This window comes from Aeromonas sp. Marseille-Q7275 (assembly GCF_965119515.1).
In genome coordinates, this window is record NZ_CBCPLW010000004.1 from 1 (window position 1) to 229,016 (window position 229,016).

At 63.4% G+C, this 229,016-nt stretch carries 197 protein-coding genes, 5 tRNA genes, 1 other RNA gene and 3 pseudogenes (1 of these 206 running past the window's edge); 98 read left to right on the plus strand and 108 right to left on the minus strand.

The genetic code is table 11. The annotated features are described in order from the left end of the window. Positions 1-186 precede the first annotated feature (186 nt). On the plus strand, positions 187-945 hold the full coding sequence (miaE, locus tag ACWPWQ_RS05295; RefSeq protein ID WP_005325367.1) for a tRNA isopentenyl-2-thiomethyl-A-37 hydroxylase MiaE: 759 nt from the start codon (positions 187-189) through the stop codon (positions 943-945). A gap of 145 nt (positions 946-1,090) precedes the next feature. Here miaE and ACWPWQ_RS05300 read toward each other — a convergent pair whose 3' ends face one another. The 6 genes from ACWPWQ_RS05300 to pspF form a co-directional block, all read right to left on the minus strand. Next, on the minus strand, positions 1,091-1,876 hold the full coding sequence (locus ACWPWQ_RS05300; protein ID WP_005325357.1) for a peptide ABC transporter ATP-binding protein: 786 nt from the start codon (positions 1,874-1,876) through the stop codon (positions 1,091-1,093). Between the two features lie 136 nt (positions 1,877-2,012). Next, positions 2,013-3,011, minus strand: coding sequence for a peptide ABC transporter ATP-binding protein (locus ACWPWQ_RS05305; RefSeq protein ID WP_005325353.1), 999 nt, complete (start codon positions 3,009-3,011; stop codon positions 2,013-2,015). 120 nt (positions 3,012-3,131) lie between these two features. Next, the gene (locus ACWPWQ_RS05310) at positions 3,132-4,025 is read right to left on the minus strand and encodes an ABC transporter permease subunit (protein WP_139435476.1); all 894 of its coding nucleotides are present in this window, start codon (positions 4,023-4,025) and stop codon (positions 3,132-3,134) included. Positions 4,026-4,246: 221 nt separating this feature from the next. Then, complete coding sequence (locus ACWPWQ_RS05315) at positions 4,247-5,206, minus strand: ABC transporter permease (protein WP_429159325.1); 960 nt, start codon at positions 5,204-5,206, stop codon at positions 4,247-4,249. A 76-nt stretch (positions 5,207-5,282) separates the two neighbouring features. Next, positions 5,283-6,878 (minus strand): ABC transporter substrate-binding protein, encoded by a 1,596-nt coding sequence (locus tag ACWPWQ_RS05320; protein WP_454009296.1) that lies wholly within the window; start codon positions 6,876-6,878, stop codon positions 5,283-5,285. A 170-nt stretch (positions 6,879-7,048) separates the two neighbouring features. Continuing rightward, positions 7,049-8,092 carry a phage shock protein operon transcriptional activator gene (gene pspF, locus ACWPWQ_RS05325; RefSeq protein ID WP_139435480.1) on the minus strand — a complete coding sequence of 348 codons (1,044 nt, stop codon included), beginning with the start codon at positions 8,090-8,092 and terminating at the stop codon, positions 7,049-7,051. 195 nt (positions 8,093-8,287) lie between these two features. Between pspF and pspA the strand changes: the two genes are divergently transcribed. The 12 genes and pseudogenes from pspA to hutW all read left to right on the plus strand — a co-directional run bounded on the left by pspA (position 8,288) and on the right by hutW (position 19,617). Then, the gene (gene pspA, locus ACWPWQ_RS05330) at positions 8,288-8,965 is read left to right on the plus strand and encodes a phage shock protein PspA (protein WP_106886961.1); all 678 of its coding nucleotides are present in this window, start codon (positions 8,288-8,290) and stop codon (positions 8,963-8,965) included. Positions 8,966-8,968: 3 nt separating this feature from the next. Further along, positions 8,969-9,205: an envelope stress response membrane protein PspB gene (pspB, locus tag ACWPWQ_RS05335; RefSeq protein WP_042650412.1), complete on the plus strand. Its 237-nt coding sequence runs from the start codon at positions 8,969-8,971 to the stop codon at positions 9,203-9,205. 94 nt (positions 9,206-9,299) lie between these two features. Continuing rightward, positions 9,300-9,701, plus strand: coding sequence for an envelope stress response membrane protein PspC (gene pspC, locus ACWPWQ_RS05340; RefSeq protein ID WP_454009182.1), 402 nt, complete (start codon positions 9,300-9,302; stop codon positions 9,699-9,701). 75 nt (positions 9,702-9,776) lie between these two features. Then, positions 9,777-11,183: a YcjX family GTP-binding protein gene (locus tag ACWPWQ_RS05345; RefSeq protein ID WP_265435609.1), complete on the plus strand. Its 1,407-nt coding sequence runs from the start codon at positions 9,777-9,779 to the stop codon at positions 11,181-11,183. Between the two features lie 30 nt (positions 11,184-11,213). After that, complete coding sequence (locus ACWPWQ_RS05350; protein WP_454009183.1) at positions 11,214-12,245, plus strand: YcjF family protein; 1,032 nt, start codon at positions 11,214-11,216, stop codon at positions 12,243-12,245. 220 nt (positions 12,246-12,465) lie between these two features. Beyond that, complete coding sequence (phhA, locus tag ACWPWQ_RS05355; protein ID WP_319913741.1) at positions 12,466-13,260, plus strand: phenylalanine 4-monooxygenase; 795 nt, start codon at positions 12,466-12,468, stop codon at positions 13,258-13,260. Between the two features lie 40 nt (positions 13,261-13,300). Next, positions 13,301-13,780 (plus strand): annotated as a pseudogene (locus ACWPWQ_RS05360) (4a-hydroxytetrahydrobiopterin dehydratase). 140 nt (positions 13,781-13,920) lie between these two features. Beyond that, positions 13,921-15,468 (plus strand): transcriptional regulator TyrR, encoded by a 1,548-nt coding sequence (gene tyrR, locus ACWPWQ_RS05365; protein ID WP_005325319.1) that lies wholly within the window; start codon positions 13,921-13,923, stop codon positions 15,466-15,468. A gap of 195 nt (positions 15,469-15,663) precedes the next feature. Beyond that, entirely contained in the window at positions 15,664-16,212 is a 549-nt protein-coding gene (locus ACWPWQ_RS05370; RefSeq protein WP_454009184.1) for a YfiR family protein, read from the plus strand. Continuing rightward, positions 16,209-17,456 (plus strand): diguanylate cyclase domain-containing protein, encoded by a 1,248-nt coding sequence (locus tag ACWPWQ_RS05375; RefSeq protein ID WP_454009185.1) that lies wholly within the window; start codon positions 16,209-16,211, stop codon positions 17,454-17,456. The genes ACWPWQ_RS05370 and ACWPWQ_RS05375 overlap by 4 nt, the downstream gene beginning before the upstream one ends. 34 nt (positions 17,457-17,490) lie before the next feature. After that, positions 17,491-17,979, plus strand: a complete 489-nt coding sequence (locus ACWPWQ_RS05380; RefSeq protein ID WP_139437861.1) for an OmpA family protein — start codon at positions 17,491-17,493, stop codon at positions 17,977-17,979. 264 nt (positions 17,980-18,243) lie between these two features. Further along, the gene (gene hutW, locus ACWPWQ_RS05385; protein ID WP_454009297.1) at positions 18,244-19,617 is read left to right on the plus strand and encodes a heme anaerobic degradation radical SAM methyltransferase ChuW/HutW; all 1,374 of its coding nucleotides are present in this window, start codon (positions 18,244-18,246) and stop codon (positions 19,615-19,617) included. Positions 19,618-19,674: 57 nt separating this feature from the next. Here hutW and xseA read toward each other — a convergent pair whose 3' ends face one another. The 5 genes from xseA to ACWPWQ_RS05410 form a co-directional block, all read right to left on the minus strand. Next, positions 19,675-21,039: an exodeoxyribonuclease VII large subunit gene (gene xseA / locus ACWPWQ_RS05390; RefSeq protein ID WP_454009186.1), complete on the minus strand. Its 1,365-nt coding sequence runs from the start codon at positions 21,037-21,039 to the stop codon at positions 19,675-19,677. Positions 21,040-21,202: 163 nt separating this feature from the next. Beyond that, positions 21,203-22,111, minus strand: a complete 909-nt coding sequence (locus ACWPWQ_RS05395; protein ID WP_454009187.1) for a DMT family transporter — start codon at positions 22,109-22,111, stop codon at positions 21,203-21,205. A 214-nt stretch (positions 22,112-22,325) separates the two neighbouring features. Further along, positions 22,326-22,748: an ExbD/TolR family protein gene (locus ACWPWQ_RS05400; protein WP_454009188.1), complete on the minus strand. Its 423-nt coding sequence runs from the start codon at positions 22,746-22,748 to the stop codon at positions 22,326-22,328. Beyond that, complete coding sequence (locus tag ACWPWQ_RS05405; RefSeq protein WP_454009189.1) at positions 22,748-23,503, minus strand: MotA/TolQ/ExbB proton channel family protein; 756 nt, start codon at positions 23,501-23,503, stop codon at positions 22,748-22,750. The genes ACWPWQ_RS05400 and ACWPWQ_RS05405 overlap by 1 nt, the downstream gene beginning before the upstream one ends. Further along, positions 23,500-24,273 carry an energy transducer TonB gene (locus tag ACWPWQ_RS05410; protein ID WP_454009190.1) on the minus strand — a complete coding sequence of 258 codons (774 nt, stop codon included), beginning with the start codon at positions 24,271-24,273 and terminating at the stop codon, positions 23,500-23,502. Before ACWPWQ_RS05410 ends, ACWPWQ_RS05405 begins: the two co-directional genes overlap by 4 nt. Before the next feature lie 432 nt (positions 24,274-24,705). On the opposite strand from ACWPWQ_RS05410, the gene ACWPWQ_RS05415 reads away from it, so the two are divergent. The 6 genes from ACWPWQ_RS05415 (at position 24,706) to ACWPWQ_RS05440 (ending at position 34,541) form a co-directional block, all read left to right on the plus strand. Then, positions 24,706-27,912, plus strand: coding sequence for an alpha-amylase family glycosyl hydrolase (locus tag ACWPWQ_RS05415; RefSeq protein ID WP_454009191.1), 3,207 nt, complete (start codon positions 24,706-24,708; stop codon positions 27,910-27,912). Between the two features lie 630 nt (positions 27,913-28,542). Then, positions 28,543-29,178: a YitT family protein gene (locus tag ACWPWQ_RS05420; RefSeq protein WP_454009192.1), complete on the plus strand. Its 636-nt coding sequence runs from the start codon at positions 28,543-28,545 to the stop codon at positions 29,176-29,178. Between the two features lie 275 nt (positions 29,179-29,453). Next, positions 29,454-30,917: an IMP dehydrogenase gene (guaB, locus tag ACWPWQ_RS05425; RefSeq protein WP_041992212.1), complete on the plus strand. Its 1,464-nt coding sequence runs from the start codon at positions 29,454-29,456 to the stop codon at positions 30,915-30,917. Positions 30,918-31,001: 84 nt separating this feature from the next. Then, positions 31,002-32,591 (plus strand): glutamine-hydrolyzing GMP synthase, encoded by a 1,590-nt coding sequence (gene guaA, locus ACWPWQ_RS05430; RefSeq protein ID WP_454009193.1) that lies wholly within the window; start codon positions 31,002-31,004, stop codon positions 32,589-32,591. Positions 32,592-32,984: 393 nt separating this feature from the next. Next, the gene (locus ACWPWQ_RS05435) at positions 32,985-33,257 is read left to right on the plus strand and encodes a hypothetical protein (protein WP_010633780.1); all 273 of its coding nucleotides are present in this window, start codon (positions 32,985-32,987) and stop codon (positions 33,255-33,257) included. A 222-nt stretch (positions 33,258-33,479) separates the two neighbouring features. Next, the gene (locus ACWPWQ_RS05440; protein WP_427207930.1) at positions 33,480-34,541 is read left to right on the plus strand and encodes a hypothetical protein; all 1,062 of its coding nucleotides are present in this window, start codon (positions 33,480-33,482) and stop codon (positions 34,539-34,541) included. 326 nt (positions 34,542-34,867) lie between these two features. On the opposite strand, the gene ACWPWQ_RS05445 is transcribed toward ACWPWQ_RS05440, so the two are convergent. Then, the gene (locus ACWPWQ_RS05445) at positions 34,868-35,695 is read right to left on the minus strand and encodes a bifunctional transcriptional activator/DNA repair enzyme AdaA (RefSeq protein ID WP_454009194.1); all 828 of its coding nucleotides are present in this window, start codon (positions 35,693-35,695) and stop codon (positions 34,868-34,870) included. A gap of 51 nt (positions 35,696-35,746) precedes the next feature. Next, positions 35,747-36,511 carry an SDR family oxidoreductase gene (locus ACWPWQ_RS05450; protein ID WP_202045391.1) on the minus strand — a complete coding sequence of 255 codons (765 nt, stop codon included), beginning with the start codon at positions 36,509-36,511 and terminating at the stop codon, positions 35,747-35,749. Between the two features lie 332 nt (positions 36,512-36,843). Between ACWPWQ_RS05450 and ACWPWQ_RS05455 the strand changes: the two genes are divergently transcribed. Both ACWPWQ_RS05455 and ACWPWQ_RS05460 read left to right on the plus strand, forming a co-directional pair. Continuing rightward, positions 36,844-38,205, plus strand: a complete 1,362-nt coding sequence (locus tag ACWPWQ_RS05455) for a leucine-rich repeat-containing protein kinase family protein (protein ID WP_454009195.1) — start codon at positions 36,844-36,846, stop codon at positions 38,203-38,205. 117 nt (positions 38,206-38,322) lie between these two features. Beyond that, positions 38,323-38,970, plus strand: a complete 648-nt coding sequence (locus tag ACWPWQ_RS05460; RefSeq protein WP_163155135.1) for a thiopurine S-methyltransferase — start codon at positions 38,323-38,325, stop codon at positions 38,968-38,970. A gap of 304 nt (positions 38,971-39,274) precedes the next feature. Here ACWPWQ_RS05460 and ACWPWQ_RS05465 read toward each other — a convergent pair whose 3' ends face one another. Further along, complete coding sequence (locus ACWPWQ_RS05465; protein ID WP_454009196.1) at positions 39,275-42,049, minus strand: insulinase family protein; 2,775 nt, start codon at positions 42,047-42,049, stop codon at positions 39,275-39,277. A 162-nt stretch (positions 42,050-42,211) separates the two neighbouring features. Here ACWPWQ_RS05465 and sixA point away from each other — a divergent pair, with 162 nt between their 5' ends. From sixA to ACWPWQ_RS05480, 3 genes are all read left to right on the plus strand, one after another. Next, a complete protein-coding gene (gene sixA, locus ACWPWQ_RS05470; RefSeq protein ID WP_202045399.1) occupies positions 42,212-42,679 on the plus strand; it encodes a phosphohistidine phosphatase SixA in 468 nt (155 codons plus the stop codon). 133 nt (positions 42,680-42,812) lie between these two features. Beyond that, complete coding sequence (locus tag ACWPWQ_RS05475) at positions 42,813-43,019, plus strand: DUF1107 domain-containing protein (RefSeq protein WP_005324080.1); 207 nt, start codon at positions 42,813-42,815, stop codon at positions 43,017-43,019. A 198-nt stretch (positions 43,020-43,217) separates the two neighbouring features. Beyond that, on the plus strand, positions 43,218-44,138 hold the full coding sequence (locus ACWPWQ_RS05480; protein ID WP_139437830.1) for a DMT family transporter: 921 nt from the start codon (positions 43,218-43,220) through the stop codon (positions 44,136-44,138). 49 nt (positions 44,139-44,187) lie between these two features. On the opposite strand, the gene ACWPWQ_RS05485 is transcribed toward ACWPWQ_RS05480, so the two are convergent. Further along, positions 44,188-45,804, minus strand: coding sequence for a peptide ABC transporter substrate-binding protein (locus ACWPWQ_RS05485; protein WP_454009197.1), 1,617 nt, complete (start codon positions 45,802-45,804; stop codon positions 44,188-44,190). Positions 45,805-45,943: 139 nt separating this feature from the next. Between ACWPWQ_RS05485 and ACWPWQ_RS05490 the strand changes: the two genes are divergently transcribed. Next, positions 45,944-46,171: a hypothetical protein gene (locus ACWPWQ_RS05490; protein ID WP_139439402.1), complete on the plus strand. Its 228-nt coding sequence runs from the start codon at positions 45,944-45,946 to the stop codon at positions 46,169-46,171. After that, positions 46,159-47,193 (plus strand): class 1 fructose-bisphosphatase, encoded by a 1,035-nt coding sequence (gene fbp, locus ACWPWQ_RS05495; RefSeq protein WP_139439401.1) that lies wholly within the window; start codon positions 46,159-46,161, stop codon positions 47,191-47,193. Before ACWPWQ_RS05490 ends, fbp begins: the two co-directional genes overlap by 13 nt. A 107-nt stretch (positions 47,194-47,300) precedes the next feature. Here fbp and mfd read toward each other — a convergent pair whose 3' ends face one another. Together mfd and ACWPWQ_RS05505 are read right to left on the minus strand one after the other, a co-directional pair. Then, positions 47,301-50,756: a transcription-repair coupling factor gene (gene mfd / locus ACWPWQ_RS05500; protein ID WP_404838528.1), complete on the minus strand. Its 3,456-nt coding sequence runs from the start codon at positions 50,754-50,756 to the stop codon at positions 47,301-47,303. A gap of 40 nt (positions 50,757-50,796) precedes the next feature. Then, the gene (locus ACWPWQ_RS05505) at positions 50,797-51,372 is read right to left on the minus strand and encodes a PilZ domain-containing protein (RefSeq protein WP_342058500.1); all 576 of its coding nucleotides are present in this window, start codon (positions 51,370-51,372) and stop codon (positions 50,797-50,799) included. 306 nt (positions 51,373-51,678) lie between these two features. On the opposite strand from ACWPWQ_RS05505, the gene ACWPWQ_RS05510 reads away from it, so the two are divergent. From ACWPWQ_RS05510 to lolE, 3 genes are all read left to right on the plus strand, one after another. After that, on the plus strand, positions 51,679-52,914 hold the full coding sequence (locus tag ACWPWQ_RS05510) for a lipoprotein-releasing ABC transporter permease subunit (RefSeq protein WP_319916952.1): 1,236 nt from the start codon (positions 51,679-51,681) through the stop codon (positions 52,912-52,914). Positions 52,915-53,011: 97 nt separating this feature from the next. Next, positions 53,012-53,710: a lipoprotein-releasing ABC transporter ATP-binding protein LolD gene (lolD, locus tag ACWPWQ_RS05515; RefSeq protein ID WP_042650389.1), complete on the plus strand. Its 699-nt coding sequence runs from the start codon at positions 53,012-53,014 to the stop codon at positions 53,708-53,710. After that, positions 53,710-54,951: a lipoprotein-releasing ABC transporter permease subunit LolE gene (lolE, locus tag ACWPWQ_RS05520; RefSeq protein WP_454009198.1), complete on the plus strand. Its 1,242-nt coding sequence runs from the start codon at positions 53,710-53,712 to the stop codon at positions 54,949-54,951. Before lolD ends, lolE begins: the two co-directional genes overlap by 1 nt. Before the next feature lie 101 nt (positions 54,952-55,052). Here the strand turns inward: lolE and yfbR are convergent, their stop codons facing one another. Next, the gene (yfbR, locus tag ACWPWQ_RS05525) at positions 55,053-55,643 is read right to left on the minus strand and encodes a 5'-deoxynucleotidase (protein ID WP_454009199.1); all 591 of its coding nucleotides are present in this window, start codon (positions 55,641-55,643) and stop codon (positions 55,053-55,055) included. A gap of 90 nt (positions 55,644-55,733) precedes the next feature. Continuing rightward, entirely contained in the window at positions 55,734-56,168 is a 435-nt protein-coding gene (locus ACWPWQ_RS05530; protein ID WP_106886933.1) for a YccF domain-containing protein, read from the minus strand. Between the two features lie 430 nt (positions 56,169-56,598). Here ACWPWQ_RS05530 and tig point away from each other — a divergent pair, with 430 nt between their 5' ends. The 6 genes from tig to ppiD all read left to right on the plus strand — a co-directional run bounded on the left by tig (position 56,599) and on the right by ppiD (position 65,035). Next, positions 56,599-57,909, plus strand: coding sequence for a trigger factor (gene tig, locus ACWPWQ_RS05535; RefSeq protein WP_025326817.1), 1,311 nt, complete (start codon positions 56,599-56,601; stop codon positions 57,907-57,909). Positions 57,910-57,995: 86 nt separating this feature from the next. Next, the gene (clpP, locus tag ACWPWQ_RS05540; protein WP_005324106.1) at positions 57,996-58,619 is read left to right on the plus strand and encodes an ATP-dependent Clp endopeptidase proteolytic subunit ClpP; all 624 of its coding nucleotides are present in this window, start codon (positions 57,996-57,998) and stop codon (positions 58,617-58,619) included. Positions 58,620-58,689: 70 nt separating this feature from the next. Beyond that, positions 58,690-59,964, plus strand: coding sequence for an ATP-dependent protease ATP-binding subunit ClpX (gene clpX, locus ACWPWQ_RS05545; protein WP_404838354.1), 1,275 nt, complete (start codon positions 58,690-58,692; stop codon positions 59,962-59,964). A gap of 140 nt (positions 59,965-60,104) precedes the next feature. Continuing rightward, positions 60,105-62,459 (plus strand): endopeptidase La, encoded by a 2,355-nt coding sequence (lon, locus tag ACWPWQ_RS05550; RefSeq protein WP_202045408.1) that lies wholly within the window; start codon positions 60,105-60,107, stop codon positions 62,457-62,459. A gap of 240 nt (positions 62,460-62,699) precedes the next feature. Beyond that, positions 62,700-62,972 carry a nucleoid-associated protein HU-beta gene (gene hupB, locus ACWPWQ_RS05555; RefSeq protein ID WP_005315375.1) on the plus strand — a complete coding sequence of 91 codons (273 nt, stop codon included), beginning with the start codon at positions 62,700-62,702 and terminating at the stop codon, positions 62,970-62,972. 149 nt (positions 62,973-63,121) lie between these two features. Continuing rightward, positions 63,122-65,035, plus strand: coding sequence for a peptidylprolyl isomerase (gene ppiD / locus ACWPWQ_RS05560; protein ID WP_454009200.1), 1,914 nt, complete (start codon positions 63,122-63,124; stop codon positions 65,033-65,035). Between the two features lie 280 nt (positions 65,036-65,315). Here ppiD and ACWPWQ_RS05565 read toward each other — a convergent pair whose 3' ends face one another. The 5 genes from ACWPWQ_RS05565 to ACWPWQ_RS05585 all read right to left on the minus strand — a co-directional run bounded on the left by ACWPWQ_RS05565 (position 65,316) and on the right by ACWPWQ_RS05585 (position 71,607). Beyond that, a complete protein-coding gene (locus ACWPWQ_RS05565; protein WP_139439391.1) occupies positions 65,316-66,908 on the minus strand; it encodes an ABC-F family ATPase in 1,593 nt (530 codons plus the stop codon). A gap of 211 nt (positions 66,909-67,119) precedes the next feature. After that, positions 67,120-68,775: a cation acetate symporter gene (locus ACWPWQ_RS05570; RefSeq protein ID WP_139439390.1), complete on the minus strand. Its 1,656-nt coding sequence runs from the start codon at positions 68,773-68,775 to the stop codon at positions 67,120-67,122. Further along, complete coding sequence (locus tag ACWPWQ_RS05575) at positions 68,772-69,083, minus strand: DUF485 domain-containing protein (RefSeq protein ID WP_139439389.1); 312 nt, start codon at positions 69,081-69,083, stop codon at positions 68,772-68,774. The genes ACWPWQ_RS05570 and ACWPWQ_RS05575 overlap by 4 nt, the downstream gene beginning before the upstream one ends. Before the next feature lie 107 nt (positions 69,084-69,190). Then, positions 69,191-69,817, minus strand: a complete 627-nt coding sequence (locus ACWPWQ_RS05580) for a 3'-5' exonuclease (RefSeq protein ID WP_454009201.1) — start codon at positions 69,815-69,817, stop codon at positions 69,191-69,193. Between the two features lie 2 nt (positions 69,818-69,819). After that, the gene (locus ACWPWQ_RS05585; RefSeq protein WP_454009202.1) at positions 69,820-71,607 is read right to left on the minus strand and encodes a putative nucleotidyltransferase substrate binding domain-containing protein; all 1,788 of its coding nucleotides are present in this window, start codon (positions 71,605-71,607) and stop codon (positions 69,820-69,822) included. A 160-nt stretch (positions 71,608-71,767) separates the two neighbouring features. Here ACWPWQ_RS05585 and ACWPWQ_RS05590 point away from each other — a divergent pair, with 160 nt between their 5' ends. Further along, positions 71,768-72,574: a crotonase/enoyl-CoA hydratase family protein gene (locus ACWPWQ_RS05590; protein ID WP_454009203.1), complete on the plus strand. Its 807-nt coding sequence runs from the start codon at positions 71,768-71,770 to the stop codon at positions 72,572-72,574. A 72-nt stretch (positions 72,575-72,646) separates the two neighbouring features. On the opposite strand, the gene ACWPWQ_RS05595 is transcribed toward ACWPWQ_RS05590, so the two are convergent. Continuing rightward, on the minus strand, positions 72,647-74,146 hold the full coding sequence (locus ACWPWQ_RS05595) for an alanine/glycine:cation symporter family protein (protein WP_139439385.1): 1,500 nt from the start codon (positions 74,144-74,146) through the stop codon (positions 72,647-72,649). Between the two features lie 310 nt (positions 74,147-74,456). Between ACWPWQ_RS05595 and ACWPWQ_RS05600 the strand changes: the two genes are divergently transcribed. Continuing rightward, positions 74,457-74,888, plus strand: coding sequence for a GNAT family N-acetyltransferase (locus tag ACWPWQ_RS05600; protein WP_454009204.1), 432 nt, complete (start codon positions 74,457-74,459; stop codon positions 74,886-74,888). A 19-nt stretch (positions 74,889-74,907) separates the two neighbouring features. Continuing rightward, on the plus strand, positions 74,908-75,717 hold the full coding sequence (locus ACWPWQ_RS05605; protein WP_454009205.1) for a M90 family metallopeptidase: 810 nt from the start codon (positions 74,908-74,910) through the stop codon (positions 75,715-75,717). Between the two features lie 83 nt (positions 75,718-75,800). On the opposite strand, the gene ACWPWQ_RS05610 is transcribed toward ACWPWQ_RS05605, so the two are convergent. From ACWPWQ_RS05610 to ACWPWQ_RS05645, 8 genes are all read right to left on the minus strand, one after another. Continuing rightward, positions 75,801-76,397 (minus strand): acetate uptake transporter, encoded by a 597-nt coding sequence (locus ACWPWQ_RS05610; RefSeq protein ID WP_005315399.1) that lies wholly within the window; start codon positions 76,395-76,397, stop codon positions 75,801-75,803. Between the two features lie 771 nt (positions 76,398-77,168). Next, a complete protein-coding gene (locus tag ACWPWQ_RS05615; protein WP_454009206.1) occupies positions 77,169-80,072 on the minus strand; it encodes a DUF748 domain-containing protein in 2,904 nt (967 codons plus the stop codon). Between the two features lie 303 nt (positions 80,073-80,375). Beyond that, on the minus strand, positions 80,376-80,789 hold the full coding sequence (locus ACWPWQ_RS05620) for a MerR family transcriptional regulator (RefSeq protein ID WP_139439381.1): 414 nt from the start codon (positions 80,787-80,789) through the stop codon (positions 80,376-80,378). A gap of 72 nt (positions 80,790-80,861) precedes the next feature. Then, positions 80,862-81,833, minus strand: a complete 972-nt coding sequence (locus ACWPWQ_RS05625; protein WP_454009207.1) for a hydroxymethylglutaryl-CoA lyase — start codon at positions 81,831-81,833, stop codon at positions 80,862-80,864. Beyond that, positions 81,830-83,791, minus strand: coding sequence for an acetyl/propionyl/methylcrotonyl-CoA carboxylase subunit alpha (locus ACWPWQ_RS05630; RefSeq protein ID WP_454009208.1), 1,962 nt, complete (start codon positions 83,789-83,791; stop codon positions 81,830-81,832). The genes ACWPWQ_RS05625 and ACWPWQ_RS05630 overlap by 4 nt, the downstream gene beginning before the upstream one ends. Positions 83,792-83,900: 109 nt before the next feature. Beyond that, positions 83,901-84,755 carry an enoyl-CoA hydratase-related protein gene (locus ACWPWQ_RS05635; RefSeq protein ID WP_454009209.1) on the minus strand — a complete coding sequence of 285 codons (855 nt, stop codon included), beginning with the start codon at positions 84,753-84,755 and terminating at the stop codon, positions 83,901-83,903. A gap of 10 nt (positions 84,756-84,765) precedes the next feature. Then, positions 84,766-86,385 (minus strand): carboxyl transferase domain-containing protein, encoded by a 1,620-nt coding sequence (locus tag ACWPWQ_RS05640; RefSeq protein WP_454009210.1) that lies wholly within the window; start codon positions 86,383-86,385, stop codon positions 84,766-84,768. Between the two features lie 52 nt (positions 86,386-86,437). Further along, on the minus strand, positions 86,438-87,586 hold the full coding sequence (locus ACWPWQ_RS05645) for an isovaleryl-CoA dehydrogenase (RefSeq protein ID WP_454009211.1): 1,149 nt from the start codon (positions 87,584-87,586) through the stop codon (positions 86,438-86,440). 275 nt (positions 87,587-87,861) lie between these two features. On the opposite strand from ACWPWQ_RS05645, the gene ACWPWQ_RS05650 reads away from it, so the two are divergent. The 12 genes from ACWPWQ_RS05650 to ACWPWQ_RS05705 all read left to right on the plus strand — a co-directional run bounded on the left by ACWPWQ_RS05650 (position 87,862) and on the right by ACWPWQ_RS05705 (position 99,633). Further along, positions 87,862-89,373 (plus strand): CoA-acylating methylmalonate-semialdehyde dehydrogenase, encoded by a 1,512-nt coding sequence (locus tag ACWPWQ_RS05650; RefSeq protein ID WP_454009212.1) that lies wholly within the window; start codon positions 87,862-87,864, stop codon positions 89,371-89,373. Between the two features lie 170 nt (positions 89,374-89,543). Continuing rightward, positions 89,544-90,701 (plus strand): acyl-CoA dehydrogenase family protein, encoded by a 1,158-nt coding sequence (locus ACWPWQ_RS05655; protein ID WP_454009213.1) that lies wholly within the window; start codon positions 89,544-89,546, stop codon positions 90,699-90,701. Positions 90,702-90,842: 141 nt separating this feature from the next. Then, complete coding sequence (locus ACWPWQ_RS05660) at positions 90,843-91,640, plus strand: enoyl-CoA hydratase (RefSeq protein WP_139439405.1); 798 nt, start codon at positions 90,843-90,845, stop codon at positions 91,638-91,640. Then, the gene (locus tag ACWPWQ_RS05665) at positions 91,633-92,730 is read left to right on the plus strand and encodes an enoyl-CoA hydratase/isomerase family protein (protein WP_454009214.1); all 1,098 of its coding nucleotides are present in this window, start codon (positions 91,633-91,635) and stop codon (positions 92,728-92,730) included. Before ACWPWQ_RS05660 ends, ACWPWQ_RS05665 begins: the two co-directional genes overlap by 8 nt. Positions 92,731-92,789: 59 nt before the next feature. After that, a complete protein-coding gene (mmsB, locus tag ACWPWQ_RS05670) occupies positions 92,790-93,698 on the plus strand; it encodes a 3-hydroxyisobutyrate dehydrogenase (protein WP_454009215.1) in 909 nt (302 codons plus the stop codon). A 71-nt stretch (positions 93,699-93,769) separates the two neighbouring features. Beyond that, positions 93,770-94,531 carry an SDR family oxidoreductase gene (locus ACWPWQ_RS05675; RefSeq protein WP_139439408.1) on the plus strand — a complete coding sequence of 254 codons (762 nt, stop codon included), beginning with the start codon at positions 93,770-93,772 and terminating at the stop codon, positions 94,529-94,531. A 386-nt stretch (positions 94,532-94,917) separates the two neighbouring features. After that, the gene (gene arcD / locus ACWPWQ_RS05680) at positions 94,918-96,354 is read left to right on the plus strand and encodes an arginine-ornithine antiporter (RefSeq protein WP_042650365.1); all 1,437 of its coding nucleotides are present in this window, start codon (positions 94,918-94,920) and stop codon (positions 96,352-96,354) included. 92 nt (positions 96,355-96,446) lie between these two features. After that, positions 96,447-97,235 carry a sulfite exporter TauE/SafE family protein gene (locus ACWPWQ_RS05685; protein WP_454009216.1) on the plus strand — a complete coding sequence of 263 codons (789 nt, stop codon included), beginning with the start codon at positions 96,447-96,449 and terminating at the stop codon, positions 97,233-97,235. A gap of 102 nt (positions 97,236-97,337) precedes the next feature. Beyond that, positions 97,338-97,434, plus strand: an RNA gene (ffs, locus tag ACWPWQ_RS05690) — signal recognition particle sRNA small type. A 97-nt stretch (positions 97,435-97,531) separates the two neighbouring features. Beyond that, a complete protein-coding gene (locus tag ACWPWQ_RS05695) occupies positions 97,532-98,455 on the plus strand; it encodes an integrase (RefSeq protein ID WP_454009217.1) in 924 nt (307 codons plus the stop codon). Then, the gene (locus ACWPWQ_RS05700) at positions 98,421-98,699 is read left to right on the plus strand and encodes a tyrosine-type recombinase/integrase (protein WP_454009298.1); all 279 of its coding nucleotides are present in this window, start codon (positions 98,421-98,423) and stop codon (positions 98,697-98,699) included. Before ACWPWQ_RS05695 ends, ACWPWQ_RS05700 begins: the two co-directional genes overlap by 35 nt. An 88-nt stretch (positions 98,700-98,787) precedes the next feature. Next, complete coding sequence (locus ACWPWQ_RS05705) at positions 98,788-99,633, plus strand: OST-HTH/LOTUS domain-containing protein (protein ID WP_454009218.1); 846 nt, start codon at positions 98,788-98,790, stop codon at positions 99,631-99,633. Positions 99,634-99,814: 181 nt separating this feature from the next. Here the strand turns inward: ACWPWQ_RS05705 and ACWPWQ_RS05710 are convergent, their stop codons facing one another. Next, positions 99,815-100,783 carry a LysR family transcriptional regulator gene (locus ACWPWQ_RS05710; RefSeq protein WP_454009219.1) on the minus strand — a complete coding sequence of 323 codons (969 nt, stop codon included), beginning with the start codon at positions 100,781-100,783 and terminating at the stop codon, positions 99,815-99,817. Between the two features lie 137 nt (positions 100,784-100,920). Here ACWPWQ_RS05710 and ACWPWQ_RS05715 point away from each other — a divergent pair, with 137 nt between their 5' ends. The 6 genes from ACWPWQ_RS05715 (at position 100,921) to ACWPWQ_RS05740 (ending at position 106,113) form a co-directional block, all read left to right on the plus strand. After that, complete coding sequence (locus ACWPWQ_RS05715) at positions 100,921-102,069, plus strand: iron-containing alcohol dehydrogenase (protein WP_454009220.1); 1,149 nt, start codon at positions 100,921-100,923, stop codon at positions 102,067-102,069. A 128-nt stretch (positions 102,070-102,197) separates the two neighbouring features. Next, entirely contained in the window at positions 102,198-103,181 is a 984-nt protein-coding gene (locus ACWPWQ_RS05720) for an aldo/keto reductase (protein ID WP_454009221.1), read from the plus strand. A gap of 103 nt (positions 103,182-103,284) precedes the next feature. Further along, complete coding sequence (locus ACWPWQ_RS05725; protein ID WP_454009222.1) at positions 103,285-104,145, plus strand: MBL fold metallo-hydrolase; 861 nt, start codon at positions 103,285-103,287, stop codon at positions 104,143-104,145. Positions 104,146-104,148: 3 nt separating this feature from the next. After that, positions 104,149-104,313, plus strand: a complete 165-nt coding sequence (locus ACWPWQ_RS05730; protein WP_454009223.1) for a hypothetical protein — start codon at positions 104,149-104,151, stop codon at positions 104,311-104,313. Between the two features lie 28 nt (positions 104,314-104,341). Then, on the plus strand, positions 104,342-104,830 hold the full coding sequence (locus ACWPWQ_RS05735) for a (R)-mandelonitrile lyase (protein WP_427230672.1): 489 nt from the start codon (positions 104,342-104,344) through the stop codon (positions 104,828-104,830). Between the two features lie 2 nt (positions 104,831-104,832). After that, positions 104,833-106,113 carry a Bcr/CflA family multidrug efflux MFS transporter gene (locus ACWPWQ_RS05740; protein ID WP_454009224.1) on the plus strand — a complete coding sequence of 427 codons (1,281 nt, stop codon included), beginning with the start codon at positions 104,833-104,835 and terminating at the stop codon, positions 106,111-106,113. Positions 106,114-106,214: 101 nt separating this feature from the next. Here the strand turns inward: ACWPWQ_RS05740 and ACWPWQ_RS05745 are convergent, their stop codons facing one another. Beyond that, positions 106,215-107,267 carry an alpha/beta hydrolase gene (locus ACWPWQ_RS05745; protein WP_454009225.1) on the minus strand — a complete coding sequence of 351 codons (1,053 nt, stop codon included), beginning with the start codon at positions 107,265-107,267 and terminating at the stop codon, positions 106,215-106,217. Between the two features lie 250 nt (positions 107,268-107,517). Here ACWPWQ_RS05745 and ACWPWQ_RS05750 point away from each other — a divergent pair, with 250 nt between their 5' ends. The 8 genes from ACWPWQ_RS05750 (at position 107,518) to ACWPWQ_RS05785 (ending at position 115,031) form a co-directional block, all read left to right on the plus strand. After that, positions 107,518-108,699 (plus strand): aldo/keto reductase, encoded by a 1,182-nt coding sequence (locus ACWPWQ_RS05750; RefSeq protein ID WP_454009226.1) that lies wholly within the window; start codon positions 107,518-107,520, stop codon positions 108,697-108,699. A 98-nt stretch (positions 108,700-108,797) separates the two neighbouring features. Then, a complete protein-coding gene (locus ACWPWQ_RS05755; protein ID WP_247626249.1) occupies positions 108,798-109,487 on the plus strand; it encodes a heavy metal response regulator transcription factor in 690 nt (229 codons plus the stop codon). 14 nt (positions 109,488-109,501) lie between these two features. Continuing rightward, positions 109,502-110,950: a heavy metal sensor histidine kinase gene (locus ACWPWQ_RS05760; protein ID WP_454009227.1), complete on the plus strand. Its 1,449-nt coding sequence runs from the start codon at positions 109,502-109,504 to the stop codon at positions 110,948-110,950. 97 nt (positions 110,951-111,047) lie between these two features. Beyond that, positions 111,048-111,527, plus strand: a complete 480-nt coding sequence (locus tag ACWPWQ_RS05765) for a (R)-mandelonitrile lyase (RefSeq protein WP_454009228.1) — start codon at positions 111,048-111,050, stop codon at positions 111,525-111,527. After that, positions 111,505-112,266: a carboxymuconolactone decarboxylase family protein gene (locus ACWPWQ_RS05770; protein WP_454009229.1), complete on the plus strand. Its 762-nt coding sequence runs from the start codon at positions 111,505-111,507 to the stop codon at positions 112,264-112,266. The genes ACWPWQ_RS05765 and ACWPWQ_RS05770 overlap by 23 nt, the downstream gene beginning before the upstream one ends. Positions 112,267-112,296: 30 nt before the next feature. Then, complete coding sequence (locus ACWPWQ_RS05775; protein ID WP_454009230.1) at positions 112,297-112,884, plus strand: flavodoxin; 588 nt, start codon at positions 112,297-112,299, stop codon at positions 112,882-112,884. A 105-nt stretch (positions 112,885-112,989) separates the two neighbouring features. Further along, positions 112,990-114,051, plus strand: a complete 1,062-nt coding sequence (locus tag ACWPWQ_RS05780) for an alpha/beta hydrolase (RefSeq protein WP_454009231.1) — start codon at positions 112,990-112,992, stop codon at positions 114,049-114,051. Between the two features lie 128 nt (positions 114,052-114,179). Then, positions 114,180-115,031 carry an aldo/keto reductase gene (locus ACWPWQ_RS05785; protein WP_454009232.1) on the plus strand — a complete coding sequence of 284 codons (852 nt, stop codon included), beginning with the start codon at positions 114,180-114,182 and terminating at the stop codon, positions 115,029-115,031. A 113-nt stretch (positions 115,032-115,144) separates the two neighbouring features. Here the strand turns inward: ACWPWQ_RS05785 and ACWPWQ_RS05790 are convergent, their stop codons facing one another. After that, entirely contained in the window at positions 115,145-116,038 is an 894-nt protein-coding gene (locus ACWPWQ_RS05790) for a LysR family transcriptional regulator (RefSeq protein ID WP_454009233.1), read from the minus strand. Between the two features lie 187 nt (positions 116,039-116,225). On the opposite strand from ACWPWQ_RS05790, the pseudogene ACWPWQ_RS05795 reads away from it, so the two are divergent. Next, positions 116,226-116,483: pseudogene (locus ACWPWQ_RS05795) on the plus strand (efflux RND transporter permease subunit); the annotation flags it as partial. A 358-nt stretch (positions 116,484-116,841) separates the two neighbouring features. Here ACWPWQ_RS05795 and ACWPWQ_RS05800 read toward each other — a convergent pair. The 4 genes from ACWPWQ_RS05800 to ACWPWQ_RS05815 form a co-directional block, all read right to left on the minus strand. Beyond that, complete coding sequence (locus ACWPWQ_RS05800) at positions 116,842-117,513, minus strand: alpha/beta hydrolase (protein ID WP_454009234.1); 672 nt, start codon at positions 117,511-117,513, stop codon at positions 116,842-116,844. A 181-nt stretch (positions 117,514-117,694) separates the two neighbouring features. Beyond that, positions 117,695-117,877, minus strand: a complete 183-nt coding sequence (locus ACWPWQ_RS05805; RefSeq protein WP_043555737.1) for a tautomerase family protein — start codon at positions 117,875-117,877, stop codon at positions 117,695-117,697. 77 nt (positions 117,878-117,954) lie between these two features. Next, complete coding sequence (locus ACWPWQ_RS05810) at positions 117,955-118,956, minus strand: alpha/beta fold hydrolase (protein ID WP_454009235.1); 1,002 nt, start codon at positions 118,954-118,956, stop codon at positions 117,955-117,957. 59 nt (positions 118,957-119,015) lie between these two features. Beyond that, entirely contained in the window at positions 119,016-119,642 is a 627-nt protein-coding gene (locus ACWPWQ_RS05815) for an NADPH-dependent F420 reductase (protein WP_454009236.1), read from the minus strand. 130 nt (positions 119,643-119,772) lie between these two features. On the opposite strand from ACWPWQ_RS05815, the gene ACWPWQ_RS05820 reads away from it, so the two are divergent. Beyond that, a complete protein-coding gene (locus ACWPWQ_RS05820; RefSeq protein ID WP_454009237.1) occupies positions 119,773-120,645 on the plus strand; it encodes a LysR family transcriptional regulator in 873 nt (290 codons plus the stop codon). A gap of 223 nt (positions 120,646-120,868) precedes the next feature. Here the strand turns inward: ACWPWQ_RS05820 and yjfF are convergent, their stop codons facing one another. From yjfF to ACWPWQ_RS05845, 5 genes are all read right to left on the minus strand, one after another. Further along, a complete protein-coding gene (gene yjfF, locus ACWPWQ_RS05825) occupies positions 120,869-121,882 on the minus strand; it encodes a galactofuranose ABC transporter, permease protein YjfF (RefSeq protein WP_454009238.1) in 1,014 nt (337 codons plus the stop codon). Then, positions 121,875-122,897, minus strand: a complete 1,023-nt coding sequence (ytfT, locus tag ACWPWQ_RS05830; protein ID WP_454009239.1) for a galactofuranose ABC transporter, ATP-binding protein YtfT — start codon at positions 122,895-122,897, stop codon at positions 121,875-121,877. Before ytfT ends, yjfF begins: the two co-directional genes overlap by 8 nt. Before the next feature lies 1 nt (position 122,898). After that, positions 122,899-124,365: a sugar ABC transporter ATP-binding protein gene (locus tag ACWPWQ_RS05835; RefSeq protein ID WP_454009240.1), complete on the minus strand. Its 1,467-nt coding sequence runs from the start codon at positions 124,363-124,365 to the stop codon at positions 122,899-122,901. Between the two features lie 89 nt (positions 124,366-124,454). Beyond that, complete coding sequence (gene ytfQ / locus ACWPWQ_RS05840; RefSeq protein ID WP_454009241.1) at positions 124,455-125,414, minus strand: galactofuranose ABC transporter, galactofuranose-binding protein YtfQ; 960 nt, start codon at positions 125,412-125,414, stop codon at positions 124,455-124,457. A gap of 315 nt (positions 125,415-125,729) precedes the next feature. After that, positions 125,730-126,644 (minus strand): LysR family transcriptional regulator, encoded by a 915-nt coding sequence (locus ACWPWQ_RS05845; protein ID WP_454009242.1) that lies wholly within the window; start codon positions 126,642-126,644, stop codon positions 125,730-125,732. A gap of 130 nt (positions 126,645-126,774) precedes the next feature. Between ACWPWQ_RS05845 and ACWPWQ_RS05850 the strand changes: the two genes are divergently transcribed. Continuing rightward, the gene (locus ACWPWQ_RS05850; RefSeq protein ID WP_454009243.1) at positions 126,775-127,626 is read left to right on the plus strand and encodes a type 1 glutamine amidotransferase domain-containing protein; all 852 of its coding nucleotides are present in this window, start codon (positions 126,775-126,777) and stop codon (positions 127,624-127,626) included. Between the two features lie 208 nt (positions 127,627-127,834). After that, positions 127,835-131,269: an ImpA family metalloprotease gene (locus tag ACWPWQ_RS05855; RefSeq protein WP_454009244.1), complete on the plus strand. Its 3,435-nt coding sequence runs from the start codon at positions 127,835-127,837 to the stop codon at positions 131,267-131,269. A 102-nt stretch (positions 131,270-131,371) separates the two neighbouring features. Here ACWPWQ_RS05855 and ACWPWQ_RS05860 read toward each other — a convergent pair whose 3' ends face one another. Then, the gene (locus ACWPWQ_RS05860) at positions 131,372-132,250 is read right to left on the minus strand and encodes a LysR family transcriptional regulator (protein ID WP_454009245.1); all 879 of its coding nucleotides are present in this window, start codon (positions 132,248-132,250) and stop codon (positions 131,372-131,374) included. A 161-nt stretch (positions 132,251-132,411) separates the two neighbouring features. Here ACWPWQ_RS05860 and fdhD point away from each other — a divergent pair, with 161 nt between their 5' ends. The 3 genes from fdhD to ACWPWQ_RS05875 all read left to right on the plus strand — a co-directional run bounded on the left by fdhD (position 132,412) and on the right by ACWPWQ_RS05875 (position 136,865). Then, entirely contained in the window at positions 132,412-133,197 is a 786-nt protein-coding gene (gene fdhD, locus ACWPWQ_RS05865) for a formate dehydrogenase accessory sulfurtransferase FdhD (RefSeq protein ID WP_454009246.1), read from the plus strand. Beyond that, positions 133,181-135,478, plus strand: a complete 2,298-nt coding sequence (locus ACWPWQ_RS05870; RefSeq protein WP_454009247.1) for an FdhF/YdeP family oxidoreductase — start codon at positions 133,181-133,183, stop codon at positions 135,476-135,478. The genes fdhD and ACWPWQ_RS05870 overlap by 17 nt, the downstream gene beginning before the upstream one ends. A 259-nt stretch (positions 135,479-135,737) precedes the next feature. After that, entirely contained in the window at positions 135,738-136,865 is a 1,128-nt protein-coding gene (locus tag ACWPWQ_RS05875) for a hypothetical protein (RefSeq protein WP_454009248.1), read from the plus strand. Between the two features lie 12 nt (positions 136,866-136,877). On the opposite strand, the gene ACWPWQ_RS05880 is transcribed toward ACWPWQ_RS05875, so the two are convergent. Continuing rightward, positions 136,878-138,452: a sensor domain-containing diguanylate cyclase gene (locus ACWPWQ_RS05880; RefSeq protein WP_454009249.1), complete on the minus strand. Its 1,575-nt coding sequence runs from the start codon at positions 138,450-138,452 to the stop codon at positions 136,878-136,880. Between the two features lie 135 nt (positions 138,453-138,587). Beyond that, a complete protein-coding gene (locus tag ACWPWQ_RS05885) occupies positions 138,588-139,490 on the minus strand; it encodes a LysR family transcriptional regulator (protein ID WP_319913659.1) in 903 nt (300 codons plus the stop codon). Between the two features lie 158 nt (positions 139,491-139,648). Between ACWPWQ_RS05885 and ACWPWQ_RS05890 the strand changes: the two genes are divergently transcribed. After that, positions 139,649-141,082: a glycoside hydrolase family 1 protein gene (locus ACWPWQ_RS05890; RefSeq protein ID WP_454009250.1), complete on the plus strand. Its 1,434-nt coding sequence runs from the start codon at positions 139,649-139,651 to the stop codon at positions 141,080-141,082. A 100-nt stretch (positions 141,083-141,182) separates the two neighbouring features. On the opposite strand, the gene ACWPWQ_RS05895 is transcribed toward ACWPWQ_RS05890, so the two are convergent. Beyond that, a complete protein-coding gene (locus tag ACWPWQ_RS05895; RefSeq protein WP_454009251.1) occupies positions 141,183-141,941 on the minus strand; it encodes an SDR family NAD(P)-dependent oxidoreductase in 759 nt (252 codons plus the stop codon). Between the two features lie 124 nt (positions 141,942-142,065). Here ACWPWQ_RS05895 and ACWPWQ_RS05900 point away from each other — a divergent pair, with 124 nt between their 5' ends. Continuing rightward, on the plus strand, positions 142,066-142,989 hold the full coding sequence (locus tag ACWPWQ_RS05900; RefSeq protein WP_319917519.1) for a LysR family transcriptional regulator: 924 nt from the start codon (positions 142,066-142,068) through the stop codon (positions 142,987-142,989). Here ACWPWQ_RS05900 and ACWPWQ_RS05905 read toward each other — a convergent pair. Continuing rightward, a complete protein-coding gene (locus ACWPWQ_RS05905) occupies positions 142,969-143,979 on the minus strand; it encodes a helix-turn-helix domain-containing protein (protein ID WP_454009252.1) in 1,011 nt (336 codons plus the stop codon). The genes ACWPWQ_RS05900 and ACWPWQ_RS05905 overlap by 21 nt on opposite strands. A gap of 231 nt (positions 143,980-144,210) precedes the next feature. On the opposite strand from ACWPWQ_RS05905, the gene ACWPWQ_RS05910 reads away from it, so the two are divergent. From ACWPWQ_RS05910 to ACWPWQ_RS05925, 4 genes are all read left to right on the plus strand, one after another. Continuing rightward, positions 144,211-146,247: a glycoside hydrolase family 3 protein gene (locus ACWPWQ_RS05910; protein ID WP_454009253.1), complete on the plus strand. Its 2,037-nt coding sequence runs from the start codon at positions 144,211-144,213 to the stop codon at positions 146,245-146,247. 374 nt (positions 146,248-146,621) lie between these two features. Continuing rightward, positions 146,622-147,671, plus strand: coding sequence for a sensor domain-containing diguanylate cyclase (locus ACWPWQ_RS05915; RefSeq protein WP_454009254.1), 1,050 nt, complete (start codon positions 146,622-146,624; stop codon positions 147,669-147,671). A gap of 177 nt (positions 147,672-147,848) precedes the next feature. Further along, positions 147,849-148,694 (plus strand): deoxyribonuclease IV, encoded by an 846-nt coding sequence (gene nfo / locus ACWPWQ_RS05920; RefSeq protein WP_202045490.1) that lies wholly within the window; start codon positions 147,849-147,851, stop codon positions 148,692-148,694. An 82-nt stretch (positions 148,695-148,776) separates the two neighbouring features. Further along, positions 148,777-149,763 carry a Gfo/Idh/MocA family protein gene (locus ACWPWQ_RS05925; protein ID WP_454009255.1) on the plus strand — a complete coding sequence of 329 codons (987 nt, stop codon included), beginning with the start codon at positions 148,777-148,779 and terminating at the stop codon, positions 149,761-149,763. A 97-nt stretch (positions 149,764-149,860) separates the two neighbouring features. Here the strand turns inward: ACWPWQ_RS05925 and ACWPWQ_RS05930 are convergent, their stop codons facing one another. Beyond that, positions 149,861-150,751 carry a LysR substrate-binding domain-containing protein gene (locus tag ACWPWQ_RS05930; RefSeq protein ID WP_454009256.1) on the minus strand — a complete coding sequence of 297 codons (891 nt, stop codon included), beginning with the start codon at positions 150,749-150,751 and terminating at the stop codon, positions 149,861-149,863. Positions 150,752-150,854: 103 nt separating this feature from the next. Here ACWPWQ_RS05930 and ACWPWQ_RS05935 point away from each other — a divergent pair, with 103 nt between their 5' ends. The 4 genes from ACWPWQ_RS05935 to ACWPWQ_RS05950 all read left to right on the plus strand — a co-directional run bounded on the left by ACWPWQ_RS05935 (position 150,855) and on the right by ACWPWQ_RS05950 (position 155,242). Then, positions 150,855-151,844 (plus strand): TDT family transporter, encoded by a 990-nt coding sequence (locus ACWPWQ_RS05935; protein ID WP_202045494.1) that lies wholly within the window; start codon positions 150,855-150,857, stop codon positions 151,842-151,844. A gap of 225 nt (positions 151,845-152,069) precedes the next feature. Next, the gene (gene lpxM / locus ACWPWQ_RS05940; RefSeq protein ID WP_454009257.1) at positions 152,070-153,059 is read left to right on the plus strand and encodes a lauroyl-Kdo(2)-lipid IV(A) myristoyltransferase; all 990 of its coding nucleotides are present in this window, start codon (positions 152,070-152,072) and stop codon (positions 153,057-153,059) included. A gap of 152 nt (positions 153,060-153,211) precedes the next feature. Continuing rightward, a complete protein-coding gene (locus ACWPWQ_RS05945; protein WP_454009299.1) occupies positions 153,212-154,207 on the plus strand; it encodes an LpxL/LpxP family acyltransferase in 996 nt (331 codons plus the stop codon). Positions 154,208-154,381: 174 nt separating this feature from the next. Further along, positions 154,382-155,242 (plus strand): PA4780 family RIO1-like protein kinase, encoded by an 861-nt coding sequence (locus ACWPWQ_RS05950; protein ID WP_454009258.1) that lies wholly within the window; start codon positions 154,382-154,384, stop codon positions 155,240-155,242. Positions 155,243-155,844: 602 nt separating this feature from the next. Here the strand turns inward: ACWPWQ_RS05950 and ACWPWQ_RS05955 are convergent. From ACWPWQ_RS05955 to ACWPWQ_RS05965, 3 genes are all read right to left on the minus strand, one after another. Next, the gene (locus ACWPWQ_RS05955) at positions 155,845-156,723 is read right to left on the minus strand and encodes a pirin family protein (protein ID WP_454009259.1); all 879 of its coding nucleotides are present in this window, start codon (positions 156,721-156,723) and stop codon (positions 155,845-155,847) included. A 43-nt stretch (positions 156,724-156,766) separates the two neighbouring features. Further along, the gene (locus ACWPWQ_RS05960; protein ID WP_454009260.1) at positions 156,767-157,417 is read right to left on the minus strand and encodes a hypothetical protein; all 651 of its coding nucleotides are present in this window, start codon (positions 157,415-157,417) and stop codon (positions 156,767-156,769) included. Between the two features lie 272 nt (positions 157,418-157,689). Then, positions 157,690-158,184, minus strand: a complete 495-nt coding sequence (locus tag ACWPWQ_RS05965) for a prolyl-tRNA synthetase associated domain-containing protein (RefSeq protein WP_454009261.1) — start codon at positions 158,182-158,184, stop codon at positions 157,690-157,692. A 194-nt stretch (positions 158,185-158,378) separates the two neighbouring features. Between ACWPWQ_RS05965 and ACWPWQ_RS05970 the strand changes: the two genes are divergently transcribed. Then, complete coding sequence (locus ACWPWQ_RS05970) at positions 158,379-160,802, plus strand: DNA polymerase II (RefSeq protein WP_454009300.1); 2,424 nt, start codon at positions 158,379-158,381, stop codon at positions 160,800-160,802. A 102-nt stretch (positions 160,803-160,904) separates the two neighbouring features. On the opposite strand, the gene ACWPWQ_RS05975 is transcribed toward ACWPWQ_RS05970, so the two are convergent. The 7 genes from ACWPWQ_RS05975 to ACWPWQ_RS06005 form a co-directional block, all read right to left on the minus strand. Next, positions 160,905-160,981: transfer RNA gene (locus ACWPWQ_RS05975), tRNA-Val, on the minus strand. Between the two features lie 36 nt (positions 160,982-161,017). Next, positions 161,018-161,094: transfer RNA gene (locus ACWPWQ_RS05980), tRNA-Val, on the minus strand. Between the two features lie 121 nt (positions 161,095-161,215). Beyond that, positions 161,216-161,292 (minus strand) — tRNA-Val (locus tag ACWPWQ_RS05985). A gap of 15 nt (positions 161,293-161,307) precedes the next feature. Beyond that, positions 161,308-161,384, minus strand: a tRNA-Val gene (locus ACWPWQ_RS05990). An 11-nt stretch (positions 161,385-161,395) separates the two neighbouring features. Beyond that, positions 161,396-161,472, minus strand: a tRNA-Val gene (locus ACWPWQ_RS05995). Between the two features lie 170 nt (positions 161,473-161,642). Further along, positions 161,643-163,022: an MATE family efflux transporter gene (locus tag ACWPWQ_RS06000; RefSeq protein WP_454009262.1), complete on the minus strand. Its 1,380-nt coding sequence runs from the start codon at positions 163,020-163,022 to the stop codon at positions 161,643-161,645. Between the two features lie 151 nt (positions 163,023-163,173). Then, the gene (locus tag ACWPWQ_RS06005; protein ID WP_005324956.1) at positions 163,174-163,380 is read right to left on the minus strand and encodes a YaeP family protein; all 207 of its coding nucleotides are present in this window, start codon (positions 163,378-163,380) and stop codon (positions 163,174-163,176) included. A gap of 136 nt (positions 163,381-163,516) precedes the next feature. Between ACWPWQ_RS06005 and ACWPWQ_RS06010 the strand changes: the two genes are divergently transcribed. Beyond that, positions 163,517-164,134, plus strand: a complete 618-nt coding sequence (locus ACWPWQ_RS06010; protein WP_454009263.1) for a riboflavin synthase subunit alpha — start codon at positions 163,517-163,519, stop codon at positions 164,132-164,134. Between the two features lie 494 nt (positions 164,135-164,628). Here the strand turns inward: ACWPWQ_RS06010 and ACWPWQ_RS06015 are convergent, their stop codons facing one another. The 4 genes from ACWPWQ_RS06015 to ACWPWQ_RS06030 all read right to left on the minus strand — a co-directional run bounded on the left by ACWPWQ_RS06015 (position 164,629) and on the right by ACWPWQ_RS06030 (position 167,916). Then, the gene (locus ACWPWQ_RS06015) at positions 164,629-164,832 is read right to left on the minus strand and encodes a CPXCG motif-containing cysteine-rich protein (RefSeq protein WP_342058437.1); all 204 of its coding nucleotides are present in this window, start codon (positions 164,830-164,832) and stop codon (positions 164,629-164,631) included. A 153-nt stretch (positions 164,833-164,985) separates the two neighbouring features. Further along, positions 164,986-165,645: a hexitol phosphatase HxpB gene (gene hxpB / locus ACWPWQ_RS06020; RefSeq protein ID WP_454009264.1), complete on the minus strand. Its 660-nt coding sequence runs from the start codon at positions 165,643-165,645 to the stop codon at positions 164,986-164,988. A 128-nt stretch (positions 165,646-165,773) separates the two neighbouring features. Beyond that, positions 165,774-166,952: a formate-dependent phosphoribosylglycinamide formyltransferase gene (gene purT / locus ACWPWQ_RS06025; RefSeq protein WP_454009265.1), complete on the minus strand. Its 1,179-nt coding sequence runs from the start codon at positions 166,950-166,952 to the stop codon at positions 165,774-165,776. Between the two features lie 73 nt (positions 166,953-167,025). Beyond that, the gene (locus tag ACWPWQ_RS06030) at positions 167,026-167,916 is read right to left on the minus strand and encodes a DMT family transporter (RefSeq protein WP_139438374.1); all 891 of its coding nucleotides are present in this window, start codon (positions 167,914-167,916) and stop codon (positions 167,026-167,028) included. Between the two features lie 226 nt (positions 167,917-168,142). Between ACWPWQ_RS06030 and ACWPWQ_RS06035 the strand changes: the two genes are divergently transcribed. Next, positions 168,143-168,730 (plus strand): FMN-dependent NADH-azoreductase, encoded by a 588-nt coding sequence (locus ACWPWQ_RS06035; RefSeq protein ID WP_202045513.1) that lies wholly within the window; start codon positions 168,143-168,145, stop codon positions 168,728-168,730. Between the two features lie 90 nt (positions 168,731-168,820). On the opposite strand, the gene ACWPWQ_RS06040 is transcribed toward ACWPWQ_RS06035, so the two are convergent. The 4 genes from ACWPWQ_RS06040 to ACWPWQ_RS06055 all read right to left on the minus strand — a co-directional run bounded on the left by ACWPWQ_RS06040 (position 168,821) and on the right by ACWPWQ_RS06055 (position 171,197). After that, entirely contained in the window at positions 168,821-168,997 is a 177-nt protein-coding gene (locus tag ACWPWQ_RS06040; RefSeq protein ID WP_005331648.1) for a hypothetical protein, read from the minus strand. Between the two features lie 161 nt (positions 168,998-169,158). After that, on the minus strand, positions 169,159-169,347 hold the full coding sequence (locus tag ACWPWQ_RS06045; RefSeq protein ID WP_139438371.1) for a DUF4250 domain-containing protein: 189 nt from the start codon (positions 169,345-169,347) through the stop codon (positions 169,159-169,161). Continuing rightward, a complete protein-coding gene (locus ACWPWQ_RS06050; RefSeq protein WP_005331665.1) occupies positions 169,344-169,814 on the minus strand; it encodes a MarR family winged helix-turn-helix transcriptional regulator in 471 nt (156 codons plus the stop codon). Before ACWPWQ_RS06050 ends, ACWPWQ_RS06045 begins: the two co-directional genes overlap by 4 nt. Positions 169,815-169,964: 150 nt before the next feature. Further along, the gene (locus ACWPWQ_RS06055) at positions 169,965-171,197 is read right to left on the minus strand and encodes a UPF0149 family protein (protein WP_454009266.1); all 1,233 of its coding nucleotides are present in this window, start codon (positions 171,195-171,197) and stop codon (positions 169,965-169,967) included. A 270-nt stretch (positions 171,198-171,467) separates the two neighbouring features. Between ACWPWQ_RS06055 and ACWPWQ_RS06060 the strand changes: the two genes are divergently transcribed. Both ACWPWQ_RS06060 and ACWPWQ_RS06065 read left to right on the plus strand, forming a co-directional pair. Then, positions 171,468-172,343, plus strand: a complete 876-nt coding sequence (locus ACWPWQ_RS06060; protein ID WP_218409845.1) for a CvfB family protein — start codon at positions 171,468-171,470, stop codon at positions 172,341-172,343. Position 172,344: 1 nt separating this feature from the next. Continuing rightward, on the plus strand, positions 172,345-172,656 hold the full coding sequence (locus ACWPWQ_RS06065) for a DUF1289 domain-containing protein (protein ID WP_139438362.1): 312 nt from the start codon (positions 172,345-172,347) through the stop codon (positions 172,654-172,656). A 45-nt stretch (positions 172,657-172,701) separates the two neighbouring features. Here the strand turns inward: ACWPWQ_RS06065 and ACWPWQ_RS06070 are convergent, their stop codons facing one another. The 6 genes from ACWPWQ_RS06070 to minC all read right to left on the minus strand — a co-directional run bounded on the left by ACWPWQ_RS06070 (position 172,702) and on the right by minC (position 176,401). Next, entirely contained in the window at positions 172,702-173,025 is a 324-nt protein-coding gene (locus ACWPWQ_RS06070) for an HI1450 family dsDNA-mimic protein (RefSeq protein WP_005331685.1), read from the minus strand. 287 nt (positions 173,026-173,312) lie between these two features. Continuing rightward, positions 173,313-174,020, minus strand: a complete 708-nt coding sequence (gene mtgA, locus ACWPWQ_RS06075) for a monofunctional biosynthetic peptidoglycan transglycosylase (RefSeq protein ID WP_454009301.1) — start codon at positions 174,018-174,020, stop codon at positions 173,313-173,315. Between the two features lie 53 nt (positions 174,021-174,073). After that, positions 174,074-174,400 carry an HI1450 family dsDNA-mimic protein gene (locus tag ACWPWQ_RS06080; RefSeq protein WP_202045519.1) on the minus strand — a complete coding sequence of 109 codons (327 nt, stop codon included), beginning with the start codon at positions 174,398-174,400 and terminating at the stop codon, positions 174,074-174,076. A 178-nt stretch (positions 174,401-174,578) separates the two neighbouring features. Then, the gene (minE, locus tag ACWPWQ_RS06085; protein WP_010674646.1) at positions 174,579-174,848 is read right to left on the minus strand and encodes a cell division topological specificity factor MinE; all 270 of its coding nucleotides are present in this window, start codon (positions 174,846-174,848) and stop codon (positions 174,579-174,581) included. A gap of 2 nt (positions 174,849-174,850) precedes the next feature. Next, on the minus strand, positions 174,851-175,663 hold the full coding sequence (minD, locus tag ACWPWQ_RS06090; RefSeq protein ID WP_005331693.1) for a septum site-determining protein MinD: 813 nt from the start codon (positions 175,661-175,663) through the stop codon (positions 174,851-174,853). Between the two features lie 18 nt (positions 175,664-175,681). Next, the gene (gene minC, locus ACWPWQ_RS06095; protein ID WP_454009267.1) at positions 175,682-176,401 is read right to left on the minus strand and encodes a septum site-determining protein MinC; all 720 of its coding nucleotides are present in this window, start codon (positions 176,399-176,401) and stop codon (positions 175,682-175,684) included. 106 nt (positions 176,402-176,507) lie between these two features. Between minC and ACWPWQ_RS06100 the strand changes: the two genes are divergently transcribed. Together ACWPWQ_RS06100 and ACWPWQ_RS06105 are read left to right on the plus strand one after the other, a co-directional pair. Beyond that, complete coding sequence (locus tag ACWPWQ_RS06100; RefSeq protein WP_139438357.1) at positions 176,508-176,786, plus strand: YcgL domain-containing protein; 279 nt, start codon at positions 176,508-176,510, stop codon at positions 176,784-176,786. After that, positions 176,786-177,745: a lytic murein transglycosylase gene (locus ACWPWQ_RS06105; protein ID WP_454009268.1), complete on the plus strand. Its 960-nt coding sequence runs from the start codon at positions 176,786-176,788 to the stop codon at positions 177,743-177,745. The genes ACWPWQ_RS06100 and ACWPWQ_RS06105 overlap by 1 nt, the downstream gene beginning before the upstream one ends. A gap of 242 nt (positions 177,746-177,987) precedes the next feature. On the opposite strand, the gene ACWPWQ_RS06110 is transcribed toward ACWPWQ_RS06105, so the two are convergent. The 3 genes from ACWPWQ_RS06110 to ppnP all read right to left on the minus strand — a co-directional run bounded on the left by ACWPWQ_RS06110 (position 177,988) and on the right by ppnP (position 181,478). After that, complete coding sequence (locus ACWPWQ_RS06110) at positions 177,988-179,358, minus strand: L-serine ammonia-lyase (RefSeq protein ID WP_025326890.1); 1,371 nt, start codon at positions 179,356-179,358, stop codon at positions 177,988-177,990. 286 nt (positions 179,359-179,644) lie between these two features. Further along, entirely contained in the window at positions 179,645-181,027 is a 1,383-nt protein-coding gene (locus ACWPWQ_RS06115) for an L-serine ammonia-lyase (RefSeq protein WP_429159591.1), read from the minus strand. Positions 181,028-181,193: 166 nt separating this feature from the next. After that, entirely contained in the window at positions 181,194-181,478 is a 285-nt protein-coding gene (gene ppnP, locus ACWPWQ_RS06120; RefSeq protein WP_162519273.1) for a pyrimidine/purine nucleoside phosphorylase, read from the minus strand. A gap of 269 nt (positions 181,479-181,747) precedes the next feature. On the opposite strand from ppnP, the gene ACWPWQ_RS06125 reads away from it, so the two are divergent. Continuing rightward, the gene (locus tag ACWPWQ_RS06125; RefSeq protein ID WP_454009269.1) at positions 181,748-182,992 is read left to right on the plus strand and encodes a dicarboxylate/amino acid:cation symporter; all 1,245 of its coding nucleotides are present in this window, start codon (positions 181,748-181,750) and stop codon (positions 182,990-182,992) included. 84 nt (positions 182,993-183,076) lie between these two features. On the opposite strand, the gene ACWPWQ_RS06130 is transcribed toward ACWPWQ_RS06125, so the two are convergent. Further along, on the minus strand, positions 183,077-183,475 hold the full coding sequence (locus tag ACWPWQ_RS06130; protein WP_005325128.1) for a MerR family transcriptional regulator: 399 nt from the start codon (positions 183,473-183,475) through the stop codon (positions 183,077-183,079). A 132-nt stretch (positions 183,476-183,607) separates the two neighbouring features. Between ACWPWQ_RS06130 and ACWPWQ_RS06135 the strand changes: the two genes are divergently transcribed. Beyond that, positions 183,608-184,771 carry a thiolase family protein gene (locus tag ACWPWQ_RS06135; RefSeq protein WP_454009270.1) on the plus strand — a complete coding sequence of 388 codons (1,164 nt, stop codon included), beginning with the start codon at positions 183,608-183,610 and terminating at the stop codon, positions 184,769-184,771. A gap of 99 nt (positions 184,772-184,870) precedes the next feature. Here the strand turns inward: ACWPWQ_RS06135 and ACWPWQ_RS06140 are convergent, their stop codons facing one another. From ACWPWQ_RS06140 to ACWPWQ_RS06190, 11 genes are all read right to left on the minus strand, one after another. Next, positions 184,871-186,094, minus strand: a complete 1,224-nt coding sequence (locus ACWPWQ_RS06140; RefSeq protein WP_139438338.1) for an EAL and HDOD domain-containing protein — start codon at positions 186,092-186,094, stop codon at positions 184,871-184,873. 114 nt (positions 186,095-186,208) lie between these two features. Beyond that, entirely contained in the window at positions 186,209-187,465 is a 1,257-nt protein-coding gene (locus ACWPWQ_RS06145) for an OmpP1/FadL family transporter (protein WP_454009271.1), read from the minus strand. Between the two features lie 247 nt (positions 187,466-187,712). Continuing rightward, positions 187,713-188,999 carry an outer membrane protein transport protein gene (locus ACWPWQ_RS06150; protein ID WP_202045534.1) on the minus strand — a complete coding sequence of 429 codons (1,287 nt, stop codon included), beginning with the start codon at positions 188,997-188,999 and terminating at the stop codon, positions 187,713-187,715. Positions 189,000-189,408: 409 nt separating this feature from the next. Continuing rightward, a complete protein-coding gene (locus ACWPWQ_RS06155; RefSeq protein ID WP_404838431.1) occupies positions 189,409-190,149 on the minus strand; it encodes a DUF3379 domain-containing protein in 741 nt (246 codons plus the stop codon). Beyond that, on the minus strand, positions 190,142-190,732 hold the full coding sequence (locus ACWPWQ_RS06160) for a sigma-70 family RNA polymerase sigma factor (protein WP_139438325.1): 591 nt from the start codon (positions 190,730-190,732) through the stop codon (positions 190,142-190,144). Before ACWPWQ_RS06160 ends, ACWPWQ_RS06155 begins: the two co-directional genes overlap by 8 nt. A gap of 39 nt (positions 190,733-190,771) precedes the next feature. After that, positions 190,772-192,274, minus strand: a complete 1,503-nt coding sequence (locus ACWPWQ_RS06165) for a hypothetical protein (RefSeq protein ID WP_454009302.1) — start codon at positions 192,272-192,274, stop codon at positions 190,772-190,774. Positions 192,275-192,336: 62 nt separating this feature from the next. Beyond that, the gene (locus tag ACWPWQ_RS06170; protein WP_454009272.1) at positions 192,337-193,803 is read right to left on the minus strand and encodes a VWA domain-containing protein; all 1,467 of its coding nucleotides are present in this window, start codon (positions 193,801-193,803) and stop codon (positions 192,337-192,339) included. Positions 193,804-193,824: 21 nt separating this feature from the next. Next, positions 193,825-194,802 carry a VWA domain-containing protein gene (locus ACWPWQ_RS06175; protein ID WP_454009273.1) on the minus strand — a complete coding sequence of 326 codons (978 nt, stop codon included), beginning with the start codon at positions 194,800-194,802 and terminating at the stop codon, positions 193,825-193,827. Continuing rightward, positions 194,799-195,362 (minus strand): DUF4381 domain-containing protein, encoded by a 564-nt coding sequence (locus ACWPWQ_RS06180; RefSeq protein WP_454009274.1) that lies wholly within the window; start codon positions 195,360-195,362, stop codon positions 194,799-194,801. The genes ACWPWQ_RS06175 and ACWPWQ_RS06180 overlap by 4 nt, the downstream gene beginning before the upstream one ends. Beyond that, positions 195,347-196,237, minus strand: a complete 891-nt coding sequence (locus tag ACWPWQ_RS06185) for a DUF58 domain-containing protein (RefSeq protein ID WP_454009275.1) — start codon at positions 196,235-196,237, stop codon at positions 195,347-195,349. Before ACWPWQ_RS06185 ends, ACWPWQ_RS06180 begins: the two co-directional genes overlap by 16 nt. A 264-nt stretch (positions 196,238-196,501) precedes the next feature. Beyond that, positions 196,502-197,452 carry an AAA family ATPase gene (locus tag ACWPWQ_RS06190; RefSeq protein WP_454009276.1) on the minus strand — a complete coding sequence of 317 codons (951 nt, stop codon included), beginning with the start codon at positions 197,450-197,452 and terminating at the stop codon, positions 196,502-196,504. Positions 197,453-197,646: 194 nt separating this feature from the next. On the opposite strand from ACWPWQ_RS06190, the gene fadI reads away from it, so the two are divergent. From fadI to ACWPWQ_RS06220, 6 genes are all read left to right on the plus strand, one after another. Continuing rightward, positions 197,647-198,957: an acetyl-CoA C-acyltransferase FadI gene (gene fadI / locus ACWPWQ_RS06195; RefSeq protein ID WP_025326905.1), complete on the plus strand. Its 1,311-nt coding sequence runs from the start codon at positions 197,647-197,649 to the stop codon at positions 198,955-198,957. Next, on the plus strand, positions 198,957-201,104 hold the full coding sequence (fadJ, locus tag ACWPWQ_RS06200; RefSeq protein ID WP_454009277.1) for a fatty acid oxidation complex subunit alpha FadJ: 2,148 nt from the start codon (positions 198,957-198,959) through the stop codon (positions 201,102-201,104). Before fadI ends, fadJ begins: the two co-directional genes overlap by 1 nt. A gap of 273 nt (positions 201,105-201,377) precedes the next feature. Further along, positions 201,378-201,518, plus strand: coding sequence for a TIGR02808 family protein (locus tag ACWPWQ_RS06205; RefSeq protein WP_081934454.1), 141 nt, complete (start codon positions 201,378-201,380; stop codon positions 201,516-201,518). A 188-nt stretch (positions 201,519-201,706) separates the two neighbouring features. Then, a complete protein-coding gene (locus ACWPWQ_RS06210; protein WP_454009278.1) occupies positions 201,707-202,264 on the plus strand; it encodes a YaeQ family protein in 558 nt (185 codons plus the stop codon). Between the two features lie 12 nt (positions 202,265-202,276). Next, positions 202,277-203,161, plus strand: a complete 885-nt coding sequence (locus ACWPWQ_RS06215) for an AEC family transporter (RefSeq protein WP_454009279.1) — start codon at positions 202,277-202,279, stop codon at positions 203,159-203,161. Positions 203,162-203,273: 112 nt separating this feature from the next. After that, entirely contained in the window at positions 203,274-204,131 is an 858-nt protein-coding gene (locus ACWPWQ_RS06220; RefSeq protein ID WP_454009280.1) for a DUF5677 domain-containing protein, read from the plus strand. A gap of 183 nt (positions 204,132-204,314) precedes the next feature. On the opposite strand, the gene ACWPWQ_RS06225 is transcribed toward ACWPWQ_RS06220, so the two are convergent. The 4 genes from ACWPWQ_RS06225 to ACWPWQ_RS06240 form a co-directional block, all read right to left on the minus strand. Then, entirely contained in the window at positions 204,315-205,544 is a 1,230-nt protein-coding gene (locus tag ACWPWQ_RS06225; protein ID WP_454009281.1) for an MFS transporter, read from the minus strand. A 46-nt stretch (positions 205,545-205,590) separates the two neighbouring features. After that, positions 205,591-206,361, minus strand: a complete 771-nt coding sequence (locus tag ACWPWQ_RS06230) for an ABC transporter ATP-binding protein (RefSeq protein WP_454009282.1) — start codon at positions 206,359-206,361, stop codon at positions 205,591-205,593. Beyond that, on the minus strand, positions 206,354-207,406 hold the full coding sequence (locus tag ACWPWQ_RS06235; protein ID WP_319913455.1) for a FecCD family ABC transporter permease: 1,053 nt from the start codon (positions 207,404-207,406) through the stop codon (positions 206,354-206,356). Before ACWPWQ_RS06235 ends, ACWPWQ_RS06230 begins: the two co-directional genes overlap by 8 nt. Positions 207,407-207,503: 97 nt before the next feature. Then, complete coding sequence (locus ACWPWQ_RS06240; RefSeq protein WP_454009283.1) at positions 207,504-208,625, minus strand: ABC transporter substrate-binding protein; 1,122 nt, start codon at positions 208,623-208,625, stop codon at positions 207,504-207,506. A gap of 545 nt (positions 208,626-209,170) precedes the next feature. On the opposite strand from ACWPWQ_RS06240, the gene ACWPWQ_RS06245 reads away from it, so the two are divergent. Next, the gene (locus ACWPWQ_RS06245; protein WP_454009284.1) at positions 209,171-212,389 is read left to right on the plus strand and encodes an ExeM/NucH family extracellular endonuclease; all 3,219 of its coding nucleotides are present in this window, start codon (positions 209,171-209,173) and stop codon (positions 212,387-212,389) included. Between the two features lie 110 nt (positions 212,390-212,499). Here the strand turns inward: ACWPWQ_RS06245 and ACWPWQ_RS06250 are convergent, their stop codons facing one another. After that, the gene (locus tag ACWPWQ_RS06250) at positions 212,500-213,039 is read right to left on the minus strand and encodes a glycine zipper 2TM domain-containing protein (protein WP_139434607.1); all 540 of its coding nucleotides are present in this window, start codon (positions 213,037-213,039) and stop codon (positions 212,500-212,502) included. Between the two features lie 346 nt (positions 213,040-213,385). Here ACWPWQ_RS06250 and ACWPWQ_RS06255 point away from each other — a divergent pair, with 346 nt between their 5' ends. Beyond that, complete coding sequence (locus ACWPWQ_RS06255; protein WP_454009285.1) at positions 213,386-215,008, plus strand: acyl-CoA synthetase; 1,623 nt, start codon at positions 213,386-213,388, stop codon at positions 215,006-215,008. Between the two features lie 147 nt (positions 215,009-215,155). Here the strand turns inward: ACWPWQ_RS06255 and ACWPWQ_RS06260 are convergent, their stop codons facing one another. From ACWPWQ_RS06260 to hisD, 13 genes and pseudogenes are all read right to left on the minus strand, one after another. Next, the gene (locus tag ACWPWQ_RS06260; protein ID WP_454009286.1) at positions 215,156-215,455 is read right to left on the minus strand and encodes a hypothetical protein; all 300 of its coding nucleotides are present in this window, start codon (positions 215,453-215,455) and stop codon (positions 215,156-215,158) included. Between the two features lie 106 nt (positions 215,456-215,561). Beyond that, complete coding sequence (locus ACWPWQ_RS06265; protein WP_342058413.1) at positions 215,562-215,852, minus strand: hypothetical protein; 291 nt, start codon at positions 215,850-215,852, stop codon at positions 215,562-215,564. Positions 215,853-216,062: 210 nt separating this feature from the next. Further along, positions 216,063-216,149, minus strand: a pseudogene (locus tag ACWPWQ_RS06270) (bifunctional phosphoribosyl-AMP cyclohydrolase/phosphoribosyl-ATP diphosphatase HisIE); the annotation flags it as partial. A gap of 133 nt (positions 216,150-216,282) precedes the next feature. Continuing rightward, positions 216,283-216,918 carry a bifunctional phosphoribosyl-AMP cyclohydrolase/phosphoribosyl-ATP diphosphatase HisIE gene (hisIE, locus tag ACWPWQ_RS06275; protein WP_268434608.1) on the minus strand — a complete coding sequence of 212 codons (636 nt, stop codon included), beginning with the start codon at positions 216,916-216,918 and terminating at the stop codon, positions 216,283-216,285. Further along, the gene (hisF, locus tag ACWPWQ_RS06280; protein ID WP_139434599.1) at positions 216,911-217,684 is read right to left on the minus strand and encodes an imidazole glycerol phosphate synthase subunit HisF; all 774 of its coding nucleotides are present in this window, start codon (positions 217,682-217,684) and stop codon (positions 216,911-216,913) included. The genes hisIE and hisF overlap by 8 nt, the downstream gene beginning before the upstream one ends. 176 nt (positions 217,685-217,860) lie before the next feature. Beyond that, entirely contained in the window at positions 217,861-221,829 is a 3,969-nt protein-coding gene (locus ACWPWQ_RS06285; RefSeq protein WP_454009287.1) for a PAS domain S-box protein, read from the minus strand. Then, positions 221,826-223,982 carry a PAS domain-containing protein gene (locus tag ACWPWQ_RS06290; protein WP_454009288.1) on the minus strand — a complete coding sequence of 719 codons (2,157 nt, stop codon included), beginning with the start codon at positions 223,980-223,982 and terminating at the stop codon, positions 221,826-221,828. The genes ACWPWQ_RS06285 and ACWPWQ_RS06290 overlap by 4 nt, the downstream gene beginning before the upstream one ends. Next, on the minus strand, positions 223,975-225,084 hold the full coding sequence (locus ACWPWQ_RS06295; protein ID WP_454009289.1) for a response regulator: 1,110 nt from the start codon (positions 225,082-225,084) through the stop codon (positions 223,975-223,977). Before ACWPWQ_RS06295 ends, ACWPWQ_RS06290 begins: the two co-directional genes overlap by 8 nt. 154 nt (positions 225,085-225,238) lie before the next feature. After that, complete coding sequence (hisA, locus tag ACWPWQ_RS06300; RefSeq protein WP_404838448.1) at positions 225,239-225,973, minus strand: 1-(5-phosphoribosyl)-5-[(5-phosphoribosylamino)methylideneamino]imidazole-4-carboxamide isomerase; 735 nt, start codon at positions 225,971-225,973, stop codon at positions 225,239-225,241. 5 nt (positions 225,974-225,978) lie between these two features. Beyond that, on the minus strand, positions 225,979-226,608 hold the full coding sequence (hisH, locus tag ACWPWQ_RS06305; protein ID WP_404838449.1) for an imidazole glycerol phosphate synthase subunit HisH: 630 nt from the start codon (positions 226,606-226,608) through the stop codon (positions 225,979-225,981). Then, positions 226,608-227,759, minus strand: coding sequence for a bifunctional histidinol-phosphatase/imidazoleglycerol-phosphate dehydratase HisB (gene hisB, locus ACWPWQ_RS06310; protein ID WP_454009290.1), 1,152 nt, complete (start codon positions 227,757-227,759; stop codon positions 226,608-226,610). Before hisB ends, hisH begins: the two co-directional genes overlap by 1 nt. 12 nt (positions 227,760-227,771) lie before the next feature. Beyond that, a complete protein-coding gene (gene hisC, locus ACWPWQ_RS06315) occupies positions 227,772-228,872 on the minus strand; it encodes a histidinol-phosphate transaminase (protein ID WP_454009291.1) in 1,101 nt (366 codons plus the stop codon). Beyond that, positions 228,869-229,016, minus strand: partial view of a histidinol dehydrogenase gene (gene hisD / locus ACWPWQ_RS06320; RefSeq protein ID WP_454009292.1) — the 3' end only. Its footprint extends 1,163 nt past the window's final position; 148 of the gene's 1,311 nt are visible here — the last part of the coding sequence; its start codon lies beyond the right edge, outside the window; its stop codon occupies positions 228,869-228,871. The genes hisC and hisD overlap by 4 nt, the downstream gene beginning before the upstream one ends.

A 229,016-nucleotide genomic window follows, 5' to 3' on the forward strand; every position in this document is an offset into this window, starting at 1 on the left:
CCCCTTTTTAGGTGGCAAGCTGGCCCGGCGCTATCCCCTCAAGCCCCTGCTGGTGGGAGGCTCCCTGTGTGTTGGGCAGGGGGGGCGGGATCTGTTACTATGGCCCCCCTCCGGGGGCCTCGCCCGCCGTATCGAGCCGCATCAATATATGCCGATCAAGACCAACCAGAGAGTACAAGAGTTCAGATGGATGACCTGTTAGCCCCCGTTCGCCAGTTCCTGCATTGCGAGACCCCGGATGAGTGGGTGGAGATGGCGCGGGACCCCGCCCAGTTGCCGACCCTGCTCATCGATCACGCCAACTGCGAGAACAAGGCCGCCCTGACGGCCCACAGCCTGGTGCGTCGCTACTGCCTGCCCAAGGAGAAGCGCCACCTGCTGCCCAAGCTCGAATTTTACCGTGAGCTGGACGCCATCCCCGAGAAGGCCGAGATCCTCGGCAAACGCACCATGGGCGAGTCAGACAGAAGCGTGTTCGCCGAGCTCGAGCGCAACCCCCTGCTGTTCCCCATGGTGCGGCTCATTCAAGAGGAGCTGCACCACTTCGAGCAGGTGCTGGAGATCATGCAGGCCCGCGGCATCCCCTACGGCCCCGTCACCGCCTCCCGCTATGCCCGCAGCCTGCTGGCCCACGTGCGCACCTACGAGCCGGCGGCCGTGGTGGACAAGATGATCATCGGCGCCTACATAGAGGCGCGCTCCTGCGAGCGCTTTGCCAAGATTGCCCCTCACCTGGACGAGGAGCTGGGCCGCTTCTATGTCTCCCTGCTGCGATCGGAGGCGCGCCACTACCAGGACTATCTGGCACTGGCCGAGCAATATGCCGGGGAGGATATCAGCGAGCGGGTCGCCTATTTTGGCCGGATTGAAGCCGAGCTTATCTGCTCGCCGGACCCGCAGTTCAGGTTCCATAGCGGCCTGCCTGTCAGATCTGACAGTTGTTGAGCCCAAAGGGGCTGCCTACTATCTCGGTGTTCCTACTACGAGCGACGCAATCACTTTTTTGAGCGCAATCCCCCGGCGACTGATGTGACATCAGGCCGGGTTTTTTTATGCCCGGCCCATGGGCCGGAGGGGGAATGGCTGGGGATCAGCGGCGGTATTCGTTGTTGTAGTTCTGGATGAGGCGACGGGTCACGTCGTGCTGGGGATCGGCGAAGACCCGCAAGGTCTTGCCGCGCTCCACCACCCGGCCCTCGTGCATCACCAGCACCTCGTCGCTGATGTGGCTGACGATGCCCAGATCGTTGGCCACCAGCACATAGCTCAGCCCCATGGTCTCCTGCATCTCCAGCAGCAGGTTGATGATCTGGGAGCGCACCGAGATGTCCAGGGTGGAGAGCGCCTCATCCGCGACCACGATTTTCGGGTTGAGGATCAGCGCCCGCGCCAGCCCCACCCGTTGCTGCTGACCGGCGGAGAGCATCTGGGGGTAGAAGAGGGCGTGATCCGCCAGCATGCCCACCATGCGCAGGGTCTGGATCACCTTCTCCCGGCGCTCCTCCTCGCTCAGGGCCGTGTTGAGGCGCAGCGGCGTCTCCAGGATCTGGCCGACCCGAATCTTTCGGTTGAGCGAGGTGTTGGGGTCCTGGAAGATCATCCGCAGCAGCTTGCAGCGGGTCTGATAGTCACCGTGAACCAGGGGCTGCCCCTCGATGGCGATCTCGCCGCCACTCGGCTCTATCATGCCGGCCAGGATCCGCGCCAGCGTGCTCTTGCCCGAGCCCGCCTCCCCGACGATGGCCAGGGTCTGGCCCACTCCGAGATCAAACGACAGGGGCTTGATGGCCTCCACCGCCTGGCGCCGGAACAGGCCGGTGCGGTTCTGATAGGTCTTGCACAGGCCCCTGACCTGCAACAGGGCGGGTTCGATCACAGGCTTGGCTCCTTCATGACGACATTCACGATCAGGCTCATTTCTTTGGCTCTTCCATGTTCAGCGGGAAGTGGCAGCTGGGGCATGGATGTCCCTTGGCCTTGCTGATTGGGCATGGGCTGGTGATGACTCGGGCTCATTTCTTCGGCTCTTCCATGTTCAAGGGGAAGTGGCAGCTAAACTGGTGTCCCTTGACCTTGCTCATCAGCGGGGTCTGCACGCACTGCTTCTGGGCGTAGGGGCAGCGGGGGCCGAGGCGGCAGCCGATGGGCAGGTGCTGCAGGGGGGGGATCACCCCGGGTAGGGTCTCGAGCCGGGACTTGTGGCGCACCAGCTTGTCGAAGTCGGGAATGGACTTGAGCAGGGCGTCCGTATAGGGGTGACGGGGAGATTCGAGGATCTGATCCCGGGTGCCCACTTCCACCATCTGGCCGCAGTACATGATGTTGATGGTGTCGGTCAGGTTGGCGATGGCGGCGATGTCGTTGCTGATGATGAGTATGGTGGTGTTGCCCAGCTTGTTCATCTTGTCAAGCAGCCGCAGGATCTGGGAGTGGGTGGTGGACTCCATGGCGCTGGTGGGCTCGTCCGCCACCAGCAGCCGCGGCTGGTTGGCGATGGCCATGGCGATCATCACCTTCTGGCACATGCCATCCGACAGCTCGTGGGGATAGGCCCGCATCACCTTGCGGTGATCCTTGACCCCGACCCGGTGCAAGAGGGCGATGGCCCGCTTCTTGCGCCACTGGAAGCGCTGCCAGAACTTGCCGGCGAAGGCGCTGGTGGGGATGGCCTCTTCCAGCTGGGTGCCTATCTCCTCCGAGGGGTCGAGGCAGCTGATGGGGTCCTGGAAGATCATGGCGATCTCCCGGCCCATGATGCGGCGTCGCTCCTTGGGGGCCATGGTCAGCAGGTCCATGTCGTTGAAGCGCATCCGGTCGGCGCGCACCGTCCAGTTGTCCTTCTGGATGCCGACGATCACCTTGGCCACCAGGCTCTTGCCCGAGCCCGATTCTCCTACCAGGCCGCGGATCTCCCCCTCGTTCAGGGTCAGGCTGACCCTGTCCACCGCCTTGACCTTGCCCTGGGGGGTGTCGATCTCTATGGTCAGGTTGCGTATATCAAGCAAGGGCATGATGATTTCCCCCTTTTAACGGCGCGAGGGTGACTGTATCGGCTCGTGACGGCAGGGCCTGAACGCTGCACCGGCGTGAACTCGGAACCATGAGGCTGCCTATCTTCAATGATACCCCCATCAGTCGTTCCCTTCTTTAAGCGCTTCGCGAATGCCTTCACCCACCAGGTTGGTTACCAGCACGCTGAACAGGATGGCCATGCCCGGCAGGGTCACGGTCCAGGGGGCCAGATAGATGAGATCGCTCGAATCCGCCAGCATGGCGCCCCACTCCGGCTGGGGTGACTGGGCCCCGAGGCCGAGGAAGCCCACCGCCGAGATATCCAGGATGGCGGCAGAGAGGGTGCGGGTGGTCTGGGTCACCAGGGTTTCCACTATGTTCGGCAGTATGGCCAGACGCATGATCCGCAAGGGGGGCGAGCCGTCGAGGCGGCTCGCGATGATGTACTCCTTCTGCATCTCGGCGTGGACGGCGTTGTAGGTTGCCCGGATGAATGGCGGTATCAACGCCAGCGTGATGGCGATCAGGGTGTTGAACAGCCCGGGCCCCAGGATGGCGACCACTATGATGGCCAGCAGCAGGGAGGGGATGGAGAGCAGGGTATCGAGCAGGTGATGGAGCACGCTCGACTTCACCCCCTTGCTCATGCCGCCGAGGATGCCGATGGCGGAGCCGACGAGGAGCGCTATCACCACCACCAGCAAGGCGTTGCCGAAGGTGAGGCGGGCCCCCACCACGAGGCGGGAGAGGATGTCGCGGCCCAGATCGTCGGTGCCGAGGAAGTAGTCGATGTTCCCCGTGCTGGCCCAGGAGGGAGCCAGCAGCAGGCGGCCGCTGTGCTGATCATCGATGCCGTAGGGCACCACCAGGGGGCCCACCAGGGTGATGAGCAGCAGCAGGCCGAAGCACCAGAGCCCCCCCATGGCCAGCGGATTGCGGCGATAGGAGGCCCAGGTCTGCTCCAGGGGGGAGAGGATCCTGAGCTCCGGATAGATGTTCGATTTATCGTGCATGATGCAGGCTCCAGCCCTGGCCATGAGCGGGGTCAGTCTTGTGTTGCATAGGGTGTCTTGCGCCTTGGCGTGCAAGGGGGGCGCATATGCGGCAGTGTCTTGTCAAAGAGCCCCAATCAGTCTTGTCTTGCATAGCGTTCTTTGCGCCGTGCCGGATACAGCATGAAGGGGGTGAGCAGCGCGAGGCCGACATGCTGGCGTCTGCGCCGCTGTGGGCATACTCAGTCTTGTTTTGCATAGAGTTCTTTGCGTCGTGCCGGATACATGATGGTGGTCAGCAACTCGGTGCTGACGCTGATGAAGATGACGAAGCTGGCCACCACCAGGAAGGCGCCGCGGATGGCGGCATAGTCCTGCAGCGCTATGCTGCTCACCAGCCAGCGGCCGATCCCGGGCCAGTCGAACACCACCTCGGTGATCATGGCGGAGGTGAGCACGCTGCCGAGCTGCAGGCCGAGCAGCGGCAGCACGGGGGGCAGGGCATTCTTGAGGCCGTGGCGCCAGACAATCTGGCGGCGGGAGAGACCGCGGCTGGCGGCGGCCTTGATGTAGTTCTGCTTCATCACGTCGATGAGGGAGCTGCGCACGTGGCGGATCACCTCGGTGGTGGGCACCACGGCCAGCACCAGGGAGGGCAGCACCAGGTGGCGCAGGGCGTCACGCAGTGCCGCCTCGCGCCAGGGCTCCTGGCTCATCAGCACGTCGACGATGGCGATCCCCGTGATGGAGGGAACGTCGTAGAGCAGGCTGATCTGGCCGGAGGAGGGGAGCCAGCCGAGATCCAGCGAGAAGAACATCACCATCAGCAGCGCCAGCCAGAAGACGGGCACGGCGTAGCCGATGAGACCGGCGGCCATGATGGAGAGATCCAGGCTGCGCCCCTGATAGAGGGCCGCCAGGGTCCCGAGCGGGATCCCCACCAGCAGCGAGATGGCAAAGGCCGCGAGACAGAGGGTCAGGGTCGCCGGGAAGTAGTGACGGATCTCGTCCAGCACCGGCAGGCCGGAGACGCTGGAGAGGCCGAAATCCCCGGCGGCGATGCGCTGCAGGAAGTCCGGGTAGCCGTGCCAGAAGTCCAGCACCTGACCGATGAGGCGAAACTCCAGCAGGTAGGCCCCCATGGTCAGCACCAGCAGGGTGATCACCAGCAGGGTGATGCGGCGCAGAATATAAAAAAACATGCTTATGCCTCCGCGCCGGGCTGCGTCGATGGGAAGGGAGGCCAGATGCCAGCTGTGGAATGGATGTCAGCCATGTTCACTCCCGATGGGCCTGGTTGAAGGTGGTGCCGCCAAAGGGCATGAGGGTCAGTCCCTGGATGTCGCTGCGGCTCACCTGGGTGCGCAGGGCATGGGCCAGCGGGATGAGCGGCAACTGTTCGCTCAGCAGGGACTGGGCATAGTAATAGTTGCGCAGACGGAACGCGAGTTGCGGTGTGGTCACCGCATCGTCCAGCAGCTGATCGAAGGCGGGGCTGCACCAGCGGCTGTAGTTGTTGCCCCGCTCGACGGCGGCGCAGCTCAGCAGCTGGCGGAAGAAGTTGTCCGGGTCCGCGTTGTCGGCGATCCAGCCGGAGAGCAGGCTGTCATATTGCCCCTTGGCGAGCCGGGTCTCGATGACCGGCCAGGCCTGCTGCACTATCTTGAGCTTCACCCCTATCTTGGCGAGATCGCTGCGCATCAGCTGGGCCGTCTTGAGGCCGTCCGGGTTGTAGGGGCGGGCACCGGGCTGCACCAGCACCTGCATCTCGAACCCGTTCGGGTAGCCGGCATCCCTGAGCAATTGACGGGCGAGCTTCAGATCGGGCTTGCGCTGGGTCAGGGAGGGGTTGTAGCCCCAGGAGAGCGGCGGCAGCAGGCTGGCGGCGGGCTGACCGGTCTCGAAATAGACCGCCTGCAGCAGGTTCTGCACGTTGATGGCACTGGCCAGCGCCTGGCGTACCTGCACCTTGTTGAAGGGGGCCTTGCGGGTATTGAGGGCGAGGAAGGCGACGTTCATCCCCGACTGCACCGACAGAGTGAGGTGGGAGTTCTTGCCTATCACCGACAGCTGGCTGGCGGAGGGAGTGCTCATCACGTCGCACTCGCCGGTCAGCAGCTTGGCGAGCCGCTTGGACGACTTGGGGGTGATGTCGTAGATGAGCTGCTCAATCTTCGCCTCGCCGCCCCAGTAGCCGGGGTGGCGCAGGTAGCGCACGAACTCGTTGTGACGATACTCCTTGAAGCTGAAGGGCCCTGTGCCTATGGGCCGGCTGTCCAGCAGCTCCGGGGTGCCTGCTTTGTCCATCTGCTCGCCATATTCGGCCGAGAGCACGATGGCGTAGTCGCTGGCCAGGGTCGCGAGGAAGGAGGCATCCGGCCGGTTCAGCTCGAACACCACCTCATGGGGGCCCTTCTTGTAGACCCGCTTGATGAGGCTGCCGAGCCCCAGGCTGTGGAAATAGGGGTACTCGCCACCCGAGATGCGGTGGAAGGGGTGCTGCTCGTCCAGCAGGCGATGATAGGTGAAGAGCACGTCGTCGGCGTTGAAGTGGCGCGTCGGGTTGAACCAGGGGGTGCGATGGAAGGTCACGCCCTTGCGCAGCGTCAATGTATAGGAGAGGCCATCCTCGCTGCTGCGCCAGTGGGTGGCGAGGCCCCCCTCGATGCTGAGGGTATTGGCATTGACCTCGAGCAGGCGATCGTAGAGCGGGCGGGCGCTGGCATCCAGGGTCGCCTCTGAATTGGCAAGCTGCGGGTTGAAGGACCTGGGCGCCCCGTCGGCACAATAGATGAGTCCGGTCCTGGAGGCATCGTCTTGTTTCTGACAGCCGGTGACCAGTACCAGGAGACCGAGCAGCAGTGGTGTGAGCATTCTCATGTTGGAACCATGTTTTCAGACAGAGTTGCCCGCCAGAGGGCGGGCGCGTTGCGGGATCCTGCCGGGCAGGGCATCCCATCGGGGGGCGCGAACCTCCCCCTCGTCAATTCCCTCGAGCAGCGGGTATTTACCTGGCATGTCTCGACGGAGGTGATGGCAGAGGGTCAGTCGTTGTCCGCATTGCCATTGTTGTCATCCCCCTCGAGCAGCTGGTATTTGCGCAGCATGCCCCTGAACTGGTGATAGCTCAGGGTCAGCAATTGGGCGGCTTTGCGCTGATTATACTGGGATTGCTGCATCGCTTGCTTGAGTAAATTAATCTCGTATTCCGCCACTGCCCCCTTGAGATCCAGCGGCAGGCTCATGGCCTGGGGGCCGCTTGCCGAGGCCGCCTCGGTGGCCACCGGGGACGGGCTGCCGGTACGGGGGCGCCAGGGGGAGTCGAAGGGGTTGATCACCAGCTCAGAGAGCGGCAACTGCGGATTGCCCTGACGGTAGAGGCTGCGCTCCACCACGTTCTTGAGCTCCCGCACGTTGCCGGGCCAGGGGTAGTCTTGCAGCAATTGGGTCGCCTTGCGGGAGAAGCCGGCAAACAGCGGATACCCCAGCTCCCGGGTCATGCCGTGGGCGAAGTGCTCCGCCAGCATCAGTATGTCCTCGCGCCGCTCCCGCAGCGGGGGCAGGGTGATGACGTCGAAGGCCAGCCGGTCCAGCAGATCGTGACGAAACTGTCCCCGGGCCGCCAGCTGCGGCAGATCCTCGTTGGTGGCGCACACCAGGCGCACATCCACCTTGAGCGCCTTGGCACCGCCCACCCGCTCGAACTCCCCGTACTCTATGACCCGCAGCAGTTTTTCCTGCACCCGGGCGCTGGTGGTGGCCAGCTCGTCGAGGAACAGGGTGCCGCCATCGGCCCGCTCGAAGCGACCCTGGTGACGCTTGGCGGCGCCGGTGAAGGAGCCCGCCTCGTGGCCGAACAGCTCGGTTTCCAGCAGGCTCTCGCTCAAGGTGGCGCAGTTGATGGTGACAAAGCTTTGATCCCAGCGATCCGAGAGATAATGTAGGCGGTGGGCGATGAGCTCCTTGCCGGTCCCCCGCTCGCCGATGATCAGCACAGGTTTGCGCAGGGGGGCGAGTCGCGAGGCCTGCTCGATGATTTCTAGAAACGCGTTGGACTCACCCAACAGACTTTCCGTGGCCGTGGTCATCCTGATCCCTGTTCGTTGAAAAATCTGGTTAATCTTACCAAAAGTTGGTTATTTTAATCATCTCTTGTTCCGGGCGTCTTGAAACTCATGGAGAGTGCCCATATAAATCAACAAGTTAATTATTGTTCCAGATTGGCACACAAGTTGCCATTGTCAATGGAGAAACAACCCAATGCCCATCACAGGAGTAGAACCATGAGTATTTTTTCCCGCCTGGCCGACATCATCAATTCCAATCTGACGTCCCTGCTCGACAAGGCCGAGGATCCCCAGAAGATGGTGCGCCTGATCATCCAGGAGATGGAGGATGAACTGGTGAAGGAGCGCTCCAACCTGGCCCGCTTCCTCGCCAACCAGAAAGAGATCGGCCGTCAGGTCAGCCGCCATCAGGAGCGGGTGAACGAATGGCAGGCCAAGGCCGAGCTGGCCCTGACCAAGGGGCGCGAGGATCTGGCCCGGGCCGCCCTCATCGAGAAGAACAAGCAGAGCGAGCTGGCCGAGGCGCTCTATCGCGAGCAGCAGGCGGTGGACAGCGGCATCGACAAGCTGGGCGACGAGATCCGCCAGCTGGAAGCCAAGCTCGAAGACGCCCGTGCCCGCCAGAAGGCGATGGCCATTCGCAGCGAAGCGGCCAGCAGCCGCCTGAACGTGCAAAGCCAGGTGGCCCGTGGCGACAGCCAGGCCGTGGTGAGCAAGTTCGAGCGCATGGAGCGTCGCATCGACGAGATGGAAGCCCGTGCCGATCTGGGACAGTCCGACAAGGCCCTGGCCCAGCAGTTTGCCGAGCTGGAAGCGGACGATCAGATCAGCCGCGAGCTCGAGGCCATGCGCCAGAAGCTTGGCCAGAGCGACACTGCCTCGAAAGGAGAGTGATGAATGGAAGACATTCTTGGGATATTGGCGACGCCACTCATCGTCTTCATGGTCATAGTGGCCCCCATCTGGCTGGTGCTGCACTATCGCGCCAAGGGTCGGATTGGTGCGGGGCTCGCCGACAATGAGCGGGAGCAGTTGCAAGGCCTGCTGGTCCGTGCCGAGAAGATGCAGGAGAGAGTCGGGGCCCTGGAATCCATTCTGGATGCCGAGGTCCCGGGCTGGAGGAACAGGGTATGAATGCCATCCATTGCTGCCATTACATGCAGCCTGCGTCGGTCGGTACACCGGGTTTCATTCCGGATGCCGAGGCCCCCGATTGGAGGAACAAGGTATGAGCGCCTCGAATAACTCTCGCAATCTCTACCGGGATCCCCAGAAGGGCAAGATAGCCGGCGTCTGCGCCGGCCTTGCCGACTACTTCGGGGTGGAAACCTGGATAGTGCGGCTGCTGGCCATCAGCGGCCTCATCTTCGCCGGTTTCATCACCTTCACCGCCTACGTAGCCGCCTGGTTTCTGCTCGACAAGAAACCTGTCACCCTGTTTGGGGAGCAGGAGGCGGACTTTGCCGAGGTTCGGATGAAGGCGCGCAGCTGGCAGGCCGGCGTCACTCCCCATCAGGCGCTCGGTCGCATCGCCCAGGAGCTCGACGCGCTCGAGCCAAGGGTGCAGCGCCTCGAGAAGCTGGTGACCTCCAAGGAGTTCACCCTGCAGCGCGAGTTCAGCAAGCTGTAAGTACCGCAAGGGCGCGAGGCTGTGGCCCGGCCCTTATCCCCATGGTTCGGCTGTGACAGGAGAAATAGACCCGCCTTGATACGCAACAAACTCGAACAGTCATGGTCTGTGCTGCAGCACAAGGCCTTTGAGGTGGTGAACCGGGCTCGGGATCGCCACATTCGGCTGGCGGTCACCGGCCTGTCGCGCAGCGGCAAGACCGCCTTCATCACGGCGCTGGTGAACCAGCTGGAGCACGCCGCCATCGACGGCCGTCTGCCCCTGTGGGATGCCCATCGTCAGGGGCGGATCCTCGGTGCCCGCCGGGTTCCCCAGCAAAATGCCCACATCCCCACCTTCCCCTACGAGCGGGGCCTCGATGCCCTGTTTGGTGACCCCCCCGCCTGGCCCGAGCCGACCCGTGGGGTAGCCGAGGTGCGCCTGGAAATCCGTTACCGCACCCGCCACCCCTTGCGCCGGCACCTGGGGGAGATCTCCACCCTCTATGTGGATCTGGTGGACTACCCCGGCGAGTGGCTGCTGGACTTGCCGCTGCTGGATCTGAGCTACGAGCAGTGGAGCGAGCAGGTGGCAACCCAGTTGCGTCGCCCCGAGCTGCAGGCCCTGGCCGCCGACTGGCTGACCCCCGGCTGGCAGGCCGAGCAAGCCTTCGAGGAGCGGCCGGCCTGCGAGCTGGCGGCCCGGTACACCGACTATCTGCACGCCTGCAAGCAGGAGCTCGGGCTGCACCTCATCCAGCCGGGCCGATTCGTGCTGCCGGGGGAGTATGCCGGGGCGCCGCTGCTGCAATTCGTGCCCTGGGTGTGGGACAAGCCAGCCCGGGAGCCCGCCGATGGCACCCTCTACGCCACCTTCAAACAGCGCTTCGAGCAGTACAAGCAGCACCTGGTGCAGGGCTTCTACCAGCAGCACTTCGCGGGCTTCGATCGCCAGATAGTGCTGGTGGATTGCCTGGCGCCCCTCAACGCCGGGGCCGCCAGCTTTGGCGACATGCAGCAGGCCATCGCCCGCATCATGGAGAGCTTCGCCTATGGCAAGAGCAACTGGTGGCGCCGGCTGTTCTCCCCGCGCATCGACAAGCTGCTGTTCGTGGCGAGCAAGGCCGATCACGTCACCCCGGAGCAGCACGGGCCCCTGGTCTCCCTGCTCCAGCATCTGGTGAGCAGCGGCCGGGGTCAGGCCCGCTTCGAGGGGATAGAGACCGAATGCCTGGCGCTGGCCGCCATCAAGGCCACCGAGGTGGGCAAGGGGGTCGCTAATGGTCGCGAGTTTCCGGCCATCCGCGGCACCAGCCTGGCCGGGGAGCCGCTCTTGCTCTTCCCGGGGGAGGTGCCACCCCATATTCCACCCGCTCAGTGGTGGAGTACTCAGGGCTTCGATTTTCAGGCATTTCGCCCCATGCCCATGAGCGCCCATCAGGCGCTGCCCCATATCCGGCTGGACGCGGCACTGGAGTTCCTGCTCGGGGATCACCTCGAATAACCGGCGCTGCACCAAGGAGCAGACAACAAGATGAACGATCAGACAACACAGAAGGTGCCGCTGCAAGGCAAGGTGATCCTGGAGCCGACCCTGTCGGTGGCGAGCGAGACGCCGCCCCCGGCCCCGGCCCAGCGGCTGGAAGAGGAGAGCTTCGAGCCTCTGGAGGCGCTGGACGAGTTCACCGAGGTCGAATCCGCACTCACTGTCAGGCCTCGCCGTCGCTATCGCCTGCTGGCCTGGGGGCTGGGGGCGGTCGGCCTGCTCTCCCTGGGCCAGTTTGGCGCCTTCCTCTACGACCAGTTTCTCACTACCCCGCTCTGGGGCCTCGCCTGGCTGCTGGCGTCGGGTCTGGTGGCGGTCGGCACGGCCGGCGTGGTCGGGCGCGAGTGGCTGCGGCTGCGCACCCTCAAGCGGCGCCAGGATGTGCGTTCAAGGGCCGAAGATCTGCTCGCCCATCAGGGGGTGGGGCAGGGGCAGGCATTCTGCGAGGTCCTGGCCGAGAAGAGCGGCGACAAGGGGCGGGAGGGGTATAGCACCTGGCTGGCCCAGCTCGACGAGAGCCACAGCGATCGGGAGGTGCTGACCCTCTACAGCCAGCTGGTGCTGGGGGAGCGGGATAAACTCGCCCAGGCCCGGGTCGCCAAGTGGTCGGGGGAGGCCGCCGTGCTGGTGGCCCTGAGCCCGCTCGCCACCGTGGACATGATGCTGATGCTGTGGCGCAACCTGCGGATGATCGAGGACATCGCCGATGTCTACGCCATCGAGCTCGGCTACTGGAGCCGCATTCGCCTCATCCGCCAGGTGTTTCGCAACATGCTCTACGCCGGTGCCACCGAGCTGGTGACCGAGGTGGGGATGGACTTGCTGGGAGCCGAGCTCACCGCCAAGCTCTCCGCCCGCGCCGCGCAAGGGGTGGGGGCTGGCCTGCTCACCGCCCGCCTGGGGCTGCGCACCATAGAGGCGTGCCGCCCGCTGCCCTGGTGTGCGGACGAGAAACCCAGGCTCGGGGAGCTGCGCAAACGGCTTGTCGGCCAGCTGGCGGGCTATCTTCGCAAGTCATAGCGCCATTCAAGGGCGGGGATCACCCTGCCTGATCCCTCCCCGTGCGGGTCGTTTGCACCACCACAGCGCCCCGTGAAAGCAGAACGGGATGTCACAAATTATTTACATCTGTGGCAGGCAGCCGACCTCGGGGTCGGCTGCTTTTTTGCTGTTCAAGCCGTTACAGTGATCCTGAAGAGCAACGACAAGGGGCCCCTAGGGGCAGGAGATGGCAGGGATCATGGCAAGCCGCTACACAGCACACCAACCGGACCTTCAGGGCGTCATCCACTACTCGGAGGAAGAGCAGGGGACCTGGCAGATCCTGATCGCGCGCCAGCTCGCGGCGCTCGAGGGCAAGGCCTGCGACGCATACAGGGCGGGGCTGGAGAGGCTGGCACTGCCCCGGGATCGCATCCCGCAACTGGGGGAGATAAACGCCGCCCTGACCCCCACCACCGGCTGGTCGGTGGCCGCCGTGCCCGCCCTCATCTCCTTTGATCGCTTCTTTGCCCTGCTCGCTGATCGCCAGTTTCCGGTGGCCACCTTCATCCGCCGTCGGGACGAGCTCGACTACCTGCAGGAGCCCGACATCTTCCACGAGATCTTCGGCCACTGTGCCATGCTGACCAACCCCGCCTTTGCCCATTTCACCCACCTCTATGGCCAGCTCGGGCTGAACGCCAGCAAGGAGGATCGGGTCTATCTGGCGCGGCTCTACTGGTTCACCGTGGAGTTTGGTCTCCTGCAGGAGGGGGAGGGGCTGCGCATCTACGGTGGCGGCATCCTCTCCTCCATCGGCGAGACCGCCTATGCCCTTTCCGGGCAGCCGGTGCTGCAACCCTTCGATCTGCTGGAGGTGCTGCGCACCCCTTATCGCATCGACATCATGCAGCCCGTCTATTTCGTGCTGCCAAGCCTGGATTGCCTCTACCGTCTGGGGCCGCAGGAGATCATGGCGGCGGTGGCCGAAGCCCGTCGCCTCGGCCTGCGTCCGCCCCGCTTTGCCCCGGCCCCTGGCCGGCAGGCGAGCTGAACCCGTTTTCAACCCATTGTATCGATGAAAGGAGTCCCGAATGTCTGAACTGGCAAACCAGCGGTGCGAAGCGTGCCGCGCCGATGCCCCCAGGGTGACCGAGCAGGAGCTGAGCGAGCTGATGCACGCCATCCCCGACTGGCAGCCACTGGTGGTGAACGGCGAGCTGCAACTGAGGCGTGAATTTGCCTTTCGCAACTTCAAGGAGGCGCTGGCCTTCACCAACCGGCTGGGGGAGCTGGCGGAGGCCGAGTTTCACCACCCGGCGATCCTGACCGAGTGGGGCAAGGTGACAGTGAGCTGGTGGACCCACAAGATAGGCGGGTTGCACCGCAACGACTTCATCATGGCGGCACGCACCGACGAGCTGCTGAAGTGAAGGCATCACCTGCGCCACCTCTCCATCGGATCTCACCGAGTGGACAATTTGGTGACAGTGAGCTGGTGGACCCACAAGATAGGAGGGTTACATCGCAACGACTTCATCATGGCGGCGCGCACCGACGAGCTGCTGAAGTAACTGCGGCTTGACGCGAAGAAACAGGGCCTGCCCGGTGAAAACGGGGCAGGCCCGCATTTTTATGGGGGAGCGCTCGCACTGGCGGGATCGAGTCTGTATCATCCGGCTATTCAGAATGTTAGCTAGGAAGTGTGTGCCGAATGCGTCTTGAAGTCAGCTGTGAAGACCGTCTGGGCCTGACCCGGGAACTGCTCGACCGACTGGTGGAGCACAACATCGATCTGCGCGGCATCGAAATCGATACCTCAGGCATCATCTATCTCAATTTCCCCGAGCTGGAGTTTCGCGATTTCCAGCATCTGATGCCGGAGATCCGCCGCATTCCCGGCGTCTATGACGTCAAGACCATCCCCTACATGCCCTCCGAGCGAGAGCATCACGAGATAGAGGCCCTGCTCAAAGCGCTGCCGGATCTGGTCTTCTCCCTCGACAGCAAGGGACGGGTGACCCAGGCCAACCAGGCCGCCCTCACCACGCTGGCGCTGCCGCCGGAAGAGGTGCGCGGGGTGGCGCTCGCATCCCTGGTCAAGGGCTTCTCCTTCGCCCGCTGGCTGGAGGCGAGCGAGATCAAGCCCCAGACCTGCAAACTCAGCCTCGGCGGTGAGGAGTACCTCGGGGATCTGATGCCGCTGTTCGTGGCAGAAGAGAAGGGCAAGCAGGCCCTGGCTGGCGCCGTGGTGGTGCTCAAGTCCGCCCGTCGGGTCGGCATGCACTTCAGCGCGCTCCACGCGGTGGAGGTGGGGGGCTTCGAGCACCTGCAGGCCGAGAGCCAGAAGATGAAGGAGGTGCTGGCCCAGGCCGCGAAACTCGCGATGCAGGATGCCCCCTTGCTCATCGTGGGGGAGACAGGCACCGGCAAGGAGCTGCTGGCCCGCGCCTGTCACGGCGCCAGCCTGAGATCCAGCCACCCCTTCATGGCGCTGAACTGCGCCGCCATGCCGGACAACGTGGCCGAGAGCGAGCTGTTTGGCTATGCCCCCGGCGCCTTTGGCAACAACACCGAGGGCAAGCGCGGGGTGCTGGAGCTGGCGAGTGGCGGCACCCTGATGCTGGACGAGATAGGGGACATGTCCCCCCATCTGCAGACCAAGTTCCTGCGGGTGCTGCAGGACGGGGTCTTCCGCCGGGTCGGGGACGAGCAGGAGGTGAGGGTCAACGTGCGCTTCATCTGCACCACCCAGAAGCAGTTGCTGGATCTGGTGCACGAAGGCAAGTTCCGGGAAGATCTCTACTACCGCCTCAATGTGCTGAGTCTGGCGCTGCCCCCCCTGCGCGAGCGCAAGGCGGACATCATGGCCCTGGCCCAGCAGTTCGTCTCCCGCTTCGCGAGCGAGTTGCAGCGCCCGCGCCCGCGCTTTACCCGCAACATGGCCGAGTACCTGACCGCCTACCGCTGGCCCGGCAACGTGCGCCAGCTGCGCAACTGCCTCTACCGGGCCATGACCCTGCTGGAAGGGGACGAACTCGGCCCCGAGCACGTTGACTTGCCGGTGGCGGCGGATGCCATGCCCCTCATCGACGAGTGGTTCGAAGGGGGGCTGGACGAGGCGGTGAAGCGTTTCGAGAGCCGGCTGCTGGAGCGGCTCTACCCGGCCTTCCCCTCTACTCGCCAACTGGCCAAGCGGCTCGGGGTCTCCCATACCGCCATCGCCAACAAGCTGCGTGAATATGGGATTGGCAAAAAGTAACCCTGCAGGCGTGCCCCCGGGGCCGCCGTCCTGGTCTGTGGGGCTGCCCTCGCTGCGTCGGCCGGTGACGCAGCCGATGTCGGGGCGGATAGGCAGCCGCTGGGCGGCTGATAAGCTCGGTGCGACTCCTCTCTGGCACTCCCTCCATGGGCGTCGGACCTCCCGGGTACCGACGTGGGCATAAGCGCGGGCATCATGCAGTTATTCTCCTCTCTTCGGATCCTGGCGTGGCTGACGCCTTTGTGCTGCCTCTGGGTGCTGGCCTGCGAGGCGGCGCCGGCGACCTCGGCGGAAGTGCGCAGCGAGCTGGTGCGCCAGACAGTGCTCGATATCCTGAGCTACACCCGCTGGCCCAGCGAGCCTGCCAGGTTGCGGCTCTGCGTGGCCGCGCCCACGGAATATGCGGCGTCGCTGCTCACCATCAGCCAGCAGGCCAATGGCCGCCCGGTCGATGTGCATCGCTACGAGGTCGACGACGAGGCGCTGATCCAGCGCTGCGATGTCATCTATCTGGGGGTGCTGGCCCCCGAACAGCGGCTCTCCCTGTTCGAGCGTCTGCGGGGATACGCCATCCTCAGCATCAGCGAGCAGAGCAGCGAGTGCATCGCCGATGCTGTGTTCTGCCTGCAGGCCCGCAAGGAGAGGGTTCGTTTTCGGGTCAACCTGGATGCGCTGGCTCGCAGTGGCGTGCGGGTTCACCCAGCCGTGCTGAAGCTCGCCAGGGCGGATGAGGAGGTGCGATGAGCGCCGGGAGCCACGCCGTCGTCCCGCGGCTCACCCTGCGCCAGAGCCTGGGGCGCACCCACATGATGATCTCCCTGACCGCCGTCTGCATGGCGGGCCTCTTCCTGACCATCACGGCGCTGCTGGCGCTGCGCCTCTATGCGGATCACAACCTCAAGCTGGTGGCGCGGGCCATCAGCTACACCGCGGAAGCGGCCGTGGTGTTCGATGACAAGGATGCGGCCAAGGATGCTCTCGAGGCCATCACCTCCCGGGAGGACGTGGCCAGCGCCAGCATTCTGCTGCCCGGCGGTCAGGTGCTGGCGAGCTGGCGCAGGGACATCACGACCCCCTGGAGCAGTCTGGAGCAACATCTGGCCCGCCAGATCCTGCCGGGACCTGTGGAGCTGCCCATGGTGAGGGAAAACAAGGAGATAGGCCGGGTTCATCTGGTCGGCCATGGGCAATACCTGCTGCGCTTCCTGTTGCAGACCCTGATGGCGACCCTGGTGTGCCTGCTGCTCAGTATCCTGGGGGCGCTCTATGTGGCGCGCCGGATGCAGCGTTCCATCACGGCCCCCCTCAAGGCCCTGACCGAGGTCGCCTACAACGTCAGCCGCCAGCGCGCCCTCAAGCAGCGGGTGCCGGCGGCCAATATCGCCGAGCTGCACGAGCTGGGCGAGGACTTCAATTCACTGCTCGACGAGCTGGAGGCCTGGCAGGCTCACCAGAAGCGCGAGAACGCCACCCTGCTGCACCAGGCAACCCATGATCCCCTCACCGGATTGCCCAACCGGGCGCTGTTCGAGGCGCGGCTGGGGCAGGCCATCCAGGCCGGGCGCACCCGGCAGGAGCGGTTCGCCCTGCTCTATCTGGACTGTGATCGCTTCAAGCAGATCAATGACAACCTGGGCCATGCCATAGGTGACGAGGTGCTCATCGCGCTGGCGCGGCGGGTGCAGCATCAGCTCAGGCCCATGGACCTGGTGTGTCGCCTCGGGGGGGACGAGTTTGTGGTCCTGCTCTCTCCGGTGCATCAGGGGAGTGAGGTGCAGGAGGTCGTGATGCGGATCCAGCAGGCGATGAGCACCCCGGTGGTCTTGAGCGATGGTCGTCATTTGGGGGTCGGCATCAGCGTTGGCTCCGCCCTCTACCCCGAGCAGGGGGAGACGGCGGATGCCCTGGTGCAGGCCGCCGACGGCGCCATGTATGAATCCAAACGACAACGCAGGGAGGGATCCGGAGACCATAAGACAACCACTTGAAATTGATATGAAAAATAATGAAAGGACAAGAATGATGACGTTTTTCAACCTGATGAGAGCAGGCCTGTTCGCACTCTTGCTCGGTGGGCTGGCGGCTTGTCAGAGCGCCCCCCAGGGTCTCACCGAGGCGCAGATCGCCGCACTCAAGGAGCAGGGGTTTCACCTGACCGACGAGGGCTGGACCCTGGATATCTCCAACAAGGTGCTCTTTGCCAACAACGTGGGGGCCCTCAATCCCGGCACCCGCCAGGTGGTGGAAGCCTTGGGCAGGGCCCTGATTGAGGTGGGTCTGAACCGGGCCCGGGTAGACGGTCACACCGACTCCAACGGCGAGGCGGCCTACAACCAGCAGCTCTCGTTGAAACGGGCCCAGTCCGTGGCCGAGGTGCTGGCGTCTGTGGGCATGCCCGCAGCCAACCTGGACATCCGTGGACGCGGTGAAGAGGCGCCCATCGCCGATAACGGCACCGCCGCCGGGCGGGCGGAGAACCGCCGGGTCGCCATCATCATAGACAACGGCTGATCTGCCCAGCCAGCGTCAGCGCCCTGATCCCGCCGCCGGGATCCCTCCTCTGGCCTGACCGCGTGTGTGCCACCACTCTCCCGCCGGAGAGTGGCTCTCTTCCTGCCACGCCTCCTGCATGATCCCGCTTTGCATGCTCTCTCGCGTCCAAGCAGAGGGATAAGATGACACCCTCTCAATGTCCCTGACTTGATCCAGCACAACACCAAGCTCAACTGATATTAGTTATCATTTGCATTATTTCCAGACGGTAACCTGCCAGTGATGACACCACAATTCACCCCGACCATGACGGGGCTCGCCACCCCGGATCCCCTGAAATTCGCCTTTGGCGCCAAGACCTCGGCCCATGCCAGCCGGGGCGGCGCAGCCCCCCTGACGCTGGACGACGCCGGCTGGCAAGCCTGGTGGCAACGGCCGAGCGAGGCCCAGGAGCGGGCGCTCTATATTCATGTTCCCTTCTGCCGCAAGCGCTGCAGCTTCTGCAACTTCTTCGAAAACGGCGCCAACCCGGCGCGCATGAGCCACTATATGGCGGCCCTGTGCGACCAGCTGAGCCGGGCGGCTAAGACGCCGTTCGCACAGAGCGAGCCCTTCTCGGCCGTCTACGTGGGGGGCGGCACCCCGACCGACATGGCGGCGGCGGATCTGGAGCGACTGGCCAGGGCCATTCGCGCCTTCCCCCTCACCCCGGATGCGGAGCTGACCCTGGAGGGGCGGCTCAACGGCTTCGATGACGAGAAGTGGCAGACGGCCCTGGCGGGGGGCTTCAACCGCTTCTCGTTCGGGGTGCAGAGCTTCAACACAGCTGTGCGCCAGCAGGCGGCCCGTTTCGACGACAGGGAGACACTGCTCGCCCGGCTGGGGGAGCTGACCCGGGATGACGCCGCCGTTATTGTGGCGGATCTCATCTTCGGCCTGCCGGGGCAGGATGAGGCCCTGTGGCGCCAGGACATCGCGGATGTGATGGCCAGCGGCGTGCACGGGGTGGATCTCTACCAGCTCATCCCCATGCAGGGCACCAATCTGGAGCGGGCGCAGGAGAAGGGCCGGCTCGGCTGGTCCGCCGATGGCCAGCAGCGGGCGGCCATGTATGCCTATGGCGCCCACACCCTGGAGCAGGGGGGCTGGCAGCGGCTCTCCTGCAGTCACTGGCGACGAGGCGAGGCCGAGCAGAGCCGCTACAACCAGATGGCCAAACGCGGCGCCGAGATCCTCCCCTTCGGTGCGGGGGCGGGGGGCAACATCCATGGCCACGGCCTCATGTATGGCCGGGATCTGGCAGCCTGGCACGAGGCGCTGGCGGCCGGTCAGCGTGCCCCCGGCATGGTGATGAGATCCAATCCCAGCGCGTCCATGGACGGCCTGCTGCGCGGTGGTCTCGATACCGGCTGGCTTGCCCTCGGGCGCTTGCCGTCTCCCTTGCGGGCCCATCTGTTGCCGCTCTTTGAACGCTGGCAACAGCATGGCCTGGCCGAGCTGACCGGGGAGACACTGGCGCTGACCCTGGCGGGGCGCTTCTGGAACGTCAATCTGCAGGCGGGTCTGTTCGAGTATCTGCAGTCAAATCCCCTGGGAGGGGAGGCGGCAACCCCCGCCGCTCATCCGGGCGGGGCCCGGCATCACTCGCGGGGGTAGCGGGTAGGGGCAAGAGAAGGAGGAAACCAAAGGGGGCCGCTTGATGGCCCCCTTTCGTTATTGGTTGTTCACGTCCTCCACCCGCACCCGCAGCGCGCCCTCTGCGAGCGTGGTGACCAGTTGCTGGCCCGGGCTCACCTGGGCGGCGCGGCTGATGACCTCGCCACTGGGGGTGCGGGTGATGGAGTAACCCCGTCCCAGGGTGGCCAGCGGGCTTATCCCGTCGAGGCGCGCACTCAGCATGGCGAGGCGGTGGGCGGCGAGATCCTGGCGCTTGTTCATCAGGGTATGGAGCCGCTCTTGTGCCAGCTGGTGGCGACGCTTGCCGGCGGCCAGCAGCGTTGAAGGGCTCCTCGCCTGCAGCCGCAGTTCGAGGTTCGCGAGGCGCCGCTCCCCCTGATGCAGGCGCAGATTGAGCAGTTGCTGCAGGCGGCCGGAGAGCTCGTCCAGACGCTGGGACTGCTGCTCCAGCCGGCGCTTGGGATCCTGATGGTCGAGCCGTTTTTGCAGCAGCACGAAGTCGTGGCGGGCGGCGGTCTGGCGCCGGGAGATGGCCTGCACCAGGCGCTGCTTGAGGTGCACCAGACGCTGGGCGCGGGCGCTCCTGTCCGGTGCCACCAGCTCGGCGGCGGCGGAGGGGGTGGGGGCGCGCAGATCGGCGGCGAAGTCGCTGATGGTGACGTCCACCTCGTGGCCCACGGCGCTCACCACCGGGATGGCGGAGTGGGCAATGGCGCGGGCCACCGCCTCCTCGTTGAAGCACCAGAGATCTTCGAGCGATCCGCCGCCGCGCCCGACGATGAGCACATCCACCTCGGCGCGGCGGTTGGCCAGGGCAATGGCGGAGACGATCTGGCCGATGGCGGCGCTGCCCTGCACCTGGGTCGGGTAGATGAAGACCGGGAGATCCGGGGCGCGGCGCCCCAGCACCGTCAACATGTCGTGCAGGGCGGCGCCGGTGGCCGAGGTGACCAGCCCCACGGCGCGCGGCTCGCGGGGGAGCGGACGCTTGCGTCCCTCGTCGAACAGCCCCTCGGCGCCGAGGCGGCGCTTGAGCTCCTCGAAGCGCAGGGCCAGCATGCCGTCCCCGGCGGGCTGCATGGATTCGATGATGAGCTGGTAGTCGCCGCGGGGCTCATAGAGGGAGACCCGCGCCTGCACCAGCACCTGCATGCCGTCTTGCGGCCGGAACGGCACCCGGCGGTTGTTGCCCTTGAACATGGCGCAGCGCACCTGGGCCGAGAGGTCCTTCAAGGAGAAGTACCAGTGGCCGGAGCTTGGCATCGCCAGGTTGGAGAGCTCGCCGGTCAGCCACACCAGCCCCAGATCCTGCTCCAGTATCATGCGCACGGCGCTGTTGAGGCGGGTGACGGTGAAGATCTGCTGTTGCCTGCTCTGGCTGGATTCGTCGAGGTGGTTCAAGGCTGGCCCTGCTGCTGTGTCCGCCGGGGCGGGGAGAAAACGATGGGGCACATCTTACCCCAGTTCAGCCCATCCGCCGAGTCCGTGTCTGTGGCAGCAGCGGCTGGCGCCAGTTTGCCTATGCCATCTGCCGAGCCATGAGGCCCGGCAGATGACGCTCAGCCTAGGCTTGCGCCTTGGCCGGTTTGGCGGTCTTGCTCGGGCTCACCACCAGCCAGACCGCGAGACAGACGATGGCGCCGCCCGCCACGAAGCCGCCGGTGAGGGTCTCGCCGAGCACCAGATAGCCCCACAGTATGCCGAATGGGGGGATGAGGAAGGTGACAGTGAGCGATCGCAGGGGGCCGATATCGGCGATCAGCCTGAAGTAGATCAGATAGGCGAGGGCGGTGCAGATGAAGCCGACCGCCAGCACGCTGGCCCAGACCCCAGGCTGGGCCCAGTCGACGGCGGGGCCTGTCGCCAGGGTGTAGCCGAAGAAGGGGAGCAGGAAGAGGCAGGCACCGAGCTGGCTGCCAAAGGCCACCAGCTTGGCGTCCAGGCCCCCCCGCTCGCTGATCCAGCGCCGGGTGAGGAAGCCGGCGCAGCCATAGCAGGCGGTGGCGATGAGGCAGGCCAGCACCCCGATGGCCAGCTGACCGCTCAGGTCGACCTCCCCCGTGGTGGTGATGAGGGCTATGCCCATCAGCCCCAGCATGACCCCGGCCCACTTGCGCAAGGTCAGCGTCTCGTGGAAGAAGGAGAAGCCGATGAGGGCCCCCATCAGGGGCGTGGTGGCGTTGAGGATGGCGGAATAACCGGCGGGCAGCCAGAGCGCGGCGATGGCGTACATCAGGAAGGGCACGCCCGAGTTGATGATGCCGAGCACCATGGCAGACTTGAGCTTGCCCTGAAACTGCATGGGGGTGCGCAGCAGCAACAGCATGGCGGCGAGCCCGACCAGGGCGAAGAAGACCCGCAGGAAGGTGGTGTTGACCGAGCCGAAGGCGGGCGCAGCGATGCGCATGAACAGAAAGCTGGCGCCCCAGATGGCCGCCAGCACCAGCAGCCGCACGTAATCCGATGTTCTCATCTTCTCTCCTTGAAATGAGGGGCTTGCGCCCGGGACCCTGAATGCAGAGTCCGCATCATGCGGGGGGTGCCCCTCTCTTGGCAACCGAGGAATGGGGGCAATGAACCAGGCATCATCCGATGCCCGGTGGCACCGGCCGTCCAGTCCCCATCTTGGGGATCCGTCTGCGTGGCTGGCTCATCGAGATCATCTGGCGCTGGCCCCCTGGCCAGCCTCACTCGTTTTCCGGCTGACTGACAAAGGCAATCTTGTGCAGCCCGTGCCGGGAGGCCTCGGCCATGACCTTGGCGATGAGGCCGTACTCGACCCCCTTGTCGATGCGCAGCTGTATTTCGGGGATCTCGGGCTTGGTTTCGCTGGCCTCGCTCATCCGAGTGAGCAGGGTCTGCTCATTGACGGCCTGGTCGTTCCAGTAGATCTTGCCGGCGCCGTCGATGGAGAGCACCACATCTTTTTGCCTGGGTTGATGGACCTGGCTGCTGGCCTCGGGCAGCTCGAGCTTGACCGCGTTGGTGAGCAGGGGGGCCGTGATCATGAAGACGATGAGCAGCACCAGCATGACATCTATCATGGGGATCATGTTGATCTCGGAGAGGGGCTGATCGTCCGAGTCACCGGGGAGTTTGCCAAAGGCCATTACATCTTCCCCTGTCTGGTGCTGTCGACGGCGGCCAGCGGCGTCACCCTGGCGCTGGTCTGTTCGACGCCGGTCACCAACAGGGCGAAGAGGTCATAGGCAAACTCGTCGAGGGCGGCCAGCTTGAGGCGATTGCGCCGCACGAAGAGGTTGTAGACGAGCACTGCCGGCAGGGCGACGGCGAGACCGACGCCGGTCATGATGAGGGCCTCCCCGACCGGGCCTGCCACCTTGTCCAGGCTGCTCTGGCCCGCCGCCCCTATGGCCAGCAAGGCGTGATAGATGCCCCAGACGGTGCCAAAGAGCCCGATGAAGGGGGCCGCCGAGCCGACGGAGGCGAGGAAAGTCAGCCCCTGCTCGAGGCGAAGACGCTCGGCGCTGATGGCCTGGCGCAGGGCGCGCAGCAAGAATTCGTCGGGAGAGCTCAGAGTGAGGGAAGCGGCCCGTCCCTGGGATCGCTCAATCTGGGCAACCGCCGTCAGCGCCGCCCTCGTTATCCTGCCGCAGGCTTCCCGGGGGGGCGTCTGGGCGAGCTGGTTCGCCATCCCCTGCACGCTCTCATGCTGCCAGAACTCACCTAGGAAGCGGGCGTTAAGGCGCTGCTCGCTATGGTCAAGCCAGAGCTTGAGCAGCCCGTAGTAACAGGTGCCGAGCGACATCAGGACCAGCAAGATCAGCGGGACCAGGCCCACCCCAGTGTTTTGGCTGAGCAGATGAGCTATGCCCATGCCGCTTGTTTCGATTTCCGGATTCATGGCTTATGCCCTAACTTGAAAATAATGGTGACCCCGGCCCAGGCTGCGACGGCGTTGTCATTCTGCCTGGCCGGAATGAAACGCCAGCGGCTGACCGTCTTGCGGGCAACCATGTCCAGGCGCCGATGACCGCTGCTGCGCTCTACCTCCACCGACTCCGCCGTGCCCTCTTTGCTGACACGGACCTTCAATACCACCCGTCCCTCTTCTCCCCGTCTGCGTGACTCCGGGGGGTAGGGGGGCTCGGGGTTGTTCAATCTGGCGTCCCGGGCGATGGGGGCGCTGCTGCCCCCGCCTGTCCCGCTCTGGCTCGTCTTGGCCGGGGCACTGTTGCTGCCGCGACTCAAGGGATTGGCCGCGGTCAGCGGTGCGGCTGGGGCCGCCGGTGCCGTCACCGGCTGGGCCTTGGCGACAGGTTTGACCACGGGCGCTGGCGGTGCCTTGGGCACCGGTCTGGGCGCGGGTCTCCTGACCACCGGCTTGAGCTGTTTATGGGAAACGGGCACGGGCGGCTTGACGACCTTCGGCTGCGCCGGGGTGGGCGCGGGCGCTGCCGATCTGCCCGGCGCGTCATGCTGGTTCGACTCCCCGGCCCAGCGGGCAGAGAGGGTAATGGGTTCGGGCGGCGTGACGGGGGCGGGGCGACTGCCTTGCATCAGCCACAGGAGGGCGAGGTGCAAGACAAGGGCGACGCTCAGGCAGGCAAGGTGAACAGCGCCCAATGCCTGCGGGTCGCGGTCGTGGGTCGGCCTCATTGCGCAGGCATCCATCAGCCTGCCTCCTTGCTGGTCGTCATATTCGTACTCAAATGCCCATGGAATTGGCCCCGGATCGGGCCTTGGCGCCCAGCATGCGCCATCGGATAGCCCGCAAACAAGAAACATTATCAATCGCGTTTTAATCGCTCCGTCATCACCCTGGCCCTTCGGGCCTCTGACAAGGGTGTGATAAAGAGGTGGGATGCTAGTGGCAGGCGCCGAGCGTCATCCTGGCCCGCGACCTAAGCAGAAATGAAAGCGCTATCAATCACATACAGCCAATGGCGAGGTCGACGCCGGTCACATTTTGCGCGTGTTGGCCATGAGTCGGTCACTCGGGACCCTAGACTGGTCGGGCTCATCCGAAGGCGGGCCTGTAGCGGATGGGGGAATGCCTGGGCACACAGGCGTCACACACAAAACAATGAAAATAAAGGACTATCAATGGCTAGATGGATACTCGCGGCCGGATTGTTGGGAACCCTGATCACGGCGCCGAGCACGGCGGCGGAGTGGTTCTTCCGGGGCACCGCGAATGGATGGGCGGCGACCGCCATGGTGTCGACCGATGGGGTCAACTTTGACACCTGTCAGCGCTTCCAGAGCGGAGACGCCAGCGGCGGCCCGCGCTTTAAAATCGACCGCTACGGCAACTGGCAGCAGAGCTACCCGAGCGCCGACTACGCGGTCACTGCCAATACCTCCTATCAGATCCGCATCCATGCCGGCACCCAGGCCATCACCACCACGGCGGTGGCGAGTTGCGAGGGGGCGGGGTTTGCCAGCACGCTGCCGCAGCTCAAGGTGCGCGGCACCTTCAATGGCTGGGCCAGTTTGCCCATGACGCTGGTGGCGGATCACCTGTGGCAGGCCGACGCCTACATGGATGGCAAGGCGAGCCAGCGGCTCAAGTTCGATCAGGCGGGGGACTGGGCCGTCAACTTCGGTGACAGCAACGGCGATGGGGTGCTGGAGCGCAGCGGCGGCGACATCCTCTGGAGCGGCACCGGCAATGTGCGCTTCCAGGTCAACGACCAGACCCAGGCCTACAGCATCACGGCGTTCGGGGACGACAACCAGCCCCCCATCGCTGTCATCACCCCGGGGGGCATCCTGAATGTCGCTGTGGGGGATACCGTGACCTTGAGCGGCAGCGACTCCACGGATCCCGACGGCCAGATAGCGAGCTATCTCTGGAGCAGCGGCGAGACCACGGAGAGTATCAGCGTCAACACAGCCCAGGTGGGCACCTTCACCTATGGCCTGACGGTCACCGACGATCAGGGGGCCAAGAGCAGCAGCAGCGTGAGCCTGGTGGTTGCCGCCCCCCAGACCGGCGGCAGCTGGTATTTCCGCGGCACCCCCAACAACTGGGGCCTGACCCCCATGACCAGCGAGGACGGAGTGACCTTCTGTACCGAGCAGGCCTTTGGCAGCAGCAACCCCCGCTTCAAGATTGACCGCAAGGGTGACTGGACCGAGGCCTACCCGGCCCAGGACTACAAGGTGAACGCCAACACCCGTTACCGCATCTGCTTCGATAGCCAGGACAAGACGCTGGAGGTGGCACCGCTCGCTGGCGCCGACAATCAGGCGCCCACCGTGACCGCCACCCCGGCCCCGGGCAATTATGCAGAGGCGCAGTCCATCACCCTGGGAGTGAGCGACGATAACGACAGCGCCCCCAAAGTCCATTTCACCACGGACGGCAGCACCCCCACCACGGCGTCCCCCCTCTACGCCGGCCAGGCCATCCTCGCCAGCGACAAGGGGAGCGGCACCGATCTGGTGATCCGCACCCTCGCCATCGACGCCAGCGGCAATCAAGGGGGGCAGAGCTTCAGCTATCAGATTGGCGAGACCCCGGTGGCGGGCGGCGATTTTCGCGCCGAGAGCATCTACTTCCTGCTGACCGCCCGCTTCTACGATGGGGACGGGAGCAACAACTACTACAATCGGGACCGCTACAAGGCGGGGGATCCTCACTGGCGTGGCGACTTCAAGGGGCTCATCGAGAAGCTCGACTACATCAAGGATCTCGGCTTCACCGCCATCTGGGTGACGCCGCCGGTGGAGAACCGCTCCGGCCTCGACTACCACGGCTATCACGCCTACGACTTCTACCGGGTCGATCCCCGTCTGGAGTCGCCGGGAGCCGGTTATCGCGAGTTCATCCAGGCCGCCCACGCCAAGGGGCTCAAGGTGATACAGGACGTGGTGATCAACCACTCCAGCCAGTACGGCCTGCGCGGCAAGACCTGGATCGATCGCCTGCCGGTCAAGTACTACGTACCGGCGGGGTCGAGCCAGGGACTCATCAACAATGGCCCCTATCAGGGTAATCTCGGGGACTACGCCAGCGCCAACCGCTGTGACGACGACAACCCGGCGGCTCCCGACTGGTACAAGGCCCGCTGCCAGTCCGATCCGGCGGGCACCCAGCCCCTGGTGGACCCCAAGACCGGCGCCACGGTGCCGAGCGCAGGCTACAACCCGAACCGCTTCTTTGGCATCGACGCCCAGACCCTGGATCCCAGCTGGTATCACCTGGACGGCTTCATGTCCGGGGGTGACTGGGAGAGCCCGCTCGCCCTGCAGCGCAAGCACATGGCGGGGGATTGCATCGATCTCGCCACCGGCAACCAGAACGTCAAGGAGTACCTCAACGGCGCCATCCACCAGTACCTCGACATGGGAGTCGATGCCATCCGCATCGATACCTTGAAGCACATAGAGCGGGACGAGCTGCTGACCTATGTCCACGATTGGCAGGCCCACAAGCCGGGGCTGTTCGTGTTTGGCGAGAACCTGGTCAAGGGCACCGGCTGGGGCTCTGAGCTGGCCAACGACACCGCCTCCGCGGTGATCCGCCCCTGGTGGTATACCCGCACCACGGCCAACCCGGCGGATCCCCGCGCAGGGGGCGATTCCGGCCTCTCTGTGCTGGACTTCTCCCTCTTCTCCACCTTCCGTGACAACGTCACCAAGGGGAGCTTTGGCGGGGTGGGGGGGATCTTTGCCATGGACTGGGTCTATGGGGATGCCACCAAGCTCATCACCTTCTTCCAGAACCACGACGTGGGGCCGGACAACGACTTCAAGTACCGCTACGGCGGGGAAGAGGGCAATGCGGCCATGACCTACAACCTGCTCTGGACCGCGCGGGGCATCCCGACCCTCTACTACGGGGAGGAGGTGATGTTCCAGGCCGGCAAGCCTCAGGACATCGACGGGGCCACCATGACGGTGGATCAGACCGGTCGCGCCTACTACGGGGAGGTGCTGGACAACCCGGCCACCCCGAGCCACCCGCTCTATCAGCACATCAAGCGCCTGAACCAGATCCGCAAGGCGGTGCCCGCCCTGCAGAAGGCGCCCATGAGCCAGGTGAACGAGTGGGGGAGCGGCATCAGCTTTGTGCGGGATCTCGGCGCCGAGGGCAGCTACGCCGCCGTGGGCCTCGCGGCCAACGCGGCCCAGCAGATAAGCCTGAGCGGCCTGAAGAACGGCACCTACAGGGACGCGGTGACCGGCGCGAGCCAGAGCGTCAGCAACGGCAGCCTGAGCTTCCTGGTGCCCGCCTACTCGGCGCGGATCTGGGTGCTGAACGGCCCGGGCAAGGTGGGGGCTGACGGCAAATACCTCAAATAAGGAAAACCTGTCACTGTGTGCAGCGAGTCGGCCTTGGGGCCGACTTTTTTATGGCGCCGAGGCATGAAGCGGGGGAGGAGAGCAGGTCCATTCCGCCCGGATCGCGCCGGGGGAGGCAAGCACAGGGCCTAGAAATGCACGTCTTTGGTGCGCCCGCCCCAATGTGGTGCATCTTCTTGTTGTTTGCCCTTGAGCTCAATTCCGCAGAAACACGCCATATCGCCCCCATGGCGCCCTCCTGATGGGCATCTTCCATGCTGTAAAGTGGGGTTTTATCGGCATGATCTACCGAATAAACGGATTAATCAGGGATGACCGCGACATGTTTTCGGGGTGACTGGGTAAAGATGCTGATCCGGCACGAGAGTCGATCCCCTGATTGGTATGATCCATCTGTCTTTTGATGACTACTCGGAATTTAAATTCGATTTTTGATGATATCTCGGACTCTTGTTTTGATTGGCGCTCTTTTTGCTGTGACTTCTCATGCCCATGATGGCGATGTCAGGGGCAGGGGGCCGCAAGGTCGGGGGTGGGTGCCGGCAGGCTGAATGCTCCGCCGCCATCCGTGCCGAAGTGGCCTGGTTTTCGGGCAAGGGACGCCACAATCAATTCGTGTTAAGGAGTCATATGGAAGGTGAAATGACCATGCAGCCACTCTCTGTGGACAAGGGGCTGGCCCACACCCTCAAGGACGATGTCTACGGCATGGTGCTCGGCGTCATGTTTATCGCAGTCGGCCTCAATCTGCTCAAGTGCGCCGGCATGATCACCGGCGGCATCGCGGGCATAGCCCTGCTGCTCGCCCATGTCAGCAGCCTGCCCATAGGGGTGCTCTTCTTCCTGGCCAACCTGCCCTTCCTGGTGTTTGGCTATGTCACCATGGGGCGGGCCTTCATGGTCAAGACGCTGATCGTCAACGTCGCCCTCTCGGCCGCCACCCAGGCGGTGCCGCTGCTGTTGACGGTGAGCTATGTCCACCCCCTGTTCTCGGCCCTGGTGGGGGGCACCTTCCTCGGCATGGGGGTCTTGTCCCTGGCCCGCCACAACGCGTCGGTGGGGGGCATAGGCGTGGTGACGCTCTGGCTGCAAAGACGCACCGGCATCAATGCGGGAAAGAGCCAGATGGTGCTTGACGTGCTGGTGTTCGCCCTCTCCCTGCTCACCCTGCCGCTCTCTTTGCTGCTCTGGTCTACCTTGAGCGCGCTCGCCATGAACGCCATGCTGATGAACTGGCACAAACCCGGTCGCTATCAGGGGAGCTGAGTGGCGGCCCCCTGCGGCGCGCGGGGGAGGGGAAGTGTTGAAAAGTGACCCGACGGGCGCTTCGCGAGCATTTGGCTGCCAACGGCAAAAAAGATCATCTTGTCGCGAAAAAAGGCATGGTTACGCCTGAATTTATTGGTTTTTTGCCCCGTTGGCGGCGTTAAACCGGGCTACACCATAAAAAATTCAAAAAACTTCTTTACCACTGACCAATGCATGAGTAAAATTTGTCGGCAATATTTTACACCCCCACTCCTCAACGGTGAGATATTGCCATGCTCAGGATTGCCAAAGAAGCGCTGACCTTCGACGATGTACTGTTGGTTCCAGCCCACTCCACTGTTCTTCCGAATACCGCCGACCTGCGTACCAAGCTCACGTCTGCTATCTCCCTGAATATCCCGATGATTTCCGCTGCCATGGACACAGTGACCGAAGCCCGTCTGGCTATCGCACTGGCCCAGGAAGGCGGCATCGGCTTCATTCACAAGAACATGTCCATCGAGCAGCAGGCTGCCGAAGTGCGCAAGGTCAAGAAGTACGAGAGCGGCGTGGTCTCCGACCCCGTCACCGTACGCCCTGACATGACCATCGCCCAGATCAAGGAGCTGAGCCACAAGAACGGTTTCGCCGGTTACCCCGTGGTGACTGACGGCAACCAGCTGGTGGGCATCATCACCGGCCGTGATGTGCGCTTCGTGATCGATCTCTCCCAGACCGTTGAACAGATCATGACCCAGAAGGATCGTCTGGTCACAGTGCGTGAAGGGGCCCCTCGCGAAGAGGTGGTTGCCCTGATGCAGAAGCACCGCATCGAGAAGGTGCTGGTGGTGAACGCCGACTTCAAGTTGAAGGGCATGATCACCGTCAAAGACTTCCAGAAAGCCGAACGCAAGCCGAACGCCTGTAAAGACGAGCGCGGCCGTCTGCGGGTCGGTGCCGCCGTCGGTGCCGGTGCCGGCAACGAAGAGCGCGTCGCCGCCCTGGTGGAAGCCGGTGTGGACGTGCTGCTGATTGACTCCTCCCATGGCCACTCCCAGGGCGTGCTGGATCGCATCAAGGCGACCCGTGAAGCCTACCCGGATCTGCAGATCATCGGCGGCAACGTCGCCACCGCCGCCGGCGCCAAGGCGCTGGTCGCTGCCGGCGTCAACGCGGTCAAGGTCGGTATCGGCCCGGGCTCCATCTGTACTACCCGTATCGTGACCGGTGTGGGCGTGCCCCAGATCACCGCCATCTCCGACGCCGTCGATGCCTTGGAAGGCACCGGCGTGCCTGTGATTGCCGATGGTGGCATCCGCTTCTCCGGTGATGTGGCCAAGGCCATCGCCGCAGGTGCGAGCTGCGTCATGGTGGGCTCCATGTTCGCCGGTACCGAAGAGGCGCCGGGCGAGATCGAGCTCTACCAGGGTCGCTCCTTCAAGTCCTACCGCGGCATGGGATCCCTCGGCGCCATGTCCAAGGGCTCCAGCGATCGCTACTTCCAGACCGACAACGCCGCCGACAAGCTGGTGCCGGAAGGGATCGAAGGGCGCGTGCCGTACAAGGGCCGCCTCAAGGAGATCATCCACCAGCAGATGGGCGGCCTGCGCTCCTCCATGGGCCTGACCGGCAGCGCCACTATCGACGACATGCGCACCAAGGCCGAGTTCGTGCGCATCTCGGGCGCCGGGATGAAAGAGTCCCACGTTCACGACGTGACCATTACCAAAGAAGCCCCCAACTACCGGATGGGCTGATAAAACGGGGCCCTGCGCCCCGTTTTTCCACCATTTTTTTATCCCGTGCTTTTTGTGACAACATCAGCCTGATGCAGGAATAAAATGACTAAAGACATTCACGCCCACCGTATCCTTATTCTGGATTTTGGTTCCCAGTACACCCAGCTCATCGCCCGTCGCGTCCGTGAAATCGGCGTCTACTGCGAGCTGTGGGCCTGGGACGTAACCGAAGAGCAGATCCGCGAATTCAATCCGAGCGGCATCATCCTCTCCGGCGGCCCGGAATCCGTGACCGAGGCGGGCAGCCCGCGCGCCCCCGAGTACGTGTTCAACGCCGGCGTGCCGGTGTTCGGCATCTGCTACGGCATGCAGACCATGTCCGAGCAGCTCGGCGGCAAGGTGCAGTCCTCCTCCTTACGTGAATTCGGTTATGCCCAGGTGGAAGTGCTGGGCCACTCCGGCAAGACCAGTGCCCTCTTGCGCAACATCGAAGACGCCATTGCCGACAACGGCAATGCCCTGCTGGATGTCTGGATGAGCCACGGCGACAAGGTCACCGAGATCCCGGCAGGCTTCACCACCATAGCCCAGACCGTGACCTGCCCCCATGCGGCCATGGCCGACGAGGCCCGTCGCTTCTACGGCGTGCAGTTCCACCCGGAAGTGACCCACACCCGTCAGGGCGCCCGCATGCTGGAGCACTTCGTCAAGGAGATCTGCGGCTGCGAATGCCTCTGGACCCCGGCCACCATCATCGACGACGCCGTCGCCCGCATCCGCGAGCAGGTGGGTGACGACGAGGTGATCCTGGCCCTCTCCGGCGGCGTGGACTCCTCCGTGGTCGCCATGCTGGTGCAACGCGCCATCGGCGATCGCCTCACCTGCGTCTTCGTGGACAACGGCCTGCTGCGCCTGAACGAAGGCCAGCAGGTGATGGACATGTTCGGCGATCACTTCGGTCTGAACATCATCAAGGTTGAAGCGGAAGAGCGCTTCCTGAGTGCCATGGCCGGTGTCGACGAGCCGGAAGCCAAGCGCAAGATCATAGGCCGCGTCTTCGTGGAAGTGTTCGACGACGAAGCCAAGAAGCTGAAAAACGCCAAGTGGCTGGCGCAAGGCACCATCTACCCGGACGTCATCGAATCCGCTGCCAGCGCTACCGGCAAGGCCCACGTCATCAAGTCTCACCACAACGTCGGCGGCCTGCCGGAAGAGATGAAGATGGGTCTGGTGGAGCCGCTGCGCGAGCTGTTCAAGGACGAAGTGCGCCGTGTCGGCCTCGAACTCGGCCTGCCCTACGACATGCTCTACCGTCACCCCTTCCCGGGTCCGGGTCTGGGCGTGCGCGTCCTTGGCGAAGTGAAGAAAGAGTATTGCGACTTGCTGCGCAAGGCTGACGCCATCTTCATCGAAGAGCTGCGCAAGGCCGACCTCTACAACCAGGTCAGCCAGGCGTTCGCCGTCTTCCTGCCGGTGCGCTCCGTCGGCGTGATGGGTGATGGTCGCAAGTACGACTGGGTCATTGCGCTTCGCGCCGTCGAGACCATCGACTTCATGACCGCTCACTGGGCTCACCTGCCGTACGACTTCCTCGGCCACGTCTCGAATCGCATCATCAACGAGATCAATGGCATCTCCCGCGTGGTGTACGACGTCTCCGGCAAGCCGCCCGCAACCATTGAGTGGGAATAAAAGGCGTGGGAATAAGCGGCTAACGCCTCTCCCTGCGATCACGCAAAACTGTCAAAAAGGCGCCCTTGAGGCGCCTTTTCTTTTTCCAATCGTTTGCGCCACATATCTTCGTTTTTCGAGCAGCTTATTCACCGCTTTGCCCCTGTCATATGTGACAGGGGCATTTTCACTATCCCGCACTAGGCTCTCTCATGCCAATTGAGACCATTATCATCAGGCGCTCATGGCAAGGGGGAGGGCTGACTCACGAGCTGACAGCTGCGCAAACTGCCCATCGTCATCACGTCAAACGGCAGTGATGACCCCCCGGTGGAGTCCGGACACCACTTGAATCAACGGGGCGGAACCCGAACAGCCAAACGAGTAGGGACAAGAGATCACGGAGGGTTTGTTATGTCAGAACAAGCAGTGTTGTTGGGTGGATGGACTGCCTACCACAAGCTGAGCGCCAAGGATCAGGCGGTATTCAACCAGGCGTTGGAAGGATTTGTCGGGGTGCAGTACACCCCCTTTGAAGTCTCCACCCAGGTCGTCGCCGGCACCAACTACCGTTTCAAGTGCAAAACAACTGTGCCGCTGCCCAACCCCATCCATGGGGAAGCCGTGGTGCAGATCTTCCAGTCCCTGGATGGATCGGCCCATATCACCTCCATTACCCCGATCTGATAGGGTTGCGGAGCAAGGCGGGGAGGGCGTAGAGCGTCCAACCGGTTGGTTCCAACAATCAGCAATAAGAAAGACGCCTTAGGGCGTCTTTTTTTGTTTCGATCGTTTGCGTTACACATTCCTTATAAATAGGGTCTTGCTTCAGAGTTCAGGGTTATTTTGTTGGAGCGAAATTGGTACCATTCATCTAGGCAACGTTTTCATCATCATGGAGGATGGAGTGTGAAGCTAAAAAGAGAGGCTAAGACGTTAAAGGTTAAGGCAATTGCATCGTTGAAACGTGGGCTTGAAGCATTTAATAATCATGATGATGATGGAAGGCCGGAGACTGTTCTGCTCATGCTTCAACATGCCAGCGAGATGCTGACTAAAGCTCTGCTAGTTCAGAAAGGGCAAAGCGTTTTTGATAAGGATAAGGGAGTATCGATTGGGCTTGAGAAAGCATTAAATATTTCTCAAGCTAAAGGATGGATTAGTGCGGCACAAGCCGGGTCTATTCGCGTAATTGATGCGATGAGAGATCAAGCACAACATTGGATGATCGTGGTGCCCGAAGATGCTCTCTATATAAATGCAAGGGCCTTGATTACTACGCTAGATGAAATCCTTAATGGACATTTTGAAGATACGCTTGCCGACAATCTTCCTGTTCGGGTTTTGCCACTATCAACGAAGGTTCTTCCGGATTTTCTTATGATGGTAAATCGGGAATATTCACAGATCCGTGAATTACTCGCTCCTGGTCGGAGAGCTCGGGATGAAGCCAGAGGCAGAATCACGGCTCTGCTGGCAATGGAAGCGCATGTTAGTGAGGAAGTTGCTGTTTCTAAAAGAGATTTAGACCGAATTGAAGAGGCGATTAAAGTAGACACACCAATAGAGCTGGTGTTCCCACGGTTGATGACTTTGGCAACAAGTGTTGAAGGGGAGGGGCCAACAATTCGTGTTCGCATCACTCGGGCCGAAGATGCCCCCGCTGTTCGCTTTGTGTCGGGAGATGATCCTGAAGGCGCTGCAGCCATACGTGAAGTGGATCTCCAGAAGAAATATCACTGGAGCCCCAAGGTATTAGCGGAAAAGTTGGGGTTGAGCGTCAGTAAGGCGAAAGCTGTTCGTGATCTTCTACGGATAGATGAAGATCCCTCCAACGTTATGGTATTTGAATTTGGCTCTCAAAAACATCCCAGATATTCCGATAATGCTCTACGAACTCTTCGGGAAGTAATAACACCAGATCTGGTCGAAAAGGCATGGATTGAGCGAAAGAAGGGTTATGGTAAATAACTTTGTAGACAGCACTATGAAGTGCCGTAGGGTGCAATGAAATTGCACCGCTAATTTGGTGGTCTAGTCCTTTTGCAAAGTCGCCCTGCAAACGGTGCAATGCGCTGCGCTTATTGCACCCTACGTGTTTCGTCAATCCGATGTGGTGGCGTTGCTGATCGCCATGCCCCGTAACCAAGGCAACAAAGGGGCGATCTTCGCCCCGACTCTTCTAATGTCCCCGTTTTAATATCGCCGCACGCTTTTCTGGCGCTGCCTGATTGTCTGCTGACTCACAACCAACACTCCTGTTTCTCCCCCATCAGGCCGGGCTGAAAAAACCACGTTCACTCATACCTCGCCGCCTCCCAGGCGTGTATCGCCTGTTTGCGGGTCTCGCCCCAGTGATAGCCGCCGAGCTTGCCGTTTTGCTGAATGACTCTGTGGCAGGGGATCATCAAGGCGACGGGGTTGGCGCCCACCGCCAGCCCCACGGCGCGGGCGGCCTTGGGGTTGCCGATGGCGCTCGCCACCTGGGCGTAGCTCACCACTTTGGCTGGCGGGATCTCGAGCAGCGCCCGCCAGACGCTGACCTGGAAATTGGTGCCGCTCACGTGCAAGGAGATGGGGCGATCCGGCGTCTTGCTGCCATCGAACATGGTGTGGATGACGCTTTGGGTGCGTGACGGTGCATCTCGCAGTTCCGCCGCAGGCCAGCGCTGGGCGAGGGCGGCCAGGGGCGTTTGTGGAGCCTGGTCATCGAGAAACGAGAAGTTGCACACTCCCCGCGGGGTCAGGGCGACGAACGCCTGGCCGAAGGGGGTGTCGTGCACCCCGTGATCGATAACCAGCCCGGCCCCTCGTTGCTTGTACTCGCCCGGCGTCACCGCTTCGAGCTGCACGAAGTGATCGTAGAGCCGCGAGACGCTGCTCAGGCCCAGGGTGTCGGCCACCTCCAGCAGCGGGCGTGACTCCTGCAACAGCGCCTTGGCCCGCTCCAGGGTCAGCACCTGCAGATAGCGTTTGGGCGTCACCCCGGCCCAGCGGCTGAAGAGGCGCTGGAAGTGAAAGGGGCTTAAGTGAACGTGCGCCGCTATCTCGTCCAGGGTGGGCTGGCGCGCCACCTGGCTTGCAATAAAGGCAATGGCATCACTGATGCGGGCGTAATCGGACATAAGGCGCTCTCACGATAAGGTTGCAGCCGCAGGATCTTGGGTGCGACAAGGTCATGTGCGACAAATAGATACCCCACCATCGGCCAGCAGGGCAATGCCGGTGGTAAAGCTCGATGCATCGGACGCCAGATAGAGGGCCGAGCGGGCGATCTCCTCCGGTTGGGCCAGGCGCTTGAGGGCATGCATATGCTGCACAAAGGCGAGACTCTCCGGTGTATCGGTAAAGGCACGCCCCATGGGGGTGTCGGTGCCCCCCGGCAGCAGGGCGTTGACCCGCACCCCCTGTGCCCCATATTCGGCGGCCAGCACCTGGGTCAGACCGATCAGGCCCGCCTTGCTCGCCGCATAGGCCGCCATGCCGGGTAGCCCCAGGGTATGGCCGACGAAGGTGGAGGTAAAGATAAGGGAGCCGCCCCCGCGCGCCAGCATGGCGGGGATCTGGTACTTGGCCCCCACGAAGGCGCTGGTGAGGTTGGTATTCAGGGTTTCATGCCACTGGGCCAGTGCCATCTCCTGCACGCTGCCCGGCGCTCCCGTGGTGCCGGCGTTGTTGAAGGCGACATCGAGCCCGCCGAAATGCCCCACGGCCAGCTCCACCAGGGCGCTGGCGTAAGATTCGCTTTTCACATCCCCCGCGAGGCTCACCGCCTGGCCCCCGAATTTCCTGATCTCCTCCACCAGGGCATCCAGCTCAGGCTGGCGGCGGGCCCCCAGCACGATGCTGGCCCCCTCCCTTGCAAACAAAATGGCGCTGGCGCGGCCGATGCCGGAGCTGGCTCCCGTGATGATGGCGACCTTGTTGGACAGTTGTGACATGGCTGATCCCTCGCTAGATGTGTATGGCGCCAGGTGACGGCACCCGTGCAGGATTGGCAGACAAGTGGACGGGTTCGAGCCGCTTTGGTTCAAACCCGGTTTTGGTTCGAAAGCACTTTTGGCTCTAACCCACTATGGCCGCTGGCCCCCGTCACGACGACCCGGATCTTGCTCTCTTTCATTACGTGGCTGGCGCCTGTGTGCGTCCTGGTGGCAACAAAACAGGGGATCTCTGGCCGTCGTTCTTTATAATGCCCCTCCTTTGTGGCCGCCGGGCGAGTCCCCGGCGGCGCCGTTGGCCGCGAGCAGGCCACCCCGATAGAGACGATCCCATGCATACCCTGGAACAGCTGCGCGCAGGCGAACTCTGCGGCGCCCGCCACCTCAAACTTGCCGAAAACCTGACGGTGTTCCCCTCCGAGATCCTGAGCCTCAAGGAGACGCTGGAGGTGCTGGATCTCACCGGCAACGATCTGGATCGGCTCCCTGACGAGCTGGCCGAATTCACCAGGCTGCGCATCATCTTCTGCTCCGAGAACCGCTTCACCGAGCTGCCCGAGGTGCTGGGGCGCTGTCCTGCACTCACCATGGTGGGCTTCAAGGCCAACCGGATCGCCACGGTTCCCGCCGCGTCACTGCCTGCGGGGCTGCGCTGGTTGATCCTGACCGATAACGCCATCGAACGGCTGCCGGACGAGCTGGGGCAGTGCGCCGCCCTGCAAAAGCTGATGCTCTCTGGCAACCGCCTGCGCGAGCTGCCGGCGAGCCTGGCCAACTGCCAGCGTCTGGAGCTGTTGCGCATCGCCGCCAACCGGCTGGAGGCGCTTCCCGAGTGGCTGCTCGGTTTGCCGCGCCTCGCCTGGCTGGCCTATGCAGGCAACCCCTTTAGCGACGAGCAGGAGCGCCGACTCGGCGAGACGGCAACCGCGGCCGAGATCCCCTGGCAGGCGTTGACGCTGGGGGAGCAACTGGGGCAGGGGGCGTCCGGCGTTATCCACCGCGCAGCACTGCGCTCCGATGAGGGGACGCAGGGGGTGGCGGTCAAGCTCTTCAAGGGGGCCATGACCAGCGATGGCCTGCCTCGCTGCGAGATGGCGGTGTCGCTCGCCGCAGGCATGCACCCCAATCTCATCGGGGTGGCGGGCCGAGTCAGCGGCCACCCCTCTGGTATGCCGGCCCTGGTGATGGCGCTGATAGACCCCAGGTATGTCAACCTGGCGGGGCCGCCGAGCCTGGACTCCTGCACCCGGGATGTCTATCCGGCGGATCTGACCTTCACCCCGAATGCGCTGCTTGCCATGGCGCAAGGGGTGGCGAGCGCCGCGCTGCATCTGCACGGGCGCGGCATCCTGCACGGAGATCTCTACGCTCACAACCTGCTGCACTCTCTGCTGCACTCTGTTCAGGAACAGGGCCGGGTGCTGCTCGGGGATTTCGGCGCCGCCTCCTGTTATGACAGCGCCGACCGCGAGCGGGCTGCCCGGCTCGAGCGCCTGGAGGTCAGGGCCTTTGGCTGTCTGCTGGAGGAGCTGCTGGCACGCTGCCATCCCAATGACGAGGCGCTTGGGGCGCTCCATTCACTGGCCGAAGCGTGTCTCCTGGAGGCTGTGTTGCAGCGCCCCTCGTTTGCAGAGATTCTTGCCCGGATAGACGCCGTGGCGACCACCATGGCTGCTGAGCCCGCCTGCGCCTGAGCGCGGTCGGCTGGATGTCATCGTACCGTCACTCCCGGTGCAGTGGACAACAAGGCTTGCGCCGCCCCGATGAAGTTGTGATATTGATGCATCATTGCAGATGACGAGAGGATGAGGATGGAAGCGGCGTTTTGGCATCAGAAGTGGAAAGAGAACCGGATTGGCTTTCATCAGGCTGATTTCAACCGCTGGCTGCAATCCTGGTGGTCGGCCCAGCAGCAGGGTGAGCCCGTGCTGGTGCCCCTGTGCGGCAAGTCCCGCGACCTGCTCTGGCTGAGCGCTCAGGGGCATCCGGTGGATGGCTTCGAGCTCTCCGGGCTCGCCATTACCCAGTTTTTTGACGAGAACAATCTGAGTGCAGAGACAAGCGAGGTGGGCCCCTATCGGTGTCACCGGCACGACGACCTGCGCATCTATCAGGGGGATTTTTTCGCCGCCCCCGAGCTTGGCCGCCGCTACCGGCTCGCCTATGACAGGGCCGCACTCATCGCCCTGCCGACGGCCATGCGCCGCCAGTATGCGACCCTGATGAGCCGCCTTATCGAGGCGGGGGGTCAGGTGCTGCTGGTGACCCTGGAGTATCAGCCGGAGCAGCAGGTGCAGCCGCCGTTCTCGGTGGGGGAGATGGAGGTGCGCACCCTGTTCGAGCGCGACTTTAGCGTGGAGGTGCTGGGGCGCGCCGCTGAGCTGGATCACCCCAGGGTGCTCTCGGGGCAGCTCTCCTATTTCGATGAGGTGGCCTATCGCCTGATCCGTCGGGGCTGAGGCGACGGCGTGATCCCGCCAATGAAGAGGAGAAATGAGCTTCTTTACCTCCTTTGACATAGATCAACGTGACAAATCGGGGGAATGCCTAAGATGAGGCTGTTTCTCAATCACTGCAGGTGTCGACCGATACGCTCTGGTTTGAACCATTCGGCCGTTCATCGACTCAGTGTCTGATTTTCACGCTCATGTTCACTTTTGGCGGCTCTGGTCGCAATTGATTATGGTTTTTCCAGCCGACCCCAAGGGGTCGGCTTTTTATTGCCCACAATCTGCCGTGGGACGGGAGGGAGTCGAGGCCTGATCAGGCCTCGAAGGTGGCGGCATTGAGCCGGAACGCCCTGGGATCGTCGATGAATTGGCCGGTGATCCGCTCGTCGTGCTCGTGGCCCAGGCCATAGCTGCAGAGGATCAACCGATCCGAGGTGCGCGAGCGCAACTGGGTGATAAAGCGCACCAGATCGGCGCGGCTGAGCCTGCCCACCTCCTCGCGCACCCGCTCCCGCTGATCGAAGCCGAGATCCTTGTTGCCTATGCTGACCCAGAGCCGCTGGCCGCGGCTGCGCAGGTTGGCATCCCGCTCGCTGAGCTGGGCCTGCAGCCCCGCCTTGCTGTCCTGCCACTGCTGTTCGGTGAACTCCAGCATGGCCAGCGGGAAGAGATCGATGAACTCCTCCACCGCATCCAGCAGGATCTGCGGCCCCGCCACCGGCGACTGTATATAGAAGATGAGGCCGGGGTGGCGATTGAGGGGCAGGTTGCCGGCCCCCACCACGTAACCGAGCTGCTGGCGGGTGCGCAGCTCGTGGAAGAAGGTGGAGGACATGATGTGGTTGGCCAGGGTGAAGCAGGCGAGATCCCGCGCCCGGGTGGTGCGGGACTGGTAATAGACCAGCAGCGCCGAGTCTTCGTGATCGCATCCCTGCTCGCGAATGAGGGTGCCCCTGTCCTGAATGGAGATGAGGGGACGGCGGGTCTCGGCACTGGGCTGGCTGCTGACGCCGAGGTGACGCTCCAGCAGGGCGGCCAGTTCAAGCGCCTCGGCGGCGGTCCAGTCGCCGTGCACCAGGGTCTCTATGTGCACCTCGGCAAAGAGCCGGCTGACGAAGTCGGGCATTTCGTCGAGTGCTATGGTGCGCAGGTGGCGCAGCAACTGCTCGAACGGCGGGTTGTTCGGTTGCAGCAAACTGGTGAGCTGGTTGAACAGCTGGGAGATAGGCCTGGTCTTGGACTGGTTCTCCCAGTTGCGGATGAGCTGCTCCTTGATTTCACTGAAGCGCGCCGGATCCGGGTAGCCCAGGGTGCGGTTGCCGAGGATCATGTCGAGCAGCAGCGGCAGCTTGTCGGCAAAGCCGCTCAGGTTGATGGTGAAGCCCCCCTGATGGGCATAGATCTGGTAGCCGAGCCCGGCGAGCTCGGCCGGGTAGGTGAGGGCATTGAGGTGATCCGTGAGCAGCTCCACCGCGAGCCTGGCCATGGCGATGTGGCGCGGGCTTCTGACCGCATGCTCGCTGTCGATGGAGATATAGAGGCTCCCCTTGGGCACCCCAAACAGGTGCTCGTGCAGGTGCCAGAGGCGAAAACCGGGGCGGTCGACCAGACAGGCCGGCATGTCGGCGCTGAGGGACGGCGTCCTGGCATCGAGGCGGCTGCTGATAAAGGGGTTGGGGGAGGGCAGGTGCAAGGCGGGATCCGGCTCGCTCTGCTGCCAGCGGATCTTCTCCGCCTCGGTGATGCTCTGGACGCTGTAGGGGGTCTGATACCAGCGGGCCAGGCGATCCGTGCTCACCTCCGGCGCCTGTATGGTGACGCGCAGGTTGTGGGGGGTCAGCTTGGCGAGGAAGCGCCGGATCAGGGGCTCATCGTACTCGCGCATCATGTAGTCGCCGTGGAGCAGATCGTCCGGGGCATAGCTGAACAGGTTGAGCACGAGGCCGGAGACGGTGTCGAGCGCCCGGCCCCGCTCCTGGAAGCGGAAGGCGGATTCCAGCACGTTGCGCTTCTCGTCATAACGCCAGGCCTGCAGGCCATGGCGTTCGATGAGTTTCAGGTAGCCGAACAGGTCGGCGATGATGTCGTCCACATGGGCAAGCCCGAGGGGAGTCAGGCCGAAGCTGATGCCAAAGTCCTTGAAGTTGGCGCCGCTGATGCCGCCTCCGGCGGCGAGCTGGTTGACCCAGCCTCTCGCCTTGAGCAGAGAGAGCAGGCTGCCTTCCCCTTCGTAGCCGATGAGGTGGCTCAGGAAGGTGAGGGGCTTCTTGTCGTAGAGCGCGTCCACGCTCGGCAGCGGGAAGGTCAGCGCCAGTTTGCGGGTCTCCTTGACCGGGGCTATCTGGATGCGGATGCCGAGATCATCGAGCCGGTAGAGGGGGGCCGAGAGGGCGGGGGGGCCCAGGCGGCGATCCGGAATGGTGCTGAAGAAGTGCTCACACCAGGCCAGCTGGGTTTCAATGGATGCCGGAGAGAGCATCACCAGCGCCATGCGATCCGCACTGTAGTGGGTTTCGTAGAACGCAATGAGGTCGGAGCGCAGATCCCGGCCGGGCAGATCCGCCAGGGTATCCAGGTTGCCGACCGAGAACTTGGAGAAGGGGTGAGCCGGGTTGACCGTCTCCTTGTGCACCTGATAGCTGCGGCGCACATCGTCCTGCAACTTGAGGCGGTATTCGGAGTCGACCGCGTTGCGCTCCTTGTCGACCCACTCGGGGGCGAAGGTGGGGCAGATGAAGAACTGGGAGAAGCGATCCAGCCCCGCTTCGAAGAAGCCGTTGTCGATGTCGAAGAAGAAGTTGGTGAACTCGGTGCCGGTCCAGGCGTTGTTGCTGCCCCCATGGCGACTCATGAACTGCTGGTACTCGCCGGGTTTGGGATAAGTACGAGTACCGAGGAACAGCATATGCTCAAGGAAATGGGCCATGCCCTGGCGATCGACCGGGTCATCGAAATGGCCTGTGTTGACAGCCAGGGAGGCGGCCGATTTATCGGTCTCGGGATCGCAGATCAACAAGACCCTGAGCCGGTTTGCCAGCTCCAGATAGTGATACCGCCGATGGTCGTTGGGACTGGCATATGGGCTCATTGGGGCGTGACTCGCGGTGAATTTATTTGAATTTAAACATGATTATCGACCCCGCTATCTCACGAGGCAAACCCTTTTCTGAGAGGTAGCGCAATTGTTTCCCCCGAGATGGCGGGGTAAGATCCCCCCGCTATTTAAACAGGCCCCCTGGGCGAGGTTGTAATGAAAATCTACATCATGCGTCATGGCCAGGCTGGCATGAACGCAAAGACTGATGAACAGCGTCCACTGACCGAGCAAGGCATCGAAGAGTCCATCCACATGGCGAGCTGGTTGGCCCCTCAGCTGGCCGGCTCCCTGAGCCTGGTGATCCACAGCAACTACCTGCGTGCCAGACAGACCTGGCAGGCCATCTCTGCCGAGCTGCCCGAGGCCCAGAAGGTCGAGGAGAGCGGCGAGATCACCCCCTACGGGGATCCGGCCTTCGTGGCGAGTTATCTCACCGCGCTGGCGGCGACCCACGACAACATCCTGATGGTCAGCCACCTGCCCCTGGTCGGGTATCTGGTGCAGAGCCTCTGTCCGGCGGCGGGTGCGCCCATGTTTGCCACCTCGGGTCTGGCCTGCATCGAGTGGCGAGATGGCAAGGGGGTCTTGCTCTGGCTGGAAGGACCGCATACAATACGGTAAAAGTTAATAAAAAGTTACAGATTGGTTTTTTGGGGAAGAGAGAGTCGATTTTTCCGGTTTTTTATACAAAATTTACGGAATTATCTCGCATAAGCTGCTGTCATACGGATACAACTGCAAGAGGTTGCAAACGATGAGAGTGTTCAAGAAGTACCTGCCACTGATGGTGGCAAAGCATGTCAAAACCTTCTTCAAGGGGCGGATCTACATCCACGGCAGGGGGCGCTTCGATTTCCAGTCGGGCCTGCTGATGATGCCACTGCAAGCCGATATTCCCCACCGCCAGACGGTGCTCGAAGTCAACGAGCTGATATCGAGGCTGCACATGGATGCCGCTTGAGTCGCATCTATGGTGTCATCTCCCCCTCATGCCCGCCCAGTGCGGGCATGATTGTATCTGGGGCTGGGTGAAGCAGTTTGAACCCATTCAAATCGATTTCCGGATAAGGTTGCCGCGCCCCGCATCAGCATGCTTGCTTATCCTGTTTGCCTCTCTATACTCCCGCGAAATATCCACCCCCTTTCTCTGGACATAGCGATGCCCCTTGCCTTCCTGTTCCCCTTCTCCTGCATGGCCATCTGGGCCGGCAACGGCATCGTCAGCAAGCTGGCGGTGGGGGTGCTCTCGCCGGCCGCCCTGGCCTGGTCGCGCTGGATGGTGGCGGCCCTGGTGCTGACCCCTTTCCTCGCGCGGCGGGCCTGGCGCATGCGGGACAAGCTGCGGGCCGGTTTCTCTAAGCTGGCCATGCTGGCCCTGCTCGGCATGGTGCTGAACCAGACCTTCGGCTACTACGCCGCCCAGACCCTGGGGGCCACCGAGATCGGGCTGATGATGGGGCTGACCCCGCTGATGACGGTGCTGCTCAGCATCTGGCTGCTGCGCGAGCGCCCCACCTGGGGCGCCCTCGTCGGCGGCGTCATCTCCATCCTGGGGCTCGCCATCCTGCTGGGGCAGGGGGATCCGACTCGCTTGTTCACCCAGGGCATCCACATCGGCTCCGTCTACATGCTGCTCTCGGCGGCCACCTATGCGCTCTACAGCGTGCTGCTCAAGCGCTGGGATCTGGGGCTCGATAACTGGTCCATGCTCTACGGCCAGGTGCTCTGCAGCCTCTTGTTCCTCACCCCCTTCTATCTGCTGGTGGACGGGCACTGGCCGGATGGCAGCGCGCTCTGGCTCATCCTCTATGCGGGGATCCCGACCTCGGCCCTCTCGCCCTGGCTCTGGATGCAGGGCATCGCCCTGCTCGGGGCCAGCCGCACCGCCATCTTCATGAACCTGCTGCCGGTGATGACGGCTGCCCTTGCCATCAGCTGGCTGGGGGAGCGGCTCACCAGCTATCACCTGATCGGCGGCGGCATGACACTGCTGGGAGTGCTGCTGGCGCAGCTGCTGGTCAAGCCTGTGAGGGTACGGCGGCGGGCCCGGCTCGCGATGGCGGGCTGTCAGGAGAAGTAGGATAAAAAAAGACCGCCCAGGAGGCGGTCTTTTTGGTCTGGTGCCTGCGTCACTGCGCCGTCAGATAGAGATCCTTGGCATAGACCAGATCTTGCGGGTTCTGATAGGGGTAGCCCTTGACGTTGGGCTTGAGCAGCCGTGACTTCACATAGAAGTAGACGGGGGCTATGGGGGCCTCCTCGTCGATCAGTGCCTCGGCCTGCTGATAGAGGCGGTTGCGCTCGGCCGGATCCTTGGCGTCATGGGCCTTGGCCAGCAGGGCATCATAGGTCTTGTTGAACCACTTGCCGCTGTTGGCGCTGCTGCTGGAGGTCATGATGTCGAGGAAGGTGGAGGCATCGTTGTAATCCCCGTTCCAGGAGTAGCGACTGACCCCGAAATCCCCTTCGTTCAGGGCCGACACCATGGTCTTCCACTCCATGTTGTTGAGCTCGGCCTTGACCCCCAGGTTGTGCTTCCACATGGAGGAGATGGCCAGCGCTATCTTCTTGTGCCCCTCGTTGGTGTTGTAGAGGATGTCCACGTCCAGCGGATTCTGCGGCCCGTAGCCCGCCTCGGCGAGCAGCGTCCTGGCCTGCTTGATGCGATCTTCCTTGCTCATCAGCTCGCTGGCGGGGCGTTTTAGCTCGAAGCCATCCACGCTCGGCGGGGTCAGGCTGAAGGCCGAGAGCTGCCCCTGTCCCAGGATCTTCTCCGTGATGGTGTCCCTGTCGATGGCCAGGGAGAGCGCCTTGCGCACCCTGACGTCGTCGAAGGGTTTGCGCTGGGTGTTGAACACGTAGTAGTAGGTGGCGAGCATGGGGGCGCTTACCAGCTCCTCCGGGCTCTGGCGCTTGATCTGCTGATACTGCTCCAGGGGATAGGTGGTGTAGTGCAGCTCGCTCGCACGATAGCGGTTGTAGGCCGCGGTATCGGAGACGATCTCCAGGTAGATCACCTTGTTCAGCACTGTGTGCTCGTTGTCCCAGTAATGGGGATTGCGCTCGGCGATGAGCCGCTCGTTGGGGGTCCACTCCTTGAGGGCGAAGGCACCGTTAGAGACGATGTTGCCCGGCTTGACCCACTCGTGACCGAACTTCTCTATGGTGGCCCTGGGGGCCGGGAAGGTGGTGTAGTGGGAGAGGGTCTTCAGGAAGAAGGGGACAGGGGCCTTGAGGGTGATCTGCAGGGTGTAGTCATCGAGGGCCTTGATACCGAGGGCATCCGGGCTCTTCTTGCCCTGCACCACGTCGCTGGCGTTGGCGACGCCGGTCAGCTCGATGAACCAGGCGTAGTTGGAGGCGTTCCTGGGATCCGCCGCCCGCTGCCAGCCATAGACATAGTCCGCCGCCGTCACCGGCTCGCCGTTGGACCACTTGGCATCGGGTCTGAGCTTGAAGGTGTAGACGGTGCCGGAGTCATCGAGCTCGTACCCGAGCGCTCCCGCCGCCTGCAGCTTGCCGCTGCCATCCAGGGTGTAGAGCCCCTCGAACAGATCGTTGACGACGTCGCTGCCCGCGTTCTCTTCCACCATCTGGGGGTCGATGGAGGCGGGCTCTGTGCCTATGTTGCGCACGAAGGTTTGCTGGGCACCGGGCAGCAGCTTGGTGCCTTCGGGCACCTGGGCCGCCAGGGCGGGGAGGGAGATCAGGGCGGCAACCGCGCCGGCAATGAGAGTCCTTTTCATTGAATATCCTTATGTTTTTTGCTTCCAGCCGAGCCAGTGTGCTGGATCGAGGAGGAGATCTCAAGAGGGGGAGCGGCGGGTGCAGGAGAGCAGCGGACGGGCAGGGGCGGGTGAAATAGCATTCTTGTCACGAATTAACATGATGAAAGATGCCGGATGGCACCCTTTTTTCACAGTGAAAGCCCGTGGTGGCGCGGTATTCTGGCGATTTATACGGCGGCTTAATTCGCTGCAAAAACAAAAAACAGGCGTTACATTAGGTTACAAAACAACGCTGCCGAGGATCGGCACTTTTTTTGCCGACACTTGCAAACGTTTTCAACGGCCAACGGAAACGATCTTAAAGGAACAAGAATGCGAAACATGATCACCATGGGCGAGTTCATCGTCAAAAAGCAGGCGGACTACCCTACCGCGACCGGCGAGCTGACCTCCTTGCTCAGCTCCATTCGTCTGGCTGCCAAGGTGGTGAACCGGGAGATCAACAAGGCGGGGCTGGCGGACATCATCGGCTCCATGGGGGCCGAAAACGTGCAGGGGGAGGTGCAGCAGAAGCTGGACGTCTACGCCAACGAGCGCTTCAAGGCGGCCCTCGAGGCCCGTGGCGAGGTGTGCGGCATGGCGTCCGAGGAGGAGGAGGACTTCGTCTCCTTCGATTCCGAGCTCTCCCGCCACTCCAAGTACGTGGTGCTGATAGACCCCCTGGACGGCTCTTCCAACATAGACGTCAACGTCTCGGTCGGGACCATCTTCTCCATCTACCGCCGGGTCAGCAAGCCGGGGGCCGGGGTGACCCTGGAGGACTTCCTGCAGCCGGGCAACCGCCAGGTGGCCGCCGGTTACGTGGTCTATGGCTCCTCCACCATGTTGGTCTACACCACCGGGTTTGGGGTCAACGGCTTCACCTACGACCCTTCCATCGGCTGCTTCTGCCTCTCCCACGAGAACATCCGCATCCCGGAGGAGGGCAAGATCTACTCCATCAACGAGGGCAACTACATCAAGTTCCCGGACGGGGTGAAGAAGTACCTGAAATATTGCCAGGAGCGTGACGAGGCGACCCACAGGCCCTACACCTCCCGCTACATCGGCTCCCTGGTGTCGGATTTCCATCGCAACCTGCTCAAGGGCGGCATCTACATCTATCCGTCCGGCACCAACTCCCCGAACGGCAAGCTGCGCCTGCTCTACGAGTGCAACCCCATGGCCTTCCTGGTGGAGCAGGCCGGTGGCAAGGCGTCCGACGGCTTTGGCCGCATCATGGATATCCAGCCCACGGCGCTGCACCAGCGTACCCCCTACTTCGTCGGCTCCACCAGGATGGTGGAGCGGGCCGAGGCCTTCATGCGGGAATTCTCCGCCCACGAGGATCCGGCCCGTCAGGGGTGATGCCCGGTTTGTCGCCATGGTCGCGGCAATAGCCACATAAAAAACGGGAGCCGATATGGCTCCCGTTTTATTTGGGTAAGTGGCTGGCCGCCTCATCACCCCCCCCCTCAGGGGTTGGCGTGGCTGGCGAGATCCGTCAGCAGGGCATCCACCAGTTTCAGCCGCATGGCTCTCTCCTGGTTCGGTACCTGGAAGCGCAATCGGGTGGGTCCATCCATTTTATAGATACGTGGCTGCTCGGAGAGCAGTTTTACCAGATAGGTCGGGTTGACCCTGGTCTCCTGGGTGAAGTCCAGGTAGCCGCCGCGATCGCTCATCTCCACCCGGCGAATGCCCAGCGCCGTGGCCCGCTGGCGGAAGGCCGCTATCTCCATCAGCGTCTTGGTCGGCTCCGGCAGCAGGCCGAAGCGATCGATGAGCTCCACCTTCAGCTCGCGCAGTTCCTGCTCGTCCGCCGCGCTGGCGATGCGCTTGTACATGGACAGACGCATGTTGACGTCCGGTATGTAGTCGTCCGGCAACAGTGCCGGCAGGCGCAGCTCTACCTCGGTGTGCTGGCTCATGAGTTGCTCCAGCGACGGCTCCTTGCCATGCTTGAGGGCCTCTACCGCCTGTTCCAGCATCTCCATGTAGAGGGTGAAGCCCACCGATTCGATCTGGCCGCTCTGATCGTCGCCGAGCAGCTCGCCCGCGCCCCGGATCTCCAGATCGTGGGTGGCGAGCGCAAAACCGGCCCCGAGATCTTCCAGCGAGGCGATGGCTTCCAGCCGCTTGGCCGCATCCTTGGTCATCAGCTTGGGATGGGGGGTGAGCAGGTAGGCATAGGCCTGGTGGTGGGAGCGGCCGACCCGGCCCCGCAACTGGTGCAGCTGGGCAAGACCGAGGTGATCGGCCCTGTCCATGATGATGGTGTTGGCGCTCGGCACGTCGATGCCGGTCTCTATGATGGTGGTGCACACCAGCAGGTTGAAGCGCTGGTGGTAGAAGTCCGACATAATGCGCTCGAGGTCGCGCTCGCGCATCTGGCCGTGGGCGATGCCAAGGCGCGCCTCCGGCACCAGCTCAGCGAGATCCGCCGCGCACTTCTCTATGCTCTCCACGTCGTTGTGCAGGTAGTAGACCTGACCGCCGCGCTTCAATTCCCGCAGTACCGCCTCGCGCACCACCGCCGGCTCGTGCTGGCGCACGAAGGTCTTGATGGCGAGCCGCTTGGCGGGCGGGGTGGCGATGATGGAGAGATCCCGCATGCCGGACATCGCCATGTTAAGGGTGCGCGGGATCGGGGTGGCGGTGAGGGTGAGGATGTCCACGTCGGCGCGCAGCGCCTTGATCTTCTCCTTCTGGCGCACCCCGAAGCGATGCTCCTCATCGACGATGAGCAGCCCCAGATCCTTGAAGGTGAGCTCGGAGCCGAGCAGCTTGTGGGTGCCTATGATGATGTCCACCTTGCCATCGGCCAGCTCCTTCAAGACGCTGGTCTGCTCCTTGGCGGAGCGGAAGCGGCTCAGCACCTCCACCCGCACCGGCCAGTTGGCGAAGCGGTCGCGGAAGTTGTCGTAGTGCTGCTGGGCCAGCAGGGTGGTGGGCACCAGCACTGCGACCTGCTTGCCACCGTGCACCGCCACGAAGGCCGCCCGCATCGCCACCTCTGTCTTGCCAAAGCCCACGTCGCCACACACCAGGCGGTCCATGCTCTTGGCCTGGCACATGTCCCCCAGCACCGCATTGATGGCGTTGAGTTGATCCTCTGTCTCCTCGAACGGGAAGCTGGCGGCAAACTGGCGGTAACTCTCCTTGTCGTGCTTGAAGGCAAAGCCGGCCCGCGCCGCGCGATGGGCATAGACGTCCAGCAGCTCGGCCGCCACGTCGCGCACCTTCTCCGCCGCCTTGCGCCGCGCCTTGACCCAGGCCTCGCCGCCGAGCTTGTGGCTGGGGGGGTTATCCGACCCCGTGTAACGGCTGATGAGGTGGAGGTTGGTGACCGGCACGAACAGCTTGTCGCCACCGGCGTATTCCAGGGTGAGGAACTCGGTGGGCAGGCCGCCGGCATCCAGGGTCTCGAGCCCGAGATAGCGGCCGACCCCGTGATCCAGATGCACCACGGGCTGGCCCTGGGTCAGCTCGCCGAGGTTTCTGATCACCGCATCCGAGCTCAGGTTCTTGCTCTTCTCCCGCTGCCGCTTGCTTCTGATCTTGCCGCCGAGCAGCTCGGTCTCTGTGATGAGGGCCAGGGCCTCTGCCCCGGCGGGTTCGAGCAGGAAGCCCCGCTCCAGCGGGCTGACCAGCAGGCCATGACGCGCCTTGCTCCCGACGAACTCCTCGAGGGAGGCGAACTCCCTGGGTTGCAGCGCGATCCGCGCCAGCAGATCCCCGAGCCCCTCGCGCCGCCCCTCGGACTCCACCGCAAACAGGGTGCGGCCGGCAAAGCCTTGCAGGAACTGGCTGAGGGCCAGCAGGGGCTGCTCCTTGCTGTGATCGAGCTGCAGGTCGGGCAGGGGGGCTATGGGCAAGTCGTGCTGGCCCGCACCGCCGTCGGTGGCGGCCTCCTGCAGGCGCACGGCGCCATACTGGCCGAGCGCCGCAAACAGCTGCTCCACCGGCAGGTAAATTTGCTGGGGGGGCAGCAGGGGGCGGGTGTTGTCCCAGCGCCTGTCCTCATAGCGCTGGCCTATGTCGTTCCAGAAGCGCTGGGCCGCCGGGTAGATCTCCCCCACGGTGAGCAGCAGGGTGTTGTCCGGCAGGTAGTCAAACAGGCTGGCGGTCTGGCTGAAGAAGAGCGGCAGATAGTATTCGATGCCGGCGGGCCAGCGCCCCTTGCTCACCTCCTGATAGACGGAGCCCTCCGCCCGCGACAGCTCGAACTGCTCGCGAAACTGTCCGCGAAACAGCTCGATGGCGGCCTCGTCGGTGGGAAATTCCCGGGCGGGCAACAGGCTCACCGACTTGACCGGCTCGCTGGAGCGCTGGCTCTCGGGATCGAAGGGGCGGATGGAGTCCACCTCGTCGTCGAAGAAGTCGATGCGATAGGGGCGGCTGCTGCCCATGGGGAAGAGATCCAGCAGGGAGCCGCGGGCGGCGAACTCGCCGTGCTCCAGCACCTGCTCCACCGCCACATAGCCCGCCTCGGCCAGCCGTCCCCGCAACTGTTGCAGGTTGAGGCGCTGGCCGCTGGTCACCATCAGGCTGTATTTGTCGAGATAGGCCTGGGGCGCCGTGCGCAGCATCAGGGTGGAGATGGGCACGATCAGCACGCCGCTGCTCATCTGCGGCAGCGTATAGAGGGTCTCGAGCCGCTGAGAGATGATGTCCTGATGGGGGGAGAAGGTGTCGTAGGGCAGGGTCTCCCAGTCCGGGAACATCAGCACGGGGCAACCCTGATCGGCCAGCAGGAAGCCAAGCTCCTGTTCGAGGCGCAGGGCGCTCGGGGTATCGGCGGTCACCAGCAGGACGGGGCGGTTGGCCTCCCGGGTGAGGCGGGCGGCAACCAGCGCCAGGCTGCTGCCGACCAGCTGGCCCAGAGTCAATTTCTGGCCCGCTTTGGCGGGCAAGGCGGGGAGTTTCATTGGCATCGTTCGATTCTTTTAACGTTGACGTTGGCTGTGATTAGCGCTGACGCTCTTGGGCACGCAGCTTGAGCTGTTTCGATTGCACATGCAGGCTGGCACGCACCAGCAGCTCCCTGTCATCCTCGCGGATCCGCACATAGTCGAGCACCACATGGGTGCCGTGCTCGCCGGGCTCCCGCTGCTTGACCTCGCCATAGCAGTAGACGGCGGAGGCCTCTTCCCGCAGGAAGATCTTGAGCCGCACTAGCTGGTTCAGCTGCGGCGGCTCGCCGTGCCCCTGGTGCGGGTGCAGGTAGGTGAGCTGACCGGCGCCAAAGCGCAGGGTGTGGAAGCGATGCTCGGGGTGGTCCTGCGCCGCCAGCACGAAGCCCATGATCATGTCGATCTTGCGGGACTGCTGGTTGATGATCTCCACCAGATCGTGCATGGACTCGTTCTGGTTGCGCAGCAACCGGCTGCTCACCAGATCGATGGAGGTGATGGCGGAGGCGATGCGAAAGGGCTCGGGCAGCTCGGCATCAAGGGCCTCCAGCGTCGGCAGGTGAAAGTCGGCCGGCATGGGGATCACATTGACCGGCGTGGCATGGGTGACGCTGAAGAACTGTTCCTGCATGGAGGCTATCCCTTGTTGTCATAGACGATTTTTAAAAGCGCTGTTGACCTTGCCCCGCGGCGGCGTCCCCGATCTGGCGCGAGACGCCATCTCCGGCCGTCCCAGGGGCTCTCCCGTCTGGCGGCGCAACATGGCGGCGGGGGCCTCGCATCGGGCGAAACATGGCGCCATGGGCGGCCTCTCGGGCTCAGGGGAATGGGCCATTGCGCCAGCCCCGGCGTCATCTGCTGCGGCAACGCGGCTTGCGTTGAGGCGTCAACAGACCCTATTATCCGGCATCTTATTTTGTTGGCAACGTAGATATCCTTGAAGACCGGACTTTTTCAGCCACTCTCGCTGGCCATAGGCCTGCGTTATGCAGGCTCGCGACGCAGTAACCGCTTCGTCTCCTTTATCTCCCTGTTTTCCACCTTTGGCATCGCCATCGGGGTTGCTGCCCTGATGGTGGTCATTTCGGTGATGAACGGGTTCGAGGGGCAGCTCAAGGGGCGCATTCTCGGGGTGATCCCCCACGTGGTGGTGACCAATCCGGCGGGGCGCATCGATGCCCATCCGCCCGGCCTGCCCGATCTCGACACGTTGCCCCACGTGGTGGCCACGGCCCCCATGCTCGACAGCGAAGGCATGTTGCAAAGCCCGGGCCAGCTCACCGGGGTGAGCGTGCAGGGGATAGATCCGGCCCGCTGGCCCAAGGATGACATCCTCCATGCCCAGATGCTGGGGGGGCGGCTGGACAGCCTGCAGCGCGGCCAATACCACATAGTGCTGGGGCAGGGGGTGGCCAACCGCCTCAAGGTCTCCATTGGCGACGAGGTGCGTCTCATCCTGACCGAAGGGACCCGCTTCACCCCCTTTGGCCGGGTACCGGCCCAGCGGATCTTCACCGTCTCCGGCATCTTCGGGGTTGGCGCCGACGTGGACAGCCAGGTGGCGCTGATTGCCCTGGGGGACGCCCAGCGCCTGCTGCGCCTGCCCGAGGAGACGGTGGGCGGCATCCGCCTCTGGCTCGACGATCCCTTCGCCGCCGACCAGGTGGTGAAAACCGCGCTGCCGGACGGGCTGGAGTGGCAGGACTGGCGCCGGGAGCGAGGTGAACTCTTCCAGGCGGTGGCCATGGAGAAACGCATGATGGGGCTGATGCTGGTGCTGATCATCGCGGTCGCCACCTTCAACATCCTCTCCGCCCTGGTGATGGTGGTCACCGACAAGGAAGGGGAGGTGGCCATACTGCGTACCATGGGCATGAGCGAGTCGGGGATCGTCAAGATTTTCATGGTGCTGGGGGCGTCGAGCGGCGTCATCGGCGCCCTGTTTGGCGGTCTGGCGGGGCTGGCCCTGTCGTTCGGACTCAACCCCCTGCTCGATGCGATGGGGCTCAACCTCTATATGGCGGCGGGGGGCAGCGGTCTGCCGGTCATCGTCGAACCCGCCCAGGTCATGACCATCTTGCTGGGGGCCGTGCTGCTGAGCTTCAGTGCCACCCTCTATCCGGCGGCCCGTGCGGCCCGGGTCAAACCGGCCGAGGCATTACGTTATGAATAGCGCTGTGAATCCATCATCTTCTGTTGTTACCTCCGGTGCGAGTGCCGGCGTTGTGACTGGTGCCAATGTGGTCACCGGTATAAGTGGAGCCCCTGTTATGAATGAACCCCAGTCCTGCGAGCCTCTGCTGCGCTGTCAGGCCCTCAACCATGTCTATAAAGAGGGCAATCTGGAGACCCAGGTGCTCAAGGGGATAGATCTCTGCGTCGCCCCCGGCGAGATGCTGGCGGTGGTGGGGAGCTCGGGCTCGGGCAAGACCACCTTGCTGCACCTGATGGGGGCGCTGGACAACCCCTCGAGCGGCGCCGTGCTGTTCAAGGGGCAGGATATCCACCACTGGGACAGCAAGACCCAGGCCCGTTTTCGCAATCAGGAGCTGGGCTTCGTCTATCAGTTCCACCACCTGCTGGCCGAGTTCACCGCGCTGGAAAACACCGCCATGCCGCTGCTGATCGCCGGCGAGTCGGTGGCGAGCGCCACCGACAAGGCGACCCGGATGCTGGGGCGGGTGGGGCTCTCCCACCGTCTCAATCACAGGCCTTCCGAGCTGTCCGGTGGCGAGCGCCAGCGGGTGGCCATCGCCCGTGCCCTGGTCAACGAGCCGAGCCTGGTGCTGGCGGACGAGCCCACCGGCAACCTGGATCACGCCAGCGCGACTGCGGTGTACGAACTGCTCTGCGAGCTCAACCGGGAGCTGGGCACGGCCTTCGTGGTGGTCACCCATGACTTGAGCCTCGCCGCCAAGCTGCACCGCCGGGTGACCCTGGTGAGCGGCATCATGGCGGAGGTCGCCTGATGTTCAAGCCGCTGCCCCTCTTTCTGGGCCTGCGTTACAGCCGCTCCCGCCGTCGCAACGGCTTCATCGCCTTTATTTCCGCCTCCTCCCTGATCGGCATCGCCCTCGGGGTGATGGCCCTCATTCTTGGCCTCTCCGCCATGAACGGCTTCGAGCGGGAACTTAAAAACAGGGTGCTCTCTGTGGTGCCCCACGGGGAGCTCATCGGCATGGAGGCGCCCCTGCCGGACTGGCCGAGGCTTCGGGACTACCTGCTGGCCCAGCCCGGGATCGAGGCCGCGGCCCCGGTCATCCGCCTCGATGGCCTGCTGGAGCACGGCTCCGCCATCAAGGGGGTGCAGGTGCGCGCCGTGCTGCCCGAGCTCGAGGCGAACCTGTCGGACGCTGGCAACTACATGACAGGGCTGGGTTTTCGTGAGCTGCAGGCGGGCGAGCACGGGGTGATCCTCGGCAAGACCATCGCCGACAAGCTGGGGGTCAAGATAGGTGATCCCGTGACCCTGCTGCTGCCCCAAGGGGGAGACGAGACGGGGATCAAGAATCCCCGGCGGGAGACCCTGACCGTGGTGGGGCTGCTGGAGATAGGCGGCCAGCTCGACGGCGTGCTCGGCTTCATGCACCTGACCGATGCCCAGTCCATCACCGGCATGGGCAGCGCGGTGGAAGGCTTCAGCCTCAAGGTGAACGACGTGCTCAAGGCGCAGTCCATCACGGTGGCGGCCGCCCGCAAATTCCCGCACTACGTCTACATCAGCAGCTGGATGAGCCGTCAGGGCTATCTCTATCAGGACATCCAGATGGTGCGCACCGTCATGTACGTGGTGATGCTGATGGTGGTGGCGGTGGCCTGCTTCAACATCGTCTCCACCCTGGTGATGGCGGTGAACGAGAAGCGCAGCGAGATCGCCATCTTGAAGACCATGGGGGCGAGCCCGGGCCAGATTCGGCTCACCTTCGTCATCCAGGGGATGGTGAACGGGGTGCTCGGGGCCTTGCTCGGTGCTCTGCTGGGGGGGCTGCTTTCGAGCAAGCTGACCCAGATCCTGAGCGGTATCGAAAAGCTCATCGGCCATCGTTTCCTCAACCCGGACATCTACTTCATCGACTTCCTGCCGACCGAGCTGCACATACAGGATCTGGTGATAGTGACCAGCGCCGCCATCCTGATGAGTCTGCTGGCCACCCTCTATCCCGCCTGGCGGGCCAGCGGTCTGGTGCCCTCCCGGGAGCTGGGTCACTGATCCGCGAGCCAGCTCTGCCAAGCCTGGCAATATGCTGAACAAAGAAGGGCCCGCCGGTCTGCACCGGCGGGCCCTTCTCTCTTCTGGTCGTTCCGACTGGCTTAGTGGGCGTTGAGCTCATCGAGGGGCAGGGAGAAGCTCGCCACGAACACATCGATAAAGTAGCGCATGGCCGGGTTCATCCTGGCCTCCAGCATCTGTTCGAGGCGCTTGCGCGCGGGCTCGAACTCCCGGTTGCCGACACTCAACTCCTCCAGACACTTGGTATAGGCGCAGAGGGTGTCGGCATCCTTCACCAGCCGGGCGAGGGCGTCGTCCTGGGCAGCGGAGTCGAGCAGGGGGCGAAAGTCTTCCATCAGCTCGGGGGGCAGCATGCCCAGCAGGCGCTGCTCGGCGGCGAGCTCAATCTTCTTGTACTCGCGGGCTATTTCGGGGTTGAAGTACTTGACGGGGGTCGGCAGATCGCCGGTCAGCACCTCGCTGCTGTCGTGGTAGAGGGCCATCACGGCGGCGTGGTTGGCATCCACCTTGCCATCAAACAGCCGGTTGCTGATGACGCCGAGGGCGTGGGCCACCATGGCCACCTGCAGGCTGTGCTCGGCGATGTTTTCCGGCTGTATGTTGCGCATCAGCGGCCAGCGGTAGATGAGCCGCATGCGGGCGAGGTTGGCGAAGAAGTGGCTGGGCAGCATGGAGGACCTCGAACTGGGGCAATGAAAAAGGGCAGACCCTAGTCTGCCCTTTTTTGACATCCCAGGCATAGCCTGGCGATGCATTCTTGCTTAGCGAATATAGCGACCGGATTCGGCCTCGTGGTTGGTGACTATCATCTGGCCTATGGGGGCCAGGGCAATCAGCGCCAGCTTGAGGTGCTGGATGCCGAACGGGATGCCGATGATGGTCACGAAGCAGGCCAGGGCCGAGGCGATGTGGCCTATGGCCAGCCAGACGCCGATCACCAGGAACCAGAGGATGTTGCCAATCATCCCGAGGGCCCCTGTGCCGATGTCGCTCTGGCCCGTCATTGTCTTGCGGTTGACCGCCTGCTTGCCGAACGGGAAGAAGGTGAAGGTGCCGATGACGAAACAGGCCCGTCCCCAGGGGATCCCGATCAGGGAGACGAAGCAGAGCAACCCGGCCAGCCACCAGGCCAGCCCCATAAAGACGCCCCCCAGTACAAACCAGAGCAGATTGAACAAGAAGCGGAAAAAGGACATGTGGGTCTCTCCAGACTCATAAATTGGCAGTCACCATAGCGAGCGGCGCCGAGGGACGCAATGGCTGATGCGAGAAGGCGGACAATTTGGGTCGCAGACCCCCTGACAGCACCTCTCCCGACGACGCCGGGAGATGAAAAAAGCATAGCGTGGCGTGCAAAAGGGTGAGCAAGCGCAAATTATTGCGAACCTGATGCTTGAACTCGGCGCAAGGCTTCCCCATATAGGAGGCAGTCTTGCGCAAATTGTGCTGTCTGTGCCCCGGATGGGGGATGTGCGGCTCGACGCGACCAATGTGCGCCGCTATAATGTCGCGTCATATTTTCTCATCACAAAGACAGTCGTTGTCTTTATAAACAGGAAGACTCCGGGCTTTGCCCAGGGGTAATAAAGGGTCAGCACACAGTGCTGAGTTGAACGAGGTAAAGGAATGCAAGTTTCTGTAGAGACAACCCAAGGTCTGGAACGCCGTCTTACCATCACTGTACCGGCTGCTACCGTTGACGCTGCCGTGCGTAAAGAATTGAATGGCCTGGCCAAGACTCGTCGCATCGACGGTTTCCGTCCTGGCAAGGCTCCGGTTGCCATCATCAAGAAGATGTTCGGCGCCATGGCCCATGCCCGCGTTGCCGATGAAATGATGCAGAACAACTTCATCAAGGCCATCATCGAGAGCAAACTGAGCCCGGCCGGTGCGCCGACCATGGATCCGAAAGAGATCAAGGAAGGCCAGGATTTCGAATTCACCGCCACTTTCGAAGTGTACCCGGAGTTTGAAGTTGCCGGTCTCGAGAGCATCAAGGTCGAGAAGCCGGTTGCCTCCGTCAAGGATGCCGACCTGGCCAACATGATCGACACCCTGCGCAAGCAGCACGCTACCTGGTCTGACGTCGATGCCGCTGCCGCCAATGGCATGCGTGTCACCCTGGACTTCGTCGGTTCCATCGACGGTGAAGAGTTCGACGGTGGCAAGGCTGAAGGTTTCACTCTGGAACTGGGCGCCGGCCGCATGATCCCTGGCTTCGAAGACGCCATCCTGGGCAAGAAAGCGGGCGACGAGTTCACCATCGAGGTGACTTTCCCGGCTGACTACCACGCCGAAGCCCTGAAAGGCAAAGCGGCCAAGTTCGCCTCCAAGCTGAACAAGGTTGAAGAGCAGGTGCTGCCTGAGCTGACCGAAGAGTTCGTCAAGCGTTTTGGCATCGAGAGCGGCAGCGTCGAAGAGCTGAAAGCCGAAGTGCGCAAGAACATGGAGCGCGAACTGGCTCAAGCCCTGAAGAACAGCGTGAAAGAGCAAGTGCTGAACGGCCTGGTTGAAGCCAACCAGATCGATCTGCCGAAGGCTGCCGTTGCCCAGGAAATCGACGCCCTGCGTCAGCAAGCGCTGCAGCGTTTCGGTGGCTTCCAGGGCGGCAACGCTCCCGAGCTGCCGGCCGAGCTGTTCCAGGCGCAAGCCGAGCGTCGCGTACGTGTCGGTCTGCTGCTGGGTGACGTCATCCGCACCAACGAGATCAAGGCCGACGACGCCCGTGTGACCAGCATCATCGAATCCATGGCCACTGCTTACGAAGATCCGAAGGAAGTGATCGAGTACTACCAGAAGAACGAGCAGATGCTGAACGGCGTTCGTAACCTGGCCATCGAAGATCAAGCCATCGACCTGATCCTGTCCAAGGCGCAAGTGACCGAGAAAGAAGTTGCCTTCGACGAAGTGATCAACAAGTCCGGTGCCGCTGCCTAAGAACATTTGACTTAAGGTCAAAACTGTTAAGTATAATGGCTCGTGTGATCTCCACTCGGGCCATTTTATTTTAGGGACAATGCCTTATGTACAAGAACTATAACGATGTGACTGAATCCCCACGCAATGCGCTCATCCCAATGGTGGTCGAGCAGACGGCGAAAGGGGAGCGTTCCTATGACATCTATTCCCGTCTGCTCAAGGAGCGGGTGATCTTCCTGACCGGTCAGGTTGAGGATCACATGGCGAATCTGGTGGTGGCTCAGCTGCTGTTCCTGGAGTCCGAGAACCCGGATCAGGACATCAGCATCTACATCAACTCGCCGGGTGGTGCCGTCACTGCGGGGATGTCCATCTATGACACCATGCAGTTCATCAAGCCGGACGTCAGCACCGTCTGCATGGGGCAGGCCTGCTCCATGGGCGCCTTCCTGCTGGCCGGCGGTGCCAAGGGCAAGCGTTTCTGCCTGCCTAACGCTCGGGTGATGATCCACCAGCCGCTGGGCGGCTTCCAGGGCCAGGCATCTGACATCCAGATCCATGCCCAGGAGATCCTGAAAATCAAGAATACCCTGAACGATCGTCTGGCTTTCCATACCGGACAGGACATGGCCACCATCGAACGCGACACCGACCGTGACAACTTCATGTCGGCCGAGCAGGCCGTGGCCTATGGTCTGGTTGACGGCATCCTGAGCCAGCGCGGCTGAGCAGGGTATCCCGTCCTGTTGTAAACTCAACAGGACGATCCATCCTCTATTGATAAAACGAGGTCGCTGAATGACAGAGAAACGCAAGGGTGAGGGCGACAAGCTGCTTTATTGCTCTTTCTGCGGCAAAAGCCAGCATGAAGTGCGTAAGCTGATCGCTGGCCCTTCCGTCTACGTATGTGATGAGTGTGTCGAGCTGTGCAACGACATCATCCGCGAGGAGATCCGCGAGATCTCTCCCAAGCGCGATGGTAGCGAGCTGCCGACCCCTCATGAAATCCGCGCTCATCTGGACGACTACGTGATCGGGCAGGAGTACGCCAAGAAGGTGCTGGCAGTTGCCGTCTACAACCACTACAAGCGTCTGCGCAGCGGCAGCGAGTCCGGTGGTGTGGAGCTTGGCAAGTCCAACATCCTGCTGATTGGCCCGACCGGCAGCGGCAAGACCCTGCTGGCAGAGACGCTCGCCCGTCTGCTGGATGTGCCTTTCACCATGGCCGATGCCACCACCTTGACCGAAGCCGGTTACGTGGGCGAGGACGTGGAGAACATCATCCAGAAGTTGCTGCAAAAGTGCGACTACGACGTGGAGAAGGCCCAGCGCGGCATCGTCTACATCGACGAGATCGACAAGATCTCCCGCAAGTCGGACAACCCCTCCATCACCCGCGATGTCTCCGGGGAAGGGGTGCAGCAGGCACTGCTGAAGCTGATCGAAGGCACCATCGCCTCCGTGCCGCCGCAAGGGGGCCGCAAGCATCCGCAGCAGGAGTTCCTGCAGGTTGATACCTCCAAGATCCTCTTCATCTGTGGTGGTGCCTTCGCCGGCCTGGACAAGGTGATCGAACAGCGTTCCGTCAAGGGGACCGGTATCGGCTTTGGTGCCGACGTCAAATCCAAGAATGCCAAGGCGACCTTAAGCGAGAACTTTGCCAAGGTGGAGCCGGAAGATCTGATCAAGTACGGTCTCATCCCCGAGTTCATCGGTCGTCTGCCGGTGGTGGCGACCCTCACCGAGCTGGACGAAGCGGCCCTCATCCAGATCCTGAAGGAGCCGAAGAACGCGCTGACCAAGCAGTACGCCGCGTTGTTCGCCCTGGAAGAGGTGGAGCTGGAGTTCCGTGACGACGCCCTGAACGCCATCGCGCGCAAGGCGATGGAGCGCAAGACCGGTGCCCGTGGCCTGAGATCCATCGTCGAAGCCGTGTTGCTCGACACCATGTATGACCTGCCCTCCCTGGAAGGGGTCAGCAAGGTGGTGATCGACGAGTCGGTGATCAAGGGGGACTCCGCCCCCCTGATGATCTACGACAATCCCGAGACACAGGCCGCAGCGTCAGAGTAACTGACTGATTTTTAATCACATAAAGGGGCATTTTGCCCCTTTCATGCTTTTTACGGCCAAGGCGATTGAATCTCATCTTTGCGCCCCCATATACTCAGCCAAGCGCTTTGCCAACGGTATAACAAGCCGAGAGGACATATATGAACCTAGAGCGTTCAGAACGCATCGAGATTCCCGTCCTGCCTCTTCGTGACGTGGTGGTTTACCCCCACATGGTCATTCCACTCTTTGTGGGGCGGGAAAAATCCATTCGCTGTCTGGAAGCGGCCATGGAGCAGGACAAGAAAGTCCTGCTGGTGGCCCAGAAGGATGCGTCAACTGACGAGCCGACGGTGGAGGAGATCTTCTCCGTCGGGACAGTGGCCAACATTTTGCAGATGCTCAAGCTGCCTGACGGCACCGTCAAGGTGCTGGTGGAAGGGGGCCAGCGTGCCCGTCTTGAGCGGATGATCGATGACAAGGACTTCTTCGTCGGTGAGGCGCAGTACATAGCGTCTGCCCCCATCGAGGAGAAGGATCAGGATGTGCTGGTGCGCTCCGCCATCGGCCAGTTCGAAGGCTATATCAAGCTCAACAAGAAGATCCCGCCCGAGGTGTTGACCTCGATCTCGGCGATCGACGATGCGGCGCGACTGGCTGACACTATGGCTGCCCACATGCCGCTCAAGCTCGAAGACAAGCAGAAGGTGCTGGAAATCGCCTCTGTGTCCGAGCGCATCGAGTTTCTGATGGCCATGATGGAGTCGGAGATCGATCTGTTGCAGGTCGAGAAGCGCATCCGCTCCCGGGTCAAGAAGCAGATGGAGAAGAGCCAGCGGGAGTACTACCTCAACGAGCAGATGAAGGCCATCCAGAAAGAGCTGGGTGAGCTGGAAGACAGCCCGGACGAATTCGAAGCCCTCAATCGCAAGATTGACGAGGCGGGGATGCCGGACGATGCCCGTGAGAAGGCTCTGGCCGAGCTTGCCAAGCTGAAGATGATGTCCCCCATGTCCGCGGAAGCCACAGTGGTGCGCAGCTATGTGGACTGGATGGTGCAGGTGCCGTGGAAGGCCCGCTCCAAGGTCAAGAAGGATCTCGCCAAGGCACAAGAGGTGCTGGATTCGGATCACTATGGCCTAGACAAGGTCAAGGATCGCATCCTCGAGTACCTGGCGGTGCAGGCGCGGGTGAACAAGCTCAAGGGCCCCATCCTCTGCCTGGTCGGGCCTCCCGGTGTGGGCAAGACCTCGCTCGGTCAGTCCATCGCCAAGGCGACCGGTCGCAAGTACGTGCGCATGGCGCTCGGCGGCGTGCGTGACGAGGCGGAGATCCGCGGTCACCGCCGCACCTATATCGGCTCCATGCCCGGCAAGCTCATCCAGAAGATGGCGAAAGTCGGCGTGAAGAACCCGCTGTTCCTGCTCGACGAAATCGACAAGATGAGCTCGGACATGCGCGGCGATCCCGCGTCCGCCCTGCTGGAAGTGCTGGACCCCGAACAGAACAGCAGCTTCAACGATCACTATCTGGAAGTGGATTATGACCTGTCGGACGTGATGTTCGTGGCCACTTCCAACTCCATGAACATCCCGGGTCCGCTGCTGGACCGGATGGAAGTGATCCGTCTGTCCGGTTACACCGAGGACGAGAAGCTCAACATCGCCAAGCAGCATCTGCTGGCCAAGCAGATCCAGCGCAACGGTCTGAAGGAGTCCGAGATCACCATCGAAGACTCTGCCCTGATCGGCGTCATCCGCTACTACACCCGCGAGGCGGGGGTGCGTAGCCTGGAGCGCGAGATCTCCAAGATCTGTCGCAAGGCGGTCAAACGCATCCTGCTGGACAAGAGCATCAAGCATGTTCAGGTCAATCAGGAGAACCTCAAGGAGTTCCTCGGGGTACAGCGTTTCGACTACGGCAAGGCCACCAGCCAGAACCAGATCGGTCAGGTGTGCGGGCTGGCGTGGACCGAAGTGGGGGGCGATCTGCTCACCATCGAGACCACCAACATGCCGGGCAAGGGCAAGCTCACTTATACCGGTTCCCTCGGTGACGTGATGCAGGAGTCCATCCAGGCCGCCATGACGGTGGTACGGGCCCGTGCCGAGAAGCTGCGCATCAATGCCGACTTCTACGAGAAGCGCGACATCCACGTGCACGTGCCGGAAGGGGCGACCCCGAAGGACGGCCCGAGTGCCGGTATCGCCATGTGTACCGCCCTGGTCTCCAGCCTCACCGGCAACCCGGTGCGTGCCGACGTGGCCATGACCGGCGAGATCACCCTGCGGGGCGAAGTGCTGCCCATAGGGGGTCTCAAGGAGAAACTGCTGGCGGCTCACCGTGGCGGTATCAAGCGGGTGCTCATCCCGAAAGAGAACGAACGAGATCTCGAGGAGATCCCGGACAATGTCAAACAAGACCTTGAAATTTATCCGGTTCGCTGGATTGACGAGGTGCTTGCACTGGCGTTGCAGGACAATCCGCAGGGTTTCGAACGCGTTTCTGTCGTGTAAATGTTGATGCGCCGCAAATTTGGCGCATTCGGGGGGTGGTTAAGGCTTGCATGCGCCGGATAACGGAAGTAGCCTTGACCACCGATCGGGTACTCATGATGAGTCGCAATGCGTGATGTGGCGCGGGTTTGCGCCAGATTGTCACTTGCAACTGATCAGGAGGCTTGTTATAAAACCTCCACTTGTTGTGGCCAGGGAAATCAGTGCCGCAGCGATGTTCGATAAAAGGGGAATATAAGAGTGAATAAATCTCAACTGATTGACAAGATTGCAGACGGTGCTGATATCTCCAAAGCCGCCGCTGGTCGTGCGCTGGATGCTTTCATTGACGCCGTTGGTGAAGCCCTGAAAGAGGGTGACCAGGTTGCTCTGGTTGGCTTCGGTACTTTCGCCGTTCGCGAGCGTGCCGCTCGTTCTGGCCGTAACCCGCAAACTGGTGCGACCATCGAAATCGCTGCCGGTAAAGTTCCTGCCTTCAAAGCCGGCAAGGCCCTGAAAGACGCGGTCAACTAAGCCGGGCGCTGATTTTCATCGGCTCCGACCTTGGTCGCTGACCAGACAAGTGAGAGGGCTCTCCCTCATACTGATTGACCAAGGCGCATCGCAATCGGTGCGCCTTTTCATTATTCATGCCCATCGAGTTCGGGAGCATAAGTACAAACATGATGTTGGATAAACTACGCGAAGGGGCGCAGGGCAAGGTAGCCAAGGTTATCTTGGGCCTGATCATCCTCTCCTTTGCCTTGGCCGGTGTAGGCAGCTACCTCAATGGCCCGGCACGTACCGCCCCCGCTACCGTCAACGGCAATGACATCAGTGCCCCCGCACTGGAGAATGCCTATCGCAACGAGCGGGCCCGCATGGAATCCCAAATGGGTGAGGCCTTCAACCAGCTGGCCGCCAACCCCGACTACATGAAACAGTTCCGCCGCGGCGTGCTGGACCGGCTGATCGATCAGGCGCTGATCGATGACAAGGCCCGTCAGCTCGGCCTGCGGGTCAGTGACGAGCAGATCAAGCAGGCCATCGTCGCCATGCCGGAGTTTGCCGAAGAGGGCAAGTTCAACAACGATCGCTACCTGCAGCTGATCCGCCGTGCCGGCATGACCCCCGAGATGTTCCGCGACTCCCTGCGCCAGGACATGGTGCGCCAGCAACTGATGGGCGCCGTGCTGGGCTCCGAGTTCGCCCTCAAGGGCGAGGCCGAGCAGCTCGACAAGCTCTACAACCAGACCCGGGACTTGCGCCTGGTGCGCCTGGCTGCCTCCGCCTACCTGGCTGAGGTCGAGGTGAGCGACGCGGAGGTGGATCAGTTCTACAAGACCAACAGCGGCCGCTTCATGAACGACGAGAAGGTCAAGGTCGACTACCTGCTGCTGGATGCGGCCAACCTCGGCAAGAACATCAAGGTGACCGAGCAGGATGCCCAGGATTACTACGATCAGCACCAAGACCTGTTCCAGCGTGCCGAGCGTCGCCGCGTGGCACACATCCTGATCCCCTTTGGCAAGGATGAGAAGGCGGCCCAGCAGAAGGCCGACGAGCTGCTGGCCAAGGTCAAGGGCGGTGAAGACTTCGCGACCCTGGCCAAAGCCAACTCCAGCGATACCTTCTCCGCCAAGAAGGGCGGCGAACTGGACTGGTTCGAGAAAGGGGTGATGGATCCTGCCTTCGAGCAGGCTGCCTTCGCGCTGGCAAAGACAGGGGATCTTTCCACCGTGGTGAAGAGCCCGTTTGGTTTCCACATCATCAAGCTGCTGGCCGTCGAGCCTGGCAAGACCAAGCCGTTCGTGGATGTGATGAGCGAAACCATCGCCCGTCTGCAAGCGGATAAGGCCAAGGAGCTGTTCTTCGCCGAGCAGCAGAAGATGGCCGACAGCAGCTTCGAGAACCCGGACTCCCTGGATCTGACTGCCGAAGCCATGGGTCTGAAGGTGATCTCGTCTGATTACTTCAGCCAGGCCGATGCCCAGGCGCCCCTCAATGATCCCAAGGTGCTTGCGGCTGCCTTCTCCGAGCAACTGCGCGACGAGAACACCAACTCCGACGTGATCGAGCTCTCCGATGGCAAGGCGCTGGTGCTGCACATCATGGGTCACCAGCCCAAGGCAGCCAAGCCGCTGGCGGAGATCAAGGATCAGGTGATTGCGGCCATCAAGCATGAGAAGGCCAGCGAAGTGGCCCGTGGCAAGGCTCAGGGCCTGCTGGACAAGCTGCACGCCGGCGAGGACATCCAGGCCGATCTGACCGCCCTCGGGCTGAAGGTGGAGAGCCACAAGGGGGTTTCCCGCTTCGCCCAGGAGATGGATCAGAACCTGCTGGCCCAGGCGTTCCGCATGCCCCATCCGAAGGATGGCAAGCCGAGCGTCGAGCTGGTGGCCGAAGCCAATGGCGATCGCGTGGTGGTGGCCCTGGACAAGGTCAATGTGACCAAGGAGCCCTCCCAGATGGTGAGCCTGCTGCAAGGCCAGCTCGGTCAGGGCAAGGCCCAGGCCGACTACAAGTCGCTGATCGACGAGCTGCGCAAAGCGGCCAAGATTGAGTACTTCACCGACGTGGAGGCGACCGTCGAGTAATCGACTCACGCCCTCAATTGAAAACGGCTCCTTGATGGAGCCGTTTTTTTATGTCCCGAACACGTGTCTGCTCGGCAAGCGCGGGCGGGCTGAAGAGGGAAGGGGCTAGGCATGGGCTGGTGCTGGCTATCCTGGCAGGGGATAAGCCGGACGGCTGCATAAGAGTGCGCGACTCCTGTTCGCCATCCTTCCCTTGCCGTGGGGGACGCTTGCTGGGGTGCACGGAGGCATAAAAAAACCGGCGCCACTGGCGCCGGTTTCACGATGTAAGACCCGGGGGTTACACCACGCCCTGGCTGCGCAGGTAATCCTCGTAGGTGCCGCCGAAGTCGCGGATGCCGTTCTCGGTCAGTTCCATGATACGGGTCGCCAGGGAGGAGACGAACTCGCGGTCGTGAGAGACGAAGATCAGGGTGCCCTGATACATCTCCAGCGCCAGGTTCAAGGATTCGATGGATTCCATGTCCAGGTGGTTGGTCGGCTCATCCATGATCAGGATGTTGGGGCGCTGCATCATCAGCTTGCCGAACAGCATGCGACCCTGCTCGCCACCGGAGAGCACCTTGACCGGCTTCTTGATGTCGTCCTGGGAGAAGAGCAGACGACCCAGCACCGAGCGTACCGCCTGCTCGTCTTCGTTGGGCTGCTTCCACTGGGACATCCAGTCGAACACGTTGAGATCGGTGTCGAAATCGTCGGCGTGATCCTGGGCGTAGTAGCCGATCTGGGCATTCTCGGACCACTTGATGGTGCCGCTGTCCGGCGCCAGTTCGCCCATAAGGGTCTTGATCAGGGTGGATTTACCGATGCCGTTGGTACCCAGAATGGCGACCTTCTCGCCCACTTCCAGCATCATGCTCAGGCCCTTGAACAGCGGCTCCTCACCATACCCCTTGGACAGCCCTTCGATCTCCAGGATGTTGCGGTAGAGCTTCTTCTCCTGCTCGAAGCGGATGAAGGGGTTCTGACGGCTGGAGACCTTCACTTCCTCGATCTTGATCTTGTCGATCTGCTTGAGGCGGGAGGTGGCCTGGCTCGACTTGGAGGCGTTGGCACTGAAACGGGAGACGAAGGATTGCAGATCGGCAATCTGGGCCTTCTTCTTGGCGTTGTCGGCGATCAGACGCTCGCGGGCCTGGGTGGCCGCAGTCATGTATTCGTCGTAGTTGCCTGGGTAGACGCGCAGCTCGCCGTAGTCCAGATCCGCCATGTGGGTGCAGACGGAGTTCAGGAAGTGACGGTCGTGAGAGATGATGATCATGGTGCTTTCACGATCGTTGAGCACCTGCTCCAGCCAGCGGATGGTGTTGATGTCCAGGTTGTTGGTCGGTTCGTCCAGCAGCAGGATGTCGGGGTTGGAGAACAGCGCCTGTGCCAGCAGCACCCGCAGTTTCCAGCCCGGGGCCACTTCGCTCATGGGGCCGTTGTGCAGCTCGATGGGAATGCCGGCACCCAGCAGCAGCTCGCCGGCGCGGGATTCGGCGGTATAGCCGTCATACTCGGCGACCAGGCCTTCCAGCTCGGCGGCCTTCATGTAGTCGTCATCGGTGGCGTCGAGGTTGGCATAGATGGCATCGCGCTCGGCGATGGCGGCCCACAGCTCGCTATGACCCATCATGACCACGTCCAGCACGCGCATCTCTTCGTAGGCGAACTGATCCTGGCGCAACTTACCGATGCGCTCGTTGACGTCCAGGCTCACATTACCGCCAGTGGGCTCCAGATCGCCGCCGAGGATCTTCATGAAGGTGGACTTGCCACAGCCGTTTGCGCCGATGAGGCCGTAGCGGTTGCCGCCGCCAAACTTGACGCTGATGTTCTCAAACAGCGGCTTGGCGCCGAACTGCATGGTGATGTTGTTGCTGCTTAACAAAGGAGATGTCCCGGGTTGTCTGTCAAATGGCGCGCATTATGGCACAGATCCCCCGAAAGTTTTAGCAAGAACTGTGATCGGGACCCATTGCAACGGGGACCCGGTGGCGAAAAAGGCATCGCTCATCTGAGGGGAGGGAAAGGAGAGGCGAGGGGGAGACCCGGAATAAGAAAAGCCGGCACTGGGCCGGCTTGGGGGGAGTCAGACAAGCTTAGTGGGCGGAGGCGCCGGAGGCACCGAGCCCGGTCTGGGAGCGGACGAATTGCGGGAAGAACTTCGCATGCTCGTCGGAGGCGTTCTGGGACTTGTCGGTGACCGAGAAGAACCAGATCCCGGCGAAGGCCAGCGCCATGGAGAAGAGCGCCGGGTATTCGTAGGGGAAGATCGCCTGGGCATGGCCCAGTACCTTCACCCACACGGTCGGGCCCAGGATCATCAGGGTCACGGCGCTGATGAGGCCCAGCCAGCCACCATAGACGGCGCCGCGGGTGGTGAGGCGGGACCAGAACATGGAGAGGAAGAGCACCGGGAAGTTGCAGCTCGCCGCGATGGAGAAGGCCAGGCCCACCATGAAGGCGATGTTCTGCTTCTCGAACAGTATGCCCAGACCGATGGCCACCACTCCCAGTACCAGCGTGGTCATCTTGGAGACGCGCAGCTCGTCGGCTTCGTTGGCCTTGCCTTCCTTGATGACGCAGGCATAGAGGTCGTGGGAGACCGCAGAGGCGCCCGCCAGGGTCAGCCCGGCGACCACGGCGAGTATGGTGGCGAAGGCCACGGCGGAGATGAAGCCGAGGAACAGGCTGCCACCCACGGCGTCGGCCAGATGGACGGCCGCCATGTTGGTGCCCCCCAGCAGGGCGCCGGTGGCGTCCTTGAAGTCCGGGTTGGTGCTGACCAGCAGGATGGCACCGAAGCCGATGATGAAGGTCAGGATGTAGAAGTAGCCGATGAAGCCGGTGGCATAGAACACCGATTTACGGGCTTCCTTGGCGTCGCTCACGGTGAAGAAGCGCATCAGGATATGGGGCAGACCGGCGGTGCCGAACATCAGGGCCAGCCCTAAGGAAATGGCGGAGATGGGGTCGGCCACCAGGCCACCCGGGCTCATGATGGCGGCGCCATTGGCATGGACCTTGACCGCTTCGCTGAACAGGGCACCGATGTCGAAGTTGACGGACTTCATCACCATGATGGCCATGAAGGAGGCGCCGGAGAGCAGCATCACCGCCTTGATGATCTGGACCCAGGTGGTGGCCAGCATGCCGCCGAACAGCACGTAGAGCACCATCAGGATGCCGACCAGCACCACGGCCACATGGTATTGCAGGCCGAACAGCAGCTCGATCAGTTTGCCAGCACCCACCATCTGGGCGATGAGGTAGAGGGCGACCACCACCAGGGAGCCACTGGCGGAGAGGCTGCGCACCGAGGTCTGCTTGAGGCGGTAGGAGGCCACGTCGGCGAAGGTGTACTTGCCGAGGTTGCGCAGCCGCTCCGCGATCAGGAACAGTATGATGGGCCAGCCCACCAGGAAGCCGATGGAGTAGATGAGGCCGTCATAGCCCGAGGTGTAGACCAGGGCGGAGATGCCGAGGAAGGAGGCGGCGGACATGTAGTCGCCGGCGATGGCCAGACCGTTCTGGAAGCCGGTGATGCGCCCGCCGGCGGCATAGTAGTCGGAGGCCGAGCGGTTGCGCTTGGAGGCCCAGTAGGTGATGAAGAGGGTGGCGGCCACGAAGGCCACGAACATCACGATGGCCGAGATGTTGAGGGGCTGGCGTTGCACCTCGCCGGTCAGCGCATCGGCCGCCAGCAGGGGGGTGGACAACAGGCTGCCGAGCAGCAGCAGAGACTTGCCTTTCATGATTGCACTCCCTTGAGGATCTTCTGGTTCAGCTCGTCAAACTCGCCGTTGGCCCGGAATACATAGACGCCGGTCAGCACGAAGGAGGCGACGATGAGGCCCACGCCAACCGGGATGCCGCGGGTGATGCTGGAGCCGTCGCTGAGCGGGGTGCCAAGCCAGCCCGGGGCGAAGGCGATGAGCAGGATGAACGCCAGGTAGAGCCCCAGCATCAGGATGGAGAGGGTCCAGGCGAAGCGCTGGCGTTTGCTGACCAGCTCCTGGAAGTTGGGATCTTGCTGGATCCTCAGATAGCGTTGCTGTTCCATTGCAGTTCTCCGTGACGGTTGTGTCAGCTGTGATTGAAGGGTGTCCCTACCGAGCAGGAGACCTGCTCATGTAAGCAAAATGTGAATTAAATGTTATTTTCGGGCAATTAGACTTTGGGATAAGCCAGCGGGCCGCCCTGATGCAGGCGCAGGAAGATGAGGGCGGCGGCGGTGGCGTCACTCAGGGCGTCGTGCAGGGACAGGGGCGGCAACCCCAGGTGCTGGCAGATGGCGGTCAGATGCAGGTCGATGACGGCGTCGGGATAGCGCCGAAAGAGCTGGTCGTGATAGAGCCGGCTCACCTCTATGCCACGCTGGGGCAGGGTGAGCCCCCAGTACCGCTGGCAGGCGAGGTTGAGAATGCGCAGGTCATAGGCGATGTGGTAGCCCACCAGTTCGCGGGGCCCGATGAAGGCCAGCAGCAGACGCAGCGCGGCTTCCAGCGCCATTCCTTGCTGCAGATCCTGATGGCGCAGGCCGTGGATCACCACGGAGTGCGCGCTCAGGCTGGCCGGTGGCTGCACCCTGATGCTGAGGGCCTCGCCGATCAGCACCCGGTTGCCCTGGATGCGCACCGCCCCGATGGAGACGATCTCCGCCTTGGCGGGATCCAGGCTGGTGGTCTCGAAATCCAGCGCCACCCACTCCTCCTCGGGGGGGGTCGCAAAGAGCGGGGCAAACTCCCCGTCCCGGAAGGCTCTACCCAGCCAATGACGTTGCCAGCGGCGCCACATGCCTATTGCCTAAGACGAAAGTGCAAGGTGAGCCACTGCTGGAACTTCTTCACCTGATGCAGGGCATGGCGCAGCAGATCCCTCTCCCCGTGCGCGAGTTCGCCAACCTGTACCCGGCTGTCGCCATCCTTGAGCTGGCTGCGCAGCCGCAGCCGCACAAACAGCCGAAAGGCTTCCGCCAGGTTGGCGCCATAGTCGGGGCTGAGGCGCCCCGCGGCCACCAGGGCGTCGATCCGTCCCAGGGTCGAGGTCTCCAGTACTTCTGCCTCCAGGGCCAGCACCCGCAGGCCGTGCACCAGGGGGAAGAGGCCGCCGCGCTTGAGATCCAGCCCCTCGGGGGCCTGCTCCAGCCGGCCAAAGAGGGTGAGGGGGGTGTGAAAGGCGACCGCCGCCCGGGCCATCTCCGCCAGCAGATCCGGCCGGTCGGCCAGGCACTTTCTCAGGTGGCGGGCGAGGGGGGCGAGCAGAGGGCGATCCCCCATGATGGCCTGGGCATCGGCCAGGGTGGCGAGCCACAGCAGATCGGCCTCGCTGGCGCGCACACAGGCCTGCTCTATCTCGTCCTGCCACTGGCGGGCCCCCTTGACCCACTCCGGGTTGCTGACCATCACCTTCCCCGGGCAGGGGGGGTAGCCGAGGCGCGCGAGCAGGGCGCTGAAGGCGGCCAGATCGGCCTGCCGATCTGGCCAATGCAGGCCATCCGGCAGGATCAGGGCGTTGTCCTGATCGGTCTTCTGGATCTGCTCGCCGCGCCCCTCAGAGCCCAGCATCAGCAGGCACACCTGCTCCTGCACCTCGGGGGGGATCACCAGGGCGAAGGCCTTGGCGATCAACTGCTCGTTGATGGTGGCGATGAGCTTCATCAGAAACAGGGTATGGATCCCCTGGGCAAACAGGGTGCGGATGAGTTGCTGCTGCTCCCGGGCCACCGCCTCCAGGGCCCCCTGGCTGTCCGCCCGGGCGATGCGCAGGGTCAGCACATGGGAGTGGGCGGAGAAGAGCCCCAGCACCTGGGTCAGGTGCAGCACTCCCGCCACCTCCTGCCCCTGCCAGATGACCAGCCGCTTGATGCGGTGACGGGTCATCAGCAGCAGGGCATCGAACAGATAGCTGCCCTGCGTCAGGCCGATCAGGGGCGCCGGGGTCAGCACCGCCAGGGTTGCCGTCAGGGGCAGCCCCTTGAGGGTCAGGGCGTGGAGCAGGGTCTTGCGGGTGGCCAGGCTCAGGCTACCGTCAGCGGCGGGATAGAGCAGGCAATCGGTGCCCCGGCTGGCCATGGCTTCGCTGGCGGCCAGCAGGCTGGTCTGGCTGTCGAGCTGCAGGGGCGGCTGCAGGTGGCCGGGGTCGATACGGGTCAGGATGAATTCCGCCAGGTTCTGTTGCCCGAGCTGGCCGCGGCGCTCCTGCTCTCGCTGACGCTCGGCCAGGGTCGCGGTGAAATAGTGTGCGAAGGGAGGGTGCGCGTCGCACAGCCCCTGGAAGGTGTCGCGGGGGATCAGCTGGCAGAGGGTGTCCTCCAGGGCGCTGAAGCGATGGCGGCAGCGGCCGTCGAACTGGGCGCGCACGTCGAACATGTCCCCCACGCCATAGTCGCCGAAGGGCTGGTGGGGCGCCGACTCCTCCACCGCGCCCTTGATGACGAGGTAGAGGCCGGCGGGCTCATCCCCCGGCTGTTGCACCGTCTGGCCGGCGCGGAAGTAGCAAATGCTGAGGCGCTGGCCGAGTCGTTCACGGGCCGCCTCGCCCAGGCAGTCAAAGGGCGGGCGGGCAAAATCGAACAGGAGTGACATGACAATTCTCGGCCTGTGGGCATGGGGCCAGTCTGGCAAAGGGACCAGGGCGGGGCTAGCCGACTTTAGTCGCAGAGCCGGGCTGGCCTCCCTGTACCTGCCGATAACACTCTGGTAACGTTGTGGTATGACCAGTGTCGGCACAAGGAAGAGGAAGGAAATGGACAAGCCAAGGATCAGATGCGAGATCCGGGACGGCATCGCCGAGGTGATGCTGACCCGGGGGGACAAGCTCAATGCCCTGGACAGGGCCATGTTCGGCGCCATCGACGAGACGCTGACGCAGCTCGCGCAGCACAAGGGGCTGCGGGCGGTGATCCTGCACGGCGAGGGGCGGGCGTTCTGCGCCGGGCTGGATGTGAAATCCATGCTGAGGCAGCCGGTGGCGGCCCTCGATATTCTCAAGCGCGAGGCGGATGAGGCGACCAACCTGGCCCAGCGGGTCGCCTATGGCTGGCACCAGTTGCCGGTGCCTGTGATAGCCGTGACCCAGGGGGTCTGTTTCGGCGGCGGTCTGCAGATAGCACTCGGGGCCGATTTTCGCTTCAGCACCCCGGATTGCCGCTTCTCTGTGATGGAGATCAAGTGGGGCATCATCCCCGACATGAGCGGCAGTGTCACCCTGCGCAATCTGATGGGGGTGGACACCGCCATGGAGCTGGCCATGAGCGGCCGCGAGCTGGATGCCCAGGAGGCGCGGACGCTCGGGCTGGTGAGCCGGGTCTGCGAGGATCCCCTCGACGCGGCGCGGGAGTTCGCCAGGACCCTGATCACCAAGTCGCCGGATGCACTGGCGGGGATCAAGCAGCTCTACCATCAGGCCTGGGCCCGCAGCGACGAGCTGATGCTAAAAGAGGAGACCCGGCTGCAGAAGCAGATCCTGGGGCGCCCCAACCAGTGGCGGGCAACCCTCAACAGCCTGTTTCGCTGGCGCCTGCCGTTCGGACCGCGCCGCAACGCGCTCTAAGCCACCGCGCCCTCAAGAGAGCACCAAATGAAAATGGCAGCCGAAGCTGCCATTTTGCATTGTACCGTCTGATCACTTGGCAACGGAATCCGCATCCGGCTCGAACGGGTGACCAGATTGTTCCTGCTCCAGGTTTTGCTCGGAGCGACGGCCCGTCCAGTAGTCGGCGTTCTTGATGCCCAGTTTCTCCGGGTGGAACACGGGATCCAGCCCCAGGGCCTTTTGGGCCTCATAGTCCTTCAGGCAGGCGAAGGCGGGCTTTTGCAGCAGCAGGATGGCACCGATGTTGAGCCAGGCCATCAGGCCGACCCCGATGTCACCCAGACCCCAGGCCAGCTCGGCGGTCTTGACGGTGCCGTAGACGGTGGAGGCCATCAGGGCCAGCTTCAGCAGGAAGGTGAGCCAGGGGCGGTTTATCTTGCGGTTGATGTAGGCGATGTTGGTCTCGGCGATGTAGTAGTAGGCCACTATGGTGGTGAACGCGAAGAAGAACAGGGCGATGGCGACGAAGTAGTTGCCAAAGCCTGGCATCATGCTCTCCATGGCGGTCTGCACATAACCGGGGCCGGCCGCGATGCCGGCGATGCCGGTATAGATGGCGGCACCGTCCGGACCCTGTACGTTGTACAAGCCGGTGATCAGCAGCATAAAGCCGGTGGCGGAGCAGACGAACAGGGTGTCGATGTAGACGGAGAACGCCTGCACCAGGCCCTGTTTGGCCGGGTGGCTCACCGCGGCGGCGGAGGAGGCGTGCGGGCCCGTGCCCTGTGCCGCTTCGTTGGAGTAGACGCCACGCTTGACGCCCCACATGATGGCCAGGCCCAGAATGGCACCGAAACCGGCTTCCATCCCGAAGGCGCTCTTCCAGATCAGCAGGATCACGCCAGGCAGCTGGCCGATGTTGAGGGCGATGATGACGCAGGCGACGATGATGTAGCCGAGCGCCATGAAGGGCACCACAGTACTGGCGAAGCTGGCGATGCGTTTCACGCCGCCGAAGATGATGAAGCCGAGCAGCAGTGCCAGACCGGCGGCGGTGACGTTGGGATCGATGTCAAAGGCAGTCTGCAGGCTGGAGCCGATGGAGTTCGCTTGCACCCCAGGCAGCAGCACGCCGCAGGCGAAGATGGTGGCGATGGCGAAGGTCCAGGCGTACCACTTCATGCCGAGCCCTTTCTCGATGTAGAAGGCCGGGCCGCCGCGGTACTCGCCATTGATCTTCTCCTTGTAGACCTGGCCCAGGGTGGACTCCACGAAGGCGGAGCTGGCGCCGAGGAAGGCGACCATCCACATCCAGAACAGGGCGCCCGGGCCGCCGAAGGTGATGGCGGTGGCGACGCCGGCGATGTTGCCGGTACCGACCCGGCCGGCCAGGGTCATGGCCAGCGCCTGGAAGGAGGAGACGCCCGCATCCGTGCTCTTGCCATCAAACATCAGGCGCACCATCTCCTTGATGTGGCGCAGTTGCAGGAAACGGCTGCGCAGGGAGAAGTAGAGGCCCACCCCCAGGCACAGATAGATGAGCGCTGGGCTCCAAATCACGCCATTGATGGCATTGACGATCTCATTCATGTACAACAACTCCTTTGTTGCGCTGTCTTGGCGAGGTCTGTGCCTCGCTCCCTTAACATTGAAATATGTGGTGACCAAGAGGGTCACTCAGTATTGTGCGGGACTTTCGACTGGTTAGTCCGCGGGTTTTAACATATCGGTTTGTATCGGCCCTTCCTAGTGAAAAGTGTTGTCACTTTGTTAATTTGTGAATTGACATTAACAAATGGTGCGTGGAACTGGACAAGATTCGGAACTTACCCATCAAGTGCATCTTTTCCAGAGCCAGGGGCCCGCAGGGCATAGTGCAAATAGGAGGCCAGGAGTGACAATGAGAGAAAATGACTGCACCATTCGTCTCGCGGAGCGGGGGGATGGCGCCCTGTTGTCGGCGCTGTTCGCCCAGCTGGGTTATCCGACCCCGGGGGAGGAGGTGGACGGGCGGCTGGCCGAGCCGGATCCGGCCCGGGAGGTGCTGGTGGCCCTCTATCATGGGGAGATGGTCGGGGTGCTGGTATGGCATCGGCTGCAACCCATGCACCTTGCACCAGCCTGGGGCCTGATCTCGGCGCTGGTTATCGATGAAGGTGCAAGGGGCGGCGGCGTGGGTGCCCTGCTGCTGGCGGCGACCGAGGCGCGGGCGCTGGCCTCGGGTTGCAGCCAGCTGGAGCTCTCCAGCAGCCTCAAGCGCGAGGGGGCTCACCGTTTCTACCTGGCGCAAGGGTATGGCGAGCGGCCGAAACGGTTCGTGAAATTATTCTGATGTGGCATGAGGAGTCTGTGTGTTCTGGTCCAGGTTGAAAGCGGTATTCGGTCTTGCATCCCCCGGGGAGCGTCATGTCCCCGAGGCGCTGGAGTGGCAGCAGGCCCTGGCGGCCGTGCCCATCTTGCAGGGCTTCTCCCACGATGAAGAGCAGCAGCTGATCGAACTGGCCCGCCACTTCCTCTCCCGCAAGACGCTGACCCAGATCGGGGTCGAGCTCACCCCCCGTCAGCAGGGAGTGCTGGCCCTGCAGGCTGTGCTGCCCATACTGCATCTGGGGCTGGAGTGGTATCGCGGCTTTCACGAGGTGATCATCATCCCCGAGCCCGTCACCCGCCGCCAGGAGGTGCAGGACGAGTTCGGGCTGGTGAGCGAGTTTGAAGAGGAGAACGCCGGCGAGTCCTGGCCCCAGGGACCCCTGGTGCTGGCCTGGAGCGAGTTGCAGCAGGATGGGGACTGGGATGGCTTCAACCTGGTGATCCACGAGCTGGCGCACAAGCTCGACATGCTGGGGGGGGATGCCGATGGCGGGCCGCCACTCCCGAGCGGCATGGATCAGCGGCAATGGACCCAGGCGCTGCAGGCCGCGTTCGATGAGATGAATGCCGCGCTGGCCAGGGGAGAGGTGACCCAGATAGACCCCTATGCCGCCACCCACCCCGCCGAGTTCTTCGCGGTGTGCAGCGAGAGCTTCTTCACCGAGCCCCTACGTCTGAGGGCCGTCTATCCCGCCGTCTACGAGCAGCTCGCCCGCTTCTATGGTCAGCAGCCTGCCGCCCGCTTCCCGGCTACCCGATGGCTGGCAGGGGATGGCGAGCTGCACAGCTGACGGGTTCTATGCCTCGGCGACAGAAAAACAAAAGGCACCCGAGGGTGCCTTTTGCATGGGCGCGAGCGCCAGGGCGCGGCAGATTATGCGGCAGCCTTGAGCTGGACTGCGGCGGCTTTCTTGTGATCGCCGATGGGCAGCACGGTACGGCCGAACTGTTCGTTGATCACGGTGGCCATGGCCAGGTAGATGGCGCTGGCGCCGCAGATGATCCCTTCGAAACCGGCGATGGTGCCGATCAGGGTACTGCCGGTGAAGTCACGGGCGGCCAGCAGGAAGAAGAGCACGGTCAGGGAGGCGAACACGAACTGCTTCACCCGCGGGAAGTTGACGGTGCCAACCAGCATGAACAGGGTGAACATGCCCCACATCAGCAGGTACCAGCCCATGTAGGCGTGGGGAGTGGCTTCGGCCAGACCCATGGTCGGCATCACCAGCAGGAACACCAGGCTCCACCAGAAGGTGCCGTAGGAGATGAAGGCGGTGACACCGAAGGTGTTGCCACGCTTGAACTCCATGATGCCGGCGATGATCTGGGCCAGACCGCCATAGCACAGGCCCATGGCCAGGATCATGGCGCTGATGGGGAAGAAACCTGCGTTATGGATGTTCAGCAGAATGGTGGTCATACCGAAACCCATCAGACCCAGAGGGGCAGGGTTGGCCAATTTTTCGCTCACGTGGCGTTCTCCAAAAATAGAGGTGGGGGTTGATAAAAGACGCGCGATTTTAGGCAGGCTCTCGGCCCTGAGCAAGGGGGTGAGGAGGCTAAATGGTAAAAAAATGACAGGAAATTTTAAGTGACCAACCATTCGTACCATTCAGGTAGACGACAGGTGAATGGATAACGTTTTCAATGTTACTTTTTTGTATTAAAGGCTCCCGAAATGAAAGCGGGTAACGAAAGGCGCGTCTGCGGTTATGACCGGGTTGCGGGCCCACCGCGCGCTGGAATAAGCGATGCCGGGTTGAAAATTCACCTCATATGCCATCAGACAAGAGGTGTTCAGCACCATTTGATCAGCTGGAACCCTCTGCTGATTGACGGCACAGCCCCGACGCCAGGCAGGGGCGTCCTCGGGGTCAGGCATGACCGCCCTCGGGGCCAGGCTGGGGCGTGGTGCTGGCCCCGAGCCAGGAGATCGGCCAGCGAAGCCGGGAAGCCTCCTTCAGGATGCACGGGGGAAAGAATGGCGCGCATATCAGCCGCCAACCGGCCTGAGGGGGAAGCGCAGGTTCACGGAGGTGCGCCTGGACGCTGGCCTGGGTGGGAGCGCCGGATTTTCCACCCTCTCGTGGCTGGTGCCTGATCACAAGGGATGGTGCAGGGCCAGGGGCCTGCGGTTAGCAAGAAAGCAAGCAAAGAGGCGAGCAGAGAAGGGAGCAGAATGAGGGCTGAGAGCGCGAGCCAGAAGGGGGAAATCCCCCCTTCCCGGGGTCATCATCGCGGATCAGTTGTCCAGGGTGAGGACCACCTTGGCCTCCTTGTCGCTCTCCTTGACCTGGCTGTCGAGCACGAACAGGCGATCCGGCGTGATGCCCTGGGTATCCACCAGGTACTCCTTGGTGTTCTGGGCCCGGCGCATGGCGAGGTTGCGCAGGGACTTGGCGGTGATCAGCTGCTGATCCCGCAGCAGGATCACCGCCTGGGTGCGCAGGGCCGGGCTCTGGGCCGGGAGCGCCAGGCGATCGGCCAGGGTGCCGAGGTTTTCGCTGAACTTGGCCTCATAGGCCTCGGCCAGGGCACTCTGCAGGGCGGGGTCCTGCTCCAGCAGGGCGAGATCCACCGGGTTGCCGGTGATCTTGGCCAGCACCCGCTCCAGCTTCTGGCGCTGCAGGATGGGGCGCTCCTCGTTGAAGTTGACCTTGCCGCGGATGTTCATGCTGAGCCTGGGCCTCTCTTTGAGGGCCTGAGCCAGGGTGGTCAGCTTGCTCTGCTGGCTCGGGGTGAGGGCGGGATCGCCGGGCAGGAAGGGGAGCTCATCGAGATCCTTGGTGCCCCCTGTCAGGGACGCCAGCAGGGAGAAGGGGGAGGTGATGGCCTTGCTCAAGGTGTTGCCGAGCACGTCCCAGAAGATGTTGCCCAGGCTGAAATCCGGCTGATCCAGGTTGCCCTTCACCTTGAGGTTCATCTTGATGACGCCGCTGGCGTCGCTCAGCAGGGCGATGGCGAGCCCGAGGGGCAGATCCTTGGCCTGCTCGCTTTTGACCTTCTCGCCGAGTTGCAGCTTCTTGATGGTGATGTCGTTGTCCCCCTCCAGCCGGTTGCCCTGCAACTTGTAGTTGAGTTTCATGGAGAGCTGCCCCTTGTCGATGGCGTAGCCGGCATAGGTGCTGGAGTAGGGGGTGAAGGTGGTGAGCTCCAGGTTGTTGAAGGCCACGGCGACGTCGAGCACGGGATCCTCGATCAGCAGGTTGGCGCCCCCCTTGATGGTCACCGGGGCGTATCTGTCCACCTTGCCGTTGAAGTCGAGCTCGGAGCGCTGCCCCGGGACATTGGTGATGTGGCGGCTCTGGCCCGCGAGGGAGGCGATGTCCACCACGAACTCCGGGCTCAGGCTGCGATCGGCGAAACGCAGGTTGCCCTGGGTGGTGCGGACCTGGTCGATGAGGATGTGCGGTGCGGGCGCGCTCTGCTTGCTGGCCGGTTGCGGCAGCAGCAACTGCTGGACGTTGGTGACACCCTCCTCATTGATCTCGATGCGGGCGAAGGGTTTGCTCAGCAGGATGTCGGCTATCTTCAGCTGCTGGCTGATGCCGTCATAGTGCAGCCCGCTCAGTTGCAGCTTCTCTATCTGCAGCAGTCGCTGATTGTCGGCCCGATCCAGCACGTTGAGCCCCTCGATGTCGAGCCCGCCGCTCAGCGCCAGCTTGCTGAGGACCCCTTTGTCATCGGTGGCAAGGTCCAGCCGAGTGCGGCTGGCGAGCCGGCCGTCCCGCACGCTGATGCGCAGCAGATCCTGCAGGTAGGGCTGGGCCAGGGTGAGCGGCAGGCCCTGCTGCTTGAGGGTGCCGTTCAGGGCGAAGGGACCAAGACCCAGGGTGCCATCAAAGGCCAATGTCGCCTGGGGAGGGAGTGTGCCGGTCAGGGTGAGGGTGCTGTGTTGGCCGGGCTGGCTGCCGAGGGGGCCCAGGGTGAGCTCCAATCCCGAGAGCTCCCGCAGCAGGGGCTTGCCGCTGCTGGACTCGGTCAGCTTGAGCACCCCCTGGCTGATGCGGGTCTCTCTGAGCTGCCAGCGCCAGGGTTTGCTCGCTGTCGGCTGTTTGGTCGCCGCTTTGGTGCCGGGCGGCGAGATCAGCAGCGCGGCCAGGTCCAGTTGCTGCTTCTCATCGAGCGCGGCGGTGACGGCGGGGGCCTTGAGGGTGGCGGCATCCAGCTCAAGGCTCTGCTTGCTGCCATCGACCCGGATCCCGGTCAGGGCCAGCTGGTTGAAGCGGGCAAATTCGCCGCCCTTTGCCCTCTTGAACTGCCAGTTGGTCAGGGTCAGCCTGCCCTTGGCGATCTGCCATGCCAGCCCCTGCTTGCCGGACGTGAGCCGGTACGCCAGCTCGGCGCTGGCCTCGCCCCTGGCCAGGGTGGCCTTGACATAGGGGGCCCAGAGGGGGGAGAAGGGGGCGAGGGCAACCTTGCCGAGGCTGAGCTGCCCCTTGCCGGCCCCTGTCAGGATGTTGAATTCACCGTCGGCCTTGAGGGGGCTCTTCTCATTGAGGGTCGCACTCAACCGATAGCGGTTGAGGGCCGACGGCGTGCTGGAAAAATCGGGTAGCTGCAGGGCTATCTTTCCGAGGGTGAGAGGCGGCAGCCAGCCCGGGCTGCGCTGCTTGCGGCTATCGCGGTAGTGGAATTGCCCCTGGACCAGGGCCAGCTTGCCGATGCTTACCACCAGGGGCTCGCCGGTGGATGGCGCCGGCTCCCTGGTCTGCAGGGCGTCGAGCAGGGGGGTCAGGGCCTCGGTCAGGTTGAAACTGGCCTCTCCCTTGTTATCCGCCAGGCGCACCAGGCTCACCCTGGGGGTGGTCAGGGTCAGCTCCTCCAGCACCAGGGCTCTCTGGCGCCAGCTCTCCTTCAGCCTGGGGATGAGCCGCAGCTCTTCGAACGACACCAGGGGCTGCTGCCGCTCATCGAGCAGGGCGCTGGGCCCCAGCACGAGGGAGGGGGAGCGCAGCCCGACCTCTATCTTTCCCAGGGTGAGCTGCAGCCCATAATGGGTGGCGAGCCAGCCCGGCAGGTGGCGCTGGATGAGGTTGGGGGCTTGCCAGAGCAAGATGGTGACGCAGATGAGCAAGAGCGCGACAAAATAGAGGGCGTAACGCAACAGGCGAGCGGGCAGAGGCTTGAGCATGATGGTCTCCATTGGATGCGCACATGGTAGCAATTAATCGCCGTTCGATCATGGTATGGCTCTCGGGCTGCGCCTTACTCTGTCCGGATTAGCTGAATTATCGAGCAAGGCTGGGCCTCCCGCGCCAGATAGGGACTCTTTTTGGCCGAGCGGCCTTGTTGTTCGGGACGGGGGGAGATTGAGCCGTCGGCAGCCTTTCGCGCCAACTCGGGTGGGCGGCGCAGGCCTGCGGGGTGTGCGGCGACAGGCCTAGAGAGCAGGGGATCCTTGTCAGGGCCATGGCTTGCTTCGGGGGTGAGCGGCCCCCAGCGCCCGTCAATCCGCGTCTGTCTTCAAGCCGCCGAGGGAGTGGATGCAGCGCTGCTCGGCGGCATCGAGCTCGGCCATCACCATCTGGATGTCTTCGAGCTGCTGGCGCAGGGAGTGGCGCCGCGCCTCGATGAGCTGGATCATGGAGTGCAGCTGCATCCGGCTCGAGCGGTCGGTGTCATACATGTCGAACAGCTCGCGGATCTCCGCCAGGCTGAAGCCGAGCCGCTTGCCACGCAGGGTCAATTTCAGGCGGATCCTGTCCTTGTGGCTGTAGATGCGGGTCTGCCCCTCCCGGGCCGGGGTGATCAGCCCCTCGTCCTCGTAGTAGCGGATGGTGCGCGGGGTGATGTCGAACTCCTGGGCCAGCTCGGAGATGCTGTAGGTTCTCTCCTTGCCGCAGAAACTGCCGCCTCTCATGGCCTGATCCTGCATGGGTCAACCTCCAGACATGACGACATGCTGCCGTTCTTCTCCCCGGCGGGGGCGCTTTCAGGGGTCATGGCACTCTCCTTGTGCTATCTCATCGAGTCCTGGCTGCAGCTCTCTGGCCCTGGCGTGGAGCGCCTGCCCGACCCGAGAGCCGTTGGGGCGGCCGAGCTGCTCGCTCACCCACTGACCGGTGGCGGCCAGCCTGTCGAGGTTCACCCCTGTGCTCATGCCAAGGCCGTGCAGCAGGTAGACCACCTCCTCCGAGGCGACGTTGCCGGAGGCCCCGGGGGCATAGGGGCAGCCACCCAGCCCCGCCACCGAGCAGTCTATGGTGCGGATGCCGCGCTCGAGCGCCGGCAGCAGGTTGGCGAGTCCCTGGCCATAGGTGTCGTGAAAGTGCACCGCGAGCCGGCCGGCCGGGACTTCATGCAGCACCGCATCCAGCATGGGAGCTACGGTGCCCGGGGTGCCTGTCCCTATGGTGTCGCCGAGGGAGATCTCGTGGCAGCCGAGATCCAGCAGCCGCTCGGCCAGGGCGGCGACCCGTTTCGGGCGGGTCGGGCCGTCATAGGGGCAGGCGATGACGGTGGAGAGGTAACCCCGCACCTTGATGCCGAGGCGGCGTGCCTCCGTCACCAGAGGGGCGAAGCGGATCAGTGACTCTTCGACGCCGATGCCGATGTTGGCGCGGGTGAAGCCGTCTGAGCAGGCGGTGAAGAGGCCAATCTCGTCGACCCTGGCCAGGATCGCGGCCTGCAAGCCCTGCAAATTGGGCACCAGGGCGCCGTAGCGGGTCGCGCCCTTGCGGGGCAACGCCTTGAACAGTTCGGCGGAGTCCGCCATCTGCGGCACTCGCTTCGGGGAGACGAAGGCCCCCACCTCGATCCGCTGCAGGCCGCTCTCGGCGAGGCGGTTGATCAATGTCAGCCGCTGCGCCAGCGACAACAGGCGGGGTTCGTTCTGCAGCCCATCCCGGGGCCCCACCTCTACCAGGCTGACCCTGTCGACGGGGGTGCCATGCTCCTTGCTCATGCTGCACCTCCCTCGGCGTTCTCTGCATTCGGGTCGGCAAAGTGCACCAGCACGGCGCCCTGGCTCACCTGCTCCCCCTGGCGGCAGGAGAGGGCGGTGATCACCCCCTCCTTGTCTGCTTTCAAGACGTGTTCCATCTTCATCGCCTCCAGTACCAGCAGGGGCTGCCCCTTGCCGACAGGTTGCCCGACCTCGACCAGCAGCGCCACCACGATGCCGTGCATGGGGGCCACGGCGCCCTGGGCCCCGTCGTGATCATGATGCGGCCTGTGGCGCCGATCATCGGCGGCGAAGGGAATGCGCCTGCCATCCAGGTGCAGCACGAAGGCGCCCTCTGCCGCCGGGGTGACGGGGCAGCGCACCCAGCGGCCCGCCCGCTGCAGACGGACAAAATCAGTGCCGAGCTCACAGGGGCTGGTTTCTCCCTGCCATGTGAGCCGACCGGCGCGCTCGGTCAGGGTCAGCACCCGGGCCTCCTCGCCGATCCGCACCGCCGCCGTCAGGCTCCTGCTCCCGCCCAGCCGAAAACCGGGGGCCTGCTGCCAGGGGGAGGGGCCGGTGCGACTGGCGAGCCAGAGGGTGGCCAGCGGCCAGGCGAGGTCCGGTATGGGCAGGGAGTCGGTCGGTATGGGCCACTGGGTGTGGTGCGCCATGGCCAGCACCTCCGGCTCCTCGCACAGGCGCAGCAGCAGCGGGCCGTTGTGCACCAGGGGGCCGAGACTCAGGGCCGCCAGGGCATCGGCCAGCCTGGCGAAGGCCTCGGCGCGGCTCTGACCGTGGGCGATCAGCTTGGCGATCATGGGATCGTAATAGGGGCTCACCTCATCGCCGGCGGCGACCCCGGTGTCGATGCGTACCCCCTGTGGCCAGTCGAGCCACTGGATGGGGCCGCTGGCGGGCAAGAAGCCTGCCCCGACGTCCTCGGCGTAGAGGCGCGCCTCCACCGCATGGCCGCCCAGCACCACCTCCTCCTGGCTGAGGGGCAGCGGCTGGCCCTCGGCGACCGCCAGCTGCCAGGCCACCAGATCCTGGCCGGTGACGGCCTCGGTGACCGGGTGCTCCACCTGCAGCCGGGTATTCATCTCCATGAAGAAGAACTCGTCCCCGCACAGCAGAAACTCGATGGTGCCGGCCCCCACATAGTCGATGGCCCGGGCGGCGGCCACGGCGGCCTCGCCCATGGCGCGGCGAAGCGCCGGGGCTATGTTGGGGGCGGGGGCCTCTTCGATCACCTTCTGGTGGCGGCGCTGCAAGGAGCAGTCCCTGTCCCCCAGGTAGATGGCATGGCTCAGGGTATCGGCGAAGATCTGCACCTCCACATGGCGGGCGCGGGGGAGGTAGCGCTCGAGCAGCACCCTGTCATCCCCGAAGGCGGCCAGGGCTTCCCGTTTCACCGCCGCCAGGGCGGCGTCAAACTCGTCTATCTGCTCGACCCGGCGCATCCCCTTGCCGCCGCCGCCGCTGGCGGCCTTGATAAGAAGCGGAAAGCCGATCTGGTGCGCCTGATCACGCAGCAAGGCCTGCGTCTGATCCGCGCCGTGATAGCCGGGCAGCACGGGGACGCCGGCCGCCTGCATCAGCGCCTTGGCGCCGGATTTGTCCCCCATGGCGAGGATGGCGGCGCCGCTCGGGCCGATGAAACGCAGACCCTGTTGCGCACAGGCGCTGGCAAAGTCGCTGTTCTCCGACAGAAAACCGTAGCCGGGGTGCACGGCATCGGCCCCGGCCTCGCGGGCCATTGTCAGCACCCTGGCGGCGTCGAGGTAGCTCTCCCGCGCCGGGGCCGGCCCCAGATGCCAGGCCTCGTCGGCTTCCCGCACGTGCATGGCGCGGGCGTCGGCGTCCGAGTAGAGGGCGATGGTGTGAATGCCGAGGCGGCGGGCAGTCCGGATGATACGCACGGCAATTTCGCCTCTATTGGCAATCAGCAGGCGCTTTATGGGAGTGTGATGAGTCATTTGGGCTCCCTGTTGTTCAAGGTGCACAAGTGCAAAGCGTGTTGATCCGCACTCCGGTTATGTTCGCCGCGGTTGGCAATCAGCAGGCGCTTGATGGGCTGGTATTGAGTCATGTCTCATCCTTGAAACGGGGGCGCCAGCTGGGGGGGCGCTTGTCGAAGAAGGCCTGCATCCCCTCCTGGGCTTCGAGTCCGACCCGTACCCGGGCTATGGTCTCGACGGTTATCTCTTCGTGTTGATGGCCGGGCTGGTGCTCGATGGTGGCCAGCAGCCGCTTGGTCTCCTTCATCGCCTCCGGGCCGTTGCGGCAAAGACGCATTCCCAAGGCCCGGCCCTCGGATAGCAGTTGCTCCGGCGCACAGAGCCGGTGCGCCACGTTGAGGCGGCAGGCGGTGATGGCATCGAAGGGCTCGGCGCTCAGCATGTAGCGGCGGGCCTGGCGCATCCCCATGGCGCGCACCACATAGGGGCTGATCACCGCAGGCACCAGTCCCAGGCTCACCTCGGAGAGGCAGAAGCGGGCGTCCTCGCTGGCCAGCACTATGTCACAGGCACAGAGCAGGCCGAGCGCTCCGCCATAGGCCGCCCCCTGCACCAGGGCCACGGTGGGGAAGGGCAGCTCGTCCAGGGCTTGCATCAGCCTGGCCAGCACCCGGGCATCCTCCCGGTTCTTTTCAAACGAGCCGGGATCGAAGTCGCCCTGAAGCTGGTTGCGCATCCAGTTGAGATCGGCGCCGGAGCAAAAGTGCCTGCCCTCTGCCCGCAGCAGCAGGACATGGGGGCGTTCGGCCAGGGGCTGGCCGTGGCGATGGGCCAGATCCCCCAGGCAATCGAGCAGCTCCTGCATCAGATCGGCATCGAGGGCGTTGTGGCGGGCGGGGCGTGCCAGCACCAGCTCAACCAGCGGACCGTGGCGTTCAAGCCGGCAGCCGGCCAGGGGGTCATTGCACAGTGGATCGGACATGTCGAACTCCTTACATCCTGAAGATGCCGTACTGTTCCGGGCCGGTCGCGGCCCCCTGGCAGGCGGCCAGCGCCAGGGCCAGCACGGTGCGGCTCTGGGCGGGATCGATGACGCCGTCATCCCAGAGCCTGGCGCTGGCGTAGTAGGGGTGCCCCTGGCGTTCATACTGCGCGATGACGGGGGCGCGGATGGCGTCCGCCTCCTGCTCCCCCAGGGTCTTGCCGTCGGCCGCCAGCTTGTCCCGGCGTACCTGCACCAGCACGTTGGCCGCCTGCTCGCCCCCCATGACGGAGATGCGGCTGCCCGGCCAGCTGAACAGAAAGTCGGGCTCATAGGCGCGGCCGCACATGCCGTAGTTGCCGGCGCCGAAGCTGCCCCCGACGATCAGGGTGATCTTGGGCACCCGGCTGCAGGCCACGGCGGTGACCAGCTTGGCGCCGTGCTTGGCGATCCCCTCCTTTTCCGCCTGGCTGCCCACCATAAAGCCGGTGATGTTCTGCAGGAACAGCAGGGGAATGGCGCGCTTGTTGCACAGCTGGATGAAGTGGGCCCCTTTCTGGGCGCTGTCGCTGTGGAGCACGCCGTTGTTGGCGAGGATCCCCACGGGCATGCCCTGGATGCGGGCAAACCCGGTGACGAGCGTGGTGCCGAACAGCGCCTTGAATTCGTCAAACACGGAACCATCCACCAGGCGGGCGATGAGCTCCCGGGCGTCATAGGGGCGCTTGAGGCTGGTGCCCACCAGGCCGTAGAGCTCCTCCACGGGGTAGAGGGGCTCATCGTAGCTTGGGTGGCACCCAGGCAAGCCCGAGGCTGGCATGCGGTGTTCCCCCAGATTGCTCACCAGGGTGCGGGCGATGGCCAGGGCATGGGCGTCGTCCTCGGCCAGGTGGTCTGCTACCCCGGAGTGGGCGCAGTGCACCAGGGCGCCCCCCAGGGCCTCGGCGCTGATCTCCTCGCCGGTGGCTGCCTTGACCAGGGGCGGGCCCGCCAGAAAAATGGTGGCCTGTTCCCTGACCATGATGGATTCATCCGCCATGGCGGGCACATAGGCGCCCCCTGCGGTGCACAGCCCCATCACCACGGCGAGCTGGGGGATGTTCTGGGCCGACATGCGGGCCTGGTTGTAGAAGATGCGGCCAAAGTGCTCCCGGTCGGGGAATACCTCGTCCTGCATGGGGAGGAAGGCGCCGCCGGAATCCACCAGATAGAGGCAGGGGAGGCGCAGCCGCTCGGCGATGGCCTGGGCCCGCAGGTGCTTTTTCACCGTGAGCGGGTAGTAGGTGCCCCCCTTGACGGTGGCGTCGTTCACCACCAGCAGGCAGAGCCGGCCCGCAATCTGGCCGAGCCCGGTGATGATGCCGGCGGCGGGCACAGCTTCCTCATAGACCTGCCAGGCGGCCAGGGCCGAGAGCTCGAGGAAGGGAGAGCCCGGGTCCAGCAGCCGATCGATGCGCTCCCGGGGCAGCAGCTTGCCGCGCCCCTGATGGCGGGCATTGTTGGCCGCGCCGCCGCCCTGGGCTATCTCGGCGAGGCGGGCATCGAGATCGGCCACCAGGGCCTGCATGGCCTCCCGATTGGCGGCAAACTCGGCGCTGGTGGTATCCAGGCGGGAGTGGATCTGGCTCATGGGTTCTCTCCCATCTGGTTGTTGCCGATGGCTGGTGACAAAGGGAGCAGCATCATGCGTTATCTCCCATCAGCTCGCGGCCGATGAGCCAGCGGCGGATCTCCGAGGTGCCTGCCCCTATCTCGTAGAGCTTGGCGTCCCGCAGCAGGCGACCGGTGGGGTATTCGTTGATGTAGCCGTTGCCGCCGAGCAGCTGGATGGCATCGAGCGCCATCTGGGTGGCGTTCTCGGCGGCAAAGAGGATGGCGGCGGCGCAATCCTTGCGGCTGGTATGGCCCTTGTCGCAGGCGCTTGCCACCGAATAGACCAGGGCGCGGCTGCTGGCGAGGCGGGTATACATGTCGGCGAGCTTGCCCTGCACCAGCTGGAAGTCGCCGATGGCCTGACCGAACTGCTTGCGCTCGCGCACATAGGGGAGCACCACGTCCATGCAGGCCTGCATGATGCCAAGGGGGCCGGCGGCCAGCACCACCCGCTCGTAGTCGAGGCCACTCATCAGCACCCGGGCCCCGCCGTGCAGGGCGCCGAGCAGGTTCTCTGCCGGCACGGCGCAGTGGTCGAACACCAGCTCGCAGGTGCTGGAGCCGCGCATGCCGAGCTTGTCGAGCTTCTGGGCCGTGGTGAATCCCGGGGTGCCCGCCTCGACGATGAAGGCGGAGATCCCCTTGGCCCCGGCGGCGGGATCCGTCTTGGCATAGATGACGAAGGTGTCCGCATCCGGGCCGTTGGTGATCCACATCTTGTTGCCGTTCAGCACGAAGTGATCTCCCTCGCGCACTGCGGTGAGGCGCATGCTGACCACGTCTGAGCCGGCTCCCGGCTCGCTCATGGCGAGCGCCCCCACGTGCTTGCCACTGACCAGATCAGGCAAATAGCGGGCCTTCTGATCAGGGGTGCCGTGGCGGTGGATCTGGTTGATGCAGAGGTTGGAGTGGGCGCCGTAGGAGAGGCCGACCGAGGCGCTGGCGCGGCTCACCTGCTCCATCACCAGCACATGGGCCAGATAGCCGAGGCCCACTCCCTCATACTCTTCCGCCACCGTGATGCCGTGCAGTCCGAGCTCACCCATCTTTGGCCAGAGATCGCGGGGGAAGGCGTTGCTCTGGTCAATCTCGGCGGCGCGCGGTGCTATCACTTGTTGGCAGAAGGCCTCGACCTGTTCGGTCAGGGCGCGGAGGGTTTCATCCATCAGGGCATGCATCCTTGCTCTCCTTGGTCTCTGGTGCTCACCCGTCTCGTGCCTCCGAAACGGAGGGAAACTGGTCAGTCCATTTGTGATTTAAGTTTACGTTAGCGTAAACGTAAATGAGTTGTTAGTCTAAGGTAAATTCGTTGAGTGCCGACTGCAAGGGCCATCCCCCCGAGCGGGCAAACGCAAGGAGCGAGCAAGATGATCAGCGAGTGCATCCGGTCTGCCGGCCTGCCTGAGGGGCGCTGGCACAGTGCCGGCCAATGGGCAGCCAAGGAGAGTGCGGCATGAACCAACACCGCACCCAGTATGGGGATCTGCCGCTCTATATTGGCGGCGAGGCGTACCCCTCCGCGAGCGAGGCCTGGATCGAGGTGACCAACCCGGCGGATCAGAGCCTGCTGGCGCGGGTGCCGAGAGCCACCCCGTCCGAGGTGGAGCTGGCGGTGCGCCGCGCTCACGACGCCTACCTGCTGTGGCGGGAGGTGCCGGCCCCCGAGCGGGCCAGGGTCATGTTCAACTACCAGCATCTGCTCAAAACCCATCACGACGAGCTGGCGACCCTGCTGGCCCAGGAGACGGGCAAGAACCTGGCGGACGCCAGGGGAGATGTGTGGCGCGGCATCGAGGTGGTGGAGCAGGCCTGCGGCGTCGCCAGCCAGACCATGGGGGAGACCATGGGCAACGTGGCGCGCCGGGTGGATGGTCACTCCTGGGTGCAGCCGCTGGGGGTCTGCGTCGGCATCACGCCGTTCAACTTCCCCGCCATGATACCGCTCTGGATGTTCCCCCTGGCGGTGGCCTGCGGCAACGGCTTCGTGCTCAAACCCTCGGAGCAGGATCCCCTCACTCCCATGCGGCTGGCCGAGCTGTTCACCGAGGCGGGGGCGCCAGCGGGCATCCTCAGCGTGGTGCACGGGGGCCCCGAGCAGGTGGATGCGCTGCTCGCCCACCCGGACGTGAAGGCGGTGAGCTTCGTGGGCTCGGCCCGGGTCGGGGCTCACGTCTATCGCACCGCCACCGACCACCTCAAGCGTGCCCAGTGTTTCGTTGGCGCCAAGAACCACATGGTGATCATGCCGGACGCCAACAAGGCGCAGGTGCTGAGCAATCTGGTGGGGGCCGGGGTGGGGGCCGCCGGCCAGCGCTGCATGGCCATCAGCGTGGCGGTCTTCGTGGGGAGCGCGAGGGAGTGGATCCCGGAGCTCGCCGCCGAGTTTGCCAGGGTCAAGCCCGGTGTCTGGCACGATCCAGAGGCCGCCTATGGCCCCCTTATCAGCCCTGAGGCGAAAGTCAGGGTAGAGAGCCTGATTGAAGCAGGCATGGCCGAGGGGGCCCAGTGTCTGCTGGACGGGCGTTTTTGCGACGTGCCCGGTTACCCGGTGGGCAACTGGGTGGGGCCGACCCTGTTTCGCGGCGTGACCCCCGAGATGCGTATCTACAAGGAGGAGATCTTCGGCCCCGTGCTCGCCTGCCTGGAGGTGGAGAGCCTGGACGAGGCGCTCGCCCTCATCAACGACAACCCCTATGGCAACGGCACCTCCATCTTCACCGGTTGCGGCGCCGCGGCCCGCAAGTTCCGCCACGAGGTGGCGGTGGGGCAGGTGGGGATCAACGTGCCCATTCCGGTGCCGCTGCCGTTCTTCTCATTCACCGGCTGGCGCGGCTCCTTCTACGGGGATCTGCACGCCTACGGCAAGCAGGCGGTGCGTTTCTACACCGAGACCAAGACGGTGACCGAGCGCTGGTTCGACGAGGACATACCGACCGGACCCAACATGACTATTCACCTGCGTTGAGCAATGGCCGTTGGGCCGAGGGCATTCCCATCGGTGTCAACCACGACCATCCACCTGCGTTGAGCAATGGATGATGGGCCGAGGGCACGCCCGCCGACGCCCACCACGGCTGTCCTGCATCTAAGGGTGGATCTGCGACAAGCAATCGAGATAACGAGGAAGCGAACAAGATGGACTTTACCCTGACCGAATCCCAACGGGCCTGTGTCGACTCGGCCGGTGCCTTCGCCGATCTGGCGCTCAAGCCCCATGCCGCCCGCTGGGACAGGGAGCACGAGTTCCCCGTCCCCACCATCAAGCAGGCGGCGGCGCTGGGTCTGTGCGGCCTCTACACCCCGGAGCAATATGACGGCCTGGGGTTGAGCCGGCTCGACGCCAGCCTCATCTTCGAGCGCCTGGCTATGGGCTGCACCTCCACCACGGCCTACCTGACCATACACAACATGGTGAGCTGGATGCTGGGCAGCTGGCTGCCGAGTGAGGTGGCCGCAGAGTGGGTACCCAGGCTTAGCTGCGGCGAGCTGCTGGGCTCCTACTGCCTCACCGAGCCGGGGGCGGGATCGGATGCCGCCGCCCTCAAGACCCGTGCGGTGCGCGATGGCGACGATTACCTCATCGAGGGCAGCAAGGTGTTCATCGCGGGGGCGGGCAGCACTCAGGTGCTGGTGGTGATGGCCCGCACCGGGGGGGAGGGGGCCAAGGGGATATCTGCCTTTATGGTGCCCGCCGATACGCCGGGTGTGAGCTATGGCAAGGCGGAGGAGAAGATGGGCTGGAACAGCCAGCCGACCCGGGAGGTGAATTTCAGCGCCGTGCGCATTCCCGCCCGCTACCGGCTGGGGGAGGAGGGAGAAGGGTTCAGGTTCGCCATGCAGGCGCTGGATGGGGGGCGCATCAATATCGCCAGCTGTTCGCTGGGCACTGCCCAGCAGGCGCTGGACGACGCCCTGGCCCATGTGCAGCAGCGCCAGCAATTTGGACACCCGATCAGCGAATTCCAGAGCGTGCAGTTCCGCCTCGCCGACATGGCCACCGAACTCGCCGCCGCCCGCCTGCTGGTGCGTCAGGCCGCCGCCAAGCTCGACGGCGGCAGCCCGGACAAGAGCGCCTGGTGCGCCATGGCCAAGCGCTTTGCCACCGACGTGGGTTATCGTGTCTGCGATGAGGCCCTGCAACTCTTTGGTGGCTATGGTTATATCCGCGAGTATCCGCTTGAGCGCTATCTGCGCGACACCCGGGTGCACCGCATTCTGGAGGGCACGAACGAAGTGATGCGGCTCATCATTGCCCGCCGCCTGCTGGGGGATCCCGGCCTGTCGCTGGAGTAGGGGAGGCGGCTGCCGTCCTCCGACTGCTGCCGGGGCGGGCTGACAGGCGCCGCGCCCTCGTCAGGCTTTGTGAGCCAGCCGAATTTCGGCTCCATTCAACCCTGTCATCATGGCGGCAGGTTTAATGACAAGGACAGTGCAATGACAAGGATCAGGCTCGAATATCACGGTCACGTGGCCTACATCACGCTCGACCACCCCCCCGCCAACACCTGGACTCTGGCCAGCCTGCAGGCTTTCTTGCAGATGATGGTGGAGCTCGACAGCCGCCCCGACGTGGTGGCCCTGGTGATCCGCGGGGCGGGGGACAAGTTCTTCTGCGCCGGCGCCGATCTCAAGATGTTTGCCGACGGCAACCCGGAGCACGCCCGCGAGGTGGCAGAGGCCTTCGGTCGCGCCTTCGAGGCGCTGGCCCGCTTCCACGGGGTGAGCATAGCCGCCATCAATGGCTTTGCCATGGGGGGGGGCCTCGAGGTGGCGCTGGCCTGCGACATTCGCATCGCCGAGCAGCAGGCGCTGCTGGGGCTGCCGGAGGCCTCGGTGGGTTTGCTGCCCTGCGCCGGCGGCACCCAGCGCCTCACCGAACTGGTGGGACCGGGCTGGGCCAAGCGGATGATCCTCTGTGGCGAGAAGGTGAGCGCCACCCTGGCCTACGAGATGGGGCTGGTGGAGGAGGTGGTGACCGAAGGGCACGCCTGGACGGCGGCGCAGCAGATGGCGCAGCGGGTGGAGCGCCAGAGCCCCAGCGCCCTGCGCGCCTGCAAGCAGCTCATCAACCAGGGGCGCAGCGGCCACAGGGATGCGGCGCTGCCGCTGGAGCGCAGCCTGTTCCTCGCCCTGTTTGACGATGGCAACCAGCGCGAGGGGGTGGCCGCCTTCCTCGAGAAGCGAGCCCCGCGCTGGCGCTATGACAAGAGCGCGGGAGAGTCCCATGACTGAACCTGTGCGTCTGGCAACCCATCCCACGGCGGACGGGCACCTCATCGGCCTCCTGACCCTGGACAGCCCCGCCTCCCTCAACGCCCTGAGCCTTGAGATGATCCAGCGCCTGCAAGAGGCGCTCACCGCCTGGGAGCAGGATCCTGCCATCGTCTGCGTGCTGCTGCAGGGGGCCGGGGAGAGGGCCTTCTGCGCCGGCGGCGACATTCGCTCCTTCTATTACCGCCGGCAGGAGGAGAGCGAACAGGCGCTCTTTGACTATGCCCGCGACTTTTTTGAGCAGGAGTACAGGCTCGATCACCACATCCACGGCTACAGCAAGCCGCTCGTCTGCGTGGCGGACGGCATCTGCATGGGGGGCGGTATAGGCCTCTTCGCCGGCGCCGATTTTCGGGTGGTGACCGAGAAGAGCCTGTTCGCCATGCCGGAGGTGACCATAGGCCTCTACCCGGACGTGGGGGCCAGCTGGTTCTTGAGCCGCATGCCCGGGCGGCTCGGGCTCTGGCTCGGTCTCACCGGCGCCCGTTTCAACGGGGCGGACGCCCTGGGGTTGGGGCTCGCGGATCACGCCATGACGAGCCGCGAGCGGGCCGAACTGCCGGCACGGCTCGCCGCCCTCGACTGGGCCGCTAAGGGGGATCCGCGCGAGCAGATAGATACGTTACTGGACGGGCTGCACGCCGAGGCCCGCGAGCAGTTGCCGGCCCCCGTGATCCTGCCTCATCAGGCGAGGATCCATGCCCTGCTGGCAGGGCGCACCCTGCAAGGGGTGCTGGACCGGCTGGAGAGGAGCGAACTGGACGAGCCCGACCTGGCCCGGGCCCGCGACACCTGCCGCGCCGGCAGCCCCATCAGCCGCGCCATCCTCTGGCGCCAGTACTGGCAGGCGCGCCGCCAGTCCCTGGCCGAGGTGTTTGCCGACGAGCTGGCGCTCTCGGTCAACTGCGTGCTCAAGGGGGATTTCGTGGAAGGGGTGCGGGCCCTGCTCATCGACAAGGACAAGTCCCCCCGCTGGCAACCGCCCCGGCCCGGCACCGACTGGCTTGAGGATTTCTATCGCTGGCCCGAGGGGACAAATCCCCTGGCCTAGCGCTGCCAAGGGGCGCGCCGGCCTAGGGGCCGGATAACGAACGGAGCAAGGAGCAAAGCATGACAAGGATTGGATTTATCGGGCTCGGCAACATGGGAGGGCCCATGGCCGCGAACCTCGCCAGGGCGGGCCATGCAGTGCAGGTCTTTGATCTGGTGCCCGAGAGCCTGGAGCGGGCGATCAAGGCCGGTTGCATCGTCGCCGGGGATGCCCGCGAGGCGGTGAGCGGCTGCGATGTCGCCATCAGCATGCTGCCGGCCGGGGATCATGTGCGCGGGCTCTGGCTGTCGGAGGGGGGCGGCCAGGATCTGCTGGGGGCCTTGCCGGCGGGGGCCCTGGTGATCGACTGCTCCACCATAGACGTGGCCTCGGCCCGCGCCGTGGGGGCGGCGGCGAAGGCGCGGGGCATCCGCTTTCTCGATGCCCCCGTCTCCGGCGGGGTGGCAGGCGCCGCGGCGGGCACCCTCACCTTTATCGTCGGTGGCGAGAGCGCCGATTTCGAGGCGGCCAAGCCGGTGCTCGCCTGCATGGGGCAGAACCTGTTCCACGCCGGGGCGCTCGGGGCGGGGCAGATCGCCAAGATGTGCAACAACATGCTGCTCGCCATCCACATGGCGGGCACCGCAGAGGCGCTGGCGCTCGGGGTCAAGGAGGGGCTGGATCCGGGCGTGCTCTCCACCATCATGGGCAAGAGCTCGGGCAACAACTGGAGCCTGGAGCGCTACAACCCCTGGCCCGGGGTGATGGAGAACGCTCCGGCGTCCCGCGGGTATGAGGGGGGCTTCATGACCCGGCTGATGGTCAAAGATCTGGGGCTCGCCATGGCGCTCGCCGAGCACGCCCACAGCGCCGTTCCCATGGGGGCGCTGGCCCGCAACCTCTTCAACCTGCATGCGGCGAAGGGGCAGGGAGCCAAGGATTTCTCCAGCATCCTCGAGCTCTATCGGGACAAGACAGATCCGGGGTAAGGGCTGCTAACCGCCTTCTTACCCGATAGTCTTTTACTCGACAGTCACCGGCCATCTCATCAGGAGCATTCATGGACATTCATAACAGAGTCATTGCCATTACCGGGGCCGGGCGTGGGCTTGGCCGCGCCATCGCCCTGCGTCTGGCCAGTCAGGGGGCCGTGCTGGCCCTGGTCGACGTCAACCGCGCCGATCTGGAGGTGACCGAGGCGGAAGTGCGCAGTCGGGATGGTCGCTGTGCCCTGTTCGTCTGCAACGTGGCGAGCGAGCCCGAGGTGGAGGCGACCTTCGCCGCCATCGAGGAGCAATTGGGCGCCTTGCATGGCCTGGTCAACTGCGCCGGCATATTGCGGGACGGCATGCTCATCAAGGTCAAAGAGGGGGCGCTGGTGGAGAAGATGAGCCTGGCCCAGTGGCAGGCTGTCATCGACGTCAACCTCACCGGCACCTTCCTCTGCGGCCGCGAGGGGGCGGCCTTGATGGCGAAAGGGGGGCAGGGGGGCGTCATCATCAACATCTCCTCCATCGCCCGTGCCGGCAATATCGGCCAGAGCAACTATGCCGCCAGCAAGGCGGGGGTCGCCTCCCTGGTGGTGACCTGGGGGCGGGAGCTGGCCCGCCACGGCATCCGGGTGATGGGCATAGCCCCCGGGGTCTTTGCCACCGACATGACGGCGGCCATGAAGCCCGAAGCCATGGCCCGGATGCAGCAGGCCATTCCGGTCGGCGCCCTGGGGCAGGGGGAGCAACTGGCCCAGACGGTGCAATTCATCCTCGCCAACGACTACCTGTCCGGCCGGATCATCGATCTCGACGGCGGTCTGCGGCTCTGACCCGGCGGCGATCCGCCCATGCCCCTTGCCACTGGCACAGGGGCATTTTTATGGCCGTTTGACCAAAAAGACCTGGCTGACGCCCAGGGCGGCCCGTTGCATGGGCATGCAGGGCTTCTTTGAAAAACAGGGCTGACATCATGGAAAAACGTGAAAGATCAACGGGTCTTTCTGAATTTGAACCAGCTCACAGGCCGGGTGAGTGAGTGCTGTAGAATTGCGCGCGGTCAAGGCGGTGCATGATTGGCACTGCGAAGGATTGCGGTCGGAATAGTCATGCAATATAGTTGCCGCCTTTTTCACGGGGTACGGATTTATCGCCCCTCCCATGTCGCGCGCTGTATGAATACGGATGCTCAGCCGCCGCTTAATAAAACAGGTTTGAGATGGACAAGAAACTAGGGCTCGGCGCCCTCATTTCGCTGGTGATCGGCTCCATGGTCGGTGCCGGGGTCTTCAGTCTGCCACAAAACATCGCAGCGCACGCCAGCGCCGGGGCCGTCGCCCTGGGGTGGGCCATCACCGGGATCGGCATGATCTGCCTCGCCCTGGTCTACCAGAACCTCTCCATGCGCCGCCCGGATCTCGACGGGGGCATCTTCAGTTACGCCAAGGCCGGTTTCGGTGATTTCGTCGGCTTCAACGCCGCCTGGGGCTACTGGCTCTGCCAGCTGCTGGCCAACGTCTCCTACGCCATCGTGGTGTTCAGCGCCCTGAGCTACTTCTTCGACACCCCGGACAACGTCATCTTCGGCGACGGCAACACCCCGGTCGCCATCACCCTCGCCTCCCTGCTCATCTGGTCGGTGCACGCCCTGGTGCTGCGCGGCATCCAGGTGGCGGCCCTGGTGAACATAGTCACCACCATCGCCAAGATGGTGCCCCTCATCGTCTTCTGCGTCGCCGTCCTGCTCGCCTTCAACATGGAAACCTTCACCCTGGACATCTGGGGGCAGGGCAACACCGAGCTGGGCTCGGTGATGGATCAGGTCAAATCCACCATGAAGGTGACTCTCTGGGTCTTCATCGGCATCGAGGGGGCCGTGGTGGTCTCCGCCCGTGCCCGTCACCGCAAGGACGTGGGCCGTGCCACCGTGCTGGCGCTGCTCGGCGCCCTGGCGCTCTACGTCATGGTGACCCTGTTCTCCCTCGGCGTCATGAACCAGCCGCAGCTGGCGGCCCTGAAGAATCCCTCCACCGCCATGATCCTGGAAGCCGTGGTCGGCCCCTGGGGCGCCTGGCTCATCAACATCGGTCTGGTGATCTCGGTGATGGGGGCCCTGCTGAGCTGGACAGTGCTGGCGGCGGAAGTACCCTATATCGCGGGCAAGACAGGGGTCTTCCCGGCCTGGTTTGCCAAGGAGAACAAGAACGGCTCCCCCCAGGTGTCGCTCTGGTGCTCCACCTGCCTGGTGCAGGCTTTCCTCATCATCATCTACTTCCAGAGCAGCACCTATCTGGCGCTGGTGAACATCGCCACCTCGGCGGCCCTGGTGCCTTACGTCTTCTCCGGCGCCTATGGCCTCAAGCTGGCGCTGCAGGGTACCACCTACGAGCACCAGCCCCATCAGCGCAAGCGTGACCTGCTGCTGGCCCTGGTGGCCACCGTCTACGGCTGCTGGCTGGTCTATGCCGCCGGGGTGGAGTACCTGCTGCTGGTGGCGCTGCTCTACAGCCCGGGGATCTTCATCTACTGGAAGGCGCGCCAGCACCATGGCCTGCGCAGCCTCAACCGGCTGGAGCGGGGGATGACGGCGGCCCTGCTCGGTTGCGCCGTGCTGGCCTTCTACAAGGTGATGGACGGTACCATTCCCCTGCATTAATCGGCACAATAACGAGATGGCGCAACGCCATCTCTTTTTTTATGGGCAATGGCGGTCAAGTTGACCGCCATTTAGCTATATAAGGAATTTTTATGCTGTTTGTGGGTTATCTGGTGTTGGGAGCCTTCGCGGGCATGCTGGCGGGACTGTTCGGGATCGGCGGCGGGCTCATCATAGTGCCTGTGCTGGTGCTGAGCTTTCACGCCCAGGGGGTGGCCCCGGAGATCATTACCCACCTCGCCCTCGGTACTTCACTGCCCACCATGATCTTCACCGGCTTCAGCTCCCTGCGGGCCCATCAGGAGGCGGGGGCGGTCGACTGGGTGATGATACGGCGCCTGGGGGCCGGCATGCTCATCGGCGCCTGGCTCGGCGGCCTGACCGCCAGCCAGCTCAGCGCCAGCACCCTCAACATCATCATCGGCTGCTTCGCCTGGACCATGGCGCTGCAGATGGGGCTGAACCTCAAGCCCAGGGCGGAGCGCCACATGCCAGGGCCGGTCGGCACCTGCATCGCGGGCACCATCATCGGCTGGCTCTCTGCGCTGTTTGGCATAGGAGGGGGCTCCATGACGGTGCCTTATCTCAGCTGGAACTCGGTGCCCATGCGCAACGCCGTGGCGGCCTCCGCCGCCTGCAGCATGCCCATCGCCCTGGCGGGCAGCCTGAGCTACCTCTATGCCGGTTGGGGTCACGCCGATCTGCCCGAGTGGAGTGTCGGCTACATCTATCTGCCGGCCCTGCTTGGCATAGTGCTGACCAGCACCCAGTTTGCCCGTGTCGGCGCCAGGCTGGCCCATCGCCTCTCCCCCAAACGGCTCAAGCAGGCGTTCGCCCTGCTGATGCTGCTGGTGGGCGCCAAATTCATGCTGTTTAGCTGATCCATTCGGCAGATTGTTGAAAAATAAGGCGAACGGTTCGTCTCCTGGCAGAAAGCCATTGCATTGGCAGGCCAGTTTGCCTATTCTCCTCGCCGGTGGTCCCATTGGTCCTCTCGCATTGATAACTCGTCAACCTGGTCAGGACCGGAAGGTAGCAGCCAAGGCGGGGGACTCGAGTGCCGGGATGTGGCTGGTGGGGCCACCACCTGTTTCTGGAAATCAATAAGTTACAGCTAATAGCCCCCTTCAGACCTCTTGGTAATCCACTTTGTGTGGATGAATCAGGAGTCTTCTCTGTGAATCTCTGGCTCTCTCCGCAAGGTATCTGGTACTACCGCAAGGTGACAGTACTCCCCTGTGGTCGCCGCAAAGACATCAAGAAATCTCTCCGTACTCGGGATAAGCTGGTTGCTCGTGAACAAGTGGCTCAGATGCTTGTCTGTGCGCGTTCTCGGGTAAAACCTGAGTCTGTCCAACCAGAACCCCAGCCAAACTCCCTGCCGGAGCCTCAGCCGCTATCGCAACAGACACCCTCAGCGGTCAATCCTGCCGCTAACGCAGTCTCTGCGGCTCCTTCTGCTATTTCATCCCCTGTGCTTTCAGAGCTCAGTGAGCGTTATCTGAAAGAGAAGGCGCTCTCGTGGGCTCCCAAAGAACTCAGCAATCAGAAGAACTACATCGGCTACTTCATCAAGGCGCTGGGGGATAGACCTCCCACGGCATACAGCAAGGCCGATGTAGTCAAGTTCAAGGACGAATTGCTGAACTCAGGCAAGAGCCCGACGACTATCAACAAGTACCTCCAGAAGCTCTCTCTGTTGTTCGTTTGGCTCGGCAATCACCACGAAGGCATCGTTAATCACTTCGCTGGGCTCAAGCTACAACGGGTCAAAGAGGTCAATGCTCGAAGTGGGTACACATCTGCGGAGAAACAGCGGCTGATTCAGTGGGCGAAGCAGCAGGAGTCATACCGCAAGTGGATAGCGCTGCTCGGCCTGTATACCGGAGCGAGAGCCAATGAGATCTGCCAGTTGTACGCAGATGATGTGCAGCAGGTCGACGAGGTATGGTGCCTGAACATCAGAGACAACCGGCCAGACCAGAAGCTCAAGACGGCCAACAGTGCCCGCCTGATCCCTATTCACTCCTTGCTGATTGCTGATTGCTGGTGGCTTTATCGACTTCGTGCAGGAAAGGGCAGGGGGGCGGCTGTTCCCTGAGCTGCCTCATCGACAAGACAGTTACAGCCATCTTTGGGGGCAGTGGTTTAGTCGTCATCGCCCTGTAAACAAAGACTTCCACAGCTTGCGGCATACTGTGGCAACAGCGTTGAAGGATCATGGGGTGCCGTTACAGTATGCGGCGGCAATCTTGGGGCATACCAATGGTGCCATCAGTTACGACAGGTACGGCGGTGGAGTAGCAGTCGAGAAGTTACAAGCCGCTATCGAAGCTGCACTATGAACGCGTTACATTGGTGAACATCTAGTAGGTACTTTAACTCAAATAGCCACTATTAGCTGGATGCTAATGAGCACAAGGAAGAGCTCCGTTGGAACACAATAGGCCTGACACGGCACAATCTGATTTGAATGACTTGAAAGAGCAAATTGCGTTGGAGTACGGGCGATGTCTCCTCCAGTTACAGCAGTTTGAATTGATGCTCAAAGCAGCCCTGCCCACTCTGAAGGTGAGCGGATTTTCCGATGAGTTGGCTGGTAAAATTGAGCGAGACCGTCGATTTCTTGGCAGTAAAACATTGGGGCATTTGGTTGGCCAGTGGAACCAGAGAACGACGTTGGGGGAGGAGCAAGAAATTGATGAAGATGTTCTGAACGGTCGAGCGTACATCAGCATCAGCGTTGGTCTGGAAGACGGGGAATGGATGAGCGAAAAGCTCAAACAGCTGGTCGAGTTGCGAAATGAGCTGGTGCATCATTTCCTGTCACGCTTTGGGTTGAGCTCTGAGGCCAGTTGCCAGGAGGCAATCGGCTTTCTGGCGACGGTAGCCAACATCATCAAGGACAACAGAGATGCGTTACATTCCTTCCTGACTACTGCCGAAAAAGCCAAGAACGAACTGTACGAGTTTATGAATTCCGCTGAGGGAAAACATTTTGCTCTCTCCGGAATCCTGCCCGGTCAGCCTGTCGATAATTGGGAAAACACCACCATAGTCCAACAGCTTAAATGTGAAGAACGTTTAATCGGCAAGGACGGCTGGGTACCGTTACATGACGCCATCCGCAGTATCGGCCAAAGACGTCCTGGGTTATCCCCCAAGCTGTACGGATGTAGTAGTTGGCGGGAGGTCATTCATTGTTCCCAGCTCTTCGAAGTAGACAAGCGGCTATCTCCTACAGGTGGGGTGACTTGGTATCGCACACGCCGAACCTAAATGGATACAGCAATGGTGGTTTAGCCCCGGTTAGTCAACCAGACCCCTTTGTCAGATGCTGGAAAATCCTGGTGCACCCTTGCGTCACCGTGAGCCCGCCTATCTTTCGTGGAGGGCTCCTCGTCAGCCGTCGCCTGGTACTCCTGTCTTGGTGACCGCTCGATCACCTGCTTATCGCGCCTTATCCGGGCATTGCATCCCCGACTCCCCGGGCATGGGCAAGGCGCAGCTCCTCGGCGCCGAGCACGAACTCCGGGCTGTCGGTGAGGCGCTCGACCGCCAGATCGATGAAGCGGCGTACCCGGGCGGGCTGGGCCGCGCGGCTGCCATAGTAGAGAAACAGGCTGTACATGTCTGTCATGTGGTCGAGCAGCAGGGGAACCAGGCGGCCGGCCCGGATGTGCACCGCCGCCGTCGGCCCGGCAATTTGGCCTATCACTTCTCCCGCCAGCACGGCGCCCAGCTCCACCGTCTCGTCATTGGTGGATATCGCCGGACGAACGAGATGGTCCTGCACGCTCTCACCAAGCCTTACATGCCAGGGAATCAGGTGGCCGGTGCCGGCATGACGAAACACGCTGCAGCGGTGCACGCCCAGATCGTGCAGCGTGTGCGGCACCCCATGTTTGCGCAGATAGGTGGGGGAGGCGCAGATGATGAGCTGCAAGGGAAACAGGCGGCGTGCGATCAGCCCATCCTGCGGCGAGAGGCCGATCCGCAAACCCACATCGACGCGCTCCTCCACCCAGTTGCCGATGCGGTCATCGAGCTGCACATCGGGCTGGACCTCGGGGTAGAGCCGGCAGTATTCGTCCAGCACTGGGCCTATGATCATCTGCGCGACCGAGCGGGGCCCCACGATCCGCAGCGGGCCGGCGAATGCCTCCCGGGTCTGCCTCGCGGCCGACAGGGCCTGTTGCAGGCCGAGCAGGGCGGGTTGGGCCGCCTCCAGGAAGCGCTGGCCCTCTTCGGTCAGCGACATGCTGCGGGTGGTGCGATGGAACAGCCTCACCCCGAGATAGGTCTCCAATTGCCTCAGTGCCTTGCTGGCGGCCTGAGGGGAGATCTGCTGGGCCTCGGCGGCCTTGCTGAGGCTGCCCAGTTCCACCGTGCGCACGAAGGTGGTGATGGATCTCAATTCGCTGATCATGCTCTTTCTCGTCGATTTACATCATTTAGTTGTAACTGATTCATCCATTTGCCGTCTAGTTCGATGTTTGTTGCCCATTTATAGTTCAGTCCATCGAGATGCCACCCGGCATGCCCCCAGGCAGCGAGACGAGCAAGATGGACAATTTCAGCTTTTACAACCCGACCCGGATCGAGTTTGGCACCGGCAAGGAGCGCCTCATCGGCGAGATCCTGGCCCAGCACGGCATCAAGAAGGTGCTGCTGACCTATGGCAGCGATCGCATCAAGGGCGATGGCCTCTTTGCCAGCGTGAGCGCCAGCCTGAGCGAGCAGGGGATCCCGTTCGTGGAGTGCGGCGGCATCGTCAGCAACCCGCTCATCTCCAAGGTGCGTGATGCCATCGCCCTGGCACGGGAGCAGGGGGTCGACGCCATCCTGAGCGTCGGCGGCGGCTCAGTGCTCGACAGCGCCAAGGCCATTGCCGCAGGCAGCCTCTATCAGGGGGATGTCTGGGATCTGTTCGTCGGCAAGGGGCAGATCGAGGCGGCGCTGCCGGTGTTTGCCATCCTGACCCTGGCTGCCACCGGCAGCGAGATGAACAGTGGCGCCGTGGTGACCAACGATGACACCAAAGAGAAGTTCGCCATCAACTCGGTGCACACCTTCCCCAGGGTCTCCATCGTCAATCCGGCGCTGATGCAGACGGTCTCCCGGGACTATCTGGTCTACTCGGCGGCGGACATCATAGCCCACTCCATCGAGGGCTACTTCACCGCCAAGGTGCAGCCGACAATCCAGTCCCGCCTGGTGGAGTCCGTCATCGCCACCGTGCTGGAGACCACGGAGCAGTTGCTGGCAGACCCCGAAAATTACAACGCCCGCGCCGAGTTCGCCTGGGCGGCGACCCTGGCATTGAACGGCCTGACCTATGCGGGGACGTCGGGCTTTGGTTACCCCAACCACATGATCGAACACGCGCTCTCCGCCCTGTTCAATGTGCCTCATGGCGCAGGCCTGTCGGTGGTGATGCCCGCCTGGATGAGGTGGTACCAGGGCCAGAATCCGGCTCAGTTCGAGCGCTTCGCCCAGCAGCTGTTCGGCTTGAAAACCGCCGAGGAAGGCATTGCCGCCCTGGAGACATGGTTCGACAAGATTGGCACGCCGACCCGCCTCTCCCAGCTCGGCATCACGGAGGCGGACCTGCCCGCCATCCTGGAGAACCTCAAGGGCAACGCCCGCTGGTTTGGTCTGGCCGAGACCTACACCCAGGAGGTGCTGGCCAGCATCCTTCGCAATGCCATATGAGTAGCGGTGCCTCCCGCTCCGGCGTCAGGAGCGAGCCGCGAGCCGCCAACCATCACACCAGGCGGGTGCCAGGCACCCACACCATGGCGCTTTCCCAGGAGAGCGCCTTTCAGGAAAAGGGATCCATCATGCAAACACGTACTTTGGGTAACAGCGGGCTGACGGTGTCGGCCATCGGTCTGGGCTGCATGGGGCTGAGCTTTGGCTATGGCCCGGCCACGGACAAGGGGCAGGCCATCAACCTTATCCGCCGCGCCCATGAACTGGGAGTGACCTTCTTCGACACCGCCGAGGCCTATGGCCCTGGCGATAACGAACTGCTGCTGGGGGAGGCGCTGGCCCCGTTCCGGGACAAGGTGGTGATCGCCACCAAGTTCGGTTTCAAGAACGGCAAGGTGCCCGATGGGCTGGACAGCCGGCCGGAGAATATACGCGCCGTGGCCGAGGCCTCCCTGCGCCGGCTCAACACCGATGTGATCGATCTCTTCTATCAGCACCGCGTCGATCCCGATGTCCCCATGGAAGAGGTGGCTGGCACAGTGCGAGACCTTATCCAGGAGGGCAAGGTGCGCCACTTCGGTCTGTCCGAGGCCGGTGTCGACTCCATTCGTCGTGCCCACGCCGTGCAGCCGGTGGCGGCGTTGCAGAGCGAATACTCCCTCTGGTGGCGCGAGCCGGAGCAGGCCATCCTGCCGCTGCTGGAGGAGCTGGGCATCGGCTTTGTCCCGTTCAGCCCCCTCGGCAAGGGCTTCCTGACCGGGGCCATCAAGGCCGATACCCGTTTCGATGACGCGGATTTTCGCAACCAGGTCCCACGTTTTGCCGAGGCGGCGCGCCAGGCCAACCAGCATCTGGTGGCGGTCTTGAGCGATCTTGCGGCCAGCAAGGGGGTGACCTCTGCCCAGATTGCGATCGCCTGGCTGCTGGCACAAAAGCCCTGGATCGCCCCCATACCCGGCACCACCAAGCTGCATCGGCTCGAGGAGAACCTGGGCGCAGCCCGGGTGGCACTGAGCGCCACCGATCTGGGAGACATCCAGCGTGCCCTGGCCGGGATCAAGGTGGAGGGGGATCGCTATCCGTCATACCTGCAGAAGAACGTGGGTCGCTAAGGCCGGATCCTCAACAGGAGTCTCATGAATGCAGAACCCCTCTGTACTCTCTCGCGCCGTCCCCAGGGGCCGGCGCTCTCTCTGGTTGCTAACAGGAGCCGTGATGGCAGGCATTATCTCCTATGTATTGAAACCGGGCCTGCCCGCGCACCCTGACTCTTCCCAGTATCAGGGGGGTCGGTTCAGCAATGTCGTGGCACTGCCGCAGCGCAGCACCTGGGACGGGGTCCGGCTCTGGTGGGATTTTCTGTTCGCCAAGCCTGACGGCACAGTGCCGGATAGCACCATCCCGGTGCAGGCCATGACCCGGGAGGGGCTGATGGCCGCCCCGGACAACAACGTGTGGCGCCTCGGCCACTCCAGTCTGCTGTTCAAATTGCAGGGCAAGTTCTGGCTGACGGATCCGGTGTTCAGCGAGCGCGCCTCGCCGGTGCAGTGGTTCGGTCCCAAACGCTGGCACGCGCCGCCCATCACCCTGGATGGGCTGCCCCCCATAGAGGCGGTGATCCTCTCCCACGATCACTACGACCACCTCGATCATGACGCCATCCTGGCGCTGCAAGAGAAGGTCGGCCACTTCATCACGCCGCTCGGGGTGGGGGCGCGCCTGGTTGCCTGGGGTGTCCCCCGGCACAAGGTCAGGGAGCTGGATTGGTGGCAGCAAGCCCGGGTCGGCGGCATCGAATTCATTGCCACCCCGGCCCAGCACTTCTCCGGCCGTGGTCTTGGGGATGGCAACCAGACCCTGTGGGCCTCCTGGGTCATTCGCGGGGAGGGATCCACTCTCTTCTTCAGCGGTGACAGCGGCTACTTCGACGGCTTCAAGGAGATCGGCAGGCGTTACGGCCCGTTCGATGTGACCTTCCTCGAGACCGGGGCCTACGACAAGCGCTGGGAGTACGTGCACATGTTGCCGGCGCAGACGGCGCAGGCGTTTCACGATCTGCGCGGGCAGTGGCTCTAACCAGTGCACAACGGCACCTTCGATCTGGCCATGCACCAGTGGGATGACCCCCTCGAGCAGATAGTCCGTCTGGCCGCCGAGCAGCAGATCCCATTGACCACCCCGATGATGGGGGAGCCCCTGAACGTGCTGGCCCCCCACGAGGGCAGCGCCTGGTGGCGCCAGTGACACATTTTTTAAAACGCAGGAGTCGACAATGAACCCAATATCCGCCACCACGCTCGCCGCCGCCATGGCGCTCGGCCAGGCCGAGGCAAAAGATCAGACGATACAGGTATTTTCCCCGGGGCAGGTGCCTGCAACCCAGGGTGCCAGCGAGTTCTTCGTCGGGGATGTCTATGTGGATCAGCGCTATCAGGGCACGGCGCCCGCCGCCATCTCCGGTGGTCTGGTCAGCTTCACGCCGGGGGCGCGCACCGCCTGGCATACCCATCCCCTGGGCCAGACCCTCTACGTGGTCAGTGGGGTGGGGCGGGTGCAGATGGCGGGAGCGCCTGTCCGGGAAATCCGGCCAGGGGACCTGGTGTGGATCCCGGCCGGGGTGAAGCATTGGCACGGTGCGGCGCCAGATACCCCCATGACCCACCTGGCGCTGGCAGAACAGCAGGATGGCAAGGTGGTGACCTGGCTTGAGCAGGTGAGCGAGGGTGATTATCGCGCCGCCGTCGCCGGGGGGCGGGATTGAGCATGCGGGGGAATAACAGTCAGCCCGCTGCCGGACCGGCACACCCGGAGAGCCTGCCGGAACGCGCTCATGCCCAGGAGCTCAGGATCCTGATCATCATGAGCGCCTTGATGTCGTTTGCCTCCATTTCCACCGACATGTACCTGCCGGCGTTGCCGCAGCTGGTCCATGACTTGAACACAGACATGACCCAGATCGAGCTGACCATCTCGACCTTTCTGATCGGTTTCAGCCTGGGGCAGCTGTTCTGGGGGCCGGCGAGCGATCGCTATGGCCGGCGCCTGCCCATCATGCTCGGTATCGGGCTCTTCATCCTGGGCTCGGTGGGCTGTGCCCTGGCCGAGACCGCCCCTCAGATGCTGGTGTGGCGCATCATTCAGGCCCTGGGGGCCTGCGCCGGCCCCGTGCTGGCCAGGGCCATGGTCCGTGATCTCTATGCCAGGGAGCGGGCGGCCCAGATGCTGTCGACCCTGATCCTGATGATGGCGGTCGCGCCTCTGCTCGGGCCGTTGCTCGGGGGACAACTGCTGCTGTACTGGTCCTGGCGAGGGATCTTCTGGGTGCTGGCCATCATGGGGGTCGTGGCCCTGATCGCCATGCGCTACCTGCCCGAAACCCTGGCACCGGCGAGCCGCAGCCAGGCGTCTCTGGCCGTGACAATGAAAGACTATGTCGCCCTGGCGATGGACGGACGCTTGCTGCGCTATGCCCTCGCCGGCGGCTTTTACTACGGCGGTTGCTATGCCTTTATCGCCGGAACCCCGTTTGCCTACGTCGATTACTACCAGGTGTCGGCGCAGGCCTATGGCCTGCTCTTTGGCGCCAATATCCTGGGGTTGATGGTGCTGAATTTCGTCAACACTCGCCTGGTGGCGAAATGGGGGCCCGAGCGTCTGTTTCGCTACGGTGCCTGGGCTGCCGCCGCCTCCGCTCTCTGGCTGGCCCTCGATGCCTGGTGGGGATTGGGTGGGGTCGCCGGGTTGGCCGTGCCCATCTTCTGCTACATGTCGGTCAGTGGCTTCATCGTCGCCAACTCGGTGGCCAGCGCCCTGGCGCTCTTCCCGAAGCAGGCGGGCGCGGCCTCTTCCCTGGTCGGTGCCATGCACTATGGCAGCGGGGTGTTCAGCGCGGCCTTGCTCGGCTGGTGCACCGATGGCACCCCCTGGACCATGGGCTGGATAGTGGCTGTCGGGGGAGTGGGCTGCCTCGTCTTTGCACTGTGGCGACGCACCGAGCCCGAGGCGTCTTGCGAGCCGATGTCGCAACCCGAGCCGGTGCGATAAGGACGCTTGGCGATGACGCCATGGGGAAACAGGGGGGAGCCAAAGAGATGAAAGCCCCGATCAGCGCCGTGAAGGCACTGACCGGGGCGATGGGGGTATCGTCAGATGTTCTTGTCGAAGAAGGCATCGATCCGGCTCATCGCCTGATCCACGTAGCGAGGCACCCAGTAGGTTTCAATGTGCGTCGCCCCCTCGATGAGGAACAGCTCTTTATTGGCGGTGCCGGTGGCTTTCTTGAAGGCGCTTTCCGTCATGTAGCGCGAGTCCGCCTTGGTCCCCGCCATCATCAGCAGCGGTTGATTGATGAGCTCCATGTTGCTCTGGGCATCGAAGTTCATCAGATCGAGCAGGCTGCTGGTGGTGTAGCGGAATGTCGAATTGGGATGGGCATGGGTCTTCCAGTAGTACTCATAGCCTTGGCGGTACAGCTCGAACGGCAGCTTGGCTATCTGTTCGTCGGTCAGGTTGGCATCGCCGGAGTAGCTCACCTCACCCGTGGTGACCTCCCTAGTGCGGGCATCGGTGGCCAGCTTCAGGCGCTCCTGCACGGTGGCGAGTTGAGAATCCTGATATCCGTTGCGACGCACCAGCCCGGAGTCAAACATGCTGAGGGTCGCCAGGGCCTTGAAGCGCTTGTCGGTCTGGGCCGCTTTCAACGAATAACCGCCGCCGCCGCAAATGCCAAGCAGGCCGATGCGTTCCTTGTCAACGCCGGGGTATTGGCCGAGGTAATCCGCCATGCCGTGAATATCCTCGATGCGGTTTGCCGGTTTATCGACGCTGCGGGGCATGCCTCCGCTGGCCCCCTGGTAGGCGGCGTCCGCCGTGATGGCGATGTAGCCTTGCTCTGCCAGGCGTTGGGCATAGAGGCCCGCGACCTGTTCCTTGACCCCTCCGTTGGGGTGGGCAACGACCACGGCCGGGTAGGTTTTGGCGGGATCATAGTCGGCAGGGGTATAGACATTCGCGGCTATCTGGATGCCATGCAGGTCATATTTCACCGGGTGGAGGTTGACCCTGCCCTGGATGTTTTCGGTGATGGCCCCTTCATAGGCCAGGGTAAACGGATTTTGTCTGTGATCGGCGGCCTGGACGGTGGCGGCAAAGCCTGCCAGCGCCGTCAGCACCATGGCATTGAGAAAGGTCTGTTTCATGTGGACTCCCGAGGGTAAGCGCGGCCTGGCTCCAGAGGCACGCGGTGGATATTGCCGGACAAGGGTAAGGGGAGGGGGCTGTCAGCCCCATGACGGGGAAATGACAATGCTGTCAGTCAGGTGGTGGCCTTGGCCTGGATTTCTGACACGGCTGTCAGCTCGCTGTCAGGGGAATGTTGGTAACGAATCAATAGGATGTGGCAATACGAAGTGGTCTTCGTCACCCGTCTGGTCATAAAAGGAGTCTCTTATGGAGAGCAAACCAGCAGTGTTTACGCCCGATGCACCCGCGATGCCGGCGCGACGCAAGTTGCTGATCGCGGGGGCCGGCATGGCCGCGGCCTCGTTGATCCCCCAGGTCAACGGGGCTCAGCCATCCCCACAGTCCCATGGCGCAGGCGCAGGTCAGCCCGTTGCCGGGCCAGGAAGGCGCAAGCTGGGCGGACTTGACGTCTCTGCCATTGGGCTGGGGGTGCAGAACATGAGCCGCAAATATGACACCTCCGTCCCCTGGCGCCCTGAAATGGTCAACATAGTGCGCAGGGCCTTTGATCAGGGGGTGACGTTCTTTGATGCCGCCGAGGCCTATGGTCCCTTCGAAGTGGAGCGGATCCTGGGCGAGGCCGTGGCACCCTTCAGAGACAAGATCGTCATCGCCACCAAGTTTGGCTGGAACATCGATCAACAGACCGGTGAGCGGCGTCCCGGGCTCAACAGTCGGCCCGAGCACATCAAGCAAGTCGTCGAGGGAATGCTCAAGCGCCTGCGCACGGATCGTATCGATCTGCTCTATCAGCACAGGGTCGATCCCCTGGTGCCTATCGAGGATGTTGCCGGCGCGGTGAAAGATCTGATGGATCAAGGGAAGGTGTTGCACTGGGGCCTGTCTGAAATGGGGATCGACACCTTGAAACGCGCCCATGCAGCGCTCCCCGTCACGGCGGTTCAGAGTGAGTACTCGATGTTATGGCGGGGGCCGGAACAGTCTGTGCTGCCGACCTGCGAAGCGTTGGGGGTAGGGTTTGTGCCGTGGAGCCCGCTGGGGGTGCAGTTCCTGACTGGCTGGATCGACAAGAATACCCGCTTTGCCCCCGGTGATTTCCGGGGGACGGAGTCGCGCTTCGCGCCAGAAAATCTGGAGCATAACCTTGGGCTCGTGGCCGTACTGAAAACCTGGGCTGAACGCAAGAGTGCGACGCCCGGGCAGATAGCGCTGGCCTGGTTGCTGGCCAGGAAACCCTGGATTGTGCCTATCCCGGGCACCACTAACATGGACCACATGCTGCAAAACACGTCGGCAGCGGCGATCCAGCTGAGCGCTGCCGAGATGACGGAGCTCACCCTATCTCTGGATGCCATCGTCATCAAGGGACAGCGTCTGCCGGACGCGGTGCAGGCCTATTCCGATGTGGACGCGCCGCCGAAGCGCTGACTTGCTGGCCGATGGCGGGATGAATGGAGGTAGGGCCCCGTCGGCACCCTGTTCATGCTGTCATGAGCGCGAGCCCTGGATATAAGGAGGTGGATGCCATGCGTCTGTTGTTGGTAGAGGACGAAGAGAAGACCTCGTCATATCTTTGTCGCGCACTGGGAGAGTCTGGCTTCATGGTCGATGTCTCCGCGGAGGGGCCCGAAGGGCTCCATTTTGCGCTGGAGTACGAGTATGACGCCATCATTCTGGATGTGATGTTGCCTGGCATGGATGGCTATCGGGTGCTGGAGGGGCTTCGCGCGAGCAAGCAGACACCGGTGCTGATGCTCTCCGCGCGCGGATCCGTGGACGAGCGGGTCAAGGGGCTGCGTCTGGGGGCCGATGACTATCTGCCCAAACCCTTCTCGCTCATTGAACTGGTTGCCCGTATCCAGGCCCTGGTGCGTCGTCGCGGGGCCGATGGCGCGGACATCACCCAGTTGCAGATCCACGATATGCATCTGGATCTGCTGGCGCGTCGGGTGTCGCGCGCCGGCCATCGGCTGGAGCTCACCGCCAAGGAGTTCTCTCTGCTCAGCCTGCTGGCCCGCCATCAGGGGGAGATCCTCTCGAAGATGATGATTGCCGAGCAGGTCTGGGATATGAATTTTGACAGCGATGCCAACGTCGTGGAAGTCGCGATAAAACGGCTGCGAGCCAAGATAGATGCGCCTTTCGAGGTCAAGTTGCTGCACACGGTGCGCGGCATGGGCTATGTGCTCGAAGTCAGGCCGGACCTGCACCCTTGAGGGGAGGAAACAAGATGTTCACACGCTCCATCTCCGGACACCTGGCGCTGATGTTTGCCCTGAGTGCCGTCCTGATCGTCTCGGCATCCGGTCTGCTGCTGAGGAGTTCGCTCCATGACTCCTTGCAAAAGCAGATGCACAACGAGCTGTCGTTTCGTGAATCCTTGATGAGCCCCTGGATCAGTGCCCGCACCTCCAGCGAAGGGTGGTCAGTGCTCGCCAGCAAGTTCACCAATCTGGCCAGCTCAGAGGGGAACCGTGTTCACTATTGGATTGTCAGCGACGATCCCCGCTTCAGCGTGGGAGGCATACCGCCATCGGGGGTAGCCTGGGACGATCTCAAGGAGGGGTTCAACAAACTGCCCGGGGCCTCGGAGGAGGCCTGCTCGCTCTTCCTGCTGGTGAAGACCATTCCCGCCAATGGGGAAAGGCCCGAGCTGCGCTATGTGGTGTCCATCGACTCGACCCCCTATATGAGCACACTGGACGCCTTTACCCGCACGCTGCTGATCATCACTCTCCTTGGCGTGCTGATGGTCGCCTTGCTGGGGTATGGCGTTGCCCGGATTGGTCTGCGCCCGGTAGGGGCCTTGAGTCAGCAGGCCCATCGACTGGCGCCGGGAGACCATGGTCAGCGGCTGGACACAGACGCCTTGCCCGAGGAGCTGCAGCAGTTGGCCTCCTCGTTCAACGGCGTCTTGGCACGTCAGGAGGTGGCATGGCGGCAACTGGAGAGCTTCAATGCCGATGTGGCCCATGAGCTGCGGACCCCACTCACGAATCTGATTGGCCAGACTCAGCTGGGATTATCCCGCAGGCGTTCGCCAGAGGAGCTGGGCGACTTGCTCGGCTCCAATCTGGAGGAGCTGGAGCGGATGGCTTCCATCGTCAACGACATGCTGTTTTTGTCCCATGCCCATGCGGGGGAGCATGCCTCCCAATTGGAGCGGGTTTCGCTGCGGGAAGAGACCCTCAAGACGGTGGAGTATGTGGAGCCCTCCCTCGCCGAAAAGCGGCTCTCATTGCAGCTGGAAGGGGATGTGATCGCACATATCGACCGGCGTCTGTTCCACCGTTCACTCGCCAATTTACTGGAGAATGCGGCAAGGCACTCACCGCCCCACGGAACCATCACCGTCAGACTGAGCCAGCGCGAGGAGCAGGCCTGGGTCGCTGTCTCAAACCCCGGCGATCCCATTGCCCCTGCCCATCTGTCTCGCCTGTTTGAACGCTTTTATCGAGTTGACTCAGCCAGGGCCCGCAGCGACACCCATCATGGCCTGGGGCTGTCCATTGTCCGGGCGGTGGCGATCATGCACAGGGGAGAGGTGTTTGCCCAAAGCGAGGAGGGGGTCAATACCTTTGGACTCACTTTTGCTCTGTCCGCACAGAGGGGACGGGATCATGAGTCAGCTCCCGCGCTGGAGAGTCGATTGGCGCCTTCCATGCCCGCTATATCCTGACGGGAACGTCAGCCTGGGGTCAGCCTGACGACATCTCGTGCTTGCTAGCATGGCAGTGGTTTAACCCCAGGCTCACTCACTAAAGGGATCTCGTTTCATGTCAGGAAAAATGCGTTATTTCGCACTGCTGCTGCCGCTTATGAGTTGCGTCGCCATTGCGGCGGAGCAAGGTGCAGCCACCGGCATCGCCGTCGCGGGCAGCCAGGCGGCGGTGTACGGTTCGGCGGACAACTTTACCGGCCGGGTCCGGGTCGATCCGCTTTTCACGGCCGACCAGGCTATCCCGGTATCGGGTGCTCAGGTCACCTTCGAGCCCGGGGCGCGCTCGGCCTGGCACAGGCACCCGGCAGGGCAGCGGCTCATTGTGACCTCGGGGGTCGGCTTGACCCAGCAGGAGGGTCAACCGGTACAGATCATCCGTCCCGGTGATGTCGTCTCCTGCCCACCCGGGGTCAAGCATTGGCATGGTGCCACCCCCGGCAGTGCGATGACGCATCTGGCGGTGACCGGCAATGTGGACGGCAAGAGTGTTGAATGGATGGAGAAGGTGACAGATGAACAATACCAGGCACATTAAGGCGATCACGGCAGCAGTGCTGTTGCTTCTTGGCACTGGACTGCCCTACGGGGTGGCCGCCAATGAGGGAGCCACCCAGGTGAGCCAGCAAGGATCCGTGACCGACACCCTGACCACGCGCCAGCAGGCCATACCCTTGATCGCCTCGGCGATGGCGACCAGCAACATGGAGAGGCTACGAGATGCCCTCAATCGGGGTCTGGATGCCGGGTTGACGGTGAATGAAGCCAAGGAGGTGCTCGTTCAGCTCTATGCTTATGCCGGTTTTCCTCGCAGTCTGAATGCCTTGAATGAGTTGATGAAAGTTGTCGAGGCTCGCAAGGCTCGGGGCATCAACGATCCTCTGGGAAAAGAGCCCGTCACCCCCATCCCGGTCGGTGAGGAACTGCGCCGAGTGGGGACTGCCAACCAGACCAGGATCTCGGGCGCACCGGTACAGGGTCCGCTCTTTGAGTTTGCCCCAGTGATCAACCAGTACCTGCAGACGCACCTGTTTGGCGATATTTTCGCTCGCGACAACCTGGACTGGCAGAGCCGTGAACTGGCGACGGTAGGGGCATTGGCTTCCATGCCAGGGGTGGAGGCACAGTTGCTGTCCCATATGCGTGCCAGCCAACGGGTCGGCCTGAGCGCCGGTCAATTGCATCAGGTGGTGCAACTGCTGCGCGAACAGGGCGAGGTCGATGCCGCCACCCGGGCACAGAAGGCACTGCAGCAGGCGCTGGCCGCGACCAAATAGGGCAGTGGACGTTACCAAGGAGCAGGCAGCATGTCAGATCACCATGACCCCACCCGAAGGAAGCTGCTGGCGGCGCTGCCGGGCTTGACGCTGGTGAACCTTCCCCTGGGGCAGGCCATCGCCAGCGCGCAGGTGCGACAACCCAACGGCAGTATTCTGGTCGCCTATTTCTCCCGAAGCGGCAATACACGGGTGATCGCGGGGGTGATCCAGCGCACGCTGCAAGCCGATCTGTTCGAGATAGCGCCAGCGAGCCCGTATCCGGCGGATTACTTCCAGACCGTCGCGCAGGCACAGCGTGAGCGGGATCTTGGGCTGACTCCCGCACTGAAACAGTCCGCCACCATGGCGGGCTATCACACCCTTTATGTCGGCTTTCCCGTCTGGGGGATGACGGTTCCCCCCGTGGTCAAGAGCTTCCTGAGCGGCCATGATCTGGCGGGTAAGCGACTCGTGCCTTTCATCACCCACGGTGGCTATGGCATCGGGGATAGCGAGGCGGTACTCACCAGACTGGCGTCAGGTGCCAGGCGAGATGCGCCACTGATCATGGAGTGCGATCAGGAGAGGCGAACGACCGAGACAGTCGCCCGGTGGCTGGAGGCCGGAGGGAGTTGATCTCATCTTTGGGCGAGGCAGACAGGTCATCGTCGTGAGGGCGACAGGTGATGTTCATCCATGTAAACAGGATTGAGGCCACAGGCCAAACAAGGGAACACAACCATGAAGAGACTCAGTAAATCATTGCTTTTTTGCATGCTGGCGGGGGTGCTGGTGGCCCCCGCTCATGCCGATCCCCTGGTTATCCAGGAGCAAGGCAGCTTTGCCGCAGGGGGCGCCGTCGTCACCGCACCCGGCACCTTTGACCCCAGGAAACCACTGGACCCTGCCGGTCAGACCTACCATGGGGATCACGCCAGCGTCTTCTATCAGATCCCGTCCAACCCGCACCCGTATCCGATCGTCATGCTCCACGGCGCTGGCCAGTCTTCCCGTACCTGGCAGACCACGCCGGATGGCCGGGAAGGTTTCCAGACCCTGTTCCTGCGCCGGGGGTTTGCGACCTATCTGGTCGATCAGCCCCGCAGAGGCAGCGCGGGTCGCAGCATGGTGGAGGGGGCAGTGGCCCCCAATCCGGATGAGCAGTTGTGGTTCAATCAGTTCCGTCTCGGCGTCTGGCCGGATTATTTCAAAGGCGTCCAGTTCTCGCAGGATCAAGCTGTGCTGAACCAGTATTTTCGCCAGATGACCCCCAACACAGGGCCCTTTGATGCCAACGTCATCGCCGATGCCATGGCGGCGGTGCTGGACAAGAGTGGTCCTGCCATCCTGTTCACCCACTCCCAGGGGGGCGGACCTGGCTGGCATACCGCCATAAAAAGCAACAAGGTGAAGGCCATAGTCGCGTTCGAACCAGGCAGTGGCTTCCTCTTCCCTGAGCAGGCGTTGCCAGCCCCCATGCCGAGCGCGTTCGATACCCTGAAGGGGGAGCCGGTGGCGATGGCGCAGTTCATGAGCCTGACCAGGATCCCGGTGCTGATCCTGTATGGCGACAACATCCCGGACAAACCGACCGCCATGCCCGCCCAGGACAGCTGGCGAGTCAGGCTGGCGATGGCTCGCCAGTGGCGGGATCAGGTCAACCAGCATGGGGGGGATGTCACCGTCGTTCACTTGCCCGAAATCGGCATCAAGGGTAACACCCACTTCCCCTTCTCCGATCTGAACAATGTGCAGATCGCCGATCTGGTCAGCCAGTTCCTGAAAGAGAAGGGTCTGCAATAACCACGGGAGACAGCAAGGGTAATGACGCGATTCATGAATATTGCTAATAAACCCTAGCAAGATCCCGGGTCTAATCTCGTCAATCCCCTTGCGTTATGCTGGGTACACACTATCGGAAGGATATAGTCATGCACACAGTCAGACTCAATAACGGTATAGAAATGCCCCTGCTGGGGTTTGGTGTCTTCCAGATGACGGACGCGGCAGAGTGCGAGCGCGCCGTCATCGAGGCCATAGACACCGGCTATCGGCTGATCGATACCGCCGCCTCCTATCAGAATGAGACTCAGGTCGGGAACGGGATCAGGCAGAGCGGCATCGGGCGCAACGAGCTCTTTGTCACCACCAAGCTCTGGTTGCAAGACGCCAGCTACGAGGGAGCCAAGGCGCAGTTCGATCGCTCCTTGAACCGCCTGCAGCTCGATTATGTGGATCTCTATCTCATCCATCAGCCCTACGGGGATGTCCACGGCGCCTGGCGGGCAATGGAGGAGTTGCAGCAAGCCGGCAAGATCCGGGCAATCGGCGTCAGCAACTTCCAGCCGGATCGGCTGGCGGATCTCATGGCGTTCAACAAGGTGGTGCCTGCCGTCAACCAGATAGAGGTGAACCCCTTCAATCAGCAGCTGCATGCCGCCCCCTGGATGCAGAGTCGACAGATACAGCCACAGGCGTGGGCCCCCTTCGCCGAGGGCCGAAATGGTCTGTTCCAACACCCGGTACTGACCGCCATCGGCGCGAAACGGGGAAAGAGCGTGGGACAAGTGGTGCTGCGCTGGATCTTCCAGCGCGGCATAGCGTCGCTGGCCAAGTCGGTGCGCAAGGAGAGAATGGAGGAAAACCTCGACATCCTCGACTTCGAACTCAGTCAGGACGAGATGGTGCAGATCGCCGCGCTGGATACGGCGACCAGCGCCTTCTTCTCTCACCGCGATCCCGCCATGGTGGAGTGGCTGACCCAGCGCAAGCTCGACGTCTGACCAGGGCAATCAGCAATGGCGTCGGGAGATGACAGACGGTGGGTGGCGCGGTTCGCCGCCAACCGTTTTTCCTGCTGAGGGAACACAGTGCCCACGGCCGGAGAGGGGCGGCATCATGCCCGCAAGCGCACGGCGTCCAGGAACAGCCGAAAGGCGGGAGAGTTCTGGCGTCGGCTGGGGTAGTAGAGGTGATACCCGGGGAAGCGTGGGCAATAGGGGGCCAGTACCGAGATCAGCGCCCCTGTGGCCAGATGGGGTTCGGCCATGTCTGAAGGCAGATAAGCCAGACCGTGGCCTGCCAGTGCGGCGTGCAGTACGGGCGTGCCTGTGTTGAAGATGCACTGACCCTGTACATGGGCCTTGATGGGTTGGCCATCTTGCTCAAACTCCCACAGCATCAGGTTGTCATAGGTGGGCAGCCGCAGGCCGATGCATTGATGAGCCGCCAGATCCTGAATGGTGTGGGGGGCCGGGTTGCGGGAGAGATAGTCGGGGGAGGCCACCACGACGATCTGCATATCCTGGCTGATACGCACCGCAATCATGTCTTTCTCCACCTGTTCCCCCAACCGGATCCCCGCATCAAACTTCTGCTCGACTATGTTGGTCAGGCCGTAGTTGATATCGATTTCTACCTGAATGTCCGGGTACTCCTTGAGCAGCGGCGATATGCGCGGCCACAGGTAGGTGTCTGCCGCATGCTCGGCGGTAGTGATACGGATCAAGCCCGCGGGTTTGTCCTTGAGCTCGTTGAGCGCCGAGATCTCATCCTCTATCCCCTCAAAATGCGGCTGCAGGCGTTCAAGCAGCCGCTCGCCCGCCGGGGTTGGGGAGACGCTGCGCGTGGTCCGGGTCAACAACCGAATGCCCAGTCGCTCCTCCAGCCCCCGCATGGCGTGGCTCAGGGCGGACTGGGATACCCCCAGGTGAGCCGCCGCGCGGGTAAAGCTGCCTTCTCTTGCCACCGCCATGAAGGAGATCAAGTCGTTGTAGTTGGTTTTTGCCATGAGTTGCCCTGCCGAAGGTCTTGATAGAGGGAGGTGCGTGCCGGCAGGGTAACCGCCGACTCGGCATCATTACTAGCGTAAATTAATGAGATTTTCTCATAAACCCATTCTGATTATCCCGTCTAATCACGTTATCCAGCAACCAGTACACTGCCGTCACTGAACACCAGTCGGTGCTCACCGCATTGCCGCCATCGACGCCGCCAGGCTGCGGCTGCGACCCATCTTGATGACCTCGCTGGCTTTCATCATGGGGGTGCTGCCCCTGGTGCTGGCAAGTGGCGCCGGTGCCGAGATGCGATCGGCCATGGGAGTGGCGGTCTTCTCCGGCATGATAGGGGTGACCCTGTTCGGTCTGTTCCTGACCCCGCTCTTCTATGTGCTGCTGCGGCGCCTCGCAGGCAATCGCCCGCTGGTGAGCCATGGAGACCAGAACATGGAGTAGTGAGCCTGGCTGCTGAGCAATGAACCTATATAAAGAGGCCCAATGGGCCTCTTTTGACTGGGAATACTACCGCCATAAAGTATGGGTTTACTCTGGCCTGAGTTCGAAACGACAACCGCCCGATATTGAGCCAATGTGCAAATGGATGTCTGAATTGCCCCGCTTTTCCTTTATGCGCAAACGAGGTTTGTTGCGCTTGAGTTGACTCTGTCTGTTACGGATGGAGCCCGAAGTTGGATTTGTCACGGAGTTGTATCGGCTGAGAGCGCCCGGTATCTGTGCGAATGCTGTGACAAGTGGTGTGCAATGGGGGATGGCGAGGTGCCAAAGGCTTTGTCAGACATCATCGATGCAGCCCTCAAAGCAAAATGTTGCGAACCCAGGCTGCAAAATCAATAGCCACCTCACGGGTAATTTCATGCCCAATTCCATAATTCAGCAGATGAAATGGGATGCCATGTGACTGAAGCAACTCAGTGCTTTTCTCGGCCCAGAAATACGGCAGTCGATCATCGTTTTTACCATGTATCACAAGCGCAGACAGGTGTTGCAGATCTTCAGACCGGGCGATGAGAGGCTCAATTTCCGGCAGGATGCGCCCAGAAAGAATGGCAAAGCCACGAACGCATTTGGGGGCGGTCAGTGCAAGGCTGGCTGACATTATGCCCCCTTGGCTAAATCCGGCAATCAGGGTTTGATCAGATGCAGTGCCATAACGTAGTTGCAGCTCGGGAATAAACCGGAGGAGCCGTTGCCGGCTTGCTTCAGCCGCTGCTGTGTCGATTTTGGGGCCGTTTGCCGTGAAACTGACCGAGAATGCGGAGTACGCCCCAGGCGCCATGGTCAAAGGGGAGCGAACCGAAACGACAGAAAGGTTTTCAGGAATGAAGCTTGCGAGGCCAAGCAAGGAGTCCTCATTGCTGCCGACCCCATGCATCAGTATCACCAGACCAATTGGCTGACCCACGGCAGGACGGTAGCGATACGCGAGGGGGAGATCGTCTATCAGGGGAGAAAAATCTATGTTCATGGTTGTGTCTCTATTCCAAGATGCTGCGTGGCAACGACACCGAGCACCCAATCCGAATTTCTAGTGCAAGCCGGCTGCAAGACTGGCCATCAATGCTCTTCCGGGTCGTTGCGCCAGTTTCTTATTTACACGGTGCGACCATTTGATCGCACCGTCATCGTCAGCCTGAAAAGGTTTGGTGTCAGCTGCCGAACAGTTTCCCTTCACCGGCCCAATCAGATGGCGCCACGTCTTCGAAAATCACGTAGATGTACTTCGGGTCCGTTCCTGTATTGCGGACAATGCTTTCCGTAATCTCAGCGGCAACGACTTGTTTAGTGGCGGTTTCTTTACCTTCAAACCAGGTAACACGTACGACGGGCATAAAATTCTCCTTAGGGTGAAAAATGGATGTTTGCTTAGCGGTTGACCCACCGGGGGAGCCGGAGAGTCATGGTTGGCTTAACGTTCAAGAAAGGCATGCAGGTCCTGCGAGAACTTGAACGGGTTCTTGAACATGAGGAAGTGGTCGCCTTGCTCAGACCGGGTATAGGCATAGAGCCTCGCATTCGGTATGACGGAAGCCATCCAGCGTTGACTAGGCAAGTTGTTGCTGTATTCGCCAGAGAAGATGGCTGTCGGTATGTCGATCTTGTGGCGGATCACGTCGCGCCAGTCATTCGTGGTGTGATCGAACAGCACCTTGGCGGTGTACTTCGGATCGGTTTTGACAAACTCGTGCGCGAAAGCGGTCGAGTTCTCGTAGTACGGCGAATCGTTGACCATGGCTCGCTCGACAACCTTCATATCGACCACCAATTGGTTTGTCGGTGCTCCGGTGGTGAAGGTTGCCACCATGCGTTCAACCGATGACGTCATGCCGCCAGCGTCGAGCCGTTCCTGTTCGGTCCAGTCGGCATGAGAATAGATGGAAACCGGTTCGTCGACGAAGACCACCTTTTGAATACTCTTCGTGCCGAAGAGGTCGATATAACCCCACAGGACAGCCGCGCCCATCGACCAGCCACAGTAATCCGCTGTCTGCAAACCGAGGTGTTCAGTGAACTCCTTTAGGTCGACCGAGAGGCGAGTGATGCGACTGCCGTATTCGACGTGCTGCGACAGTCCCTGATTACGGGGATCAAGCACATAAACGTGGTAACGCTTGCTGAGCAGATAGAGCACGTTGATGTATTCAGCGCCGCTGGCCGACCAGCCTGGAATGAACACCAAGGGTTTGCCCGAACCAGCCTCCCAATAGCGCAGTTTTACGCCATCGCTGGTTGTGAAAGCGTTGATTTGCAAGTCCCGGAAGTCTGATAGCTTGGTTGGCAAGCCTACCAGCTTGTGGGGGAAGCTGTAGTCCTTACCCAGAACCTCTATGGCCGGAGCTGCGTTGACCAAGCCGTGCGAGATGAGCAATGACAGCGTAATCAGTGCCGAACGAATGAAAGGTTTCATCATGACCCTTGTCGGGATGCCAGGGTCATTCCAACGCTGGCCATGGCATCCCGATGAGTAACTTATACCTGTACCCAGGCCGGTGCCACGGTCGGGCCTTTGCCGAGGAAGTAGCCAAAGTGAATGTTCATTTCACCAATAGGCTCGATAAACCGGCTATTGCTCAACGGGCCAGCATTGACCGCCTCGAAACCCATCGATTGAGCCAGTGCGGACACCTGAGATTTGGCCGCCTCGTCATCGCCAGCGATCAACACCTGGAGCATCTTGCCTTGGCGGGCCTCGGACGGCAGCAACTGGGCAAAGATAGTGTTGAATGCCTTCACGACATTGGCCTTAGGCGCTAGGGCCTGGATTTCTTCGGCGGCGGAGGTGGTGTGGCCGATCACCAGCTCCTTGTAGTCGGCGCTGATCGGGTTGCTGATATCGACCAGAACCTTACCGGCAAGATCCCCTGCCTCCTTGAGGGCATCGGCAGCACCGCCGTAGGGAATGGCCAGGATCACTATGTCTGCCAGCCGGGTTGCGACAGCAATGCTGCCACCTTGGGACTCCTGTCCCACTTTTTCTGCGAGTGCGGCGGCTTTGGCCGGATCGCGGCTGCCGATGACGACATTGTGGTTGGCTCCTGCCAACGTATTTGCCAGGCCGCTGGCCATGTTTCCGGTACCGATGATGGCAACTTTCATTTTGCAACTCCTTGAACTTGAGAGGGCTAGATCAACTGTTGCCACTATACGACTTGAGCTTTTGTGGGATAAATTGTCAAAATTCACCAATACCTGAAACAGGGTGTTTCTAATGGACAGGTTGTTAAGCATGACGGTATTCACCAAAGCCGTCGAACTCGGCTCCTTTTCTGCGGCAGGGAATGCGCTTGGAATGTCCTCCCAACTGGTCGGAAAACATGTGCAGATGCTGGAACAACATCTGGGAGTTCGCTTGCTCAATCGCACCACGCGCCGGCAACACCTGACCGATATTGGTCGCGAGTTTTACGAGCGGACTAAAAGCATTCTGGCGGACGTCGAGGCGGCAGAAGGACTGGCGGCAGAAACCCGGGCAACCCCCCGTGGGCGGCTGCGAATCAACGCCCCGGTGACGTTCGGCATTCATGCGCTTTCACCAAAGCTTCCCGACTATCTGAAGGCCAACGCTGAGGTGACGCTGGAGTTATCCATGACCAACCGGCTGGTCGATGTTGTTGATGAAGGATACGACGTCGTCTTTCGTATTGGTGAATTGACGGATAGCGGCTTGATTGCTCGGCAACTGGCACCCTATCGACTGATCCTGTGCGCAGCCCCCGGTTATCTGGCGGCGCGAGGGCCAATCAATACGCCGCAGGATCTTTCACGGCAGGAGTGTCTAGGTTACCTGCACCCAGAATTGAGTAAGCGGTGGACCTTGATCGGGCCTGAGGGAACGGTGACTGTCCCTGTCTCAGGCCGTTTGATGGTGGATAGTGGAGAGGCTTTAATGGCTGCTGCAATCGCCGGCGTAGGCGTTTTGCTGCAACCCTTTGAAATTGTTCAGCCATATCTCGCATCCGGGCAGCTGGTCACATTGCTGCCTGAATACCACGCACCAACATTGCCAATGCACATCCTGTATGCCCCGGATCGTCGCATGACCCCCAAACTCCGCAGCTTCATCGAATTTGCCATTGCGAACTTCGGACCGGATGCTTAAGGCTCTCTGGCGCGAGCCACACTGTAGTCAGCGTTAGGGATGATATGGGGGCATTACCAGTATCTTCCCACTGGGAGAGATGCCGCAGTATCTCTGGGGCGAGGGGAATCGACCCTTACTGGTTTGCGCGCCTGACCCTTGATCTGGCGGGGCATGCTGCTGTGCAGGCCCCTTCGCCTGGAGACCACTGGGCAGGGGACATGGCACGCGCCCAGTGGCCGTCTCACTCATGGTTAGTGACAATGGGGATCTGCCGCTTGAAGGGGGTGGGCTTGCCGGCCTTGCGCTGTTCCGAGACCAGGATCAGCAGGCGCTGCAGGGCGATGAAGCTAAACAACAGCAGGCCTATGATGATCTTGGTCCACCAGGAGCTGAGGGTGCCGTCGAAGTTGATGTAGGTCTGGATCAACCCCTGGATCAGCACCCCGAACAGGGAGCCGAAGACGGTGCCCACGCCGCCGCTCAGCAGGGTGCCGCCGATGACCACGGCGGCGATGGCATCGAGCTCCACCCCGACGGCGGCGAGCGGATAACCCGCCGAGGTGTAGAGCGCGAATACGATGCCCGCCAGGGTCGCCAGGGTGGTGGAGAGCAGGTAGATGCGAATGGTGGTGTGGCGCACCGAGATCCCCATCAGGGCCGCCGAGGTGGCGTTGCCGCCGATGGCGTAGACGTTGTTGCCAAAGCGGGTGCGGTTGGCGAGCAGGATGCCGAAGACCACCACCGCCAGCATGATGAGGGCCAGCAGGCTCAGGCGTCCGCCCCCCGGCAGCTTCCACGACAGGCTCGACAGGTAGGTGAAGCTGGGGTGATCGATGGGCAGGGACTGCTCGGAGATAAGAAAACTGGCCCCTCGCAGGAAGAACATGCCCGCCAGGGTGATGATGAAGGCGGGGATCTTCAGGGTGTCGATGAGCCAGCCCATGAGGGCGCCAAAGCCCGCTCCGAGCACCAGCACCAGGGGGATGGCCAGCATGGGGCTGACCCCCAGATCCCCGATGAGCTTGGCCAGCAGCACGCCGGTGAAGGCGATGACGGCTCCCACCGACAGATCTATGCCCCCCGAGAGGATGACGAAGGTCATGCCCACCGCCACTATGCCGAGGAAGGCGTTGTCCGTCAGTATGTTGCAGATGATGCGGGTGGACATGAAGGCCGGGAAGGAGGCCAGGCAGAGCAGATAGCCCAGCACGAAGACCATGATGGTCACCATCAGGGGGAGGTTGCGTTTAAACATGGCGAGTCCCTCGCTGGAACAGGTGGTTGAGGGCTGGCGACTGCATGACCAGCACCGCCAGCACTACCATGGCCTTGACGATCTGGTTCCATTGGGGCTGGTAGCCGGAGAGCAGGATCCCGGTGTTCACCCCCTGGATGATCAGTATGCCGACCAGGGAGAGGGCGAGGTTGAAGCGCCCCCCCATCAGGGAGGTGCCCCCAATCACCACCGCCAGGATGGCGTCCATCTCCAGCCAGAGTCCGGCGTTGTTGGCATCGGCCCCGCGGATGTCGGCGGCGACTATCATGCCGGCGACGGCGGCCATGATGCCGCTCAGCAGGTAGGTGGCGATCACCACCATGGGGGTGTTGAGCCCGGCGTTCTTGGCGGCCTTGATGTTGATCCCCACCGCCTCGATGAAGAGGCCGAGGGCGGTGCGCTTGGTCAGCAGCCACAGCAGCAGCGCCATCCCCAGAGTGATGATGACGGGGGTGGGCAGATAGCAGAGGGCGCCGCTGCCGATCCAGGCCAGGGCCTCGTTGTTGAAGGTGATGATCTGCCCTTCGGTGATGAGCTGGGCGATGCCCCGGCCCGCCACCATGAGGATCAGGGTCGCGACTATGGGCTGGATCTTGAACACCGCCACCAGCAGGCCGTTCCACAGGCCGCACAGCAAACCCACCCCAAGCACGGAGGCGACGATGACCGGCAGGCTGTGACCGCCAGTGGCCAGGCTGGCCATGGTGGCCCCGCTGATGGCCATGACGGCCCCCACCGACAGATCGATGCCGCCGGTGGCGATCACCAGGGTCATGCCGAGGGCGAGCAGGGCCACGGGGGCGCAGCGGTTGAGGATGTCGATGAGGCTGCCGAACAGCCGCCCATCCTGGATATGGATGGCGAAGAAGTTGTCGGCGACCAGGGCATTGATGAGCAGCACGCAGAGCAGGGCGGCGCACTGGGCCGAGCCCGTGGGCAGCGCTCTGCGGGGGGGCGTCGGCCCGCCAGGGAGGGGGAGGGTGGATGACGTCATATCAGGCCTCACATGCAATGGCGTTCATGATGGCAGGGACGCTGAGGGCGTCCGTCGCAAGCTCTGCCACCTGCTTTCTGTCGCGAAGGACGATCACCCGATCGGCATAGCCCACCAGCTCCTCGAGCTCGGAGGAGATGACCAGCAGGGCCAGCCCGTTGGCGCAGAGGGATTCGATGAGGCGGATGATCTCGGCGTGGGCCCCCACGTCTATGCCCCGGGTGGGTTCGTCCAGGATCAGGAACTGGGGCCTGGTGAGCAGCCAGCGGGCCAGCAGCACCTTCTGCTGGTTGCCCCCGGAGAGAAACTGGATGGGCTGCTCCGGCCCCGGGGTCTTGATGGCCAGCTGCTCGATGAGGCGGGCGGTGATCTCGTCCTGCTCCTTGCGGGGCAGGGGGCGCAGCCAGCCCCGCTGGGCTTGCAGGGCCAGCACCATGTTCTCGCGCACCGAGGCAGAGGCGATGATGCCGGCGCTCTTGCGATCCTCCGGGCAGAAACCAAAACCGTTGGCGGCCGCCTGGCGCGCAGAGCGGATGGTCACCGCTTTGCCCCGCACCCGGCACTCGCCGCTGTCGCTTGGCACTATGCCGAACATCAACTCGGCGGTCTCGGTGCGACCAGAGCCGAGCAGGCCGGCGAGGCCCACTATCTCCCCGGGCATGACATCGAGACTGAAAGGGGCCAGGACCCCGCGCTTGCCGTAGCCCCTGAACGACACCGTGGGCTGGTTGCTGCGCAACGTCTTGCCAGCCCGCTTGAGGGCGTTGTCGTCAAGCTCGCGCCCCAGCATCATCTTGACCAGCTCGCCGTTGCGAAGCACTGTGATGCGATCGCTGATGGCGTAGACCTGATCGAGAAAATGGGTGATGAAGATGAGGCTCACCCCCTGATCCCGCAGGCTCCCCATCAGGGAGAAGAGCATCTGCACCTCGCTGGCATCCAGGCTGGCGGTGGGCTCGTCCAGGATCAGGATCCGGGCGGACAGGGAGATGGCCCGGGCGATGGCCACTATCTGCTGCATGGCGACCGAATAGTGACCCAGAGGCAGGGTGACATCCATCTCGAAGCCGTAACCCGCCATGATGGCCCTGGCCTGCCGGGTCATGGCGGCTCTGTCGATGAGCCCGAAACGGCGGGGTTCGTGGCCGATGAAGAGGTTGTCCGCCACCGACATGTTCGGCAGCAGGTTGACCTCCTGATAGACGGTGCCGATCCCCAGGCGCTGGGCGTGGGCTGTGTCCGTCGGGGAGATGGGGACGCCATCGAGTTCGATGCGCCCCCCGTCGGGCTGGTAGACGCCGGTGAGGGTCTTGACCAGGGTGGACTTGCCGGCGCCGTTCTCGCCGAGCAGCGCCATGATCTCTCCCCGGCGCAGGGAGAAGTCCACCTGATGCAGGGCACGCACCCCGGGAAAGATCTTGCAGATACCGCGGGCGTTCAACAGCACATCCTGAGTATTTTCTGACATGAATAGGGGCTCTCCGATATAACGCGCCATATCGCAACGTTGCCGATATGGCGTGTTATTGAACAGGCTGGCTCAGCGGGCGAGCGGCATTAATAACCCATGTCTTTTTTCAGCGCGAGCTGGGCCTCGGCACTTTCTGGCTCGAACAGAATAGACTCCGTCTTGATAAGTTTGGGGGGCTGGGTGCCGTCCTTTTTATAAGCCAGCAGGGCATCGAAGGCGGGGCCTGCCATATTCGGCGTCAATTCCACCGAGGCATTGGCTTCACCTGCCATCATCGCCTTGAAAATATCCGGCACGCCATCGATGGAGATGATCTTGATATCCGTGCCCGGTTTCAGCCCGGCTTCTTTAATAGCCTGAATGGCACCGATGGCCATGTCGTCGTTGTGGGCGTAGACGGCGCAAATATTCTTGCCGTTATTCTCCGCCTTGATGAAGCTCTCCATCACCTCCTTGCCCTTGCTGCGGGTAAAGTCCCCTGACTGGGTGCGGATGATCTTGATGGTGGGCACGGCCGCGACCGTATCGAGGAAGCCTTTCTTGCGATCCAGCGCCACGCTGGCCCCCACTGTGCCTTGCAATTCCACCACATTGCAGGCCTTGCCATCCTGCTGCTTGATGAGCCACTGGGCCGCCACGGCCCCTTCGTGGACGCTGTCTGCGGCGACCCCCGTCATGAAGAGGGCATCATCTTTCACCGTGATATTGCGATCCAGCAGGAACACCGGGATCTCGGCCTCTTTTGCCTCCTGCAATACCGGATCCCAGCCGGTCTGCACCACGGGGGCAATAAAGATGGCATCCACCCCCTGGGCAATGAAGGAGCGAATGGCCTTGATCTGGTTCTCCTGTTTCTGCTGGGCATCGGCAATTTTCAGGGTGATGCCGCGTTTTTGCGCTTCGCTCTTGGCGACCGAGGTTTCCGCCGCCCGCCAGCCGGACTCAGAGCCTATTTGAGAGAAGCCCACCGTCATCTCGGCAGAATATGCAGAGGCAGAGAGAATGAGGGTGCTGATAATGCCCGCCAGTTTCACTTTCTTATACATGTGACACTCCTTTGTGATGCATGGTGAAATAAACCGGAACGCGTCAGGTTTTTATTGTTCGGGTCAAGGTTATAGGCTCTTGGGTTTAACGACGGGAGGTGGCTCACAGAAAATTTTCAGCAGCACGATGCTTCATACAAACAGCAGACAAGTTCATATATGGCGCGAGGCTTATGCTGATTTCTCTGCATATTTATTTATTCCGGCAGCCATGGTGTCCAGAGCCGGCGCCGTGGATGCCACCCGGCTTGGCCATAAATCAGGCCAAGCCTGGTGCACAGGTATGGAGAAAGGAAAGGGCGAGGGACCCTTGTCTCAGGGGCGCACCGCCGCCAGCAGGTAATCCACGAAGGCCCGCACCCGGGCCGAGAGGTGGCGATGCTGGGGATAGAGGGCGTAGAAGGGGCGGGATCGCCCCGCAAAGGGGGTCATGACCTCCACCAGCTTGCCCTGGCACAGCGCCTCTGCCGCCACGAAATGGTAGATCTGGAACAGACCCCCGCCAGCCACCGCCCAGCCAAGACCCGCCAGCACATCCTCCAGCACCCGCTGCCGACTGTGGAGACTGACCTCGACCGGCAGCCCCTTCTCATCGATGAAGCTCCAGGGGAAGGGGCGCCCCGTGCTGGGGGTGATGAACTGGATCAGATCATGTTGCGACAGCATTTCCAGGGAGGTTGGCGCGGGGCGGCGAGCGGCATAGTCGGGGGAGCAGAAGACCCCGACGCTGGCCTCCTCCAGCTTGCGGGCGATCACCCGGGAGTCGCGCGGCTCACCCAGACGAATGGCGAGATCGTAACCATCCTCCACGAAGTCGATGTTTCTGTTCGAGACATTGAGTTCCAGCTCGATCTCGGGATAGGCGGCCATGAAGCCGGGCAGCAGGGGCACCAGGCGATGGTGTGCATAGACGGTGCCCACGCTGATGCGCAGCAGCCCCTTAGGGTGGTGCTGGCGTCCGGTGATGGCCCGCTCGGCCTCGGCGATCTGATCGAGGGCCTGCTGGCACTGCGCCCGATAGAGCTCACCGTCGTGGGTGAGGCGCACGCTGCGGGTGGTGCGATTGAAGAGTTTGACGCCGAGCCTGGCTTCGATGCGCTGGATGGAGCGGCTCACCGAGGCCGGCGTCACCCCCAGCACCTGCGCCGTGGCGGTGAAGCTGCCAAGCTCGGCCGCCTTGCAAAAGAGCTCTATGCTGCCGAGCTGAACGGGGTCGAAGGCGCGGGACATATGTTCATCCATGTAAATAAACAAGTTCAATGGCGTCAGTTTATCCGCAGCAAGGTAATAGGTAAATTCTTCATCCAGCGCGGCGCCCTTGCCGCCCGAGCGATCACTGTCCATTCCAAGGAGTATCAAGATGAAGAACACCCTCAAGGCCCTGCTGGCGTCACTGCTGCTGGCGACCTCGGCCGCGGCCAGTGCGGCGTCCAAGGGAGAGATCCTGGTTTTGCTCTCGAGCGAGACCGCACTGCCGCTGCAAGGGGGCAAGAGCCTGACCACCGGCTTCTACCAGAATGAACTGGGGGTGCCTGCCGCCGCCCTGCTGGAGGCCGGTTACACCCTGACCCCGGTGACCCCGAGAGGGAACCGGCCCGTTGCCGACAAGAGTTCCGTCGATCCCCAGTACTTTGGCGGCGACCCGCAGGCGATGGCGCGCATCGGCGCCGTCGTGGAGGGGCTGCTTGGCGCCGGCAAGGTGCTCTCCCTGAAGGAGGTGCTGCAATCCGGCCCCGAGCGCTATGCCGGCCTCTTCATTCCCGGCGGCCACGCCCCCCTCATCGATCTCGCCACGGATCCGGAGGTGGGCACCCTGCTGCGCTACTTCCACGAACACCAGAAGCCCACGGCGGCCATCTGCCACGGCCCCATCGCGCTGCTGGCGGCGCAGGGGGATCCGGCCGGGTTCGAGCAGTCGGTCATCGCAGGCAAGGCGGACGGCGCCAGGGAGTGGATCTACGACGGTTACAGGATGACCATCTTCTCCGACGAGGAAGAGGCGGTGTTTGAAGGCTCGCTCAAGGGCGACAGGCTGCGCTACTACCCGGCGCAGGCCATGGCCCGGGCCGGTGGCAAGATGCAGTTTGTGGCCCCCTGGCAGCCCGGCGTGGTGGTCGATCGCGAACTCATCACCGGCCAGAATCCCTTCTCGGACCACGTCCTGGCAAGCGCCTTCATCGCGGCGCTGGACAAGGGCACCGAGGCGAACTGAACACGATTTGCGCAGCCCGGCCCGTCATGGAAAAGGGCTGTCATTCTCTTGCGGGGTCGACCGCCCCGGGGGAGTGAAGTACCGCCAGGAGAGGGAAGGAGAGCCCGGTCGGTCGGAGCCTAAAATGGGATTCGTTCAGGGTTGAAATTACGCAGCACGCCCCCTACACTGCCCGCCCCAAACAGCCTGGTAGAGAGGAGGATAGAAGATGAGAAGAGTCATTCTCACACCCTTGCTGGCCCTTGCCATGAACGGATGCGGGGGTGGAGAGGGCGGGAAAGACGATGCCATTCCCCCCACGATAACAACGTATTTCGAGGCATCCACCCAGAGCACCCAGGGTGGACAGTTGAGCCCGGCCAGCCTGCGCCTGAGCGCCGGTGAGCAGGGCAGTTTCACCGTCGCACCCGACGCAGGCTATGTGTTGGCGCAGATTGTGGGTTGTGAGGGGACGCTGGACGGCCTCACTTATACCACGGGCCCCATGCGCGGCGATTGCCAGGTCTCGGCGAGCTTCACTCAGGAGACGGCCCCCGTCTATTTCGAGGCCACCACCCGCAGCAGCCAGGGTGGACGGCTGACCCCGGCCAGCCTGCGCCTGAGCGCCGGTGAACGGGGGCGTTTCACCGTAGCACCCGACGCCGGCTTCGTGCTGGATAGCATAGAGGGCTGCGACGGCACCCTGCAGGGTCACGACTACATCACAGCTCCCATGGGCGCCGATTGTCAGGTGTCGGCTCGCTTCATCAAGCATGCCGCCCATGCCATTGACCATGAGGATCACGCCCTCGCCAGCGAGATGGAGCTGATCGCCCATGCCCGTGGCGCCATCGCCGACAGTGAGGCGCGTCGCACCGAACTGGTCAGTACCCTCTATCGGGGTCTGGATGCCATCAGCTGGAACCCGAGCCACGACTCCATCACCTTCTCCAGCTTCCAGCCCGAACACACCGTGTCCCTGCTCCCTTCCAACATCAATGGCAAGGGGGAGAGCGAGATCCGCGGCCTGGTGATGGTCTCCGAGCAAGATGACTATCGCCGGGCAGCCATGGGGGCAAACCTGTTTGCGGTAGATCGCACGCCCCAGAGCGAGGCGCTGCTCAGGGGGCTGATCGGCTGGCTGACCCGGGGGAGGGATAGTGATGACGATGGTCTTCGCATCCTGACCGCCCAGATGCCGAGTCGCGCCGACAGCTGGTATTTCCCCCATAACGAGGGGATCCGGGACTGGCTCAAGGCCATGTATCCGGACGCGCACAGCATCAACCAGGCCGATGAGTGCGATTATCAGGCCCTCGGCGCCTGCATCGACCGCATGGCGCCGGATCTCATCGTGATAAGCGACCTCGATCGCCAGGGGCTGGGGTACCAGGGCATAGCCCAGGTCATCGCCAAGGCGAAGGCCGCCGGGATCCCGCTGCTGCTCTCCAACTACCGGCGAGAGGCGAGCCCCCTGCTGGCGCCCCTCTATCTGGAGATGGGGCTGGTGCCCTGGGGCAACTACTGGTCGAAGCTCAAGGTCAGCAATCTGGCGGCGAGCACCATCATGGCGCCAGATCCCCAGCTGATGGCGGTCGATACGCTGCTGAGCAACCTTAAGGAGGGGAAATTCAGCACCCAATGGCTGGATGCCTGCAGCGGCAACTTCCTCAACTGCGGGGGGGTCGATGAGTTCAATGCGCAGTTCAAGAATGGCGCCGACTGGCTCAGGAATGCCGCCATCACCCTGGACAAGGCGGGGATCAGCCCCTTCGCCCAGGGCGGCTTGGCGCTGTTGCCAGCCAGCCTGCTGCTGGCCGACAAATACCGCGTCGCCATCGATTACCCCATCGCCTGGGACGAGCATCAGGCCTGGCAGCGGGCGATGTTTGCCGACTGGCTGGTGAGCTATGCCCGTGTTCGCAACCCGGCCCAGCCCGATCTGGGGGAGTACGTCGTCGATCGCAGCCAGGTGTTCAAGGGAGATCAGGCCCATTACGCCTATCCCGCCGTCATCAGCGACAGCCGCCGCATCTCGGTGCCCTATTCCGGGCAGTGGACCTCGACGGGCTGGTATGCCCTGCCGGGGCAACGTATCACCCTGAGTCGCACGGATACTGCGGATGTTTCCGCTACCATTCGGCTCAATTACCACAGACCCAACACCAACAGGGCCTATGAGCAGAAGGTCTATCGGGCGCCGCTGGAGTTGGCCAGCGGGCGGCTTCCTCTTAACAAGGGCGGCAGCGTCAGCTTCACCTCCCCCTATGGGGGCCCTGTCTATCTCTATCTGGAGGGGGGAGACGGGACGCTGCAAGTGGAGGTGGCCGCCACCGGCGTGACCCGCCATCCAGCCATTCTGGACTTCAGTGATGAGCAGCAGATCCGGGACTTCAACGAGCGGCTGGAGCAGACCGAGCTGCCCCATGTCGATCTCAGGGCCGATGGCGCCGAGCAGCATCTGCGCCGGGATCGCTTCACCGGGGCCATCGGGGGGGCCATTGCCGACACCGATGCCCTGCTGGACAGCATCTCCCGGGATCATATCAACAGCGTCTACACCCTGGCGGGTTTCAAGATCCAGGGCAAGCGCCTGGAGGAGTCGCTGCCCGACGAGGTCAGGCGCGCCTGTGTCGCGCTGCTGGGGGATCAGTGTCTCGACGAGTCACTGCATACCCGTACCATCATCCAGCATGCCAACTACGACCAGAATGCCCATTGCGGGGTCGGCTGCAGCGGCAACCCCTGGGACTCTTCCGGCAGCATCAGCCCGACCGGTTGGCTGGACAATCACGAGCTGGGCCACAATCTGCAAACCCAGCGCCTGAATGTGCATTACGCCGCCGCCAGCGATGCTGACAACTGGCGCGGCTATGGCAGCCGGGCCGGGGAGAACTCCAACAACATCTTCCCCTATGTGGTGAAGTGGCAGGCCCACTATCTGCGCGACGGCAACACGGCGCCCATCAAAGATGGTCACATGAATCACAAGGATCTGTTCTACGCCTTCATGTCCGACGCGGCCGGGGTGAAGGATAAGAGCGGCAACCGGGTGGTGCTGGGGGCCAACTGCAAGGTGCTGGATGCGGGGGAGAGTCGCTACGAGGCGCCCTGGCAGAGCAATGCCTATGCGGTCCACAACGGCTATCGCATGGCGTTTTATATCCAGATGGCACTGCGCGCCCACGGCATGAGGCTGGCGGACGGCACCCGCCTGAACAACGGCTTCAATATCTTCACCCTGCTCTACCAGCATTCACGGATCTTCGGCGCCGTTGCCGACAACGAGAGCGACTGGAATGCCAACAGGGACAGGCTCGGCTTTGGCCTCTTCCCCTTCCAGGGGCATGGGGTCTATGGCGGCAAGCAGGTGCGAGACATACCGGGCAACGACTTCATGCTGGTCGCCCTCGGCAGGCTAACCGGCCTGGACTGGCGCAGCCACTTCGATCTGCTGGGTCTGCGCTACTCGCGCCTCGCCGCCGATCAGGTGGAGGCGAACCAGCCCTCGGGCGTCCTGCCCATGGGGATGTACGTGCTGGAGGACGATCTCCCGCCCGCCAACATGAGCGAGGGGCTGACATTCCTGCCCCTCTCCAGGACGGATGGGAGCACCCTCTGGCCTCGCGACCATGGATCGCCGGCCAGCTGTCCTATTCCCTAATAATGAAAAAACGCCCTCAGGGGCGTTTTTTCTTGGTCAGCGCAGGCTTGCTGGAGAAGGCGGGCGGTACTCGTATTGAGACTCGTAGCCCTGCGGGGTGACTCACTCCTGCAGCAGGGCGAGAAACGCCTTCATGGCCGGGGTGACACTGTGTTTTCGGGTGATGAAGGCGATGGTGCCGGCGCTCGCATCGACCAGGGGGTGGCAGGGCAGCTTGAAGAGCTGCTGGGCGGTGGCGGCGATGCCGGCGCTGACCACGGCGCAGCCGAGCCCGTGGCTCACCCCGTTGGCCAGGTGGAACAGGGAGTCTGTCTCCAGCACCACCCGCAGGCTGAGCTGCTGGCGGGCGGCGGCCTCGTCGAAATAGCGGCGAAACTGCATGGTGGCGCTCGGCAGGATCAGGGGGAGATCCTGCAAGTCCGCCAGCCTCAGAGGCTGGCTCGGGGCGAGGTGCGGGGGCAGGGGCCCCAGCAGGGCCATGGGGTTGGGGTGGCGAAGCTGGACGTCGAGGGCGCGGCGCTGATGCTCGGTGAGCAGCTCGTCAAAGCCAAGGCCGATGTCGGTCTGGTGCAGGTCCAGCTGCTCGAGCAGGGTGCCGTGGGTCATCACCGACAGGCGCAGGCTGACCTTGGGGAAGGCGTCGTTGAAGCGCTTGAGCAGCGGCATGATGTCGATGCTCGACTGGGGCACCATGCCGATGCGCAGGACCCCCGACAGCGCGCCGCCAAACAGGCTCAGCTCCTGGCGCATGGCGTCCTGCTCCAGCAGCATGCGCTCGGCGTGGCGCAGCACCACTTCCCCCGCCTGGGTCAGGGCCACGAACTGGCTGTTGCGCACCACCAGCTCGGTGCCGAGGGATTTTTCCAGGGCGGTGATGCTGGCGGACAGGGTCGGCTGGGTGATGAAGCAGGCTTTGGCCGCCTTGGCGAAGTGGCGGTGCTGGGCCAGCTCGTAGAAATAGTGCAACTGCTTGATGTTCATCGAAGAGGAAGCGCCTGGCGTGGAGGATGGCTGACAAAGTTAATCAATCGACATCGTCATGGCAATAGAGGTTGTCTATCAGTGAATAGATTTGTTTCATTGGTTTTGGGGGAGCGACTTATCTAAACTTGAGGCCCGAATACACGTTATAAGCGTCTCGCATGATCCCATTCAATTCACGGTTGCCCAGGCTGGATGAGCTGGTGGAAGAGGTGGCCGTGTCCGTCAACATCAACGGCATCAACCACGCCGTCATGATGGCCACCCCGGATGATCTCGACGACTTCGCCATCGGCTTCCTGTTTGGCGAGGGGATCATCGGGGGCAACCACGATGTACACGACATCCAGAGCACCCCGTCCGAGCAGGGGGTGGTGCTCGACATCACCATCGCCAACCGCTGCCTGGCCGAGCTGGGGCGACGCAAGCGCCGCCTGGCCGGGGCGAGCGGCTGCGGCATCTGCGGGGTGGAGGCCATAGAGCATGCGCTGCCCGAGCTCGCCCCCCTGACCCCGGGCGCCCCCCTGGATACCGAGCGTTTGCGGGACTTGCGCGAGCGCATCGCCCCCTGGCAGAGCAAGGCCCGCCAGAGCGGCGCCCTCCATGCCGCCCTGGCGCTGGACGAGCGCGGCGAGATCCTGGCCTGCCGGGAAGACATAGGCCGCCACAATGCCCTGGACAAGCTTATCGGCATGCAACTGCGCCAGCCCGCGCAGGCCGCCACCCTGGTCATCACCAGCCGCTGCGGCAGCGAACTCATTCACAAGGCGGTGCAATTTGGCGCCGCCCACCTCATCAGCCTTGCTTCTCCCAGCCAGCTCGCGGTGCGACTGGCCCTGAAATACAACCTGACCCTCATTCATGTGCCCAGATCCGATGCCCCGGTCTGCTATGCCAGCCCCCGCGCCCAGGATCACGTTGGAGACTCCCATGTCCAGTCATATTGAGAAACCGGCAAAGGCCGGCGGCTTTTCCTCCCTGCAGTCCACCTTCAAGCAGGTGCTGCAGAGCCAGAAGACCCGGCAGAACATCAAGAACCTGCTGCGGGTCAACCAGACCGACGGCTTCGACTGCCCCGGCTGCGCCTGGGGTGACAACAAGCAGGGTGCCTTCCAGTTCTGCGAGAACGGCGCCAAGGCGGTGGCCTGGGAGTCCACCGGCAAGACGGTGGGTGCCGCCTTCTTTGCCGAGCATTCGGTGCGCCGCCTCTCTGCCCAGAGCGACTACTGGCTCGAGTACCAGGGACGACTGACCGAGCCCCTGCGCTACAACCCGGCGACCGATCACTACGAGCCGATAAGCTGGGATCAGGCCTTTGCCCTCATCGCGGACAAGCTCAAGCGCCTGGCCAGCCCAGACGAGGTGGAGTTCTACACCTCGGGCCGCGCCAGCAACGAGGCCTCCTACCTCTATCAGCTGTTCGGCCGCCTCTATGGCACCAACAACTTCCCGGACTGCTCCAACATGTGCCACGAGGCGAGCGGGGTGGGGCTGATCCAGTCTGTCGGGGTGGGCAAGGGCACAGTGGTGCTCGATGACTTCGACGCCGCCAAAGCCATCTTCGTCTTCGGCCAGAACCCGGGCACCAACCACCCGCGCATGATGAACGCCCTGCGCAAGGCGGCGCGCCAGGGGTGCCAGATAGTCACCTTCAACAACCTGAAAGAGGTGGCCCTCGAGCGCTTCGCGAGCCCCCAGAGCCCGGCGGAGCTCCTGACCCCGGCGGCCACCCGCATCAGCCACCAGTACCTCACGCCAAAGCTTGGCGGCGATATGGCGGCCATTCGCGGCATGGCGAAATACATCCTGGAAGAGCAGGGGGGACGCATCGATCTCGCCTTTATCGAGCAGCACACGGCGCACTTTGACGACTACCTGGCCCAGGTGAAGGCCACCGGTTGGGATCAGATCGAGGCGCAATCCGGGCTGGATCGCGAGGCGATCACCCGGGCGGCGCAGATCTTCGCCCAGAGCGAGCGCGTGATCAGCTGCTGGGCCATGGGGATCACCCAGCACAAGCACTCGGTCGACACCATTCGCGAAATCGTCAACCTGCACCTGATGTGCGGCCAGATTGGCAAGCCGGGGGCCGGGCTCTGTCCGGTGCGCGGCCACAGCAACGTGCAGGGCAACCGCACCATGGGGATCAACGAGAAACCCAGCGCCGCCTTTATCGATCGCCTGGAGCGCCGCTTCCCGGTGGGCCTCAAGCGCACGCCGGGGCACAACGTCTACGAGGCCCTCAAGGCCCTCCATGGCGGCAAGAGCAAGGTGCTCATCTGCCTCGGTGGCAACCTGGCAGCCGCGGCGCCGGACACCGACTTCACCTATGAGGCGATGCGAAGGAGCGAGCTCAACGTGCAGATCAGCACCAAGCTCAACCGCAGCCACCTCATGGTCTCCAAGGATGCCCTGATCCTCCCCTGCCTCGGCCGCACCGAGCTCGACACCCAGCGCGCCGGGGTGCAGAAGATCACCGTGGAGGACACCTTCAGCATGGTGCACGCCTCCACCGGCATGAACGAGCCAGTCTCGCCGCTCTGTCTCTCTGAGATCGACATAGTCGCGCGCATGGCCGAGGCGACACTCGGCCGCGATCTCGTGGACTGGCTGGCGCTGCGGGATGACTACGCGCAGCTGCGCAACCTCATCGCCGAGACCATCGCCGGCTTTGACGACTTCAACCGCCGCATCGAGGAGCCCTGCGGTTTCCACCTGGAGAACAGCGCCGCCCTGCTGCGCTGGAATACCGCGAGCGGGCGCGCAGAATTTCGGGCGAGCCGCTTGCCGGACTCCATCCTGCCAGAGTGCACCAGCCACGCCGAGCAGATGGTGGGCGAGCCCGTGCTGCTGCTCCAGAGCCTGCGCTCCCACGATCAGTACAACACCACCATCTACGGCATGGACGATCGCTACCGCGGCATCAAGGGGCGGCGCAACGTGGTCTTCATGAACGAGGAGGATGCCCGTCGCCTGGGGCTGGCCGAGGAGCAGCAGGTGGACATGACCGCCATCTGCAACGACGGGCGCGAGCGGGTGGTGCGCGGCTTCAGCGTCATCTTCTACGAGATCCCCAGGGGCAACATCGCCGCCTACTACCCGGAGACCAACCCCCTGGTGGCCATAGAGAGCATAGGGGAGGGCTCCTTCACCCCCACCTCCAAGTCGGTGCCCGTGCTGGTGACCCCAAGCCAGCCACAGGCCGCCAGCCTCGCCGTCAATCTGTAAGCATCCGCGCACGAACCCCTGCCCAGGCAGGGGTTTGTTCATGCCAGGTATTCGCCCGGGCCTCTCGTTTGGCGAAGCTGTACGGCGATTGTATGGCGCACCATCTTGCTGTGGTCGGGGCCTGGGGATGCCGCTATGCTGCGGCCCTCTTCCGGCCCCTGATGCAGGGCGGCCGGCAACCTGAACCCGGACGCGCCTGCCAGGCAGGGTGGCCAAGCGCCGCCGGTTTGCCGTGCGCTACCCTGTGCGGAACCCACACATGCGCAATGCAATCTCTCCCCTGATGACCGGCCTGGCCCTCACCCTGGCGGCCAGCCCCGCGATGGCGGCGGATCCCGCCAAGGAAGAGGCGCAGCCGCGCCGTGACGAGCGCGAGGCAAAGGGGGATGAGCCGCCAGGCGAGCGCTCCCCCTGGCTGTTCGTGCCCCTGCTGAGCTCCAGCCCCAAGCTGGACACGGCGGCGGGCCTGATGGTGGGTTACCTGCACCGGTTCGATGAGGGCTCGCGCCCGTCCCTGTTCACCCTGTCCGGCAAGTACACCACCTCGGACTCCCTCATCACCAGCGCCTTTGCCAAGACGTCGTTCGGCGCGGATCACCACCGCCTCGTCGGTGGGGTTATCTTTGGCGACATCAACAACAGCTATCAGGATTACCTCGGCACCGGCCGAGCCCTCGAGACCGAGGACCACTTCCGCTCCGCCTTCCTGCGCTACCTCTATCGGGTGGAGGGGGACTGGTTCGTCGGCGGCATGGCGGCCTACTCCAACTACGAGATGCAGGGACAGGATCTGCAATCGGATCAGATCCTGGAGGAGCTGGGGCTGGAGGGGTTCACCTCGGGGGGGCTCGGGCTGGCGGTGCAGCACGACTCCCGGGACAGCGACTTCAGCGCGACCCGGGGCTGGTATTTGAACGTCAACAACCTGGCCTACCGGGAAGAGCTGGGGGGAGAGGGGGACTTTGACATCTACCGGGTCGACTACAGGGGCTACTGGCGCCACGGGGATGACCATGTGCTCGCCTGGCGCAATCGCAACCAGTTCTCCCACAACGCGCCGAGTGGCTCCTATTCCCCCATCTACCTGCGTGGCTACACCCCGGGGGAGTACCTGGGTCAACACATGTCGGCGGTGGAGGTCGAGGAGCGCTACAAGCTTGCCGAACGCTGGACCCTGACCGCCTTCGCCGGGGTGGCCTGCCTCTACGGGGACGCCGTGAACGGGGAGTCCCTCGACTGCTCCGACAGTGCCAACATCTATCCCGCCTGGGGGGCTGGCGTCCAGTACCTGCTCAAGCCGGAGGCGGGCATAGTCGCCAACCTCGAGTATGCCATGGGCAAGGACGACAACGGGGGCATCTACCTCAAGATGGGCTACAGCTTCTGACGCCGGGGGGCCTCAGGCGCCGGCCACCACCACGCAGTTGCGGCCCCTGTGCTTGGCCTGATAGAGCGCCTTGTCCGCCTGCTTGAGCACGGCACCGAGATCGCTGGCATCCCCAGGCCAGTGGGCGACCCCGAGGGAGATGGTGATGCGCCCGGCCTGATCCATCTCGTGGCCTGCCACCGTCATCCGCAGCCGCTCGGCGATCCGCTGTGCCTGCACCAGGGAGACCCCGGGCAGCAGCAGCAGGAACTCCTCGCCGCCGCTGCGGCACAGGGCGGCATCGGCGCGCAGATCCCGCTGCATCAGGGTCGCCAGGGCGACGATGACGGCGTCCCCGACGTCGTGGCCGAAGTGGTCGTTGATCCCCTTGAAGTGATCGATATCGAGGGCGATGACCGCCAGGGGCCGGGACTGTGCCTGATAGTCGTCCAGCATCTGCTGCATGGCCCGCCGGTTGAAGAGGCCCGTCATGGGGTCGGTGTGGCTGTCGGTGTGCAACTGGTCAATCTTGGTGTTGAGCAGCCCCAGCCCCTTGAGAATGGCCTGCTTGAGCTGGGCCGCCTCGAAGTACCAGGCGCGGATGCTGGAGATGTTGGAGGCCGCCTCCTGCTGGTCCATCAGCCTGGCCCGGTTGGCCAGCTGCCGCAGGGGCCGGGAGATGATGGTAGCCGAGAGCCAGATGGCGAAGAGGATGAAGAGGGTGACCGGGATCATCCCCTTCAATATGTCGAGCATCTGCTGATCCAGCCCGGCCAGGGTGGCGCTGCGGGGGCGCTGGGCCACCACTCCCCAGCCCGCACCGGCCACGGGGGCGAAGCCCGCCAGCATCTCGGTTCCCCGGGAGTTGAACACGCTTTGTGCCCCCTGCCGCCCCTGCAACACCTCGTCCACCACCGCATTCTCACCTATCTTCTGGCCGATGCGCTTGGGGTTGGGGTGGTAGATCAGGGTCTTCTGCCGGTCGACCACGTAGAGGTAGGAGCCATCCTGGTAGTAGTGCTGACCCAGCAGGCTGGAGAGCACGCTGGCGGATTCCAGGTAGATGCTGCCGGCGACATAGCCGAGGTAGCGCCTGTCCGTCGAGAACACAGGGTAGGAGAGGCTGATGAGGTAGTTGCCCGAGAGGGAGACCAGGGGATCCGAGATGGTCGGCTGCTGGTTGGCGAGGGTCTGGCGGGCGCTGCGGGAGGTGAGCTTGGCCCCCTTCACCTTCAGGGTCTCGGGGGAGACGGCGACTATGGTGGACTCGGTGTTGACTATGGCCACCGAGTTGAAGGTGTTGGTGCGCTCGCGCAACTGGGTCACCTCCTGCTCCAGCCCCTTGACGTCGTTGGCCTGCAGCAGCGGCGCCAGCAGGGTGGCGCTGTAGGCAAGCTGCTCCTGGGCCGCATTCAGCATGGCCTCGGCGGAGGCGGCCAGCTTGGTGGCATAGACACGGTTGGCCTCCAGGGTACTGTCGATCAGCAGTTGTCGCTGTGCCTGATGGATGGCGTAGAAGCTGTTGCCGAAGGTGGCCAGCACGCCGAGCACGGCCAGGGCCAGGATGAGGCGATGGAGATCAAACCTCAGCAGCCAGTGAGATAGCATCGGAGAAACAAGTCCTTGTCGGTTGGCGCCGGGAGCCGGGGCCATGGTGCAATTTTACGGGGGCTGGCTGCTCAAAAGCTACCGTTAATGTGGTTCTCGAACGATTCCGTGTCGTGAATGACGGCCATGGCCGCGTCATGACTCTGCACCGCCCTGATCACCCAGGGCGGTGAGGGCGGGATCACCGAGCTCGGCCACCGTCTGCCAGAAGGGGGCGATGAGGGGGTTATCCCCTCCCGGCGGGCGAATGAGCCCTATGATCCAGCTCGCCTCGGCCTCCCCTAAGGGCAGGGTGATGACGTCCGGGTGCTCTATGGTGGTGGAGGAGGGGACCAGGGTCCAGGCGATGCCCGCCGCCGCGGTGGCGATGCCGGCGGCGAAGTCGTTGACGTACTGGATATCCCCAAAGCGCAGCCCGCTCTGGGCCAGGTAGTGCACGAACTGATCGTGGAAGGAGGGAGCCTTGTCCCGGCGCAGTATGGCGAGCGGCTTGTCCAGCAGATCCGAGAGCCCCGTCACCCCCTGGTAGCCGGCGGGCAGCACGGCGACGAAATGGGCGCGCACCACAGGCAGCACCGGCCAGCCCTTGGGGGCGGGCAGGCGGCAGAAGCCGAGATCCAGCCTGCCTTCACTGAGTGCCAGCAACTGGTGATGGGTGGAGAGATCGTTGAGCTCTATGCCGACCCCGGGGCGGCTGGCCCGAAAACGGGCGATGGCCGCGGGCACCAGCAGCTTGGTGGCGACCCCGAAGCCGATGCGCAGGGTGCCGCCATTGCCCGCCAGCACGTCGCGGGCGGTGCGACCGAGCTGCTCGCTCTGGGCCACCAGGGCGCAGGCATCCCCGTAGAGGGCGCGCCCGAGGGGGGTGAGCCGGGTGCTGCTGGCGTTGCGCTCGAACAGCTCGCCGCCAAAATCCGTCTCCAGCCGCCGGATCTGCTTGCTCAGGGCCGACTGGGTGATGTGCTGGCGCGCCGCCGCCTGACCGAAGTGCAAGACCTCCCCCAGGGTGACGAAGGCCTTCAGATCCCGCAACTCCATCACGACTCCTTCATTCCTGCTTGGAATATTGAATGGCAAAAATTGTCATTGGACGGAATTCTAGAACTGTTCGATGCTGATGCCAATTCGTTTTGACGCCCGCCAGTGCCCCCAGGGGGAGAGGCGGCACCATCCTCAAGCAGCAGGAGACAAGCCAGATGCACCATCCCAAGTTCAACGATTTCCCCGCAGATTTCCTCTGGGGGGCCGCCTCTGCCGCCTACCAGGTGGAAGGGGCCTGGAACGAAGACGGCAAGGGCCCCTCGGTGTGGGATCTCTTCACCAAGTTGCCGGGCAAGACCTTCGAGGGCAGCAACGGGGACGTGGCGGTGGATCACTACCACCGCGTGGAAGAGGACGTGGCGCTGATGGCCGAGATGGGGCTCAAGGCCTACCGCTTCTCGGTGAGCTGGCCGCGCATCTACCCCAATGGGCGCGGTGAGGTGAACGAGGCGGGGCTCGCCTTCTACGAGCGGCTCATCGAGGCCCTGCTGGCCCACGGCATAGAGCCTGTGCTGACCCTCTATCACTGGGACTTGCCTCAGGCGCTGCAGGACGAATACGGCGGCTGGGAAGACAGGCGCATCATCGACGACTTCGAGCGCTACTGCGTCACCCTCTATCGGCGCTTCGCCGGCAAGGTGAAGTACTGGGTGTCGCTGAACGAGCAGAACTACAACCTGACCAACGCCTACCAGCTCGGCACCCATCCGCCCGCGGTGCAGGACAGGAAGCGCTTCTTCGCCGCCAACCACATCGCGTTCCTGGCCAACGCCCGTGTCATCAAGGCGTTCCGCCAGCATGTGCCAAACGGCCTGATTGGCCCGAGCTTCGCCTACTCCCCCGCCTATCCGGCCTCCTGCGCCCCGAGCGACATGCTGGCGTTCGAGAATGCCGAGGAGTTCACCAACCTCTGGTGGCTGGATGCCTACTGCTTCGGCCGCTACCCCCAGGCGGCGCTCGCCTACCTGAGAGAAAGCGGCGAGGCCCCCGAGATACTGCCAGGGGATCTCGAACTGCTGCGCGAAGGCACCCCCGACTACATAGGCGTCAACTACTACTACACCCTGACCTTCACCGATAATCCCCTCGGCGGTCAGACCATGCAGCGTATCAACACCACGGGGCAGAAGGGCACCACGCCGTCCAGCGGCGTCCCCGGTCTCTACAGGACCACCCCCAACCCGCACCTGGAGACCAGCAACTGGGACTGGGCAATCGATCCCACCGGGATGCGCATCGCCCTGCGCCGCCTCTCGTCCCGCTACGGCCTGCCGCTGATGATCACCGAGAACGGCCTCGGCGAGTTCGACAAGCTGACCGCGGACGGCCGGGTGCAGGATGACTACCGCATCGCCTATCTGCACAGCCACCTCAAGGCGTGCCAGCAGGCGATGCAGGACGGGGTCGAACTGCTCGGCTACTGCGCCTGGTCCTTCACCGACATCCTGAGCTGGCTCAACGGCTACCAGAAGCGCTACGGCTTCGTCTATGTGGAGCGCGACGAGCAGGGTGGGTCGCTTCGCCGCATCAAGAAGGAGAGCTTCCACTGGTACAGCCAGGTGATCGCCTCCGGTGGCAAGACGCTGTAAGGCGCCCATGCGCCCGGTGCGCAGCGCATGTTCTACCAAATAACAGAAGGCCCCCTCAACCGAGGGGGCCTTCTGTTTTGTGTTGTTGGGGCAAGGCGGCCTAGATAAACATGCCCCCAGAGGCCTCGATGCGCTGGGCGGTGATCCAGCGGTTGTCGTCGGAGAGCAGGGCGGCGATGACACCGCCGATGTCGTCGGGCTGGCCGACCCGGCCGAGCGCCGTCTGGCTCGCGAGGAAGGCGTTGACCCCCTTGTCGTCGCGCACCACGCCGCCGCCAAAGTCGGTCTCGATGGCGCCGGGGGCCACCACGTTGACGGCGATGCCCCGGGGACCCAGCTCCTTGGCCAGATAGTGGGTCAGCACCTCCACCCCCCCCTTCATGGCGGCATAGGCGGCGTAACCCGGCATGGCGAAGCGGGTGAGGCCGGTGGAGAGGTTGATGATGCGCCCGCCATCACGAAGCAGCGGCAGCAGCTTCTGGGTCAGGAAGAAGGTCCCTTTGAGGTGGATGTTGAGCAGGGTGTCAAATTGATCCTCCGTGGTCTGCTCGAAGCTGGCGTGAATGCCGATGCCGGCGTTGTTGACCAGGTAGTCGAACTGCGGCCGTTGCCACTCCCGGGCGAGCAGTTGCGTCACCTCCTCTGCGAAGGCGGCAAAGGAGGCGCTCACCCCCACATCCAGCGCCAGGGCATGGGCCTGGACCCCGAGCGCCCTGGCCTCGGCCACCACGGCGGCAGCCTCGTCGGCCTGGCTGCGGTAGGTGATGATGAGATCCACCCCCTTGGCCGCAAGGGCGAGGGCGCTGTGTTTGCCAAGGCCACGGCTGGCGCCGGTGATGAGGGCTATGGGTCTGGTCATGGTGTGACTCCTGTGGGTGGCAAGGGCTCGGTGCGAGCCGACCGGATCACTGTATTGTTCCTTTATTGCCGGATAAATAGCGTGATAATGAAATCACTGTTCCGCTTGAAGAGACAATCAGCTCATGGATCAACTGGATGCGATGAAATTGTTCGTGCGGGTCGCCGAGCTCGAGAGCTTTACCCGCTGCGCCGAGCAGCTGGGCATCCCCAAGGCGACCCTCTCCGCCGCCATCCGCCGGCTGGAGGAGCGCATGGGCACCCGGCTCCTGCTGCGCACCACCCGGCGGGTGCAGCTCACCACGGATGGCCAGCTCTGCTACGCCAGGTGCCGGGATCTGCTGGCGGACATGGAGGAGTTTGACGGTCTGTTTCGCCAGGGGGGCCAGATCTCGGGGCAGTTGCGGGTAGACATGCCAAGCCGGATGGCGCGCCATCTGGTGATCCCGGCGCTGCCCGCCTTCCTGGCGCAGCACCCCGACTTGCAGCTGATGCTGAGCAGCACGGACAGGCGGGTGGATCTGGTGCGCGATGGCTTCGACTGCGTGGTGCGGGTGGGGGCGCTGGAGCCCTCCAGCCTGGTGGCGCGGCCCCTCGGCCACTATCGCCAGATCAACTGCGCCAGCGCCGCCTACCTGGCCCGTCACGGGGTGCCGCAGACCCTGGCGGATCTGGCCGGGCACCGGCTGGTCCATTATGGCTCCGGGCAGGGGCGCAGCGAGCCGGGGTTCGAGTACCAGCGGGAGGATGGCAGCCGCGCCCTCCTGCCGATGGCGGGGGCCCTGATGGTCAACGACAGCGAGACCTACCTGGCGGCGGCGCTGGCGGGGCTTGGCATCATACAGATGCCGAGGGTGGGGGTGGAGGCGTTGCTCGGGCGCGGCGAGCTGGTGAGCCTGCTGCCCCAATGGCAGGCACCGCCGCTTCCCATCCACGCCCTCTATGCCCATCGCCGCCAGCTGGCGCCCAGGGTCCAGCTCTTCATTCACTGGCTGGCGGCGCTGCTCGCCCGGGCCCTGGCCGGGGAGTCAGAGCCGGCTGCGCCTTGAGCGGTATTCGCTGGGGGAGAGGGCGAACGCCTCCTTGAAGAAGCGGGTGAAGCTGCTCTGGCTGGCAAACCCCAGGCGCCCGCCCACCTCCTGCAGCTGGAGACCGGGATCCTGCAGCAGCCGGCAGGCCTCCTCCTTTCTTACCTGCTCCAGCAGGGCCGAGAAGTGGCACCCCTCCTCGCGCAGGTGGCGGTTGAGGGTCCAGCGGGTCAGCCTGAGGGCCTCGCAGATCCCCGCCAGCAGGGTGGGGGAGTCGACGCTCTCCTGCCAGAGCCGCTGGCGGATGAGCCCGAGTACCCGCTCCCTGTAGTGGCTGCTCGGGCGCAGCAGCCGCATCTGGCCGTCGAGCTCCCCGAGCAGCAGGGGTTGCAGGGGGCCGTTGCAGCCTCCGTGGGCGAGATCGAGCAAGGCCGCGGGGAAGCGCAGCTCAAAGCCCTCTCCCCGTTGCAGCCGCTCCCCCAGCCAGGCCCCCAGCTCGCGCCACAGTCTGGGCCGCACCGGGGTGGGCAGCACCAGCTGGCCCTGGCCGGGGTGGTAGAACTGCAGCAGGGCATAGAGGTGGCCGAGATTGGCCAGGCTGCTCATGGCGATCACGTCCGGGTGATCGGACTCCGAATGGTAACCGAGCCTGGCCTGCCCCTCTTCCTCCCGCAGCACTATCCGATCGCACTCGCCGATGAGGGGGCGGTAGGCGAGGAAGAAGTGCAGGGCCTGGCGCAGGGTGGCGGCGTTGCAGCACAGGCTCGCCAGCGGCAGGTAGTCGGCAAAGAGCCCCGAGAGCGAGGGGGGCGACCACTTGTGGGTCATGTCCATATGGGGGGCGACCTGGGTCAGCAGCCGGAAGTGGCGCTGGGCGTCGATCCGCCCCTGGGGGAGCAGCAGCTCTTCTCTGGCAATCCCGGCAGCTTGCAGGAGCTGGGCCGGATCCCGGCCCTCTCTCTGCCAGTGGTTGAGGCAGTGCAGGGCTATCCGGTTGGAGACTGTCTTCACGGCGAAAATCCTTGTCGGCGGTGGCCCACCATCATCCGCCAACGGCCATGAATTGCCGTGAGCCAGGTTCGGCTTCATGTTTCAGAAATGTAACCAAGGGTAACCCTGCAACCCTTTTCACACTTTTCGAACTTGCTCCCAACCGGCAATTCCCTGCACCCGCAGGGCAAGTGAGGCGGGCCGATTTTGCATACAGTGGCCACTCCTACACACACAAGGAAGATAACAATAATGAAATACCACTCGCTCTCCCGAACCCGCGTCGCCCTCGGCATAGGGGCCCTGCTGCTGGCAGGGTGCAATGACAACGACTCCACCCCCAAGCCGGAGCAGCCCACTCTGGGCCACCGCACCGTCAGCCTGATCGAGCAGGATGGCCTGCAATTCAAGGATCTCGATGGCAGCGGCACCCTGACTCCTTATGAAGACTGGCGCCTTGGCGCCGCCGAGCGGGCCCGGGATCTGGTGGGCAGGCTCTCCCTGGCCCAGAAGGCGGGCCTGATGATGCACGGCACCCTGGTGCTGGACGCAGACGGGCGGGTCAACCTCACCGCCATGGACAAGATGCTGCGGGAAGACGGCGTCAATACCTTCATCACCCGCATGGCGGGGGATCCGGCGGCCATCGCCGACGACAACAACCGGCTGCAGGCCCTGCTGGAAGGGGTGGGGCTCGGCATCCCCATGACGGTGAGCACGGATCCCCGCAACCACTTCACCCATGATCCCAACGCCACCAGCATAGGTGCCGGGGCCTTCTCCCAGTGGCCCGAGACCCTGGGGCTCGCCGCCATCGGCGATGCCGCCCTGGTGCAGCGCTTTGGCGACATCGCCCGCCAGGAGTACAGGGCCGTCGGTATTCACGAGGCCCTCTCTCCCCAGGCGGATCTCGCGACCGAGCCGCGCTGGGGCCGCATCAACGGCACCTTCGGCGAGGACAACCTGCTCGCCAAATCCCTGGTCAAGGCCTACATAGAGGGCTTCCAGCAGGGGAGCGACGGCATAGGCAAGGAGAGCGTGGTCACCGTGGTCAAGCACTTCGCCGGAGCCGGTCCCCAGAAAAACGGCCTGGATGCCCACAACCCCTGGGGCAAGGAGCAGGTCTACCCGGGCGGCCAGTTCGCCTATCACCTGGTGCCCTTCGAGGGGGCCTTCGAGGCCAGGGTGGGGGCCGTGATGCCCTATTACGCCCTGCCCGAGGGGCTGACCTATGAAGGCCAGGCCATCGAGGAGGTGGGCTTTGGCTTCAATCGCCAGATCCTCACCGACTTGCTGCGGGGCCACTTCAAGTTCGACGGCGTGGTGCTGAGCGACTGGGGCATAGTCAACGACTGCGACAGCCGCTGCGAGCAGGGGCTGACCCAGGATGAGGTGACGGCGGGGGTCAGCCCCTGGACAGTGCCCTTTGGCATGTCCTGGGGGGTGGAGAAGCTCACCAAGGCCGAGCGCTACGCCAAGGCCATCGACGCCGGGGTGGATCAGTTCGGCGGCGTGGAAGATCCCGCCCCCTTGCTGGCGGCGGTGCAGAGCGGCCTGGTGACCGAGGCGGCCATCACCACCTCGGCCGAGCGGATCCTGGAACAGAAGTTCGCCCTGGGGCTGTTCGAGAACCCCTATGTGGATACCCAGGCTGCGGTGGCCCTGGTGGGCAAGGCCGAGTTCCAGCAGGAGGCTCAGGCCGCCCAGGCGGCGTCCCACGTGTTGCTGAAGAACGAGGGACCCCTGCTGCCGCTCAAGGCGGACGGCAAGCGGGTCTACCTGCATAACGTCAACGCCGAGGTGGCCGCGGCCAACGGCTACACCGTAGTGACCGAGCTGGCCCAGGCCGATCTCGCCATAGTGCGGGTCAACGCCCCGGGTGAGCAGGATCCCCGCTTCCCGTTTGGCAGCATCCACTTCGGTCAGCTCGGCTTTGCCAGCGCCGATCAGGTGGTGCAGGAGACGGCCCACGAGGGGGTCTACCGCGGGGCGGACGAGTACGCCGCCATCCAGGCCATCACGCAGGCCGGGGTGCCCATGGTGCTCTCCGTCTATCTGGACAGGCCCGCCATCCTGACCGAGGTGGCACCGGCGGCCCAGGTGCTGCTCGCCAACTTCGGAGCCCTGGATCAGGCGCTGTTCGACGTCATCAGCGGCAAGGTCAAGGCCAGCGGCAAGCTGCCCTTCGAGCTGCCCTCCAGCTGGCAGGCGGTGCAAGACCAGCACCCGGACGTGGCGAAGGACTCCGCGAACCCGCTCTACCCCTATGGTGCCGGCCTGGCCTATTGAGGGCGAGCCCTGCATCCATCATCAAGGCGCCTGCGGGCGCCTTTTCCATGACGAGAACTCGGCGACGGCCTGCTCACCATGAGGTCACGACCATCGAGGAAGAAGTGAAAGCGTCGCCTAGGCGCGCCTTGTCCTCGCCCCTTTGCAATGGCACGCGATAACCATTGCATCGACCTCTAGTGTTGAAGTTGTTTTTATTGGGTCGTTATTTATCCGAAAAATGATGTCCCACAGAACAAGCGTTCCAGTTCCCACATGGTTGTTATACTCTTGAGCAAGAAAATATGGATACATAGAAAATGGTTATCTGGACTCTTGGCTGCTGCGGATCAGAGCAAGGCCAGGCTCTCATAATAAAATAGTGCGAGGTCGCCATGCACAATCAAAATAATGAAAGAAGTTTTGATCCAAACTTTTTATCCAATATCGGTCCAGGCCAGAAGATCACCATTCCCGTTTCATTTATTCAAGATCTGACCCAGGCGACCTCGCTTCAAGATGTATTGAATGTGATGGCGAATTGGATTTTTTATCTTTTTTCTGCCGAGAGGGCCAGCATCACCATCAAGGAGAATGATGCCTCCTTGAAGCTCTATTCGGTGATGGGGAATAATGCAATTCCCATGGAGTCTCTGGTTCCCATTCATGGCTCCATGGTGGGCAGGGTCTTTTCGACCAGCATGCTGACGATCTGTGACGACTTGAGCCAGTCCCCCGATCTGGACTGCAAGATCTTGTCCCGGCACGGCATGGGGTGTTGCATGGATGCGCCCATGATGCAGGGCTCGGTCTGTATCGGGACCCTGAATGTTGCACACCACCAGAGAGCCTATTACAGCGCCGAACATGCGATCTTGTTGCAATGCCTGGCCAACTGGCTTGCCCTCAATATACAGCTGCACCTGCAGGTGACGGAAATGGAGCTGCAGGCATCAACAGACTATCTGACGGAAACCGCCAATAGAAGGGCATTCATGAACGAGGGTGAGCGCAGATTAATAATGTCGAGATTGGCTGATACGCCAATTTTTGTCGGTATATTGGATCTGGATCACTTTAAAAATCTGAATGATAAATATGGGCATGATGCGGGTGATTATGTGCTAAAGGCGATTGCCAAGCTGGTAAAAAGAGAAATCAGGGCAGACGATATATTCGCCAGAATAGGTGGAGAGGAGTTCGCAATTATTGTGAATGATTGTCATCCTGATAATGATTCATCCATATTTGACAATATTCGCGCGCTCATCGAGCAGCAGATCATCGAGTACGAAGGGGAAATAATAAGGCTGACCGCCAGCATCGGGTTCTCGGCGTCCTCACGTCAGGATACGGAGCTCAGTTCAATACTCAAGCGGGCAGACGCTGCCCTCTATGCCGCGAAGCGAAACGGCCGCAACCGGGTTGAATGCAACCATGGGTAGTACTTTGGCTGCCGATGGGGAGCAAGAGCAGGGATGAGCCTGCGGGCGCCTTTTCCATTGCCGCCATCGACAATCCCGGTTTGGCGCAAGGGGCGGGCTTGGGCATAATGGCGCCCCATCAAGGGTTGCCGCGCCTCGCAAGGCGGGCGCACCCAGCAAGCGCGCAGAGGAGATGAGATGAAATTTATCGGAGCCCACGTCAGTGCGGCCGGCGGGGTGGAGAACACCATAGCCCGTGCCCAGGCTATCGGGGCCAACGCCTTCGCCCTGTTCACCAAGAACCAGCGCCAGTGGCAGGCGGCGCCCCTGTCGGATGCCAGCATCCGCGCCTTCAAGGCGGCCTGCGACAAGGGGGGCTTTCGCCCCGAGCAGATCCTGCCCCACGACAGCTACCTCATCAACCTGGGCCATCCCGACCCCGACGCCCTGGCCAAGTCCCGGGATGCCTTCCTGGACGAGATCAGGCGCTGCGAGCAGCTCGGGCTCTGCTACCTGAACTTCCACCCCGGCAGCCACCTCAAGCAGATCCCCGAGGCGGCAAGCCTCAAACTCGTGAGCGAGTCCATCAACTGGGCGCTGGAGCGAAGCGAGGGGGTCACGGCGGTGATCGAGAACACCGCCGGCCAGGGCACCAACCTCGGCTGGTCGTTCGAGCACCTGGCCACCCTGATCGACGGGGTGGAGGACAAGCGCCGGGTCGGGGTCTGTTTCGACACCTGTCACGCCTTCGCCGCCGGTTACGATCTGCGCACCCCAGAGGGGTGCGCGGCGGTGTTTGCCGACTTTGACCGCATCGTCGGCTTCGAGTACCTCAAGGGGATGCATATCAACGGTGCCAAGTGTACCTTCGGTAGCCGGGTCGATCGTCACCACAGCCTGCGGGAGGGGAACCTCGGCGAGGCGGTATTCCACCACATCATGAACGATCACCGTTTCGACGGCATTCCGCTGATCCTCGAGACCATAGACGAGACGATCTGGGGCGACGAGATAAGCTGGCTGCGCAGTCTGGCCAGGACCTGATCCGCCGGGCAGCCTGAACAGAGGCCGGTGCCGCGCCTTCCCTCGCCATAAGGGGGGAAGGACATTCATACGAGGAGACGAGATGCAATCACAGGGAAGCGCGCCACTGCTGCGCTGGGGGATAGCCGGGGCGGGAGCCATCGCCAGGCGTTTTTGCCGCGACGTCAATCAGTACGCCAGGGGCGGGCGCGTGGTGGCGATCGCCGCCCGGGATCAGGGGCGGGCCGACGAGTTCGCCGGTGAGCTGGGACTGGGGCTGGCCTTTGGCAGCTATCAGGCCCTGGCCGAGAGCCCCGAGGTGGACGCCGTCTATGTGGCGGTGATCCACCCCGAGCACGCCGCCCTGATCAGGCAGATGCTGCTGGCGGGCAAGCACGTGCTGGTGGAGAAACCGGCGGTGACCCGGGTGGCGGATTGGGACGCCCTGGTGGCGCTCGCCCATGAGCGCGGCCTGCTGCTGCTCGAAGCCATGAAGGTGATGTGCTTCCCCGCCATGCGGGCCCTGTTGCAGCGACTGCCCCTGCTGCCCGCGCCTCGCAGCCTGCGCGCGGCGTTCGGCTCGGCCCCGCCCCGGGTCGGCAAGCTGTTCGATCCCGCCCTCGACGGCGGCGCCGCCTGGGATGTGGGGGTCTATCCGCTGTGGCTCTATGCCGCCCTCTGCGAGCGGCTGGGGCTTGCGACCCAGGCCCCCGAGGTGGCGCTGGACAGGGCGCCGGGGGAGGTGGATCTCGCGGCCCGCTTCCGCTTCGGCGGCCCCTTCCCGGCCGAGCTTGGCGCCTCCATCATCGAGGATCTCGATCGGGACGCCTGGCTCTCGGGGGAAGCGTGGACCCTGGTCATCGAGGGCAAGTGGTGGAACCCCCAGCACATTCGCTGGCAGGGGGATACGCCCCCTGCCGCCTGGCCGGCGGACATCTACCTGCCGGTGCAGGGGGGCGGCATGCAGCACGAGGCGGATCACTTCGCCGATTGCCTGCGTCACCGGCTGCTGGACTCCCCCTGGGTGCCCCATGCCCTGACGCGGCGGGTGCTGGGCTGGGTGGAGGCGGGGCTGCACCGGGGGGGCTGATGGCGTTGCATGTCATCCTGCAATAGATCCCCGAAATCTCTTCCTTAAACAACAGAGGGCGCCACGGCGCCCTCTGTTGTTTGACCCGGATCGCCCCTCAGGGGGCGGGCAGGGTCTGGGCGCGGCAGAAGGCGAGGAAGCGGCGCAGGGCCGCGGAGTGGAACTTCTGCTTGTGCCAGACGAGGGAGAGCTGGCGGGGGAAGCTCTGGCTCGGGGTGAGCGCCACCAGGCGGCCGCTGTGCAGCCGATCGGAGACCGCGAGGCGGGAGATGAAGGAGATGCCGAGCCCCTTCTCCACCGCCAGCATCACCGCCTCCAGGGTGTTGAGCTCGAGCCCCGCCTGCCAGCGCGGCAGATGGGGCTGGATCTGCTGCTCGAACTGCTCGCGGCTCCCTGACTGGGGCTCGCGCAGCACCCAGGTCTCATCGGCGAGCAGACGAAGGGACAGCTCCAGCTGCCCCGCCAGGGGATGGTGGGGGGGGGCGACGATCAGCATCTCGTCTTCGAGCCAGGGCTCGCTCACCAGATCCGGGTGATGGTTCTCCCCCTCGATGAGGGCCAGATCCAGCTCGAAGTGGGCGAGGGAGTGGCACAGCAGGTGGGTGTTGGCGATGGTCACCCTGGGGGCGGATCCCAGCGCCTGGGCCCCCCCCGCCAGCAGGGCGGGCAACAGGTAGTTGCCTATGGTCTGGCTGGCCCCCAGGCGCAGCTGGCCGCTAGGCTCGGCGTCCGGACCAAACAGCTGCTCTATCTCCTGCATCCGGGTCAGCAGCTCCTCGGCGGCCGGTTGCAGCAGGCGCCCCTCGCTGTTGAGCTGGAGTCTTGGATGCACCCGATCGAACAGCGGGGTGGCGAGCTGGCGCTCCAGCTCCTGCAACGACTGGGAGACGGCCCCCTTGCTGAGGCAGAGCTCGCTGGCCGCGCCCCCCAGGTTGCCGTGGCGGGCTATGGTGGCAAACACCTTGAGTTGTTGCAGGGTCAGCTTCATGTCGTTTGATTTTCCTAAACGCTTAGTTCAATTCATTTAGATATCGTAAACGATAGACCCTCTTTATCCTATACACATCGTCATCAACAAGAGGGTACCACTCATGATCGCACGCACCCGTCGCTCCCTTGCCGCCGCCCCGACCCCCATGGCCGGGCTGGCTCTCGGGATCGCCAGCCTCGGCTGGTGTTGGGAAAATGCCGGTCAGTTCGATGGCCGCCTGCAACTGCTGGGGGCCGCCATCGCCGCCGTGCTGCTCCTCGTCCTCACCTTCAAGTTCCTGCTGCACCCGCGTCTGCTGTGGCAGGATCTCGCCCACCCCGTGGTGGGCAGCGTGGTGCCCACCTATGCCATGGGGACCATGGTGGTCTCCAAGGCGGTGGGGCTGCTGGCCCCGACCCTGGGGCAGGGGCTCTGGCTGTTTGCGGTGGCCATTCACCTGGTGTTCCTCGCCACCTTCGTCTGGCACAGGGCCAAGGCGTTTGAAATTCACCACATGGTGCCGAGCTGGTTCGTGCCGCCGGTGGGGATCATAGTGGCCGACGTCGCCTATCCGGGCGGCCCCTTCGCGGCCCTGGCCAATGGCCTGCTCTGGTTCGGCATGGCCTGCTACGGCCTGATGCTGCCGCTGATGCTCTATCGCCTCATCTTCAGTCACGAGGTGCCGGATGCCGCCAAGCCCACCATCGCCATCCTGGCGGCTCCTGCCAGCCTGTCGCTGGCCGGCTACCTGACCGTGAGCCAGGATCCCTCCCTGCTGCTGGTGGCCGTGCTGCTGGGGATAGCCGTGCTGATGACAGGCATCATCTACCTGGCCTTCATCAAGCTGCTGCGCCTGCCGTTCTCGCCAGGTTATGCCGCCTTCACCTTCCCCCTGGTGATCGGCGCCACCGCCCTGTTTAAGGTGGGTCAGCTGCTGTCGCAGTGGCCAGAGGCGGCCCACTATGCGGCGCAGATCAATCAGCTGGCCTATCTGGAACTCGGTGCGGCGACCCTGATCGTCGGTTATGTGGCGCTGCGCTACCTGATGTTCTTCCTGCCGCTGGGCCAGATCGGCATGCGGGAGCAGCCTCAGCAGCCCCTGCGCCGCTAGGATCGCAACCCGTCTCGACCAAGAGCAGACCCCGCCAGGCGGGGTCTGCTGCATCCGGGATGGGGACAAGGGGTGAGTAGGGGGCACAGCCCGGGTGTCAGGGGGCGCTGTCAATCCGTGAAAAGGCTCAAATTGTCACTGATTCAGGTGACATTAAGTTAGCTTTAACTGGTAATACCTGTCAGGATTGCCGCAATTGCCCACTTCTACCTTTTGATAGTACCCATGTCCTCCCAAGATCCCGTGTTTGACTCCGCGTTCCAGACCCGTTTGCTGCACCCGCGTTACTGGGTTAGCTGGCTTGCCCTCGGCGTGCTCGGCGTGCTCGCCTATGTGCCGCCCCGTTGGCGCGACAAGCTGGCGGACGCCCTGGCGCCCCTGGTGCTCAAGATCTCGAAAAAGCAGGTCTATATCGCCAGAACCAACCTCGCCATCTGCTTCAAGGCGCTGAGCGAGGCAGAGCGGGACGCCATACTGATGACCTCGATCCGGGTCGGCCTCAAGAGCCTGCTGGGGTTTGGCGAGTTCACGGTGCGCAGCCCCGAGTACCTGATGAAGCGCATCCAGGTGAGCGGATGGGAGCACATCGAGGCCGAGCAAGCCGCCGGCCGCCCGGTGATCCTGGTGGTGCCCCACAGCTGGCCCATCGATGCGGCGGGCTACTACTTCTCCCAGCGGGGCCTGCCCATGTGCACCATGATGAAGAGCGCCCGCAACCCTGTGTTCGACTGGCACATCAACCGCGAGCGGGCCAAGAATGGCTGCCGCGTCTATGAGCGCAGCGCCGGCATCAAGCCGGTGATCAAGGCGGTGAAGTCCGGCCTGAGCTTCTTCTACCTGCCGGATCAGGATCATGGTCGCGAGGCGAGCCTGTTCGTGCCCTTCTTCCAGCATCCCAAGGCGACCCTGCCGGCCCTGCCACGGCTGGTCAAGCTGACCGGTGCCCGCGCCGTGCCGGTGCTGGCCTGCTATGACGAGGCGGCGCACTGCTACCGGCTGGAGATAGAGGCCCCCTTCGCCGACTACCCGAGCGATGATCTGGTGGCCGACACCTGCCGCATGAACGACTGCGTGGAGCGGCAGCTGACCCGTCACCCGGGCCAGTACATGTGGTTCCTCAAGATCTTCGATACCCGCGAGGATCAGGAGGGGGAAGACGGCCTCTACGAAGAGGGGATACGTCGCATCCGCAAGGGACTCAGCCCTCATTCCTGAACCGCAGCTTGATGCGCATTCATAAGTGGCTCCATATGGGCCACTTTTTATTTCTAACTAGTCGGATCAGTGACTTGGAAACCCCGCTTGGGGGATACCGGGTAGAAAAAATTGTCAGGATCACTAAAATGACGGTCTGTTTTGATGATTCGATGGCGACCATGTCCGCACAAGATCCGGTGTTTGACACCTCCTTTCATCTGCGTCTGCTGCACCCCCGTCTGTGGGGCAGCTGGCTGGCGCTTGCCCTGCTCTCCCTGCTGGCCTGGATCCCGGCCAGGTACAGAGACAAGCTGGCCGATGCCCTGGCCCCCCTGTTGCTGCGCTTCTCCAGGAAGCAGGCCTACATCGCCGAGACCAACCTCAAGATCTGCTTCCCCGCCCTTGACGCGGCCGGGCGCGAGCGGCTGTTGCTCAAATCCATCCGGGTCGGCCTCAAGACCTTCATGGGCTTTGGCGAGCTCACCTGGCGCAGTCCTGCCTTCCTGAAAGGGCGCATCAAGGTGCGTGGCTGGGAGCATATAGCGGCGGAGCTGGCCGCCGGGCGCCCCATGATCTTCGTGGTGCCCCACACCTGGGCGGTGGACATGATAGGCCGCTACCTGACCGATGAGGGGGTGCCCCTGTGCACCATGATGAAGAGCCCCAAGGATGCGGTGTTCGACTGGTACATCAACCGCGAGCGCAGCAAGGGCGGGCGTGTCTATGAGCGCAGCGTCGGCATCAAACCGGCCATCAAGGCCCTGCGCAGCGGCGGCAGCTTCTTCTATCTGCCGGATCAGGATCACGGCCGGGAGGCGAGCATCTTCGTGCCCTTCTTCGGCCACCCCAAGGCGACCCTGCCGGCCCTGCCCAAGCTGGTCAAGCTGACCGGCGCCCGGGCGGTGCCCATCCTGGCCTGCTATGACGAGGATCTGGGCTGCTACCGGCTCGAGGTGGAGCCGCCGTTCGACCCTTATCCCACCGCGGATCTGGAGGCGGACGTCAACGCCATGAACCGCACCGTGGAGCAGCAGCTCGGCCGCTTCCCCGAGCAGTACATGTGGTTTCTCAAGATTTTCGAGACCCAGGCGGATAACGAAGGGGAGGATGGCCTCTACGAGGAGGGGATCCGGCGCATCCGCCAGGGGCTGCCCCCCGAGCCTTGATGGACAGGGCCTGCTTGCGGGTTGTTGTGAGAGCCAGGGAGAGGCGGCTGGCGCGGGGCACACCAGGCCACCCCCGGCAAGGGGCAGATGGGGGAGCAAAGCGGGGCCCTGTCTGGCCTCCCGCCACGCGCAAACAAGGTGCAAACAAGGTGCAAATAAGGTAAAAGGGCGGTCATGAAAATTCCAAATCGAATCCAACCTCTGGTTGATGACGGCCTGGTCGACGATGTCATCAGCCGGCTGATGAGCGGCAAAGAAGCCGACGTCTATGTGGTGCGCTGCGGCGACGAGATCCGCTGCGCCAAAGTCTACAAAGAAGCCTCCAAGCGCAGCTTCAAGCAGGCCGTGGTCTATCAGGAAGGGCGCAAGGTGCGGGGCAGCCGCGATGCCCGCGCCATGGAGAAGGGCTCCAAGTACGGTCGCAAGCAGCACGAAGAGGTGTGGCAGAACACCGAGGTGGATGCCCTGTTCAAGCTTGCCGCTGCCGGCGTGCGGGTGCCCACCCCCTATGTCTGCCTGGACGGCGTGCTCCTGATGGAGCTCATCACGGACGCCGACGGCAACGTCGCACCCCGCCTCAACGACGTGGCGCTCTCGCCCGAGCAGGCCCTCATCGATCACGGCAAGGTGATCCGCTACGTGGTGCGCATGCTCTGCGCCGGCCTCATCCACGGGGATCTCTCCGAGTTCAACGTGCTGGTAGACGAGCAGGGGCCCGTCATCATCGATCTGCCCCAGGTGGTGAATGCCGCCGCCAACAACCAGGCCAGGGCCATGCTGGAGCGGGACGTCAACAACATGCGCAACTACTACGGCATCTATGCCCCCGAGCTGCTCAAGACCCGTTATGCCAGGGAGATGTGGGCCCTGTTCGAAGATGGCAAACTCGGCCCGGAAACCGAGCTGACCGGCCTGTTCGAGGAGAGTGCCGAGGTCATCGATCTGGACGGGGTGCTGCACGAGATCGAGAGTGCCCAGGAAGAGGCCATGGCCCGTCGCGCCCGCATGAAGGCGGAGCAGGAAGAGGAGTTCTGATGCGCACTTGAGGCGCGCCTCCTGTCTCCTTTCCCTGTGTCAGGGCACCGACCTCTATCAGGCTGGTAGTGCAAAGGGGTTGCAATGACGAGAGGGGCTATGTGCCCCTCTTTGTTTAAGTGGTGGATCAGCCGGGAACATGGCTGCCACTTCACAAGCCGGATCCGCAAGTCTGCCTGCTGGTTCGGCGTGCAACCACAAACACCAGTGTACACACGGCGATCGGCACCAGAAAATCCAGCACACTCCCCAGTTCCCAGACGCTGGGATCGAATCCTCCCCACCAAGGCATGTTGATCCTTCGCCCCTGCCCGAACAGCGCTATCCATCTATATTCTGCCTGTGTCTGCTCTCGTGCGACAAACCATATACACCCCATGAGGCCGCCATATCCCCAGTGCCCAAAGCGGTATCCGATCAGTATCTGGACGCAGACAGCTGCGCTGGCGTGATAGAAGGGTGATAAATCCATAAACAATCCTTGCTGCTCACCAAGAACGCCCGCTACCGGCCGTGTTGAAACGATCGATTCCCCCCCTGGCAGCTCTGCAGGCAGCTCTCGATTCGATATGTGCCGTTACGGTAAGTCTGTCTTGTCGGGCTCAGAGCCCGGCAAGGGGCGGAGCGACTAGGCGCGGCCCAACGTAACCCACCACCTCGCCGAAGCGGGGGGCGCCGCTCTCCCAATCCGCGGCGGCGGTGCGAATGGCCTCTCTGTCAAAGCCGACGAAATTCCACCAGATCTGCAGCGGCTTGGCCAGGGGCTCGCCGCCGATGAGCAGCAGGCGGGTGCCAGGATTGAGTGTCACCGCCAGCTCCCGGGTGCCAGGCGGCAGATAGAGGAGCTGCTCGGGGGCGAGCGCTTCCCCTGCTATGATCGCCTCTCCCTGCAAGGGGAAGAGCCCGTGCTCGAAGGCCGGGTCCAGCGGCAGCACCATGTGCCCGCCTTGGGGCGAGTGCAAGTCCAGCCCGAGGATAGGGGAGAAGTGCAGGGTGGGGGCCCGGCGCCCGGCATGCTCGCCGATGAGCAGGGTCAGGGTGGTCTCGCTCTCCTGCCAGCGCGGCAGTTCAGGGTAGTGATCAAAGCGGGGCCGGGTGTCCTGATCGCGCTCTGGCAGTGCAATCCAGAGCTGGGCGGCGTGCAAGTCGGGGTGGCCCGCCACCGACTCTTCGGTGTGGGCTATGCCCTGTCCTGCCGTCATCAGGTTGACCTGGCCCGGGCGGATCACCTGCTCGCTGCCGAGGCTGTCCCGGTGGAGGATTTCCCCCGCCAGCATCCAGGTGAAGGTCTGCAGGGCGATATGGGGATGGGGCCCCACGTCCAGCCCGGGGGCGCCGGGGGCGAAGCGGGTCGGCCCTATGTGATCGAGAAAGCACCAGGGCCCTATGGTGCGCCGCTCCTTGACCGGGAGGGCGCGGGCCACCGGGATCCCGCCCACGTCGGTGAGGCGGGAGGAAATGCGTTGCCACTGTTGCGTCATGTCGTGCTCCTTGCAATGGGTTGATGGCGTACGGGCTTTCGCCCTAACGGCGGCGGATCGCCGGGAAGCTTCTCATGGGGGTGCAGCCGGGTCTTATCGCCGGTCTGACGGTGGGGGGGCGCACCGGCGTGGTCATGGTGCGGGGGAGGTGGGGTCTGGCATCCACCCTGGGCTGAGTGGAGGGTGTCAGCAAACCGCTGTCGGCCTTGGGCAGCGCCCCGGGGGCCAGCAGGCCGTTCTCGGCCCTGGGGAGAGTGCCGCCTCTGTCGTCCAGCACCGAGCGCGGGCCCTTGTCCGGGTTGCTGATGCTGGGTCGGTTCTGTCGGTTGTCACGCAGGGCCTGTTGCTGCTCCGGCGACATGGCATTCCAGCGGGTCGCCAGATCTCCCCGCAGGGCGGCCACGTCTGGCTGGCCAGGGTTCTCCTGCCAATCCTGATACTTCTCCTTGATCTCTTGCTGGCGCTCCGGATCGAGCCCGCTCCACCACTTCTTGATCAGCTCGTCGAACTCCCCCTGGTTGTCGCAGCACCAGGGATAGTAGTCATCCCAATAGCCGTAATAGTCGTCATACCACCAGTAAGAGGCGCCATAGACGCCACCAGTGCCGGCCCCCGCATCGCCGCCTGACGAGGAGGTGTTGCTGCAGCCTGCAAGGCCCAGGGCCAGCAGGGGAATGAGGAGGGCGATGCGCATGATGCTCCCGGTGCCATGAAAGGACGCAATGGACGGATGATAACCTGACTATGCACCAATCCGGCCCCGGATGGCAGACTCGACCCCCATAAGGCGCCGGGCCGCAAGGGGCACGCCGTCACGACCGACATCGCGATGTGACTCTGGAGCGCCCTGGGGCCGGATAGAGCTGCTATCCCGCCTCGGCACACTCGACCAGATGACGGCGCCAGGTGGCATTCGAAACGGGTCGGCGCTGGTGGGTGCTGCATCTTGAGGGCGGTGCCGGCCATCTAATCGGCTGCCACGCTCGGCAATGCCATGACGCAGGCCTCTCGGCCCAGATGGGTCAGCAGACGACGCACATCGTCGAGGCGGATGATCAGGGTGGCGGTATTGACCAGCGGATGGCACTGCACCTGCTCGGCCTGCCAGATACGTTCGTCCACCACCAGCTCCACGACATGTTCGCTATCGCGCACCATGGCGAGCAGGGTGACCGAACCCGGGGTGAGGCCGAGCACGGCCTCGAGCCGTGCGGGGGAGCCAAAACTCAGCCGCTTGACCCCGAGCCGTGCCGCCAGCGCCTTGAGATCGACCCGGCTCTCCTCCGGACTCACCACCAGAAACAGCCGCTCGCTTTTCGGATCGCGCAAAAAGAGGTTCTTGGTCTTGGCGGCGGGCAGGTCGGGCAGCAGCCTGCTCGCCTCCTCGCAGGTGAAAACGGGGGGGTGATCGATACGCTGGTAGGGGATGGCGAGCCGATCCAGCAGGGAATAGATTGCCACAGTGACTCCTTTTGTCTTTCGTCGGCGACGCGCAGTAATAAAGAAGCGCGGTAATAAAAGGGTTGATGGGAATGACGACGGGATCGAGCTTACCAGTGTGGATGCCACCCCGCAGCCTGGCGTGACGATTGCGAGCAGGCACCGTATGAACGTACAATAGTCCCATCCCAAGGCCGACCCCTACTTCTTCATGACTGCGACCAGCCCCCGTTCCCGCCACCCCGCCCCTTGACGGCTTTATCCTGACCCGCCACGGTCGGGACGTGCAGGGCCGCAACGGGCAGGCTGCCACGACCGAAATCGTGATGTGGCTCTGGAGCGCCCAGGGGCCGGTGCGGCTGGTGGTGCCGGGGCAGGAGCCGGTCTTCTTCCTGCCACAGAGCCACATGGCCGAAGCCGCCGAGTTGTTCAAGGGCGCCGGGGTGAGGGGGCGGTTTCGCCGCCTGCCCATGCACACCTTCGATGGCCGCCCTGTGGTGGGCTGCTATTTTGCCACCCTGAGCGCCTTTCACCGGGCCATCGAGCTGCTGCTCATTCGTGGACTGGAGCACTTCGAGGCGGATATCCGGCTGCCGGAGCGCTTCCTGATGGAGCGCTTCATCACCGCGGGCGTGCGCTTCGATGGCCGGGCGGTGAAGAAGGGGGGCAGGCAGGGCTACTGGGAGGTGAACGAGGCGCGCTGCGCGCCCCAGGCGGTGACGCCGACCCTCTCCTGGGTATCGCTCGACGTGGAGTGCGCCATGGACGGGGCGCTCTTCTCGGTGGGGCTCTACAGCCTTGAGGATGCGCGGGTCATCATGATAGGCACCCCGGAGGCGGATGCCGACAGCTGGGGTACCCAGGTCGAGTGGGTGGCGGACGAGAATGCCCTGCTCGGCGCGCTGGAGATCTGGTTCCAACGGCACGACCCGGATCTGGTGATCGGCTGGAACGTGGTGAACTTCGACTTTCGCCTGCTGCTGCGCCGCGCCGAGCTGGGCAAGCGCCGTCTGCGGCTGGGGCGAGGGCGCGAGCTCTGCTTCTGGCGCTCGTCGCGGGGGGATCCCCAGACCGGCAACGTCATCATCCCGGGGCGCATGGTGCTCGATGGCATCGACACCCTCAAGAGCGCCACCTGGCAGTTTGCCAGCTACAGCCTGGACGCAGTGGCGAGCGAGTTGCTCGGCCGCGGCAAGGATATCGAGGACGTGGCAAACCGGGGGGAGAAGATCACCGAGCTGTTCCACTCCGACAAGGAGGCGCTGGCCCGCTACAACCTGGAAGATTGCAAGCTGGTGTGGGAGATCTTCGACTACTGCCACCTCATCCCCTTCGCCATAGAGCGAGCCTCCCTCACCGGGCTGGAACTCGACAGGGTGGGGGGATCTGTGGCCGCCTTTACCAACCTCTACCTGCCGCGGCTGCATCGCGGCGGCTACGTGGCCCCCAATCTGCCTGCCGATGGCGGGCTGGCGAGCCCGGGTGGCTATGTGATGGACTCCAAGCCCGGCCTCTATCGCCACGTGCTGGTGCTCGACTTCAAGAGCCTGTATCCCAGCATCATCCGCACCTTCTGCATCGATCCCATGGGACTGGTGGAGGGGTTGCAGCACCCGGATCAGGCCATTCCCGGCTTTCGCGGCGCCCTCTTCTCCCGCAGCCGGCACTTCCTGCCGGATCTCATCGCCACCCTGTGGGCGGCGCGGGATAGGGCCAAGGCGGCCAGCAACAAGGCGCTCTCCCAGGCCATCAAGATCATCATGAACTCCTTCTACGGCGTGCTGGGCTCGGGGGGCTGCCGCTTCTACGATCCCAGGCTGGCGTCATCCATCACCCTGCGCGGTCACAGCATCATGCAGCAGACCCGGGAGTGGATAGAGGCCAAGGGGTTCGAGGTGATCTATGGCGACACCGACTCCACCTTCGTTCACCTGAACAGGGAGACCAGCCCGCAGCAGGCCGAACAGACAGGCCGCGAGCTGGCCACCATGATCAACGACAACTGGACGGCGCTGATCAGGCGCGAATTCGATCTGCCCTGTTATCTCGAGATCGAATACGAGACCCACTACCGCCGCTTCCTGATGCCCACCATCCGCGGGCTGGAGAAGGGGAGCAAGAAACGGTATGCCGGCCTGGTCGGCGGCGAGGGGCAGGAGGGGAGTGAGCAGCTGGTGTTCAAGGGGCTCGAATCTGTGCGCACCGACTGGACCATGCTGGCCAAGCAGTTTCAGACCCGCCTCTATGAGCTGGTGTTTCACGATGAAGATCCCAGCGGCTATCTGCGCACCATGGTGGACGAGACCCGGGCCGGCTTGCACGACGAACTGCTCATCTACCGCAAGCGGCTGCGCCAAAAACTCGAGGAGTACCAGAAGAACGTGCCCCCCCATGTGCGGGCGGCGCGCCTGGCGGACGAGGAGAACCTGCGCCGCGGCCTGCCCCAGCGCTATCAGCACAGGGGCACCATCGCCTATCTGATGACCCTGAACGGCCCCGAGCCGCTGGAGTACAGGCGCAGCGCCATCGACTACGAGCACTACATCGACAAGCAGCTCAGGCCCATCGCCGACGCCATCCTCCCCTTCATCGGCGAGTCGTTCGACCGGATCTGCGGCCAGCAGCTGGATCTCTTCTAGCGAGCCAGTCCCCGCAGTCGGGCTGAGCCGGGTCAGGATGACCGGAGGGCAGGGCAACGTCAGAATGCAAAAAGCCCGCTCAAGGAGCGGGCTTTTCCGATTTGGTGCGTCCTAGTGGATTCGAACCACCGACCCCCACCATGTCAAGGTGATGCTCTAACCAGCTGAGCTAAGGACGCAGGGTGCGCAATGCGGCTTTTTCTTTTGCAGGGGAGTGGTGGGTTTAATTGGATTCGAACCAACGACCCCTACCATGTCAAGGTAGTGCTCTAACCAACTGAGCTATAAACCCACATCTGTGTTCAACTGGATTCGAACCAACGACATCACCTACGCCATGTCAAAGTACTGTTCTAACCAACTGAGCTATAAACCCACATCAAATTTGCATCTGCAATTTATTCAAACTGTTATGGTGCGTCCTAGTGGATTCGAACCACCGACCCCCACCATGTCAAGGTGATGCTCTAACCAGCTGAGCTAAGGACGCATAACAGTGTCGTGATGGTGCGTCCTAGTGGATTCGAACCACCGACCCCCACCATGTCAAGGTGGTGCTCTAACCAGCTGAGCTAAGGACGCATCGCGAAAAGTGGTGGGTTTAATTGGATTCGAACCAACGACCCCTACCATGTCAAGGTAGTGCTCTAACCAACTGAGCTATAAACCCGCTTTTCATCACGCAAGCGAACACGACGTCGCTTGCGTGGTCGGCATACTACCCATGCCCCCAAAGGCTGTCAACAAGGGACATGCACAAAGGAGACTGTTTGCCCAGTTCTTGCGCAGCCTGTTGATTTTGCAGGCGAGCCGCGCCATTGAGCGGCGTCGTGGTGCCCTTTATTGGGCCCGGGAAAGCGTGGTGCAGGCCTCGGGGCTCGCGAAGCGGCCATAGATGAGACGCAGCCGCGCCCCCAGCATCAGGGCGGCGCCGGTCAACCCGACGATGAAGCCGACCCAGAAGCCCTGGGGCCCCATGCGTGGCACCACCCAGTCGGTCAGTCCCAGGATCATGCCGGTGGGCAGCCCCATGCCCCAGTAGGCGACTATGGTGATGTAGAAGATCGCCTGGGTGTCCTTGTAGCCGCGCAGGGCGGCGGCGGCCACCACCTGCACCGAGTCGGAGATCTGGTAGATGGCGGCGAAGAACAACAAGGTAGCCGCGAGGGTGATCACCTGGAGATCATCGGTGTAGATCCCCGCGATGGGCTCGCGCAGCAGCACGGTGAGGGCGGCGGTGGCGGCGGCCACCCCCATGCCCAGCATCAGGCCGGTGCGGGCGGCGACCCGGGCCTGATCCGGCTGACCTTCCCCTATGCTGTGGCCGACTCTGATGGTCACGCCGACGCCAATGGAGAGGGGCAGCATAAACACCAGGCTGGAGAAGTTGAGCGCTATCTGGTGGCTCGCCACCGTCTCGGCGCCGAAGGGGGCCAGCATCAGGGCCACCACGGTGAACAGGGTCACCTCGCAGAAGATGGCCATGGCGATGGGGAAGCCTAAGCGAAACAGGCGCCAGATCCGGCTGCCGTTGGGGCGCGCCAGCTGGGCGAACAGGTTGATCTTCTTGAAGTGGGGGGAGAGCTTCACGTAGGCGATCATCGCCAGCAGCATGGCCCAGAGCACGATGGCGGTGGCCACGCCGCAGCCGACCCCGCCGAGTTTGGGCATGCCGAAGTGGCCGTGGATGAAGATGTAGTTCGCGGGGATGTTGACCGCCAGCCCCACGAAGCCGATCACCATGGTGGGCATGGTGTGGGAGAGTCCCTCGCTGAAGTTGCGCAGCACCTGGAACAGCACGAAGGCGGGCAGGCCCCACAGGATGGCGTGCAGGTAACCGGCGGTCTTCTCCGCCATCACGGGATCCACGTCCATGAACTGCAGCGCCAGCGGGCTGAAGTAGAGCGCCAGCATGGCGATGGGGGTCACCATCAGCGCCAGCCAGAAGCCCTGGTGCACGGCCGGGCGGATCTCGTCCCGTTTACGGGCCCCGTTGAGCTGGGAAACGATGGGGGTGAGCGCCATGATGATGCCCTGCACCAGCAAGATGATCGGCAGCCAGAAGCTGGAGGCCACCGACACGGCGGCGAGATCCACGGCGCTGACCTGACCCGCCATCACAGTATCGACGAAGTTCATGGCGATCTGGGCCACCTGGGCCACCAGTATGGGGCTGGCTAGACGAACGAGTTGCTTCGCCTCGGTCCAATAACGTTGCACTGACACCTCCGAGTGGATCAGATAAAAGAGAAAAGAACGGGTAAATGAGAGGGGCTTTTATCTCCTGCCGGGAGGAGACAAAACGCGGGGGTGTCATTCTAGCCTGAAAATCCGCCAACGGGGAAGGTTGGCGGTGCATTTCTACCCGGGATCAGGCGTCCTCGTGATCGCTGATCAGCAGGTTGGCGGCGGCGTAGGCGGCCTGCTCGCGCAGATCCGCGGGCACCCTGTCGTCGCTCGCCACGGCATTGAGCGCCCGTATGCTGGCGGCGATGGCCTGGGGCACATAGCCCTGTTCGCCGGAGCCTATCTGGTTGTAGGCGATGCGAATGGCTTCACAGCATTGATATACCTGCATTTTTGTTTCCTCGTTAAGCCTGGATTGAATGGGGTCACTATAACGATCGGGGCCCGCCTTGTCAGCCGGCACCCTTGTCTTGCACTGTGGCCGGGGGTAACCTGCCGACAATTTTATTACAGCGTGGAGACGAGACATGTTCACCGGCATAGTACAGGGAACCGCCGAACTGGTGGCCATCGAAGAGCTGCCCAACTTTCGCACCCATGTGATCCGCATGCCGAGCCCGGCCTGGGGCGAGGGGCTGGCGCTCGGCGCCTCCGTGGCCCACAACGGCTGCTGCCTGACGGTCACCCGCATCGAGGGGGAGCTGGTCAGCTTCGATCTGATGCAGGAGACACTGCGCCTGACCAACCTCGGTGCGCTTGCGGTCGGGGACAAGGTCAACGTGGAGCGGGCCGCCCGCTTTGGCGACGAGATCGGCGGCCATGCCATGTCCGGCCACATCATGGGCACGGCCGAGGTGACCTCTGTCATCGACACCCCCAACAATCGCCAGGTGTGGTACCGCCTCGCCCCCGAGCTCATGAAATATGTGCTGACCAAGGGCTACATCGGCATCGACGGCATCAGCCTGACCGTGGGTGAGGTGCGTGAGAACACCTTTTGCGTCAACCTGATCCCGGAGACCCTGGCTCGCACCAACCTCGGCTGGGTCAAGGCAGGCTGGCAGACCAACATCGAGATCGATCCCCAGACCCAGGCCATCGTCGACACCGTGGAGCGGGTGCTGGCGGCGCGTCAGCCGGCCTGATCCATCCAGACTCGCCATTTTAAGCCGGGCCCACAGCAGTGGGCCCTGTTTTCTCCCGTGAATACAAGGTGGGGCTTAGGGCAAGAATCCATGCCGTCATGGGCCAGTGCCCCGCATCTTCCTGCGGCTGAGCCAAAAAGAAGCCCGTCGAGATGACGGGCTCAACGGCATGCGAGGATAAACGCCTTCCCCAGTGTGGCAGCCAACTCCTTGGCCTGCCGTGGCTGACGGAGCCTGAGCGTCAGAGGTTCGCCGAAGGATGAAACCGGGCCTACACTTCCTGTGTCTGGCACATCCATGAGCCGACAACCATCACATAAGCGACAAGGCCCCTTGGCGAACTTCAGGATGATTTGAGGTTCTCCGAGGGGCTTTTCTTTATGGGGGAATGGGGCGCGCAGTTAAGGGACTCAGGCATCTGGGAAGAGGCAAGCAGGGAGGGGCGGCATGGCGTCGCTCCAGTCCCCCTCGCTTGCCTGGTCAGCGAAAGGCAATCAAAACATCTGCTCGTCGTCCGCATCCACAAACAGCTGCAGACAGTCGCGTGCTTCGTCCTTATGCAGCCTCAGGTGAATGGGGTTGCAACAGGCCATGCAGTCCTCGTAGAACTCCTGATCCCCCTGGCTGGCATCCAGCTCGACCCGGGTGTGGTGGCCGCAGTGGGGGCAGACGATGCGCTTGCTGGTGTACTCGATCATGGTGACCTCCTCGGGCCCTTGGGCCGCCTCTGTTCCCTGATTCTAGTCGGCAAGAGGCGGCGCAACCGCGAGCGGGCGCACGTTTATGACAGGGTTCAGGGTTTGCGCCGAGCCCTGAAGGTCTGACCCGGCGTACCCCCGGCCCCTGTGGAATCAAGCCACCCAGCGGGCCAGCATGTCGGCATCCAGCTCGGCGAGCGAGGATAGCTGGTGATCGGCGATGGCGAGACGGGGATCACCGACCAGGGCCGGGTCCGGCACTATCAGCGCCTGCATGGACGCCGCCTTGGCTGCCAGCAGACCGGTGAAGCTGTCCTCGATGGCCAGACAGTGCACTGGTTCGACGCCTAGCTTCTCGGCGGCGTGGATATAGACATCCGGGTGGGGCTTGCCAAAGCGCTCCACCTCGGCGGAGTGGACCGCCATGAAGCGATCCTGGATGCCGAGCTTGCCGAGCACTGCCTCCACCATGGTGAAGGGGGAGGAGGTAGCGAGCCCGATCTTGAGCCCTTGTGCCTCGATGAGGTCGAGGGCTTCCAGCACGCCGGCCTTGGGCTGACCCTCTTGCAGGATGAGCGCTATCACCTGATCCAGGATGCGCTGCACCACCTCTTCCTGGGTTGGGCCGCTCCAGGGACGCAGGCGATACCAGTGGGCCACCAGCTGATCGATGCGCACCCCTATGGTGGAGTTGCAGTCTTCCTCGGTGTGGAAGTGGCCCAGCTCGGAGAAGACGGCCATCTGGGCCCGTTGCCAAAAGGGTTCCGAGTCGATCAGAACACCATCCATATCGAAGATCACGGCAGTTAACATCTTGTACTCCTGACAGAGGTGAAGGGGGGATTATAAGCCCGGCGCTTCAAGGGAAAAGGGGCAGTCGCCTGCCCCTTGCGCCGGATCACGCAGATAAACGTTTGTTTTGACGTGACAAAGAGAGCGCTCTAGAAGAGCACCTCGACCCGGGCGGCGACTGCCTTGGCCTTCTCCACCGCCTCTTCGCACCCTTGCCCACGGACCAGCGCCACCCCGAGACGGCGGCGACCGGCGATCTCGGGCTTGCCAAAGAGCCGCAGCTGGGCGCCCGGCACCAGGGCCAGCGCCTCGCCAATCCCCTGATAGCGGATGTTCTGGCTGTGGCCTTCCCGCAGCACCACGGCGGAGGCGCTCGGCCCGAACTGGGTGATGGTGCCTACCGGCAGCCCCAGGATGGCGCGCACGTGCAGGGCGAATTCGGAGAGATCCTGAGAGATCAGGGTCACCATGCCGGTGTCGTGGGGACGGGGAGAGACCTCGCTGAACCACACCTCGTCACCCCTGATGAAGAGCTCGACCCCGAACAGGCCATGGCCACCCAGGGCCTCGACCACCTTGGCCGCCACCTCTCTGGCGCGGGCCAGGGCCAGCTCGCTCATGGCCTGGGGCTGCCAGGATTCGCGGTAGTCACCGTCTTCCTGACGATGGCCTATGGGATCGCAGAAGTGGATGCCGTCCACGGCGCGCACAGTGAGCAGCGTTATCTCGTACTCGAAGGGGACGAAGCCTTCGACGATCACCTTGCCACGGCCGGCGCGGCCTCCCTCCTGGGCATAGGTCCAGCTCTCGTCCAGCCTGGCAAGATCGCGCAACAGGCTCTGGCCCTTGCCGGAGGAGCTCATCACGGGTTTCACCACGCAGGGCAGGCCTATGGCCTCGACGGCGGCGACGAACTCCTCCTTGCTCTGGGCGAAGCGGTAGGAGGAGGTGGGGAGGCCCAGCTCTTCGGCGGCGAGGCGGCGGATCCCCTCCCGGTTCATGGTGAGCTGGGTGGCGCGGGCGTTGGGCACGACCCTGACCCCTTCCTGCTCAAGCTCTGCCAGGGTATCGGTGGCGATGGCTTCGATCTCGGGGATGATGAGGTCGGGTTTGACCTCGGCCACCAGGGCGCGCAGGGCGGCCCCATCGAGCATGTCCAGCACGTGGGCTTTGTGGGCGACCTGCATGGCGGGGGCATTGGCGTAGCGGTCGGCGGCGATCACTTCGATGCCAAGGCGTTGCAGCTCGATGGCGACTTCCTTGCCGAGTTCGCCTGAGCCGAGCAGCAGGGCACGGGTGGCAGCGGGGCGGGTGGCGGTTCCAAACATCTGATCTCTCCTGATGTCCATGGTCAGGGTTGCTGACCCGAGTGAGTAAAAAAAGAGGCACGCATGGCGTACCTCAGGAAACGGATTTGTGGGCGCGCTGCTCCAGATGGGTCAGCAGCGTGATGGCGCCTATGATGATGGCGGCGCCGAGCCACAATCGGCCGGGAGGCGCCCAGCCAAACACCAGCCAGCCCGCGAGCACGTTCATGGGCAGCTTGGCAAAATCGAAAGGTTGCACGAAGGAGGCCTCGGCCACGCTGTAGGCGCGGGCGATGGACATCTGGGCCAGGGCCGACAGCACCCCGGAGGCCGCCACCAGCAGCCACTGGGTCTCGCTTGGCCACTGCCATTCCGGCAGGGCCAGCATGGCGTTGAAGGGGGTGCTGAAGATGAGCAGGTAGACCACTATGGTGTGGGACGATTCGCTCGCCGCCTGATAGCGCACCAGCAGGGAGTAACCGGCCCAGAACAGGGCGGCCGCCACCGGCAGCAGGGAGGCCCAGCTGAAGTCATCGGTCCAGGGGGCCAGGATCAGCATGGCCCCGACAAAGCCCGCCAGGGTGGCCAGGATGCGCGCCCGGCTCACCTGCTCCTTGAGCAGCAAGGCGGAGCCGAGGGTGGCGAACAGGGGGGAGGTCATCAGCAGTGCTATGCCCTGCCAGATGGGCACGGGCACCGCCAGCGCCCAGAGCCAGAACTGGATGCCGATGACCGCCAGGGCGACCCGCAGCAGGTGCAGCCGCAGCTGGTTGGTCATCAGGGATTGGCGCAGGCCGTGGCGGATGAGCCAGGGCAGCAGGCAGATCAGGGCGACCAGGTACTGGTGAAAGGCGACCTGGGTCGAGGGGAGGCCGAGCTTGAAGCTGACGAACTGGCTCAGGCTGTTGACGGCGGCAAAGCAGAGGCCTGCCACCATCATCCAGACTGCACCGGCAAAGGGGGAGTGCCTGCGGGAGGGTGCCATGGGATCCGGGTCACTTAAAAAAAGTGCGGCGGATCATAACGGCAATCGTTTGTTCTGCCAAGGCCGGGGTGCTTGGTGAGTACCTCGCTGGCGAGGAAGTGCGCAATCATCAAAATATTTGAATAACTTGAGCATCTATTTTCGCTATCCGCCTTGAACCTCAATCTTTATAGTGACCTCCATCGACAGCACAGCTGTTCAACCGACAACCAAATGGAGTTTCACCATGGCCAATATCCTCGTTCTCAAGTCCAGCATCCTGGGCCAGTATTCCCAATCCAACGCCCTGATCGACGGCTACCTGGCAGAGCGCCAGGGTGACAGCGTCACTGTGCGTGATCTGGCCACCCTGAACCTGCCGGTGCTCGACGGCGAGCTGGCCATGGGCCTGCGCGGCGGTGAAAACCTCAACGAGCGTCAGCTGGCCGTGCTGGCCCAGTCCGACGAGCTGGTGGCCGAGCTCAAGGGGAGCGATCTGGTGATCATCGCGGCCCCCATGTACAACTTCAACATCCCGACCCAGTTGAAGAACTGGATCGATCTGGTGGCCCGTGCCGGCGTCACCTTCCGCTACACCGAGACCGGCCCGGTCGGTCTGGTGGAGAACACCCGTGCCCTGGTGGTCAGCCCCCGCGGCGGCCTGCACCTGGGTAACCCCACCGATCTGGTGACCCCCTACATGCGCACCGTGCTGGGCTTCATCGGCATCAACGAGGTGGACTTCATCTACGCCGAGGGCATGGGCATGGGTCCCGAGGCGCAGGCCAAGGGCATAGAGCAGGCCAAGGAGCAGCTGGAAACCCTGGCATACTGATGCCGTGACGCCTGCCTGCTCAGGCAGCGCCAGAAACAACAACGCAGCCATCGGGCTGCGTTGTTGTTTTCAGATGGCGGGCGCCACTCTTCAATCCCAGATGAAGCGGCGACAGCCGCTGCCGACCAGCAGACAGACCACCACCAGGGATCCCAGCAGCAGGCTGCTGAGCCACTGCTCGGTACTCTGGGGCAGATGGGGGGAGAAGAGGCTGATCGTGAAGAGGGCGCTGATGATGATCAGGCTGGTCTGTCGGGTCAGGATCATGGTGTCGTCCTTGGCTGATGGTGAGCAAATTAAGGCTAACCGCCCTCTGTGACAGCCTGATGTATCCATACCTCAGGCTCATGGTCCAGCGCGGTTGCCTCTCACCTTAGCAGTTTTTGCCGCCACGGCCAGCGCCACGAGACAGCTTGTGATCCGGATCCCTATCTGAACTGCTTTTGATCAGGCTGGTAGTGGAAATCGCCGCCGGCCAGCCGCGCGATCAGGGCCTCCTTGTCGAGATCCTGCGCCCGGCAGAGATCGTCCAGATCAGCGTAATGATCACGCAGCTGCATGTTGACCAGGCTCAGCAGCATGTTGACGTCCATGGTGGCAAAACGGGTGAGTGTCATGATTGTTGCTCGCTGTCCAGCAGGTGGAGTTGTTCGATGGCGTCGCTCACGCTTTGCAGGTGCAGCCGTATGCTCTGGCGCGCCTCGGCGGGCAGATAGTCGGTGAGGGTGTGCTGCCAGCTGCCCGCTTCGGTCTTGAGCTGCTGGAACAGGGTGAGCCCCGCCGGGGTGAAGGAGACCAGGCTGATGCGCTTGTCCTGGGCGCTGCTCTCGGTGAACAGGATGCCCTTCTCCACCAGACGGTGGATCTCGCGGGAGATCCTCACCTTGTCCATCCCGCTTGCCTCCACCAGCTCTTTCTGGCTGATGGGGTAGTGGGGGCCAAGCACCATCATCAGGCGCCATTGAGGCACCGTCAGCTGGTACCGCTGCTGGTAAAACTGTTCAAAGGTATCGCGCACCATTTCAGCGGCATGGACCAGCTGATAGGGGGGATAGTGCGCGAGCAGCTCTATGATCTTCGACATATGACATCCTGCTGTGGCGGCTGCATCGGGTGCAGTTTCTCTTGATACTTTGACCTTGATGATACGTAACACAAGGGCATTTGTCTGAACGGGCACCAGAAAAATGTGCGTTTGCGCACGTGTTGCGTCACGGATCCGGCAGCCTGGGTCTCAACTGGCCTTGTTGTTTACACTTTTACGCAGCCAGATCAAGGCATTATGAGCAAGCCAGGCCTCGCGACTCTGGAGCGCATAGAGCGCGGCCTCGTCGCGACTTCCCCCCTGCCAGTGACGGGGCTCCTGCTTGGGCAGCCTGCGCTGGCCCAGCAGGGTGGCGGGCACATGGGGGTTGGCGTCAAGGGCGGCGGCCAGATGGGGCTGCGCCGCCTGCTCGCCTTGGGTGGCAAACACCATCAGCGCCTTGTTGTAGCGCAGCCAGCAGGAGGCTTCATTGAAGCGCACCAGCAGGCCCTGCAGGGCGGCCCAATCCCCTTGCCAGGCATAGAGGCTGGAGAGGGGATGACGACAGCCGGGCTCGTCGGCCTGACAACGCTCGAGCAAGGCCAGGTATGCGTGGCGCGCCTGCTCCTGCTGCCCCAGTCGCAGCAGGCAATCGGCCCGGCCCGCCTGGGCCGCGATCAGCGGACGGGCCTCTGGCGCGTGCCAGCCGCGGCCTGCGTGTTGCTGCCAGAAGGCCTCGTCGAACAGGGCGCTGGCATCGGCAATGATGCGGTCAAACCAGGAGAGACGGGCGAGGGGATCGCGGCACTGCGCCGCCTGCTCGAACCACTGCTGCCACTGGCGGGTCTGCTCGTTGTCGAGAAGCGGTTCTTCTTCATGCTGCGCCCCATCCTGATCCAGGGTCAGCAGGAGGTTGAGGGCTGTCTTCATCTGCTGGCGCTGCCGCTTGCAAAAATCGAGGAAGGGCAGCTCGCTGGCCGCGGCCTGGTGCAGCATCTGGGCCATGGGTCTGTCACGGAACAGGCAGAGCTCGGCCACCAGGCTGAAGCGGTAGCGGGTGGCGGGATCGTTCAGATCCGTCGGCGTGGGCCAGCGGGCCACTCCCTGACTGAAGCCGTAGCTCCACTGACCGAGGGGGTGGCTCTGCTCGAAGACCTGCTCCGGGGTCTCGCTAGAGAGGCGGCACTGGCTCGGCAGGGCCAGCTGGGCGTCGTCGGCCTGGGCCTCCAGCTCGGCGATCAGGTGATGCAGCGCCTCGGCACTCTTCTCGTCCTGGGCTGTGTCATGGGGCAGCAGCCCGGCCAGCGGATCTTGCCAGTCAGGGGCGGTCGGCCCCGTCAGGCGGGCGCAGAGGAAGCCATGCAGGGCCGGGTAACTCATGTCCTGCTGGCTGTGGCTCTGGATCCATTGATTGAGTTGACGGGTACGAGTGGCTGGGTTCATCGACGCTTCCTCTGGATTGGACGGCCGCGAAGTCTACCTAAAAGTGGGGTTATTTGCAGCCAAGGGGCGACCGAGTGCTGCTATTATCGCCAGTACGGGGGCGCCCGGAAGTGAAAATCCTGCGCGGGAACGGGCAAGGGACTAGGTCCTGTCACGGCTCTGGGGTAACATGCGCGCCTGCATGAAAAACCTGAGCCCTTGTCCTCCCTCAGCCGGCGACAGGGGCGATGCGCACTATTACGGGCCATGAACTGCAGGCCCATCCGGATATTGAAAGAAGAGATCACCATGTTACAGATTGGCAAGATGAACACCCTCACCGTCGTTGAGCTCGAAGACAGAGGCGCCTGGCTGGCCGCGGGGGAATATGGCGAGCTGCTGTTGCCCAGGCGTCAGCTGCCGGAAGGCGTCGCCGAAGATGGCGAGGTGTCCGTCTTTCTCTATCTGGACGCGGATTGTGAGCCGGTGATCACCACCGACAAGCCCTTTGCCATGGTGGGTGACATCGTGGGCCTCAAGGTGGTCAACGCCAACAAGATCGGTGCCTTCCTCGACTGGGGCATGAAAAAGGATCTGTTCGTGCCAAGCCGCGAGCAGAACAAGCCGATGCAGGTGGGCCATGTCTACCTGGTGCACCTGATGCTGGACAACGAGGGGCGCATGGTGGGCACCAGCCGCCTGGAGCGCTTCCTGCGCGTCGATCCCCCCTTCAAGGCCGGTGACGAGGTGACTGCGCTGCCGGGGGAACATACCCCCCTCGGCATCAAGGCCGTGGTCAATGGCCAGTACTCCGGCATGCTGTTCAAGAACGAGGTGTTCGGCCGCCTGATGACGGGTCGACCGCTGACCGCCTGGGTCAAGCAGGTCCGTGAGGATGGCAAGCTGGATCTGACCCTGCAAAAACCGGGGCAGGATCGGATGGATGATGCCGGCGGCCGTATTCTCACCCGCCTGCAGAAGCAGGGCGGCAGCCTGGCGGTGGGGGACAAGAGCGAACCCGAGCTCATCTACAAGATGTTCAACATGAGCAAGGGCACCTTCAAGAAGGCCATCGGCGGGCTCTACAAGCAGGGCAAGATCGTCATCGAAGACAACTGCATCACGCTGGTCGCCGCACAGACCGGCTCGGCGCAGGACGGCGAATAAGGTGCCGAGTCCCTGCATCGGCGACTGCCGGGCCAAGGACGGGCTCTGTCTCGGTTGCGGCCGCACCCTGACCGAGATAGGCCAGTGGTCCGCCATGGACAGCGAGGCCCAGCTGGCCCGCATGGCCGAGCTGGATGGCACGCGCCGCACCCACCAGTGCCCGGGATGCGGCGAGCCGGCGTTTTGCGCCGTCTCCGCCGGTGAACCCATAGCGCGTTGCTGGTGCAGCCAGCTGCCCGCGCTGCCCATGAGCGAGGCGAGCGCCTGCTGGTGCCGCCGCTGTCTGGCCAAGGCCATCGCGGCTCGCCCCTGAAGGGATGAACCGCAGAGACGAAAAAGGCGCCAGGGGCGCCTTTTCTTATGCCTGTTGCTGGCGGTGCCAGCGAACATGGACCTCGTGTTCGCTCTGATCCCGCGGCAGCAGGAAGGTGGCGTAGATCACCTCGAACTCCTCCTGATGATCCAGCAAGCCGACCCACACCTCGGCCCAACGCTCCATGTCGACCGGCACACCGAGCTCGGTCGACCAGTCGGCGTTGGGCAGGGTCGCCTCGACGGCGCCACGCTGCTCGAATTCGAGGGTGATGTCGACGATTTGTTCGGGGGCCAGCATGTCGGCGGCCTGCTCCAGAAACTGATCATAGGCCCACTCGACCAGCTGATCCGGGCTACGTTGTTCCATGAAATCACTCCAGATACGTCCAGGTTCGCCACTTTACCAATTATTGGGGATGGCGGCCAGCGCGTGAGGCCGGCAATCCCGTGCTGTCAAATGGCCGAAACAGGGGATAAGGTTAACAGAGCCGCCGCCATCCGGCGGCATCAAGAGGCATGTGGGCAGCATGAAGCGACGACAGCACAGGCGGCAGATCAAGCGGCGACGGGAGACCTGGTGGTGGCACTATCTGCCGCTGCACCGGGAGGTCGTTGGCGGCCATCTGGGGCCGGCCTCCGATCCCGTCGACGAACCTAATCGGTCTCGTGTACCCGGTTCAGGGTGATCTGACCGAGTTGTCCCATCTGACGGCGGATCCAGGCCGAGCGCTGCTGCACATAGGGCGAGGGGGGCTTGACCCGGTAGCGCCAGGGATTGGGCAGGGCGGCGGCCAGCAAGGAGGCCTCGTAGCGGGTCAGGCGCGCCGCCGGTTTGCCGAAGTAGTGCCTGGCGGCGGCCTCGGCGCCATAGATGCCGGGCCCGAACTCCACTATGTTCAGGTACACCTCGAGGATGCGGGACTTGTCCCAGCCCAGCTCCATCAGCAGGGTGAACCAGGCCTCTATCCCCTTGCGCAGGAAGCTGCGATCGCTCCACATGAAGAGGTTCTTCGCCGTCTGCTGGCTCAGGGTGCTGGCGCCGCGCACCCGCCGGCTCTGCTGGTTGTGCTTGAGGGCCGAGCTGATGGCCTCCATGTCGAAGCCGTTGTGATCGGCGAAGCGCTGATCCTCGGCGGCGATCACCGCCAGCTGCAACTCCCGCGAAATGCGCTCGAGCGGCACCCAGTCGTGCTTGACCTGGGCCACCTTGGCGGGCGGAAACAGGGCCCGCTCGAGGCGCCAGGTCCACATGGGAGGATCGATGAAGCGCAGCAGCGCCACCGAGACGATGGAGCTGACCAGCGCCGCCAGCAGCAGCTTGCCGAGCCAGCCCAGCAGGCGGCGCCAGCGCGTCGGTCTCACGGGCTCAGGCTCTGAGTCCCACTCATAGTGACCGGGATCGTCGGGATCCGGAATTATTGGGGCAGCCATTCGATGTGGCAGAACTTCTCGTCGACACGGCGGGAGAGCAGCATGCGGGCGAACAGGTGCTCATACTCCTGCTCGGCATTGCCAAGGCCAACCCAGATCTCGGCGTATTCGGCATCGCTCACGGCAAACCCCACGTCCGCTTCCCAGTCATCGGCGGGGTCGGTCTCCGCCAGCAGACCGCGGTCGTTGAACGCCTGGTTGAACAGGGCTATCTCCTGCTCTGGCAGGTTGTCCGAGGCCAGCTCCATGAAGAGTTCGAGGGCGGTATCGAGCAGTTCCTCGACGCTGTGCATTTCGTCATTCAAAGGCATAAGAGCTGTGTTCCAGATGAGAGGGAGAGGTCCCGTCGGCAGGGCCGAGGGGGCGGGCAGTATTCTAGCTGGCCCCGCACGCCTTGGCGAGATGCCTCTGCGCCAGGCAATAAAAAACCGGATCCTGACAAAGGATCCGGTCTTCACTGGGGAAAAGGGTCACGCATGGGGCGTCAGCTCATCCCTTCTTCTGGTCGTCGGCGAAGGTGATGTTGAGCTCTAGCACCGACAGCTCGTCACTCTTCTGATCGAGCTGGACGGTGATCTTGTCCGGATCGATCTGCACATATTTACGGATCACGTCGAGGATATCCTGCTTGAGCTGGGGCAGGTAATCCGGCCCCCCTCTGGATGAACGCTCGTGAGCAACGATGATCTGCAACCGCTCTTTGGCCAGTTGTGCGGTGTTCTGTTTCTTGTTGGAACGAAAATAATCCAATAATGACATGTTTAACTCCCGAACAGTCGGCTAAAGAAGCCCTTCTTCTCTTCTTCCAGAAAACGAAAATCCTTGGTATCGCCCAGCAGGCGTGCGACGGCGTCCTCATAGGCCTGACCGGCATCGGACTCCTTGTCCAGAATGACCGGCTCTCCCGAGTTGGAGGCGCGCAGCACCGCCTGGGACTCCGGGATCACCCCGAGTAGTTTGATGGCCAGGATCTCCTGCACATCCTGCACGCTCAGCATGTCGCCACGGCTGACGCGGGTCGGGCAGTAGCGGGTCAGCAACAGGTGCTCCTTGATGGGGTCCTCCCCGCGCTCGGCGCGACGGGACTTGGAGGCCAGGATGCCGAGGATGCGGTCGGAGTCACGCACGGAAGAGACTTCCGGGTTGGTGGTGACGATGGCCTCGTCGGCGAAGTAGAGCGCCATCAGGGCGCCAGACTCGATGCCGGCGGGGGAGTCGCAGACGATGTAGTCAAACTTCATCTCCGCCAGCTGATCCAGGATCTTCTCGACCCCTTCACGGGTCAGGGCGTCCTTGTCCCGGGTCTGGGAGGCGGGCAGGATGAAGAGGTTTTCCGAGCGCTTGTCCTTGATGAGGGCCTGGTTGAGGTTGGCCTCACCGTTGATCACGTTGACGAAGTCATACACCACGCGCCGCTCGCAGCCCATGATGAGATCCAGGTTTCGCAGGCCAATGTCAAAATCGATGACCACTGTCTTGTGGCCACGCTGGGCCAAGCCGGTGCTCAGGGCCGCGCTGGTTGTGGTCTTGCCAACGCCACCTTTGCCCGATGTAACGACTATGATTCGCGCCATTCTCGCTTCCTTGTAACTCTATTTGATGCGGTCTATTCGGAGTTGTTCGTTGTCCAGCCGGATATGGACTGGCTCTTGTATCAGGCCTGCCGGCAGTGCGTCGCTGAGCTGGAAGGTGCCCGCGATGGAGAGCAGCTCGGCCTGCAATTGCTGGCAGTAAATGCGGGCAAGGGGATTGCCCTTGGCCCCCGCGATGGCTCGGCCACGCAGGGCGCCATAAATATGGATGCTGTCGTCGGCGATGACTTCGGCGCCAGGACTCACCGAGCCCAGCACCACCAGGGAGGTGCCGGCAGCATAGATCTGCTGGCCGGAGCGCACCGGCCCGACGTGGACCTTGCTCGGCTCCAGGGGGGCCTGAATCGGGGCGACCGGTGCCACCTCAACGGGTTCAGGCGCTGGCGCCACAGGCTCGGGGTCGGCCTTGCGGCTCTTGCCCGACACCATGACGGCCAGCCCGGCCGCCTTGGCCGCCGTCTTCATCACCTCATCCCGCGCCCCCGTGATGCCGACCAGCACGAAATCTTCCGACTCGACCAGCTCCCTGAGCTGCTCGAAATCGGGGATCTCGCTGAGGCGCTCCACATTGAGGACGAGGGGGGCACAATTAAAAAACTGGGGAGCCTGCGCGACCTTGGCCTCCAGCAGTTGTCGGATCCGGTCCGGATTGCCATCGCTGAGATGCAACACAGAAATAGTGAAGGTGGTCCCTTTCAATTCGTTATCGCGTTCAACCATGAATCTTCCCCGAACCGAGACGGTAATACGTTATTGTTATTCAATTCCTGATGTTATAGTTTGCCACCACCAGAGGCAATGAACCCGTCGGATTATATCAATTTCCATGTTGTGTGCAGTCTATAAAAGTCGCAAAAAAGCCGAGACCTATCTCTTTATTGAAAGAAGAGAGGACTTTTCCCGTGTGCCAGAGGCACTGATGAGTACCTTCGGACGCCCCGAGCTGGTCTTGATGACCAAGCTGGACCCGGCCAAGCCCCTGGGGATCGCCTCCACCGAGCGGGTGATGGCGGCCTTGCAGAGCCAGGGCTTCTACCTGCAGGTGCCCCCGCCACCGGAAAATCTGCTGGAGCAGCACAAGGCACAAATAAAGGGCACCCGCTGATGCAGGGTCGGCTGGCACTGTTATTGTTGAGCGCACTATTAAGTGCGCCCCTGCAGGCTGGCGTCGATTTTGACCATTATGTGACGAGTCTCAAACAGCAGGCTTTGGCGGCCGGCATCCAGCCTGCGACGGTAACGGCCGCCTTTGCCGATATTCGCCTCATCGAGGCGGCCATCAAGCACGACAAAAATCAGCCGGAATTCAAACTGACCCTGGATTCCTATATTCCCCGCGCCGTGCCCCAATGGAAAGTCAAGCAAGCCCGGGCCTTATATCGCCAGCATCTGCCGCTGCTCACGAAAATAGGTGATGAATATGGGGTGCAGCCCCGTTTTATTGTCGCCTTGTGGGGCATAGAAACCAATTTCGGCAAACTCACCGGTAATTTCCCGCTGATCTCCTCCCTGGCGACCCTGGCTTGGGAAGGGCGACGGGAAGCCTTCTTCAAGGAGCAGCTGTTCGATGCCCTGCGCATCATAGAGCAGGGGCACGTGAGCCCCGCCGCCTTCAAGGGCTCCTGGGCGGGTGCCATGGGGCAGGTGCAGTTCATGCCCTCGTCCTTCCTCAAATACGCGGTCGATCAGGACGGGGATGGCAGGAAGGATCTGTGGGGCAATCTCGCGGATGTGTTTGGATCGGCAGCCAATTATCTGCACCAGAACGGTTGGCGCGAGGATCAGACCTGGGGCCGGCGGGTGAGGGTGCCTGACGCCCTCAATCCTGCCCTGTTCGGGCTGGAGCAGCGCAAGCCGCTGTCGGCCTGGCAAGCTCTCGGGGTGCGGCAACTGGACGGCTCGCCGCTGCCGAAGGTCGATATGCAGGCCTCCCTCATCCGGCCCGATGACGTCCATGGCCGCAGTTATCTTGCCTATGACAATTATCGGGTGCTGCGCCACTGGAACCGCTCCCCCTATTTCGTGGTGGCGGTCGGCACCCTGGCGGATCGGATAGTGGAATAAAAGTGGAATAAAAGCGGAGTCAGAGCGGGAAAGGAGCGAAACAGGATGGCGGGGCAGGTCGCCGAACAAGATAGCAAAATTATCCCTTCAAGCTATGACATCCTGACGGATGAGCCTATCCCATCTGAATGAAATGCCCCTTCCTCCTTATTCTTCATGTCAGTGCGTCAGCCCTTGAGAAAATTCACAGACAAAAAAAGGCGGGAATTTCTCCCGCCTTGTTTGCATCTGCTGTCTGCCGCTTATTCGCAGGCAACCTGCATCACCTTGATGGCCAGGCCACCGCGGGAGGTCTCACGGTACTTAGAGTCCATGTCCTTGCCGGTGATGTACATGGTCTCGATCACCTTGTCCAGGGAGACACGGGGCTTGGAGGTACGACGCAGGGCCATGCGCGAGGAGTTGACCGCCTTCATGGCGGCGATGGCGTTGCGCTCGATGCAGGGCACCTGTACCTGGCCGGCGACCGGATCGCAGGTCAGACCCAGGTTGTGCTCCATGCCGATCTCGGCCGCTTCACACACCTGCTCCGGGCTGCCGCCCATGAGCTCGGTCAAGCCGGCGGCGGCCATGGAGCAGGAGACACCCACTTCACCCTGGCAACCCACTTCGGCACCGGAGATGGAAGCGTTCATCTTGTAGAGCATGCCGACGGCGGCGGCGGCCAGGTAGAAGCGGGTGTATTCGTCGCGGCCGACCGGCTGGATGAACTTGTCGTAGTAGGCCAGCACGGCCGGGATGATGCCCGCGGCGCCATTGGTCGGAGCCGTGACGACGCGGCCACCGGCGGCGTTCTCTTCACTCACCGCCAGGGCGAACATGTTGACCCAGTCAACGATGCTCATGGGGTCGTTGGAGAGATGCTCGTTGGTGGTCAGCTGACGGTAGAGGGGAGCGGCACGGCGCGGCACCCGCAGCGGACCGGCCAGGACACCCTCGGTTCGGCAGCCGCGCTCTATCCCTTCACGCATGGTGGTCCAGATCTTGCCGAGCTTCTTGTAGATCTCTTCCGGGGTGTTGAAGCACTTCTCGTTCTCCAGCATCAGGGCGGAGATGGAGAGGCCGGTCTGGCCGCAGTGGGCGAGCAGCTCGGCGGCGCTCTTGAAGGGGTAGTTGACGGTCATGTCGCCGCTGTCGGCCTTGCCGAAGCTCTCTTCGTCGACGATGAAGCCGCCGCCGATGGAGTAATAGGTCTTGCTGTAGATGGCCTCGTCTTCGATGAAGGCGGTCAGCTTCATGCCGTTCTCGTGCAGGGGCAGGGCCTCGTCATGGAACACCATGGCGCCTTTCGGGAAGCTGACGGTGTGGCAGTGCAGGCCGATGGGCAGGCGACCGGTCTGCTCGACCCGGGAGATGAATTCAGGAATGCCGTCGATGTCGACATTTTCCGGCAGGTTACCCGCCAGCCCCATGATGATGGCGGTGTCGGTGTGGTGGCCTTTGCCGGTCCAGGAGAGGGAGCCATAGACGTCAACCTGGATCCGGGTGATGTCACGGATCTTGCCGCTAGCACGCAGATCATCCACGAACTGTTTGGCTGCTTTCATCGGGCCGACAGTGTGGGAAGAGGAGGGGCCAACACCGATTTTGAAGATATCAAAAACGCTGATCATGTAACAATTACCTCAGGGTAGAAGGGGGCGCCATGCCCGCTCGCAGAAAGGGTGATCCATGGGACGGGTCTGTCGTCACAAAGGCCAGGAAACCAGATAACCGCAGTGTAACGGCTTCCTACCTAAAAAAAGTTGAAATAGATCTATTTTTGTTGAATTGACGGCGCGAGTATAAAATTTATTTTGATGGTTATCCATTTTGTTAAGCGCAAGGCAAACGTTTTGCGAAAAAATACCCGGCCAGGCCGGGTATCTGAGGGTCATCTGAGATCGTTTTTACCCAGGCTTAACATTCGGTGATGTTGACGGCGAGGCCGCCGCGGGCTGTCTCCTTGTACTTGGTCTTCATGTCGTTGCCGGTTTCCCACATGGTCCTGATCACCTTGTCCAGCGACACCTTGTGCTCGCCTGTGCCACGCAGGGCGAGGCGGGCGGCATTGATCGCCTTGACCGCTCCCATGGCGTTGCGCTCGATGCAGGGCACCTGCACCAGGCCGCCGATGGGATCGCACGTCAAACCTAAGTTGTGCTCCATGCCGATCTCGGCGGCGTTCTCGACCACGGCCGGGCTGCCGCCCAGCAGTTCGGCCAGGGCACCGGCGGCCATGGAGCAGGCGACCCCCACTTCTCCCTGACAACCCACTTCGGCCCCCGACAGGGAGGCGTTCTTCTTGTACAAGATGCCGATGGCGGCGGCGGTGAGGAAGTACTGCATCAGCAGCTCGTCATCCACCTTGCGCACGAAGCGATCGTAATAGTGCAGCACGGCGGGGATGATGCCGGCGGCGCCGTTGGTAGGGGCGGTCACCACCCGGCCACCGGCGGCATTCTCCTCGTTGACGGCCAGGGCAAACAGGTCCACCCACTCCATCACCATCAGGGGATCCTTGTTGAAGTTGGTCTCGCCGCAGAGCTGGCGATAGAGGGCCGGGGCGCGGCGCTTCACCTTGAGCCCCCCCGGCAACACCCCCTCGCTCCTGCAACCGCGCTCGACGCAGCCCTGCATCGCCTGCCAGATCTTGCGCAGGCCCGCCTTTATCTCGGCTTCGCTGCGAAACACCTTCTCATTGGCCAGCATCAGCCCCGAGATGGAGAGGCCGCTCTCCTGGCAGTGGGCCAGCAGTTGGGCCCCGCTCTCGAAGGGGTAGGGGACGGGATGGGCGGCATCGAAGCGGGCGGCCTCTTCCCGGGCGTTGGCGAAGTGGCTCTCCTCTATGATGAAGCCGCCCCCGATGGAGTAGTAGGTCTGCTCGAACAGCAGGGTGTCGCCCTCATAGGCGCGCAGCGTCATGCCGTTGGAGTGGGCGGGCAGGGTCTTGCGCCGATTGAAGAGGATGGCGCCGACGCGGGGGAACTCGCTCGGTTGCTCCCCCCCCAGACGCAGGGTCTGGCTGTGCTCCACCTGAGCGAGGAAGGCAGGGATGGCCTCGATGTCCACGGATTCGGGTTCGAAGCCCGCCAGCCCCAGGATGATGGCCTTGCCGGTGCCATGACCCTTGCCGGTCTGGCCTAGGGAGCCGTAGCACTCGACCACGACGCGCCCGGTGCGGGAGAGGAGTGCGCTCTGCTTGAGGGTATGCACGAAGGCGCAGGCTGCCCGCATCGGCCCCACTGTGTGGGAGGAGGAGGGACCAATCCCGATGGAAAACAGGTCGAAGACACTGATCATGACGTACTCCGATTATGGATTTCGTCTAAACATTGTAAATTTTTTGTAGTCGATGAAAAGGGGGGAAGCGACAGCCTGTGATGGCGGTGTGGAAATGGGGCAAAACAGGGGGATCAGGGGCGCCAGGAGGAGCGGATCGGCATCTCATGGCACCCCTGCGGGGCTATCAGTCGAGGAACTCGCACAGATAGGCGGTGGCTGTCTTCACTTCCAGCTTGAAGGAGGAGTGACCGGCCACGTCGAAGGACTCGCCCTGATGGTAGCTGTGCCATTCGTCTTCATCGGCCAGCTGGATGCGAAGGACACCCTTGACCACCGTCATCCGCTCCGGGGCGGCGGTGTTGAACTGGTACTCGCCCGCTTCCATCACGCCGACCGTGGCTTTCTCGCCTTTTTGCTCGAAACCGATGGATTTAACATTTCCGTCAAAATATTCGTTAACTTTCAGCATCTTTTCTTCCCTGTATGCACGTTTGCAGAGCCAAAGTAGCACATTATTTTGGCCATTGTCATGGTGAAACAGGGAAAAAACAGTGAGTTTCTTGTGGGTCTCAACTTTGTGAAAAACCATAAAAATTCGTTTCGTTCAGGGATCCCGATGTTAAACGGGTAATAAATATGAGATAAAGCGCGCCGCCAGAGCAATGGAGAGGATTTGACGCTCTGGGTGGTCATTTACGCTGCAAAAGTGTGAGTAATTGCTTAATAAAGGAACATTCTGTGTTGACAAAAGGATTAATTAAAAATATCGGCCTCCAGGTCGTGGTCGCCATGATCCTGGGGGCGCTGGTGGGTGCCCTCATGGGTGAGCAGGCGACCGTCTTCGCACCCCTGGGTACGCTCTTCATCCAGCTGATCAAGATGCTGGTGATCCCGCTGGTGGCGGTCGCCATCCTGTCCGGGGCCGCCAATCTGGGGGCCAGCCCGGCCGCGGGCAAGATAGGGGTGACCACGCTCGCCTTCTTCCTCGGTACCTCCGCCCTGGCGGTGCTGCTGGCGCTGGTGATGGGTCAAGTCTTCAAGCCCGGTGTCGGGGTCGATTTCGGCTCCACTGCCGCCATGTTCTCCGGTGACTACGCCGACAAGGGCGCCCTGCCGGATGCCGTGGCTACCCTGCTTGGGATGATCCCGACCAATGTGTTCAGTGCCCTGAACGAGGCGAACATACTGCAGATCCTGGTGTTCTGTATGTTCCTCGGCATCGCCCTGGCCAAGCAGCCCCGCGAGCGCGCCAAGCCGCTGGTGGATGGCCTCAACACCCTGGTGGACGCCTTCGTCTGGATGATCAACAAGGTGATGCTGATAGCCCCCATCGGGGTCTTCGGCCTGATGGCCGATGCCATCGGCACCTATGGCTTCGACGTGCTGACCCTGGTGCTCAAGCTGTTCGTGGTCTATGTCGCCGCCATCCTCATCTTCGGCTTCGTGGTCTACCCGATGCTGATCGCCTTCTTCTCCAACACGCCGGTACGCAAGTACTTCTCGGCGATGAAGAAGCCGCAGATAGTGGCCTTCTCCACCGCCTCGTCCATGGCGACCCTGCCGGTCAACATGGAGACCTGCGAGCACGATCTGAAGGTGACCAACGCCACCGCCTCCTTCGTGCTGCCGCTGGGTGCCACCATCAACATGAGCGGTAACGCCATCTATTACGGTCTGGTGGCCATCTTCTTCGCCCAGGTCTACAACATCGATCTCACCATGGGCGCCTGGGCGGCCATCATAGTCACCTCGACCCTGGGTGCCATCGGCCAGGCCGGCGTGCCGGGCCCGAGCTTCCTGGTGGTGGCCGTGCTGCTGGCGGCCGGCATTCCCATCGAGGGGCTGCCGCTGTTGTTCGCGCTGGATCGCCTGTTCGACATGATCCGTACCGCCCTCAACATCACCGGCGATGCGGCTTGCGCCATCATAGTCGATCGCTACAGCCCGGATTACGATCCGAATCGCTGGAGCAAGGAAGCCTGAGACCAGGCCCACTGCCATGAATGACAAGAGGGAGGCGCAAGCCTCCCTCTTTTTATTTGCCTCGGATTGGAATTGTCGGCCGACTCAGGGAGTCAGCTGGCCCAGTGCCTGCCGGCAGCGCTGCTCGGCCGCCTCCAGCTCCAGCAAGACCATCTGGATGTCTTCCAGCTGCTGCTGCAGCGTCTCCCGCTTGTCGGCCACCAGCCCCAGCATGGTCTGCAACTGGGAGCGGCTGCTCTTGTCCGCGTCATAGAGATCGAACAGCTCCCGGATGTCCGCGAGGCTGAAGCCCAGCCGTTTGCCACGCAAGGTCAGCTTGAGGCGCACCCTGTCCTGGCGGCTGTAGATCCGGGTCTGTCCCTGGCGCGTCGGGTTCAGCAGGCCCTGATCCTCGTAGAAGCGGATACTGCGGGTGGTCACATCGAATTCACGGGCCAGCTCGCTGATGCTGAAGGTCCGGGCGTCATCCTTGGATTTGGTCATAGGGCTGTCTTGGCTGTCATCTGGTTGTCAATGCAGGCTGGCACCTTACCCAAACGTCAACTTCCCCGCAAGTCTTGTTCCGGGGACGGCGGCGGCATATGTTATCCCAATGTAACAAGGAGAGTGCGATTGATGGATATAGTGATTGTGGCGGCCAAACGTACCCCCATGGGGGCCTTTCAGGGGGCCTTGAGCGCCTTGAGTGCACCCGAGCTCGGCGCCTGCTCCATCCGCGCCGCCCTGGCGGCGGCCGGAATAGACCCAGCCCGGGTCGATGAGGTCTATCTGGGCAATGTGCTGAGCGCCGGGGTCGGGCAGGCACCGGCCCGCCAGGCGGCGCTCAGGGCCGGGCTGCCGGACAGGGTGCCCTGCACCACCGTCAACAAGGTGTGCGGCTCCGGCATGAAGGCGGTGATGCTGGCGGCAGACGGGCTGCGGCTGGGGGAGGTGGATGTGGTGGTGGCGGGCGGCATGGAGAGCATGAGCCGGGCCCCCTATCTGCTGGACAAGGCGCGCAGCGGTTTTCGCATGGGCCACCAGAGCGTGCTGGATCACATGTTCCTCGACGGCTTGCAGGATGCCTACGAGGGCCACCTGATGGGCCACTACGCCCAGCTGAGCGCGGACAGGGCCGGGTTGACCCGGGCCGACATGGATGCCTTCGCCATCGCCTCCCTGGAGCGGGCCCTGGCGGCGCAGCGAAGCGGCGCCTTCGGGGCCGAGCTGGCGCCCGTGATGGCCGGGGACACCCTGCTGCTGGCCGACGACGAGCAACCGGGCAAGGCCAGGCCCGACAAGATACCGACCCTGAAACCAGCCTTCAGCAAGATGGGCACCATCACGGCGGCCAATGCCAGCTCCATCTCGGACGGGGCGGCGGCACTGGTGCTGATGCGGGCCGAGACCGCCGAGAGTCTGGGCTTGCCCGTGCTGGCCAGGGTGGTGGGCTACCAGAGCCATGCCGCCCTGCCGGCGGAGTTTACCAGCGCCCCCGTGGGGGCCATCGACAAGCTGCTGGCCAGGGTGGGCTGGTCGGTGGAGGAGGTGGATCTGTTCGAGGTGAACGAGGCCTTTGCCATGGTGAGCATGCTGGCCATGGCGGGGTGCCAGATCCCCCATCACAAGCTGAACGTGAACGGAGGCGCCTGCGCCCTGGGCCATCCCCTGGGGGCGAGCGGTGCCCGCATCCTGGTCACCCTGATCCATGCCCTGCAGGCGCGGGGCCTGCGGCGAGGGGTGGCGAGCCTGTGCATCGGCGGCGGGGAGGCGACCGCCATGGCCATCGAACTGGGCTGAAAAGTTTCCCCCGACGGCGCTGGCCGATAAACGCACAACGTCCCTCTAGCGGGGACGTTGTCATTTCCGGAGATGGATAGGTGAGCGCGGGGAGTGGGGTCAGTCCGTTCCTTCCATGGCCTGGAGCTGCTGATTGACCCAGGTGGTGGCGGCCAGATAGAGGTGGCTTACCTTCTCTTCATTGAGCCCCAGGCGGGCTGTGCTGGCGGCGATCCGCTGCCAGTTGGCCTTCTCGTACTCTTCACAGAAGGCGAGATAGAACCCCAGATTGCCCTTGCGCTCCAGCAGGGCGGCGCGGATCTCGGCGGTCAGGGGTATGGTGCCGAGCAGCTGATCCAGCGGTTGCCCCATCAGCACGTCCAGCAGGGAGAAGAGTCCGGTGATGAAGGCTTGCTGCGCCTGCTGGGTGGGGGCATGGGTCTGTGCCAGCAGCTCGCAGAAGCGGGCCCGGATGAGGGACATCTGGTAGAGCTCGGCACTCTTGTCGTGACCGGCGCTGGTAGCGGCGATCAGGGCCACGAAGCGCTTGAGCTGGGCGTGCCCCAAGGAGCTGGCGGCCTGGCGAAACGAGGCGATGGGCTGGGGAAAGCGCTTGAGGTGGTTGACGTAGCGCAGCAGTTTGAGGGAGAGGGAGAGATCCTGGTTGAGCAGCTGCTCTATCTTGTCCAGATCCGGCTCGGCCTGATTGACCACCTTCAGCAGTTGCATCACCACCAGCTGGGTCGGGGGCATGGTGGTTTGCTGCACCATCTGGGGCCGGCTGAAGAAGAAGCCCTGGAACAGCGACACTCCCAGCGCCTTCATCCGTTCAAACTCGTCCTTGTCCTCCACCTTTTCGGCGAGGTAGGTGAGCGGCAGGTGGTTATGGGTCCGCATGAACCGCTCGATGCTGGCGAGCGGTGTGGCCCGCAGATCGAACTTGATGATGTGGATGTAGGGCAGGAACCTGTCCCAGGCCGGGACCAGGGTGAAATCATCCAGCGCCAGCCGATAGCCCAGCCCGTGGAGCTGGATCACCTTGTCCAGCAGGGCATCGTCGGGCTCGGCATCTTCCAGTATCTCGATCACCACCTTGTCCTGGGGCAGGCACTCGGCCAGGCCGTCCAGCAGCAGGGAGTGAGGAAAGTTGATGAAGCAGGGGTGGCCGCCAAGCAGCTGATCGATGTTCTGTTGCAGGAATTGCTCCGTCACCAGTCGGGAGGTGGCCAGCTGGGCGGAGATGGGGGGAAACACATTATCCAGGCTGTCGCGAAACAGCAGCTCATAGGCATGGGTCTTCAATTCCCGATCCAGGATGGGCTGCCTTGCTACATAGGAATACATGCATTTCTCCAGCATGGGTGAAGGCTTGATTCTATGGTGAAGCGGATCACTATGCCAGTGCCGACCGGGTCGAAAGGGTCAGCAACTGGCATAGTGTTGCCAGGGGGGGCGGGATCAGAAGAGGTAGTTGAGCTGCAGACCGGCCAGCCAGGCATCTCCTTCCGAGGTGCCCTGGAAGGTGGAGGTGGTTTGTGCCATCCCGGGTTTGAGCTGCATGGTTTCGCTCACCCCGACTTTCTTGCCGTCGATCAGGGTCAGCCCCAGATCCAGCGACAGGTTGCTGTCTATCTGGTAACCCACCCCGGCGCTGTACCACACCCGATCCGAGTCCGGGATGGAGATGGTGCGGCGATCGGCGGGAACCGGGCTGCGATCGTAGGCCAGGCCGGAGCGCAGCTGCCACTTAGGAGCCAGCTGATAGGTCAGGCCGAGGGCGTAGCGCCAGCTGTCTTCCCAGTGCTCGTCCTTGATGTGCATGGTGCCATGGTGATCGAGCTCGGACTCGAGCTGGACGAACTTGCTCCAGTTGGTCCAGTTGATGCTTGAATGGATCGCCAGGGTCGGGGTCAGCTGATGGAACAGGGCCAGCTCCGCGGTGGCGGGCAGGGGCAGATCCAGGCTGCCGGTGTCGGTGAAGGTGCGGCCCAGCAGATCGGTGCCGACGGCATCCCCGGAGAGGGTCAGGTTGACATCATGGCGATAGGAGAGGCCGAGGCGGGTGGCAGGGGACAGCTCCAGCAGGGTGCCGAGATGCCAGCCAAGGGCCCAGCCATTCCCCTTGAGGTGCTTGGCAATCTTGTTGTTGGAGGGGAAGGTGCCGCCCACTTCCCCTTCGCCCTGAATGGCGGAGAGGCCGGCGCCGACCGACCAGTACTGGTTGATACGGTAGGCCAGGGAGGCGCCGAGATCCACCGTCTTGATGTCGGAGACGTTGCCGAAGTGACCGGCGTTGTAGTTGTCCGGCATCTGGACGCCGAGGCCATAGTAGGAGGTCGCCGCCAGCCCCAGCCACCATTGATCATTCAGGGGCAGGATGAGATAGGCGTTGGGCACCCAGGCACCGTCCGCGATGTCGTTGGCGCTCGCATCCAGGGTCACCGGGCCCTGGGTGGTGGGGACCCGGGTCACCCCCTCGATGTTGACGTCAGGCTGGATATGGATGACGCCGCCGGAGAAGGCGGTGCGCTCGAAACGGGTCATGGCGGCCGCATTGCGGGCGAGCACGCTGGCGTTGTCGGCGATGGCGGCCTCCCCGGCGAAGGCACGGCCCATGCCGGTGGCCGATTGTTCCGCCAGCTGGAAACCGGCCGCCAGGACCTGGCCAGGCAGCAAGATCAGGGCGATGAGGGAGGGCTTGATGGTCGACTGCATTGCTTTCCTCAGGATGAACACAGGGGTTCATTCTGTGATTCGGTTGAGGCAGGATTTTATATGGTATGACCAGTAAGGCAACGGGGGGCGGGGCCGAAAGGCGGGCAAAGCAAATGCTGGAGCGGTTACTTATAACAGCTTGATAAAAAACAAAAAGAGTACAGGTGTTTGCTACAGCTGTGCGCCGAAATGGGAATGTCGCATAAAAAAAGAGCGCCCGGAGGCGCTCTGTTTGATCGCGATGAAATCAGAATTTCATGTTGAACTGGGCGGAAGCCAGGAAGGCGTTGCCGTGGGAGGTGCCCTTCCAGCGTACCGGATCGGTATGGCTGGTCAGACCTTCGTTCACGTCCACTTCCTTGCCGTCCAGGTAGGCCATGCCGAAATCGACGCTCATGTCCTGATCGATGTGGTAGGTGGCGCCGGCGCTGTACCAGACACGGTCGGAGTCAGGAATGCTCAGGCTGCGGTATTCCGGCTCGATCGGGCTGTTGTCGTAGGCGAAGCCGATGCGGGCTTCCCAGGACGGGTTGACGTACCAGGTGCCACCGATGGCGTAGCGGGCGGAATCCTTGAACTTCTCGTCTTTTTGCAGGCAGACTCCACCGGCACAGGCGTTGCTGGTGGCCTTGAGCTCCTGGAAGGCGCTCCAGTCGGTCCAGTTGACGGAGTAGTGCACCGCGAACTGCTGGTTCAGGCGGTGGTAACCGGCGAACTCGGCCTGGGCAGGCAGATCCAGCTTGAGGTTGCCATCGACGGTCTGGTAACCGGAGGTCAGCCCCTTGAAGTCGCCGTCAAAGCTCAGATCTACCTGGGAGCGGTAGGTCAGGGCCAGGCGGTTGCTGTCGTTGATCTCGTACAGGGCGCCGACGTTCCAGCCAAAGCCCCAGGTATCACCCTTGAGGTGGGCGATGGCGGTGTCGCTGTTGTGAACGATACCGGTTCTGGCGGTCAGGCCCGGAGCCAGGGCACCGGCATAGCGGTTCAGCTCGGCCTGGGCATAGACGGCATTGACACCGGCACCCACGCTGAAGTTGGAGTTGATGCGGTAGGCGATGTTGGGGTTGATGTTGAAGGTCAACAGCTCGGTATCACCGGCACCGGCACCGGCCGGGAAGGTCTTGGAGTACTCGGTGGAGAGACCGTAGTTGGAGAAAAGGCCAATCCCCCAGGCCCACTGATCGTTCAGGGGCTGGATGAAGTAGGTGGCCGGCACGAAGGCATCGGGGGCGATGTCGCTCTCGCTGGCCGATGCCAGCTTGGCCGGACCGGCATAGATGTCACCCGCGACATCCACGTCGGGCTTGATGTAGGTACCGGAAACAGACAATGCCATCTTGTCGAAGGTGGTCATGGCGGCCGGGTTGCGGGACAGCACGGACGCGTTGTCGGCGATGGCTGCTTCACCGGCATAGGCGCGGCCCAGACCGGAGGCCGAGTGTTCGTTCAGCTGGAACGCGGCGGCGAAGGTCTGAGTGCTGGCCAGGGTGACGGCCGCGGCGATCAGGCTTTTCTTGAAAAAGGCAGTTGTCATAGTGTTCTCTCTTTGTAAGCAGATTTTCTGTCGATATCAGGGCTCTTTGGCCGCTATAGACGACAAGATCTGTTGTTATGTCAGCTTCTTCCCATTCACTTCTGGCGTGATTCTATGGATCTGGTAGGAGGTAAGAAATCAGACCAGTGACAGCAGAATACATAAAAGTTTCCATTGTGTTAATCATTTGTTTTAACTTGCCGTTTAAATAGTCTGTTTTATCCATTATCGGATGAATAACATACAATGAGTTCCTTTTGAATCGTTCAAAAAAAATAGTAAAAATGTGACTTCAGGTGGGTATCAAGCGGGAAGTTGTCGGGATTCTGAGATGAACAGGCAGACAACAGACGGTGTCTGCCTGTGATATGGAGGGGACGGGGGCCCGGTCAGCCCCAGTCAAGATCTGTTAAATGGACCAGTGCAAACGGGACTCAAGCTGCTGGGCAACCGGGGCCAGTGACTCCTGCATGTCTCCAATCAACACCATGTTTGCCCCCTTGAGCGGGAGTATCTCCCCCTTGAGGGTACCGTCTGCAAAATCGGGCTGGATCCTGAGCGGCACATGCTTGGGCACCAGGAACAGGGTGACCGGTCCCATCTTGCCCTGGATCACCATGTGCAGGGCCGGCCCCTGGTAAAAGGCACAGTGATTGACATAGGTGATCTTCATGCCGGACATGTCCATCAGGGTGGCGCCATATTTCTCCATCTTGGCGTTGATGGTCTGCAGGCTCACCTTCTCATCCACCCCCTGGATGAAGGGCTCCTCCCCATAGACGTGGGCCATGGCCACCTGGGCCAGCGACAGCGGCTCCGATGCCGGTGGCCAGCTGATCCAGCGGGTACTCATGCCGAGCAGGAAGGCAACCGAGGCCGCCATGGCGAGGGGGCGCCAGCCTCTGCCTTTGGCCGGGGAGGGCAGTGGCACCACTTCGTCGTCCGCTTCCATCGCCTGGCGGAGCAGGATCCGCTCGGCGAGACCGGCGGGCACCTCGACCTCCATCGCCCGTTGCAGGCTGCGATCGAGCTGCTTCATCTCGTCCAGGTGCTTGCGATTGGCGGCAGACGCCTCTGCCGCGGCGAGGAAGGCAGGATCCCTGTCCGTGGGATGGGTGATGGCCCGGCGGCGAAATTCAAGCTCATCCATTGGTGTGACCTCTCTGTTGCTGCGCAGCCTCCATGGCCTCTTTGATCTGGTTGCGAGCCCGGAACAGCCGCGTCATGACGGTGTTCTTGTTCAGGCCGAGCTGGGCGGCGATCTCCTCGCCGCTGAACCCCCCCAGCACCTGCAGCAGCAGGGGCTCCTGATACTCGTCGGGCAGGCGGGCGATGTGGCGCCTAAGCCACTCGTGCTCCATCTCCTGTTCGCTGTGCAGCGCATCCTGATCGCTTTGGGGATGCTCGTCGAGATCGACGAGATCGAACTGCTTGCGCTCGAAGCGCCGGGCATTTTCCCGCCGCAATATGGTGATGAGCCAGGCCTTGGCGGCCTTGTCATCGACCAGGGAGTCGAGCGCCTTCCAGGCTCGCAGGAAGGTCTCCTGCACCAGATCCTCGGCGACTTGGGGATCCCGGCACAGCCAGTAGGCGTAGCGGTAGATGTCCCCGTGCAGGGCGTGCACCAGGGCCTCGTATTTCGTTTGTTTGTCTGCCATATCCCCATAGACCGGGGTGGCCGAGGGATCCTTTCCCGTTCCTGCCTTTTTTTTTCTAAAAAAACCTAACGTCATGAATGCGATTCCTTTTTCATGAGTGGTTTGCCGCAGGCGTCAGGGACGTGCCCACGCCAGTTTTCTGAGGACATAGGCTATCGCAAAAGTCTCCCTGGCGCACAGCGCCCGGGCCAGCCCCTGCCAGTCGACCCCCTGGCTTGCAGCACCAGGGGCGGCGAAACAGGCCCTGTCCAGATCATCGAGTCGCGGGCCCATGGCGGGATCGCCATGCCAAGGCAGGCTGGCCAGGTGCTGGCAAGGCTGCCCCCGGCGCAGCGCTGCCCAGGCCAGCAAGGCCCCTCTGGCCAAGTCAGGCTCCCGGGTCGCCAGGGCCCGTTGCAGCCGATAGAAGGCGAGCCAGCGCGGCCCGCCTTGGCACAGGGCGCGCAGCAGCAGCGCCCACAGCACCCAGAGGAGGCTCTCTGTGCCGGGCGCCCTGGCGGGATCGGAGGGGGCGGCGTCGCCCTCGATGTGCAGGGTCTGCGCCGGCAGGCGGGCCTGCTCGATGCGCCCGGTCCGGGTGTTGAACCAGGAGAGGGTCACGGCGGGCAGGGTATAGCTGCCTGGGGCTTGTGCGGTCAGGGCCTGGCGCCACTGGCGTTCGAAGCGCAGCGCCCCCTTGGCCACGAAACGCTCCTGCTGCTGCTCGCCGTCCGGTTTCATCGAAAGACCCTGTGGCAATGCCGGGGCCGGGAGCTGTGGCAGGCGGTTGCCATCTCCTCCCTCCATCACCAGGGTGAGGGTGCGGATCACCGGCTCCCCGACGCTGGCTCCCCTGGCCGGACTGAACTGCTGGCGCAGGCTCAGGCTGCTCGCCACCGGCTCCAGGGGCGCCTTGTCCACCTTGACGAAGAGGGTGGCCGCCCTGGCGGAGAGCAGATCCCCTGCGTCGTTTTGCGCGGCGGTGTCCGGGTCCTGGGGCAATCGCCCCTGGAAACGGGGGGACTCCAGGGGATGCAGCCCGGGCTCCCTGGCCTGGAGCAGCCACTTGCGGATCAGGCGCCCCGGCATGCCGGGGCTGGCGGGGGACTCCCAGCGATCGTCGCCGAGGCGGCGTATGGTGAAGCCTTGACCGAGGGGCTCGCCGAGGTTGGGGGCCTCCATGTTGGCGGGCAGCCAGAGGCTCAGCTCATAGATGAAGGGTTGCCCCGGGTAGAGGGGGCCCTGATGCAGCACCCTGGCCTGCAGCTCCACGGGGGAGACTCGCGCCTCGGGCTGCGACATCAGGGTGCCCGTCCGGGGGCGCGCCGGAATGGGCAGCGCGGGCGTCTGCTCGGCGCCGAGGGACAGGGGCGGCACCTGGCGGGGGCTGGTCTCCAGCAGGTGAAGCGGGATCTGCCAGCGGATCAGGCTGCTCACCTCGGTGTTGACGCGACTGATGCTGACCCGGCCTACCGCAAACTGACGCAGCAGGGGGAGCAGGCTGAGCTCGTCGCCCTTGAGCTCCCCGTCGGCTTCGATGACGAGCAGCCAGTCGCGCTCGCTCTCCCCCGCCAGCAGCTCGGCGCGAGGGGGGGCCGCCTGCACTGGAGCGATCTGTACCTGGGCGGCCAGCAGCATGGCGAGCAGCCAGCCGCCGCTTGGCACCCGAATCAACCGGATGAGTGCACGCAGCCAGGGGATCACCAGGGCTCCTCCACCTTGATAAGGGGACGGCGCTCGGCCTCCTTGCGCAGCCGCGGCTCCAGCAAGAGCACCGGGGGCGCCGGGGGGCGGGGGTTGTCCGGGGTGGCAGAGGACTCGGGTGGCTCGCCGCTCTCGGGGGCCTGGGCAGAAGGGGCCGCCTGTGGCGGGTTAGCTCGCAGCAGCGCCAGGTTATGGAGGGCATCCTGGTGCCCGGGCTCCCGCTTGAGGGCGGCCAGGTAGGCCTGCTCGGCCCCCATGAGATCCCCGAGCCACACCAGCGCATTGCCCCTGTTGTAGTGGGCGGTGGCCGTGTCGGCGCGGCCATAGGCGGCGACGGCCCTGGCATAGTCACCGGCCCTGTACCAGGCATTGCCCTGCCAGACGGGGTCCTGGAAGGCGCGGGCCGCCTGCCCCTGGGAGAAGGCTTGCAGCGGCGCCTCCTGACGGGCCACCCCGGGGGGCGAGCCGCCTGCGGGGAGCAGGGGGAAGATCACCACCATGAGCAGCAGCAACCAGTGCGCTCCGGGGAAGAGGCGGGCCAGCAGCGCCAGGGGCAGCAGAGGGAGCAGCAACCAGGGGCCGAGATCGAGGGACTGGGCCCCGGTCTGGGTCTGGCTCATGGGCAGGGGGGCAAAGGAGGGGAGCCCGGCCTGCAACCATTGCAACCTTCCCCCTGTGCTGGCCGCGAGATCCGCCATGGCGGCGCCGTCCGGTGCCGGCAGAGTCTGCCCCAGGGCGCTGCCGAGTCGCCACCCCTCGGCGGGGGGCGGGGGCAGCGCAGCGCTCTCGCCGGCATTGGCCAGCAGGATGTCGAGTCGGGGGGACGGTGACTGTGGGCAGAAGAGGCTATCCAGACAGGGCCAGAGAGCGGCGATGCGCGTCATCTGGCTCTGTGATAGGCCGTCGGTGATGAGCAGCAGGCGCGCCTGCTGGCCCGGGGGGATCTGCGCCAGGGCCAGTGCCACGGCCCGCTCCGGTGCGCTGCCCTGAAGCGGCATGATGGCCGGGCGCAAGTCCGGCAGCAGCAGCGAGATGGCCTGATGATCCCGGGTAGGGGGCATGGCGAGGTAGGCATCCCCGGCAAACAGGATGAGTCCGAGGGGATGGGGCGCCTGCCGGGCCGCCGCCTCGGCCAGCATGTCCTGAAGCAGCAGCCGCACCCGGGTCGCCCGATCCGGGGGCAGATCCTTGGCCTGCATGGAGCTTGAGAGATCCAGCAACCAGAGATCCAGGGCCGGGCTGCTGACGGTCTGGCTCTGCTGGCGCAGGGCGGGGCCCGCGAGCGCCAGGATCACCGGCAGGGTGGCCAGCCAGAGCCAGGGGATGGCCCGGCCCCGGGCCGGTAACAGATAGGCCTGCATGGCGGGGGCCAGCAGGGGGCGCTGCCGACGACGGCGCCACCCCTGCCACAGCCAGGGCAGCAGGGCCAGCAGCCAGAGCGGGCGCAGCAGCATCAGCTCCATATTGACGCTCCTTCAAGCCACTTATGCATGGGGCGGCTCCGGCGCGTCTCTGTCCGTTCTCCGCCCCGGCCAGCGCAGTCGGGCCGGCCACACCAGCAGCAGCCAGGCCAGCGCCAGGGGCCAGGGGTAGAGCTCATGGTGGGGACGATAGAGGGTCTGCGGGCGGGCGGCTGGCTCCAGGGTGTCTATGGCCTGATTGATGGCCGAGAGATCGGCCTGGCTGCGGGCGCGAAAATAGCGGCCATGGCCAAGCTCGGCCAGTTGCCGCAACAAGGGTTCATCCAGCTCGGCGCTGGGATCTGCCCCTCCCAGGGGGGAGGCGAAGGTGTCGGGATCGGCCCCCACCCCCAGGGTATAGAGGCGGATGCCTGCGGCGGCGGCCCGCCTGGCCTCGGTCAGGGGCTCTGCGTTGCCCGCGGTATTGCGCCCGTCCGTCACCAGCAGCAGGGCGGTGGGGCGGTCGGGGTCGGCGTGCTGGCGGGCCAGCAGTATGGCCTCGCCGAGCGCCGTGGTGCGCCCCACCAGATCGAAATCGAGCTCGCGGGTCAGTGCCAGCAAGGCCCGGGTCTCCTGGGTCAGGGGGGAGAGCAGGTAGGCGTGATCCGCAAAGACGATGAGGGCGATGCGATCGCCGGGGCGCTCGCCGATGAGCTGCGATATCTGCTGGCGCACCGCAGAGAGGCGATCGCGCTGCTCCCCCTCATCCAGCATGTCCTGGGTGCGCATGCTGTCGGAGAGATCCACCGCCAGGATGAGATCCCGGCTGGCCTGGTAGTGAATGAGGGGGGGCTCCTGCCACTGGGGTCGGCACAGGGCCAGCACCAGGACACACCAGCACAGGGCCATGCGCCACAGGGGTTGCCCGGCCTGGGGCAGCAGCAGAGGGAAGCCTGCATGGGCCAGCCTGGCGCGGCCGGTGCGGGAGAGCGGGGGCAGGCCGAAGCGCACCAGCAGCGGCAGCGCCAGGGCGAGGGCAAACCAGGGCCAGGCGAGGATCATCTGGCCCCTCCGTTGCGTGTGCGGCGCCACAGCACAGGGCGCGCCATCCAGCGCGGAGCGCTGACGCAGCGGCGCCCCCAGCTGAGGTAGGCAAGGCGCAGCCGTGCCCGCTGCCCCCCATCCGGCACGTCCGAGCCATAGAGCCAGCCCGGCCACTGGCGGGCGAACTCGCAAAAATGGCAGCCCCCCTGGCGGTCGAGCCAGGCGAGCCACTCCTCCCCTTGCAGGGAACGCGCCTCTGGCCAGCGGGCGATGGCCGCCTCTCTCAGCGCGGCGTGCAGATCGGGCACCAGATCGGCGGCCTGCCAGTCTATCTGGCGTGCCCAGCGGCGCTGACGCCACAGGGTGTTTATGGTGGCCCCGATGAACAAGGCGGCGAGCACGGCGATCAGCAGCCAGCCCCAGGCCAGCAGACGGGGATCGCTTGCGCTCTCCAGGGGGGGGCCCGGATGGATGTCGCGAAGCTGTCCCTGGATCTCCTGAAGCCGCGTCAGCGAGGCGATCTCCCCAGGCGGGTGCTGGAGGGGGGCAGTTTGAGGGGCGCTCAGAACAGACGGCATCCAGCCTCCTGCCACTGGCGTTGCAGCGGCAAGCCGTTGTCGAGGCGGTAGAGGCGCTGCACCAGGGGCAACAGCTGCTGCTGGCAGGCGTCGGCCTGTTGCCTCGCCGCGGCCTGGTAGCGCCGGCGAAAGAGGGGCTGTCCGGCGTCGAGCCAGCCGCTGCGCTTGCCCGATTGCACCGCCAGTTGCCCCTGCTCGGGCAGGGCCGCCTCCAGGGGATCCCGGATCTGCCAATAGTGGATGTCGTGGCGCTGGCTGAGGCGTTGCAACTGCTGGCTGAGCCCCTGATCCAGGGGCTGATGGTGGCTGATCACTGTCAGTCTGGCGCCATGGGGCAGGCTGAGGCGCGCCAGGGTCTGGGCCAGGGAGCTGGCCAGGGGGGCGCGATCCAGCCCCGCCTCATAGTGGTGACAGAGCGCCTCCAGCAGGGGGATCAGGGAGTCACGCTGAGACTCGCTGCGGGTCTCCACCCCGTGGCAGACCAGGGTGTTTGCCTGCTTCTCCCCCTGCCACAGCAAGGCGGCGGCAAGCTCGCAGCCGAGGCGGGCCTTGAGCTGGGGGCCAGAGCCGAAATACATGGCGGGGGAGAGGTCCAGCAGCAGCCAGTGGGCCTGATCCTGCTCCTCGGCATACAGCCGGGTGTGAGGGCGGCCGAGGCGGGCGGTGACCCGCCAGTCGATGTGACGCACCTCGTCCCCGGCCTGATAGAGGCGCAGCTCACGAAAATTCAGGCCCGGCTGGCGCCCGATCCGCCCTTGACGGGCCTGGTGAATGCGCGCCCGCTGACCCTGTCTCGCCCAGAGCCGGATGGCCAGCAACCGGGCCAGGGGAAGGGCGATGTCGGGATGGGCGCGGGGATCAGCGGATCTGGTCATGGGGGCAGATCATCAGGGGCATGGCACAGGTCTGGCGCACTGTCAGTGACATGGAATGGCATCCAGCAGACGGGCGATCAGGGTGTCGTTGTCGAGATTGTCCGCCAGGGCCTGATGGCTCGGGATGAAGCGGTGGCGCTGGACGGCGGGCTGTCAGGGGCATGGGATGGCATCCAGCAGACGGGCGATCAGGGTGTCGTTGTCGAGGTTGTCCGCCAGGGCCTGATGGCTCGGGATGAATCGGTGGCGCTGGACGGCGGGCTGTCAGGGACATGGGATGGCATCCAGCAGACGGGCGAGCAGGGTGTCGTTGTCGAGGTTGTCCGCCAGGGCCTGATAACTGGGAATGAGGCGGTGACGCAAGATGGCTGGCGCCAGTTGCTGGATGTCTTCCGGCAGCACGAAGTCGCGCCCTGCAAGCCAGGCGCGGGCGCGGGCGGCGCGGGCCAGGCCTATGCTGGCCCTGGGGCTGGCGCCTACCGCAATGAGGGGTTCGAGCTCGGGGCAGAGGCCGCTGCCGGGGCGGGTGGCACAGATCAGCTGCACCAGATAGTGCTCGAGCCGGGTCTGCATCTGCACGGCCTGCACCGCGCTGCGGGCCGAGAGCAAGGCGGCCTGGCTCAGGGTCACGGGGGGCGGCGGCAGGGCGTCGCCCCCGGCGTTGAGCTGCAAGATGGCGAGCTCCATGGCGGGGCTGGGGTAATCCACCATGAGTTTGAGCAGGAAGCGGTCGAGCTGGGCTTCCGGCAGGGGATAGGTGCCCTCCTGCTCTATGGGGTTCTGGGTCGCGGCCACCATAAAGAGCGGCGGCAGGCGCCAGCTCTTCTTGCCCACCGTGATCTGATGCTCGGCCATGGCCTCCAGCAGGGCGGACTGCACCTTGGCCGGGGCCCGGTTGATCTCGTCCGCCAGCACCAGGTGGTTGAACAAGGGGCCGGGCTGGAACACGAAGCTGGCATCCTGGGGGTGAAACACCTCGCTGCCGGTGAGATCGGCGGGGAGCAGATCCGGGGTGAACTGGATGCGGGCGAAGCGCCCCTCGACGGCGCCGGCCAGCGCCTTGACCGCCCGGGTCTTGGCCAGCCCCGGCGCCCCCTCGATCAACACATGTCCTTCACATAGCAGGGCGATCAGCAGCCCCTCAATGAGGGAGCCCTGTCCCAGGATCTGACTGTCAAGATAGTCCCCAAGCGCTCTGAATTCGGCCGCTGCCATGTAATGAACCCGTTGTTTTCATAGAAGTTGATCTTTTTATACTCCAGTTGGCCCCCAAGGGCGAGGGAGGGTGGCAAGATGGTGGCAATTTAGTTTCAATCAGCCGTATGAAAGTTGTGAGTGGATTGTTAAGATGTGGCGCAATGAGGTCAGACCTCTTCCTTTTAATCTTCTCGTTTAACCAAGGAGCCAGGATGAAACAGCCATTGAAACTGACGACTCGCCAGGGCGAACGGATTGCCGTCGTGGCGGGTCTGCGAACCCCCTTTGCCAAGCAGGCCACGGCCTTCCACGGCGTGCCCGCGGTGGATCTCGGCAAACTGGTGGTGAGCGAGATGCTCGCCCGCACCGATCTCGATCCCAAGCTCATCGACCAGCTGGTGTTCGGCCAGGTGGTCCAGATGCCGGAAGCCCCGAACATAGCCCGGGAGATAGTGCTCGGCACCGGCATGAGCGTCAGCACCGATGCCTATAGCGTGTCGCGCGCCTGCGCCACCAGTTTCCAGGCGGTGGCCAACGTCACCGAATCCATCATGGCCGGCACGGTGGACATCGCCATCGCCGGCGGGGCCGACTCCTCCTCCGTGCTCCCCATCGGGGTGAGCAAAACCCTGGCCCGGGCCCTGGTGGATCTCAACAAGGCGCGCAACCTGCAGCAGCGTTTCAATATTCTGCGTCGTCTGCGCATCAAGGATCTGATGCCGGTGCCGCCCGCGGTGGCCGAATACTCCACCGGCCTCTCCATGGGACAGACCGCCGAGCAGATGGCCAAGAGCCACCAGATCAGCCGCGAGGCGCAAGATGCCCTGGCGCACCGCTCCCATACGCTGGCGGCGCAAGCCTGGGCAGAGGGCAAGCTCAGTGGCGAGGTGTTCACCGCCCACGTGCCCCCCTACAAGTCGCCGCTGGAGCGGGACAACAACATCCGCGAAAGCTCGGATCTGGCGAGCTACGCCAAGCTCAAACCGGTGTTTGACCGGCTGCATGGCTCGGTCACCGCCGCCAACGCCACCCCGCTCACCGACGGCGCCGCTGCCGTGCTGCTGATGCGCGAGGGGCGGGCGAAGGAGTTGGGGCTGGAGCCGCTTGGCTATATCCGCAGCTTCGCGTTCTCCGCCATCGACGTCTGGCAGGACATGCTGATGGGCCCCTCCTATGCCACGCCGCTGGCGCTGGACAGGGCCGGTATTACGCTGGCCGATCTGACCCTCATCGACATGCACGAAGCCTTTGCCGCCCAGACCCTGGCCAACCTCAAGATGTTTGCCAGTGCCGAATTTGCCCGCGACAAATTGGGCCGGGATCAGGCCATCGGCGAGGTGGACATGGACAAATTCAACGTCCTCGGCGGCTCGCTGGCCTATGGCCACCCCTTTGCCGCCACAGGTGCGCGCATGATCACCCAGACCCTGCACGAGCTGCGGCGTCGGGGTGGGGGACTGGGGCTCAACACCGCCTGTGCGGCGGGTGGGCTGGGTGTGGCCATGGTGCTGGAGGTTGAATGATGAGCGCTAAGACTTTTTCACTGGATATTCGCAAAGACGGCATCGGCATCCTGTGCATGGATGTGCCCGGTGAGAGCATGAACACCCTGAAGGCCGCCTTCGCAGACGAGATCCGCACCGTGCTGGCCGAGATAAAGGGGAACCGCGATCTGATCGGCCTGGTGATCGTCTCCGGCAAGAAGGACTCCTTCATCGCCGGGGCCGACATCGGCATGCTGGCCGCCTGCACCAGTGCCCGAGACGCCGAGACGCTGTCGCGGGAGGGTCAGGTGGTCTTCGCCGAGATCGAGGCGCTGACCATACCGGTGATCGCCGCCATTCACGGCCCCTGCCTCGGCGGTGGGCTGGAGCTGGCGCTCGCCTGCCATGGCCGGGTGGTGACAGATCACGCTAAAACCGTGCTGGGCCTGCCGGAAGTACAGCTCGGTCTGCTGCCGGGCTCCGGCGGTACCCAGCGTCTGCCGCGCCTCATCGGGGTGGCCAAGGCGCTGGATCTGATGCTGACCGGCAAGCAGGTGCGGGCCAAGCAGGCCAAGAAACTGGGGCTGGTGGACGATGTGGTGCCGCCTTCCATCCTGCTGGAGGCCGCCATCAAGCTTGCCAAGAAGGGCAAGCCCCGCCATCAGCTGAAGCGGGATCTGCAGGGCAAGGTGCTGGAGACCAACGCCCTGGGTCGCAAGGTGCTGTTCGATCAGGCCCGCAAGGGAGTCAAAGCCAAGACCCGTGGCAACTACCCGGCCCCTGAGCGGATCCTCGAGGTGGTGCGCATCGGCGTGGAGGAGGGGATGCAGGCCGGCCTCGCCGCCGAGTCCCGCCACTTTGGCGAACTGGTGATGACGGCGGAATCCGCCGCCCTGCGCTCGATTTTCTTCGCCACCACAGAGATGAAGAAAGAGGTTACCTATCAAGGAGCCGAGCCGCGCAAGGTGGCCCATGCCGCCGTGCTGGGCGGGGGCCTGATGGGGGGCGGCATCGCCTTCGTCACCGCCACCAAGGCCGGGGTGCCGGTGCGGATCAAGGACGTAGGGAGCGCCGGCATCGGCAACGCCATGCGCTACAGCTATGACCTGCTGGCCAGGAAGCTCAAGCGCCGCCAACTGCTGCGCAGCGAGCTGGAGAAGCAGATGAGCCTGCTCACCGGCACCCTGGACTATTCCGGTTTCCACCGGGTGGACATGGTGGTGGAGGCGGTGTTTGAAGATCTCGCCCTCAAGCACCAGATGGTGGCGGACGTGGAGCGCGAGTGCGGTGAACACACCGTCTTTGCCTCCAACACCTCCTCCCTGCCCATCCACCAGATAGCGGCCAATGCCGCCCATCCGGAGCGGGTGGTGGGGCTGCACTACTTCAGCCCGGTGGACAAGATGCCGCTCGCGGAAGTCATCCCCCACGCGGGCACCAGCCCCGAGACGGTGGCCACCACCCTGGCCTTCGCCCGGGCCCAGGGCAAGACGCCTATCGTGGTGAAAGACGAGGCGGGCTTCTACGTCAATCGCATCCTGGCCCCCTACATGAACGAGGCGGCGCGCCTGGTGCTGGAAGGGGAGCCGGTGGAGGTGCTGGACGGCGCCCTGCTGGACTTCGGTTTCCCGGTCGGCCCCATCACCTTGCTCGATGAGGTCGGTATCGACGTAGGGGCCAAGATCTCCCCCATCCTCGAGAAAGAGCTCGGCGGCGAGCAGTTCCAGGCCCCCAAGGCCTTTGACAAGCTGCTGCAAGACGATCGCAAGGGGCGCAAGAACGGCAAGGGCTTCTACCTCTACGGCAAGGCGGCGCCGCGCAACAAGCTCACCGGCAAGGAGGGCAAGAAGACGGTGGACGAGAGCGTCTACGCCGTGCTCGGGGTCAAGGTATCGCCCAAGCTGGCCCGCCAGGAGATCGCCGAGCGCTGCGTGCTGCTGATGCTCAACGAAGCGGCCATGGCGCTCGACAGCGGCGTGGTGGCCTCGGCCCGTGACGGCGACATAGGTGCCATCTTCGGCATCGGCTTCCCGCCTTTCCTGGGCGGTCCCTTCCGCTACATGGACAGCCTCGGCATCGATCACCTGGTGGGGCGCCTCGAGTTCTACCAGAAGCGCCACGGCGATCGTTTCGCCCCCTGCGCGCGCCTCAAGGCGATGGCGGCGGAGCAGCAGCGCTTCTACTGATCCCAGGCGATCTGCAAAGGATGTACGCGAGGCGACCCCGGGGTCGCCTCGCTTTTTTGTCTGACCGTGAGCAGGGAAGGGGGGAGCGCTTGCCCCATGGGCAAAAAAGCGGCACATCAGGGGCCAAATCATTGATCTGGCGCAAACTGGTGCCCCATTTATTACTTTGGTGGCATAGGACTCAGGCGCCGGTTGAGGTCAAATAGCCTTATCAGGAACGGGGACTACTCCGTCACGAAAGGGACACCCATTTCACTGGATGAAGGACACACTATGAGTCTGCTTGAACAAACCATCTGGAACATATTGGGATACGGGGCCATGCCCTTTATCTTCCTGAGCGGCTTCGTGGCCGTGGCAGTGATCTGCTGCCTGCTGCTCAATGCCTTCGGGGTCAAGTCCGCCGAGAAGTGAGTCACTCTCGTTCATGCCGCCAAATGCCAGTCTCACGACTGGCATTTGTTTTATGTGTCTTTTAAGGCACTTATCCAGGCCCAAGTGGGGAAACTGTGGTCAATATGGTCGAACCCGGTGGCCATTTTGATTACACTGGCGCCCGGCATGTCCGCCCTTTTCTCTTTTATCAGGTGTTCACGATTTCTATGGCGCTCAAGGCAACCATCTTCAAGGCCCAGATCAGCTTGTCTGACATGGACCGCAATCTCTATCAGGACTTCTCCCTCACCCTGGCCCGTCACCCCTCCGAAACCGACGAGCGGATGATGATCCGGCTGGCGGCCTTTGCCTGGCACGCCGCCGAGCGGCTGGAGTTCACCAAGGGACTCTCGGCGGACGACGAGCCCGAGCTCTGGCGCAAGAACTACTCAGACGAGATCGAGCTCTGGATTGAACTCGGCCAGCCCGACGAGAAGCGCCTCAAGAAGGCGTGCAACCGCTCCCGTCAGGTGGTGCTCTATCTCTACGGTGGCCGCGGCACCAGCGTCTGGTGGAAGCAGAACCAGGGCAAGCTCGGCCTGCACGACAACCTCACCGTGATCGAGCTCTCCGACAGCCAGACCCTGCCCCTGACCGCCATGGTGGAGCGCACCATGCAGCTCACCTGCACCATCTCGGACGGCCAGCTCTGGGTCAGCAACGGCGCCCTGGAGGTCACCCTGGATCCCGTGGTGCTGATGGGACGCCCCGCCCGCGAACTCTAAGACGGACTCCCCATGCTCAGTGCCCTGCTCGATATCGTCATCCCGGTGTTTGCGGTGGCGGGCCTTGGCGCCCTCTACGGGCGGCTGCGCGGGGGAGCCGAACTCGGTTACATCAACCGGGCCAACATAGAGCTCTTCACCCCGGCGCTGGTCTTCTCGGCGCTGGTGAAATACCCCCTGGATCTGGCGGCCCACCTGCCGCTGATCGCGGCCGGGGCCCTGGTGATCCTGCTGCCGGGCCTGCTGCTCTCCCTGCTCAAACTCAAGGGCATAGAGAGAGCGGCGCTGATCTTGCCCGCCATGTTTCGCAACACCGGCAACCTCGGCATCCCGCTGATGGTGCTGGCCTTTGGCGAGCAGCAGCTCGGCGCCATCGTCATCCTCTTCGTGCTCTCCAACCTGCTCCACTTCTCGGTGGGCATGTTTATCCTCTCCGCGAGCAGCTCCCGCTGGGGTTGGCTGAAAAGCCCCGTGCTCTGGGCCGCCTTCGCCGGTCTGCTGGTGGCCAACCTGCAGATCCCGCTGCCGGACTATCTGGTGACCAGCGCCTCCCTGCTCGGCCAGATAGCGGTGCCCCTGATGCTGTTTGCCTTGGGCATCCGGCTGATGGAGGGGGAGCTGGGCCACCTGGGGCTCGCGCTTAAATGTAACCTGCTCTATCTGCTGGCGGGGGGGATCTCCCTTGGCATCGCCGTCTGGCTGCTGCCACTTGAGCCTGACTGGATCCCGCTGCTGATGCTCTCGGTGGCGCTGCCCCCGGCGGTGCTCAACTACATGCTGTGCGAGCAGTACCAGTGCCAGCCCGACAAGGTGGCCAGCATAGTGCTCGGCGGCAATGCGCTCTCCGTGGTGGTGATCCCCCTGGCGGTCTGGTTGGCGCTGCATTTGGGGAATTAGATCATTTTTGCTGGAACACTGGGGACGCAAATAACTCAGGGCAGCGAAGTAATTACGGTTCAAAACTCTGCGATCACTCACTCAGAGCAGCAGGGTTCACACTTCAGGTATTATGGATACTCAAAAACTTCCACTTCTTGATGCCCTGCGTGGCTTAGCGATGCTTCAACAGGAGTTTCTTCGTCTCGCGCTTTTGGTCGCGTCGCAAGGGTCTGTAACCTTTGAAGAGGAAGAACTAATTTGTACGCTAGGTGATGGACAGAGGCGCATGAGCACGTTGTTGGCAATGTCTGCCGGTCAGTCGTTTGAAACGTTGCTTCAGATGGCAAAACTTCGCGGCATACCAGTTCGAGACGCGTATCCGGTCGCCAGATCTGCAATCGAATCCTTCGTAAATGCGAGCTATATCTTGGTCGAATCGGACAACGTGAGCTCACGAGCCATCCGATACATCGACTTTGCCGCGTGGCGTCAACAGAATAGAAAATTTGGTAGCGGTGAGTTCTCGATCGAGGTTCGTTGCGACCCTGATAAGCAGGCCACGCTTGCACGGGAGTATCCCGAGTTTAGTGGTAAGGGTAACGGCATGTGGACCAACCTTGATGTGCCCAGTCGTATAAGGAGAGTGGGTGAATTAGCGGGGCATCGATCGGGGTCACGCCTGCTTGCAGCATATGGTCTGATTTACTCTCTTTCATCCGAGATCATTCACGGCTCTCCTTTTGGGGCCAGCTACTTCTACTCGGCGCATTTGAAGGGCGAGGTATCTACTGAGGCATTCGAAGGCGCAACCGTGCGCCATTTGGAAGAGATTTTCGTCGGAGTACTACATGCTGGTTGTGGTTACCTTGCTGCATTTTTTGGGCAACAGAATATGCAGACACCACTGAATGCAGAGGAAAAGATATTTGCGCGACTATTAGAGTTGAGTGCAAAACCATCTTCTGCATTCCCTCCTGGTGAGGCCTAGGTAGTTGACATCTGCGCAGCGCAATATACATCAGTGGAACCTGAACCAAAGGCTGTATAGATCGATGAACTCAAAAGTTAGGTATCTAGCGTCAGCCTGCTCTGTCCCGGGTTTGATGGACAAGTGGGGAAGAAGGCAAAGGGGAGAATGAATAAATAAACAGGGCGGCCTTGGCCGCCCTGTTTATTTGTTGACGCGCGCTTGCACCTGACCATCCTTGCGCAGCCGGGTATAGAGGCCAAACCCGGCCAGCAGGCCGGCGAGGGCCAGCAGCAGCCAGATGGCGGTGGCGGGGCGGCTGCCTGCATCCCCCAGCATAAAACCGATCAGCAGGTTGCCAATGAGCGCCATGCAGCCCCCGGCGCTGGCATAGAAGCCGTAGTAGCTGGCGAGCTGGTCGGGGGGCGCGTAGCGGGGCAGCTGGGCGGCAAAGAGCGGAAGGCAGAGGATGGAGCCCAGGGAAAGCAGGGCCACCTGCGCCAGGACCCCCGCCGTCGGCCAGGGGGAGAGCAGCGGCAGGGCGAGATAGCTCAGCCCCATCACCCCGATCCCCAGCCCCATGGCGAGCGGCCCCCCAAGGCGCTGCTCCACCAGACGGGACGCCGGCAACTGGAGCAGGACGCCGATCACCGCCGAGAGGGTGAAGACGCCGCCGAGCAGCTGGGTGGCGTCCGGCAGGCTCTGGATATGGGCGGGCAGGGCGAGATAGAGCTGGTGGAACAGGATCTGGTAGCTGCCCGCCAGCAGGGTGAACATCATGAAGGGGCGCTGGCGAAGGATCTCCCGCCATTGGCGCAAAATGGCGCCGCGCGGGCTCTGGTTGACCGCCGGGCGCTTGGGCAGCACCCGATACTGCAGCACCCCGAGCAGGGCGAACAGGCTAGCCGCCAACAAGCCCGTCAGGGCATAGCTCTGCTGGGTCAGGGCCAGGCCGACCAGGGGGCCGAGCAGCATGCCCGCCTGGCTGGCGAGATTGTGCAGGGCGAAGGCGCGCTGACGCTGACTGGGCGCGCTGCATTCGCTGGCGAGATAGGCCTGGGCGCAGGGGGTGAAGAGGGCCCCGGCAAAACCGGTGAGGGTCGCCGCCAGCAGCAGTATGGGCAGGGACTCGGCCCAGCCCAGCAGCACGAAGCCGACCGAGCGCACCAGGCAGCCCCAGACGATGGCGGGGTGATAGCCGATGCGATCCCCGAGGGTGCCCCCCAGCAGGAAGAGCCCCTGCTGGCTGAAGACCCGCATCCCCATGACCAGGCCGCAGGCCCAGCCGGCGAGGCCAAGCCCGCTGCCCATGTGCTGGGCGAGGAAGGGCATCATCATGTAGAAGCCGAGGTTGAACGCCAGACCATTGATGATGAGCAGGCGGGCGGCCGGGCTCATGCCCTGCCAGTCCCGCCAGTAGGAGGCGCCGCTCATCTTGTGTGTACCCTGGGGCCGGTTGCGGGCCATGCCGACGGGGCCGTCATGATTGTCTTCGCAGGGTACGCAGGAAGGGGATGCCGCTCTGATCGTGGCTTATCTGCACCGGTACCTGGTAGAGGCGCTCGATGAGGGCCGCGTCGAGCACCTGGGCGGGAGGGCCGAAGGCCTGCAGATCGCCCCCTGCCAGCACGATCAGCTGATCGGCAAACTGGGCTGCCAGGTTGAGATCGTGCAGCACCACCAGGGTGATCCACTGCTGCTCCCGGGTCTGCTGGCAGAGGTGCTCCATCAGCTGCATCTGGTGATGCAGGTCCAGGGCGCTGACCGGCTCGTCCAGCATCATGATGCGGGGATCGCGCAGCAGCACCTGGGCAAAGAGCACCATCTGCCGCTGGCCGCCGCTCAAGGAGTAGAGGGGGCGATCCGCCAGATGGGCGATGCCGAGCGCCTGCAGGGCGCGACCTGCCGCCAGTATGTCCTCGTCCGCCAGACGCATGGAGAGGCTGTCGAGGCGCCCCAGCACCACCACTTCGATGACGCTCAAGTCCAGCTCCAGCTGGATGTTCTGGGGCATGTAGCCAAACTGCTGGCGCCATTTGGCCTGTGTCATCTGGCGGGCACTCTGGCCCCCCAGGCGGATGTCGCCAGCGGCCGGGGTCAGTTCACCGAACAGGGCGCGCAGCAGCGAGGTCTTGCCGGTCCCGTTCGGGCCGATGATCACATGGACCTGACCCGGATGCAGGGTGAGGTCGAGCTCCCGCAGCAGGGTCTGCTGGCCGAGGGAGAGGGAGAGTCGGGTTATCTCAAGCACGTTTACGCCCCCTGCCGAGGATCAGCCAGATGAAGAAGGGCACGCCAATCAGGGCGGTGACGATGCCGATGGGAAAGAGGGCCCCCGGAATGATGGACTTGGAGAGCACAGAGGCCGCCGACAACATGCAGGCGCCGCACAGGGCGGAGAGCGGGATCAGGAAGCGCTGATCTTCCCCCACCAGCATGCGGGCGATGTGGGGGGCCACCAGGCCGACGAAGCCGATGATGCCGACGAAGCTGGTGGCGGTGGCGGTGAGCAGGGCGACCAGGATCAGGGTCTTCATGCGCAGCCTGTCCACGTTGACCCCCAGGCTGCGGGCCCTGGCTTCCCCCAGACGCAGGCTGGTGAGGGCCCAGGCATCCCGATAGATGAGCAGGGTGCAGATCAGGGTGACGGCGGCCGTGATGATCAGGGAGTCCCAGGTGGTGCGCATCAGGCTGCCAAACAGCCAGAACATGATCTGCTGGTTGAGCTCGGGGGAGGAGAGGAACTGCAGCAGGGAGAGCAGGGACTGGAACAGGAACAGCAGGGCGATGCCCGCGAGGATCAGGGTCTGGCTGCTGATGTTGCGCATCATGGCCAGACCAAACAAGAGGCTGGCGGCAAACATGCACAGGATGAAGGCACCGGCCGGAATGGCGATCAGGGGAGGGAGCCCGAGACCGCCGCTATAGAGCGCCAGTGCGGCGCCAAGGCCGGCCGCGGCCGCGAGCCCCAGGGTGAAGGGGCTGGCGAGAGGGTTGTCCAGCAGGGTCTGCATCTGGACGCCGCCAAGGCCCAGCGACGCGCCGACCACCAGGGCCATCAGGGCGATGGGCAGGCGCATGTCATGGACTATGGTGCGGGTCATGGCGTCCGCCTGGGCGGGAGATAGCAGGGCATCGACCACTTCCCCAAGGGGCAGCAGGGAGGGGCCGGTGGCGATGTCGAGCACCAGGGTAATGCACAGCACCAGGGTGAGCAGCGCCAGCCAGTGCCAGCGACGGCGCTCCCGTTGCCGCTGGCGGGTGAGGGTCTGCTGGAGGGCAGCCAAATCATTCATGATGACAATCCTGAAGCGGGCGCCATGAGGGGCGCCCGGTTAAAGAGGGATGACGAAGAGGGCTCTGCCGAGGTGGGCAGAGCCCGAACGACCGGATTTAGTTGGCTTCACCCGACTTGATACCCAGCATGAAGGTGCCCTCGGGGTGAATGGGCAGATAGCTGCGGTAGAAGCCCTGATAGGTGGCCAGGGGATCGAGATCCTGGAACAGGTCCGGGTAGAGCGCCTTGGCCATGAACTCGATGAGGGCGGCATCCATGATGCTGCGGGTGGCGCCGTGATAGACCGCATAGAGGCGACCCTGCTGCACCGCGGGCAGCTCGCTCCAGCCCGGACGGGCGGCAAAGCCCTGCAGACGCTGGCGCACCATCTCGGCCGAGACGTCCTGGCCCACCTGCATCGCTTCTGCGCTGCTCACGCTCTCGTAGCCCGCCATCAGGATCACCTCGGGTTTACTCGCCAGCAGTTGCTCAGGGTGGATGGGACCCCAGCGCTCGACGAAGGGCGCCGCCACGTTGTCACCCCCCGCCAGCAGGGCCATGGCGCCCCACATGTCCTTGCCATAGGTGTAGCTGTACTCGGCCGGGCCCTTGTCACCCAGCTCGATATAGACCCGGGGGGGCTGGCGCTTCGCGGCGGCGATGCGGGAGGTGATGATGTCAATCTTGGCCTTGTATTCGTCGGCCATCTTGCGGGCACGGGCCTCCTGGCCGGTCACCTTGCCAAGCAGCAAGGTGCTCGCCATGTGGCGGGCCAGGGTCTGGGCGTTGTAGTCCACCACCACCACAGGGATGCCTGCCTGCTCGAGGCGCGGCAGATCCGGGGCCAGGGCCTCGTATTGCCACTGGGCCAGGATCACCAGATCGGGTTTGACCGCCAGGGTCTTCTCGATGGAGAAGCTCTGATCCTGCACGTTGCCAAGGTCCGGCACCCTGGCCAGTTGCGGCAGGCTGGCCACATAGAGGGACCAGATGGCGGGGCGGGACTTGACGAACCAGCCGCGGGACATGCCCACCAGGCGATCGGCGCCGCCTTCACCGGCCACGGCCAGATAATCCTCGGGATAGAAACCGAGCACGATGCGGCTCGCGGGCAGACTCAGGGAGACCTTGCGGCCCATCACATCTTCCACTTCAACGGGGGCGGCGGCCTGTGCCATCCAGCTCATCAGGGCGAGCTGACCAAGCAGCAGCAACTTTGCCAGGGGGTGACGAAACATCTTGTGAAACCTCGGGGGGATAAGGCCAAAAAAAAGAAGTGAGAACTATTGCCATTCGTGAACCGAAAAGCAATAAACGTTTGTCCTGTCTCCTCTCTTGTTAAATTTGTCATTTCTGGAATCGGTTTCACACGAGCACAGAGTGCCGTTCCAATGGAGCCCATCTCTCTGTTTTCACGGATCATGGGGGCCTGTGGCGCTTAGCTGGCTGCACCTGGAACCACGCTCTGGCCGCCTCGCTCGCGCCTCTGAAGCGGGGCTCAGTCCCGGACTCTGCTCGATGTCGAGCCCCCTGGCATGGCCCCGCCAGAGGTGGCGACGATTTCCTGCGCACCGATGAAAGGCACTGCCCATTCGGGTATTGATCGTCACCTGCGCGCAACAATTTGCGGTCATTGTTAGCCAGCTCCCAGCGGCTCCGTCGTCAAAGGGGCAGAGTAGGCGCGATCTTGGCCCCTGGCCGAGTTCGACAGCAACAAGGTGCTGCGGCCCGCCTCGCGCGGGGCGCCAATAACATGATCTGCAAATAAAAAAGGAAACTGACCATGTCAGGAAGACACTCTCTGGTAGCGCTGGCCGTCGGGCTGGCGCTGGCGGGACAGGCACAGGCGCAACTGCTTGTCACCGAATACCTGGAAGGCGCTGGCAACAACAAGGCTTTGGAGCTGAGCAATCTCGGCAGCGACGCCGTCGATCTCTCTCAATACCGGCTGGCGCTCTACGCCAACGGCAAACCCCTCACCGATGCCCCCACCAACAGCCTGGCGCTGCAAGGCACCCTCGCCCCCGGTGCCAGTCTGGTGCTGGCCAACCCCTCCGCCAACGCCGAGATCCTGGCCAAGGCCAATCAGACCAGTGGCAACCTGGTGTTCAACGGCGACGACGCCCTGGTGCTCTATCGCGGCAGCGAGATAGTGGACAGCGTCGGCCAGGTGGGGGTGGATCCGGGCACGGCCTGGGTCTCGGGCAACGTCTCGACCCTGGACATGACCCTGCGCCGCAAGGCCACCGTCACCACGGGCCGGATTGATGCGACCTCGCCCTTCGATCCTGCGCTCGAATACCTGGCTGCTCCCAAGGATGACGCCAGCGGTCTCGGCTGCAGCGGCGATGCCCCCTGTGATGGCAGCCAGCCGCCTGCCTTCGTCTGCCCGGTAGACACTCTTGTGCCGGTGCCCGCCATCCAGGGCCCGGGCAGCAGCAGCCCCCTGGTGCCGGCCGGCAAGTTCGAGTCCGAGCAGGCCTATGCCACCCGCGGCGTGGTGACCCAGGTGGTGAGCGGCCTCTACAAGGGCTTCTTCATTCAGGATGCGCAGGGGGACGGGGATCCGGCCACCTCGGACGGCCTCTTCATCCACAGCACCCAGACCAACGGCGCCCTGGTGCCGGGGGCCGAGGTGTGCGTCTCGGGCAAGGTCAAAGAGTATTTCAACCAGACCCAGCTCAGCGCCGATCAGCTGGTGGTGACCCAGCCGGCAGGGGCCTTGCTGCCTGCGGTGGATCTGGTGCCGGTAGGAGGCGAGAGCCTGAGCCAGCTGCTGGAGCGCCACGAGGGGATGCAGGTGCGGCTGGTGCCGGAGTCCAGCCTGGTGGTGACCCGCAACTTCAGCTTCGACTACGACGGCAAGCGCAACAATCTGGTGCTTTCTTATGGCGCGCCCCTCATCAAGTCGACCCAGAAGTTTGCCGCCATGAGCCAGGAGGCGAGCGACTGGGCCCTTCGCAACCAGCAGAACCAGCTGGTGGTGGAGACGGACGCCAAGGCGCCGGACGGCGTGCTGCCCTGGTTCCCCGGCTTCAACGCCGAGGACGGTTATCTTCGCATCGGCGACAAGCTCAACGGGCTGGAGGGGGCGCTCGGCTACTCCTACAACCTGTTCCGGCTGGTGGCCAGCAACCGCATCGATGCAAGCCAGATCGATCACAGCGGTTGGGACAGGGTGCAGACGCCCGAGCTCGCCGAGGCGGGGGATCTGCGGGTCGCGAGCTTCAACGTGCTCAACTTCTTCACCACTGTCGTGGGGGGCGATGCCAACCCCACCGGCAGCAACAGAGGTGCTCTGACGGTGCCTGAGTTCGAGCTGCAGCGCACCAAGATCGTCAGCGCCATCACCCGCCTCAACGCCGACGTGGTGGGGCTGATGGAGATAGAGAACAACGGCTACGGCGACAACTCCGCCATCGCGAACCTGGTGGCGGCCCTCAACGCCGCCCAGCCAGACGAGGCGGATCACTACGCCTGGGTGGCTTCCCCCGATGGCCAGCCCATCGGCACCGACGCCATCACGGTAGGGCTCATCTACCGGCCCGCCAGTGTGACCCCGCAAGGGGCCGCGAGCCTGATCGCGCTGCCGGTGCAGCAGGCCGAGGCGCAGGACGCCAGCGGCAAGCCGGTGACCATCAACCAGGGGATGCGCGAGTCGCTGGTGCAGCGCTTCAGCTCCCCCAAGGGGGATGCGCCTTTGACTCTGGTGGTCAACCACCTCAAGTCCAAGGGCTCCGCCTGCTTCGAGGATTATCCCGACTACGCCACCGCCGATCCCCTGGACGGCCAGGGTCACTGCAACGCGCTGCGGGTCTCCGCCGCCAAGGTGCTGGGGGAGACCCTCAAGGGGGTGAGCGGGGATCTGCTGCTGATCGGCGATCTGAACGCCTACGGCATGGAGGATCCCATCCGGGTGCTGACCGACTATGATCCGGCCGCCCAGGTGCGCCAGATCATGAGCGCCTCCTTCACCACCCTGGCGGGCCAGCCCTTCGAGGAGAGCGGCAGCGCCCTGGGCAAGGGGTATGGTCTGGTCAACCTCAACACCCGCTTCCACGGCACCGACACCTACTCCTACAGCTATGAAGGGGAGCTCGGCAACCTGGATCACGCCCTGGCAAACCCGAGCCTCGCGGCCAAGGTGATCGGCATCGAGGATTGGCACATCAACTCCGCCGAGAGCAACTTCTTCGAGTACGGCAGCAAGTACAGCGGCCAGCTGGCGAAATCCGAGGGGCCCTTCAGCGCCTCGGATCACGATCCCGTGCTGGTGGCCATCCAGTATCCGCTGCCCCCCGTCGGAGTCTTGAGCCTGGAGAGCGCCGCCGCCAGCGTGGAGGAGGGCAAGACCCTGGCCTTGAGCGTGGCGCGCCGTGACGGCAGCCATGGGGAGGCCAGCGTCAGCTACCGCATCGCCTTTGGCAGCGCCGATGCCAACGACGTGGCGCCCCTCACGGGTACCCTGCATTGGGCCGCCGGCCAGAGCGACAGCCAGACCATCAGCATCCCGGTGAAGAGCGACACCCTGCACGAGGGGGACGAGACCTTTACCCTGGAGCTCTATGATGCGAGCGGCGCGACCCTGGGCGAGCAGCACCAGACCCTGGTGACCATCAAGGACAAGCTGGCGCCCTCCACCATCTCGTTGGCGCGCGCCAGCCTGACGGTGAACGAGGGGCAGTGGTTTGCGGAGATCCCGGTGGTGCGAAGCGGCGATCTGAGCAAGCCGGCCCGTGCCACTCTGGGCCTTGAGGGGATCACCGCGCGCTGGGGGCTGGATTTCCTGCCCTGGTTCGGCCAGACGGTGAGCTGGGCCGCGGGCGAGGGGGGCAGCAAGTCGGTCAAGGTGCTGATCCTGGATGACTGGTTCGTGGAGTCCACCGAGCAGTTCAGCGTCAACCTCGAGAAGCTGAAAGGGGCCGAGCCGGGCACAGTGCAGCAGACCCGGGTCGAGATTCAGGACAACGACAAGCCCTGGTGGCCCTTCGGCCGCCACTAAAGGTGAAAGCGAGATAGAAAGGGGCCTGCGGGCCCCTTTTTGTTGCGGACATGAAAAAGGCCCACCGATGTGGTGGGCCTTCTCCATGGCGGGGCGCTCCTAACGGAGTATCAACCCTGCGCGTTGCTCAGTACCAGCTTGCCATCCTTGACGGGGATGGTGGTGCCGGGTTTTTGTTCCATTCGCACTACCCCTTCCTGACCGGCGAGGCGGTAGGTGACGTCATAACCCAGGGTGCGGGTGCTGCTGTCCTGTACCGTCTTGCAGCGCTGCTCCGTGGTGGTGTAGGTGTCCCCCGCCTGCATGTTGCCCTGCACCTGGTTGCCGGCGTAGCCGCCTGCGACGGCCCCCGCAGCGGTGGCGACCTTCTTGCCGCTGCCGCCACCGAACTGGTGGCCCACCACGCCCCCCAGGGCCGCACCGACCACAGTGCCCAGGATCTTGTGTTCATCCTGCACCGGCTTGCGGTGGGTGACGGTGACGTTGCGGCACTCCTGGCGCGGCGTCTTGATGGTCTCGGTCACCGGCTTGCTGGCCAGCACCTCGGCAAACTGGGGCTCTGAGGTAAACAGGGATCCGCTGGCTGCCGCCGACAATGCCAGCGCAGAGGCAATACCGATCCCGACACCTGCCAACATGGATTTGTTCATCGCTCTTCTCCTCGTACTTGTACCCGTTGAGGGCTTGGGACCATTCTTGGCATTTTGCGCGTCTGGCTCAAGGCAAGCGCCTCGGGATCGCGACAGAGGCTGACTGCGCAAAAAACGACCGCACCAAAATAGCGTCTGTGTTTGGCGACAAAGGGGGTGGGCCAGTGGAAGTCATAAGGCAGATCAGCCGGCGTGGGGTCCCACCAACCTAAGACGTTTTGCTAATACCTGCCCCCAGAGCCCCTTGATACCCTTGCATTTCGTACCAGAAAGCCGCCGCCGGCACGATGCCAGGGCGCGTTCACGGCTGCACCGCCGCTTTGCACCCCGACGAGGAAGGAACCCGATGACAAGCCAGAACATCTATGAGAGAGGCCTCGATAAAAATGGCGCCAATTTCGAGGCCCTGACCCCCTTGAGCTTCCTGGCCCGGGCAGCCAGTGTCTATCCCGACTACCCGGCCCTGGTCCACGGCCCCCTGCGCCAGAGCTGGGCCCAGACCGAGCGCCGCTGTCGCCAGCTCGCCTCGGCACTGCGCCGCCGCGGCATTGGCGAGGGGGACACCGTCTCCATCGTCGCCCCCAATGTGCCGGCCATGTTCGAGGCCCACTTCGGGGTGCCCATGAGCGGCGCCGTGCTCAACACCATCAACACCCGGCTCGATGCCGATGCCATGGCCTTCATCTTCCAGCATGCCCAGAGCAGGGTGGTGCTGGTGGACAGGGAGTTTGGCGCCGTGGTGCGCAAGGCGCTCTCTCTCATCGACAGCCAGCCTCTGGTGATCGCCATCGACGATCCGACCTATCAGGAGGGGGAGCTGGTCGGCGAGTTGACCTACGAGGCCTTTGTCGCCACGGGGGATGAACAGGAGCCTGGCTGGCTGCCGGCGGACGAATGGCAGGCCATTTCGCTGAACTACACCTCCGGCACCACGGGCAACCCCAAGGGGGTGGTCTATCACCATCGCGGTGCCCACCTGAACGCGGTCAACAACGCCCTCTCCTGGGAGCTGCCCAAGCACCCCGTCTACCTGTGGACCCTGCCGATGTTCCACTGCAACGGCTGGTGCTTCCCTTGGACCCTGGCGGCGACCGCCGGGGTGAGCGTCTGCCTGCGCCACGTGCAGGCGGGCGCCATCTATGAGGCACTGCACGCGCACAAGGTGAGCCATTTCTGCGCCGCCCCCATCGTCCTCAACATGCTCAACAACGCCGATCCGGCCCTGAAACTGGGGCTTGACCATCCCATCAAGGCGATGACGGCGGGGGCGGCGCCACCCGCCACCGTGATCGCCGGCATGGAGGCCATGGGGATCGCCGTGACCCATGTCTATGGCCTGACCGAAACCTATGGCCCCTGCGTGGTGTGCGAGCCCCAGCGAAGCTGGCAGGGGCAGGATGCTACGGCGCTCTCCCGGCTCAAGGCGCGCCAGGGGGTGGCCTCACCGCTGCAGGGAGAGATGCGGGTGGCCAGCCCCGTCAGCGGTGAGCCTGTGCCCCGGGATGGCAAGACCCTGGGGGAGATCTTCCTGCGTGGCAACATCGTCATGAAGGGCTATCTCAAGAACCCGGCGGCGAGCGAAGAGGCGATGGCGGACGGCTGGTTCCGAAGCGGGGATCTGGCGGTCTGGCACCCGGACGGCTACGTGGAGATCAAGGACAGATCCAAGGACATCATCATCTCCGGCGGGGAGAACATCTCCAGCCTGGAGGTGGAGGACGTGCTCTATCGCCACCCGGACGTGGACGAGGCCGCGGTGATCGCCATGCCGGACGAGAAGTGGGGGGAGGTACCCTGCGCCTTTGTGAAGCTCAAGGAGGGGCGGGTGCTCAGCCAGGCGGAGCTGATTGCGTTCTGCCGCGAGCAGATGGCCCACTTCAAGGCCCCCAAGCGCATTATCTTCACCCCCCTGCCCAAGACCTCCACCGGCAAGGTGCAAAAATTTATGTTGCGCAAGCGGCTGGAGTGACTCAGGTGAGGGCCTCATCCAATCAACGGGCCTGCGGGCCCGTTCTTTATCATCCAGAGAGCGCCTGCTGCGAAGCGTGCCTGGTGCAAGGTCGACCGTCCCTCTGCTTGACGGGGATGCGCTGGCGACCAGCTATCCTGGCGCCTCTCAGCGGGGCGGGTTGGCGCCCTTGATGCGCTTGTGCAGCGCCTGCCACAGGCCGGTGATGAAGTAGTAAAGTCCTCCTGCTTCACTGGCCTTGGTGTACTCCGCGAGGGGCTCTATCATGCCGCTTTTGAACTTGTCGAGCGCCTCTTTCTCGTTGGCTGCGTCGATATAATCCCCCACCACCTCGAAGCCCTGCTCCAGCAACTGTGACTTTTCAGGCAAGAATGAGGGGGACGACATCAGCAAGAAGGTGACGCTGGCGGGATCCTGTCCCTGACGGAAGAACTGGTATTTGCTCATAGGGCCTCTGGGGTGGACTGTGCCCCCGCATTATCCATGGGGGCCTTGGCGCCGGACAGGCCCCATTTGCGACATCCAAAGGGGCCTCCATTCAGGTCGGCTTCAGTCAGCCTCTTGGCGGTTTTTCCTTGCCAAACAGCCTGGGGGCATGGAGCAACATGGTTCTAAAGAGGCCTATGGTGCCGGGGCCGCCATAGGGACGGCTGGGATCGGCCATGTTGAGCTGATGGGATTCAGCCGCCGCGCGGGCATCAGGGGCCAGTATGGGTTCGCCTATGACCTCGAACCCCTGTGCCAGCAGGGTGGCTTTGTCTGCCAGGAAGCTGGCCGACGCCATGTCGAGCAAGGTGAAGGCGGCGGGCGCCTCCGGGGTGGAGAAAACCTGAAATTTGTTCATCACGCCTGGGGAGGTGAGGGTGGTGCGCCATTATCGCCGCCGCCCCTGGGATGAGCGACTCCCTGTTCAGGGGGGCGCCAGCCTGGGTATCCCAGATTTTGTCAGGGGTGCAGCGCCCTTGACGCGCCCTGACAGTGGCAACTCCCGCGAAGAGGGCGCAGCGCACGAAAAACGGGCCCAGAGGGCCCGTTTTGTCTATCGGTGCAAAGACTACTTGGTGTGGCGCTCATACAGGCGCTGCACCACGTCTTTGAGGCCAAGCCCCTCGTTTTGCAGCAGCACGGTGAGGTGATAGAGCTAGGTCAACATGGATTCGTTGTTCACTTGGTGTGGCGCTCATAAAGCCGCTGCACCACATCCTTCAAACCCAAGCCTTTGTTTTGCAGCAAGACGGTGAGGTGATAGAGCTGGGTCAACATGGATTCGTTGTTCACTTGGTGTGGCGCTCATAAAGCCGCTGCACCACATCCTTCAAACCCAAGCCTTCGTTTTGCAGCAAGACGGTCAGGTGATAGAGCAGATCGGCGGATTCGTTGATGAGCTCTTCCCTGTCTTTCGCCATGGCGGCCAGGGCCACTTCCACCCCCTCTTCACCCACCTTCTGGGCGATGCGCTTGGTGCCCTTGCCATAGAGGCTGGCGGTGTAGCTGGTGGCCGGGTCGGCCCCCTTGCGTGATGCCAGGATCTGCTCGAGCTCGGCGAGAAAACCGAGCGGCGGCAGCGGGTGACCGTCGAAGCAGGAGGGATTGCCAAGATGGCAGGTGGGGCCCACCGGGTCGGCGGCGATGAGCAGGGAGTCCTGATCGCAGTCGGTGGTGATGGCGACCAGTTTGAGCACATGACCCGAGCTCTCGCCCTTGGTCCAGAGGCGCTGCTTACTGCGGCTGAAAAAGGTGACCTGGCCGGTGGCCTGGGTCTTTTCCAGGGCCTCGCGGGTCATGAAGCCCTGCATCAGCACCTCGCCGCTCACGGCATGCTGGACGATGGCGGGGATCATGCCGTCACACTTGTCCCAGTCCAGGCGCTCGGCCAGGGGCAATGCATTGTCTACTGCTTGATTATTCACGGATGGCGACTCCTTCGTTTTTCAGCCAGCGTTTCAATTCGGGAATGGGGATAAGGCCCTTGTGGAACACGGACGCCGCCAGGGCGCCGTCCACATCGGCCAGGGTGAAGGCATCGCGAAAGTGTTCCATGGCACCGGCGCCACCGGAGGCAATCAGCGGCACCTTGCAGACGGCCCGCACCAGTCTGAGCTGCTCGAGATCATAGCCCTGGCGCATGCCGTCCTGGTTCATCACGTTCAGCACGATTTCGCCGGCGCCGCGCTTTTGCACCTCCTTGACCCACTCCAGGGTGGTCCAGCTGGTGGTGCGGGTGCGGCTCTCGTCGCCGGTGAACTGTTTGACCTGATACTGGCCGCTTGGGGCATCGAAGTAGGAGTCGATACCCACCACCACGCACTGCACGCCGAAACGCTCCGCCAGCCGGGTGATCAGGGTGGGATCGGCCAGGGCCGGGGAGTTGATGGAGACCTTGTCGGCCCCGAACTCGAGGATCTGGCGGGCATCCTCGACGCTCTTGATGCCGCCGGCGACGCAGAAGGGGATGTCGATGACCTCGGCCACCCGGCTCACCCAGCTCTTGTCCACCACCCGGGCGTCGCTCGAGGCGGTGATGTCATAGAACACCAGCTCATCGGCACCCTCGGCGGCGTAGCGACGGGCGAGATCGACGATGCCGCCCATCACCTCGTGGTTGCGAAACTGCACGCCCTTGACCACAACGCCATCTTTGACGTCGAGGCAGGGGATAATACGCTTTGACAACATGCTCATTGCTCCATGTAAAGCACAGTTAAAAAATCATCGTTCTGCCGGTGACGCAGGATCAGGCGGCGGACGGAAAAGCGGTTGGCATGCTTTCACTGCTGGATCCTGAGCGGGAAACGGCGCGCTCATCGGGCGGCGCGGCCCCGGGGAAACCAACACTATATGCATGACTTTATTCAGTGATTCAACCCTTTGTCTCCCTTCGGCTGGCCCGGGGGCGGCGAAGCGCCATCGGGGAGAGGGGGCATGACCTCAGTGGGGGGCTCATCTGCTTGCGCGCATTGGTGCAAGGTGAGCAGGGCGCCGTCAAAGTCAAAGCTCTTCAACTGCCTGGCCAGGGTCTCGCTGCGGGGCCCGAGCATGAGCCGCAGGGGGGCGGCATACTGCTCGAACAGCGGGATCACGGCGGTGTCGCTTTGCAGCAGCAACGCCTCCATCTGCTGGCGCAGATCCCGTTGCCACTGGCTGCCAAGAGGGATGAGCTGCGGCGCCTGGGCGGGCACCTCTTCCTCCAGCCGGTCGTGCAAGGCCGCCAGCTCCCCGGCAATGACCGTCATCAGGGCGGTCGGCTCGGGGCCATCCCCCGTGAGCGTCTGCTCCAGCTGCAGGCATTGCCGCGCGAGTTCCACCATGCCAAGGGTGCTCGCGACCCCGCGCAGGGTGTGAACCAGCCGGGTGGCGGTCACCCTGTCACCCGTTTGCAGATGGTGGTGGAGCAGGACCATGTCCTGGCCATGCTCGTTGGCGAAGTGGCGCAGCAAGGCAAGGTATTTGTCCTGCTTGCCCTGCAGTGCTGCCAACCCCTGCTGCAGATCCAGCCCGGGGACGCCATGCAGGCGGGCGAGGGGGCCTGCCAGGGGGGCGCGGGACAGATCCTGCTCACCGGGCTCCACCATTCCCTTGCTCGGCAGCCAGCGCTGCAGCGCCTCAAACAGCTTGGCGGGGGTGACGGGCTTGGCGATGAAGTCGTTCATGCCGGCGGATTCACAGGCCTTCCTGTCCTCTTCGAAGGCGCTCGCCGTCAGGGCGAGGATGGGAAGCCGCGCCAGGCCGGGCAGGGCGCGGATGGCGCGGGTGGCGTCGTAGCCATCCATCACCGGCATCTGTATGTCCATCAGGATGAGATCGTAGGGATGCTGGCGGACAAGGGCCAGCGCCTCCTGACCATTGACGGCGGTCTCGATGACGAGGCCGCTGTTGCAAAGCAGCTCCAGCACCACCTCCCGGTTGATGGCGTTGTCCTCCACCAGCAGCACCCGGGCAGTGTGGGGGAAGACGGTCTGCGCCAGGCTCTGCTGCGGCGGGAGGGGGTGGGGCACCTCTCCCTGACCCGCCGAGAGGGCGGCGGTGAACCAGAAGCAGCTCCCCTGGCCGAGTGTGCTGTTGACGCCGGCCTCTCCCCCCATCAGGGTGGCGAGCCGGCTGGTGATCGCAAGCCCGAGGCCAGTGCCGCCGTATTTGCGGGTGGTGGAGACGTCGGCCTGCTCGAAGGCCTGGAACAGCTTCTCGCACTGTTCCGGGCTGATGCCGATGCCGGTGTCTTCCACCTCGAAGCGCAGCAGGTAGCCGTCGGCAAGCGGACGGGCCACCCGTACCCGCAGGGTGACCGCACCTTGCTCGGTAAACTTGATGGCATTGGCGGCGTAGTTGAGCAGTGCCTGGCGCAGGCGGGTGATGTCGCCATAGACCCAGGTGGGCGAGTCTCCCATGTCGACCATGAGGGTGAGGCCCTTGGCGCGGGCCTGCTCGCTCATCAGGGCGCTGACGTTGTCCAGCATGGCGGTGAGGGAGAAGTCGCTCTGCTCCAGCGCCATCTTGCCCGCATCTATCTTGGAGAGATCCAGGATGTCATTGATGATGGTGAGCAGGTGCTGGGCGGCATTGTCGATCTTCTCCAGCCGCTCGTGCTGGGTGCTGTCCGGGGTGTCGCGCTTGAGCAGATAGGTGAGCCCCAGGATGGCGTTCATGGGAGTGCGGATCTCGTGGCTCATGTTGGCCAGGAAGGCGCTCTTGGCGCGGTTGGCACTCTCGGCGCGCTGGTGGGCCTGGGCCAGTTGCAGGGTGCGCTCATCGACCATCTCTTCCAGGTGGTAACGGTACTGATCCAGCTCCTCGCCGAGCTGTTTCTTCTCGGTGATGTCGGCCTGTACCGCTACATAGTGGGTCACCAGCCCGTTCTCCTGGCGAATGGGGGAGATGGCCGCCAGCACCTGATAGTGTGAGCCGTCCTTGCGCCGGTTGACGAACTCGCCGTGCCAGCGCTGGCCACGCTTGATGGCGTCCCACAGGGCGACATAGGTGGCTCTGGGGGTGAGGCCGGAGCGCAGCAGGGAGGGGGTCTGGCCGATGACCTCCTCCTGCTGGTAGCCGCTGATGGTCAGGAAGGCCGCGTTGACATATTCGATGCGGGCCCGAGTGTCCGTGATGAAGACGCCGTCCGGGCTCTGCTCCAGTGCCAGGGAGAGCTGCCTCAGCTGTTGCTCGGCCTGCTTGCGCTCCGTGATGTCAAGATGGATGCCGAGCAGACGCAGGGGGCGCTGCCAGGCATCCCGATAGACGCTGCCCTTGCTCACCAGCCAGCATAGGTCGCCGTTTGGCAGCAGGATCCTGAACTCGATTTCGAAGGGCTTGTCGCTGACCGAGAGCTCGGCCAGCAAGGCGTCGATACGGGGCTTGTCGTCCGGGTGCAGGCAGGCCTGCCAGGCGTGAAAGGTGGTAAGTTGCCCGGCGTCGCGGCCATAGAGGCGGGCGCATTCCGGGGAGAAGAAGAGGTGATCATTGACCATGTCCCACTCCCAGATCCCGACGTGGGCGCCCTCCTGGGCCATCAGCAGCCGCTGCTCGCTCTCGCGCAGGGCGCTGCTGATGGATTCGGCCCGTACCCGGGCACTGATGGCATCGTCCATCAGGTTCAGTGCCGCCAGGCGGGCGCGGCGCTGGGTATCGAGCGCCGCCTGCTGATTGTGCAGCAACTGCTGCTCGGCCAGCTTGCGCTCCGTGATGTCCTGCACAGTGCCATAGAGCTCGACGACATGGCCGTTTCCGTCCCGCAAGGCAGCCCCACGGGCGATGACCCAGACCGGGTGTCCCTGCTCGTTGATGACGCCGGCATCACATTCATAGGGCAGCCCATCGCGCAGACAGTGCTCGACGGCCTGGGCTATGGTGTGCCAGCCCTCCTGGGTGAAGTACTTTTTCACCTCGGGATAGACGGCAGGGGGGAGGGCGGGATCACGGCCATAGATGCGGTAGATCTCCGGTGACCAGAAGTGGTTGCCGTCGCTGACACGCCAGCGCCAGTTGCCGATCTTGGCCAGCCGCTGGGATTCCCGCAGGATCCCCTCGTTGCGGCGCAGGGCCTCCTCCGTCTCCTTGTTCTGTTGATTGTCCTCGATGATGGAGATGAAGTAATCGGGCTCCCCCTCGCTATCCCTCACCAGGGCCACCGTCAGTGTCGTCCAGATGGCCTCGCCCCCCTTGTGCAGATAGCGCTTCTCCAGGGTGTAGTGGGGCAGCTCGCCCGCCAGCATCCGGTCGACGTAGTGCTGATCGATGAAGAGATCGTCCGGGTGGGTGATCTGCTGGAAGCTCATGCCCATGAGCTCACCGGCGCGATAGCCCAGCATGTCGCATAGCCGCCGATTGACCCGCAGCCAACCACCATCGGGGGCGACCAGGGCGATGCCGACCGCCGCCTGCTCGAAGGTGGCCTGGAAGCGGTTCTCGCTCTGTTGCAGGCGGGACTGGGTGTTCATCAGCTCCTGCCAGCGCTGGATCTCCCGGGCGCGGGAGCTGTGGATGGCGGCACTGAGGAGGCTGACGAGCACGCCGTTGGCCACCAAGAGCCCCCACTGCACCAGATCCTGGCCGGTCGCCACGGTCAGCTCATGGATCGGGGGCAGCAGGAAGTAGGTGGTGACCAGGGCGCTGATCAGGGTGCAGAGCAGGCCTGGCAGCAAGCCCCCCAGCAGGGCACAGAGGATGATGGGCAGCATGAAGAGCACCAGCAACGGCCGCTCGCCAAAGGCGATGGGCAGCTGGACCCGGATCTGCAGCATCAGGACGGGCAGCAGCAGGGCCAGCAGGCAGACGCCCCAGCGCTGGGTGGCTGGGCGGACGTGCCACAGTTGCGGTCGGTGCATCATGGGTGCTCCTCCGGCGGCATGGGGGCCTGGGGGTAGGGCGGCGGCAGCCCGAGCTGGTGTGAGAGCGCATTGATCTGGTGCTTGAGGGTCAGCATGGCGAGCTCCCTGTCCACCATCACCTTGTTGAAACGCTCCAGCTCCTCGTTTTGCTGGCGCAGCTCCATGGCCTGGCGGGTCAGGGCCTGCTCGACCTGCTCCCGCTCGGTGACATCGAGCAAGAGCCCGAGCACGGCGGGCTGGCCGCGATAGTCGACGCGCCGCCCGTACAGCTCCACCTCCAGGGGCTGGTTGTCGTGGTGCAGGGCGCTGAAGCGGGCATGGATGTCGCCACCCTCCTGCTCGCATTGCTGTACCAGCTCGGCTACCCGGTTGCTGTCCTTCGGGCTTGCCAGGGCGTGCAGGGGACCGACGCCGAGCAGGACGCCGGGGGAGTCGTAGCCAAACAGGTGGGCAAAACAGGGATTGATGTAGCAGAGCCTGCCCTGCTGGATGATGTAGATGCCGGCGAGGGATTGCTCCACCAGGGCGCGAAACAGTCCCTCCCGTTCTCGCAAATCAGCCTCGGTACGCTTGAAGTCCGTGATGTCGCGGGAGATGCCGAAGATGCCGATCACCTCACCCTCGTTGTCCTGCAGCGGACCCTTGGTGGCGAGGAACACCCGATCGCCACCTGGCAGGGTCAGGTACTCCTCCTCGGTTTGCACCCGGTTGTTCTCGATCACCCGGCGGCCTGCCTCCATCAGCATCCGGGCCTGATCGGGGGGGAAGATGGCCAGGTCATCCTGACCCAGCATCTCGGCGGCGGGTCTGCCCACGAACTGGCTGGCGGCGCGGTTGAACAGTATGTATTTGCCCTCCCTGTCCTTGGCGAAGATGGCATCTTCCGAGCTGTCGGCGATGGCGGAGAGCAGTTGTAACGCCTGCAGCCGCTGTGCCTGGGAGTGGCGCACCTGCTCTGCCATCAACAGCCGGGTGTGCTGGCGCAGCAAGATGATGCCGGCATTGGTGACGAAGAGCACTAGCAGGGCGATGAGGCCAATCCAGATGCTCTCCTTGAAGCTGGCCTGGTTGAGCTCGGCCTTGTCTATCTTGGTCAGCAGGTACCAATCCGTGTCCGCAACCGGATAGACGACGCCAAAGGCCGCGATGTCGCGATAATCCATGCCGGACAGCACCCTTGACCTTCGCTGTCCACCGTCCAGCCGCAGATACTGGGCCGCCAGCAGGGTGTCGTGATGAAGTGGACGGTGCAGGCGCAGGGCCGAGTCGGGGCGATAGCGCGGGTCGTTCAGATACTGCACCTGATCTGCGCGCTGGCGAAACAGCATGGCTTCCCCGCTGCTGTCGGGGATGGGCCAGGGTGTGAGGATCTGGTTTATCCAGTGACTGCCGCTTATCTGCAGCACCATGACGGGGGCCGCCCCGGCCGCCTTGGTCAGGGGGGCCAGGAAGTCGAGCCTGGGTTGACCTCGCTCATCCAGATAGGGGCCGACCCTGAGCACCTTGCCCGCCTCCACCCGGGTCAGGGCATCGCGCAGGGTGGCATTCATGATGCCGGCCCCCGGGGTCTGCCACAGGGCCTGGCCGGTGGGGTCGAAGAGGGCCGCGCCATCGAATCCCCGCCCCGAGATGAACTCGACCAGATGTGTCAGTTGCTGTGCCTGTTCATCGGAGGGTCTCTGAGGCTCGGCGGGAGAGAGCGCCCCGTCGCGCGAGTTGCCGACGATCTGGCGCAGATCCTGCTCCCGGTTGCCCAGCCACTCGGTGATGCGCCTGCTCTTGAGATCGGCGATGGTCTCGAGGCGTGCCACCTCCTTGTCCCGGGTCAGGCCGATATTCTGGGCGATGGCCATGGCGGTCAGGGCCAGAATGAGACCATTTAACAGCAGGATGGGCAGCCACTGACGCCCGGTGAGGCGGGGGCTGGCGGTGGTCTGATTGATGCGACGGCGCAGCATGGCATAGAGCATGAGCGCGGTAATGAGGATAAACAGCCACCCCTTGATGGTGCTGGCCAGGGCGAACTGGGCCGGGGTGTGGAAGAGCCACTCCACCGCCTTGTCCGAGAGCAGGATCCACAGGCTCGCCACCGCGGCATAGGTGAGCACCACGTTGAGCACCTGGGCCCGGGTCAGGGGAGGCTGCTCAGCCATGGATTGCCTCGGCGACATCCTGGTAACGTTTGGCGATGAGGACGAACTGCTCGAAATGGCTGTCGAAGGCTGCCACCACGTCCGGGTCAAAGTGTTGACCGCTGCCGGAGAGGATCAGGGCGCGGGCCTCGTCATAGGACATGGCCGGTTTGTAGACCCGGGCGCTGATGAGGGCGTCAAACACATCCGCCAGCGCCATCAACCTGGCCGAGAGGGGAATGGCATCGCCGCAGAGGCCGTCCGGGTAGCCGCTGCCGTCCCACTTCTCGTGGTGCCAGTGGGCTATCTCCTTGGCCAGGGTGAGGAAGGCTAATGGCTGCTCCATATCCCGCTCGGCCTCCTCGATGGCGTCGCTGCCGAGCTTGGCGTGGGTGCGCATGATCTGCCACTCCTCCGGGATCAGCTTGCCCGGTTTGAGCAGGATATGATCGGGAATGCCGACCTTGCCGATGTCGTGCAAGGGGGCGGAGCGGCTCAGCAGATCGATGTAACCCGGCGACAGGGTCCCGGCAAAGCGGGGGTGACCGGCAAGGGCGCTCGCCAGCAACCGCACGTAGCCCTGGGTGCGCAGGATGTGATTGCCGGTCTCGGGATCGCGGATCTCCGCCAGATGGGCCAGCGCCCGGATGGAGACCTGCTGGATCAGATCGTTTTCGGCCATCCGGCGAGCGACCTCGGCCTCCAGGGCCGCGTTCTGATCGTGCAGACCATCCCGGGCCTGTTTGGCCTCCAGCTGGGTGCGTACCCGTGCCTGGACGATGACGGGCTTGATGGGCTTGGTGATGTAGTCGGCGGCCCCGAGGGACAGGCCCTGCTCTTCGCTCTGGGGATCGGCGAGGGCGGTGAGCAGTACCACTGGGATGCGGTGGGTGTCGGGGTTGGTGCGAAGCTGCTTGAGTACCTCGTAGCCGTCCATGCCGGGCATCATCACATCCAGCAGAATGAGATCGGGTTTCGTCTTGCCACTGGCGATGCGCAGGCACTTCTCCCCGCTCTGGGCGGCGAGTACCCGGTAACTGGGTGAGAGCAGCTCGGTCAGCACCATCAGGTTCTCGGGAGAGTCATCGACGATGAGGATGGTGGCACAGTGAGATCTGAACATAAGCCTTCCGTGACATTATCTCGATGAGTCCGAGTATAGAGCCAATTGTTCCCAGATTATAAGGGCTTGCCGCTGCACCCTCAGAAGATAGAGGTGCCTGTTCCGGCGCTGATGGCCGGACAGGCACCTTGGGGAGCCGCGGGTGATCCCGTGGTCACTCACCCCAGCAGGCGATGGCCTGCTGTACGTCGAACTTGCCCTCCAGCAGGGCGCGGCCGAGGATGACTCCCTTGACGCCTGTGTCCTTGAGCGCCTCTATGTCCGCCAGGCCGCCGATGCCGCCGGAGGCCTGAAACGCCACGCTGGGGTAGCGGGCACAGAGATCCCGGTAGAGCTCGACGTTGCTGCCCGAGAGCGTCCCGTCCCGGCTGATGTCGGTGCAGAGCACGTGCTTGAGCCCGGCGGGGAGGAAGCGCTCGATCAGCGCCTCCAGGCTCACACCGCTGTTCTCCTGCCAGCCTGCCACCGCGATCTGGCGATTCCCCTCTGCATCTATATTGACATCCAGCGCCAGCACGATGCGCTCGGGGCCATATTTCTCCATCCAGCTAGCCACCAGATCCGGGGACTTGACGGCGGTGGAGCCGACCACCACCCGGTTGGCACCGGCGGCCAGCAGATCCGCCACATCCTGCTCGCTGCGCACGCCGCCGCCCACCTGCACCGGTGCCCTGGTGGCCGCCAGCAGGGTGGTGATGAGGGCGAGCTGGCGCGCTTTTGCATCCTTGGCGCCGTCCAGATCAACCAGGTGCAGTTGCTCTGCTCCCTGGGCGACATAGTCATCGAAGCGGGCCTGGGGGCTGCTGCTGTATGCGGTCTTCTGGCCGTAGTCCCCCTGATAGAGTCGGACTACCTGACCATTGATGAGGTCGATTGCGGGAATGATCATCCTTGTTACAGCTCCAGAAAGTTTTGCAGTAAACGGGCACCGGCCGCGCCGGATCGCTCCGGGTGGAATTGGGCGCCAAAGAAGTTGTCGCGCCCTACGATGGCGGTGAAGGGCTGGCCATAGTCGCAGGTTGCCAGCGTCGCGTCGGTCACCTCCAGGGCGTAGGAGTGGACGAAGTAGAAGTAGCTGCCGCTTTGGATCCCCTTGAGCAGGGGATGGGTCTCATCGTGCTCTATCTGGTTCCAGCCCATGTGGGGCAGGCGCAGATTGCCCACCTCCATCAGCCGGATCCTGCCAGGCACTATGCCGAGGCAGTCGATGAGCCCGCCTTCGCTGCCATCGGCGCTCATGTTCTCCTCGGAGGCCTGTGCCAGCATCTGCATGCCGAGGCAAAAACCCAACAGGGGCTGCCTGGCGGCGCGAATGAGCGGCACCAGGTTGCGCTCGTTGAGATTCTTCATGGCGGCCACGGCAGTACCCACCCCGGGCAGGATCAGCTTGTCTGCCCCCTCGATATCGGCCGCCTTGCTGGAAACCAGCGGCTGCACGCCGAGACGCTCGAACGCCATGCGCACCGAGGCGAGGTTCGCACAGCCGGTGTCGATGATGACCAGCTTCTGCTTGCTCACATCCATTACAGCACCCCCTTGCTGGAGGGGAGTTCGCTCCCTTCCACCCGGATGGCCTGGCGCAGGGCGCGGCCAAAGCCCTTGAACAGCGCCTCCACCTGGTGGTGGGTGTTGCCGCTGCCGACCTTCATCTGCAGGGTGATGGCCATGGCGTCCGAGAGGGAGCGGAAGAAGTGGGGCACCATCTCGGTGGCCATCTCGCCCACGCTGTCGCGGCCAAAGCCGCTCGGGCAGTCGAACACGAAGTAGGGGCGGCCGCTCAAATCCAGCGCCGTGGCCACGTCCAGCTCGGTCAGGGAGGGGGACTGGGCACTGTCGTTCGTGCCTTCAACTAGGCGAGGGCGACCGTCGATCACCGCCTGCACCTCGTCCATCGCCAGCACGAAGCCGAAGCGACCGATGCCGCGCTTGTTGCCAAGGGCCTGGCGCAGGGCCTGACCGAGAGCCAGCCCGACGTCTTCCACCGTGTGGTGATCGTCGATGTGCAGATCGCCGCTGACCTTCAGCTTGAGGCGAAAGCCCGCGTGGGTGGCTATCTGATCCAGCATGTGATCGAAGAAGCCGATACCGGTGGCAATCTGGTTGCCGCCGCTCTTGTCTAGGTCCACCGCCACCTGGATGCGGGTCTCCTTGGTGTAGCGCTCCACCTCGGCCACGCGCCCCTTGGAGAGCAGCTGATCACGGATGGCGAGCCAGTCGTGATCCTGCGGGTGGTAGCGAATGCCGCGAATGCCCATGTTTTCGGCGAGCTGCAGGTCGGTCTGGCGGTCGCCAATGACGAAGGAGTTGGCAAAGTCGATGCGACCGGACGCGAGGTACTCCTTCACCAGGCCGAGGTGGGGCTTGCGGCAGCTGCAGCCGTCGGTGGGGAAGTGGGGGCAGATCAGCACCTGCTCCCAGTTCACTCCTTGGGATTCAAAGAGATGCATCATCAGATCGTGAGGGGGCTGGAAGTTCTCCAGCGGCAGGCTGGCGGTACCCAGTCCATCCTGGTTGGTCACCATCACCAGCACGTAACCGGCGGCCTGCAGCTCCCGCAGCACCGGGATCACCATGGGCTCGAAGCGCAGCTTGGCGAGGCTGTCCACCTGCTTGTCGGTCACCGGCTCTTCTATCAAGGTACCGTCACGGTCGATAAACAAAAACGGGGTCTTCATCTGGCTACTTCCTTATACGCTGGCGGCAGACGGGTTGCTGGCTGAGGGGGTTCTGTTCGATAGATCGCGCAGCACGGCGAGAACTGCGTCCATTTCCCCCTGATAGCCGATGGTGATGCGGATGCTGTTGTCCAGGCCCGGCTTGCTGGAAAAATCACGCAATATGATGCCGGCGGCCTTCATGGCGGCAAAGACGGCGGCGCCATCGGTGAAGCGCACCAGCACGAAGTTGCCCTTGTCCTCGAACACCTCTCTCACGCAGGCAAGCCGGAGCAGCTCGGCCTTGATGAGGGCCTTCTGCTTGTTGAGCTCCACCACCCGCTCCTGCATCAGCGCCAGCCCCATGGGGGAGAGGGCCTGGGTCGCAATCTGGGCGATGGGCTCGGGGATGGGGTAGGGGGCTATCACCTTGGCCAGCATGGCGATGAGCTCCGGGTCCCCTAAGGTGAAGCCGCAGCGGATCCCCGCCAGGGCAAAGGCCTTGGAGAGGGTGCGAGTCACTACCAGATTGGGGTATTGGGCCAGCAGATCCACCACTGAGCCTTCCGGGCAGAACTCGATGTAGGCCTCGTCCACCACCACGATGGCGCGCTCCCGGGCTTTCTCCAGCAGGGCGACGAGCCCCTTGCGGCCCACCAGATCCCCGGTGGGGTTGTTGGGGGAGCAGAGGAACACCAGTTTCACGTCGGAGAGGCGATCCGCGATGGCGGGCCAGTCCGGCTGACGGCTGGCGGTGAGCGGCAGCTCGACGATGCCGACGCCGCAGGTCTCGGCGCTGATGGCGTACATGCCGTAGGTGGGGGGGCAGATGAGGATCTGATCCTCCCCCGCCTCGCAGAAGGTGCGGATCAGCAGCTCTATGGCCTCGTCGGCGCCGCGGCTCACCAGCACCTGATCCGGATTGACCCCGGCGTAGGCGGCGTAGCCGTTGACCACCTCGGCCGGCTGACACTCGGGGTAACGGTTGAGGCGGTTGCCCTCGATGGTGAATGGGTAGGCCAGCGGCGCTTCGTTGGCGTTGAGCCAGACATGACCCTGACCACCTATGCGACGGGCGGATTGATAGGGGGTGAGGGCCCGCACCACGCGGCGAGCCAGATTGGCGATGCTCATGACAAATCCTTCTGCTGCTGGCTTGAAAGTGCGTTCAATCTGAGGGTGACGGCGTTTTTATGGGCATCCAGCCCTTCCGCATCGGCGATGCGCTGGACTATGGGGCCAAGGCCCTGGATCCCCTCGATACTCAGCTCCTGCACA

Coding starts and splice junctions, on each gene's coding strand:
- ACWPWQ_RS05310 (WP_139435476.1), bottom strand. CDS start 4,025: ATGCACGATAAATCGAACATCTATCCGGAGCTCAGGATCCTCTCCCCC.
- ACWPWQ_RS06160 (WP_139438325.1), bottom strand. CDS start 190,732: ATGACGTTAGGTTTTTTTAGAAAAAAAAAGGCAGGAACGGGAAAGGAT.
- hisA (WP_404838448.1), bottom strand. CDS start 225,973: ATGATCATTCCCGCAATCGACCTCATCAATGGTCAGGTAGTCCGACTC.
- ACWPWQ_RS06150 (WP_202045534.1), bottom strand. CDS start 188,999: ATGACAACTGCCTTTTTCAAGAAAAGCCTGATCGCCGCGGCCGTCACC.
- fbp (WP_139439401.1), top strand. CDS start 46,159: ATGCGAAACATGATCACCATGGGCGAGTTCATCGTCAAAAAGCAGGCG.
- ACWPWQ_RS06205 (WP_081934454.1), top strand. CDS start 201,378: ATGAGTCTGCTTGAACAAACCATCTGGAACATATTGGGATACGGGGCC.
- ACWPWQ_RS05720 (WP_454009221.1), top strand. CDS start 102,198: ATGCAAACACGTACTTTGGGTAACAGCGGGCTGACGGTGTCGGCCATC.
- lolE (WP_454009198.1), top strand. CDS start 53,710: ATGTTCAAGCCGCTGCCCCTCTTTCTGGGCCTGCGTTACAGCCGCTCC.
- ACWPWQ_RS06035 (WP_202045513.1), top strand. CDS start 168,143: ATGGCCAATATCCTCGTTCTCAAGTCCAGCATCCTGGGCCAGTATTCC.
- ACWPWQ_RS05855 (WP_454009244.1), top strand. CDS start 127,835: ATGAGAAGAGTCATTCTCACACCCTTGCTGGCCCTTGCCATGAACGGA.
- ACWPWQ_RS05835 (WP_454009240.1), bottom strand. CDS start 124,365: ATGTCAGAAAATACTCAGGATGTGCTGTTGAACGCCCGCGGTATCTGC.
- ACWPWQ_RS06055 (WP_454009266.1), bottom strand. CDS start 171,197: ATGAACCCAGCCACTCGTACCCGTCAACTCAATCAATGGATCCAGAGC.
- ACWPWQ_RS05580 (WP_454009201.1), bottom strand. CDS start 69,817: ATGTGGCGCCGCTGGCAACGTCATTGGCTGGGTAGAGCCTTCCGGGAC.
- ACWPWQ_RS06010 (WP_454009263.1), top strand. CDS start 163,517: ATGTTCACCGGCATAGTACAGGGAACCGCCGAACTGGTGGCCATCGAA.
- ACWPWQ_RS06180 (WP_454009274.1), bottom strand. CDS start 195,362: ATGCCGTCTGTTCTGAGCGCCCCTCAAACTGCCCCCCTCCAGCACCCG.
- ACWPWQ_RS05790 (WP_454009233.1), bottom strand. CDS start 116,038: ATGGCAAAAACCAACTACAACGACTTGATCTCCTTCATGGCGGTGGCA.
- ACWPWQ_RS05860 (WP_454009245.1), bottom strand. CDS start 132,250: ATGAACATCAAGCAGTTGCACTATTTCTACGAGCTGGCCCAGCACCGC.
- pspF (WP_139435480.1), bottom strand. CDS start 8,092: ATGACCACGGCCACGGAAAGTCTGTTGGGTGAGTCCAACGCGTTTCTA.
- ACWPWQ_RS05435 (WP_010633780.1), top strand. CDS start 32,985: ATGTCAGAACAAGCAGTGTTGTTGGGTGGATGGACTGCCTACCACAAG.
- ACWPWQ_RS06080 (WP_202045519.1), bottom strand. CDS start 174,400: ATGCCTTTGAATGACGAAATGCACAGCGTCGAGGAACTGCTCGATACC.
- ACWPWQ_RS05930 (WP_454009256.1), bottom strand. CDS start 150,751: ATGAAGCTGACCCTGCAACAACTCAAGGTGTTTGCCACCATAGCCCGC.
- ACWPWQ_RS05765 (WP_454009228.1), top strand. CDS start 111,048: ATGTCAGGAAAAATGCGTTATTTCGCACTGCTGCTGCCGCTTATGAGT.
- mfd (WP_404838528.1), bottom strand. CDS start 50,756: ATGAAACTCCCCGCCTTGCCCGCCAAAGCGGGCCAGAAATTGACTCTG.
- ACWPWQ_RS05395 (WP_454009187.1), bottom strand. CDS start 22,111: ATGAGAACATCGGATTACGTGCGGCTGCTGGTGCTGGCGGCCATCTGG.
- ACWPWQ_RS05725 (WP_454009222.1), top strand. CDS start 103,285: ATGGCAGGCATTATCTCCTATGTATTGAAACCGGGCCTGCCCGCGCAC.
- ACWPWQ_RS05740 (WP_454009224.1), top strand. CDS start 104,833: ATGCGGGGGAATAACAGTCAGCCCGCTGCCGGACCGGCACACCCGGAG.
- ACWPWQ_RS05305 (WP_005325353.1), bottom strand. CDS start 3,011: ATGCCCTTGCTTGATATACGCAACCTGACCATAGAGATCGACACCCCC.
- hisH (WP_404838449.1), bottom strand. CDS start 226,608: ATGGATGTGAGCAAGCAGAAGCTGGTCATCATCGACACCGGCTGTGCG.
- ACWPWQ_RS06250 (WP_139434607.1), bottom strand. CDS start 213,039: ATGAACAAATCCATGTTGGCAGGTGTCGGGATCGGTATTGCCTCTGCG.
- ACWPWQ_RS06285 (WP_454009287.1), bottom strand. CDS start 221,829: ATGATGCACCGACCGCAACTGTGGCACGTCCGCCCAGCCACCCAGCGC.
- ACWPWQ_RS05935 (WP_202045494.1), top strand. CDS start 150,855: ATGATCGCACGCACCCGTCGCTCCCTTGCCGCCGCCCCGACCCCCATG.
- lon (WP_202045408.1), top strand. CDS start 60,105: ATGAACCTAGAGCGTTCAGAACGCATCGAGATTCCCGTCCTGCCTCTT.
- ACWPWQ_RS06045 (WP_139438371.1), bottom strand. CDS start 169,347: ATGACACTCACCCGTTTTGCCACCATGGACGTCAACATGCTGCTGAGC.
- minC (WP_454009267.1), bottom strand. CDS start 176,401: ATGGTTGAACGCGATAACGAATTGAAAGGGACCACCTTCACTATTTCT.
- ACWPWQ_RS05955 (WP_454009259.1), bottom strand. CDS start 156,723: ATGACGCAACAGTGGCAACGCATTTCCTCCCGCCTCACCGACGTGGGC.
- fadI (WP_025326905.1), top strand. CDS start 197,647: ATGAAACAGCCATTGAAACTGACGACTCGCCAGGGCGAACGGATTGCC.
- miaE (WP_005325367.1), top strand. CDS start 187: ATGGATGACCTGTTAGCCCCCGTTCGCCAGTTCCTGCATTGCGAGACC.
- ACWPWQ_RS05315 (WP_429159325.1), bottom strand. CDS start 5,206: ATGTTTTTTTATATTCTGCGCCGCATCACCCTGCTGGTGATCACCCTG.
- pspC (WP_454009182.1), top strand. CDS start 9,300: ATGAGCGCCTCGAATAACTCTCGCAATCTCTACCGGGATCCCCAGAAG.
- purT (WP_454009265.1), bottom strand. CDS start 166,952: ATGTTTGGAACCGCCACCCGCCCCGCTGCCACCCGTGCCCTGCTGCTC.
- ACWPWQ_RS05660 (WP_139439405.1), top strand. CDS start 90,843: ATGACAAGGATCAGGCTCGAATATCACGGTCACGTGGCCTACATCACG.
- guaB (WP_041992212.1), top strand. CDS start 29,454: ATGCTCAGGATTGCCAAAGAAGCGCTGACCTTCGACGATGTACTGTTG.
- ACWPWQ_RS06005 (WP_005324956.1), bottom strand. CDS start 163,380: ATGCAGGTATATCAATGCTGTGAAGCCATTCGCATCGCCTACAACCAG.
- ytfQ (WP_454009241.1), bottom strand. CDS start 125,414: ATGTATAAGAAAGTGAAACTGGCGGGCATTATCAGCACCCTCATTCTC.
- tyrR (WP_005325319.1), top strand. CDS start 13,921: ATGCGTCTTGAAGTCAGCTGTGAAGACCGTCTGGGCCTGACCCGGGAA.
- fadJ (WP_454009277.1), top strand. CDS start 198,957: ATGAGCGCTAAGACTTTTTCACTGGATATTCGCAAAGACGGCATCGGC.
- ACWPWQ_RS05350 (WP_454009183.1), top strand. CDS start 11,214: ATGAACGATCAGACAACACAGAAGGTGCCGCTGCAAGGCAAGGTGATC.
- sixA (WP_202045399.1), top strand. CDS start 42,212: ATGAAAATCTACATCATGCGTCATGGCCAGGCTGGCATGAACGCAAAG.
- ACWPWQ_RS06190 (WP_454009276.1), bottom strand. CDS start 197,452: ATGGCAGCGGCCGAATTCAGAGCGCTTGGGGACTATCTTGACAGTCAG.
- ACWPWQ_RS06165 (WP_454009302.1), bottom strand. CDS start 192,274: ATGCTGCTGGCCGCCCAGGTACAGATCGCTCCAGTGCAGGCGGCCCCC.
- ACWPWQ_RS06170 (WP_454009272.1), bottom strand. CDS start 193,803: ATGGAGCTGATGCTGCTGCGCCCGCTCTGGCTGCTGGCCCTGCTGCCC.
- ACWPWQ_RS05655 (WP_454009213.1), top strand. CDS start 89,544: ATGGACTTTACCCTGACCGAATCCCAACGGGCCTGTGTCGACTCGGCC.
- ACWPWQ_RS05820 (WP_454009237.1), top strand. CDS start 119,773: ATGACGGTATTCACCAAAGCCGTCGAACTCGGCTCCTTTTCTGCGGCA.
- ACWPWQ_RS05950 (WP_454009258.1), top strand. CDS start 154,382: ATGAAAATTCCAAATCGAATCCAACCTCTGGTTGATGACGGCCTGGTC.
- ACWPWQ_RS05640 (WP_454009210.1), bottom strand. CDS start 86,385: ATGAGCCAGATCCACTCCCGCCTGGATACCACCAGCGCCGAGTTTGCC.
- ACWPWQ_RS05800 (WP_454009234.1), bottom strand. CDS start 117,513: ATGAACATAGATTTTTCTCCCCTGATAGACGATCTCCCCCTCGCGTAT.
- ACWPWQ_RS05880 (WP_454009249.1), bottom strand. CDS start 138,452: ATGCTATCTCACTGGCTGCTGAGGTTTGATCTCCATCGCCTCATCCTG.
- ACWPWQ_RS05775 (WP_454009230.1), top strand. CDS start 112,297: ATGTCAGATCACCATGACCCCACCCGAAGGAAGCTGCTGGCGGCGCTG.
- ACWPWQ_RS06070 (WP_005331685.1), bottom strand. CDS start 173,025: ATGGAACAACGTAGCCCGGATCAGCTGGTCGAGTGGGCCTATGATCAG.
- ACWPWQ_RS05420 (WP_454009192.1), top strand. CDS start 28,543: ATGGAAGGTGAAATGACCATGCAGCCACTCTCTGTGGACAAGGGGCTG.
- ACWPWQ_RS05760 (WP_454009227.1), top strand. CDS start 109,502: ATGTTCACACGCTCCATCTCCGGACACCTGGCGCTGATGTTTGCCCTG.
- ACWPWQ_RS06185 (WP_454009275.1), bottom strand. CDS start 196,237: ATGACCAGATCCGCTGATCCCCGCGCCCATCCCGACATCGCCCTTCCC.
- ACWPWQ_RS05715 (WP_454009220.1), top strand. CDS start 100,921: ATGGACAATTTCAGCTTTTACAACCCGACCCGGATCGAGTTTGGCACC.
- ppiD (WP_454009200.1), top strand. CDS start 63,122: ATGATGTTGGATAAACTACGCGAAGGGGCGCAGGGCAAGGTAGCCAAG.
- ACWPWQ_RS05585 (WP_454009202.1), bottom strand. CDS start 71,607: ATGTCACTCCTGTTCGATTTTGCCCGCCCGCCCTTTGACTGCCTGGGC.
- hisB (WP_454009290.1), bottom strand. CDS start 227,759: ATGAAGACCCCGTTTTTGTTTATCGACCGTGACGGTACCTTGATAGAA.
- ACWPWQ_RS06265 (WP_342058413.1), bottom strand. CDS start 215,852: ATGAACAAATTTCAGGTTTTCTCCACCCCGGAGGCGCCCGCCGCCTTC.
- ACWPWQ_RS06145 (WP_454009271.1), bottom strand. CDS start 187,465: ATGCAGTCGACCATCAAGCCCTCCCTCATCGCCCTGATCTTGCTGCCT.
- ACWPWQ_RS05400 (WP_454009188.1), bottom strand. CDS start 22,748: ATGGCCTTTGGCAAACTCCCCGGTGACTCGGACGATCAGCCCCTCTCC.
- ACWPWQ_RS05815 (WP_454009236.1), bottom strand. CDS start 119,642: ATGAAAGTTGCCATCATCGGTACCGGAAACATGGCCAGCGGCCTGGCA.
- hisF (WP_139434599.1), bottom strand. CDS start 217,684: ATGTTGTCAAAGCGTATTATCCCCTGCCTCGACGTCAAAGATGGCGTT.
- ACWPWQ_RS05785 (WP_454009232.1), top strand. CDS start 114,180: ATGCACACAGTCAGACTCAATAACGGTATAGAAATGCCCCTGCTGGGG.
- ppnP (WP_162519273.1), bottom strand. CDS start 181,478: ATGCTGAAAGTTAACGAATATTTTGACGGAAATGTTAAATCCATCGGT.
- ACWPWQ_RS05900 (WP_319917519.1), top strand. CDS start 142,066: ATGGATCAACTGGATGCGATGAAATTGTTCGTGCGGGTCGCCGAGCTC.
- ACWPWQ_RS06105 (WP_454009268.1), top strand. CDS start 176,786: ATGCAGGGTCGGCTGGCACTGTTATTGTTGAGCGCACTATTAAGTGCG.
- ACWPWQ_RS05770 (WP_454009229.1), top strand. CDS start 111,505: ATGAACAATACCAGGCACATTAAGGCGATCACGGCAGCAGTGCTGTTG.
- ACWPWQ_RS05890 (WP_454009250.1), top strand. CDS start 139,649: ATGCACCATCCCAAGTTCAACGATTTCCCCGCAGATTTCCTCTGGGGG.
- minE (WP_010674646.1), bottom strand. CDS start 174,848: ATGTCATTATTGGATTATTTTCGTTCCAACAAGAAACAGAACACCGCA.
- ACWPWQ_RS06220 (WP_454009280.1), top strand. CDS start 203,274: ATGGATACTCAAAAACTTCCACTTCTTGATGCCCTGCGTGGCTTAGCG.
- ACWPWQ_RS06295 (WP_454009289.1), bottom strand. CDS start 225,084: ATGTTCAGATCTCACTGTGCCACCATCCTCATCGTCGATGACTCTCCC.
- ACWPWQ_RS05380 (WP_139437861.1), top strand. CDS start 17,491: ATGACGTTTTTCAACCTGATGAGAGCAGGCCTGTTCGCACTCTTGCTC.
- yjfF (WP_454009238.1), bottom strand. CDS start 121,882: ATGTTTAAACGCAACCTCCCCCTGATGGTGACCATCATGGTCTTCGTG.
- ACWPWQ_RS05485 (WP_454009197.1), bottom strand. CDS start 45,804: ATGAAAAGGACTCTCATTGCCGGCGCGGTTGCCGCCCTGATCTCCCTC.
- ACWPWQ_RS05745 (WP_454009225.1), bottom strand. CDS start 107,267: ATGAAACAGACCTTTCTCAATGCCATGGTGCTGACGGCGCTGGCAGGC.
- ACWPWQ_RS05475 (WP_005324080.1), top strand. CDS start 42,813: ATGAGAGTGTTCAAGAAGTACCTGCCACTGATGGTGGCAAAGCATGTC.
- ACWPWQ_RS06040 (WP_005331648.1), bottom strand. CDS start 168,997: ATGATCCTGACCCGACAGACCAGCCTGATCATCATCAGCGCCCTCTTC.
- ACWPWQ_RS06210 (WP_454009278.1), top strand. CDS start 201,707: ATGGCGCTCAAGGCAACCATCTTCAAGGCCCAGATCAGCTTGTCTGAC.
- ACWPWQ_RS05665 (WP_454009214.1), top strand. CDS start 91,633: ATGACTGAACCTGTGCGTCTGGCAACCCATCCCACGGCGGACGGGCAC.
- ACWPWQ_RS05870 (WP_454009247.1), top strand. CDS start 133,181: ATGTCCAGTCATATTGAGAAACCGGCAAAGGCCGGCGGCTTTTCCTCC.
- ACWPWQ_RS05480 (WP_139437830.1), top strand. CDS start 43,218: ATGCCCCTTGCCTTCCTGTTCCCCTTCTCCTGCATGGCCATCTGGGCC.
- tig (WP_025326817.1), top strand. CDS start 56,599: ATGCAAGTTTCTGTAGAGACAACCCAAGGTCTGGAACGCCGTCTTACC.
- ACWPWQ_RS05460 (WP_163155135.1), top strand. CDS start 38,323: ATGGAAGCGGCGTTTTGGCATCAGAAGTGGAAAGAGAACCGGATTGGC.
- ACWPWQ_RS05635 (WP_454009209.1), bottom strand. CDS start 84,755: ATGTCCGATCCACTGTGCAATGACCCCCTGGCCGGCTGCCGGCTTGAA.
- ACWPWQ_RS06225 (WP_454009281.1), bottom strand. CDS start 205,544: ATGAGCGGCGCCTCCTACTGGCGGGACTGGCAGGGCATGAGCCCGGCC.
- nfo (WP_202045490.1), top strand. CDS start 147,849: ATGAAATTTATCGGAGCCCACGTCAGTGCGGCCGGCGGGGTGGAGAAC.
- ACWPWQ_RS06155 (WP_404838431.1), bottom strand. CDS start 190,149: ATGGATGAGCTTGAATTTCGCCGCCGGGCCATCACCCATCCCACGGAC.
- ACWPWQ_RS05415 (WP_454009191.1), top strand. CDS start 24,706: ATGGCTAGATGGATACTCGCGGCCGGATTGTTGGGAACCCTGATCACG.
- ACWPWQ_RS05445 (WP_454009194.1), bottom strand. CDS start 35,695: ATGTCCGATTACGCCCGCATCAGTGATGCCATTGCCTTTATTGCAAGC.
- clpX (WP_404838354.1), top strand. CDS start 58,690: ATGACAGAGAAACGCAAGGGTGAGGGCGACAAGCTGCTTTATTGCTCT.
- ACWPWQ_RS05375 (WP_454009185.1), top strand. CDS start 16,209: ATGAGCGCCGGGAGCCACGCCGTCGTCCCGCGGCTCACCCTGCGCCAG.
- ACWPWQ_RS05805 (WP_043555737.1), bottom strand. CDS start 117,877: ATGCCCGTCGTACGTGTTACCTGGTTTGAAGGTAAAGAAACCGCCACT.
- guaA (WP_454009193.1), top strand. CDS start 31,002: ATGACTAAAGACATTCACGCCCACCGTATCCTTATTCTGGATTTTGGT.
- ACWPWQ_RS05885 (WP_319913659.1), bottom strand. CDS start 139,490: ATGGAGTTGCGGGATCTGAAGGCCTTCGTCACCCTGGGGGAGGTCTTG.
- ACWPWQ_RS06245 (WP_454009284.1), top strand. CDS start 209,171: ATGTCAGGAAGACACTCTCTGGTAGCGCTGGCCGTCGGGCTGGCGCTG.
- hutW (WP_454009297.1), top strand. CDS start 18,244: ATGACACCACAATTCACCCCGACCATGACGGGGCTCGCCACCCCGGAT.
- ACWPWQ_RS05895 (WP_454009251.1), bottom strand. CDS start 141,941: ATGACCAGACCCATAGCCCTCATCACCGGCGCCAGCCGTGGCCTTGGC.
- ACWPWQ_RS05530 (WP_106886933.1), bottom strand. CDS start 56,168: ATGTCCTTTTTCCGCTTCTTGTTCAATCTGCTCTGGTTTGTACTGGGG.
- ACWPWQ_RS05650 (WP_454009212.1), top strand. CDS start 87,862: ATGAACCAACACCGCACCCAGTATGGGGATCTGCCGCTCTATATTGGC.
- pspA (WP_106886961.1), top strand. CDS start 8,288: ATGAGTATTTTTTCCCGCCTGGCCGACATCATCAATTCCAATCTGACG.
- ACWPWQ_RS05590 (WP_454009203.1), top strand. CDS start 71,768: ATGGACAAGCCAAGGATCAGATGCGAGATCCGGGACGGCATCGCCGAG.
- ACWPWQ_RS06290 (WP_454009288.1), bottom strand. CDS start 223,982: ATGGCTGAGCAGCCTCCCCTGACCCGGGCCCAGGTGCTCAACGTGGTG.
- ACWPWQ_RS05505 (WP_342058500.1), bottom strand. CDS start 51,372: ATGCAGGAACAGTTCTTCAGCGTCACCCATGCCACGCCGGTCAATGTG.
- ACWPWQ_RS05915 (WP_454009254.1), top strand. CDS start 146,622: ATGCACAATCAAAATAATGAAAGAAGTTTTGATCCAAACTTTTTATCC.
- ACWPWQ_RS05750 (WP_454009226.1), top strand. CDS start 107,518: ATGGAGAGCAAACCAGCAGTGTTTACGCCCGATGCACCCGCGATGCCG.
- hxpB (WP_454009264.1), bottom strand. CDS start 165,645: ATGTTAACTGCCGTGATCTTCGATATGGATGGTGTTCTGATCGACTCG.
- ACWPWQ_RS05370 (WP_454009184.1), top strand. CDS start 15,664: ATGCAGTTATTCTCCTCTCTTCGGATCCTGGCGTGGCTGACGCCTTTG.
- ACWPWQ_RS06115 (WP_429159591.1), bottom strand. CDS start 181,027: ATGATCAGTGTCTTCGACCTGTTTTCCATCGGGATTGGTCCCTCCTCC.
- ACWPWQ_RS06110 (WP_025326890.1), bottom strand. CDS start 179,358: ATGATCAGCGTTTTTGATATCTTCAAAATCGGTGTTGGCCCCTCCTCT.
- ACWPWQ_RS06235 (WP_319913455.1), bottom strand. CDS start 207,406: ATGAATGATTTGGCTGCCCTCCAGCAGACCCTCACCCGCCAGCGGCAA.
- hisC (WP_454009291.1), bottom strand. CDS start 228,872: ATGAGCATCGCCAATCTGGCTCGCCGCGTGGTGCGGGCCCTCACCCCC.
- ACWPWQ_RS06260 (WP_454009286.1), bottom strand. CDS start 215,455: ATGAGCAAATACCAGTTCTTCCGTCAGGGACAGGATCCCGCCAGCGTC.
- ACWPWQ_RS06100 (WP_139438357.1), top strand. CDS start 176,508: ATGTTGTGTGCAGTCTATAAAAGTCGCAAAAAAGCCGAGACCTATCTC.
- ACWPWQ_RS05945 (WP_454009299.1), top strand. CDS start 153,212: ATGGCGACCATGTCCGCACAAGATCCGGTGTTTGACACCTCCTTTCAT.
- ACWPWQ_RS05645 (WP_454009211.1), bottom strand. CDS start 87,586: ATGCATGCCCTGATGGATGAAACCCTCCGCGCCCTGACCGAACAGGTC.
- ACWPWQ_RS06175 (WP_454009273.1), bottom strand. CDS start 194,802: ATGATCCTCGCCTGGCCCTGGTTTGCCCTCGCCCTGGCGCTGCCGCTG.
- ACWPWQ_RS05685 (WP_454009216.1), top strand. CDS start 96,447: ATGCTGTTTGTGGGTTATCTGGTGTTGGGAGCCTTCGCGGGCATGCTG.
- ACWPWQ_RS05735 (WP_427230672.1), top strand. CDS start 104,342: ATGAACCCAATATCCGCCACCACGCTCGCCGCCGCCATGGCGCTCGGC.
- ytfT (WP_454009239.1), bottom strand. CDS start 122,897: ATGACGTCATCCACCCTCCCCCTCCCTGGCGGGCCGACGCCCCCCCGC.
- fdhD (WP_454009246.1), top strand. CDS start 132,412: ATGATCCCATTCAATTCACGGTTGCCCAGGCTGGATGAGCTGGTGGAA.
- yfbR (WP_454009199.1), bottom strand. CDS start 55,643: ATGCTGCCCAGCCACTTCTTCGCCAACCTCGCCCGCATGCGGCTCATC.
- ACWPWQ_RS05450 (WP_202045391.1), bottom strand. CDS start 36,511: ATGTCACAACTGTCCAACAAGGTCGCCATCATCACGGGAGCCAGCTCC.
- ACWPWQ_RS06015 (WP_342058437.1), bottom strand. CDS start 164,832: ATGATCGAGTACACCAGCAAGCGCATCGTCTGCCCCCACTGCGGCCAC.
- ACWPWQ_RS05320 (WP_454009296.1), bottom strand. CDS start 6,878: ATGCTCACACCACTGCTGCTCGGTCTCCTGGTACTGGTCACCGGCTGT.
- ACWPWQ_RS06140 (WP_139438338.1), bottom strand. CDS start 186,094: ATGTATTCCTATGTAGCAAGGCAGCCCATCCTGGATCGGGAATTGAAG.
- ACWPWQ_RS05625 (WP_454009207.1), bottom strand. CDS start 81,833: ATGAGCAAGGAGCATGGCACCCCCGTCGACAGGGTCAGCCTGGTAGAG.
- ACWPWQ_RS06030 (WP_139438374.1), bottom strand. CDS start 167,916: ATGGCACCCTCCCGCAGGCACTCCCCCTTTGCCGGTGCAGTCTGGATG.
- ACWPWQ_RS05405 (WP_454009189.1), bottom strand. CDS start 23,503: ATGAATCCGGAAATCGAAACAAGCGGCATGGGCATAGCTCATCTGCTC.
- phhA (WP_319913741.1), top strand. CDS start 12,466: ATGGCAAGCCGCTACACAGCACACCAACCGGACCTTCAGGGCGTCATC.
- ACWPWQ_RS06240 (WP_454009283.1), bottom strand. CDS start 208,625: ATGTTTCGTCACCCCCTGGCAAAGTTGCTGCTGCTTGGTCAGCTCGCC.
- ACWPWQ_RS05875 (WP_454009248.1), top strand. CDS start 135,738: ATGCGCAATGCAATCTCTCCCCTGATGACCGGCCTGGCCCTCACCCTG.
- ACWPWQ_RS05570 (WP_139439390.1), bottom strand. CDS start 68,775: ATGAAAGGCAAGTCTCTGCTGCTGCTCGGCAGCCTGTTGTCCACCCCC.
- ACWPWQ_RS05780 (WP_454009231.1), top strand. CDS start 112,990: ATGAAGAGACTCAGTAAATCATTGCTTTTTTGCATGCTGGCGGGGGTG.
- ACWPWQ_RS05595 (WP_139439385.1), bottom strand. CDS start 74,146: ATGAATGAGATCGTCAATGCCATCAATGGCGTGATTTGGAGCCCAGCG.
- ACWPWQ_RS06135 (WP_454009270.1), top strand. CDS start 183,608: ATGGATATAGTGATTGTGGCGGCCAAACGTACCCCCATGGGGGCCTTT.
- ACWPWQ_RS05600 (WP_454009204.1), top strand. CDS start 74,457: ATGAGAGAAAATGACTGCACCATTCGTCTCGCGGAGCGGGGGGATGGC.
- ACWPWQ_RS05850 (WP_454009243.1), top strand. CDS start 126,775: ATGAAGAACACCCTCAAGGCCCTGCTGGCGTCACTGCTGCTGGCGACC.
- minD (WP_005331693.1), bottom strand. CDS start 175,663: ATGGCGCGAATCATAGTCGTTACATCGGGCAAAGGTGGCGTTGGCAAG.
- ACWPWQ_RS05575 (WP_139439389.1), bottom strand. CDS start 69,083: ATGGAACAGCAACGCTATCTGAGGATCCAGCAAGATCCCAACTTCCAG.
- pspB (WP_042650412.1), top strand. CDS start 8,969: ATGGAAGACATTCTTGGGATATTGGCGACGCCACTCATCGTCTTCATG.
- ACWPWQ_RS05845 (WP_454009242.1), bottom strand. CDS start 126,644: ATGTCCCGCGCCTTCGACCCCGTTCAGCTCGGCAGCATAGAGCTCTTT.
- ACWPWQ_RS05465 (WP_454009196.1), bottom strand. CDS start 42,049: ATGAGCCCATATGCCAGTCCCAACGACCATCGGCGGTATCACTATCTG.
- clpP (WP_005324106.1), top strand. CDS start 57,996: ATGTACAAGAACTATAACGATGTGACTGAATCCCCACGCAATGCGCTC.
- ACWPWQ_RS05455 (WP_454009195.1), top strand. CDS start 36,844: ATGCATACCCTGGAACAGCTGCGCGCAGGCGAACTCTGCGGCGCCCGC.
- lpxM (WP_454009257.1), top strand. CDS start 152,070: ATGTCCTCCCAAGATCCCGTGTTTGACTCCGCGTTCCAGACCCGTTTG.
- ACWPWQ_RS06215 (WP_454009279.1), top strand. CDS start 202,277: ATGCTCAGTGCCCTGCTCGATATCGTCATCCCGGTGTTTGCGGTGGCG.
- ACWPWQ_RS05630 (WP_454009208.1), bottom strand. CDS start 83,791: ATGACTCATCACACTCCCATAAAGCGCCTGCTGATTGCCAATAGAGGC.
- ACWPWQ_RS05810 (WP_454009235.1), bottom strand. CDS start 118,956: ATGATGAAACCTTTCATTCGTTCGGCACTGATTACGCTGTCATTGCTC.
- ACWPWQ_RS06255 (WP_454009285.1), top strand. CDS start 213,386: ATGACAAGCCAGAACATCTATGAGAGAGGCCTCGATAAAAATGGCGCC.
- mmsB (WP_454009215.1), top strand. CDS start 92,790: ATGACAAGGATTGGATTTATCGGGCTCGGCAACATGGGAGGGCCCATG.
- ACWPWQ_RS06130 (WP_005325128.1), bottom strand. CDS start 183,475: ATGACCAAATCCAAGGATGACGCCCGGACCTTCAGCATCAGCGAGCTG.
- ACWPWQ_RS05755 (WP_247626249.1), top strand. CDS start 108,798: ATGCGTCTGTTGTTGGTAGAGGACGAAGAGAAGACCTCGTCATATCTT.
- ACWPWQ_RS05675 (WP_139439408.1), top strand. CDS start 93,770: ATGGACATTCATAACAGAGTCATTGCCATTACCGGGGCCGGGCGTGGG.
- ACWPWQ_RS05925 (WP_454009255.1), top strand. CDS start 148,777: ATGCAATCACAGGGAAGCGCGCCACTGCTGCGCTGGGGGATAGCCGGG.
- ACWPWQ_RS05615 (WP_454009206.1), bottom strand. CDS start 80,072: ATGGAGACCATCATGCTCAAGCCTCTGCCCGCTCGCCTGTTGCGTTAC.
- arcD (WP_042650365.1), top strand. CDS start 94,918: ATGGACAAGAAACTAGGGCTCGGCGCCCTCATTTCGCTGGTGATCGGC.
- ACWPWQ_RS05960 (WP_454009260.1), bottom strand. CDS start 157,417: ATGCGCATCGCCCTCCTCATTCCCCTGCTGGCCCTGGGCCTTGCAGGC.
- ACWPWQ_RS05710 (WP_454009219.1), bottom strand. CDS start 100,783: ATGATCAGCGAATTGAGATCCATCACCACCTTCGTGCGCACGGTGGAA.
- ACWPWQ_RS05910 (WP_454009253.1), top strand. CDS start 144,211: ATGAAATACCACTCGCTCTCCCGAACCCGCGTCGCCCTCGGCATAGGG.
- ACWPWQ_RS05490 (WP_139439402.1), top strand. CDS start 45,944: ATGATGAAAGATGCCGGATGGCACCCTTTTTTCACAGTGAAAGCCCGT.
- ACWPWQ_RS05620 (WP_139439381.1), bottom strand. CDS start 80,789: ATGAGAGGCGGCAGTTTCTGCGGCAAGGAGAGAACCTACAGCATCTCC.
- lolD (WP_042650389.1), top strand. CDS start 53,012: ATGAATGAACCCCAGTCCTGCGAGCCTCTGCTGCGCTGTCAGGCCCTC.
- ACWPWQ_RS06050 (WP_005331665.1), bottom strand. CDS start 169,814: ATGTCGAAGATCATAGAGCTGCTCGCGCACTATCCCCCCTATCAGCTG.
- ACWPWQ_RS05410 (WP_454009190.1), bottom strand. CDS start 24,273: ATGGATGCCTGCGCAATGAGGCCGACCCACGACCGCGACCCGCAGGCA.